Annotated in this window: 192 protein-coding genes, 8 tRNA genes and 3 pseudogenes (1 of these 203 cut by a window edge); 109 read left to right on the top strand and 94 right to left on the bottom strand. The window is 68.7% G+C overall.

Features of this window, described 5'->3' with window-relative positions:
- Positions 1 to 207 precede the first annotated feature (207 nt).
- Positions 208 to 732, top strand: coding sequence for a hypothetical protein (locus H570_RS0115600; protein ID WP_027081551.1), 525 nt, complete (start codon positions 208 to 210; stop codon positions 730 to 732).
- Between the two features lie 193 nt (positions 733 to 925).
- On the opposite strand, the gene kbl is transcribed toward H570_RS0115600, so the two are convergent.
- Together kbl and tdh are read right to left on the bottom strand one after the other, a co-directional pair.
- The gene (gene kbl, locus H570_RS0115595) at positions 926 to 2,119 is read right to left on the bottom strand and encodes a glycine C-acetyltransferase (protein ID WP_027081550.1); all 1,194 of its coding nucleotides are present in this window, start codon (positions 2,117 to 2,119) and stop codon (positions 926 to 928) included.
- Positions 2,120 to 2,234: 115 nt separating this feature from the next.
- The gene (gene tdh / locus H570_RS0115590) at positions 2,235 to 3,269 is read right to left on the bottom strand and encodes an L-threonine 3-dehydrogenase (RefSeq protein WP_211219132.1); all 1,035 of its coding nucleotides are present in this window, start codon (positions 3,267 to 3,269) and stop codon (positions 2,235 to 2,237) included.
- A gap of 179 nt (positions 3,270 to 3,448) precedes the next feature.
- Here tdh and H570_RS0115585 point away from each other — a divergent pair, with 179 nt between their 5' ends.
- The 3 genes from H570_RS0115585 to H570_RS0115575 all read left to right on the top strand — a co-directional run bounded on the left by H570_RS0115585 (position 3,449) and on the right by H570_RS0115575 (position 10,066).
- Entirely contained in the window at positions 3,449 to 5,629 is a 2,181-nt protein-coding gene (locus tag H570_RS0115585) for a S46 family peptidase (RefSeq protein ID WP_027081548.1), read from the top strand.
- Positions 5,630 to 5,648: 19 nt separating this feature from the next.
- Entirely contained in the window at positions 5,649 to 7,802 is a 2,154-nt protein-coding gene (locus H570_RS0115580) for a S46 family peptidase (protein WP_027081547.1), read from the top strand.
- 167 nt (positions 7,803 to 7,969) lie between these two features.
- Positions 7,970 to 10,066, top strand: coding sequence for a S46 family peptidase (locus tag H570_RS0115575; RefSeq protein WP_027081546.1), 2,097 nt, complete (start codon positions 7,970 to 7,972; stop codon positions 10,064 to 10,066).
- A 73-nt stretch (positions 10,067 to 10,139) separates the two neighbouring features.
- On the opposite strand, the gene H570_RS0115570 is transcribed toward H570_RS0115575, so the two are convergent.
- The gene (locus H570_RS0115570; RefSeq protein WP_027081545.1) at positions 10,140 to 10,358 is read right to left on the bottom strand and encodes a DUF6289 family protein; all 219 of its coding nucleotides are present in this window, start codon (positions 10,356 to 10,358) and stop codon (positions 10,140 to 10,142) included.
- Positions 10,359 to 10,702: 344 nt separating this feature from the next.
- Here H570_RS0115570 and H570_RS0115565 point away from each other — a divergent pair, with 344 nt between their 5' ends.
- The 7 genes from H570_RS0115565 to H570_RS18385 all read left to right on the top strand — a co-directional run bounded on the left by H570_RS0115565 (position 10,703) and on the right by H570_RS18385 (position 17,602).
- Complete coding sequence (locus H570_RS0115565; protein WP_027081544.1) at positions 10,703 to 11,347, top strand: histidine phosphatase family protein; 645 nt, start codon at positions 10,703 to 10,705, stop codon at positions 11,345 to 11,347.
- A 123-nt stretch (positions 11,348 to 11,470) separates the two neighbouring features.
- Entirely contained in the window at positions 11,471 to 12,757 is a 1,287-nt protein-coding gene (gene folC / locus H570_RS0115560; protein WP_036136492.1) for a bifunctional tetrahydrofolate synthase/dihydrofolate synthase, read from the top strand.
- Positions 12,758 to 12,824: 67 nt separating this feature from the next.
- A complete protein-coding gene (locus H570_RS0115555) occupies positions 12,825 to 13,838 on the top strand; it encodes an SPOR domain-containing protein (protein ID WP_027081542.1) in 1,014 nt (337 codons plus the stop codon).
- A gap of 69 nt (positions 13,839 to 13,907) precedes the next feature.
- Positions 13,908 to 15,380, top strand: coding sequence for an amidophosphoribosyltransferase (gene purF, locus H570_RS0115550; protein ID WP_027081541.1), 1,473 nt, complete (start codon positions 13,908 to 13,910; stop codon positions 15,378 to 15,380).
- A gap of 106 nt (positions 15,381 to 15,486) precedes the next feature.
- Positions 15,487 to 16,293, top strand: coding sequence for a ferritin-like domain-containing protein (locus H570_RS0115545; protein WP_027081540.1), 807 nt, complete (start codon positions 15,487 to 15,489; stop codon positions 16,291 to 16,293).
- 63 nt (positions 16,294 to 16,356) lie between these two features.
- On the top strand, positions 16,357 to 16,923 hold the full coding sequence (locus tag H570_RS18390; RefSeq protein WP_156900021.1) for a COG3650 family protein: 567 nt from the start codon (positions 16,357 to 16,359) through the stop codon (positions 16,921 to 16,923).
- A 271-nt stretch (positions 16,924 to 17,194) separates the two neighbouring features.
- Positions 17,195 to 17,602 carry a COG3650 family protein gene (locus H570_RS18385; protein WP_051176478.1) on the top strand — a complete coding sequence of 136 codons (408 nt, stop codon included), beginning with the start codon at positions 17,195 to 17,197 and terminating at the stop codon, positions 17,600 to 17,602.
- Between the two features lie 86 nt (positions 17,603 to 17,688).
- Here the strand turns inward: H570_RS18385 and lpxH are convergent, their stop codons facing one another.
- Genes lpxH through H570_RS18380 form a run of 3 tightly spaced genes read right to left on the bottom strand, consistent with a single transcriptional unit; the run spans position 17,689 to position 21,605 of the window.
- Positions 17,689 to 18,408, bottom strand: coding sequence for a UDP-2,3-diacylglucosamine diphosphatase (gene lpxH, locus H570_RS0115530; RefSeq protein ID WP_027081539.1), 720 nt, complete (start codon positions 18,406 to 18,408; stop codon positions 17,689 to 17,691).
- Positions 18,409 to 18,432: 24 nt separating this feature from the next.
- A complete protein-coding gene (locus H570_RS0115525; RefSeq protein ID WP_027081538.1) occupies positions 18,433 to 19,005 on the bottom strand; it encodes an ECF-type sigma factor in 573 nt (190 codons plus the stop codon).
- Positions 19,002 to 21,605, bottom strand: coding sequence for a serine/threonine-protein kinase (locus tag H570_RS18380; protein WP_027081537.1), 2,604 nt, complete (start codon positions 21,603 to 21,605; stop codon positions 19,002 to 19,004). Before H570_RS18380 ends, H570_RS0115525 begins: the two co-directional genes overlap by 4 nt.
- A gap of 209 nt (positions 21,606 to 21,814) precedes the next feature.
- On the opposite strand from H570_RS18380, the gene H570_RS0115515 reads away from it, so the two are divergent.
- Together H570_RS0115515 and gltX are read left to right on the top strand one after the other, a co-directional pair.
- Entirely contained in the window at positions 21,815 to 22,093 is a 279-nt protein-coding gene (locus H570_RS0115515; protein ID WP_027081536.1) for a hypothetical protein, read from the top strand.
- A 93-nt stretch (positions 22,094 to 22,186) separates the two neighbouring features.
- Positions 22,187 to 23,596, top strand: a complete 1,410-nt coding sequence (gene gltX, locus H570_RS0115510) for a glutamate--tRNA ligase (protein WP_027081535.1) — start codon at positions 22,187 to 22,189, stop codon at positions 23,594 to 23,596.
- Positions 23,597 to 23,606: 10 nt separating this feature from the next.
- Here gltX and H570_RS19035 read toward each other — a convergent pair whose 3' ends face one another.
- Positions 23,607 to 23,744 carry a hypothetical protein gene (locus tag H570_RS19035; RefSeq protein WP_156900020.1) on the bottom strand — a complete coding sequence of 46 codons (138 nt, stop codon included), beginning with the start codon at positions 23,742 to 23,744 and terminating at the stop codon, positions 23,607 to 23,609.
- 6 nt (positions 23,745 to 23,750) lie between these two features.
- Here H570_RS19035 and H570_RS0115500 point away from each other — a divergent pair, with 6 nt between their 5' ends.
- A complete protein-coding gene (locus H570_RS0115500) occupies positions 23,751 to 24,260 on the top strand; it encodes a transcriptional repressor (protein ID WP_027081534.1) in 510 nt (169 codons plus the stop codon).
- A 14-nt stretch (positions 24,261 to 24,274) separates the two neighbouring features.
- Positions 24,275 to 24,787: a GNAT family N-acetyltransferase gene (locus tag H570_RS0115495; protein ID WP_027081533.1), complete on the top strand. Its 513-nt coding sequence runs from the start codon at positions 24,275 to 24,277 to the stop codon at positions 24,785 to 24,787.
- Positions 24,788 to 24,797: 10 nt separating this feature from the next.
- Here H570_RS0115495 and H570_RS0115490 read toward each other — a convergent pair whose 3' ends face one another.
- Positions 24,798 to 26,912, bottom strand: coding sequence for a TonB-dependent receptor (locus H570_RS0115490; protein WP_027081532.1), 2,115 nt, complete (start codon positions 26,910 to 26,912; stop codon positions 24,798 to 24,800).
- Between the two features lie 89 nt (positions 26,913 to 27,001).
- On the opposite strand from H570_RS0115490, the gene H570_RS0115485 reads away from it, so the two are divergent.
- Complete coding sequence (locus H570_RS0115485; protein ID WP_027081531.1) at positions 27,002 to 27,400, top strand: MerC domain-containing protein; 399 nt, start codon at positions 27,002 to 27,004, stop codon at positions 27,398 to 27,400.
- Positions 27,401 to 27,617: 217 nt separating this feature from the next.
- A complete protein-coding gene (locus H570_RS0115480) occupies positions 27,618 to 27,809 on the top strand; it encodes a 30S ribosomal protein THX (RefSeq protein ID WP_027081530.1) in 192 nt (63 codons plus the stop codon).
- 104 nt (positions 27,810 to 27,913) lie between these two features.
- Here the strand turns inward: H570_RS0115480 and H570_RS0115475 are convergent, their stop codons facing one another.
- Together H570_RS0115475 and hutI are read right to left on the bottom strand one after the other, a co-directional pair.
- The gene (locus tag H570_RS0115475; RefSeq protein ID WP_036136488.1) at positions 27,914 to 29,122 is read right to left on the bottom strand and encodes a dipeptidase; all 1,209 of its coding nucleotides are present in this window, start codon (positions 29,120 to 29,122) and stop codon (positions 27,914 to 27,916) included.
- A gap of 140 nt (positions 29,123 to 29,262) precedes the next feature.
- Positions 29,263 to 30,486, bottom strand: a complete 1,224-nt coding sequence (hutI, locus tag H570_RS0115470) for an imidazolonepropionase (RefSeq protein ID WP_027081552.1) — start codon at positions 30,484 to 30,486, stop codon at positions 29,263 to 29,265.
- Between the two features lie 51 nt (positions 30,487 to 30,537).
- On the opposite strand from hutI, the gene H570_RS0115465 reads away from it, so the two are divergent.
- Positions 30,538 to 31,776, top strand: a complete 1,239-nt coding sequence (locus tag H570_RS0115465) for a formimidoylglutamate deiminase (RefSeq protein WP_051176476.1) — start codon at positions 30,538 to 30,540, stop codon at positions 31,774 to 31,776.
- A gap of 125 nt (positions 31,777 to 31,901) precedes the next feature.
- Here H570_RS0115465 and H570_RS17900 read toward each other — a convergent pair whose 3' ends face one another.
- The 4 genes from H570_RS17900 to H570_RS0115445 form a co-directional block, all read right to left on the bottom strand.
- Positions 31,902 to 32,699, bottom strand: coding sequence for an isocitrate lyase/PEP mutase family protein (locus H570_RS17900; RefSeq protein WP_027081527.1), 798 nt, complete (start codon positions 32,697 to 32,699; stop codon positions 31,902 to 31,904).
- Positions 32,700 to 32,745: 46 nt separating this feature from the next.
- The gene (locus tag H570_RS0115455; protein ID WP_027081526.1) at positions 32,746 to 33,246 is read right to left on the bottom strand and encodes a methylated-DNA--[protein]-cysteine S-methyltransferase; all 501 of its coding nucleotides are present in this window, start codon (positions 33,244 to 33,246) and stop codon (positions 32,746 to 32,748) included.
- Positions 33,243 to 34,868 carry a DNA-3-methyladenine glycosylase 2 family protein gene (locus H570_RS17895; RefSeq protein ID WP_084500323.1) on the bottom strand — a complete coding sequence of 542 codons (1,626 nt, stop codon included), beginning with the start codon at positions 34,866 to 34,868 and terminating at the stop codon, positions 33,243 to 33,245. The genes H570_RS0115455 and H570_RS17895 overlap by 4 nt, the downstream gene beginning before the upstream one ends.
- 217 nt (positions 34,869 to 35,085) lie before the next feature.
- Entirely contained in the window at positions 35,086 to 36,348 is a 1,263-nt protein-coding gene (locus tag H570_RS0115445; protein WP_027081525.1) for an alkaline phosphatase family protein, read from the bottom strand.
- Between the two features lie 113 nt (positions 36,349 to 36,461).
- Here H570_RS0115445 and H570_RS0115440 point away from each other — a divergent pair, with 113 nt between their 5' ends.
- Positions 36,462 to 37,034 carry a YybH family protein gene (locus H570_RS0115440; protein ID WP_156900019.1) on the top strand — a complete coding sequence of 191 codons (573 nt, stop codon included), beginning with the start codon at positions 36,462 to 36,464 and terminating at the stop codon, positions 37,032 to 37,034.
- 107 nt (positions 37,035 to 37,141) lie between these two features.
- Positions 37,142 to 37,468: a hypothetical protein gene (locus H570_RS0115435; protein WP_027081523.1), complete on the top strand. Its 327-nt coding sequence runs from the start codon at positions 37,142 to 37,144 to the stop codon at positions 37,466 to 37,468.
- Between the two features lie 100 nt (positions 37,469 to 37,568).
- On the opposite strand, the gene H570_RS17890 is transcribed toward H570_RS0115435, so the two are convergent.
- Together H570_RS17890 and H570_RS0115425 are read right to left on the bottom strand one after the other, a co-directional pair.
- Positions 37,569 to 38,519, bottom strand: coding sequence for a pepsin/retropepsin-like aspartic protease family protein (locus H570_RS17890; RefSeq protein WP_156900018.1), 951 nt, complete (start codon positions 38,517 to 38,519; stop codon positions 37,569 to 37,571).
- Between the two features lie 138 nt (positions 38,520 to 38,657).
- Positions 38,658 to 39,506, bottom strand: coding sequence for an N-acyl homoserine lactonase family protein (locus H570_RS0115425; RefSeq protein WP_027081522.1), 849 nt, complete (start codon positions 39,504 to 39,506; stop codon positions 38,658 to 38,660).
- A gap of 116 nt (positions 39,507 to 39,622) precedes the next feature.
- Between H570_RS0115425 and hutU the strand changes: the two genes are divergently transcribed.
- The 6 genes from hutU (at position 39,623) to H570_RS0115405 (ending at position 45,325) form a co-directional block, all read left to right on the top strand.
- A complete protein-coding gene (gene hutU / locus H570_RS0115420; RefSeq protein ID WP_027081521.1) occupies positions 39,623 to 41,287 on the top strand; it encodes a urocanate hydratase in 1,665 nt (554 codons plus the stop codon).
- Between the two features lie 233 nt (positions 41,288 to 41,520).
- Positions 41,521 to 41,985: a hypothetical protein gene (locus H570_RS19030; RefSeq protein ID WP_156900017.1), complete on the top strand. Its 465-nt coding sequence runs from the start codon at positions 41,521 to 41,523 to the stop codon at positions 41,983 to 41,985.
- Between the two features lie 76 nt (positions 41,986 to 42,061).
- Positions 42,062 to 43,600, top strand: a complete 1,539-nt coding sequence (locus H570_RS0115415; protein ID WP_027081520.1) for an ATP-binding protein — start codon at positions 42,062 to 42,064, stop codon at positions 43,598 to 43,600.
- A gap of 318 nt (positions 43,601 to 43,918) precedes the next feature.
- A complete protein-coding gene (locus tag H570_RS0115410) occupies positions 43,919 to 44,284 on the top strand; it encodes a hypothetical protein (protein WP_156900016.1) in 366 nt (121 codons plus the stop codon).
- A gap of 16 nt (positions 44,285 to 44,300) precedes the next feature.
- A complete protein-coding gene (locus H570_RS19025; RefSeq protein WP_156900015.1) occupies positions 44,301 to 44,870 on the top strand; it encodes a hypothetical protein in 570 nt (189 codons plus the stop codon).
- An 83-nt stretch (positions 44,871 to 44,953) separates the two neighbouring features.
- Positions 44,954 to 45,325 carry a hypothetical protein gene (locus H570_RS0115405; protein WP_027081518.1) on the top strand — a complete coding sequence of 124 codons (372 nt, stop codon included), beginning with the start codon at positions 44,954 to 44,956 and terminating at the stop codon, positions 45,323 to 45,325.
- A 241-nt stretch (positions 45,326 to 45,566) separates the two neighbouring features.
- Here the strand turns inward: H570_RS0115405 and H570_RS19020 are convergent, their stop codons facing one another.
- Positions 45,567 to 45,866, bottom strand: coding sequence for a hypothetical protein (locus H570_RS19020; RefSeq protein WP_156900014.1), 300 nt, complete (start codon positions 45,864 to 45,866; stop codon positions 45,567 to 45,569).
- Positions 45,866 to 46,288, bottom strand: coding sequence for a phage baseplate assembly protein V (locus tag H570_RS0115395; RefSeq protein WP_027081517.1), 423 nt, complete (start codon positions 46,286 to 46,288; stop codon positions 45,866 to 45,868). The genes H570_RS19020 and H570_RS0115395 overlap by 1 nt, the downstream gene beginning before the upstream one ends.
- Positions 46,289 to 46,544: 256 nt before the next feature.
- Between H570_RS0115395 and H570_RS0115390 the strand changes: the two genes are divergently transcribed.
- The gene (locus tag H570_RS0115390) at positions 46,545 to 46,916 is read left to right on the top strand and encodes a hypothetical protein (protein ID WP_027081516.1); all 372 of its coding nucleotides are present in this window, start codon (positions 46,545 to 46,547) and stop codon (positions 46,914 to 46,916) included.
- An 80-nt stretch (positions 46,917 to 46,996) separates the two neighbouring features.
- Here the strand turns inward: H570_RS0115390 and H570_RS17885 are convergent, their stop codons facing one another.
- Both H570_RS17885 and H570_RS0115375 read right to left on the bottom strand, forming a co-directional pair.
- Positions 46,997 to 47,797: a type I restriction enzyme HsdR N-terminal domain-containing protein gene (locus H570_RS17885; protein ID WP_051176474.1), complete on the bottom strand. Its 801-nt coding sequence runs from the start codon at positions 47,795 to 47,797 to the stop codon at positions 46,997 to 46,999.
- Positions 47,798 to 48,312: 515 nt separating this feature from the next.
- Complete coding sequence (locus H570_RS0115375) at positions 48,313 to 48,504, bottom strand: hypothetical protein (protein ID WP_027081514.1); 192 nt, start codon at positions 48,502 to 48,504, stop codon at positions 48,313 to 48,315.
- A 131-nt stretch (positions 48,505 to 48,635) separates the two neighbouring features.
- Here H570_RS0115375 and H570_RS0115370 point away from each other — a divergent pair, with 131 nt between their 5' ends.
- The 11 genes from H570_RS0115370 to H570_RS0115320 all read left to right on the top strand — a co-directional run bounded on the left by H570_RS0115370 (position 48,636) and on the right by H570_RS0115320 (position 55,376).
- Positions 48,636 to 49,019, top strand: a complete 384-nt coding sequence (locus H570_RS0115370) for an ACT domain-containing protein (protein ID WP_027081513.1) — start codon at positions 48,636 to 48,638, stop codon at positions 49,017 to 49,019.
- Between the two features lie 171 nt (positions 49,020 to 49,190).
- Positions 49,191 to 49,412, top strand: a complete 222-nt coding sequence (locus H570_RS0115365) for a hypothetical protein (RefSeq protein ID WP_027081512.1) — start codon at positions 49,191 to 49,193, stop codon at positions 49,410 to 49,412.
- Positions 49,413 to 49,548: 136 nt separating this feature from the next.
- The gene (locus H570_RS0115360) at positions 49,549 to 49,890 is read left to right on the top strand and encodes a hypothetical protein (protein ID WP_027081511.1); all 342 of its coding nucleotides are present in this window, start codon (positions 49,549 to 49,551) and stop codon (positions 49,888 to 49,890) included.
- Positions 49,891 to 50,133: 243 nt separating this feature from the next.
- Positions 50,134 to 50,754: a DUF1294 domain-containing protein gene (locus H570_RS0115355; protein ID WP_027081510.1), complete on the top strand. Its 621-nt coding sequence runs from the start codon at positions 50,134 to 50,136 to the stop codon at positions 50,752 to 50,754.
- Positions 50,755 to 50,850: 96 nt separating this feature from the next.
- Positions 50,851 to 51,618 (top strand): dimethylarginine dimethylaminohydrolase family protein, encoded by a 768-nt coding sequence (locus H570_RS0115350; RefSeq protein WP_027081509.1) that lies wholly within the window; start codon positions 50,851 to 50,853, stop codon positions 51,616 to 51,618.
- A gap of 107 nt (positions 51,619 to 51,725) precedes the next feature.
- Positions 51,726 to 52,253: a tetratricopeptide repeat protein gene (locus H570_RS0115345; protein WP_027081508.1), complete on the top strand. Its 528-nt coding sequence runs from the start codon at positions 51,726 to 51,728 to the stop codon at positions 52,251 to 52,253.
- Between the two features lie 138 nt (positions 52,254 to 52,391).
- Positions 52,392 to 52,754: a hypothetical protein gene (locus tag H570_RS0115340; RefSeq protein WP_156900012.1), complete on the top strand. Its 363-nt coding sequence runs from the start codon at positions 52,392 to 52,394 to the stop codon at positions 52,752 to 52,754.
- A complete protein-coding gene (locus tag H570_RS0115335) occupies positions 52,748 to 53,200 on the top strand; it encodes a lysozyme inhibitor LprI family protein (RefSeq protein WP_211219129.1) in 453 nt (150 codons plus the stop codon). The genes H570_RS0115340 and H570_RS0115335 overlap by 7 nt, the downstream gene beginning before the upstream one ends.
- Before the next feature lie 272 nt (positions 53,201 to 53,472).
- Positions 53,473 to 54,081 (top strand): TMEM175 family protein, encoded by a 609-nt coding sequence (locus H570_RS17880; protein ID WP_051176473.1) that lies wholly within the window; start codon positions 53,473 to 53,475, stop codon positions 54,079 to 54,081.
- A 143-nt stretch (positions 54,082 to 54,224) separates the two neighbouring features.
- The gene (locus tag H570_RS19015) at positions 54,225 to 54,368 is read left to right on the top strand and encodes a hypothetical protein (protein ID WP_156900011.1); all 144 of its coding nucleotides are present in this window, start codon (positions 54,225 to 54,227) and stop codon (positions 54,366 to 54,368) included.
- 180 nt (positions 54,369 to 54,548) lie between these two features.
- Positions 54,549 to 55,376 (top strand): DUF2884 family protein, encoded by an 828-nt coding sequence (locus tag H570_RS0115320; protein ID WP_027081505.1) that lies wholly within the window; start codon positions 54,549 to 54,551, stop codon positions 55,374 to 55,376.
- Between the two features lie 95 nt (positions 55,377 to 55,471).
- Here the strand turns inward: H570_RS0115320 and H570_RS17875 are convergent.
- The 4 genes and pseudogenes from H570_RS17875 to H570_RS0115300 form a co-directional block, all read right to left on the bottom strand.
- Positions 55,472 to 55,660: pseudogene (locus H570_RS17875) on the bottom strand (DUF1428 domain-containing protein); the annotation flags it as partial.
- A 46-nt stretch (positions 55,661 to 55,706) separates the two neighbouring features.
- Positions 55,707 to 56,381, bottom strand: a complete 675-nt coding sequence (locus H570_RS0115310; RefSeq protein WP_027081504.1) for an HNH endonuclease — start codon at positions 56,379 to 56,381, stop codon at positions 55,707 to 55,709.
- Between the two features lie 147 nt (positions 56,382 to 56,528).
- On the bottom strand, positions 56,529 to 58,319 hold the full coding sequence (locus tag H570_RS0115305; protein WP_027081503.1) for an acyl-CoA dehydrogenase C-terminal domain-containing protein: 1,791 nt from the start codon (positions 58,317 to 58,319) through the stop codon (positions 56,529 to 56,531).
- A 72-nt stretch (positions 58,320 to 58,391) separates the two neighbouring features.
- Positions 58,392 to 58,874, bottom strand: coding sequence for an LEA/WHy family protein (locus H570_RS0115300; protein WP_027081502.1), 483 nt, complete (start codon positions 58,872 to 58,874; stop codon positions 58,392 to 58,394).
- Positions 58,875 to 59,277: 403 nt separating this feature from the next.
- Here H570_RS0115300 and H570_RS0115295 point away from each other — a divergent pair, with 403 nt between their 5' ends.
- The 14 genes and pseudogenes from H570_RS0115295 (at position 59,278) to H570_RS0115240 (ending at position 69,872) form a co-directional block, all read left to right on the top strand.
- A complete protein-coding gene (locus H570_RS0115295) occupies positions 59,278 to 60,672 on the top strand; it encodes an integrase family protein (protein ID WP_084500308.1) in 1,395 nt (464 codons plus the stop codon).
- 65 nt (positions 60,673 to 60,737) lie between these two features.
- A complete protein-coding gene (locus tag H570_RS0115290) occupies positions 60,738 to 61,055 on the top strand; it encodes a hypothetical protein (RefSeq protein ID WP_027081500.1) in 318 nt (105 codons plus the stop codon).
- A 67-nt stretch (positions 61,056 to 61,122) separates the two neighbouring features.
- Positions 61,123 to 61,632 (top strand): hypothetical protein, encoded by a 510-nt coding sequence (locus H570_RS0115285; protein WP_027081499.1) that lies wholly within the window; start codon positions 61,123 to 61,125, stop codon positions 61,630 to 61,632.
- Between the two features lie 158 nt (positions 61,633 to 61,790).
- Entirely contained in the window at positions 61,791 to 61,997 is a 207-nt protein-coding gene (locus H570_RS0115280; RefSeq protein ID WP_027081498.1) for a helix-turn-helix transcriptional regulator, read from the top strand.
- A gap of 2 nt (positions 61,998 to 61,999) precedes the next feature.
- A complete protein-coding gene (locus tag H570_RS0115275; RefSeq protein ID WP_027081497.1) occupies positions 62,000 to 62,206 on the top strand; it encodes a hypothetical protein in 207 nt (68 codons plus the stop codon).
- Positions 62,139 to 62,507 (top strand): annotated as a pseudogene (locus H570_RS19650) (hypothetical protein); the annotation flags it as partial. The gene H570_RS0115275 and the pseudogene H570_RS19650, both read left to right, overlap by 68 nt.
- 327 nt (positions 62,508 to 62,834) lie before the next feature.
- The gene (locus tag H570_RS0115270) at positions 62,835 to 63,380 is read left to right on the top strand and encodes a hypothetical protein (protein ID WP_027081496.1); all 546 of its coding nucleotides are present in this window, start codon (positions 62,835 to 62,837) and stop codon (positions 63,378 to 63,380) included.
- Positions 63,350 to 63,958, top strand: coding sequence for a hypothetical protein (locus H570_RS19010; protein WP_156900009.1), 609 nt, complete (start codon positions 63,350 to 63,352; stop codon positions 63,956 to 63,958). Before H570_RS0115270 ends, H570_RS19010 begins: the two co-directional genes overlap by 31 nt.
- Positions 63,955 to 64,293, top strand: a complete 339-nt coding sequence (locus tag H570_RS0115265; RefSeq protein WP_027081495.1) for a hypothetical protein — start codon at positions 63,955 to 63,957, stop codon at positions 64,291 to 64,293. The genes H570_RS19010 and H570_RS0115265 overlap by 4 nt, the downstream gene beginning before the upstream one ends.
- A 207-nt stretch (positions 64,294 to 64,500) precedes the next feature.
- Entirely contained in the window at positions 64,501 to 64,824 is a 324-nt protein-coding gene (locus H570_RS17870; RefSeq protein ID WP_036136483.1) for a hypothetical protein, read from the top strand.
- A gap of 108 nt (positions 64,825 to 64,932) precedes the next feature.
- A complete protein-coding gene (locus H570_RS0115255; protein ID WP_027081493.1) occupies positions 64,933 to 65,709 on the top strand; it encodes a hypothetical protein in 777 nt (258 codons plus the stop codon).
- The gene (locus H570_RS0115250; RefSeq protein WP_027081492.1) at positions 65,696 to 66,190 is read left to right on the top strand and encodes a hypothetical protein; all 495 of its coding nucleotides are present in this window, start codon (positions 65,696 to 65,698) and stop codon (positions 66,188 to 66,190) included. Before H570_RS0115255 ends, H570_RS0115250 begins: the two co-directional genes overlap by 14 nt.
- Positions 66,191 to 66,202: 12 nt before the next feature.
- On the top strand, positions 66,203 to 66,406 hold the full coding sequence (locus H570_RS0115245) for a hypothetical protein (RefSeq protein ID WP_027081491.1): 204 nt from the start codon (positions 66,203 to 66,205) through the stop codon (positions 66,404 to 66,406).
- 271 nt (positions 66,407 to 66,677) lie between these two features.
- Positions 66,678 to 69,872, top strand: a complete 3,195-nt coding sequence (locus tag H570_RS0115240; RefSeq protein ID WP_211219128.1) for a phage tail tape measure protein — start codon at positions 66,678 to 66,680, stop codon at positions 69,870 to 69,872.
- A 55-nt stretch (positions 69,873 to 69,927) separates the two neighbouring features.
- On the opposite strand, the gene H570_RS0115235 is transcribed toward H570_RS0115240, so the two are convergent.
- Together H570_RS0115235 and H570_RS0115225 are read right to left on the bottom strand one after the other, a co-directional pair.
- Positions 69,928 to 70,200, bottom strand: coding sequence for a hypothetical protein (locus tag H570_RS0115235; protein ID WP_027081489.1), 273 nt, complete (start codon positions 70,198 to 70,200; stop codon positions 69,928 to 69,930).
- Positions 70,201 to 70,645: 445 nt separating this feature from the next.
- Positions 70,646 to 70,721, bottom strand: a tRNA-Phe gene (locus H570_RS0115225).
- Between the two features lie 172 nt (positions 70,722 to 70,893).
- Here H570_RS0115225 and H570_RS0115220 point away from each other — a divergent pair.
- A complete protein-coding gene (locus H570_RS0115220; protein ID WP_027081488.1) occupies positions 70,894 to 71,334 on the top strand; it encodes a DUF6491 family protein in 441 nt (146 codons plus the stop codon).
- On the opposite strand, the gene H570_RS0115215 is transcribed toward H570_RS0115220, so the two are convergent.
- The 5 genes from H570_RS0115215 to ftsY all read right to left on the bottom strand — a co-directional run bounded on the left by H570_RS0115215 (position 71,307) and on the right by ftsY (position 77,051).
- Positions 71,307 to 71,585, bottom strand: coding sequence for an oxidative damage protection protein (locus H570_RS0115215; RefSeq protein ID WP_027081487.1), 279 nt, complete (start codon positions 71,583 to 71,585; stop codon positions 71,307 to 71,309). The two genes, H570_RS0115220 and H570_RS0115215, sit on opposite strands and share 28 nt — an antisense overlap.
- Positions 71,582 to 72,670, bottom strand: a complete 1,089-nt coding sequence (mutY, locus tag H570_RS17865; protein WP_051176472.1) for an A/G-specific adenine glycosylase — start codon at positions 72,668 to 72,670, stop codon at positions 71,582 to 71,584. The genes H570_RS0115215 and mutY overlap by 4 nt, the downstream gene beginning before the upstream one ends.
- A 44-nt stretch (positions 72,671 to 72,714) precedes the next feature.
- Positions 72,715 to 74,307, bottom strand: coding sequence for a methyltransferase regulatory domain-containing protein (locus tag H570_RS17860; protein ID WP_051176471.1), 1,593 nt, complete (start codon positions 74,305 to 74,307; stop codon positions 72,715 to 72,717).
- Positions 74,308 to 74,424: 117 nt separating this feature from the next.
- Entirely contained in the window at positions 74,425 to 75,675 is a 1,251-nt protein-coding gene (locus tag H570_RS0115200) for an AsmA family protein (protein WP_027081486.1), read from the bottom strand.
- Between the two features lie 128 nt (positions 75,676 to 75,803).
- A complete protein-coding gene (ftsY, locus tag H570_RS0115195) occupies positions 75,804 to 77,051 on the bottom strand; it encodes a signal recognition particle-docking protein FtsY (protein WP_027081485.1) in 1,248 nt (415 codons plus the stop codon).
- A gap of 88 nt (positions 77,052 to 77,139) precedes the next feature.
- Between ftsY and rsmD the strand changes: the two genes are divergently transcribed.
- The 8 genes from rsmD (at position 77,140) to H570_RS18375 (ending at position 83,557) form a co-directional block, all read left to right on the top strand.
- Positions 77,140 to 77,781: a 16S rRNA (guanine(966)-N(2))-methyltransferase RsmD gene (gene rsmD / locus H570_RS0115190; protein ID WP_027081484.1), complete on the top strand. Its 642-nt coding sequence runs from the start codon at positions 77,140 to 77,142 to the stop codon at positions 77,779 to 77,781.
- Positions 77,778 to 78,281 (top strand): pantetheine-phosphate adenylyltransferase, encoded by a 504-nt coding sequence (gene coaD, locus H570_RS0115185; RefSeq protein ID WP_027081483.1) that lies wholly within the window; start codon positions 77,778 to 77,780, stop codon positions 78,279 to 78,281. The genes rsmD and coaD overlap by 4 nt, the downstream gene beginning before the upstream one ends.
- A 35-nt stretch (positions 78,282 to 78,316) precedes the next feature.
- Positions 78,317 to 78,832 (top strand): hypothetical protein, encoded by a 516-nt coding sequence (locus H570_RS0115180; protein ID WP_245559624.1) that lies wholly within the window; start codon positions 78,317 to 78,319, stop codon positions 78,830 to 78,832.
- 151 nt (positions 78,833 to 78,983) lie between these two features.
- Positions 78,984 to 79,241: a YfhL family 4Fe-4S dicluster ferredoxin gene (locus H570_RS0115175; protein ID WP_027081481.1), complete on the top strand. Its 258-nt coding sequence runs from the start codon at positions 78,984 to 78,986 to the stop codon at positions 79,239 to 79,241.
- Positions 79,242 to 79,370: 129 nt separating this feature from the next.
- On the top strand, positions 79,371 to 81,125 hold the full coding sequence (gene ggt / locus H570_RS0115170) for a gamma-glutamyltransferase (RefSeq protein ID WP_027081480.1): 1,755 nt from the start codon (positions 79,371 to 79,373) through the stop codon (positions 81,123 to 81,125).
- Between the two features lie 47 nt (positions 81,126 to 81,172).
- Entirely contained in the window at positions 81,173 to 81,751 is a 579-nt protein-coding gene (locus tag H570_RS0115165; RefSeq protein ID WP_027081479.1) for a hypothetical protein, read from the top strand.
- A gap of 124 nt (positions 81,752 to 81,875) precedes the next feature.
- On the top strand, positions 81,876 to 82,763 hold the full coding sequence (locus H570_RS0115160) for an MBL fold metallo-hydrolase (protein ID WP_027081478.1): 888 nt from the start codon (positions 81,876 to 81,878) through the stop codon (positions 82,761 to 82,763).
- A gap of 20 nt (positions 82,764 to 82,783) precedes the next feature.
- A complete protein-coding gene (locus H570_RS18375; RefSeq protein ID WP_169447790.1) occupies positions 82,784 to 83,557 on the top strand; it encodes a TMEM43 family protein in 774 nt (257 codons plus the stop codon).
- 322 nt (positions 83,558 to 83,879) lie between these two features.
- Here H570_RS18375 and upp read toward each other — a convergent pair whose 3' ends face one another.
- Positions 83,880 to 84,509 carry a uracil phosphoribosyltransferase gene (gene upp, locus H570_RS0115150; protein WP_027081476.1) on the bottom strand — a complete coding sequence of 210 codons (630 nt, stop codon included), beginning with the start codon at positions 84,507 to 84,509 and terminating at the stop codon, positions 83,880 to 83,882.
- 64 nt (positions 84,510 to 84,573) lie between these two features.
- Positions 84,574 to 86,082: an aminotransferase class III-fold pyridoxal phosphate-dependent enzyme gene (locus tag H570_RS0115145; RefSeq protein ID WP_027081475.1), complete on the bottom strand. Its 1,509-nt coding sequence runs from the start codon at positions 86,080 to 86,082 to the stop codon at positions 84,574 to 84,576.
- A gap of 182 nt (positions 86,083 to 86,264) precedes the next feature.
- Between H570_RS0115145 and H570_RS0115140 the strand changes: the two genes are divergently transcribed.
- The 6 genes from H570_RS0115140 (at position 86,265) to secF (ending at position 92,695) form a co-directional block, all read left to right on the top strand.
- Positions 86,265 to 86,696 carry an Lrp/AsnC family transcriptional regulator gene (locus H570_RS0115140; RefSeq protein ID WP_027081474.1) on the top strand — a complete coding sequence of 144 codons (432 nt, stop codon included), beginning with the start codon at positions 86,265 to 86,267 and terminating at the stop codon, positions 86,694 to 86,696.
- 182 nt (positions 86,697 to 86,878) lie between these two features.
- Positions 86,879 to 87,916: a tRNA preQ1(34) S-adenosylmethionine ribosyltransferase-isomerase QueA gene (gene queA / locus H570_RS0115135; RefSeq protein WP_027081473.1), complete on the top strand. Its 1,038-nt coding sequence runs from the start codon at positions 86,879 to 86,881 to the stop codon at positions 87,914 to 87,916.
- 88 nt (positions 87,917 to 88,004) lie between these two features.
- Entirely contained in the window at positions 88,005 to 89,147 is a 1,143-nt protein-coding gene (tgt, locus tag H570_RS0115130; protein ID WP_027081472.1) for a tRNA guanosine(34) transglycosylase Tgt, read from the top strand.
- Positions 89,148 to 89,387: 240 nt separating this feature from the next.
- Positions 89,388 to 89,738, top strand: a complete 351-nt coding sequence (gene yajC, locus H570_RS0115125) for a preprotein translocase subunit YajC (protein ID WP_036136475.1) — start codon at positions 89,388 to 89,390, stop codon at positions 89,736 to 89,738.
- A gap of 105 nt (positions 89,739 to 89,843) precedes the next feature.
- Positions 89,844 to 91,712, top strand: coding sequence for a protein translocase subunit SecD (gene secD, locus H570_RS0115120; RefSeq protein WP_027081470.1), 1,869 nt, complete (start codon positions 89,844 to 89,846; stop codon positions 91,710 to 91,712).
- 17 nt (positions 91,713 to 91,729) lie between these two features.
- On the top strand, positions 91,730 to 92,695 hold the full coding sequence (secF, locus tag H570_RS0115115; protein ID WP_027081469.1) for a protein translocase subunit SecF: 966 nt from the start codon (positions 91,730 to 91,732) through the stop codon (positions 92,693 to 92,695).
- A 216-nt stretch (positions 92,696 to 92,911) separates the two neighbouring features.
- On the opposite strand, the gene H570_RS0115110 is transcribed toward secF, so the two are convergent.
- Positions 92,912 to 93,739, bottom strand: coding sequence for an inositol monophosphatase family protein (locus tag H570_RS0115110; protein ID WP_027081468.1), 828 nt, complete (start codon positions 93,737 to 93,739; stop codon positions 92,912 to 92,914).
- A gap of 87 nt (positions 93,740 to 93,826) precedes the next feature.
- On the opposite strand from H570_RS0115110, the gene H570_RS0115105 reads away from it, so the two are divergent.
- The 3 genes from H570_RS0115105 (at position 93,827) to H570_RS0115095 (ending at position 97,774) form a co-directional block, all read left to right on the top strand.
- A complete protein-coding gene (locus H570_RS0115105) occupies positions 93,827 to 94,624 on the top strand; it encodes an RNA methyltransferase (RefSeq protein WP_027081467.1) in 798 nt (265 codons plus the stop codon).
- Positions 94,625 to 94,721: 97 nt separating this feature from the next.
- Positions 94,722 to 95,642: a phosphate/phosphite/phosphonate ABC transporter substrate-binding protein gene (locus H570_RS0115100; protein WP_027081466.1), complete on the top strand. Its 921-nt coding sequence runs from the start codon at positions 94,722 to 94,724 to the stop codon at positions 95,640 to 95,642.
- Positions 95,639 to 97,774, top strand: a complete 2,136-nt coding sequence (locus H570_RS0115095; RefSeq protein ID WP_027081465.1) for a putative bifunctional diguanylate cyclase/phosphodiesterase — start codon at positions 95,639 to 95,641, stop codon at positions 97,772 to 97,774. The genes H570_RS0115100 and H570_RS0115095 overlap by 4 nt, the downstream gene beginning before the upstream one ends.
- A gap of 25 nt (positions 97,775 to 97,799) precedes the next feature.
- On the opposite strand, the gene H570_RS0115090 is transcribed toward H570_RS0115095, so the two are convergent.
- Both H570_RS0115090 and H570_RS0115085 read right to left on the bottom strand, forming a co-directional pair.
- The gene (locus H570_RS0115090) at positions 97,800 to 98,456 is read right to left on the bottom strand and encodes an exopolysaccharide biosynthesis protein (RefSeq protein ID WP_027081464.1); all 657 of its coding nucleotides are present in this window, start codon (positions 98,454 to 98,456) and stop codon (positions 97,800 to 97,802) included.
- Positions 98,443 to 99,768 (bottom strand): hemolysin family protein, encoded by a 1,326-nt coding sequence (locus H570_RS0115085; RefSeq protein ID WP_027081463.1) that lies wholly within the window; start codon positions 99,766 to 99,768, stop codon positions 98,443 to 98,445. Before H570_RS0115085 ends, H570_RS0115090 begins: the two co-directional genes overlap by 14 nt.
- 325 nt (positions 99,769 to 100,093) lie before the next feature.
- Here H570_RS0115085 and H570_RS0115080 point away from each other — a divergent pair, with 325 nt between their 5' ends.
- Entirely contained in the window at positions 100,094 to 100,720 is a 627-nt protein-coding gene (locus tag H570_RS0115080; RefSeq protein WP_027081462.1) for a DUF47 domain-containing protein, read from the top strand.
- A gap of 13 nt (positions 100,721 to 100,733) precedes the next feature.
- The gene (locus H570_RS0115075) at positions 100,734 to 101,855 is read left to right on the top strand and encodes an inorganic phosphate transporter (RefSeq protein ID WP_027081461.1); all 1,122 of its coding nucleotides are present in this window, start codon (positions 100,734 to 100,736) and stop codon (positions 101,853 to 101,855) included.
- Between the two features lie 46 nt (positions 101,856 to 101,901).
- On the opposite strand, the gene H570_RS0115070 is transcribed toward H570_RS0115075, so the two are convergent.
- Positions 101,902 to 102,312 (bottom strand): hypothetical protein, encoded by a 411-nt coding sequence (locus tag H570_RS0115070; protein WP_027081460.1) that lies wholly within the window; start codon positions 102,310 to 102,312, stop codon positions 101,902 to 101,904.
- 41 nt (positions 102,313 to 102,353) lie between these two features.
- On the opposite strand from H570_RS0115070, the gene H570_RS0115065 reads away from it, so the two are divergent.
- Together H570_RS0115065 and H570_RS0115060 are read left to right on the top strand one after the other, a co-directional pair.
- On the top strand, positions 102,354 to 102,686 hold the full coding sequence (locus H570_RS0115065; RefSeq protein WP_051176470.1) for an MGMT family protein: 333 nt from the start codon (positions 102,354 to 102,356) through the stop codon (positions 102,684 to 102,686).
- Positions 102,687 to 102,894: 208 nt separating this feature from the next.
- On the top strand, positions 102,895 to 103,554 hold the full coding sequence (locus H570_RS0115060) for a rhomboid family intramembrane serine protease (protein ID WP_027081458.1): 660 nt from the start codon (positions 102,895 to 102,897) through the stop codon (positions 103,552 to 103,554).
- Positions 103,555 to 104,034: 480 nt separating this feature from the next.
- Here the strand turns inward: H570_RS0115060 and H570_RS0115055 are convergent, their stop codons facing one another.
- From H570_RS0115055 to H570_RS19530, 4 genes are all read right to left on the bottom strand, one after another.
- Entirely contained in the window at positions 104,035 to 106,065 is a 2,031-nt protein-coding gene (locus H570_RS0115055) for a M13 family metallopeptidase (RefSeq protein ID WP_027081457.1), read from the bottom strand.
- A gap of 173 nt (positions 106,066 to 106,238) precedes the next feature.
- Positions 106,239 to 108,311: a M13 family metallopeptidase gene (locus H570_RS0115050; protein ID WP_027081456.1), complete on the bottom strand. Its 2,073-nt coding sequence runs from the start codon at positions 108,309 to 108,311 to the stop codon at positions 106,239 to 106,241.
- Between the two features lie 173 nt (positions 108,312 to 108,484).
- Positions 108,485 to 110,575, bottom strand: a complete 2,091-nt coding sequence (locus tag H570_RS0115045; protein WP_027081455.1) for a M13 family metallopeptidase — start codon at positions 110,573 to 110,575, stop codon at positions 108,485 to 108,487.
- A gap of 20 nt (positions 110,576 to 110,595) precedes the next feature.
- Positions 110,596 to 110,721 (bottom strand): hypothetical protein, encoded by a 126-nt coding sequence (locus H570_RS19530; protein ID WP_281167577.1) that lies wholly within the window; start codon positions 110,719 to 110,721, stop codon positions 110,596 to 110,598.
- Positions 110,722 to 111,155: 434 nt separating this feature from the next.
- Between H570_RS19530 and H570_RS17850 the strand changes: the two genes are divergently transcribed.
- Positions 111,156 to 112,490, top strand: a complete 1,335-nt coding sequence (locus tag H570_RS17850; protein ID WP_036136470.1) for a DEAD/DEAH box helicase — start codon at positions 111,156 to 111,158, stop codon at positions 112,488 to 112,490.
- Between the two features lie 129 nt (positions 112,491 to 112,619).
- On the opposite strand, the gene H570_RS0115030 is transcribed toward H570_RS17850, so the two are convergent.
- From H570_RS0115030 to trxA, 10 genes are all read right to left on the bottom strand, one after another.
- Positions 112,620 to 116,198 (bottom strand): M1 family aminopeptidase, encoded by a 3,579-nt coding sequence (locus tag H570_RS0115030; RefSeq protein WP_027081453.1) that lies wholly within the window; start codon positions 116,196 to 116,198, stop codon positions 112,620 to 112,622.
- Between the two features lie 3 nt (positions 116,199 to 116,201).
- On the bottom strand, positions 116,202 to 117,101 hold the full coding sequence (locus H570_RS0115025; protein WP_027081452.1) for an ABC transporter ATP-binding protein: 900 nt from the start codon (positions 117,099 to 117,101) through the stop codon (positions 116,202 to 116,204).
- A 94-nt stretch (positions 117,102 to 117,195) separates the two neighbouring features.
- On the bottom strand, positions 117,196 to 117,831 hold the full coding sequence (locus tag H570_RS0115020) for a hypothetical protein (protein WP_027081451.1): 636 nt from the start codon (positions 117,829 to 117,831) through the stop codon (positions 117,196 to 117,198).
- Positions 117,832 to 117,943: 112 nt separating this feature from the next.
- Positions 117,944 to 118,942 carry a PLP-dependent cysteine synthase family protein gene (locus tag H570_RS17845; protein WP_051176469.1) on the bottom strand — a complete coding sequence of 333 codons (999 nt, stop codon included), beginning with the start codon at positions 118,940 to 118,942 and terminating at the stop codon, positions 117,944 to 117,946.
- A gap of 186 nt (positions 118,943 to 119,128) precedes the next feature.
- Positions 119,129 to 120,946 (bottom strand): DUF885 domain-containing protein, encoded by a 1,818-nt coding sequence (locus H570_RS0115010; protein WP_027081450.1) that lies wholly within the window; start codon positions 120,944 to 120,946, stop codon positions 119,129 to 119,131.
- Positions 120,947 to 121,103: 157 nt separating this feature from the next.
- On the bottom strand, positions 121,104 to 121,886 hold the full coding sequence (locus tag H570_RS0115005) for a queuosine precursor transporter (RefSeq protein WP_051176487.1): 783 nt from the start codon (positions 121,884 to 121,886) through the stop codon (positions 121,104 to 121,106).
- Between the two features lie 11 nt (positions 121,887 to 121,897).
- On the bottom strand, positions 121,898 to 122,626 hold the full coding sequence (locus H570_RS17840) for a DUF502 domain-containing protein (protein WP_051176468.1): 729 nt from the start codon (positions 122,624 to 122,626) through the stop codon (positions 121,898 to 121,900).
- Between the two features lie 39 nt (positions 122,627 to 122,665).
- Complete coding sequence (locus H570_RS0114995; RefSeq protein WP_027081448.1) at positions 122,666 to 124,765, bottom strand: bifunctional serine/threonine-protein kinase/formylglycine-generating enzyme family protein; 2,100 nt, start codon at positions 124,763 to 124,765, stop codon at positions 122,666 to 122,668.
- A gap of 225 nt (positions 124,766 to 124,990) precedes the next feature.
- The gene (locus H570_RS0114990; RefSeq protein ID WP_051176467.1) at positions 124,991 to 125,464 is read right to left on the bottom strand and encodes a DUF4442 domain-containing protein; all 474 of its coding nucleotides are present in this window, start codon (positions 125,462 to 125,464) and stop codon (positions 124,991 to 124,993) included.
- Between the two features lie 143 nt (positions 125,465 to 125,607).
- Entirely contained in the window at positions 125,608 to 126,498 is an 891-nt protein-coding gene (gene trxA / locus H570_RS0114985) for a thioredoxin (protein WP_027081446.1), read from the bottom strand.
- A 130-nt stretch (positions 126,499 to 126,628) separates the two neighbouring features.
- Here trxA and H570_RS0114980 point away from each other — a divergent pair, with 130 nt between their 5' ends.
- The 3 genes from H570_RS0114980 to H570_RS0114970 are packed head-to-tail and all read left to right on the top strand — an operon-like array spanning position 126,629 to position 128,063.
- Entirely contained in the window at positions 126,629 to 127,252 is a 624-nt protein-coding gene (locus tag H570_RS0114980; protein WP_027081445.1) for a DUF2178 domain-containing protein, read from the top strand.
- Positions 127,249 to 127,464 (top strand): helix-turn-helix transcriptional regulator, encoded by a 216-nt coding sequence (locus H570_RS0114975; protein WP_417472740.1) that lies wholly within the window; start codon positions 127,249 to 127,251, stop codon positions 127,462 to 127,464. The genes H570_RS0114980 and H570_RS0114975 overlap by 4 nt, the downstream gene beginning before the upstream one ends.
- Complete coding sequence (locus tag H570_RS0114970; RefSeq protein WP_027081443.1) at positions 127,461 to 128,063, top strand: DUF998 domain-containing protein; 603 nt, start codon at positions 127,461 to 127,463, stop codon at positions 128,061 to 128,063. Before H570_RS0114975 ends, H570_RS0114970 begins: the two co-directional genes overlap by 4 nt.
- A gap of 71 nt (positions 128,064 to 128,134) precedes the next feature.
- Here the strand turns inward: H570_RS0114970 and H570_RS0114965 are convergent, their stop codons facing one another.
- Positions 128,135 to 128,629: a thioredoxin domain-containing protein gene (locus tag H570_RS0114965; RefSeq protein WP_027081442.1), complete on the bottom strand. Its 495-nt coding sequence runs from the start codon at positions 128,627 to 128,629 to the stop codon at positions 128,135 to 128,137.
- Positions 128,630 to 128,779: 150 nt separating this feature from the next.
- Positions 128,780 to 130,120 (bottom strand): metal-dependent hydrolase family protein, encoded by a 1,341-nt coding sequence (locus H570_RS0114960; protein ID WP_027081441.1) that lies wholly within the window; start codon positions 130,118 to 130,120, stop codon positions 128,780 to 128,782.
- A 99-nt stretch (positions 130,121 to 130,219) separates the two neighbouring features.
- On the opposite strand from H570_RS0114960, the gene leuS reads away from it, so the two are divergent.
- The 6 genes from leuS to rlmH all read left to right on the top strand — a co-directional run bounded on the left by leuS (position 130,220) and on the right by rlmH (position 136,483).
- A complete protein-coding gene (gene leuS / locus H570_RS0114955) occupies positions 130,220 to 132,979 on the top strand; it encodes a leucine--tRNA ligase (RefSeq protein WP_027081440.1) in 2,760 nt (919 codons plus the stop codon).
- Between the two features lie 54 nt (positions 132,980 to 133,033).
- Positions 133,034 to 133,651, top strand: coding sequence for an LPS-assembly lipoprotein LptE (locus H570_RS0114950; RefSeq protein WP_245559623.1), 618 nt, complete (start codon positions 133,034 to 133,036; stop codon positions 133,649 to 133,651).
- Between the two features lie 34 nt (positions 133,652 to 133,685).
- On the top strand, positions 133,686 to 134,714 hold the full coding sequence (gene holA, locus H570_RS0114945; protein WP_027081438.1) for a DNA polymerase III subunit delta: 1,029 nt from the start codon (positions 133,686 to 133,688) through the stop codon (positions 134,712 to 134,714).
- 4 nt (positions 134,715 to 134,718) lie between these two features.
- Positions 134,719 to 135,402, top strand: a complete 684-nt coding sequence (nadD, locus tag H570_RS17835) for a nicotinate-nucleotide adenylyltransferase (RefSeq protein WP_051176465.1) — start codon at positions 134,719 to 134,721, stop codon at positions 135,400 to 135,402.
- Between the two features lie 33 nt (positions 135,403 to 135,435).
- Complete coding sequence (gene rsfS / locus H570_RS0114935; RefSeq protein ID WP_027081437.1) at positions 135,436 to 135,858, top strand: ribosome silencing factor; 423 nt, start codon at positions 135,436 to 135,438, stop codon at positions 135,856 to 135,858.
- Between the two features lie 154 nt (positions 135,859 to 136,012).
- Complete coding sequence (gene rlmH / locus H570_RS0114930; RefSeq protein ID WP_027081436.1) at positions 136,013 to 136,483, top strand: 23S rRNA (pseudouridine(1915)-N(3))-methyltransferase RlmH; 471 nt, start codon at positions 136,013 to 136,015, stop codon at positions 136,481 to 136,483.
- A gap of 64 nt (positions 136,484 to 136,547) precedes the next feature.
- Here the strand turns inward: rlmH and H570_RS0114925 are convergent, their stop codons facing one another.
- The gene (locus tag H570_RS0114925; protein ID WP_036136467.1) at positions 136,548 to 137,219 is read right to left on the bottom strand and encodes an energy transducer TonB; all 672 of its coding nucleotides are present in this window, start codon (positions 137,217 to 137,219) and stop codon (positions 136,548 to 136,550) included.
- A 384-nt stretch (positions 137,220 to 137,603) separates the two neighbouring features.
- On the opposite strand from H570_RS0114925, the gene H570_RS0114920 reads away from it, so the two are divergent.
- The gene (locus tag H570_RS0114920; protein WP_027081434.1) at positions 137,604 to 140,462 is read left to right on the top strand and encodes a TonB-dependent receptor; all 2,859 of its coding nucleotides are present in this window, start codon (positions 137,604 to 137,606) and stop codon (positions 140,460 to 140,462) included.
- A gap of 81 nt (positions 140,463 to 140,543) precedes the next feature.
- Here the strand turns inward: H570_RS0114920 and H570_RS17830 are convergent, their stop codons facing one another.
- From H570_RS17830 to H570_RS0114905, 3 genes are all read right to left on the bottom strand, one after another.
- Entirely contained in the window at positions 140,544 to 141,971 is a 1,428-nt protein-coding gene (locus H570_RS17830) for a sulfotransferase family protein (protein ID WP_051176464.1), read from the bottom strand.
- A 197-nt stretch (positions 141,972 to 142,168) separates the two neighbouring features.
- Positions 142,169 to 145,240 (bottom strand): TonB-dependent receptor, encoded by a 3,072-nt coding sequence (locus H570_RS17825; RefSeq protein ID WP_051176463.1) that lies wholly within the window; start codon positions 145,238 to 145,240, stop codon positions 142,169 to 142,171.
- Positions 145,241 to 145,771: 531 nt separating this feature from the next.
- Positions 145,772 to 146,509, bottom strand: a complete 738-nt coding sequence (locus H570_RS0114905) for an SIMPL domain-containing protein (RefSeq protein WP_027081433.1) — start codon at positions 146,507 to 146,509, stop codon at positions 145,772 to 145,774.
- Between the two features lie 121 nt (positions 146,510 to 146,630).
- On the opposite strand from H570_RS0114905, the gene H570_RS17820 reads away from it, so the two are divergent.
- The 4 genes from H570_RS17820 to tldD all read left to right on the top strand — a co-directional run bounded on the left by H570_RS17820 (position 146,631) and on the right by tldD (position 154,377).
- Complete coding sequence (locus H570_RS17820; RefSeq protein ID WP_051176462.1) at positions 146,631 to 147,227, top strand: Maf family protein; 597 nt, start codon at positions 146,631 to 146,633, stop codon at positions 147,225 to 147,227.
- The gene (rng, locus tag H570_RS0114895) at positions 147,224 to 148,717 is read left to right on the top strand and encodes a ribonuclease G (RefSeq protein ID WP_027081432.1); all 1,494 of its coding nucleotides are present in this window, start codon (positions 147,224 to 147,226) and stop codon (positions 148,715 to 148,717) included. The genes H570_RS17820 and rng overlap by 4 nt, the downstream gene beginning before the upstream one ends.
- A gap of 198 nt (positions 148,718 to 148,915) precedes the next feature.
- Complete coding sequence (locus H570_RS17815; protein ID WP_084500294.1) at positions 148,916 to 152,926, top strand: YhdP family protein; 4,011 nt, start codon at positions 148,916 to 148,918, stop codon at positions 152,924 to 152,926.
- Positions 152,923 to 154,377 (top strand): metalloprotease TldD, encoded by a 1,455-nt coding sequence (gene tldD, locus H570_RS0114885; RefSeq protein ID WP_027081431.1) that lies wholly within the window; start codon positions 152,923 to 152,925, stop codon positions 154,375 to 154,377. Before H570_RS17815 ends, tldD begins: the two co-directional genes overlap by 4 nt.
- Positions 154,378 to 154,502: 125 nt before the next feature.
- On the opposite strand, the gene yjgA is transcribed toward tldD, so the two are convergent.
- The gene (yjgA, locus tag H570_RS0114880) at positions 154,503 to 155,048 is read right to left on the bottom strand and encodes a ribosome biogenesis factor YjgA (protein ID WP_027081430.1); all 546 of its coding nucleotides are present in this window, start codon (positions 155,046 to 155,048) and stop codon (positions 154,503 to 154,505) included.
- Positions 155,049 to 155,125: 77 nt separating this feature from the next.
- On the opposite strand from yjgA, the gene pmbA reads away from it, so the two are divergent.
- From pmbA to H570_RS0114865, 3 genes are all read left to right on the top strand, one after another.
- The gene (pmbA, locus tag H570_RS0114875; RefSeq protein ID WP_417472771.1) at positions 155,126 to 156,502 is read left to right on the top strand and encodes a metalloprotease PmbA; all 1,377 of its coding nucleotides are present in this window, start codon (positions 155,126 to 155,128) and stop codon (positions 156,500 to 156,502) included.
- Positions 156,503 to 156,728: 226 nt separating this feature from the next.
- Entirely contained in the window at positions 156,729 to 157,163 is a 435-nt protein-coding gene (locus H570_RS17810) for a DUF4870 domain-containing protein (RefSeq protein ID WP_036136463.1), read from the top strand.
- Between the two features lie 152 nt (positions 157,164 to 157,315).
- On the top strand, positions 157,316 to 157,771 hold the full coding sequence (locus tag H570_RS0114865; RefSeq protein ID WP_156900006.1) for a DUF4870 domain-containing protein: 456 nt from the start codon (positions 157,316 to 157,318) through the stop codon (positions 157,769 to 157,771).
- Between the two features lie 49 nt (positions 157,772 to 157,820).
- Here H570_RS0114865 and H570_RS18370 read toward each other — a convergent pair whose 3' ends face one another.
- The 5 genes from H570_RS18370 to tilS all read right to left on the bottom strand — a co-directional run bounded on the left by H570_RS18370 (position 157,821) and on the right by tilS (position 163,686).
- Positions 157,821 to 159,137, bottom strand: a complete 1,317-nt coding sequence (locus tag H570_RS18370) for a M48 family metalloprotease (protein ID WP_051176460.1) — start codon at positions 159,135 to 159,137, stop codon at positions 157,821 to 157,823.
- Positions 159,125 to 160,981 carry a CHASE2 domain-containing protein gene (locus H570_RS0114850; protein WP_156900004.1) on the bottom strand — a complete coding sequence of 619 codons (1,857 nt, stop codon included), beginning with the start codon at positions 160,979 to 160,981 and terminating at the stop codon, positions 159,125 to 159,127. The genes H570_RS18370 and H570_RS0114850 overlap by 13 nt, the downstream gene beginning before the upstream one ends.
- A 71-nt stretch (positions 160,982 to 161,052) precedes the next feature.
- A complete protein-coding gene (locus tag H570_RS0114845) occupies positions 161,053 to 162,021 on the bottom strand; it encodes a polyprenyl synthetase family protein (RefSeq protein ID WP_425411572.1) in 969 nt (322 codons plus the stop codon).
- A gap of 4 nt (positions 162,022 to 162,025) precedes the next feature.
- Positions 162,026 to 162,295 carry an exodeoxyribonuclease VII small subunit gene (locus H570_RS0114840; RefSeq protein WP_027081424.1) on the bottom strand — a complete coding sequence of 90 codons (270 nt, stop codon included), beginning with the start codon at positions 162,293 to 162,295 and terminating at the stop codon, positions 162,026 to 162,028.
- Positions 162,296 to 162,321: 26 nt separating this feature from the next.
- The gene (tilS, locus tag H570_RS17800; protein ID WP_084500292.1) at positions 162,322 to 163,686 is read right to left on the bottom strand and encodes a tRNA lysidine(34) synthetase TilS; all 1,365 of its coding nucleotides are present in this window, start codon (positions 163,684 to 163,686) and stop codon (positions 162,322 to 162,324) included.
- Positions 163,687 to 163,789: 103 nt separating this feature from the next.
- Between tilS and H570_RS0114830 the strand changes: the two genes are divergently transcribed.
- Complete coding sequence (locus tag H570_RS0114830) at positions 163,790 to 164,866, top strand: NADH:flavin oxidoreductase/NADH oxidase (protein WP_027081423.1); 1,077 nt, start codon at positions 163,790 to 163,792, stop codon at positions 164,864 to 164,866.
- A 101-nt stretch (positions 164,867 to 164,967) separates the two neighbouring features.
- Here H570_RS0114830 and H570_RS17795 read toward each other — a convergent pair whose 3' ends face one another.
- From H570_RS17795 to H570_RS0114740, 18 genes are all read right to left on the bottom strand, one after another.
- Positions 164,968 to 165,798 (bottom strand): class I SAM-dependent methyltransferase, encoded by an 831-nt coding sequence (locus tag H570_RS17795; RefSeq protein WP_051176459.1) that lies wholly within the window; start codon positions 165,796 to 165,798, stop codon positions 164,968 to 164,970.
- Between the two features lie 94 nt (positions 165,799 to 165,892).
- Complete coding sequence (locus H570_RS0114820) at positions 165,893 to 166,852, bottom strand: acetyl-CoA carboxylase carboxyltransferase subunit alpha (RefSeq protein WP_027081422.1); 960 nt, start codon at positions 166,850 to 166,852, stop codon at positions 165,893 to 165,895.
- Positions 166,853 to 166,997: 145 nt separating this feature from the next.
- A complete protein-coding gene (gene dnaE / locus H570_RS0114815; protein WP_027081421.1) occupies positions 166,998 to 170,600 on the bottom strand; it encodes a DNA polymerase III subunit alpha in 3,603 nt (1,200 codons plus the stop codon).
- A 228-nt stretch (positions 170,601 to 170,828) separates the two neighbouring features.
- Complete coding sequence (locus H570_RS17790; protein WP_036136461.1) at positions 170,829 to 171,491, bottom strand: ribonuclease HII; 663 nt, start codon at positions 171,489 to 171,491, stop codon at positions 170,829 to 170,831.
- Between the two features lie 75 nt (positions 171,492 to 171,566).
- Entirely contained in the window at positions 171,567 to 172,784 is a 1,218-nt protein-coding gene (gene lpxB, locus H570_RS0114805; protein ID WP_027081420.1) for a lipid-A-disaccharide synthase, read from the bottom strand.
- An 83-nt stretch (positions 172,785 to 172,867) separates the two neighbouring features.
- The gene (lpxA, locus tag H570_RS0114800; protein WP_027081419.1) at positions 172,868 to 173,653 is read right to left on the bottom strand and encodes an acyl-ACP--UDP-N-acetylglucosamine O-acyltransferase; all 786 of its coding nucleotides are present in this window, start codon (positions 173,651 to 173,653) and stop codon (positions 172,868 to 172,870) included.
- Between the two features lies 1 nt (position 173,654).
- Positions 173,655 to 174,110 (bottom strand): 3-hydroxyacyl-ACP dehydratase FabZ, encoded by a 456-nt coding sequence (gene fabZ, locus H570_RS0114795; protein ID WP_027081418.1) that lies wholly within the window; start codon positions 174,108 to 174,110, stop codon positions 173,655 to 173,657.
- Positions 174,110 to 175,144 (bottom strand): UDP-3-O-(3-hydroxymyristoyl)glucosamine N-acyltransferase, encoded by a 1,035-nt coding sequence (gene lpxD, locus H570_RS0114790; RefSeq protein WP_027081417.1) that lies wholly within the window; start codon positions 175,142 to 175,144, stop codon positions 174,110 to 174,112. The genes fabZ and lpxD overlap by 1 nt, the downstream gene beginning before the upstream one ends.
- Positions 175,145 to 175,166: 22 nt before the next feature.
- Positions 175,167 to 177,698, bottom strand: coding sequence for an outer membrane protein assembly factor BamA (gene bamA / locus H570_RS0114785; protein ID WP_027081416.1), 2,532 nt, complete (start codon positions 177,696 to 177,698; stop codon positions 175,167 to 175,169).
- Between the two features lie 61 nt (positions 177,699 to 177,759).
- A complete protein-coding gene (gene rseP, locus H570_RS0114780) occupies positions 177,760 to 179,124 on the bottom strand; it encodes an RIP metalloprotease RseP (RefSeq protein WP_027081415.1) in 1,365 nt (454 codons plus the stop codon).
- Positions 179,125 to 179,148: 24 nt separating this feature from the next.
- Entirely contained in the window at positions 179,149 to 180,402 is a 1,254-nt protein-coding gene (dxr, locus tag H570_RS0114775; RefSeq protein ID WP_036136458.1) for a 1-deoxy-D-xylulose-5-phosphate reductoisomerase, read from the bottom strand.
- 16 nt (positions 180,403 to 180,418) lie between these two features.
- Positions 180,419 to 181,276 carry a phosphatidate cytidylyltransferase gene (locus H570_RS0114770; protein WP_027081413.1) on the bottom strand — a complete coding sequence of 286 codons (858 nt, stop codon included), beginning with the start codon at positions 181,274 to 181,276 and terminating at the stop codon, positions 180,419 to 180,421.
- Entirely contained in the window at positions 181,273 to 182,004 is a 732-nt protein-coding gene (gene uppS / locus H570_RS0114765) for a polyprenyl diphosphate synthase (protein WP_027081412.1), read from the bottom strand. Before uppS ends, H570_RS0114770 begins: the two co-directional genes overlap by 4 nt.
- A 133-nt stretch (positions 182,005 to 182,137) precedes the next feature.
- Positions 182,138 to 182,695, bottom strand: a complete 558-nt coding sequence (frr, locus tag H570_RS0114760; RefSeq protein ID WP_027081411.1) for a ribosome recycling factor — start codon at positions 182,693 to 182,695, stop codon at positions 182,138 to 182,140.
- A gap of 438 nt (positions 182,696 to 183,133) precedes the next feature.
- On the bottom strand, positions 183,134 to 184,042 hold the full coding sequence (locus H570_RS17785; RefSeq protein ID WP_051176458.1) for a cation diffusion facilitator family transporter: 909 nt from the start codon (positions 184,040 to 184,042) through the stop codon (positions 183,134 to 183,136).
- 181 nt (positions 184,043 to 184,223) lie between these two features.
- Entirely contained in the window at positions 184,224 to 184,940 is a 717-nt protein-coding gene (gene pyrH / locus H570_RS0114750) for a UMP kinase (RefSeq protein WP_027081410.1), read from the bottom strand.
- Positions 184,941 to 185,118: 178 nt separating this feature from the next.
- Positions 185,119 to 188,715: a transcription-repair coupling factor gene (gene mfd, locus H570_RS0114745; protein ID WP_027081409.1), complete on the bottom strand. Its 3,597-nt coding sequence runs from the start codon at positions 188,713 to 188,715 to the stop codon at positions 185,119 to 185,121.
- A 58-nt stretch (positions 188,716 to 188,773) separates the two neighbouring features.
- Positions 188,774 to 189,343 carry a GNAT family N-acetyltransferase gene (locus H570_RS0114740; RefSeq protein WP_027081408.1) on the bottom strand — a complete coding sequence of 190 codons (570 nt, stop codon included), beginning with the start codon at positions 189,341 to 189,343 and terminating at the stop codon, positions 188,774 to 188,776.
- A gap of 129 nt (positions 189,344 to 189,472) precedes the next feature.
- Between H570_RS0114740 and H570_RS17780 the strand changes: the two genes are divergently transcribed.
- Entirely contained in the window at positions 189,473 to 190,414 is a 942-nt protein-coding gene (locus H570_RS17780; RefSeq protein WP_051176457.1) for a cation diffusion facilitator family transporter, read from the top strand.
- Between the two features lie 154 nt (positions 190,415 to 190,568).
- Here H570_RS17780 and H570_RS0114730 read toward each other — a convergent pair whose 3' ends face one another.
- Positions 190,569 to 191,426 (bottom strand): 23S rRNA (adenine(2030)-N(6))-methyltransferase RlmJ, encoded by an 858-nt coding sequence (locus tag H570_RS0114730; RefSeq protein ID WP_036136454.1) that lies wholly within the window; start codon positions 191,424 to 191,426, stop codon positions 190,569 to 190,571.
- Between the two features lie 140 nt (positions 191,427 to 191,566).
- Between H570_RS0114730 and creB the strand changes: the two genes are divergently transcribed.
- The 3 genes from creB (at position 191,567) to creD (ending at position 195,218) form a co-directional block, all read left to right on the top strand.
- Entirely contained in the window at positions 191,567 to 192,259 is a 693-nt protein-coding gene (gene creB, locus H570_RS0114725; RefSeq protein ID WP_036136451.1) for a two-component system response regulator CreB, read from the top strand.
- Between the two features lie 50 nt (positions 192,260 to 192,309).
- The gene (gene creC / locus H570_RS0114720) at positions 192,310 to 193,749 is read left to right on the top strand and encodes a two-component system sensor histidine kinase CreC (RefSeq protein WP_027081405.1); all 1,440 of its coding nucleotides are present in this window, start codon (positions 192,310 to 192,312) and stop codon (positions 193,747 to 193,749) included.
- Between the two features lie 116 nt (positions 193,750 to 193,865).
- Positions 193,866 to 195,218, top strand: coding sequence for a cell envelope integrity protein CreD (gene creD, locus H570_RS0114715; RefSeq protein ID WP_027081404.1), 1,353 nt, complete (start codon positions 193,866 to 193,868; stop codon positions 195,216 to 195,218).
- A gap of 185 nt (positions 195,219 to 195,403) precedes the next feature.
- Here the strand turns inward: creD and H570_RS19270 are convergent.
- From H570_RS19270 to H570_RS0114685, 6 genes and pseudogenes are all read right to left on the bottom strand, one after another.
- Positions 195,404 to 195,691 (bottom strand): annotated as a pseudogene (locus H570_RS19270) (glycosyltransferase); the annotation flags it as partial.
- Between the two features lie 177 nt (positions 195,692 to 195,868).
- A complete protein-coding gene (gene ppx, locus H570_RS0114705; protein ID WP_051176456.1) occupies positions 195,869 to 197,419 on the bottom strand; it encodes an exopolyphosphatase in 1,551 nt (516 codons plus the stop codon).
- Positions 197,416 to 199,509 (bottom strand): polyphosphate kinase 1, encoded by a 2,094-nt coding sequence (ppk1, locus tag H570_RS0114700; RefSeq protein ID WP_156900003.1) that lies wholly within the window; start codon positions 199,507 to 199,509, stop codon positions 197,416 to 197,418. Before ppk1 ends, ppx begins: the two co-directional genes overlap by 4 nt.
- On the bottom strand, positions 199,506 to 200,864 hold the full coding sequence (gene phoR, locus H570_RS17775) for a phosphate regulon sensor histidine kinase PhoR (protein ID WP_051176484.1): 1,359 nt from the start codon (positions 200,862 to 200,864) through the stop codon (positions 199,506 to 199,508). Before phoR ends, ppk1 begins: the two co-directional genes overlap by 4 nt.
- Positions 200,865 to 201,034: 170 nt before the next feature.
- Positions 201,035 to 201,724: a phosphate regulon transcriptional regulator PhoB gene (gene phoB, locus H570_RS0114690; RefSeq protein WP_027081400.1), complete on the bottom strand. Its 690-nt coding sequence runs from the start codon at positions 201,722 to 201,724 to the stop codon at positions 201,035 to 201,037.
- A 182-nt stretch (positions 201,725 to 201,906) separates the two neighbouring features.
- Positions 201,907 to 203,484, bottom strand: coding sequence for a M48 family metalloprotease (locus tag H570_RS0114685; protein ID WP_027081399.1), 1,578 nt, complete (start codon positions 203,482 to 203,484; stop codon positions 201,907 to 201,909).
- Between the two features lie 181 nt (positions 203,485 to 203,665).
- On the opposite strand from H570_RS0114685, the gene grxC reads away from it, so the two are divergent.
- The 4 genes from grxC (at position 203,666) to H570_RS0114665 (ending at position 207,204) form a co-directional block, all read left to right on the top strand.
- Positions 203,666 to 203,944, top strand: coding sequence for a glutaredoxin 3 (gene grxC, locus H570_RS0114680; RefSeq protein WP_027081398.1), 279 nt, complete (start codon positions 203,666 to 203,668; stop codon positions 203,942 to 203,944).
- Positions 203,945 to 204,006: 62 nt separating this feature from the next.
- Complete coding sequence (locus H570_RS0114675; RefSeq protein WP_417473087.1) at positions 204,007 to 204,342, top strand: carboxymuconolactone decarboxylase family protein; 336 nt, start codon at positions 204,007 to 204,009, stop codon at positions 204,340 to 204,342.
- A 158-nt stretch (positions 204,343 to 204,500) separates the two neighbouring features.
- Positions 204,501 to 205,514, top strand: coding sequence for an isocitrate dehydrogenase (locus H570_RS0114670; protein WP_027081396.1), 1,014 nt, complete (start codon positions 204,501 to 204,503; stop codon positions 205,512 to 205,514).
- Positions 205,515 to 205,878: 364 nt separating this feature from the next.
- Complete coding sequence (locus H570_RS0114665) at positions 205,879 to 207,204, top strand: Na+/H+ antiporter NhaC family protein (RefSeq protein ID WP_027081395.1); 1,326 nt, start codon at positions 205,879 to 205,881, stop codon at positions 207,202 to 207,204.
- 204 nt (positions 207,205 to 207,408) lie between these two features.
- Here the strand turns inward: H570_RS0114665 and H570_RS0114660 are convergent, their stop codons facing one another.
- From H570_RS0114660 to H570_RS0114635, 6 genes are all read right to left on the bottom strand, one after another.
- Positions 207,409 to 208,164, bottom strand: a complete 756-nt coding sequence (locus H570_RS0114660) for a Bax inhibitor-1/YccA family protein (protein WP_027081394.1) — start codon at positions 208,162 to 208,164, stop codon at positions 207,409 to 207,411.
- Positions 208,165 to 208,284: 120 nt separating this feature from the next.
- Positions 208,285 to 208,369: transfer RNA gene (locus tag H570_RS0114655), tRNA-Leu, on the bottom strand.
- Positions 208,370 to 208,472: 103 nt separating this feature from the next.
- A tRNA-Lys gene (locus H570_RS0114650) sits at positions 208,473 to 208,548 on the bottom strand.
- Positions 208,549 to 208,662: 114 nt separating this feature from the next.
- A tRNA-His gene (locus H570_RS0114645) sits at positions 208,663 to 208,739 on the bottom strand.
- 77 nt (positions 208,740 to 208,816) lie between these two features.
- Positions 208,817 to 208,893, bottom strand: a tRNA-Arg gene (locus tag H570_RS0114640).
- 41 nt (positions 208,894 to 208,934) lie between these two features.
- Positions 208,935 to 209,011 (bottom strand) — tRNA-Pro (locus H570_RS0114635).
- Between the two features lie 251 nt (positions 209,012 to 209,262).
- Here H570_RS0114635 and tig point away from each other — a divergent pair.
- The 8 genes from tig to H570_RS0114595 form a co-directional block, all read left to right on the top strand.
- Positions 209,263 to 210,579 carry a trigger factor gene (gene tig / locus H570_RS0114630; protein WP_027081393.1) on the top strand — a complete coding sequence of 439 codons (1,317 nt, stop codon included), beginning with the start codon at positions 209,263 to 209,265 and terminating at the stop codon, positions 210,577 to 210,579.
- 5 nt (positions 210,580 to 210,584) lie between these two features.
- Positions 210,585 to 211,211: an ATP-dependent Clp endopeptidase proteolytic subunit ClpP gene (gene clpP, locus H570_RS0114625; RefSeq protein WP_027081392.1), complete on the top strand. Its 627-nt coding sequence runs from the start codon at positions 210,585 to 210,587 to the stop codon at positions 211,209 to 211,211.
- Between the two features lie 101 nt (positions 211,212 to 211,312).
- A complete protein-coding gene (gene clpX, locus H570_RS0114620; RefSeq protein ID WP_027081391.1) occupies positions 211,313 to 212,599 on the top strand; it encodes an ATP-dependent Clp protease ATP-binding subunit ClpX in 1,287 nt (428 codons plus the stop codon).
- A 425-nt stretch (positions 212,600 to 213,024) separates the two neighbouring features.
- On the top strand, positions 213,025 to 215,466 hold the full coding sequence (gene lon / locus H570_RS0114615) for an endopeptidase La (RefSeq protein WP_027081390.1): 2,442 nt from the start codon (positions 213,025 to 213,027) through the stop codon (positions 215,464 to 215,466).
- 219 nt (positions 215,467 to 215,685) lie between these two features.
- Positions 215,686 to 215,958 carry an HU family DNA-binding protein gene (locus H570_RS0114610; RefSeq protein WP_027081389.1) on the top strand — a complete coding sequence of 91 codons (273 nt, stop codon included), beginning with the start codon at positions 215,686 to 215,688 and terminating at the stop codon, positions 215,956 to 215,958.
- Positions 215,959 to 216,002: 44 nt separating this feature from the next.
- Positions 216,003 to 216,077 (top strand) — tRNA-Val (locus tag H570_RS0114605).
- Between the two features lie 30 nt (positions 216,078 to 216,107).
- A tRNA-Asp gene (locus H570_RS0114600) sits at positions 216,108 to 216,184 on the top strand.
- A 117-nt stretch (positions 216,185 to 216,301) separates the two neighbouring features.
- Positions 216,302 to 217,266: the beginning of a SurA N-terminal domain-containing protein gene (locus H570_RS0114595; protein ID WP_027081388.1), read on the top strand. The gene runs 1,015 nt beyond the window's last position; only the first 965 of its 1,980 coding nucleotides appear in the window; the start codon lies at positions 216,302 to 216,304; its stop codon lies beyond the right edge, outside the window.

Genomic DNA, 217,266 nt, shown 5'->3' with positions numbered 1-217,266 from the left:
CGTGCGCGCAACCGCCGCACCGAGCTGAACGTCCAGAACTGAGTTCGACGCCAAGCAGTCCCACGAAGCCCGGCTCATGCCGGGCTTCGTTTTTTTTGGCATTCCTTCGCGGCAATGTTCACGTTTTACATGAACAGTCTTGTGCAAGGCTTGTCCGATCCGCGCCTCGCACCTACACTCGCGGGCATCGAAAAGAGGGTGTAGGGCATGCGCAAGACGGTCGTTTTCCTGCTGGGCCTGATGGCCGTTCCGGGGTTCTCGTACGCTGCGGTGCAGTGCCCGTCCACGACCGTGCCGCAGGCAGCTCCGCTGCGCCCGACCGTGATTGCGCCGGTGTCCGGCGAGCTCGCCGCCTCTGCCTACCAGCTCGGCACCCAGAGCAGCGTGCTGAGCCAGGCCTACGATGAATCCCAGTCCGTGGACCAGGTGCTGCTGCGCCTGCGCATCGAAGGCTGCCAGAACGTCGCCAAGGCGATCCCCGCGCCGAGTGCGATCAAGGCCGACGACCCGGCCGCCTACAAGCCGAAGACCGAGTTCGACAACACCCCCTGGCGTTTCGACATGAGCCAGAACGGCAAGCGCATGACGGCCGACGAGTTCAGCGCATGGATGGAGTCGCGCGGCGTGCGCGTCGCCAAGGGCGCGGCACCCGCTGCAGCGGCGCCGGCTGCCGATGCCCCCGTGCCGGCGGCGGATGCGCCGGCCGAAGCGGAAAAGCCCATCACGCCGTAACCGGCATACGTTTCAGGCGGCCGCGCCCGTGGCGTCGGGCTTCCTGGCCGCCGGCTTCGACGCACTGCAATTGCGATGCCGCGCCAGATCCGTGCGAGCGCTTCGGCCGCGCGCCGTGTTGTGCTGATCCGGGTTTGGGGCCGGAAGCTCGCGGTTGAAGTAGACCTGCACGCGCGCAACGCGCGGCGGCGGCTCAGGCCTTGACGACGCCCAGTTCGTGGCCGATCCGGCTGAACGCATCGATCGCGCGGTCCAGATGCTCGCGCGTATGCGCGGCGCTGATCTGGGTGCGGATGCGGGCCTGGCCCTGGGGCACGACCGGGAAGAAGAAACCGATCGCGTAGATGCCTTCCTCGAGCAGGCGCTGCGCGAACTTTTGTGCCAGCGGCGCGTCGTACAGCATCACCGGGGTAATCGGATGCACCCCCGGCTTCAGGTCGAAGCCGGCGGCGGTCATCTTTTCGCGGAAATACGCCGTGTTGGCCGCAAGCTGCTCGCGCAATTCGCCCGCGGCGTCGAGCATCTCGAACGCCTTGATGCCCGCTGCCACCACGTGCGGCGGCAGCGAGTTGGAGAACAGGTAGGGCCGGGAGCGCTGGCGCAGCATCTCGATCACCTCGCTCGACGCCGTCGTGAACCCGCCCACGGCGCCGCCCATCGCCTTGCCGAGGGTGCCGGTGATGATGTCGATGCGGTCGAGCACGCCCCTCACTTCGGCCGAGCCGCGACCGGTCTTGCCGAGGAAGCCGGTGGCGTGGCATTCGTCGATGTGCACCAGCGCGCCGTACTTCCTCGCCAGCGCCGTGATCTCGTCGAGCGGGGCGATGAAGCCGTCCATCGAGAAAACGCCGTCGGTGGTGATCAGCTTGGTCTTCGCGCCCGCGGCGTCAGCAGCCTGCAGCTGCTTTTCCAGGTCGGCCATGTCGCTGTTGGCGTAGCGGAAGCGCCTGGCCTTGCACAGGCGCACGCCGTCGATGATCGAGGCGTGGTTGAGCGCGTCGGAGATGATCGCGTCGTCCTCGCCCAGCAGCGGTTCGAAGAGGCCGCCATTGGCGTCGAAGCAGGCGGCGTAGAGGATCGTGTCGCCCTTGCCGAAGAAGTCCGCGATCGTCTTCTCCAGCTGCTTGTGCAGGTCCTGCGTGCCGCAGATGAATCGAACCGAGGCCATGCCGAAACCGTGCGTGTCGAGCGCCTGCTTGGCGGCTGCGATGATGTCCGGATGGTCGGCCAGGCCGAGGTAGTTGTTGGCGCAGAAGTTCAGCACCGTGCGGCCGTCTTCCAGGGTGATCTCGGCCGACTGTGGACTGGTGATGATGCGTTCGGCCTTGAACAGGCCGGCGTCGCGGATCTCGTCGAGGGTGTCGGCGTAGCGTTGGGTCAGGGACATGGCGGTTCCGTGCGGATGTTGTTCTCGTAGGAGCGGCTTCAGCCGCGAGCTTTTTCCCGACGGCTGCAGGAGCTCGCGGCTGAAGCCGCTCCTACAGAAACCCGGGAGGTGGTGCTCAATTCCAGCTCAGCACGACCTTGCCCGACTTGCCCGATTCCATCAGGTCGAAGCCCTTCTGGAACTCGTCCACCGGCAGCTGGTGGCTGAGCACCTTGCCCAGCGGGAAGCCGGACAGCACCAGCTGGGTCATCTTGTACCAGGTCTCGTACATGCGCCGGCCGTAGATGCCGTGCAGGGTCAGGCCCTTGAAGATCACCCGGTCCCAGTCGATGCCGGCGCCCTTGGGCTGCAGGCCGAGCAGGGCGACCTTGCCGCCGTTGTACATGCAGTCGAGCATGTCGTTGAGCGCGCGCGGGTTGCCGCTCATCTCCAGGCCCACGTCGAAGCCTTCCATGTGCAGGTCGGCCATCACGTCCTTGACCGACTGGTTGGCGACGTTGACCACGCGCGTGGCGCCCATGTCGGCGGCCAGCTTCAGGCGGTAGTCGTTGACGTCGGTGACCACCACGTTGCGCGCGCCGATGTGCTTGCAGATGCCGGCGGCCATCACCCCGATCGGGCCGGCGCCGGTGATCAGCACGTCTTCGCCGACCACGTCGAACTCCAGCGCGCAGTGCGCGGCGTTGCCGTAGGGGTCGAAGAAGGCGGCCAGCTCGCTCGGGATCTGGTCCGGGATCGGCCACAGGTTGCTGGCCGGCATCACGATGTATTCGGCGAAGGCGCCATCGCGGTTGACGCCGATGCCCACGGTGTTGGGGCACAGGTGCTGCTTGCCGGCGCGGCAGTTGCGGCAGTGGCCGCAGACGATGTGGCCCTCGGCCGAAACCCGCTGGCCGATCGCGTAACCGTTCACGCCAGGGCCGATTTCGACGATGCGGCCGACGAATTCATGGCCGATCACCAGTCCCGGCTTGATCGTGCGCTGGCTCCATTCATCCCACAGGTAGATATGCAGGTCGGTGCCGCAGATCGCGGTTTTCTCCAGCTTGATCAGGACCTCGTTCGCGCCGGGCTGCGGGACCGGCACTTCCTCCATCCAGATGCCCTTGGCGGCCTCGCGCTTGACCAGCGCCTTCATGGTCGAGGGGATCTGCAAGGGCTGGCTGGCGATGGGCGGCATGGGAAGGGCTCTGGAGTCCGGACGGATACGCGATTGTACCGTCCGGCCCCGATGCCGGCCCCTTCATGACCGTCGGCATTTGCCTCGGCATGCCCGCTGTGGCTAAGGTCCAAGGTTTGCCTTGTCCCCATCCGAATCTAGGAGTGATCGTGTCCCTGCGCATCCTGCCTGCGGCCCTGGCCGTCGCCCTGCTGTCCACCGCCGCCAGTGCCGATGAAGGCATGTGGGAACCGAAACAGATGCCCGAACTGGCCACGCAGCTCAAGGCGCGCGGCCTCCAGATGAACCCGGAAGCCCTGTCCAACCTCGCCGCCAAGCCGCTCGACGCGGTGATCAGCCTCGGCGGCTGCACCGCCAGCTTCGTCTCGCCCAGGGGTCTGGTGGTGACCAACCACCACTGCGCCTACGGCACCATCCAGTACAACTCCACGCCCGAGCGCGACCTGTTGGCCGACGGCTTCGTGGCGAAGGACTTCGCCGGCGAACTGCCGGCCGATCCCAACGCCCGCGTCTACGTCACCCAGGACATCAGCGACGTCACCGACAAGGTCACCGGCGACCTCGCCCCCGACATGGACGGCAAGGCCCGCTTCGACGCCATCGACGCGCGCCGCAAGGCGCTGGTGGCCGAGTGCGAGAAGCCCGGCGGCCTGCGCTGCAACGTCTACAACTTCAATGGCGGCCTGCAGTTCTCGCTGATCCGCCAGCTCGAGATCCGCGACGTGCGGCTGGTGTACGCGCCGCCGGCGTCGATCGGCAAGTTCGGCGGCGACGAGGACAACTTCGAGTGGCCGCGCCACACCGGCGACTGGAGCTTCCTGCGCGCCTATGTCGGCAAGGACGGCAAGCCGGCCGCGTATTCGAAGGACAACGTGCCGTACCAGCCCAAGAGCTGGCTCACGGTGGCCCAGGACGACCTGAAGGCCGGCGACTACGTGATGGTCACCGGCTACCCGGGCTCGACCAACCGCTATCGCCTCGCCGACGAAGTCAACGACGCGATCAGCTGGGAATACCCGACGCTCGTCGCCTACCTCAAGGATTACCTCGCCACCATCGACCGCACCACGCAGGGCGACAAGGCCGCGGCGCTGAAGTACGCGTCGACCATCGCCGGGCTCAACAACGCGATGAAGCTGTTCCAGGGCCAGCTCGACGGTTTCGCGAAGATGGACGACCCGGTCGGTGCGAAACGCGCGCGCGAGGACGAGCTGAAGGCATGGCTGGCCGGGCGCGGCGATGCCGGCAAGGCGCAGGCCCAGGCCATCGGTGCGCTGGAGAAGGAGCTTGCCGCCGAGCGCGCCACCCGCGAGCGCGACCAGTGGTTCGACAGCGCCGTCGGCGGCGGGCTGGCGGGCGTGGCCGTGCAGCTGTACCGCAACGCCATCGAGCAGGCCAAGCCCGATGCGGAGCGCGAGAGCGGCTTCCAGGACCGCGACGCGCCGCGCATGGAAGGCCGTTTGAAGTCGATGGACAAGCGCTACGACGCCAAGGTCGACAAGGCGATCATGGCCCTGCGCCTGCAGCGCTATGCCAGCCAGGTGCCGGCCGACCAGCGCGTGCCCGAACTCGACGCATGGCTCGGCATCGGCGCCGATGACAAGGCCATTCCCGGCCTCGATGCGAAGCTTGACGCGCTCTATGCCGGCTCGAAGCTGGGCGGCGAAGCCGCGCGCCTGCAGTGGTGGAAGGCCGACAAGGCCGCGATCGACGCATCCGATGACACTGCGCTGCAGTTCGCGGCCAAGGTGATGCCGGCGATCCTGCGCCTGGAGGACGAAGGCGAGGCGCGCGCCGGCCGCATCCAGGCGCTGCGCCCGCAATACATGCAGGCGATGATCGACTTCAACGCCTCGCAGGGCCGTCCGGTCTATCCGGATGCCAACAGCTCGCTGCGCATCACCTTCGGCACCGTGCGCGGCTATTCGCCCCGCGACGGCGTGGAGATGAAGCCTTTCACCACGCTGGCCGGCATCGTCGCCAAGACCACCGGCAAGGAGCCCTTCATCTCGCCGCAGTCCGAACTCGACGCGATCGCGCAGGGCAAGGGCGCGCAGTACCGCGTCGACGAACTCGGTGACGTGCCGGTGAACTTCCTCAGCGACGTCGATACCACCGGCGGCAACTCCGGCTCGCCCACGCTCAACGCGCGCGGCGAACTGGTCGGCCTGCTGTTCGACGGCAACTACGAAAGCCTGAGCGCGGACTGGATCTTCAATCCCGCGTTGACCCGTTCGATCCACGTCGACGCGCGCTACATGCGCTGGACGATGGACGAAGTGGACCACGCCGAGCGCCTGCTCGAAGAGATGGGGCTGCCGCATGACTGATGGCAAGGGAGCATTGAACATGGCACTGCGCAGCGCACTGCTCGCATCCGTCGCCGGGCTGTCGCTCGGCGCCCACGCCGACGAGGGCATGTGGATGCCGTCGCAGCTGCCGGAGATTTCCGCGCAGCTTGAAGCCGCCGGTTTCAAGGGCGACCCGAAGGACCTCGCCGACCTGACCAGACCGCCGATGAGCGCGGTGGTCTCGCTCGGCGGCTGCACCGCGAGCTTCGTATCAAAGCAGGGTCTCGTGGTGACCAACCACCACTGCGCCTACGGCGCGATCCAGCTCAACTCGACGCCGGAAAACAACCTGATCGCCAACGGCTTCAATGCCGCCACGCGCGCGCAGGAAGTGTCCGCCGGGCCGGCCGCGCGCGTGCTGGTGACCGAATCGTTCGACCGCATCACCGACCGCATCCTCGCGGATGCGCGTGGCAAGACCGGCCGCGCCTACTACGATGCAGTCGACGCGGCGAGCAAGGCCGTCGTGGCCGAGTGCGAACAGGACGCCGGCTACCGCTGCAGCGTCGCCAACATGTACTACGGCACCGATTTCTACCTGATCAGGCAGCTGGAGCTGAAGGACATCCGCCTGGTCTACGCGCCGCCGGAATCGATCGGCAGCTACGGCGACGAAATCGACAACTTCATGTGGCCGCGCCACAGCGGCGACTTCGCTTTCTACCGCGCCTACGTCGGCAAGGACGGCAAGCCCGCGCCGTTCTCGCAGGACAACGTGCCGTACCGGCCGAAGGCATTCCTCGAGGTCTCGACCGACCCGGTCGCCGAGGGCGATTTCGCCATGCTGGCCGGCTATCCGGGCCGCACCTTCCGCCACCGCAGCGCCGCCGAGTTCGCCGACCAGGTGCAGTCGCAGCTGCCGGCGCGCATCGACCTGTACGGTTCGCTGATCGACACGATCGAGCGCGCCGCTGCCGGCAATGCCGATGCCGGCGTGCGCTACGCCTCGCAGCTGGCGAGCCTGAAGAACGGCCTCAAGCGGGCGCAGGGCGAACTCGACGGCCTGCGCCGCAGCGCCGCCGTCGACGTGAAGGCGAAGGACGAGGCCGCGATGCTGGCCTGGCTCGCGCCGCAGCCCGATGCTGCCGCCACCCGCGCCGACATCGACGCCGCGCAGGCGGTGATCGCGCAGTCGCACGCCACCCGCGAGCGGGACACCCTGTTCGCGACGATGCGCTCGCAGACCCAGCTGCTCAAGTCCGCGCTGCAGCTGCAGCGGCTGGCGTCCGAGCGCGGCAAGCCGGATCCCGAGCGCGAGCGCGGCTACCAGCAGCGCGACGAAGCCTTGATCGAAGCCTCGCTCAAGCAGGCCCAGCGTCGTTACGACCCGGCGGTGGAGAAGGCCGTGCTGGCCGAACTGCTGGCGCGCTACTACAAGTTGCCGGCCGACCAGCGCATCGCCGAGGTCGACGCCGTGTTCGGCAACGACACTGCGAAGGCGAAGGCAGCGCTCGATACGCTGTATGCCGGCACGAAGCTGGGCGACGAGGCCGAGCGCCTGCGCCTGCTCGCCGCGCCGCCAGCGGACGTCGCCGCTTCCGCCGACCCGCTCGTGCAGGCCGCAGCAAAACTGCTGCCGGCCGAACTGCGCATCGAGGACGTCGACAAGGCGCAGGAAGGCGAGCTGCTGCGCCTGCGCCCGGCCTACATGCGCGCGCTGATCGGCTATCGCCAGTCGCAGGGCCGCGCGGTGTACCCCGACGCCAACTCCACCCTGCGCGTGAGCTACGGCAAGGTGAGTTCGCTCGACCCGCGCGACGGCGTGCACTACACGCCGCTGACCACGGTGCAGGGCATCGTCGAGAAGCACACCGGCGTGGTTCCGTTCGACGCACCGAAGCCGCTGCGCGACGCGATCGCCAAGGGCGACTTCGGCAGCACCGCCGACCCGGTCCTCGGGACGCAGACCGTCAACTTCCTCACCAACCTTGACACGACCGGCGGCAACTCCGGCTCGCCGGTAATGGATGCGAACGGACGCCTGATCGGGCTGAACTTCGACAGCAACTGGGAGGCGGTCAGCGCCAGCTGGATGTACGACCCGCGCTACAAGCGCGCGATCCACGTCGACGTGCGCTACCTGCGCTGGCTGCTGGCCAAGGTCTACCCGGCGCCGCAGCTGCTGGAGGAAATGCGCCTGCCGGCCGAATAGGGCGGGCAGCGGATCCGATGCACCGCGCGGATCCATCCGACACGTTTTGCACCACAACGATCTGAAAGCAGGAAGAGAACATGCGAATGACGATTCTGGCCGCGGCGACCGCGGCACTGGCAACGCTGGCCATCGCCGCGCCGGGCACGGCCCGGGCCGGCGAGGGCATGTGGGTCCCGCAGCAGTTGCCGGAGATCTCCAGGACGCTGAAGAAGGCCGGGCTCAAGCTCGATCCGGACGACCTGGCCGACCTCACCGGCGACCCGATGGGCGCGGTGGTCTCGCTCGGCGGCTGCACCGCGAGCTTCGTGTCAAAGCAGGGCCTGGTGGTCACCAACCACCACTGCGCCTACGGCGCGATCCAGCTGAACTCCACGCCCGATCGCAACCTGATGACCGACGGTTTCAACGCCGCGCAGCGGAGCGACGAACTGTCCGCCGGGCCGAACGCGCGCATCTACGCGCTCGAATCGATCGAGGACGTGACTGCCAGGGTCGACGCCGCGATCACCGCCGCGCCCGACGCGCTCGCGCGCGCCAACGCGCTGGACGACATCGAGAAGCAACTGGTCGCCAGCTGCGAGGAAGGCGGCGGTTACCGCTGCCGCCTGTACAGCTTCGCCGGCGGCAATACCTATCGCCTGTTCAAGAACCTGGAAATCCGCGACGTGCGCCTGGTCTACGCGCCGCCGGGCAGCGTCGGCGCCTTCGGCGGCGACATCGACAACTGGATGTGGCCGCGCCACACCGGCGACTTCTCGTTCTACCGCGCCTACGTCGGCAAGGATGGCAAGCCCGCCGCATATGCGCAGGACAACGTGCCCTACCAGCCGAAGCACTGGCTGAAGTTCGCCGACAAGCCGCTGGGTGCGGGTGATTTCGTCATGGTCGCCGGCTATCCCGGCGTCACCAGCCGGTATGCGCTGGCGGACGAGTTCGACAACGCCGCTGGCTGGAGCTATCCGGCGATCGCCAGGCACTACCGCCAGCTCGCGGCGCTGGTCGACGCGGCCGGCATCAAGGACCCGGACATCGCGGTGAAGTACGCCAGCACCGTGCGCGGCTGGGAAAACACGATGAAGAACTACGCTGGCCAGGTGGAGGGCTTCGAGCGCATCGACGCCGCCGCGCGCAAGCGCAGCGAGGAAGCCGCAGTGCTCGACTGGCTGCGCGGCCAGGGCGACGCCGGCAAGCCGGCGCTCGAAGCGCACGAAAGGCTGGTGGCGCTGGCCGCAGACGCCCGCGCCACGCGCGAGCGCGACCTGATCGTCTCGCGCTTCGACAACACCGGCGTGGTCGACGTTGCGCTCACGCTGTATCGCCGCGCGATCGAGCACGAGAAGCCCGACGCGCAGCGCGAAGCCGGTTACCAGGACCGCGACGATGCCTCCATCGAGGGCGCGATGAAGCAGATGGAGCGCCGCTACGTGCCGGAGATGGATCGCCAGCTGCAGCGCTACTGGCTGCAGCAGTACATCGCGCTGCCGGAGGCGCAGCGTGACGCCGCGCTCGACAAGTGGCTCGGCGGAAGCGACGACAAGCACGTCGGGCGCGCCATCGACAAGCTGGCGAAGACCAAACTCGGCGACACCGACGAACGCCTGCGCTGGTTCGCAGCCTCGCGCAAGGACTTCGAGGCGAGCAAGGATCCCGCGATCCAGTACGCGGTCGCGGTGATGCCGTCGCTGCTCGCGCGCGAAGACGCGCGCAAGGCGCGCGCCGGCGACGCACTGCTGGCCCGGCCGGTGTACCTGAAGGCGGTGGCCGACTATCGCCAGAGCAAGGGCGAGGCGGTCTATCCGGATGCCAACAGCTCGCTGCGCATCACCTTCGGCCACGTGCAGCCGTACACCAAGCTCAACGGTGCGAAGCAGCTGCCGTTCACCACGCTGGAGCAGGTGGCGGCGAAGACCACCGGCAAGGAGCCGTTCGATTCGCCGCAGGCGCTGGTGGACGCGGTCAAGGCCAAGCGCTACGGCGGTCTGGCCGACAAGCGCCTGGGCACGGTGCCGGTGAACTTCCTCTCCGACCTCGACATCACCGGCGGCAACTCCGGTTCCCCGGTGATGGACGCGCGCGGGCGGCTGGTGGGCCTGGCGTTCGACATGAACTGGGAAGCGGTGGTGTCGAACTGGGTGTTCGACCCGGAGATGACGCGGATGATCTCGGTCGACAGCCGCTACATCCGCTGGATCATGCAGGAGGTCTACCCGGCGCCGCAGGTGCTGGAGGAACTCGGCCTGGCGCCGCGCGCGAAGCGCTGATCGCGCGCGCCGCGGAATGAAGGAACGGCGGCCCTGGGGCCGCCGTTTCATCTTGTGCGTTACGAGGCGCCGGTCAGCGCAGGTTGCACATCAGGTGGCCGTTGGTCACCGGGTGGCTGGTGCGCGTACCGCTGTAGCCGAAGACGCCGTTGCAGCTGACCGAGAAGGTGCCGACGACGTTGCCGCCGTCATCGAGATAGACCCCGAGGTCGCCGTTGTTGGGCCTGGCGATGGCAATGCCGGCCGCCATGGCGATGGCAAGGCCGAGGGTGATGGCAAGTCTGGTGCGCATGCTTAAGTTTCCCGTGATTGGAGGAGAAGGCTGGACGACATGCGCGACAGAGCTGCGCCACGACTGCCTTCCAGGCCACCGGCATCGTCGCCGGCCGCGTCAAACTGGAAGACGGGAAGTTAGCCGGCGGTCAAATCTGCGCGTCGCCGCATCGCACCATGCGCGGTTTGCGCAGCCGGTCACGCCGCGATTGCGCCGGTTGCACGCTCGTGCCCGCGCGCCGCTCCGCGATCCCTTTGCGCAGGAGCGGCTTTCCCGCTCCCCGCTTCTTCGTGCTGCACCCGGCCGGCGCCGGCTGCGGGTCTGCTACGCTGCCGCCGCCCCGTGCGGAGTCGCCGAACCTCATGAAAATCCTGCTCGCCCGCCACGGCGAAACGCCGTGGAACGCCGAAGGCCGCTACCAGGGCCAGGAGGACATCGCGCTGTCACCGGTCGGCGAAGCGCAGGCGCGCGCACTGGGCGAGCGCCTGCGCGATGTGCGCATCGATCGCGCCGTCGCCTCGCCGCTGTCGCGTGCGCGCCGTACCGCCGAACTCGCGCTCGGCGAAACGCGCATGGGCATGCTGTCCATCGACCCGGGGCTGATGGAGATCGCCCACGGCACCTGGGAAGGCCTGCTCGCCGCCGAGATCGGCGAGCGCGATCCGCAGCGCCTGCTGGCCTGGCGCGACAGTCCGCACGAAGTGCTGATGCCCGGCGGCGAATCGCTGCAGCACGTGTTCGATCGTGCGTGGCCGGCGCTGGCACGCGCCGTCGCGGGCCTCGGCCAGGATGACACCGCGCTGGTGGTCGCCCACGATGCGGTCAACCGTGTCCTGCTGTGCCACGTGCTCGGCATCCCGCTGGCGCGCCTGTGGAGTTTCCGCCAGGCGCCGACCACGTTGAACCTGCTCGAAGGCCGTGACGTCGACCACCTCGACGTGGTCCGCCTCAACGACTGTTCTCACCACACGCCGTTCTTCGGGGAGGCGGTGCATCGGGCGCTGTAGCGTGCAGGTGGGGCGATCCGGGACACGCCTCGCCTGTTCATGGCGTCGGACGGGCCGCGAGGGAGAATGACGGCCACGGCGCTACGCTATTCCCACTCCATTCCACTTCCGTGTCCGCCCTCCATGCCTCCGACCACCCTCGCCGACTGGCTCGCCTACATCGAGCGCCAGAATCCCCGGCCCATCGACATGGGCCTGGAGCGCGTGCGCGAGGTCGCCGCGCGCATGCAGCTCGGTCGCGCCGCGCGGCATGTCATCACCGTCGGCGGCACCAACGGCAAGGGTTCGACGGTCGCGTTCATCGAGGCGATCGCGCGCGCGGCCGGATGGAAGGTGGGTGCCTACACCTCGCCGCACCTGCTGGCCTACAACGAGCGCGTGCGCATCGATGGCCATGACGTCGACGATGCCTCGCTGGTGGCGGCGTTCGCCGCGGTCGAGGCCGCGCGGACGGGCAAGGGCAGGGCAGTCGCGCTGACCTATTTCGAATACGGCACGCTCGCAGCGCTGTGGCTGTTCGAACGCAGCACTCTTGACCTGGCGATCCTCGAAGTCGGCCTCGGCGGGCGGCTGGACGCGGTCAACGTGGTCGATGCGGACGTGGCGGTGATCACCACGGTCGACCTTGACCACCAGGGCTGGCTCGGCAACGACCGCGAGCAGATCGGGTTCGAGAAAGCCGGCATCGCGCGGGCGTGGAAGCCGCTGGTGCTGGGCGAGGACGATCCGCCTTCCAGCGTGCTCGGCCATGCCTACGCGATCGGCGCATCGACCTGGCGCGCCGGCAACGATTTCTTCTTCGAACGGATCGACGACGCCCGCTGGCGCTGGCGCGAGGTCGGCTGCGAACTGGAGCTGCCGCTGCCGGCGCTCGCCGCGCCGGTGCAGCTGCGCAACGCCGCCGCCGCCATCGCCGCGCTGCGCGCGCTGGACGCCACGATCCCCGACGACGCGTGGGCGCAGGGCGTGGCGGCGGCGCGCCTGCCCGGGCGCCTGCAGGTGTTCGAACGCAGTGGCGTGGAGGTCGTGGTCGACGTCGGCCACAACCCGCAGGCCGCGCGCGAACTGGCCGCCTGGCTGGACGCGGTGCCGGCCGCCGGTCGCTGCCTGGCGGTCTATGCCGCGCTCGGCGACAAGGACGCATCCGGCGTGGTGGCGGCGATCGGCGAGCGCGTCGATGGCTGGTTCCTCGCCGGGCTCGAATCGTCCGGGCCGCGGGGCACGTCGGTCGATGCGCTGGCCGCGCGCCTGGCAGGCACTGCAGCCGGCCGCGGCGACCGCCACCCGACCGTCGCCGCTGCGCTGTCGGCGGCGCTCGCCCACGCGCACCGCGGCGACCGGGTCCTGGTCTTCGGCTCGTTCCATACCGCCGCCGAGGCGCTGCAGTCGCTGGCGACCGGCGATTCATGAGCACGAGGGTGGCCCGCGTATAATTCGCCGGCCCCCGCGCTGTCGCGGCTGCGATGGAACCCGGACTGTGGACTCTCAACTGAAGCAGCGCCTGATCGGTGCCGCCGTGCTGGTCGCGCTCGCGGTGATCTTCCTGCCGATGCTGGTCAAGGGCCCGGCGCCGGACAGCGGCGTTTCGGACGTGCCGCTGAAGGTGCCGGATGCGCCGCAGGGCCAGTACGAGACCCGCGACCTGCCGCTGGTCGTGCCCGACGATGCGCCCCAGGACGGGGTGGTCGGGATGCAGTCGCGCGATGCCGTCGACGGCGAGTCGCTGCCGACCGTGGACACCACCACCGCGCCTTCCGGCCGGGACGAAGCGCAAGCTGCAGCGCCGGCCACGGCCGCGGCGATGCTGCCGCCAACCGTCGCCGGCGGCGACTATGCGGTGGACTTCGCCGCCTACGACAGCAGCGTCAACGCGGACACCGTGGTCGCGCGCCTGCGCGGCGCGCAGTTGCCGGCCTACCGCGAGGCCGCGCAGGTCGGCAGCCGGCAGGCATGGCGGGTACGGATCGGGCCGTATGCGACCCGCGCCGACGCCGAGATCGCCCGCGTCGAGGCCGCCCGCGTCGGCAAGCACGCCGGCGCGCGCGTGGTGGCGCTGGACGCCGCCGAGCCAGCCGAGGCGTCCGTGTCGAAGCCGGCCGCCGCCCCGGCGTCCGCTCCCGAAATCGCCAGCAAGCCGCTGCCGCCAAGTCCCGTTGCCAGCACCAGCAAGCCGGCCGAAAAGCCCGTCGAGGCGCCGAAGCCGGCCGCCAAGCCGGCCGAGACGCCGAAGCCCGCCGAGAAGCCTGCCGCTGCCGGCGTCGGGTTCGCGGTGCAGATCGGCGCATTCGGCAACGCCGCGCAGGCCACCGCCAAGCGCGACCAGCTGCGCGCCGCCGGCTTCAGCGCCTTCACCGAAACGGTCAAGACCGACAAGGGCACGCTGACCCGCGTGCTGGCCGGGCCGGTGGTGAGCCGCGCCGACGCCGACCGGCTCAAGGGCCAGATCAAGGCCAAGCTAGGCATCGACGGCATGGTGCGCTCGCACCCCTGACCCCATATCGACACTGCGGCCATCGCTTCGGCGGCGACCGCACTTTCCTCCAGCAACGGCAGAATCCCCATGTGCGGCATCGTCGGCATCGTCGGAACCACTGAAGTCGCGGCCGCGCTGTACGACGGCCTGACCGTGCTCCAGCACCGCGGCCAAGACGCGGCGGGCATCGCCACCGTCAGCGGCACGCAGCTGCGCGTGCACAAGGGCAACGGCCTGGTGCGCGACGTGTTCGACGCCCGCGCGATGGCGCTGCTCGAAGGCCGCGTCGGCATCGGCCACTGCCGCTATCCCACCGCGGGCAGCGAGGGCCTGGACGAAGCGCAGCCGTTCTACGTCAACTCGCCCTATGGCATCGCGCTCGCCCACAACGGCAACCTGGTCAACACCGACGCGCTGCGCCGCGAGGTGTTCGAGCAGGATCGCCGCAACGTCAATACCGAGTCGGATTCGGAAGTGCTGCTGAACGTGTTCGCGCACGAGCTTGATCGCCAGAACGCGCTCGGCCCGGATGCGGCGTTTCGCGCGATCGAAGGCGTCAACCGCCGCGCGCGCGGCGGCTATGCGGTGGTGGCGACGGTGCTGGGCCTGGGCCTGGTGGCGTTCCGCGATCCGCACGGCATCCGCCCGCTGGTGCTGGGCAAGCGCGAGGCCGAAGGTGGGATGGAGTATGCGGTGGCATCGGAATCGGTGGCGCTCGACATCCTCGGCTTCGAGCGCATGCGCGACGTCGCGCCCGGCGAAGGCGTGGTCATCACCGCGCGCGGCGAGCTGCACGTGCGACAGTGCGCCGAGCCCAGGGCGCACGCACCGTGCATCTTCGAGTACGTGTACTTCGCGCGCCCCGACTCGATGATCGAGAACATCTCGGTGCACAAGGCGCGCATGCGCATGGGCGTGACCCTGGGCGAGAAGATCCTGCGCGAGCGCCCCGGCCACGACATCGACGTGGTGATCCCGATTCCGGACACCTCGCGCGACTCGGCCATGGAGATCGCCAGCGTGCTCGGGGTGAAGTACCGCGAGGGCTTCGTCAAGAACCGTTACGTCGGCCGCACCTTCATCATGCCCGGGCAGGGCGAGCGCGCGAAGTCGGTCAAGCGCAAGCTCAACGCGATCCCGCTGGAGTTCCGCAACCGCGTGGTGTTGCTGGTCGACGATTCGATCGTGCGCGGCACCACCTCGAAGCAGATCGTGCAGATGGCCCGCGATGCGGGTGCGCGCAAGGTCTACCTGGCTTCCGCGGCGCCGCCCGTGCGCCATCCGAACATCTACGGCATCGACATGCCGTCGGTCGAGGAGCTCGTGGCGAACGGCCGCAGCGAGAAGGAGATCGAACAGCTGCTCGGCTGCGACTGGCTGGTCTACCAGGACCTGGCCGACCTTGAAGCGGCGGTTGCCGGGCCGAAGTGCCCGGACCTCCGGTTCGACAGCTCGTGCTTCAACGGCGAGTACGTGACCGGGATCGAGCCCGGCTATTTCGAACGCCTGCGCCAGTTGCGTTCCGACGAAGCCAAGCGTCGGCGTCGCCTGGCGTCGTGAGGCTGCAGCCTGCTTTTGCAGAAGCGGTTTCAGCCGTGAGCTTTTCGACGGCAGTTGCGGGGCCCGAAAAGCTCGCGGCTGAAGCCGCTCCTACAGGGGCGACAGCGTGACCGGCTCGCTGTTCATCGCTGCCCGCGCCTGCCTCGACGCCGCATCGCCCGATGACAAGGTCGCGGCCACCTTCGCCGCTGCCGAGGCGTTTGCCCGCGGCGAACTGGCCATCGACGAAGACGCGCCGCCGCCCGAGCCAATCGGCATGCCCGGCCGCCCGGCGCGGCCGCGCCTGGTGCATCCGCGCGAACTGCCGCGGCGTGGATTGGGCAGCGATGAAGGGCGAACGGCGTTCCTGCACGCCGTCGCGCACATCGAGTTCAATGCCATCGACCTGGCGTGGGATGCGGTCTATCGCTTCCGCACAATGCCTGCCGCGTACTACGTCGACTGGGTGGCGGTGGCCAATGACGAGGCTCGCCACTTCACCGCGCTGCGCGCGCGGCTGCACGATTTCGGCAAGGATTACGGCGACTTCGACGCGCACAACGGACTGTGGGAAATGGCCGTGAAAACCGCGCACGATGGCCTGGCGCGGATGGCACTGGTCCCGCGCGTACTCGAAGCGCGCGGGCTCGACGTCACGCCTGGAATGATCACCAGGCTGCAGGCGCTCGGCGACGACGCCACCGTGGCGATTCTCGAAACGATCCTGCGCGAGGAAGTGGCGCACGTGGCAGCGGGTTCGCGCTGGTATCGCTGGCACTGCGAGCGCGCCGGGGTCGATCCGCGCAATCGTTTCATCGAACTGCTGCACACCCATGCCGGCGGCCTCCTGCATGGCCCGCTCAACGTCGAGGCAAGGACCGCCGCGGGCTTCGATCCGGAGGAGCTCGAGAGCCTCCTGGCCTCGCTGGCTTGAACTTGCCGTATCTTCAGGCGCGGACAGGCACCCTGTCCCTTCCGCTTCCCGACAGGTCATGACATGCACCCGAATGCTCTTGCTGCCCTCCTGATCGCCGCTGGCATGGCCGCCTGCCAGCCGCAGGACGCGACGTCCGCTTCGCACCAGTCCACGCCTGCCATCGCGGACACTGCCGCCGAGCCGGCAGCTGCCCACGCCGACGCCGAACCGGTGCCGGGCGCGGCGTCTGCCGCGGTGGACGCGAGCGCCGCGGATGCGGCCGCTTCTATGCCGGAAGACGCGAACGCCGGAGCGCCTGTGGCCGCAGCGGGTTCGAACGCGATCCAGCGTGCGCGGCGAATCCGCCTGCTCGGGACCGAGCCGTTCTGGAGCATCGACATTTCCGGAACCGAGATGCACTACACCACGCCGGACAATGATCCTGGCGAACACTTCCAGGTCGAGCGCGAACTGCTGGCCGACGGTGGCGTGCGCTACACGGGCGAGGACGGCATCACCGCGTTCAGCGTGGAGGTCACGCCCGGCGCGTGCAGCGACGGCATGTCCGACGAAACCTACGCCTACCAGGCGGAGTTCCAGCTCGGCCGGCAGATCCAGACGGGCTGCGGACGCATCACGGTGCCCTGAGCGCGCGCGTCCGAGCGGTCATGCGTGCGGCCCCGCGAGCGGCATGCCGGGGCAGGGCGATGATCCGGCCCGTCGTCCGAAAACGCCACTCGCCTTCATGTGGGCGCGCTCCCCGAGTGGCGGCCGGCGTCGCGCATCAACGGCGCGTGCAGGCCTGCGCTTGCGTGGAAGGGCGCATCGGCCGGCTGCCTCGAACGGCGTCATCACCCGGGCTTGGCATCGGCCCGGCTAGCGTGCGCATCCCGGAGAACGCATCGACAGGAAACATGACGTGAAGCAGGCACTGCCGTTGTTGATGCTGTCGCTGTTCGCGGGAATGACTGCCTGCGGCACCCAGCACCCTGCCGACACGCCAGCGACCCCCGCCAGCGCGGCAGCTGGCCTGGCGGTGATGCAGGAGTTCAGGGCACGCGGCAACGAGCCGTTCTGGGCGATCGACGTCGAGGACGACACCCTGCATTACGTTACTCCCGAGATGGACGACGGCAAGACGCTGCAGGCCCGCCGAGAAGACCGCGACGGCGTGGTCTCGTTTTCGGGCAGCGATGGTGCCTTGCCCTTCACCCTCGAGATCCGGGCCGAGGCCTGCGAGGATTCGATGTCCGGCAAACGGTTCGACTTCAGCGCCACCTGGCGCTACGGCGACGAGCGCATGACCGGCTGCGCCGCCGGCAGCTGAGCAGTTCCGTCGCTGGCAGGACGCCGCGCGGTTCACACGCGGCGGCATCTGGATCCAGATCCGGCCGCGTGCGGCGGCTGCGTTGTCTACAGCGCGGACAGGCGGTAGCCGGATCCGTCCACGCGCAGCACCGAGCCTTGCTCGTACCAGTCGCCGAGCACGATCCGTCGCCGGCCGCCGGCATCGTGCACCGCCGGCCGGTGCGTGTGCCCGTGGATGATCGTGTCTACGCCGTGTTCCTCGAACGCCGCGGCCACTGCCGCCGGCGACACGTCGGTGATCGTTTCCATCGTCCCGGCGTGGCGCAGTTCGCCCTGCCGCGCCTGGCTGGCGGCGCGTGCCTGCTGCGCGAACGCCAGGCGCGCGGCCAGCGGCTGCGACAGGAACCCTGCCTGCCACGCCGGGTCCCGCGTCTGCGCGCGGAACTGCTGGTAGGCCACGTCGTCGGTGCACAGCGTGTCGCCGTGCATCAGCAGCACCGGCTTGCCATGCAGGTCGATGCGTGTCGGATCGGTGAGCAGCTTCATCCCGGCGCGCCGTGCGTAATCGTCGCCAAGCAGGAAATCGCGGTTGCCGTGCATGAAGGAAACAGGCACGCCGCTGTCGGCCAGCGCCCTGATCTTTTCGGCCACGAAAGCGCCGGTGTCCGACGGATCGTCGTCGCCCACCCAGGCCTCGAACAGGTCGCCGAGGATGTACAGCGCATCGGCGCCGCGTGCTTCGCCCTCGATGAAATCGCCGAACAGGCGGGTGATTTCCGGTCGCGCCGGATCCAGGTGCAGGTCGGAAACGAAGAGGCTGGCCATGCGGCGATTGTAGGGTGCCGCGGCTCAGTCCACGGCAAGCTCGCGCCGCAGCCAGGCCCGGGCCATCCGCCATTCGCGCTGCACTGTGGCCGTGGACAGCCCGGTCGCGGCGGCGATCTGTTCTCCGGTCAGCCCGGCGAAGAAGCGCATGTCCACGATCCGCGCCTGGCGCGGGTCCAGCGCGGCGAGACGGTCGAGTGCGCCTTCCAGCAGGTCGGGTTCGACCTCCGCGCCCAGGCTGTCGGCTACTTCGGTCAGCTGCATGCGGTCCTGGTCCTGCGGGCGCTTGGCGGACATGCGCCTGCGCGCGTGGTCGATCAGTACCTGGCGCATCGCGTGGGCAGCCAGCCCCAGCAGGTGGCCGCGATTCTCCAGCGGCGGCAGCGCCTCGCCTGCGAACAGCTTCAGCCAGGCTTCGTTGATCAGCACGGTGGCGCTGAGCATCGGATCGTTGCGTTCGCGACCCAGCTGCGCGGCGGCCAGGTGGTGCAGGGCCTGGTAGAGGTCCTGCACCACCTGGTCCATCGCCGCGGGTTCGCCGTCGGCGGCGGCGTGCAGCAGTCGCGTCACGTCACCGTCGCCAGGCGCCGGGTTCATTGGGCGATCGCCTTGCGGAGCACGGCGAGACTCTCGCGCCAGCGCGATTGCGGCGGTTCGCCGTGTGCATCCAGCAACGACGCATAGCGTGCCGCCGCAGCCTCGGCCTCGCGGTGGTTGCCCTGCATGGCGAGCGAACGCGCCAGCGGATCGATCATGCCGTCGTAGACCACCAGGTAATCGGCGGCGTATGGCTGCAGCACGTCCTCGGCTTCGCGGGCGAGCGCCAGCGCCTGCGCCGTGTCGTGGTGTTCGTCCAGCACCAGGCGCGACAGTGCAGACAGCGCGTACGCCAGGTTGACCGCATCCACCCCCGGGGCCGAACGCTTGCGCAGGCCCGGGAGCACTTCGCGAAGCAGCGCCTCCGACTCCTGCATGCGGCCCGCCGTGCGCAGGCTGATCGCATGGCCGACCGCGAGCTGGAGGTAGAGGCGGTTGTCGGCGCTGGTGGTGTTGCGCGCCACGGCCACGGCGCGTCCGCTCGCCCCCAGGGCTTCCTTGTGGCGGCCGGCACGGGAATAGCCGACGGAAAGCTGGTTGAGGTTGACCGCGCGCGCCAGCGTGTTCTCGCCGATCAGTTTCACGTAGTCCCTGTCGGCCTCTTCCAGCATGCGGATGCCGCGGTCGACGTCGACGTCGAGCATCAGCGTGGCGTAGTTGATGCGTGCCGTCAGCAGCTCTCCCGGATCGTCCGCGGAGTAGCGTTCCCGCAGGGCGACGGATTCCTGGTGGGCGCGGAGCGAGCGATCGAAGTCGCCGAGCTGCTGGCGCGCATCGGCCAGCGCCGAGAGCGCGTCCGCGCGGATGAGCGCCAGGTCCTTTCCGTCCGGACGGCCGAGCTGGACCAGGACACGTTCCAGGTCGGCGGCCATGTCGGCGGCGGGGCGGGTGCCCGCCAGGCCCTCGTTGCGCAGTTCCGCCACCCGGTGGCGGAGGCGTTCGATGCGCTCCTCGGGCTGGTCCGGCGACAGCAGCGCCTGCGCCTGGCGATGGATCGCGATGGCATCGGCATTGCGTCCCTGCTGGGCGTACGCGTGCGCGAGCTTCATCTGCACCCGCGCCAGTTCGAGCGGTGGGCGGCCGGTCCGGCGCTTGAGTTCCAGCGCCTCGCGGAACAGTGGTTCGGCAGCCGATTCCAGCGCCAGGCCCTGGTTGGCGTCAGCCATGGCCAGGAGCAGGTCGGCGCGGGTGTCCGCGGGCAGGTCGGTGCGGCGGCGCAGGTCCTTGGCGCCGCGATCCAGTACTTCGCGCACGGTGATCTGCTCGCCGCGCGACCGCGACGGATCGGCGTTGGCGAACAGTTCGGTCATGAAGCCGGCCAGGGCCTGCGCCTTGCCGCGCTCGGCGATCACCTGCTGCAGCTGGCGCTCGCGCTCGAACAGGAAGCCGCTGGCCAGCACCAGCAGCACCGACGCCGCGGCCACCTGCCAGCGATGCCGCCAGGCGAAGCGCCGCAGCCGGTACATCGCATGCCCGCGTCGCGCCGACACCGGTCGCGACTCGAGGAAACGGCGCAGGTCGTCCGACAGCGCGGCCACCGAGGGATAGCGCTGTTCGGGCGCGTGCCGCAGCGCCTTGAGCACGATCGCGTCGATGTCGGCGGGGATCCGGCCCACCGCCTGGCCGACCGCGCTCGCCGCGCGGTCGGTTTCGGGAACGCCGGTGCGTGGCGCGCTGCTGGGCGGGCGGATCTCGCCGGAAACGATGGCGTCGGGCAGCAGGTGCCCCGATTCCACCGCCTGGTGCGGCCGCGTTCCGGTCAGCAGCTCGTACAGCACGATGCCCAGCGACCAGACGTCGGTGGCGGTGCTCAACGGCTTGCCGGCCACGTGCTCGGGGCTGGCATAGGCGAGGGTCAGGGCGCGCTGCGCGGTGCCGGTGGGTTCGGCCGGCGCGTGCTCCTCGATCAGCCGGGCGATGCCGAAATCCAGCAGCTTCGGTTCGCCCGCGTCCGTGACCAGGATGTTGGCCGGCTTCAGGTCGCGGTGGATCACCAGCCGCTGGTGCGCGTGCTCGACCGCGGCGCAGACTTTGAGGAACAGCGCCACGCGCTCGCGCAGTGGCAGCCCGCGTGCCTGGCACCAGCGGTCGATGCGCTCGCCCTCGACGTACTCCAGCGCGATGAAAGGCTGCCCGTTGCCGGTGCTGCCGCCGTCGAGCAGGTGGGCGATGTTGGGATGCCGCAGCGAGGCGAGGATGCGACGCTCCTCGGACATGCGCTGCGCGAGCCGCGCGCCGTGCGGGCCGGCGCTTGCAAGCAGCTTGAGCGCGACCAGCTGGTGGGCATCGCCATCGTCGCGTTCGGCCAGGTAGACCACGCCCATGCCGCCTTCGCCCAGCAGGCGCAGGATGCGGTACTGGCCCGGCTGCGCGGCGTCCACGCGCGCACCCTCGCGCAGCGGTTCGATGCCGGCCGGCGGCCAGCCCGGCGCCAGCGGATTGTCCGGGCCGGTGTGCGCGGCGGTGACCAGCCAGTCCACCTCGGCACGCAGGCCGGCATCGTCTGCGCAGCGTCGTGCCAGCCAGGCTTCCCGTGCATCCGGCGCGATGTCCAGCGCTTCCATGGCGATGGTCTTGGCGCGCAGGTATCGGTCGTCCATCGGGACTCCGGGTCGTCGGGAAGGGGGGAGTAGGTGAGCGCGGGAGCGCGTGAGCGCCACGCGGCGCAACGCAACCCGGGGGCAACCGGAGCCAACGCCCGGATCGGGCAGAACCGGTCAAACCGCCGCGATGATCAAATCCGTCGCGCATCTGCGCAGTCATTGGTAACGAGGCATGCGAATGCCCCGTCCACCCATCGGAGGCGCACATGTACATCCAGCAATCGATCGGCAACCCGCAGTCCATCGGCAACCAGCAGTCCACCGGCAACGAGCCGCCCACGCTGGCGCTGCAGTGGTCCAGTCCGTTCCGGCGGATCCGGACGCGGCTCGCCAGGGGTTTCTGCCTGTCCGACTGGGGATTCCTGGCGGTGACCGGCGAGGGCGACGCCGAAGCCAGGGAGCGGTGCGGCAGCGTGGCGCCGCTGCTGCCCGAATTCACGTGCCGGCACGCGGACGGGCATGCGGGGCGCAAATCGCGGAGTTAACCCGCGGAGGTCACGGCGCGGAATCCATGGCGCGGACTGGTCCGGGCGGCCGGCCGCGCTAAAATCACGGGTTTCCGCCAACAGCGACCCGACATGGCCTGCCGCACCCGCTTCGCCCCCAGTCCCACCGGCTACCTGCATATCGGCGGCGCGCGCACCGCGCTGTACTGCTGGCTTGAGGCGCGCCGCCGCGGCGGGCAGTTCATCCTGCGGATCGAGGACACCGACCGCGAGCGCAGCACGCAGGAAGCCATCGACGCGATCCTCGAAGCGATGGACTGGCTCGGGCTGGATTACGACGAAGGCCCGGTCTACCAGACGCAGCGCGTCGATCGCTACCGCGAGGTCGCCGAGCAGCTGGTCGCCTCCGGCCACGCGTATTACGCCTACGAGTCGAAGGAAGAGCTCGACGCGATGCGCGAGGCGGCGATGGCGAAGGGCGACAAGCCGCGCTACAACGGTGCCTATCGCGAGCAGGGCGCGCCGCGCCGCGATGATCCCAACCGCGTGATCCGCCTGAAGAACCCGCTCGACGGCGTCGTTGCCTGGGACGACAAGGTCAAGGGCCGGATCGAGATCGCCAACGCCGAACTCGACGACCTGGTGATCTTCCGTCCCGACGGCTATCCGACCTACAACTTCGCCGTGGTCGTCGACGACCTCGACATGCAGATCACCGACGTGGTGCGCGGCGACGACCACGTCAACAACACCCCGCGCCAGATCAACATCTACCGCGCGCTTGGCGCGCAGGTGCCCCAGTTCGCGCACCTGCCGATGATCCTCGACGAGCACGGCGCCAAGCTGTCCAAGCGCACCGGCGCGGCCGACGTGATGCAGTACCGCGACGCCGGTTACCTGCCGCACGCGCTGCTCAACTACCTGGTGCGGCTGGGCTGGTCGCATGGCGACCAGGAGATCTTCTCGATCACCGAAATGCAGTCGCTGTTCGACCTGCGCGACGTCAACGCCAAGGCCTCGCGGCTGGATCCGGCCAAGCTCGGCTGGCTCAACCAGCAGTACCTCAAGAGCGACGATCCGGCGGCGGTGGCGAAGCACCTCGAGTGGCACCTGCAGCAGGCCGGCTGCGATCTGTCCAATGGTCCCGCGCCCGCCGACGTCGTGGTCGCACTGCGCGACCGCGTGCAGACGCTCAAGGACATGGCCGAGCGCGCGGTGGTCTGGTACCGGCCGCTGGAACACTACGACGAGAAGGCCGTGGCCAAGCATCTCAAGCCCGAGGCTGCCGCACCGCTGCGCGACATGCGCGAGCGCCTGGGCGCGCTGCAGGCATGGACGGTCGAAGGCATCGACGGCGCCTTCCACGCAACGGTCGAAGCGTCGGGCCTGGGCATGGGCAAGGTCGCGCAGCCGCTGCGCGTGGCGATCACCGGCACACAGGTCAGTCCGGACATCGCGCACACGATTTACCTGGCCGGCCGCGACGAAGCGCTGGTGCGCATCGACGCTGCAATCGCGAAGATTCCTGCAGAAGCCGGCTAGGCGCTCGGCTTCAGCCTTCGCAGGAGCGGCCCATGGCCGCGAGCTTTTCGACGGACATGGAAAAGCTCGCAGCCATGCGCCGCTCCTGCAAGGAACGCCGCTCCTGCAGGGCTGCGGGCTTGAGTCCCCCGATCAACGCCATCATCATCTGGTCATGCCCAGGCACGCCTGCACCGATCCCAAGCATCATGTCCACGACGCCGAAGGCTTCGTCGCGGCGGTCGAGCGTGCCTGCCACGAACGCGGCCTGCGGCTGACGCCGATCCGTGCGCGCGTGCTCGGCCTGGTCGCTGATGCGGGCCAGCCGATCAAGGCCTACGACCTGCTGGAACTGATCCGTGCAGGCAACAGCATCGATGGCGAAAACGCGGGTGCCGCCGCGCCGCCGACGGTCTATCGCGCGCTCGATTTCCTGCTCGCCAACGGCTTCATCCACAAGCTCGAATCGGTCAACGCCTTCGTCGCCTGCCACCATCCGAGCACCGCGCAGCATTCGGTGCCGTTCCTGATCTGCGACTGCTGCCATTCGGCGGTCGAACTCGAGGACCTCGACGTTGTCGCGCAGCTCGAGCAGCGCGCGAAGTCGCTCGGCTTCCAGCCGCAGGCGCAGACGCTGGAAGTGCACGGCCTCTGCGCGCGCTGCGCCGCCGCGGCGTCCGCGTGACGGGTGCCGCGTCCGTGGCTGGCGTGCACGGCTGGCTCATCCGCCCGCTTGCTGCGAGCGACCTCGACGCCGCGCTTGCGTTGCAGGACCTGAGCTACGTGCAGTCTCTGCGCGATGGCGCGGCCGCGTTCGCCAGCCGCATGTCGATCGGCGCAGCGACTTGCCTGGGCGCGTTCTCGGACGACGCGTTGCAGGGCTATGTGCTGGCGCATCCCTGGCATGCCGGTTCGCCCCCGCCCGTGGATACCGTGCTGTCGCCGCCGTCGGGCGAAGGCGAGCGGGTGCTGTACATCCACGACCTGTCGGTCGCTGCGGCGACCCGCGGCCGCGGGCTTGGCCGGCGCCTGGTCGAAGCAGCCGAGGCGGCCGGGCGCGCCGCGGGGCTGTCGCACAGCGAACTGGTCGCGGTGCCGGGTGCGGAGGCGTACTGGTCGCGGCTGGCTTACTGCGCGCTGCCGGTTTCGAGTACCCGCGCCTTGGACTGCTATGGCGCCGGTGCGCGCTGCATGCGGCGCGCACTGCGCTGACGCATGCGGGTCAGAAGAACACCCGCACGCCCGCGTTGAAGCTGCGGCCCGGCAGCGCCACGACGTCCTTCAGGAACGAGGTATGCACGCGCGCGACCTGGTCGCCGAGGTTGCTGCCGTCGACGAACAGTTCCCAGCCAAAACGCCCGCTGTCGAAGTGGTAGGCAGCGTGTGCATCGACCAGCGTGTAACCGGCCGTCGCCGTCTCGTTGGCCGCCACCTTGTCCTGCTTCGCGTAGCGGGTGGCGCCCAGCGACGCACGCCAGCCGCTGCTTTCCCAGCGCAGCTGCGCGCCGAGCCGGGAGGGGGCAATGCGCGGCACGTTGCCACCGCCGTCGGCCAGTGACGCGCGCACGGTGTCGCCGAACACGCGCAGGTCCCAGCGCCCGCGGTCGCCGTCGGCGAGGTGGAAGGTCGCTTCGCCCTCGAGGCCGCGGAACGTCGCATCACGCTGCGACCACTCCCGGATCGGCAGCGGCTCGTCCTGTTCGTCGAAATGCCACTGCTCGCCGGTGTCGACGAGATGGATGAAATTCCTGAAGCGGTTGTAATAGGCCGACACCTTCGCGTCGACGAAACCGGAGCGGTACTGCACGCCGGCCTCGAACTGGTTGGCAGCCTCCTTGTCGAGACCGGTGTTGCCGATTTCGTAGGCAAGGGTGGCAAGGTGGGGGCCGTTGGCGAACAGCTCCTCCTCGGCCGGCGCACGCTCGGAGTGGTCGAAGCTGGCGGTCAGGCGCCAGCGCGCGTTGATCTTCCAGCCACCTGCAATCGACAGGCTCATCGGCTTGAAATCCCGGCTTTCCAAGTCTTCCGGATCGGATTCCACCTGGTCGATGCGCGCGCCGAGGTCGAGCTGGAATTCCTCCCACGACCTGCGCGCGACGCCGAACACGCCGAGTTCGCGCGTCGCGGTCTTCGGCACGAAAGCCTCTTCGCCGACCGCGGCGAAGGTACTGTCGCTGCCTTGCACGCCGACCGCACCCTTCCAGCCGTTGCCGGCGTCGTACGACGCCTCGACGCGGCCTTCGCTGGCGGTCTTGTCGAAGACGGTGCCGGGGGCGTCGCCTTCGAACTCGACGTGCCGGTAATCGGTGTGGCCGACGCTGTAGCGCAGGCCGCTGCCGGCGCCCCAAAGGTCCGTGAGGCCGCCCTTGAGTTCGTAACGGTCTTGGCGCAGCTGCAGGTACACGCCGCGCTCGCCGTTGGCGAGGTCACCGGCTTCGCCGGGGTTGCCGTAGTCGTCCTCGAAGCGCGACGCGGAGACGCCGACGAAGCCCCAGTCGCCGAGCAGCGAGCCGCCGATCGCGCCGGACCGGGTGTCGATGAAGGAGTTCGCCTGCCGGCCTTCCGGCGTGTCGTAGTCCCTGGCGTTGCGATACACCGCATCGGCGTGCAGCGCGAAGCGCTCGTTGCCGCCGTCGACGCGCACCATGCCGGTGGTGCCGTCCTGGTCTCCGCCGGAGAAGCGCATCTCGGCGCGGCCGCTGAAGCCGCCATCGATCGCATGTTCCGGGATGCGGCCGTCGACCACGTTGACCACGCCGCCGATCGCGCCGGTGCCGTAGAGCAGGGTGGACGGGCCCTTGAGCACTTCGATCTGGTCGGCGAGGAAGGGTTCGATCGCCGGTGAGTGGTCCTGGCTGACGGTCGACGCGTCCGCCGACGACATGCCGCCACTGAGCACCTCCACGCGCGGACCATCGAGGCCGCGCAGGATCGGCCGACCCACGCCCGGGCCGAAGTTGGAGCTCTGCACGCCGGGGATGCTGGAAATCGTCTCGCCCAGACTCGAGGCGCGGTTCTCGTCGAGGCGTTCGCCGGCCAGCACGTCGGTCGGCTTGCTCAGCTCCGCGGCGGTGTCGCGCAGCGGGCTGGCGGTGACCACGACCGAATCGAGGTCCTTGACGTGGCGTCCCGCGCCGGCAGCTTCGGCGTGGCGGGAGTCGCTGGGCGGCGGGGTGCCGCCGTCGGCGGAATCGCCGGCCGCGGCCGGGATTGCGGCCGCCGTGGCGGCGGCTGGCGAGCCGGCATCGACCGGCGCGGCGAGCGTGGCGGCTGGAAACAGCGCCGCGGAGAGGGCGAGGGCGAGAGTGGGTGCCGGCAGGTGGAGGGTAAAGGGCATTGGAGAATCGGGCAGGGAGATACGAGGAAATATGTTATAACATATCAATTCGAGACAACCGCCCTGCCGCAAGTCATGATTCCCCGCCCATGAATCCCAGCCTCCACGCCTTCCTCGACCGCTTCGGTGCCACCGGGTCGCTCGTCTGCGCCATCCACTGCGCACTACTGCCGCTGCTGCTGGCGGCGATCCCCTCGCTGGGGCTCTCGGCGTGGCTGGGCGACGGTTTCGAAATGGCGTTCGTCATGTTCGCCACGTCGGTGGGTATCTTCAGCCTGGTCTACGGCTATCGTCGCCACCGGCGGATCCGCGCGCTGGGCGTGCTGCTGGCCGGGCTGGTCCTGCTGTGGACCGGATTGCTCTACGGGCCCTGGCACCACGGTTCGCTGGCGCTGCACGCGGCGGTGATGACCCTGGGCGGCACCCTGATCGGCATCGCCCACCTGCTCAACCTGCGGCACGTGCACGACGCCAGCTGCGCGCATTGAACCAGTGCTCCGCAGTGGTCCAATCCTGAAATGCGCTTCGCATGTTTCGGGTCCCGCTTCGTGCTTCCACGCCCCGCCCCTTCGGGGCGTCCCCTGGCCGGGAGGCTTTCCTCCAGACGGATCAGGCCGCAGGCTGCGCCACCGCGCGTGGTAGAATCGCCGCCCTCGCGCGCGGCGCGATCGACATTCCGAAAGATCACGAATCCAGGAGCACGAGATGGGCAAGGGCGACCGCAAGACCGCCAAGGGCAAGCGCTACAACTCCAGCTACGGCAACGCCCGTTCGCAGGTGACCAAGAAGGCCGCGGGCGCGGCTTCGGCACCGGTGGCGAAGAAGGCCGCGGCGAAGACCGCGACCAAGGCACCGGCGAAGAAGGTCGTGGCGAAGAAGACCGTCGTCAAGGAGTAGGCACCGGCCCGGCGCCGGTGTGATGGAAAGCCCCGCCGGAAGCGGGGCTTTCTCATGCGCGGCCTTCGGGCGCGGGAGGCTGTTTCCGTGGAGGCTAGAAGGAATCAGCGGGCCGTGACGTGCTCCGCGCCGGCCTCGATCGCCGCCCACGCGCGCAGCAGGTTGCCGCCGAGGATCTTGCGGATGTCGTCGTCCTTGTACTCGCGCGCCTGCAGGCCGGCGACCAGGTTCGGGTAGTCGGCCGCGGTCAGCAGGCCCTGCGGCAACTCGCCGCCGACGCCGTCGAAGTCCGAGCCGATGCCGACGTGGTCGACGCCGATCAGCTTCACCGCGTAGTCGACCTGGTCGAGCACCGCGTCGATCTGCGTGACCGGCGCCGGATGGGCGGCGGCCCAAGCCTTGTCGAAGGCCTCCTCGCTTTCCAGCGGCTGGCCGGCGGCCTTGAGCTTCGCGTTGCGCTGGTTGAAATCATTGATCGCGCGGAAGTGCGCCTGTGTGTCGGCCGCGCCCTTCGGGTCGACGAACGCGGTACCGAACGGGATCTGCACCACGCCGCCCTTGTCGGCGATCGCCACGGCCAGTTCGTCGCTGATGTTGCGCTCGAAGTCCGGGGTGAAATGGCGGAACGCTGAGTGGCTGGCAATCACCGGCACCGTGCTGAGCGCGATCGCCTCGCGCGCCGATTCGTCCGAGATGTGCGAGACGTCGACCATGATCCCCAGCCGGTTCATCTCGGCCACCACCTGCCTGCCGAACGGGCTCAGGCCGTGCCACTTGCGCTCGATCGCGTACGACGAATCGGCGATGCGGTTGGCCGCGCTGTGGGCGAGGGTGATGTAGCGCACGCCGCGGTCGAAGAAAAACTGCACGTTCTTGATGTCGTCGCCGATCGGCGCGCCGTTCTCCATGCCCAGCGGCAGCAGCACGCGATTGCCCTGGCGCAGGGTGTCGACGTTCTTCGGCGAGCGCAGCAGCGCGAACTTGTCCGGGTGGCGCTGGGCCAGCGCCTCGACCGCATCGATCATTTCGTTGGCGACCTGCCATGCGGTGCCATCGTCGTCCTGCTTCGGCGAGGTGTAGATCGACATGAAGGCGACATCCAGGCCGCCGGCGCGCGCCTTCGGATAATCGAACTCGCGACCCTTTGCCTCCTTGCCCAGATCCATCCAGCCGTCCATCAGCATGCCGGGTGCATCGATGTGTGTGTCGACGATGACCGCGTCCTGCGCCAGCGCGCGCGCGGCGTCGGTGGCCTGCGCGGATGCGAACGTGGGAACGATGGCGAGCAGCAGGACAGACAGGGTGCGATGCATGGAGGTCTCCGGCACGGGCAGGGAATTTGCAGGAGCGGCTTGGGCCGCGAGTTTTTGAAGCAGGCGCAGCTCCAGCCGCGATCCTTCAAACAGTCTGCAGGAGAAACCGGAGCTCGCGGCCCAAGCCGCTCCTGCAGGGGTCAGGCAATCCGTCGGCCGCCAGCGTACACCGCCGCAGCCAGCGATCCACCCAGCCAGTAACAAAGCTCCGCTGGCTGGCGAACGCGCCAATGCACGAAATCCGCGCGCATGCCGGCACGCAGCGCGCCGCGATCGCCGAGTCCGAGCGCGCGCGCGCCGTTGGCCGTCGCGCCGCGCAGCGCTTCCTCGGGCGTGAGCCGGAAATGGGTGCAGGCCAGCTGCATCGCCTGGCGCAGCGACAGCAGCGGCGACGTGCCGGGATTGCAGTCGGTGGCGACCGCCATCGGCACGTGCCGCGCACGGAACTCGCCCAGCGGCGGCAGGTGTGTCTCGCGCAGCACGTGGAACGCGCCCGGCAGCAGCACCGCGACCGTGCCGGCCGCTGCCATCGCCGCGACTCCCGCCACCGACGTGTGTTCGACGTGGTCGGCCGACAGGCCGCCGAATTCCGCCACCAGCGCCGCGCCGTGGCTGTCGCTGAGCTGGTCCGCATGCAGCTTGACTGGAAGCCCCAGCGCGCGCGCCGCCTCGAACACCCGTCGCGTCTGCCCGGGCGTGAAGGCGATGCGCTCGCAGAACGCATCCACCGCGTCCACCAGCCCTTCGGCATGCAGCCGCGGCAGCCATTCCACGACCGCATCGATGTAGCCATCGGGATCGCCGGCGAACTCCGGCGGCAGTGCGTGGGCGCCGAGGAAAGTGGTGCGCACCTGGATGCCGAGTTCGTCGCCGATCCGGCGCGCGACGCGCAGCATCTTGCGTTCGTTGTGGAAGTCCAGGCCGTAGCCGGACTTGATCTCCAGCGTGGTCACGCCGTCGGCGAGCAGCGCGCGCGCGCGCTGCAGCGATTGCGCCAGCAGGTCGTCCTCGCTGGCGGCGCGGGTGTGGCGCACCGTGGACACGATGCCGCCGCCGGCGCGCGCGATCTGCTCGTAATACGCGCCCTGCAGGCGCTGCTCGAACTCGCCGGCGCGATCGCCGGCGAAAACGGCGTGGGTGTGGCAGTCGACCAGGCCCGGAGTGATGCAGGCGCCGCCGGCATCCACGGCATCGCCGGAAAATTCGGCCGGCAGCTGCGCGCACGGGCCGGCGAAGCGGATGATGCCGTCGCGCCAGGCAAGCGCGCCGTGCTCGACCAGGCCGTAGCCGGCATCGCCGTCGAGCGTGACCAGCGTCGCGCCGGTGATCAGGCCGTTCCCGGCCGCATGCCCTGGCTTGTCCATGCGCCGATTGTAGCCGTCGCGTTTCGCCCGTGGGCGCGCGAGAATGGCCGCATGTCGACCTCCACCTCCCGGATCCAGCGCACTCCCGAGGGCTGGCGCGCCCGCGGCATCGCCAACCTGCATTCGCATGCCTTCCAGCGGGCCATGGCCGGCATGGCCGAGCGCCAGACCAATCCGGAGGATTCGTTCTGGACCTGGCGCGAGACCATGTACCGCTTCGCCGCGCGCTTCGATCCCGACACCCTGCGCGCGGTGGCCGCCCAGCTCTATGCCGAGATGCTTGAAGCCGGCTACACCAGCGTGTGCGAGTTCCACTACCTGCATCACGCGCCCGACGGCCGGCCCTATGCCGACCCGGCGGCGATGTCGCGGGCGTTGGTCGCCGCCGCGCGCGACGCCGGCATCCGCCTGACCCTGCTGCCGGTGCTGTACATGACCGGCGGCTTCGACGGTCGCGCGCTCGGCGAGCGGCAGAAGCGCTTCGGCCACGACGTCGACGCCTACCTGCGCCTGTTCGAATCGCTGCACGCGGGGCAGGACGACAGCCTGCGCGTCGGCTGCGCGCTGCACAGCCTGCGCGCGGTGCCGGCCGATGCCATGCGCGAGGTCATCGCGGCGCTGCCCGGCGATGCGCGCCTGCACGTGCACATTGCGGAGCAGCTGGGCGAAGTGCAGGACTGCCTCGCGATCCGCGGCGCGCGACCGGTGGAATGGCTGCTGGCCAGCACCGACGTCGACGCGCGCTGGACGCTGGTGCACGCCACCCACCTGACGCCCGAAGAAACCCGCGGCATCGCCGCCAGCGGCGCCACCGTGGCGATCTGCCCGACCACCGAGGCCAACCTCGGCGACGGCCTGTTCCCGCTGCGCGCCTACCTCGATGCCGGCGGCGCCTGGGGCATCGGCTCGGATTCGCACATCTCGGTGTCGCCGGTCGAGGAGTTGCGCTGGCTGGAATACGGCCAGCGCCTGGCCACCCATCACCGCAACATCGCCGTGCGCGCCGGTTCGACCAGCGTCGGCGAAACGCTGCTGCACGACGTGGCGGCAAGCGGCGCGCGATCGACCGGATTCGATGCGGACGGTGACCACATCGTGCTGGACGCCGCCGCGCCCATCCTCGCCGGCGCCACGGATGACGACGTCGCCGACCGCTGGATCTTCAGCGGCAACCGCAACATGGTGCGAGAAGTGGTGGTGAGCGGCGAGCGCGTGGTCATCGACGGCCACCACCGCGACCGCGACGCCATTGCGTTGCGCTACGCCAGGGCCATCGACGCGCTCCTGTAACCGGCATCATCTGCGCAGGAGCGCCCCATGGGCGCGATCGATCTCCGCGCACGTGCTCACGGCATCGCGCCCATGGGGCGCTCATGCGGGTTTGCGAACCGTTCCCGGCGCTGCGTTCGCCCGGCCTACGGGAACAGCGCGTTCAAACGCGCATAGTCGAGCGCATTGGCCGATGCCGGCGCGAAATCGCCGCCAAGCCACGCCCTCACCGAGGCTTCCGCGGTGCCGTAGGCATGCTTGAAAAACGCGGGGCCCGCGCTGATCCGCCTCACGCCTGCCTGCGCCAGCGCGTCCACCGGGGCCAGCCCCGGCATCGCCATCACGTTGATCGCAAGGCCCGGCACCGCGGCGACGATCTTCGCCGCATCCTCCGCCGAGGCCAGCCCCGGCACGAAGCCACCATCGGCGCCGGCGTCGCGATAGGCAACGAGCCGTTCGACCGTCGTCGCAATCGCATCGTCGCCGCTGGCCATCCCGCGCAGGTACACGTCGGTGCGCGCGTTGACGAACAGCGGCGCGGCGCCGTCGGTCTCGCGGATCGCACGGATCTTGTCGACCAGCAGCGTCGGCGGGTCGCCACCGTCCTCGAGGTTCACGCCAATCGCGCCGGCGGCGACGATTTCGCGCATCAACCCCGCCACCGCGCGCGGATCGTCGCTATAGCCGTCCTCGGCATCCACGGTGACCGGCACCGACACCACGCGCAGGATGCCGCGCAGCGAAGCGAGCAGTTCCTCGCGCGGCAGGCGACCGCCGTCCGCATGGCCCAGTGCCCAGGCAACCGCCGCGCTGCTGGTGGCGATCGCCGTCGCACCGGCCTCCTGCCACAGGCGCGCGCTGGCGGCATCCCAGGCGTTGGGCAGCATCAGTGGCACGTCGGTGTCGTGGAGCGCGACGAACTGGGCGTGGGGTGAAAGTGTCATGGGTCGCTCCGTTGTGATGTTGTCGTGCGGCGGTGGCAACTCCGGTTCATGCGAACAAGTCTCCGCCCGGCAACGCGCCTTCCAGCGTGAGCAGGAACTGCTTGGTCGGCAACCCGCCGCCGAAGCCGGTCAGCGACCCGTCGGCGCCGATCACGCGGTGGCAGGGCAGCACGATCGGGATCGGGTTGCGCCCGTTCGCCGCGCCCACCGCGCGCACCGCCTGCGGCTTGCCGATGCGGCGCGCGATGTCGCCATAGCTCCAGGTCTGCCCGTAGGGGATCCGTGCGAGCGTCGACCACACCTCGCGCTGGAACGGCGTGCCGACCGGCTGCAGCGGCAGGTCGAACGCCCGCAGCGCGCCGCTGAAATAGGCGTCGAGCTGCGCGCTGGTTTCGCGCAGCACCGCGTTGTCGCCGTGTTCGAGCACCACGCTGCGCGGCAGCGGATGACGCGGCGTGCTGAACCAGATCAGGCGCAGGGAGTCCTCGTCCGCGCCCAGCAGCAGCGGCCCGACCGGACTGGGGACCTGCTTCGCAACGAGGTTCACGGATTCGTCCTTCCGGTCCGGGTGCGTCGCAGGGAGCCATCGCAGCGCGCAGGCAGGCGCTGCGATGCCGCAGGCACGGGGCCGCCGCGCTTCGACACCGGCGTGCGCTTTGCCGTGGCGGCGACCGGGGCCGCCATCGCATCACGCCACAGCTGCAGCGTCGCGTAGCCGCGCCACGGCCGCCATGCCTCGGCGCGCAGGGTGAGCGCTTTCGCGGTCATGCGCGAACCGTCCAGCGGCACCGCCTTCTGCAGCACCAGGTCGTCGGCGGGAAACGCGTCGGGATGCCCGAGCGCGCGCAGCGCGATGTAGTGCGCCGTCCACGGGCCGATGCCGGGCAGGGCGGTCCAGTGCGCGACGAAATCGTCGAGCGTGCGCTCGACGCGGAAATCCACGCGCCCGTCGAGCAGCGCACGCGCGATCGTGCGTACCGTTTCGGCGCGCGTGCGGGTGATGCCGATGTCGGCCAGGTCCGCATCGGCCAGCGCCGCGGGCGTCGGGAACAGGTGCGCCAGGCCGTGCGCCGCGTGTTCGGCCGGCAGCGGCGTGCCGAAGCGCTGCGCGATGCGCGCGGCGAACGTGCGCGCAGCGGCCACGCTCACCTGCTGGCCGAGGATCGCCCGCACCGCGATCTCGAACCCGTCCCAGCCGCTGGGCAATCGCAGTCCCGGGCGCTTGCGCAGCAGCGGCCTGAGCCGGGGATCGGCCGACAGCGCCATCGCAATCGCGCGCGGATCGGCGTCGAGGTCGAACATCCGCCGCAGCCGGCCGACGATGTCGAACAGGCGCGGTGCCAGCGGTGCGTGCAGTTCCAGCTTCAGCGCATGTTCGCTGCCGGGCCACGGGCCCACCCGCAGCCAGCCCGGCGCTGTACCGGGGCCGTCGCCGGCAACCACCCGCGCGTAGCCGTGGTCGTCCACGTGCTCCACGCCCGGCAGCGCGCGCCCGCGCAGGAAGCCCAGCATCGACTCGAAGTCGTAAGGCGGGCGATAGCCCAGCCGCAGCGTCAGTGCACCGGCGTGCTGCGCGTCGCTCGCCGCGGCCGGGCGGCGGCGCAGGTCGCGCGGCGCTATCCGGTAGGCGTCCTTGAACGTGGCGTTGAACCTGCGCAGGCTGCCGAAGCCGGCGGCGAGCGCGACATCGGTGATCGGCAGCGCGGTCTCGGTCAGCAACTGCTTGGCGAACAGCAGGCGCCGCGTGCCGTGCACGCCGACCGGCGACGCGCCGAGGCGCTCGACGAACAGCCGCCGCAGCTGTCGCTCGCCGAGGTTCACGCGTTGCGCGAGCGCCGACACCGGCTGCCCGGCCAGCGCACCCTGCTCGATCAGCTTCAACGCACGCGACACCGCCGCGTCACCGCGCCGCCACGCGCCGTCGGATGGCGACAGCTCCGGCCGGCAGCGCAGGCAAGGCCGGAATCCCGCCGCTTCGGCTGCGGCCGCGTTGCGGTAGTAGGTGATGTTGGAAGGTTTCGGCGGATGCACCGGGCACACCGGCCGGCAGTAGATGCGCGTGCTGGTCACGGCGATGAAGAACAGCCCGTCGAAGCGCGGATCGCGGCTCAGCCGCGCCTGCTCGCAGACGCGGCGAGGGGGCAGGGCGGTGGATTCTGGCGAGGGCATGCGCTGCAGGCTAGCACCGCACCGGCGCACGGACTCGCCGGATTCGGACATCGATGCCGCGACCGCCTGACTGCAGGACCAGGGGTGCGTCGGGGATGCAACCCCGACCTATGAAGCCGACGGACCTCGCAACGTCCGCAGGTCGGACCCGCGCGCCCGATGGCGCTTGATCTTTGATTGCCGGGGATATCCGGTCAGTCGAGGACGTAGCCCCGATCTACGGCGCGGCTTCGCGCAGTGCCGGCAGCAGCGGCGCGATGTTGCCGTCGTTCGGCGCCGGGGCAATCCCCAGCAGCCGCGCCAGCAGCGGATACACGTCGACGTTGTCGAACGCGGGGATCTCCGCGCCCTGCCGGAACGCCGGCCCGCGTGCGACGAACAGCGCGCGCATCGACGGCAGCGCCAGGTCGTAGCCGTGCGAGCCGCGCGCATGGTCCGGTCGCCTGGCGATGTACTCGCGCGGCAGCGCGTCCCAGCCCTCGTGCATCTGGCAGACGATCGGCGGGATGCGCGGATGCGTGCCGTAATGCCAGCGCGCCGGCAGCTCGCCCTTGCGCCAGCAGTCGTAGCGCTCATGCGCGCCGAGCAGTTTCGCTTCCACCGCCGCCTCGAAGCCGGGGTTCGGCGCGATCCCGACCACCTGGCCGGCCGACACCACCTTCGCCTCGGCCATCGTCACCATGTCCTCCAGCGCCACCACGTGCCCCGGCAGGACCGTCGCCATGCCGTGGTCGGACACGATCACCAGGTCCACGCTGTCGAGCAGCCCGCGCGCGACCAGCCCGGCGCGCAGGCGCCCAAGTGCCGCGTCCACCTCGGCAAGCGCCGCGCGTGCCTGCGGCGAATCGGGGCCATCGTGGTGACCGGCCGTGTCGACGATGTCGAAGTACAGCGTGACGAGCGCCGGCCGCGTCGACGGCGGCGCGTCCAGCCATGCCAGCACCTGGTCCACGCGCGCATCCGAGCCGACCTCCTTGTCGAACGGCCGCCACTGCGTCGGCTGCACGCCGCCGATCGCCGCCTCGCTGCCCGGCCAGAACATCGTCGCGCTGCGCAGCCCCGCCTCCTGCGCGGTGACCCAGATCGGTTTGCCGCCCCACCAGCGGCGGTCGCCCACGGCCTCGCGGTCGGACAGCGAGAAATCGCCGAGCGCCGCATCGTGCATCCGGTTGTGGACGATGCCGTGGTGGTCGGGACGCAGCCCGGTGACGATGCTGTAGTGGTTGGGGAAGGTGAGCGATGGGTAGGAGGGATTCATCCAATGCGCGCGGACGCCCTCGCTGGCGATGCGCGACAGGTTCGGCGCCAGGCCGGCGTCCAGGTAGTCGGCGCGGAAGCCGTCGATCGACACCAGCAGCACCGGCGCGCGCGCCGCCGTGGCGGCGGGTGGCGCGGACGGCGGCGTGGACACGCACGCGGCAAGCGTGCAGGCAAGGACAAAGGCGAGGAGGGGGGCGAGTAGACGTCGGATCCTGGGCATCGCGACAGGATAACTGCCATTCGATGACAGCTGCCCGCGAGCCGTGCCATCAGGCACATGCCCACGCCGCGCGGCGCGCACACACTCGCGCCAAAACCAGCCGGGGAACGTCCATGACGCACATGCCGAAGTCGTCGCGCCTGCTTGCCACGCTCGCCTGCCTGGCGCCCCTGCTGGCCTGCGCCGGCGAACCGCCGCCGCCCGAGCCCGCGATGGCGCTGTCGGCCAGCGAATGCGAGGTCTGGGAGCGCGAACTGGGCTTCGCGCGCTCGGTGGCGGAGCACGACGCCGCCGCGTTTGCCGGGTTCGTCCATTCCGGCGCGGCCTTCGGCGCCGGCCAGGCCGCGCCACTGCGAGGGCGCGCCGCGATCGTCGCCGAGTGGAGCGGACTGATCGAAGGCAAGGGCGTGCGGCTGTCGTGGTATCCGGCTCGCGTCACCATCGGCGCCGCGCCCGACGTCGCCTGGTCGAGCGGCCCGGCGCTGTTCGAATGGCCGGACCGCCCGCCCGCGCAGCGCTACGCCATCGGCACCTACCATTCGGTCTGGATCCGCGATGCCGACGGCCGCTGGCGGGTGCTGTTCGACGAAGGAGCGGGCCGCGCGCCGGCCGATGCCGAGGCCGCGGAACGCTTCCGCGCACAGGCTCCGCGCGCGTGCCCGGCCGCCGTCGCGCCGACGGCATGACGCGTCCCTGAATGCACCGGCACGTCCTGCGACGGCTGCTTCCCCGCGGGCGTATGTTGGGTAAACGGGGCTGCACTGCCCCGCACCCGACCCCACGGAGGTGTGCCATGAAACGTCTGCTTGCCGTCCTCATCGCCGGTGGATTCGCGTCCATCGCTTTCGCGCAATCGGCGCCGGCCGAACAGGGCCTCGAACCGGGAGCCGCCGCCATCGGCACCGAGGCCAGCGATGCGCCGGTCAATGATCGCAACTGCCTGCGCCAGACCGGTTCGATGATCACCGCCAGCCAGAACGCAAAGGCGCGACGCACCGGCAAGGCGGAGAAGGAATGCGCCAACGCCTTCGGTCGCGCCTACACCCGCGAGGACATCGAACGCACCGGTGCCACCGACGTGGCCCAGGCGCTGCGGATGCTCGACCCCGCGATCCACTGACCCTTGCCCGCATCACCGACGCCCGGTACTGCCGGGCGTCGTCGTCATCGGCGAGCCAAGCCGTCGCCGCGCGCGCCAGCCGTGGCTGCACGGGCCGCCGCTACTGTTCGAACACCGCAGTCTCCGCCGGATAGTCCACCGTGATCCGGAAACTGCGGAACGTCTCGCCGCCCAGCGCGCCATCCACAGGCATGTCCATCCACTGCGCCATGTACTCGTGGAAGGCCTTATCCGGCCGCGCCGAGAACCACGCCGGCCCGGTGCGGTAACCGGCCACTTCGACGGCGGGCACCTGGATCATCGCCATCCCGGCGTCGCCCTTGTCGATCGTCGGCCAGTCGGGATGGCGCTCGCGCCAGCGCTGCATCACCTCCATCGTGATGAAGTTGCCCGCGCGCTCGCGCACCAACGCATCGCCCAGTCGCTCCGCCGCGGCTGCGTCGAGGCGGAACGTCGCGCCGGTGTCGAACAGGAACTGCAGCTCCTCGCCGTCGATGCGCGCGGCGATGCGCGGGAAGTGCGTGGTGTGCCTGCCCTCGTCGTCGCGCTGGAAACCCAGCTTTACCACGTGCGCCGGATCGGCCTCCGGCAATGCGCCGTCGGGCAGCAGCCGCAGCGTGCCGGCGCGGTAATCCCACTCCCAGGCGCGGCCGCCGAACCACGGCGCGCCGAGCATGCCGTCGAACGTCAGGCCCGGCTGCGGCGACACGATGGGCAGGGTCGCGTCCGGCGCGGACTTCGGCGGCAGGACCCCCGCGCCCGCGTAGCGCGGCCAGGGCGTGGTGCCGGCGAGCTGCTCGCCCGGCTCCGCCTCGTACGCGATGCCGAGTTTGTCCGCACCGGTGGTGGTGAGGTTCATGCCGCCGCCGGTGTCGGTGAACAGATGCAGCACCTGGCCCGACGGCGCCTGTGCATCGATGAAGAACCGGTGGTGCTGCATCCGCGCCGGCAGCGGCTCAGGCGGAAGCGGCGGCTCAGGTTGCACGTCACCAGCCATCGCGGCGAATGCGGGGGCGGCGAGCAGGACAAGGCAGGCAAGCGAGCGGGTCATCGGGTTGCTTCCGAAGGCGGGAGCCGCAGTGTGCCGTGCGTACCGCGCGTTAGCGCTTGCCGATGGTCAGGGTGACGATGGTCCTGCCGTGGCAATGCCGTCGCGCCGCGCCGCGGTCGGCGCAGCGCTGCGGTGGCTTCAGTCGAGGAAGCCGGGAAACGCGGGCAGCGCGGCGAGGTCCTCCGGCCAGTGCTGGATCACCAGCCGGCCGTGGTGCGTGGCCAGCAGCTGCCGCACCCGGTCGAACGAAGCCATGGTGTCCGCGCGGTCGACGTTGAACGACGGAATGCGGCCCTGCTCGAAGTTGCTGCGCGAGTGGTACAGGTCGCCCGACAGGATCACCGTCCCCGCGTTGCGCAGCTGCAGCAGCAACACCCGATGCCCCGGCGTGTGCCCCGGCGTGCGCAGGATGCGGACGCTGCCGTCGCCGAACACGTCATGGTCGCCCTGCATCGCCACCTGCGGCGCCGGGAAATCCTTGAAGTGCGCGGCGACCACGGGCGCTGGCGTCGGCGTGGCCGATGCCCACGACAGCTCGGTCGGATCCACCAGCCAGGTGGCCGCGGGGAACTGCGCCAGGTTGCCGGTGTGGTCGAAATGCATGTGCGACAGCGCCACGAAGTCGATGTCGTCCGCCGCGACTCCAATGCGCTGCAGCTGCGACTGCAGCGTCACCGGCACCTTGAAGCGGGCGCCGTCCTCGCTGCGCACGTGGCCGGGCAGGGCATGGATCGCATCGCCCAGGCCGGTATCCCACAGCAGCGTGCCCTTCGGGTGCCGGACCAGGTAGCACGGTTCGACCAGCGTGCCCGGCTGCCCGGCGTAGCTGTCGTCGTCGGCGAACATGCCCATGTCATCGAACTCGATCGTGCCGCAGTCCAGCGCATACAGGCGCAGTTGCGTCCCGGATTGGGGCGCCGGCTCGGCGGCGCGAGCGGGCGCGACGGCCAGCAGCATGGCCAGCAGCAGGAACAGGGTCGAACGCACGGCAGTTCTCCGATCCGGAAAGAGGTGCGCAGCGTATTCGCTGCACGAGGTGCGTGCCGCCGACACTGAATCCAACAGGTGGGATAATCGCCGCCTGCCACTGCCACGGAGCCGCCATGCCTTCCCGTCACGATCCCTCGCGCACGATCCGCGCACCGCGCGGCGACCAGCTCAGCTGCAAGTCGTGGCTCACCGAAGCGCCGTACCGGATGATCCAGAACAACCTCGACGTCGAAGTGGCCGAGAACCCGGCCGAACTCGTCGTCTACGGCGGCATCGGCCGCGCCGCGCGCGACTGGGACTGCTATGACGCGATCCTCGAATCGCTCAAGCAACTCAACGACGACGAAACCCTGCTGGTGCAGTCGGGCAAGCCGGTGGGCATCTTCCCCACCCACGCCGACGCGCCGCGGGTGCTGATCGCCAACTCCAACCTCGTCCCGCACTGGGCCACCTGGGAGCACTTCAACGAGCTCGATAAAAAGGGCCTGATGATGTACGGCCAGATGACCGCCGGCAGCTGGATCTACATCGGCAGCCAGGGCATCGTGCAGGGCACCTACGAAACCTTCGTCGAGATGGGCCGCCAGCATTACGGCGGCAGCCTCACCGGCAAGTGGATCCTCACCGCGGGCCTGGGCGGCATGGGCGGCGCGCAGCCGCTGGCCGCGAGCCTGGCCGGCGCGTGCAGCCTCAACATCGAATGCCAGCAGAAGTGCATCGACATGCGCCTGCGCACCCGCTACGTCGACGAGCAGGCCACCGACCTGGACGACGCGCTCGCCCGCATCGACAGGTACACGAAAGCCGGCGAAGCGAAATCCATCGCCCTGCTCGGCAACGCCGCGGAGATCCTGCCGCAGCTGGTGCTGCGCGGCGTGCGCCCCGACGCCGTCACCGACCAGACCAGCGCCCACGACCCCGTGCACGGCTACCTGCCGGCCGGCTGGACCGTCGAACAGTGGCTTACCGAACAGAAGCAGCATCCCGAGAAAGTCCGCGACGCCGCCAAGCAGTCCATGCGCGTGCACGTCGAGGCGATGCTCGCCTTCGAGAAGCAGGGCATCCCGACCTTCGACTACGGCAACAACATCCGCCAGATGGCCTTCGACGAAGGCTGCAAGAACGCCTTCGACTTCCCCGGCTTCGTCCCCGCCTACGTGCGCCCGCTGTTCTGCCGCGGTGTCGGCCCGTTCCGCTGGGTCGCGCTGAGCGGCGACCCCGAGGACATTTACAAAACCGATGCCAAGGTCAAGGAACTGATCCCCGACGACCAGCACCTGCACAACTGGCTCGACATGGCGCGCGAACGCATCGAGTTCCAGGGCCTGCCCGCGCGCATCTGCTGGGTCGGCCTCGGCCAGCGCCACAAGCTCGGCCTCGCGTTCAACGAGATGGTCCGCAACGGCGAACTGAAAGCCCCCGTCGTCATCGGCCGCGACCACCTCGACAGCGGCTCGGTCGCCTCGCCCAACCGCGAAACCGAAGCGATGATGGACGGCAGCGACGCCGTCAGCGACTGGCCGCTGCTCAACGCCATGCTCAACGTGGCCGGTGGGGCGACCTGGGTCTCGCTGCACCACGGCGGCGGCGTGGGCATGGGCTACTCGCAGCACAGCGGCATCGTGATCGTCTGCGACGGCAGCGAAGCCGCCGACAGGCGCATCGCCCGCGTGCTGTGGAACGACCCCGGCACCGGCGTGATGCGGCACGCCGACGCGGGGTACGAGATTGCGAAGGCTTGTGCGAAGGAGCAGGGGCTGAAGCTGCCGATGGGGTAGGGGCGGGCTTGCTTGCCGGGATCCCTCTCTTAACGCCCTGCGGATGTGGGGTGTGGGACTCCACGCACATGGGCGCCACAACGCAATTCCTGGGAAGGGCAAGTGCTTGAATCGATGGCCAAGTCGATGATTCCTAGAGAATAATTCCTATTGCTATAGGAAAGCTGCGCGCGGGCATACTCGGCGCGATGCCTCTGGGGAGAGGCCGAATAGTAGTTTGCCATTTCTCAGCTATGTCGCATATCGGAAAGATCTTCCACAAGCTTGCGCCTGAGCGACTTCGCCTAGCATGGGATCGACGCAGTATTCAACGCGGCTACGGCAAAGGCATCGCAGCTTCCAGAAGCGAAAAAAGGCTGAATGATCTAGCGGAGCTTGAGGGCGCGTATCGTTTCGAAATGGAGTTGCAGCAGGAGCAAGAGGATAGCTTTCTAACCTCAAATCTCCTCCGTAAAGCCAGGCGCCTACGAGTCCCTATTCCTTACGTCAGAGATACTGACGGCAACGAGTCACCTCTTTGGTACGAGGGGCGGCAAACTGGCAGCTGGTATCTCAGCGACGGCGGTGTTCGTCATTTAAGGCGGGAGATCCGGCAAGAGATCAAGGAGCGCCATGAAAGCCGAACGCGCTATGTCGTCTGGCTGACCGCGTTGACCGGCATCACCGGCCTCATCGCAGTGGTACAGGCAAATGGCTAACAATTCGTTCAAACCGAACCCGCTTCACGGGTCGGCTTAACTCAAGCGTTAGCTGATGATGGGGAGATCGTAGCTAATGAAGATTAAAGCTGTGACGGTGAATCGATTTCGTGGCTACTCTAAGCCGGTTGTTGTCGGGCTTGACGATCTGTCCGTTTTGGTAGGCCGAAACGACATTGGGAAGTCGACGATTCTCGAGGCCCTAGATGTCTTCTTCAATGAAGGTAAGGGGTGCATCAAGATCGATAAGGAAGACATCAACAAGTCTTGTCTCGCCCGCGGGGAAGACCAAATCGAGGTCAGTGTTGAGTTCACCGAACTCCCGGCCGAGATCGTGATCGATTCCACCAACCGGACAACATTGGCGAGCGAGTACTTGACTACGGCACAAGGCACTTTGCACATTGTCAAGCGCTTCTCTCCATCGGGAAAAGAGCGAGTCTTTATCCGCGCCAGCCATCCGACTGCTGACGGCTGCGGAGATCTCCACCAAAAGAAAATCACCGAACTGCGGAAGGCTGTGGACGAGAAAGGCTTCACTTGCTCCGACAAGACACGGAGCGCGGAACTACGAAAAGCAATCTGGGCTGGTCACTCCGACCTCGCACTTAGTGAGTGCGAGATTGAAATTGCCAAGGAGGATACGAAGGCAATCTGGGATCAGCTCAAAGCTAAGATGCCATTGTTTACCTTATTCCAGTCGGACCGGAAGAATGCTGAGTCCGACGATGAAGTGCAGGATCCAATGCGCGTGGCAGTTCGGGAAATACTCGGTGACGCGGCAATTCGCGCGAATCTTCGGGAGGTTGCGGATAAGGTTCGAGCACGCTTGGAGGATGTTGCGGATCGAACTCTTGAGAAGCTGCGTGAATTGAACCCCCAACTAGCTGCTTCCTTGGAACCTCAGATACCTGACTCAGACGCGCTCAAGTGGTCGGACGTCTTCAAAAGCGTTGGAATATCGGGCGATCAAGGCATACCCATCAATAAGCGGGGCAGCGGGGTCAAGCGGCTTGTGCTAATAAGCTTCTTCCGCGCTGAAGCGGAGCGGCGACTTGCCGGAGCAGGAAATCGGCACGTCGTTTACGCAATCGAAGAGCCGGAAACCTCGCAGCATCCCGAGCACCAACGCGGCCTAACAGCCGCCCTAAAGGCGCTTTCGACTGCACAAGCTACCCAGGTTCTCTTCACAACGCACAGTCCCGAAGTCGTCAAACACTTGAGCTTTGACTGCCTCAGACTTGTGTCCAGCGGGCCGCAGGAGCGCGTGTCGCGCGTTCTGCCCAGTGAATTGCCTTACCCGAGTCTCAATGAGGTCAGCTTCTCCGCATTCGGCGAACCGACGTCCGAGTACCACGACGAGCTCTACGCGCACATAGAATCATCTGGCGACCTCGAGGCATTCCGGGCTACTCGACCAGTCGTGAATTACGTTCGCTTGTTGAGAAGTGGCTCGACACGCACGGAGCAAATCAGCAACACCGACTTCATTCGTCACCAGATCCATCACCCTGAGAATCCGCACAACCAGCGCTTCTCCCCTGCTGAACTCTATGACTCGATTGAAGCCATGCGCGCCTTCATCAAGGCTCAGCGGAACGCTGGCATCAGCTAGAAGAACGGAGTCATGTTCAGTTCCAATTGAATCGCAAAGAAAATATTCGGCAGTTGAAGTGCGCGGAGGTGGTTAATGGCTGCATCTGCCATTCTCTCTGGTGATGGGTCGCAAAGTTTGTGATCGGGAGCAGGGCTTCCTCAGTGCAGGCGCATACCCATCGCAATGACCTTGGGGATAGGTCGAGTTCGTAGCTAAGCTTCAACAACTAATCATGGGGGTACTGAAATGGGCAAGAGCATAGTTGCGATTGGAGCAGTTCTTATCTGTGTGTCCGGATGTGCAACCGTGAAGTATGGGGACAAGGATGCCGAGGCCATGCTTCGCAATCTGCAACCGATCCCTGGAAAAGTGAGTCTCTATGTTTGCCGGGAGAAAGCAGCCTTCGTCGGCGCCGGAAACCGCACTACCGCGGTAGTTGATGGCAATCCAATCGGAACATTGAAGCCGAGCAACTTCGCGCATACCGTCCTGGCGCCCGGGTCACACGACGTCTACATCGAGCACAATCCTGGCGGAAAGAGCGGCGTGCTGAAGATCGAGACGCTTGCCGATGAGGTGCCAATCCTTTGGGTCGGAATGACCGGCCACGGGTGGGGAGTACTGACTGTCGATCATTTCTCTACTCGAAGCGACGCCGAGAGTTGCGTCAGGCAGGCGCAATATGCAGTGCCGGCTGAGTAGGAGACGTTGGCCGACCATGCACAGAACGATTTCATTGAATCACTGTTTCCTAGCGGCGTTGGCTCTAGCGCTGGCAGGCTGCGTAAGCCAGTACGAGTATGGAGCCGCGCCGGATAGTGCGACGCTCAGGATTGTCGGGAATACAGCCAATTTCTTTACGGACGCTTATGAGAACGAGGGCTGCAAGCCAAACAGGAGTGGTGGGCGTTTGGCGACGTTCTACGGCCCGACGAAGGATGCGCCGTCTCCAGAGGCCGGGAAGACGGTGCTGATCCCGAGCGGGAAGCCATTCGTGCTGACCCACCGCTACATCGATGCGAGATTTGCGCAGAACAGGATCTGCAGCGTCACTGTCTCTTTTGTTCCGGAGCCGGGTGGGATCTACCAAACGTATTTTTATGTGGAACCGGAAGTCGAGGGTTGCGACACGCTCGTCTCGGAGGCAGGAGGCAGCCCGGGCGAGAGTGTTTCCTCCTTCAAGTACAACGAGAAACTCTGTCCAAGTGGATTGGATCGAGGAGCAATGAATCGCCAGCCGGTAAGAGTCAACTGGAAGGCAGACGTGCATTTCTCGCCGGCACGATAAGAACAGCGATCAGGGCATACGTTTCAGAAGATTGACTCGGGCCCCCCGTTTTTGCGCAGGGGCCGGACTTCCATGGAAAGATCATGAAGACACTCTTGATGTTGGCCATCATTGCAGCGGGCGGATCGGCGATGGCCGCCGAGCCGGTGGATTCGATACCCGACCAGTTCATCGGGGAGTGGAATGCCGACGTTGCGGACTGTGGCATCGGCAGGAACGACTCCATCCTGAAGATTGATGCCAACACCATTTCCTATTGGGAGAGCGTCGGTTTCATCCAGGCCATCGTTGTTCAAGGCCGGCGTGAAGTCGCGCTTATCGCCGACATGTCCGGCGAAGGAGAGGAGTGGCTTGCCACGGCGCACTTCAAGCTTTCCGAGGCAGGGGATGAGCTGGTCTCCATGGACGAGCGGGGCGGTGAGTTCGTCCGCTATCGCTGCCCGCGAAGCGAGTAGCGGCCTGGCAGTTCACTGAGCGGGAATCCCATCCCACGAAGATCTCGTAGGGCGGAACCCGCGAAGCGGATTCCGCCGAATGCCTGGACGTTGCCGAAATTGCTCGCTCATGCACATGCGGCGGAAACGCCTTCGGCGGTTCCGCCCTACGCTTGCTATGGATGTTGTTTTGCGCCCATGGCGCCTCGCAACTCGTGCTTCATGCGGCGGGCTTGAGTCCGGGCTGGAGGCAGGCGTTGCGCTATTCCAGCAATACCCGCTGCTGCGTTGTGGCGATCATCGCCGGAAGTCCATTGGCGGCCGAGACCAGGGTGGTCGCCATGGCGAGCGGTTGCCCGGAAGCGCGGACCCGCGTCGATGCTGCCGGCTTGAGCATGAGGCAAGGCGATTCGGCATTGCAGGGAGCAACGACGACAGGATCGCCCACGCACAGCACGGGCACGCCGGAGACGAAGACGCGCGGGTTGCCTGGTATCGGCGTGGCCTGGGTGCCATGAGCGCAGATCAGTACGGAGGCTGCGGTGAGAACGGGGCTGCCCATCAGATGATGTCCAGCGCGCCGTGGTTGATCGAGACAACTGGGCCGGACAACGCAATGCCGGCGCCCCTGCCGTTCTCGATGACGACGCCAGCCGGACCAATGACGATGCCGGCGCCGTCCTGCGTGCGCAGCGACAACGTATTGCCTGGCGCCGGGCTGCGCAGGGCTTCGGGCACGCGCGACGCATCCGTCCAGAACACGCCGCACCAGATCGGAAAATCGAGGTCGCCACGCTCGAACTCCACCCAGACCGAATCGCCGACCTCCGGCACGGCCGGCATTCCACCGGGCGGCAGGCAGGGCAATGCCCACGCGGAGGAAGCCATGCCGGATATGCCGTACACCGATACCTGCAGCCGTCCCAGCAACAGCGGATCGATGTTGCTGACGACCGTGCCGCGATACTTGCCATAGTGGGCCATGCCGCGTCCTCCAAGGGTGCGCCGCGATGATGCCGCAGCCTGTGCCCGGGGACCAATACGGAAGCCGGGGGCAGGCGCCGGAGCGCACCTCCCGCTGGTTTTGCAGGAAGTCGACTTCGACCCCGTTTCGCTCTTGTCTTGCCTGTTCTGTCGGCCAGCTCGGGTAATCTGATCCCGGACTCCAAAGCCGCCGGCTACTGAAAGCGGGGCGCCGGCGACGTGGCCCGGTCCGGGGCCAGACTTCCATGGAAAGATCATGAAGACACTATTGCTGTTGGCCATCATCGCAGCGGGCGGATCGGCGATGGCCTCCGAGTCGGTGGAGTCGATGCCCGACCAGTTCATCGGGGAGTGGAATGCCGACGTTGCGGACTGTGGCATCGGCAGGAACGACTCCGTCCTGAAGGTCGATGCCAACACCATTTCCTATTGGGAGAGCGTCGGCTTCATCCAGGCCATCGTTGTTCAAGGCCGGCGTGAAGTCGCGCTTATCGCCGACATGGCCGGTGAAGGCGAGGAGTGGCTTGCCACGGCGCACTTCAAGCTTTCCGAAGCAGGGGATGAGCTGGTCTCCGTGGACGAGCGGGGCGGTGAGTTCGTCCGCTATCGCTGCCCGCGAAGCGAGTAGCTGCCTGGCAGTTCACTGATCGGGAATCCCATCCCACGAAGGTCCGACGGGAAAGGTCAGGCCGATTCATCAAGCCTGCATCACGTTCCTGGTTTGCCAACAACCAACGCTTTGCCTATGGAAGATTCTGGCTTGGTGTCCCGCAAGCGCTTCTGGGCAGCGCGTGCCAGCTTCTTCCTGGCGTCTGCGGCTTGATCGCCTTCCAGAACATCACGTTTCAGCACTTCGTTGACGAGAACGGCTTGAACCTCTTCCGCTTCAATACGAATGTCGGGCGATAGCCTTCTCAACTCGCGACGAATCACCGATACCACCGGGTCGGACTGAAGCACCGCGGCGACGGAAAAGCGCGACAGTGCCTGCTTCTGGTCGCGATACTCGCCAAGTACTGACTTCTGCCAGCCTTCCTTGCACCACAGGAACAAGGTTTCCACGTCGTTCACCGAGCGGGGATTGAGTGCGCAGAAATCGATGTCCACGATCAGTTCCTGGCCGATCGGCTTTGCGAAGATGACGTGGTAGACACGCCATTGCGTGCCATTGGTCAACAGGACCCAGTCGACGCCCTGGTTGGCGGCGTAGTCGATAGCCTGTTTGGCATGATGATCTTTGAGGTCAAGGCCAATGGCCTTTACTTCGATCAGTGTCTGCAGCGTGCCTTCGATCTTGATGGCAAGGTCGCAGTAGGTTCCCCGTATCGCGTACTCCGACGTCAACTCGGAGTACTTGTCGTATCCAAATACATCCGCGAGCAGGTCCTTGATGATGGTGACCGTATCGGCTTCGCCGATATCGCGCGACTTCGCGCTCGCCAGGATCGGTTGATACCGTTTGATTCCTGCAACAAGTCGTTCGGCAACGCGTTTCGGTACGTTGGCCATCACATCTCTCCCCTGAGTGAATGCGAAACGAGCGCTTATCGATCCTACTCTCTAAGTCGCCGGGTGCCGCCGAGCCGACCGAGAGATTTTCTTACGGGCACACTTTTCAGAGCACCTGCTCGGGCCACTGTTTCGCTGTTCCGAACCGAGGGCGGCCTCAGACTCACTTCCCTTCTCCATTGATCCATTTGTTTGCGAAAGCCGATAAGCGAGTTTCGTCCCGTTATTGGACGCAATTGCGGGCTGCAGCAAAGGCTTCGTCTGTTCAAAGCTCTGGCAGCCATCGATGGCCTCTCGGACCCCGTCGTTGCGGTCCGCGACCCCGTCGATGGCCTCTTGGCGCCCATCGTTGCGGTCGACGGCCCGGTCGATGGCCTTCTGGACCCCATCGTTGAGGTTGCCGACCCCATCGGTGACCTCATGGACCCCATCACTTGGGGTTGCTGACCCCATCGATGGCCTTCCGGACCCCATCGTTTTGGTTGCCGACCCCATCGATGACCTCCTGGACCCCATCACTTGGGGTTGCGGACCCCATCGATGACCTTCCGGACCCCATCGTTGCGGTCGGCGACCCCGTCGATGGACTCCCGGACCCGGTCGTTGGCCTCGGCGACCCCATCATCGGCGTCGGCTGCCCTGTCATTGACCGTCCGGGCCCCGTCGCTGGCCTCCTGCAAGCCCATCCACGACTTCGCAGATGTCATCGCTGGCCTCGTGTACGGCGTCGGATACCCTTGCCACGGGTGGCGTCGGTTGATCGATACGCGGCCTGGCAGTTCGTTCAAGCCGGCGCCGCTTCGTGGCGCGAATCAACCCGGGCATCAGGCCACAGACCATGACACTCTCGTTCTCGATACTTTCCCAAGGCTTCGCGATCGCAAGGCTGGAGCCGGAGGCCGGCGTCCCGGATGCGGTGCTTGCCTCGCGCGAATTCATGTCGGTCACCAGGACGGATGACGAGCTGTCGATCGTATGTTCCGAAGATGCCGCAGCCGGCCTGAGCAAAGTTGACAGGCATTGGCGTGCGATCAGGATCCATGGCCCGTTCGCCTTCGACCAGACGGGCGTGCTGGCCGCGTTCCTCGATCCCCTCGCCAGCGCCTGCATCGGCATCTTTGCGGTCAGTACTTTTGACACGGACTACGTCCTGGTCAAGTCCGATAATCTGGAATCCGCAGTGCAAGCGCTGCAAGCGGCCGGCCACCGGTTCGTGGCCTGACCGTCCGTTCAAGCCGGGTGCGATTTGTTCCAGCGGCGAGATGCGGATTGAACCCGCTTTGCTGTGGACCCCGCTGCGCGGGTCGACCTGATCCGGGCATCAGGATTCGTCCAGGCATCACCGGCTTTCGAGCCCGGAACTCCCCACGACATCCCTTCATCGGAGATCCCATTGAGCTGGAACAAACCGATTCGACTGACCCACCGCTGGCTGTCCATCGTTTTCACGCTGACGGTCATCGCCAACTTCGTTGCCCGCGCACAGACGGGCGGCGCGGAGCCGTCGCCGTGGATCACCTACGCGCCACTGCCGCCACTTGCACTCATGCTGCTGACGGGGCTGTACCTGTTCGCGCTGCCCTACGTTGCCAGGCAGCGCCGCAGTGAGGCCTGACCGCATGGCAAGGGGGCAGGGTGCCGATCTCGTAGGGCGGAACCCGCGAAGCGGATTCCGCCGAATGCCTGGACGTTGCCGAAATTGCTCGGTCTGCACATGCGGCAGAAACGCGTTCGGCGGTTCCGCCCTACGCTTGCTGTTCGTGCTGCTCGCCGCGTGCCTGCCCGCCTGCGCGGCAGGCACGGGCGCCACGGGTTGCACGATCGAGGGCCCGGAGCCTCTGCTGCCGGAGACGGTGCGGCGGGTCGAACTGGGCATGACCATGGCGCAGCTCGAGGCGGTGCTGGGAAGCCCCGACTATTCGCCCGCCGAAGGGCAGTTCTACTTCGGCACGGGCGGAGACTGCCCGCTGGACGATGCCGGCCGCATGGCGGCGTGCGGGGTCGTGGCGGAGTTCCGCAGCAAGGATGATGCTGGCGACGCGGTGGTGTCCGGCTCGCTGCAATCGTGCTGGTGGGGAGCGATCGGCGAATGACGGCGTCACCGGGCAACAGGCAGCCGGCGGCGTGCGCGGCGCGCGGGCCTGGCCGGTAGCGGCCGGACGGCCGGCAGTGACGGCATGAGCCGGCGCGGGTGCTCGAACTGACGGCGTTTCGCCGCGCAAGCCGGTTGGGCCACGATGCCGGGGGCGGGTTGATCGAAGGCATGGAGTCGGGTTCACTTCCCCGGCAATCGCAGCGCAAGGATCCGTTGGCATGGTGGCAGGGGCGTCTTTCCGATGAGGCTGGCCGGGCGCATCTCCGGCTGGAATGACGACAAGGGCTACGGTTTCGTCACGCCCCACGGCGGCGGCGAACGTGTCTTCGTCCACATCAAGGCCTTCCAGCCGGGCTCGCGGCGGCCGGCAGAGGGCGACCTCATCTCCTACGCGGTCACGCGCGATGCGCGCGGGCGCGGCAACGCGACCGGGGTGAGGTTCGCCGGGCAGCGGATCGAGCAGCGCAAGCCGAAAACACCGCCGGCGCGGATGCCGCGGATGCTGCTCGGGAGCGTGGTCCTGCTTGCCGTCGTGCTCGGCACCGCGCTCGGCTTCCTGCCGCTGGTGGTTGCGCTGGCCTGCCTGCTGCCCAGTTTCCTGTCGTACCTGATGTACTGGACGGACAAGGAGGCGGCCCGGCGCGGTGCGCAGCGGATCCCCGAGAGCACGTTGCACCTGCTCGACCTGCTGGGCGGCTGGCCCGGCGCGCTGGTGGCGCAGCAGCAGTTCCGGCACAAGACCGCCAAGGCGTCGTTCCAGTTCGCGTTCTGGTGCAGCGTGCTGGCCAACATCGCGATCGTGGCGTGGCTGGTCCGCAGCGGGATTGCGCGCTCGCTGACGGACGCATTGCTGGGGGTCTAGCGCCGCGCGGATGCCGGGAAGGTCCCTCGGCACGGCCCATCAAGGGCACTGGCGTTCAGGGTAATCTCCGGGCCTGCAGAAACAGGAGTCGAATGCATGCCCCATGTCGCCATCACCCGCGCGGTGAGTCGCGCCCTTGAGCGCTGCGAGCTGACCCACCTCGAGCGGCGCGCGATCGATGTCGAGCTGGCGCGCACGCAGCACGCGGCCTACGAACGGGCCCTGCGCGAGGTGGGCTGCGAGGTGCGGCAGCTTGCGGAGCAGCCTGCGCTGGCCGACTCGGTGTTCGTCGAGGACACGGCGGTGGTGCTGGATGAAGTGGCGGTGCTGACGCGCCCCGGGGCCGAGTCGCGGCGCGGCGAGGTCGAGTCGATGGGAGAGGCGCTGGCGCCGCTGCGCGAGCTGCGGCGCATCGAGGCACCGGGGACGCTGGACGGTGGCGACGTGCTGCGGCTGGACCGCGTGATCCACGTCGGCGCGTCGGCGCGCAGCAACGCCGAGGGCATCGGGCAGCTTCGCCAGCTGGTCGCGCCGTTCGGCTACCGCGTGGAGGCGGTGTCCATGCGCGGATGCCTGCACCTGAAAAGCGCGGTCACCCGGGTGGCGCCCGACCTGCTGCTGGTCAATCCGGATTGGGTCGATGCGCGGCACTTCGCCGGCTATCGCACGCTCGCGGTGGATCCGGCAGAACCCTTCGCCGCGAATGCGATCCTGATCGGCGGCACGGTGCTGTATTCGGCGTCGTTCCCGGCGACCGCCGAACGATTGCGGCGGGCGGGCATCGAGGTGCGCCTGGTCGACATGTCGGAGACGGAAAAGGCCGAGGGCGCGATGACCTGCTGCAGCGTCATCCTGGAGGCTTGATGGAGCGGTTCGGGGAGTAGAGTGTCGGCGCGGGACGCGGGGCGTGGGGCGTGGGGCGTGGGAAGGTGCCAGGGGCAATCCGGCTCCGGCCAACAGGGGGAAGCATCGTGAACAAGGGGATCATCGCGGCCGCGGCCGCCATCGTGTTCGTGTCGGGGATGGGCGTGGGCTATTCGGCCAAGCCCTCGCCGGCGCCGGCGCTGTATCACGGCAAGACCGGCCAGGAGGCAGCGCAAGGGCTGCTTGGACTGGCCACGAAGCAGGCCGGTGACGGCAGCTGGGAGCGCATCGCCGTGGGCCGCGTGTACTACCTCGGCGGACTCAAGGACCAGGGGCAGGCGATCTTCGACCAGGTGCTCGCGGGCAAGCACGATGACGGCGATGCCTACCGCATCGCGCGCGTGTACCGCGAGGCCGGCGAAGCGCAGAGGGCGAACGCGATGTTCGATCGCTACCTCGCCGACAACCGCGACGACGCGCGCGCGCTGTCCGAGATTGGCGCGTATGCCTTGCTCGACGGCAACCGTGAGCGGGCCGAGCAACTGTTCGATCGCTCGTTCGCCGAAGAACGCGACGACATGTGGGCCACCCTGCAGGCCGCCGGGGCGTACCTGGGCGTGGTTCCGCAGCAGTAGGCTTGCGGGCGTGTGGGGTGGAATCGCGGGCCGGATCCACCTCGCCGGAGGCCCGTTTCAGGCGTGATACCGCCGGGATTTCCCGGTGGTATGCTCCGCCGACCTGGCCCGCTCCGGGCAGTCCAAGAGGTGTTTGCCATGGGCACAGTCGTCGCTATTGCGCTTCTTACCTCAGCACTGGCTGCCACGGCACCGGGTGCCGCGATCGACCGCCCGGCGGCGCCCGCCAGGGACGCGTCGCTCAGGTTCGTTTCCCAGTCCGCGCTGCCCGTGGAAATCTTCCAGGGCCTGACTGCCGTGGACAAGCGGCCGCTCATCCTTGACCAGCGGGCCAGCACGCGCATTGCTTCGGGAACCCGGACTGTGTTCTACATCTGCCCCGACCAGCCGCAGCCGGCGGGTGGTTCGCGCCTGAGTTTCGACTTCCAGGCGGGCCAGGCGTATGAACTGGTATGCCGCGCCGGGCAACAAGCCGAAATCCGCCCTGCGCAGAATTGCTGACAATCATCCGGGCCGAGCCCGCCTTGCGGGCCGGCCTGACGCGGAGCCCGTCGATGAGCAGACTTGCAGCCGGTATTGTCCTCCTCGCCGTTTCGCTGGGGTGCATGGCCGAAGAACACTATTCGGATCGCTATTCCGCCTGCCAGGACAAGTCGGGCGGAGTGACCGTCGAGATGCTCGACTGCATGGCGGCGGAACTCAAGGCGCAAGATGCCAAGCTCAACCAGGCCTACAGGAAACTCGGCACCGGATTGACCGCGGCGCGCAAGCAGCAACTGGTCGCCGCGCAGCGCCTGTGGATGCAGTATCGCGATGCCAACTGCGGCTTCTATGCCGATCCGGACGGTGGCAGCCTGGCTCGCCTGGCCGCAAACGAATGCGTGCTGCGGGAAACGGCCGAGCGCGCCGCCGAGCTGGAGGCGCTGGCCCGGGGCAATGGTCCCTGATGGTTCAACGGATCGCCGGACTGCGTGCGCAATGACGGACGGGAAGACGCGCACATGGAGATGACCCGCTTCTCATGCGGCGGGCAGGCACCTGGGGAAGGTCTGATAGATCATTATTTGCTCGTCATCCCGCCTTCGCGGGAATGACGGCAATTGTTCAGGAATTCTCAGGCCGACGCTGGATGCCAGCTGCTTCCGGCATGTTGCCCGGGCATCCATGAAACCGTCATCGGCAGATGCATCCTGTGGCTGGGGTGGTACGGAGGAAGGCGATGGGCAAGGGCCGGCTGGAAGCGTTCAGCGATGGCGTCATCGCGATCATCATCACAATCATGGTGCTGGAACTGCAGGTGCCGCACGATGCCGCCTGGGCATCGCTGCTGCCGCTGCTGCCGGTGCTGCTCAGCTACGTGCTGAGCTTCGTATACGTGGGCATCTACTGGAACAACCACCACCACATGCTGGCGGCGTGCCGGCACGTGTCGGGCGGTGCGCTGTGGGCGAACCTGCACCTGCTGTTCTGGCTGTCGCTGTTCCCGTTCACCACCGCATGGATGGGCGAAAACCACTTCGCCGCCGCGCCCACCGCGGCCTATGGCGGCGTGCTGCTGATGGCGGCGGTGGCGTACTGGATCCTGCAGCGGACCCTGATCGGTCTGGACGGCGCTGGATCGGTGCTGCGGCGGGCGGTCGGCAGCGACTGGAAGGGCAAGCTGTCACCGCTGCTGTATGCGCTGGGCATCGCGTCCACCTTCTGGGCGCCGTGGTTCGCGCTGCTGTTGTATGCGTCGGTGGCGGTGATGTGGCTGGTGCCGGATCGCCGGATCGAAGGCGTGCTTCCCGGCATGCGCGACGGGCAGGCGCCACGCGGGGACGATTGATCGCCGCGGCTCCGGAAGTCAAGGGGCATTGCGTCGTTGCGGCTTGACCCAGGTCAGGGGATCGCGGGCACTGGACGCGCAGAATTCCTGCATCCAGTTCGTCCACCCCCGCATCCAGTGCGCTGGATGTCCAGGAGCCAGCAATGAAGCACGTTTCCATCCGCGTCCTGTGTGTCATCGCCCTTGTCACGGCCGCCATCGCGATGGCCGGGTTTGCCGCCGCGCAGTCCGATACCGGCGCCGACCGTAACGCGACGCAGCCGTTCTCGATGATGACGCCGTTCTGAGGATGGGGCGCCGCGCCTGAAGCGGTTTGCCATCAGCGCGAACGGGCTTGCGGGCAGCAGTCGCTCGCGGTGCCATGACTTCCCGCATGGGTCGATGCAGGCGCGTCGTGACTTATCGCACGCGCCGGCGCGCGCGTGCGGCACGATCATTCGGCCATCCATCGCTTCCCATGGGTCGCCATGCGCCACGCCGTCGCTGCCATCGCCTGCCTGCTCGTGTTCGCCGCCGGTGCGGCGCATGCCGGGCCGACGAAATCCCCGGAACTGTCGTCGCGGGAGTGCGGCCTGTCCACGCCCTACAACGTGCAGGTCGACGGTGGTGGCGTGTGGCTGTATCGCCACCGGGGATCGCCGAAGGAAATCTTCTTCCACGACGGCACGCTCAGCGTCGACCGCCGAGTGCAGGCGGTCAGCCAGGCCGACGCGCAGCGGCTGCGCAAGATGGAGGACGACGCGCGGGCGCTGATGCCCGAGGTCGCCGGCATCGCCCGCGAGTCGGTCGGCATCAGCTTCGACGTGCTAGCCGGCGTGATGCGCACGATGACCGACAGCGAGCGCAAGGTGCGCAAGGTCGAGCGCCATCGCGAGCGCGCGCTGGAACACATCGACGACAGCCTCGGCAACGGCCGCTGGGACCAGGACGTGTTCGGCGACACGTTCGAGGCCAACGTCGAGCAGGTCATCGAACAGGTGACCGGCAGCATCACCCGCAGCGCGCTGTGGGCGGTGTTCACCGGCCGCTCCGAACAACTGGAAGAACGCGCCGATCGCGTCGACCATGAGGTGAACCGGCTGGTCGAGGCGCGCAGCGCCGCACTCGAGCGCCATGCGCAGGCGCTTTGCAGCCAGGTCGTCGCCCTGCGCCGGCAGCAGGATGCGCTGGAGTACCGCTACCGCGGCGCGCCGCTGGTCATGCTCGAACCCGATGCGTCGTCGACGCCGGTCGCCTCGGTGCACGATGCCGGGGACGCGGCCAGGACCAGCGCGATTCCGGTCGCGGGGCAGTGAGCGGCGCGCCGCGGCGGATCCGGGGAAGGCCCCGGTAGCCGCGTCATCCCCGCCTGCGCGGGAATGACGGGAAATGCGGATTGCCCAGGGCTTCGCTAGCGCTTCGGCAGCTCCAGCACCGGCGTGAAGCCGCCGAAGATCATGCGCTTGCCGTCGAACGGCATGTCGCTCGCGGCCGGCATGCGCGGATCCTGCATGATCTTCTCCATGCCGGCGTCGCGCGTGGCCTTGTCCGGCCATTCGATCCAGGCGAAGACCACGGACTCGCCGTCCTTCGCCTGCAGGCGGAGGCCTCCGCGTGCCCGGCGGCGGGCCGTGGGATGTGGCGCGTCAAGCACTGAAGCGTGGCGAGCGCCTGGGCAGATGGTTCTTCAGGAATGCCATCTGGTCGGCGAGGATGTTGCGATTGCTCAGGATCAGGTGTTCGACCCAGCTCGGCCGGTACGGCACCGCGAGCAGCGGCATCGACGCCTGCTGCGGCGTGCGCCCGCCCTTGCGCGAGTTGCAGTGGAAGCAGGCGGTGACCACGTTCTCCCAGATGTCGCGCCCGCCCTGCGAGAGCGGCTTGACGTGGTCGCGCGTGAGCTGCTGCCGGCTGCAGTCGCGCCCGCAATACAGGCACAGATGCTGGTCGCGCGCGAACAGCGCGGCGTTGGTGAGCGCCGGTGTGGGGGCGAGCGCATGCGCACGGGCGTGGCCGCGCGCGGCGATGATCGGGTGCAGCGGCTGGACGCTGCGTTCGCCGCTGAGCCGGTTGGTGCCGCCGTGCACGACGAGGCAGGGTTCGCCGAGCGTCCATGCCACCGCGCCGCGCGCATACAGGCAGGTCGCGTCCTGCCAGCTCATCCAGTCCAGCACCCGGCCGTAGGCGTCGAGCGACAGCAGGCGTACCGCATCGAGCCGCGCGGGCGAAATGTCGAAGGCGGAATGGGTCGAAGCAGCTGCTGCCGGGTCCACAGGATCCCCGGTCCGGATCAGGCGAAGGTTCGCTCTGTCGGTCTCCATCGGGCACCCAGCTTATACCCAATTGTTTGCGGATTGGTACCCGCGGGCAGTCGCCGGTCTGGGCGACACCCCCGACACTGCACGATGACCGGACGGCATGCGCAAGGCGCCGGGGTGTCGTCCCGACCGGCGCGTCGAAGCGGGCGGCTACGCGTCGAAGCGATCGGCGTCCATCGCCATCAGCGTTGCCGCGCTGCTCTCGATCGCGGCCTTGTGCGCCAGCGTGCGCGGCAGGATGCGGGCGAAATAGAAGCGCGCGGTCTCGCGCTTGGCCTGCTTGAATGCCTGCGACTGCGACGAGGCATCCGCGGCGGCCACGCTACGCGCCCACCAGTAGGCCAGCGCCACGTAGCCCGAGTAGAACAGGTAGTCGTAGGCTGCCGCGCCGATCTCGTCGGCGTCCGCCATCGCGCGCTTGCCGATCGCCATCGTCAGCGCCTGCCATTCGCCTGCCCTGGCGCGCAGCGGTTCGATGAACTCGCGCAGCGCTTCGTCGCCGGCGTGCGCGGTGCAGAACTCCTCCATCATGCCGAGGAACACGCGCAGTCCCGCGCCTTGCAGCTGCATCGTCTTGCGGCCCATCAGGTCCAGCGCCTGGATGCCGGTGGTGCCTTCGTAGAGAGTGGTGATGCGGGCGTCGCGGGCGAGCTGCTCCATGCCGTGCTCGGCGATGTAGCCGTGGCCGCCGAAGCACTGCAGCGCGTGGTAGGTGCATTCCACGCCCCATTCGGTGAGGCAGGCCTTGGTGATCGGGGTGAGGAAGCCGAGCAGGGCGTCTGCGCGCTCGCGCTCGCCCGCGTCGTCGCCGTGGGCAATGACGTCGACCAGCGACGCGGCGTGGTAACCGAGCAGGCGGCCGCCTTCCACCAGCGCTTTCTGCGTCAGCAGCATGCGGCGCACGTCTGGGTGGACGATGATCGGGTCGGCCGGCTTGTCGGGGAACTTCGCGCCGGTGAGGGCGCGCATCTGCAGCCGTTCACGCGCATAGCGCAGCGCGTTCTGATACGCGCGATCCGCCAGCCCCAGCCCCTGCAGGCCCACCGCCAGGCGCGCGGTGTTCATCATGGTGAACATCGCCATCAGGCCCTTGTTCGGCTCGCCGATCAGCCAGCCCTGGGCGTCGTCGAAGTTCATCACGCAGGTTGCCGAGCCGTGGATGCCCATCTTGTGCTCGAGCGCACCGCAGCGCACCCCGTTGCGTTCGCCGACGTTGCCGTCGCGGTCCACGCGCAGCTTCGGCACGATGAACAGCGAGATGCCCTTGCTGCCGGCAGGCGCATCCGGCAGCCGCGCGAGCACCAGGTGCACGATGTTGTCGGTGAAATCGTGTTCGCCCGCGGTGATGAAGATCTTGGTGCCGGTGATCGCATGGCTGCCGTCGGCCTGCGGCACGGCGCGGGTCTTGAGCAGGCCCAGGTCGGTGCCGCAGTGCGGCTCGGTCAGGCACATGGTGCCGGTCCAGCGGCCGTCGACCAGCGGCTTGAGGAACACCTCCTGCTGCCACGGCTGGCCGTGGTGCAGCAGCGCCTCGGTGGCGCCGTGCGAGAGCAACGGGAAGTTGCCCCAGGCCAGGTTGGCGGCGTCGATCATTTCCTTCAGCGGAATCGCCGCCAGGTGCGGCATGCCCTGGCCGCCGAACTGCGCCGGCGATGCCAGCCCCGACCAGCCGCCGTCGACGAACTGCGCGTAGGCCTCCTTGAAACCGGGTGGCGTGGTGACCGCGCCGCTGGCCTTGTCGTAGCTGCAGCCGACCTCGTCGCCGACGCGATTGAGCGGCGCAAGCACGGTCTCGGTGAAGCGCGCGGACTCGTCCAGCACGGCGTCGATGATGTCGCCGGTGGCCTCGGTGAAGCCCAGCCGCGCAAACAGCGCCTCGGCGCCAAGGACGTCGTGGAGGGCGAAGCGGATGTCGTGCAGCGGTGCCTTGTAGGTGCTCATGCGGGAGTCGTGTTCCAGGTTTGGATCGGGGGAATTCGGATGCGCGGGCGCTTCAATGCGGCCGGCGTGGCCCTAGCGCAGCACGCCGGGCAGGCCGGGGACCGGATTCAGGCTGCTGGTGCGCTTGATGTCGAAGCTGCGCGCGCCCTTGTCCTCGGGCACGACCCGAAGCGTGCCTTCGAGGGCATAGCCGATGCCGTGGTTGCCACCGAGCGCGTCGGCCATCGCGATGCGCGCGGCCGAGGTCGGCGCGTGGGCCAGGGTCACCACGTCGGCCGATTCCGGCCCGATCGAGATCCCGGCGTTGCCCTGCAGCGTGCCCGCGGGCTGGTCGCCCAGCGTCATCGCCAGGCTGATCGCATCAAAGCGCATCGGGATGCTGCTGTAGTTCTGCAGGCGCAGCTCCACCGACCAGCTGCCATCGGCGCCCACCGTCAACTGCTGGATGCTGGCGCTGGGTTCGGACACCCGCCGCACCGGGCCCCCGCTGCAGGCAGCGAGCAGCAACGCCGCCGTTGCGGCAAGGAACAGGAACGATAACCAGCGCCGATGCATGCCGATCCCCTTGATGTGCACAGGGCTGGAAAATACCACGGCGTATGGGGCGGGGGCGAAGCCGGGGCAGGCGTTTCGACGGGCGGGGCGCTTCTTCAAGCAAGCCCGGATCCGATATCGTGGCCGCGCAGGGCAGCTCCGCCTGCCGGCGTCGGCAGTTTCTCCGCCGGACACGAAAAAGGGCCGCGAGGGCCCTTTCCGGATGACGCATTGTTTCATGGTGGCCGGGGAGGGAATCGAACCCCCTACACGGGGATTTTCAATCCCCTAGAGTCCGGAACGGTTAAGCCGCTCTAGAGCCGAAGTCCGGCGGATTTTGGCCGAATTCCCGCAATTTCCCTTGCGCAAGAGGGGACATAAGGTTACAAAGGGGATACACCGGTACTGCAATACATGCCGGACTATGGCCGGACTATTGAGGGCTGTCCCCTTGGCGAAGCACCCATTCACCACCGTTTTCCTAGATGAGCTGGCGGTGCCTGGCGAAGGCCAGCGCATCGACTACGACGACGGCCCGATCCGCGGCTTTGCGATCAAGACCTTCTACACCGGTGCGAAGCAGTTCCTGCTGGTGTACGTCGCCAAAGCGACCGGCCGCGAGCGGCGCATGGTGCTCGGTGAGTACGGCAAGGCGCCGCGACTCTCGCTGGCCGCAGCACGCAAGCTGGCGGCCGAGAAGCGCGCGCTGGTCGACCTGGGCCACGACCCGTGGCTGGAGGCGAAGGAAGCGCGCGCTGCGGCCGAAGCGAAGGCCGCCCGCGATACCGCCACCTTCGGCGCGCTCATGGACGCCTACGCCGAGCACCTGAAGGCTGCGGGCAAGCCAAGCTGGAGGCAGGTCGCGCGGGCGTTCGAGCGGCATATCACCGAGCCGCGGCCGAAGCTGGCCAAGCTGCCAGCGGACTCGGTGGCCGTCGACGACGTCATGCCCGTCTTCCACGCCCTGGCCAAGGCCGGGAAGCTGCGGGAGGCCGAGAAGCTGCGGGCCTACCTGCGCGCCGCCTACACGGCTGCGAGGAAGGCGAGGACGGACGCCACCATGCACGCGTTCGCCGGCTTCCAGATCGCGCACAACCCGCTGGTGGACCTGGACGTGAGCAGGCCCAAGGAAGCGGCGGACAAGGCCGCGGCGGCTGCCCGGGAGCGGAAGTGGGCACTGAGCCAGCTGCAGTTGGCCGCCTACTGGAAGCGGATCGCAGCCGACGACAGCGCGCGCGGCGCCCTGCTGCGCTTCCACCTGCTGACCGGTGGCCAGCGCGTCGAGCAGCTGGGCCGGCTCACCGAGGCCGACCACGACCCCGACCACAAGACCGTCACCCTCCTGGATACCAAGGGCCGGCGCACGATGGCCCGGGAGCATGTCGTCCCGCTCATTCCCGACGCTGCGAAAGCGCTGGCCGCCATGCGCGCGCCGACCGTGGACGAGGACGGCAACACCATCCAGCCCGGGCCGTACCTGTTCACCGTGAGCAATGGGGAGCAGGGCGCGGTCTATCACACCGTCTGGGAGGCGGTGCAGGCCGTGGCGCGCGACATGGTCGCGGCAGACGAGATCGATCGGCTGTTCACTCCTGGCACGATCCGGAAGACCGTGGAGACGCGCCTGCAAGCTGCCGGCGTGTCCCGTGAGATCCGCGCGCATCTGGGCTCGCATGGCCTAGGCGGCGTCCAGGGGCAGCACTACGAGGCACACGAGTTCGACGACGAGAAACGCGCGGCGCTGAAGAAGCTGCGCGCCCTGTGCGAGCCCAAGGGCAAGGCAGGGAACGTCACCCCCATCCGGCGACGAGCCGGGTAAGCGGCCGGACCGGGTGTCACTACCACCCGGCCGGCCTTCCACAACCGTTCGAACGGAGAACGATCATGGCAGCAACGAGTGTAGCGAGCGACAGCGTCAACCCTCTAGTGCACGGACTGCAGTTCGGTGGTCACATGGTGGGGATCACATTTCAGGACCAGCACCCCGACGACTTGGCGAGTCATCTTGAGGAGATCCTCGACATGACATCGGCGTCGCTCAGAGCCCTGCGTTCACAAGCTGAAGGAGCCAGCGCGCTCAGGAACGAACTCGATCCAAGAGACGTCGCGAACGTGGTGAATGGTGTGGAGCTCATGGTCACGCTGACCCAGGCTCTGAGTGCTGAGATTTCGTATATGCGGCGCAGCGCAGACCTCCCCTGAGCTTGTGGCCAAGGCCAGCAGTCCATCTTGGGTGCCGGATTTCGCTAGGGCTCGCCGGCAGGCCCTGGTGGAGCGCGTCGGCACCATCGGGGCGCAGCGCGCGTACAGCGCGCGCTGTCCCGAGGATCTCGTCCCCAGCTTGCCGGGGAAGGAAGGCGATGCGCAGCTTGTCGACAGCTTGGAGCTGTTCGTTTGCCATCGATGGATCGAGGACGGTGACGCCGACAGCGCATGGCGCCGCGTCGGTCGCATCTGCGACGCCGAGCGGTTTGGCCGCCTAGTCAGGCAAGTGGCATTGACTGAAGCCCTCGTGCTGTCCTGGCCGTCCGCCGGCGTCGCGTTGGGTCATCGCGAACGGCAGGATCAGTTTCTCACCGGGGTCGCATCCGCCCTGCGCGAGGAGTTCAGTGCGCCAGAGATGGGCGTCTTCGCAGCGATCGTGCGGGCAATGCTCGGTGTTCGAATGGATCGAAGACGTCTCCGCGGAGCAACTGCCGGAACAGCGACCGTGCGGGTGCACTCCAACGCGGCAATGCCAGCGGACGCCGACCCTTACGACCCAGCCGACGTGCTTTGACGGCCGCGAAACTTCACAAGAATCAGTTGAACTAAGCCACGACGGCCAAGCACTGTGCGGCTTTGAGCTTGCGGCTCCTGAAAAATAATCGACACCTTCGCACGGCCGCTATTGGTTCCTAGCATTTCCTTACAGGAACTAGCCCGAGCGCGCACAAGATGACAAGCCACCACAACACCCCGCCGTTGCTCTCCGACAAGTTGACCACGGAGGAGCTCGCGATCGAACTGAAGCGAAGCGAGGCGACGCTGCTTCGGTGGCGCAGATTGCGCATCGGACCGCCCTACCTGCGCCTCCAGGGGCGGGTGCTCTACGACCGCCAGAAAGTCCAGGACTGGATAGAGAAGCAGCTCGTCGAGGTCTGACCATGGTCCGCTGGAACCTTGCCGACCCGGAGCAGCTGCGTGAACAGTTGCCGGAGATCGGGCGCCGTCTGCAGGCGCAGCTCGAGCACTTGCACCGCTATCCGAATGCGGACGCTGCCGAGGCGTTGAGCCGCAATCTGGATGGTGCGAGGCAGCACGCGTTGCAGCTTGCCGACGCGCTGCGCCGGGGGCCAGGCGATGGATCGTAGCCCGCAAAGTGAAAGCGCCCCGCCTGGTGAGAGGCGGAGCGCGGGTGCTGATCTTGGAGAAGGGCAGCAAGACGAAGGTAGCACGAAACACAGTGCGCATGGCCCAGTCGCGCGGTTTGAATTACTCGCGGACGCCGCATTGAATCCCGTGTTGAAGAACGCGGACGTGACCGTGCTCGCGGCCATCATGGTTCGGATAAACGGCCGGACAGGAGAGGCTTGGGTTTCGTTTGACCGACTCGCGCAGGATGCGGGCTTCGAGCGCCGATCCGTGGTCCGCAGCGTCAAGGTGCTTTGTGACGCGCACTACCTGGTCAGGGTCAGCGGAAATCGCGTGACGGCCAACACCTATTCCATGGGGTCCACTCCACGGCAGCACGTTGCGAGCATCCTTTCACCTAGGGACACACCTGCCCCTACAAGGGCGCGAGGTAGGGACGGGAAACTGCGCGAAGTGGGGACGGGGCGGTGCGCCCGTAGGGGCGGGACACTGCACGGGGTGGGGACAGAGGTGCCACCCCAACTCGGTAACAACTACTCAGAGAAAGAACAAGGAGTATTGAACTCGGTATCGGGCTTTGAGGAATTCTGGTCGCATTATCCAAAGCGCGACCGAAAGCATGCCGCGATGAAGGTCTGGCGATCACTGGGTCTGGAGAGGGAGACCGCAGCGATCGTGCGCGATCTCATCGCCCGCAAGGCGGACGCAGCGCAGTGGCTGAGGACGACGCAGTTCGCACCGCTGCCGGAGAACTATCTCGAGCAACGACGCTGGGAGGACGGGTGGAGGCCCGCGGACCCCAAAGAGCGTTTGCGAGGCGAGAGCATCGTCGATCACATGCAGCGGCGCGCGATGGCTGAACAATCCCGCGGTGCAGACGAGCAGATTCTCGAAGGCGACTTCACTCGCATCGAGCACGTTGAGACGACGAGGCAGGCCACCGCAAAAGCGTCGACGGAAAGTCAACGCAACGCGATAGACCAAGAGACACGACGTTGGCTGAGCGATGAGCTATCGCGGCTCAAGCGCACCCATGACCTCGGTCGAATGACCGATGAAGCGTTTCGGTGCAGCGTCGCTGAAGCAAGAGCGAAGGCGGGCATCCAGGCCCCAGTCCACGACGACAGGACCTTGGAGGGCGAATGGAACAGCATCAGCAATCCGCAGCGCTGAACCCCGCGGCCCGGCGCGCGGTATGGGTCAGCATGGCCGAGATCTACGGACGGCACTGGACCGACACGTTCGGCGACAGCGAAAGCGGCGCAGCCAGCACGTGGGCCCGCGGGCTAGCCGACCTGACGCCCGAGCAACTGAGCGCTGGCGTCCAGGCCAGCGTCCTAGCAGTCGACACGCTGCCACCGACCCTGGGCGAATTCCGCGCGCGCTGCCTGGGAATTCTCACGCTGCCGGAGGTGCGCCACGAACTGCGTGCCGGTGCGCCCAGGTCGATCTTCACCTACATGGTCTGGCAGTGCCTGGATCGCGACGCCTATGCGCGTGCTCGAGGCAGGCATGCAGCCCGCCTGCTACAGGACGCCTACTCCGTCGCAAGGGCGCTATGCATGCGAGGCAAGCCGGTGGGTCAAGTCAGCGAATCTGCAGGTTGCCCCGCCATTGCTCACGATCAGCAACAGACGTGGGCACCACCACCACCTGCCCAGCGCGCTGCAGTGCTTGCCCGGGCCCGCACCGAAGCAGGCCTTGTATCAATCGCCCATCACCCCACCCACCCAACGGAGCAAAGCTCATGACCGACCCCCAACCCTTCAGTGATATGGATCGCAAGGCCCGCATCCAAAGCGTCGACGGATGGACATTCTTCTATGACTTTGAGCCGAAGATCGCCCTGGTTGTTCCGCCAGCCGGAGTGAAGGAGACCTCGGGGCTCTTCCGGAAGGTGAAAGGCAAGAAGTGCTACGGGGAGCGCATGCCGTTCGTCCAGTTCCTGGCTTACCTCGACGCCACCAGGCGTAGGTTCGACCCGCGTGAGCTGGCCAGTTGGGTTGCTGCCGTCATGGCAGCGGAGATCACAGAGATCCAGCTCTACGCCGCCCAGATCCGGACGAACAGCGCCGGCGGAGCGTGATGAGGAATCGCCCCTGGCCGGCGGCGGCTGCCCCCGGCCGGGGGACCCTGGGCCCTCCGGCGACCACCACGGGGGACAAGGCGCGCGGTTTTCGACAATTTTTCGGCCCTCAGGGGCCTCCACCACAGGTGGCGCTTGGAGCACTACGTCAAGCGTATCGAGGGTGGGGAAGGTGGGGATTCTGCGCATTGACGAGGAAGCACGACGATGATTGACGAAGGCACCAGCTGGCACCTGGCGACCGGGGCCTCCGATGAAACCGAGTCCGATCCCATGGCCGAACGCGTGGCTACCGTCATCGACGCCCTGCGCGCGCTGAAGGAGGATGTGACTCCGGATGGGCGACTCAACCCCAAGGGCGCCGCGACGCTGATTGGGGTGGAGCAGCGGACGCTCAGAAACTGGCGGACGCTGAAGACCGGCCCGAAGTACTTCACCGCTGGGCGGACTTGGTACTGGGTGCGGGATGTCATCGCCTGGCTCGATGAGCGAGAGGCCATCGCTGTCGAGAAGATGATGCAACGCGAGTGACATGAGCGCCCTTGGAGTGCCCCGCAACGTCCCGCAACGTCCTGCGGTGTCCTCGACGGCAAGGGCAAGGAAGCCGAGCATTCATGCAACATCCAAGAGAGTTGCGAGATGAATGAGAGTTCCGGGCCGCTAGTGCCGGTAGGCGAACGTGGTCAGTTCGACTACGCGAAGCTGATCACAGGCCTGCAGGATCTGCCTTCCGTGCCGGCCGACGAGCGCAAGGCGCTGGAGTTCGAGGTGCGTGCGCGGGCTTCGAACGTGGCCGTCAATGCCCTGCAATCCGACATCAGCAACAGTCGCATCAACATCCGGGCGTTGGCGACCCATATCACCGAGTTGAAGGAAAGGTTGGCCAACGCGGCGCCAAATAGCGCCGCCGCCACGCGTATCCGATGGAAAATCGAGGACGATCTCGAGGAAATCGCAGCCATCGAGACTGGGATGGCGATCATGCAGGCGGAGATGGCCAGGTACCACGCCGATTGGGAACCCTTGGCCAACCTTGCCCGCGAACTCCGTGCCGAGGTCAACCGTCGACGTACTGAAGAGCGCGTCGAAAAGAGGCAGGGGCAAGGCTCATGGAACGACCTGGACGGTGAACAGCGACGTGTCGCAGCCATGCGAAAGCGCTCGCTGACTGTCACCGATGACGTCGGCAACGTTCCTTACCAGCCACGCGTTGGCGAACATCTCACTTTCGAGCGCTCCGGTGCATCCCTGCAGGCGCCGCCGGCGGCCGCTGACGCGCGCCCCGCAACTGGGCTGGCGCGACGCCCGGCGGCAGCGCAGCTGGCCCGAGGTGATCAGGTGCAGCAGCAGGACTGGTGGACCGAGTTGCAGCAGAAGGCCTACGGAAAGCGCGGAGGCGACCATGGCGACCGGTAAACGATCGGCCGATCCAAGCGTTGACCTGGAGCGCATCCGCACGGCAATCGCCGCGGAGAAGGAATGGTTGAGCTTGCATGCGAACCTCCGCGCGCCGAGGGACGAAGCCCTGCAGCGTGCCGACGATTACGTCGATGATCTCGCCGAGCGCTGCATTCTGGACGGCAGCGAGTTCAGCGAACTCTCGTCGAGGCTGCCCAAGCTCGAGGACGTGGACGACATCCTCTATCTGATCGCCTGGCTGAACCCGGACACGATGAAGGCGAATCTTCGCACGGTAGTGGGTGCCTTCTATGACGAGTTGGGGGCCTCTGTCGGATTCGACACGCCGGAGACGCACGCCGCGGTCGCCAAGAGGAAGGCGAAGCTCTTTGACCTTGAATGCGAAGAGGAGCGTGCAATCCGGGCAGCGGAGCAAACGGGTGTCCGATTGCCGCGCCGGCCCGATGCCGATACGCGAGCTGTACTTTCCGTCGATTGAGGAGTCAACGAAATGCTGATCCAGCTCAGTGATTACTTTTTCACCCCTACCGGAATCGCGGGCTTTTCGGGGGTGCGCGAAGCTGGCCACGACGAAGTCATCGAGGTGCTTCTGGTCGGCGGGCAAACCGTGAACGTGCGGTTCAAGCACGGTACTGGCCAAGCCGCATTCGATTTCTTGTGTGCGGCGGTTGGGGATGCGCAATCCGCCGAATAGGCGCCGCCGACAGGATCCATGGTGACGGGAGCAGGCCCTCACTTGCGACCAGCCGGCGGTGTCGCCAATAACACCGGCAGCCTGGGCTCGGACTCCGCGCTTCATTGCACGATCTCAGTCGAGTGACCAGGCATGCCCCGGCCCGTTCATGCACACGGGTCGGGGCTTTCTCTTTTCTCGATAGGAGCCGACGATGGCACGCAAGGGGTTGGAAGAAGTCATCCGCCTGGTACTGGAGACCGAAGGCGAGGAAGGCGTCGAGGCGCTGCGCTTGGGCCTGCAGCGGCTGGGCACCAGCTCCGGCGCCTCCGCTGAACAGACGCAGCAGCTCGTCGAGGAACTCGACAAGCTTTCCGACACCGCCAACAGCATCCGCGACTTCACCAAGCTCAAGGCCTCGATCACCGAGACCGGCGACGCCCTGCGCAAGGCGAAGGAGCGCATGGCCGCCCTGGGGGCGGAAGTCGACCGCACGGACGCGCCGACCAAGAAGCTGCAGAGTTCGCTTGCGCGCGCTGCGGCCGAGGTCGAGAAGCTCACCAAGAAGCAGAACCGACAGCAGGCAGAGCTACAGCGCACCTCCGGCGCGTTGCGCGCGGCCGGCGTGGACACCGAGAAGCTGGGTGACGCCTACGCAGACCTGCAGGAGGAGTTCAGCGGGTTCAGCCGCCGCGCCGGCACCGCCGCCGATGCAATGAAGCGCACGGCCAAGGACGGCAGGGAAGCGGCGGGTGGTGTGAGCGCGCTGGAGCGCGCCGCCGGCAAGAGTGCGAAATCGCTCGCGCTCATCGCCAGCAAGCTCGCCCTGGTGTCGGGTGCCGCGACCGCGGCAGTCAAGACGCTGGCCACGCTGAGCGGCGCCGCGCTGTTCAGCGGCGCGCTGCGCTCCGCGGCGACCCTCGAGGACGCGCTCACCCAGGTGCAGGCCGTCTCCGGCGCCACCGCCGACGAGATGGTGCGGATGAAGGAGGCGGCCGAGGCTGGCGGCGCTGCCACGCGCTTCAGCAGCCTCGAGGCGGCGCAAGGGCTGGGCGAGCTCGCGCGCGCCACCGGCAGCGCGCAGGCAGCGATCGCGACCCTGCCGGCGACGCTCAACCTTGCCCAGGCCGCGGGGCTCGGTGTCGCCGACGCCGCCCAGATCATCACCACCACGCTCACGCAGTACGGCCTCGCCGCAGACCAGGCAACTCGTGTTTCCGACATCCTGGCCAAAGAGGCCAACACCACGACCGACAACGTCACCGCCCTCGCCAACGCGCTCAGCTACGCGGCGCCGCTGGCCAAGCAGCTGGGCCTCGACACCGAGCAGACGGTGGCGATCATCGGGGCGCTGGCCGACCAGGGCTACCGGGGCGAACGCGCCGGCACGGCCCTGCGCAACGTCTTCACCGAGATGCAGGACCCGGCCAGCAACTTCGCCAAAGCCCTGCGCGATCTCGGGATCGAGACGTCGGACTTCAGCGAGGTCATCGAGGAGCTGAGCAAGCGGGGCAAGCTTGGCCAGGACGCGCTGCTGAAGCTCGACGCGGCGGCGCGGCCGGCGATCATGTCCCTGGTCAGCGACGGCGGCGCCGCGCTGCGGCAGCTCGACACCGACCTGCGAAACGCTGCAGGAACCGCGGAGGAAACGGCGCGGAAGATGGGCGACAACCTGCCCGGGGCCATGGAAGCGATCAAGGACACCTTCGATCGCACCCGGCGCTCCCTGGTCGAACCGCTGCTCGAGCCCCTGCGCAAGGAGTTGTTCGAGCTGTCCGATGCCCTCGAGGCCTTCGCGCAGACGCCTGAGTTCGAGGAGATCAAGGGTGCGCTCAAGGATCTGTTCGTCGAGGGCGCGGCCGCGGCGCGGGAACTGCTCGAGAACATCGACTTCCACCAGCTGGCCGTCGACATCCGCAACGCGGTGGGCGACGCGAAGCAAACGATCGCCGAGCTGCGCGACAGCCTGAGCGAGATCGTCGACACAGTGGTCATAGTCGGCCGCTCGTTCCAGGTGGTGTTCAACGCCGTGCAGGCGGGCATCCTCCTGGTCGCCGGATCGGTGACCAAGCTGGCGGCGATCATGGCCAAGCTGGGGGATATCCAGTACGGGGCCTCGCGCAAGTTCCTCGAGTTCGTGGGGATCCTCGACAAGTCCAGCGTGAAGCTCGACGAGATCGCCGGCGGCCTCAATGCCGTTGCCAACGAATTCGGGGACCGCTTCGCCAAGAATTTCGACGAGGCCATCGCCGCGGCGCAGGGCCTGGCCCGCGCCGCGACCGGGGTGGACGCTTCAACCCGGGGCGCCGGCGAGGCGGCGGACGCCGCGGGCGAGTCGATTACCCAACTGGCCACCATCACCGTGCGCGCTTCGGCGGCGCTGGACGGCCAGGCCGCGGCCGCTACCGGCGCTGCAGCTGCCACCAAGGCGGCCGCCGGCGACATGCAGACAAGCGCCGAGCGGGTGAAGCAGGCCTTCGCAGACCTGGGCATCACCTCCCAGGCAGAGTTGAACCGGGCTTCCGAGTCCGCGAAACGCAACTTCGAGATCATCCGGCGAGCGGTCTCCGACGGCGAGGCGACCGTCGAGGACGCCCGCCGCGCCTTCCTGCGCTATGCCCAGGCCGCGCGCGCTGCCGTCGCCGACAGCGATGCATCGGCGAAGGGACGGGTAGATGCCGAACTCTCGGTGCAGGCCGCCGTGCTGCAGGTGACCGACGCCCTGGGGACGATGGGTGAGGCAGGCCGCGGTGCCGGCGAGCAGGTGGCCGCCGGCGCGGACAAGGCGGCCAGCTCGCTCAACAGCGCCAGCGCGGCGGCCGGACAAGCCGCGGCGAATACCCAGAAGATGGGCGAGGCTACCGGCGAGGCCGGAGCCCAGGCCGGCAAGGCTGCCAAGCAGGTCGACCAGGTCAGCTATTCCATGAGCGGGCTCTCGGAGGCGGCGACGCGCGCCTACGCCTCGCTCAACAGCTGGGCCGGCACGTCTGCCTGGGATGACCTGTTCAACAACGTCACGCATCGCATCCAGGAGCAGAAGAAGGCGCTGGACGAGTTGAACGGCTCGCTCGACGCCCAGCTGGCCCACCTGGACCCGCTCGCCGGCGAGCTCGAGGCGCTGCGACGGGAGTATGACTACCTGGACGATGCCACGCTGCGCGGCACGGCCGAAAGGATCCAGCGCCTGCGCGACGAGGCCAAACGGCAGCAGGAAGAGGCCGATCGCGCGCGCGAACAGGCTGAAAGCCAGGTGCGCGAGGCACGAGAGGCTGAGGCCAACACCAGGGTGGAGCCCGCGCGCGCGCTGGATACGCCGGCGGTGTCCAAGGTCGAGGTCGAGTTCAAACTTCCGGGCAAGAACTTGTTCGCTTCAGCAAGCGCGGCGGAGATCGAGTACGCCGAGCGCATCGCCGATCTCGTCGCCCCTCGCGTCCTGCAGATGATCGAGCGCAGTCGCTCCGTCAGCATCCGAGGGAACCGTAGGTGACGTCACCGCATGCCAGGCGGGGTGGCGGATCACCACCCCATCGCCGCACGGCGACTTAGCTGCGGATCTCGGTGATGTCGGTGACCTTGCCGCCACTGAACGTGAGGTTCACCTGCTTCCCGTTGAAGTAGTACTCCCAGCGTTCGCCGACGGCGGCGCCGTATGCATTCTGCAACTGCACGATCCGATCGGGCTGCCGGCCAGCTTTCTGGATCACGGAGCCGGCGCTGTCGCCGACGGTGACGACGCCGCGATCGAAGCGGACGCTGAAGTCGGCCAGGGCCGCGGTGCTGGCCAGTGCAAGCAGGACTGCGAGGATGATGCGCATGGGTTCCCTCCGGTTGTGGTGGAAGCCTACGGCGACCAAGCGGCGAGGGGGTCAGAAAAAGTCTCGCATTGGCCAGGGAAGAGCCAGCAGCACCGCATCCCTGCAAGTGCCCGCGCGGCTGGATGACGACCGACTCGGACAGACGGAAGACCTGGTCACCGAGCTTATTCTCGCTAAGGGAAACTCTACGGATGTGCAGAGTTTGCCGGTCGCGACAGTCGAGGGGCGAAACGGCGGCACGTACGTGGCCAGGGAGCTGGTCTATGCATAATCCGAATAGGCGTACCGCGCGTTGCTGGCCTACATAGGGTGCGATCCGCGCCGCGCGTGTCAGTCAGGCGGATGCCGTGTCCTCGTGTCAGAAAACTCTGACCGAATTCACCGGACTATGGCCGGACTATAAAAAAGGGCCTTGCGGCCCTTTTCGTCTAACTCTCTGATTTCATGGTGGCCGGGGAGGGAATCGAACCCCCGACACGGGGATTTTCAATCCCCTGCTCTACCAACTGAGCTACCCGGCCGGAACGCTTCGGCGCTGGGCCGTGCGAGGGCGAGATGATACGGGGCGGGGCGGCGGGCGGCAAGCCAATCCGCATCCGGGCTGAATGGCCGATGCGGGCTTGACCCGGCCATGGGCGCGCCGGGTGCATGATCGGGGCTCCCGACCCATCGCACCCGCGAAGAGGAGCCGCGATGAAACCCTTCCCTGCCATCGCGTCGCTGCTGCTGGCGGCCGTCACCGCGGCCTGTGCCAGCACCGGCATCAGCGACGCCGACAAGCTGGCCACCTACCGCGCGCACGCTGGCGCACCGGTGCGCAGCTTCCAGTATTTCGGCCAGATCAACGGCTGGACGCCGCTGGGCGACAGCGCTGTCGCGGTGTGGACCAAGCCATCGGAAGCCTGGCTGCTCGAACTGTCCGGGCGCTGCCCTGATCTCGATTTCGCGCCCGCCATTACCGTGACCAACCAGTTCAACCGGGTCAGCGCCAAGTTCGACAAGGTGATCCCGCGCGGTTCGGGTTCGATGGTCATCCCGTGCCAGATCAGCGAGATCCGCCCGCTCGACGTCAAGGCGATCAAGCAGGCCGAGAAGACCGCGCGCGATCAGCCGGCGGAGTCTTCCGGCACGTAGCCGGCGGGCTTGTCGGCGCCGCCGGAGAACAGGAATTTCTCCATCTCGGCTTCAAGGAAGGCGCGGTGCTTCGGGTCCAGCGGCGAGAGCCGGTTCTCGTTGATCAGCATGGTCTGGTGCGCCAGCCACGCCGCCCAGCCGGGCTTGCCGATGCCGGCGAACACGCGCTTGCCCAGTTCACCGGGCCACGGCACGAAGTCCAGGCCTTCGGCGTCCTTGTTTTCGTACTGGCAGTGCACCGTGCGCGTCATGTTGGCGGGTCCTCGGGGTCGGGGCGGAGCTGCGCCTCGAGCAGCGTCCTGATCGGGGCCGGGATGCCGAACGCGTGGAGTTCGTCGCGTGACACCCAGCGCAGGTCGTCATTGTCGCCCACCGCGTGTCGCATCGCGACCCGATGCCAGCGCAGTGGCTGCAGCGTGAGCCGGTAATGGGTGAAACCGTGCGCGATCGCGTCGAGCGGTTCGCCATGATCGTAATTGCCGCGGACATGCGTGCCGAACCAGTCGCGCGCGGCTTCGTGCGTCGCGGCTTCGGGCAAGGACCACAGCGCGGCCCACACGCCGGTGGGCGGGCGCCGCTGCAGCAGCACGCGCCCACCGGCGTCGCGCAGCAGCAGCACGTGGGCGTCGCGTTCGGGCAGCGCCTTGGCGGGCTTGGGTGTCGGCAGCTCTGCGACGCGGCCGGCGGCCAGCGCGTTGCAATCGTCCTGCAGCGGGCACAGCACGCACGCCGGATCGTGGCGGGTGCACAGAGTGGCGCCGAAATCCATCTGCGCCTGGGTGTAGTCGGCGAGCCGCCGCGCGGGAAGGTGCGAGTGCGCGATGTCCCACAGCGCCTTTTCCACCTTCGGCAGGCCCGGCCAGCCGTCGACGCCGTGGTAGCGGCAGAGCACACGCTTGACGTTGCCGTCGAGGATCGCGAAGCGCTCGCCCCAGGCTTGGGAGAGGATCGCGCCGGCGGTGCTGCGGCCGATGCCGGGCAGGGCCACGAGTGCGTCGAAATCGCGCGGCAATTCGCCGCCGTGGCGTTCGACGCAGGCGCGCGCGGCGGCGTGCAGGTTGCGCGCGCGGGCGTAGTAGCCCAGCCCCGACCACAGGGCGAGCACGTTGTCGAGCGGCGCCGCGGCCAGTGACGCCACGTCCGGCAGCGCAGCGACGAAACGTTCGAAGTAGGGCACCACGACCCGCACTTGGGTCTGCTGCAGCATGATTTCCGACAGCCACACGCGATACGGCGAGCGCGGGTGCTGCCAGGGCAGGTCGTGGCGACCGGAGACGTCGAACCAGGCGAGCAGCCGGGCGGCGAACGTGTCGTCCACCGGCGAAGCCGCGGGCACCGCGGCCGGACGTTGCTTGCGGGTAGACTGCGAAGCCTGGCGAGTCATTGCAGCAACTTCATGTCCTCGAGCTGGACGAGGAAACCCTCGATCCGGCGTCGCAGCTCGACATCCGATACTGCGGCTGCGGCTGCGGCTGCCGGCGAGGGTGCCGCCGGGCCGGAAATCCCGTCCACTCCTGTTGCCTTCCGCAGCGCGGCGACCATGTCGTCGACGCCATGCGCGCCGTCGAGCAGCGGCAGGATCTCCATCGACGCGGCGTCGAGCATCACGGGTTCGTGCCAGTCATTGAAGACATGGCCGCCGTTGCCGGAAACCGCCAGGAGCGCGGCGTGGCGCCGCGTGATGGCCGGAACCAACGGTCGCGCGCCGGCCATGCGGGATCCCGGGACGGGCTGGAGTCGGAAGGCACCGATGCCGCGCCTGACCAGCATGCCGAGGAACGGCAGCAGTTGCGGCTCGACCTGCTCGGACGGTGCGCCGATCCTGTCCCGGATGCCGGCGAGCATCGCATCGACCGACAGCGTTCCCGGCCACGCCTCAGTGAGCGCGACCGCGGCGGCCTTGAAGACCGGGGTGGCGAGTGTCGCCACGTGCGCGCTCGTGCTGCCGAACCGCTGCGGGTGCGCATCATATCTGGCCGCTCCGTCCAGGCACGGCAGATCGGCCGTGTAGTGCAGTCCGCGCAGCCGCTGTTCGTCGAGCCGGTAGCCTGCACTGCGCTTCAGTCCTTCGCGAAACAGCAGTGTCTGCCGGAACTCGCGGTTGCGGATGAAGTCCATGCACTGTTCGAGCTGGCGCTGGTCGCCGCCGAACTCCTTCAGCAGTGGCTCGGCCACGTCGGGCGGCAGGTTGGTGGCGAACATCGTCGAGACCTCGGCTTCGGCGAGGTAGGCCAGCCCGTGGTCCGCGGCGTGGGCCAGGAAGTCGTGGAAATAGCAGGGGAGGTTGTTGGGCTCGAGGAATTCGTGCGCCACGTAGTCGTCGCGACCATCCCGGACCGCGGGTGCGTACTGGCCGATGATCCGCGCGATGACGCTGTCGGGAACGACGCTCCGGCCAAGGAAATCGACCATCGACCTCCCCGCCTGCAGGCGCAGTCGCGGGTCGGGCTGGCCGACGCTCCGGAACAGCATCGCGTCGCGCATGACCTCCTTGGCTTTCCAGCCCGGGTAGGTGTTGTAGCTGATGTAGGCGACCCCGTTGGGGCCCAGCTGGCGCTCGCAGATGCGCATGATGGCGTCGCGCACGTGTGCCGGCACCCAGCTGTAGACCCCGTGGCAGATCACGTAGTCGAACGTGCCGGGGGATTCGGCGAGCTTGGCGATGTCGCCCTGCCTGAGCTGGATGTTGTCCAGCCCGAGCGCCTGGATCATGCGTTGGCCGTCAGCGACCTGGCGTCCGGACAGGTCCACGCCAAGCGCCTTCGCGCAACGGTTGCGCGCGGCGTAGGGAATCAGGTTGCCGCCTGCTGCACATCCGAGTTCCAGCACCCTGGCGGTCGCCGGGTCCGGGGTGGATAGGCCGAACAGGTGCGCGATCGCTGCGATGCGTTCTGGTGCGCACTGCGGGAACGGCAGCGACAGGTATGGCTGGTTGTCATACGCTTGCTGGATCAGATCGATGTTGTCTTGCATGGATCCATGTGTCTCGCTGCAGGCGGCACGATTGCCGGCGATCAAATGATTCTAGCCAGTCGATGGGTGCGCCAGCCGCCTGCAGCGTCGTGCGCAAAAGACGGCTTGTCGCGGATGCTAGCGATCCTGCACGGCCGGGGGCGCCGATGCGTCCTGGAATTCCACCTCGACTCCCTCCAGACGGGCACCCGAAACGTCCAGTTGCGGCACCACCAGGCGCCCCGCGAGCGGAGGCAGCGGCGAACCACTGGCTGGCGACGCGATCCATCGGGCAATGACGGGCATGCGGAAGCGGGTATCGAAACGCGCCGTGCGGCGCCGGATCCCGAGGGTCACCACGTCGTCGAGGCTGTCGCGGCCCAGGTAGTCCAGGGTGAACGGCAGCGGCGCGTGCGACCCACCGATCGGTGGCGGCAATGCCGGCCAGGCAGCCGGCCAGTCGGCCAGTCGCCCGTCGAGGTCGAGCAGCAGGCGCTTGCCGTAGGCGATCCGGCCGCCGGCATCGAGGTCGGGGACCATGTCGCCGCCGCGCAGCGCGATGCCCGCCGGCGCGAGCGCGAGGGTGCCATCGCGCACCAGCAGCGGCGAGGTGATGGCGAAGGCGAACGGCAGGCGGGTGTCGCCGGACTCGTAGCGGCCACCCATGCGCGCGCGCATGCGCGCGCTGCGGACGCCGTCGTCGCCGAAGTGCAGTGGTGCGGACAGGTGCAGCGTGGCTGGCAGGCGCCAGTCGCCCGAGGACGCGGTCACCGGGCCGACGACGGCGATGCCGGCGTTGTTGGCCGGCTGCGTCATCGCGATCGCGAGGCGGAAACGCAGGGCGAGGTCGCCAGACGTGAAGCGTCCGTTGAACTGCGCGCCGACGCGTTGCTCCGGATGCAATCGCGGCAGCGAGATCGCGATGCCGTCGACGCGCCAGTCGCGGCCATCGATGCGTCCGTTGCGGATCTGCAGGCCGTCACTGAGCGTCGGCATGCGCGTTTCGCCCCGTGGCCGCGACGCCAGCCAGTGCTGCAGTGCAGGCAGGTCGAGCACGGGCGCATCGAGTTCGATGCGGGTGATGTCGAGTCGTGCGCCGCGGCTGCGCACCGTCGACCAGGGCACTGACACGGACATGCGCTGCGCGCGCAGCAGCGGTGTCCCGGCGCCCGGTTCGCGCACGGCCACGTTGCGGACCACCAGCAGCGGGGCGCCGCGCAGTCGGTACTCGCTGGCGCCGGTGGCGGTGATCTCCAGCCCCAGCGACTTGCCGAGGGCGTCGAGCACGAAGCCGGTGACGCGCCGGGGCTGCAGGAGCGAGTGCAGGGCGAAGGCGAGCAGCAGCGCGATGGCTGCCGCAGCGAGCAGCAGCTTGACGGGTCTACGCATCGTGCCGCTTCGCTGGCATCGACGTGTGTCGCACGCCGGTGATGTCGCCGGACACCGCCGCAGGCGGCTCGCGGCTGGAGCCGCTCCCGCGAGGTGCCGGCGGCGTCGGCAGGCGACGCGTCGCCTTGCTAGGCGCTGCCCAGTTCACCGGGCAGCAGTGCGTCGACGAAGGCCTCGGCGTCGAACACGCGCAGGTCCTCGGGGCGTTCGCCGATGCCGGCGTAGCGGATCGGGATGCCGAACTCGCGCGCCAGCGCGAACACCACGCCGCCCTTGGCGCTGCCGTCGAGCTTGGTCACCACCAGCCCGGTGACGCCGGCGGCGGCGTGGAACTGGCGCAGCTGCGACAGCGCGTTCTGGCCGGTGGTGCCGTCGATCACCATCAGCACTTCATGCGGCGCCGCGGGGTCGAGCTTGCCGAGCACGCGCTTGATCTTGCCCAGCTCGGCCATCAAGCCTTGCTGGGTGTGCAGGCGGCCGGCGGTGTCCGCGATCAGCACGTCAACGCCGCGCGCCCTGGCGGCCTGCAGCGCGTCGAACGCCACCGAGGCGGCGTCGGCGTTCTGGCCCTGCGCGACCACCGCCACGCCGTTGCGCTCTCCCCAGGCCTGCAGCTGCGCGACGGCCGCGGCGCGGAACGTGTCGCCGGCGGCAAGCATCAGGTTGCGGCCTTCGTCCTTGTAGCGCCGCGCCAGCTTGCCGATGGTGGTGGTCTTGCCGACGCCGTTGACGCCGACGGTGAGGATGACGAAGGGCTTGCTGGCGTCGTCGACCACCAGCGGTCTGGCGACGGGTTCGAGCAGCGCCACCAGTTCTGCCCGCAGCGCCACGAGCAGCGCGCGCGCATCGGCGAATTCGCGCGCCTTCATGCGCTTGCGCAGGTGCTCGACCAGCTGCGTGGTGGCGGTGACGCCGACGTCGGCGGTGATCAGCGCGGTTTCGATCTCGTCGAGCAGGTCGTCGTCGAGCTTCGGGTTGCGCGAGAACAGGCCGCCGAGCCCGCGGGCGATGCCGCTGCCGCGCAGGCGCTCGCGCCAGCCGGGCTTGCCGGGCGCGGCGGCGGGCTTTTCCTGCACCTGCGGCGCCACGGATCCTTGTGGCGCGGGCTTGGGCACCACGGTCGATGCTGGCGCGACGGAGGTCGCCGGCGCTGCGTCCGCGAGCAGGGCAGGTGCAGGTTCCGGCACGGCGTCCGCGGCGGCGCCGGGCGCTACGGGATGCGCATCCGCACCGGTGGCGTCATCGGTTTGCGGCGTGCCCTGGGGCTTCGGGAATGCCGCGGCCAGCGCCTCGATGTCGAGGCTGCTCTTGCGCGGTTCGCCAGGGGTGCCGGCGGCCGCATCGTTGTCCTTCCTGCGGCGGAAAAAACTGACCATCTGTCGCCAATGCGGTGGGGGAATGGTTTTGTCCGCGCGAACGCGGAAAATGGCCGATCATGGTAGCACCGCCGATCGAAGCGACCGCATGAAACCACGCAGCACGAAGCCCGCTCCGCGCCGCGGCGAAGGCAGCGTGCGCATCATCGGCGGGCGCTGGCGCGGCACTCGCCTGCCGGTCCCCGACCTGCCCGGGCTGCGGCCCACGTCCGACCGCGCGCGCGAAACCCTGTTCAACTGGCTGCAACCCGTGTTACCGGGCGCTCGGGTGCTGGACCTGTTCGCCGGCAGCGGTGCGCTTGGCCTGGAGGCGCTGTCGCGCGGTGCCAGCGAGGCGTTGCTGGTGGAGCGCGACCCGGGGCTGGCTGAATCGCTGCGGACCACGGTCGAGCGCCTGCACGCGGGTGACGAGGCCAAACCGGTGCGCGCCGACGCACTGTCCCTGCTGCACGCGCCCCTGCACGGCCGGTTCGACGTCGTGTTCGTCGATCCGCCCTTCGAAGACGCGCTCTGGGACGCGGTGCTGGCGGCGCTGCCGCCGTGGCTGGCCGACGACGCCTGGCTTTACCTCGAATCGCCCGCCGATCGTCCGGTCGAGCCCGGCGCGGGTTGGCGCCTGCACCGCGAAGGCGGCAGCCGCGACGCACGCCACGCCCTGTACCGTCGATCCGGCGGGGGCGCTGCTACACTGGCGCAGGTTTCCGACGACAGCGCGACGAGCACTCCATGAGCGTGGCCCGCAACCGCATCGCCGTCTATCCCGGCACCTTCGATCCGATTACCAGCGGCCATGTCGACCTGGTCGATCGCGCCGCGCCGCTGTTCGAGCGATTGATCGTGGGCGTGGCCGAGAGCGCGGGCAAGGGGCCGGCGCTGTCGCTGTCGCTGCGCGTGGACCTGGCGCGCGAAGCGCTGGCACGCCACGGCAACGTCGAGGTGCGAGGCTTCGATTCGCTGCTGGCGCATTTCGTCAAGGAAGTCGGCGGCGGCGTGCTGCTGCGCGGGCTGCGCGCGGTGTCGGACTTCGAATACGAGTTCCAGCTGGCCAGCATGAACCGGCACCTGATCCCCGAGGTCGAGACCCTGTTCCTGACCCCTGCCGAGCAGTATGGATTCATCTCGTCGTCGCTGGTGCGCGAGATCTCGCGCCTGGGTGGCGATGTCAGCGATTTCGTCCCACCGGCCGTGGCGCGTGCGCTGCAGGCCGAGTGGAAGCGGGCCCGAGAATGAGCACTACCCTCCAACCACCTGTCCAGGGGAGCACCATGAAAACCTTCTCCATGAACATCCTGAGCCACCGCGCGCTGCAAGTCCTCCTCGTCGCCTGCCTCGTGGTGCCGTTCGCGGCATGCAAGAAGGAAGAGGCGCCGAAGAAGGCCGTGCAGGCACCGCTGGTTGCGCCGACCGGCGACGACATCAGCGCGTGGCGCGCCTACGTGTCCGACGCGGTGACCCGCAACATGGGCGGCATCAGCAACCAGCCCTTCGTGTACCTGCTGCCGGGCGAGAGCTCCGAGGATTTCGAGGGCTCCTACGAGCGTCTCGCCGAGAAGGCAGAGACCGACGTCGCCCGCGGCATCATCGCCGGCAACATGCTGGCCTACGCCTCGCCGGCCTCGGCGAAGATGGCCGACATCGTGGTGGCCTCGTTCAAGGACGTGCCGGCGGACACGATGAAGGGCGTGCGCGTGCTGTTCATCGGCGACGCCGCCGAGAACGAACGGGTCAAGGCCGCCGTCAGCCCCGCCGGCGTGGACTATGTGTTCATCGAAGCGAAGTGACGCACTGAAGCCGCTCCTTCGAGCGAGGTTCGGAATGGGGGCGGTGAACCGGGCGGTCACCTGAGCCGCAGCGACTCCCTCCCACTCCGGCCTCCCTTTTTGAAGAAGCAGCAGGGCCCAGGCGCCTTGCTCGGCCGCTCACACCACCAGCATGTCCCTCAAGATCAACGAGCTGTGCGTCAACTGCGATGTCTGCGAGCCGGCCTGCCCCAACCAGGCGATCTCGCAGGGTGAGTTGATCTACGTGATCGATCCGGCCCGCTGCACCGAGTGCGTGGGCCATTTCGACGAGCCGCAGTGCGTCGTGGTCTGCCCGGTCGAATGCATCGACCCGGACCCGGACCATCCGGAAAGCCGCGAGAACCTGCTGGCCAAGCTGCGGCGGCTGCAGGGAGAAGGCATTGCCTGACCGGCGGCCCACCGACGATTGCCGTCACCGGCGAACGACGATGATGGTGCGGTTCGCGTTCCCGGGGACGCGCCGCACGGGCTTGCGAAACGTCGAATGCCTGCAACAACCCGCCTGACCGGAGTCCGCATGAAATCCATCGCCCAACTTCTGTTCGTCGCGCTGTTCGCACTGGCTCCCGCCATGGCCGCGCCGCGGGATGCCGCAACGCCGACAACGCCGGCCACGCATCCGCCCGGCGCTGCCATCGCCTCCGGCCACGCCCTGGCTACCGACGCCGGGCTGCAGATCCTGCGCGAAGGCGGCAACGCATTCGACGCCGCGGTCGCGGTGTCGTCGACGCTGTCGGTGGTCGAGCCGATCAGTTCCGGGCTGGGAGGCGGCGGCTTCTTCCTGCTGCATGACGCGAAGACCGGGCAGGACGTTTTCATCGATGCCCGCGAGACCGCGCCGGCCGCGGCGACCCAGGCCGAATACCTGCTCGACAACGGCGACTTCAACCGCGACCGGGCCATGAACGGTCCGTGGTCGGCCGGCATTCCCGGCCTGCCGGCGGCATTCGTGCACCTGGCCGAAAAGTACGGAAAGCTGCCGCTGAAGACGACGCTGGCGCCGGCGATCCGGATCGCGAGCGAAGGTTTCCCGGTCTACGCGCGCATGGCCCGCGGCTATGCCGCGCGCCGCGACGTGATGGATCGCTATCCCGGCACCCGCGCGGTGTACCTGGCCGGCGGCAAGCCGATTGCCGAAGGCGACATCTTCCGCCAGCCCGACCTTGCGCACACGCTGGAACTGCTGGCCGACAAGGGCTTCGACGGTTTCTACCGCGGCGAAACCGCAGGCAAGCTGCTCAAGGGCGTGAACGACGAAGGCGGCAAGTGGACCGCCGCCGAACTGGCCGGCTACCAGGTGCGCGAACGCGCGCCGATCGTGTTCGACTACGACGGCTGGAAGATCACCACCGCGCCGCCACCGTCCTCGGGCGGCATCGCGCTGGCCGAGATGCTGCAGATCCTCGAGCCGTGGGATCTCGCCAGGCTCGACCCGACCCATCGCACCCACCTGGTGGTCGAGGCGATGCGCCGCGCCTACCGCGACCGTACCTTCTACCTCGGCGATCCGGACTTCGTGCAGATCCCGCAGCGCACGCTGACCAGCCGCGACTACGCCGCCGGCCTGCGCGCCACGATCAATCCCGACAAGGCCACGCCCAGCGACATGCTCTCGGGCAAGCAGACGCCGATGGAGGACGACGAGACCACGCACTTCTCGATCATCGACGCCGATGGCAACCGCGTCGCCGCCACGCAGACGGTCAACCTGCTGTACGGCTCGGGCCTGATCCCTCCGGGTACGGGCGTGCTGCTCAACGACGAGATGGACGACTTCGCGCTCAAGCCCGGCACGCCCAACGCCTTCGGCGTGATGGGCTTTGATGCCAACGCACCCGAGCCGGGCAAGCGCATGCTCAGTTCGATGACGCCGACGTTCATGGAATCGGACGACAAGGTCGCCGTGCTCGGTACGCCCGGCGGCAGCCGCATCATCACGATGGTGCTGCTGGGCATCCTGGGGTACGACGACGGCCTTTCGGCGCAGCAGGTCGCGGCGCTGCCGCGCTACCACCACCAGTGGATGCCGGACTTGATCGACGCCGAGACCGATGCGTTCACGCCGGAGGTGGTGGAGGGCCTGCGCGCGATGGGGCACGCGGTGAAGGTGCCGGGCGAGGAAGCCGGCGACGACGGGCGCCGTTCCAGCCACGTCTGGGGCAACATGCAGACCGTGGAGTGGGACAAGGCCACCGATACGCTGTCCGGCGGCACCGACCCGCGCAACCCGGTGGGTGCGGCGAAGGTGGAGTTGTCGTCGCCCCGGCGCTAGGTGCCCGGGAACTGGATTCCGCGCGTCACCGAACAACGAGCATCCGCATGCCGGACCCCGAGAAAAAACCCGTGCTGCACCTGGTGCCGGCAATCCTGACCGGCACCGCGGCCCTGATCGCGTCGTTGACCGCGGTCTACGTCAACGTGCGCAACGACCGGCAGCACGCTCCGCAGCAGGTGGCGCAACCGTCGGCGCCGCAGGTGGCCGTTGCCGCGCCGGCGCTCGCTTCTGAGCCGTCCGCGCCGCGCACCGTGCACTTGCGCCTTGACCGCATCGCCGTGCAGCACGATGGTTCGATCGGCACCACCGACTGGCGCTTCGCGGTGGAGCTCGATGGCCAGCCGCTGTTCGTGTTCCAGCAGGACGAGCTGGACGACACCGGCGGGCGCAACGTGGCGCTGCCGAAGGACGTGGGCAGCAACGTGGACATCGTGCCGGGCAAGCCGGCGCGCCTCGTGGTCAAGGCCTGGCGCGGCAGTCGCCTGCGCCTGGTGGAGGGCGAACCCGATGCGCGGGGCGAGGGAGTGCTCTTGGGCACCGGCGCGCTTGCACCGCTGGCCGTGGCCGCGACGGTGCCGGAGAAGGGGGCGTTCGTGCTGTATTTTTCGGCGGCCCCAGAGTAGCGCGCCAGTGCTTGCGGTAGGAGTGGACGTGTTCGCTCGCGCCACGGCTCGATGGGCGCGGTCGGCATCCGTTCAAGCATCGGCGCGGTAACATGCCCGGCACGCGATCACGGATCAGGACGACATGAAACTCTGGTCGATTTCCGGCAACAGCCAGCAGCTCGACGGCGGCGCGATGTTCGGCAACGCGCCGCGTGCGATGTGGGCCAAGTGGATGCCGCCCGACGATGCCAACCGCATCCCGCTGGCATGCCGCGCGCTGCTGGCCAGCCCGCTGGCGGGGAAGACCGTGCTGTTCGAGACCGGCATCGGTGCGTTCTTCGAGCCGAAGCTGCGTGAGCGCTACGGCGTGGTCGAGGATCGCCACGTGCTGCTCGAATCGCTGCGCGCGGCCGGCTTCGAGCACGGGGACATCGACGTGGTGGTGCTGTCGCACCTGCACTTCGACCATGCCGGTGGCCTGCTGGCGGCGTGGTCGGAAGGGCGCGCACCGGAACTGCTGTTCCCCAATGCCAGGTTCCTCGTCGGCGCCGAGCAGTGGCAGCGCGCGCGGCACCCGCATCCGCGCGATCGCGCCAGCTACATCCCTGAGTTGCCGCAGCTGCTCGAAGACAGCGGCCGGCTCGAGATCGTCGAGGGCGACCGTTCGCGCACCCTGGGCGATGCGGTGCGCTTCCACTACAGCAACGGCCACACGCCCGGGTTGATGCTGGCCGAGATCCTCGGCCCGGAGCGCGTCGGCGGGCAGGCTCATGGCGGCGTCGTGTTCTGCGCCGACCTCGTACCCGGCAAGCCGTGGGTGCACGTGCCGATCACGATGGGCTACGACCGCAATGCCGAACTGCTGATCGACGAGAAGCGGGCGTTCCTCGAAGACAAGTTCGAGCGCAACGTGCACCTGTTTTTCACCCACGATCCGGCGGTCGCACTGGCACGGCTGGTGCGCGACGACAGGGGTCGTTTCGGCACCACGCACGAAACCGCGGAGCTGCACGCGAGGGCGCTGGGCTGATGCAGGGATGCGGCTGCCGCGTGCACGTGCCGCTCGACGGCAACGTGCGCGCGCGGCCGTGGTGGGCGGCGCCGCTGCTGTGCGCGATGATCTGGCTGCCGGCGCCTTTCGCGCAGGCGGAGCAGGCGGGCGAGGGTGGCGAGGGCTCGGCGCCGCACGGGGACGTCCAGGTCGGCAAGGTGCTGCGCGATGCGGACTTTGGCGTGAGCACGCGACACGCCGGCCTGCAGCGCCACGTCGAGATGTACCAGTGGACGCGCGCCGGCAGCGGTTACGCGCTGGAATGGCGCGGCGCGCGGGTGGATTCGTCGGGCTTCGCGCCGGGCCACGAAAATCCGCGCGAGATGCCGCTGCGCGAGCGCGAGTGGCGCGCGCCGGTCCGCGTCGACGGCCGGCCGCTGTCCGGTGACGTGGTTGCTGCGCTGGGCAAGTGGCAATCCTTCCGTCCCAACTTTTCCGCGCTGCCGGGCAACATGTCGGCGACGTTCCAGCCCGAAGGCGATGGCCTGGGCAGCGCCGAGAACCCGCTGGCGCCGCGGATCGGCGACCTGCGCGTCACCTGGCGCGCGCTGGTCCTGCCACCGCTGGCAGACAGGCTGGTACTGCGCGACGGTGAATGGACGCTGCGCACGCCCGTGGCTGCGTCCGCTGCCGCGGAGCCGGCCGCCGCCGGGACAGCGGCGCAGCCGGACGAAGCCCGCGAACGGCCGCGCTGGCCGTTTGTCGTCACGCCGATCTTCGTCGTGCTGCTGGTGATTGCGATCGTCGCGCGGCGGCGCAGGTCGGACACCTAGCAATTCGCGGCCGTGCCCGGAACATTTGTCGTCATCCCCGCGCAGGCGGGGATCCACGAGGGCCAGGCCTCTCGAAGCAAGGGTCGTGGATAACCGGATGTTCGCCAGCCGGGATTCCCTCGCGAAGCTGGCGAGCTGGAGCTAATTGTCCGGAGTGCGCCCGCACCCGCCCATCCGCCAGGCCTGGTCGCGCGCGTAGGAGCGCCCCATGGGCGCGATGTCGCTGCATGGCTGCCGCCGGTGCGATCCCTGCGCCATGCGGTTGGCAGATGGGCCGCACTCCATCGGGACGGCGAATTCCCATCGCGCCCATGGGGGGCTCCTACACGCGAGTGCCGAAGATCTTGTCGCCCGCGTCGCCTAGGCCCGGCAGGATGTAGCCCTTCTCGTTGAGGCGGTCGTCGATCGAGGCGGTGTAGACCTCGACGTCGGGATGCTTCGCCTCCAGCGCCGCGAGTCCTTCCGGCGCGGCGACCAGGAACAGGCCCTTGATCCGCGCCGCACCGGCGGCCTTGAGCATGTCGACGGTGGCGACCAGGGTGCCACCGGTAGCGAGCATCGGGTCGAGGATCAGCGCGGTGCGATCGGCCATGTCGCCGACCAGGTTCTCGTAGTAGGGCACCGCGGCCAGCGAGGACTCGTCACGCTTGATCCCGATGACGCTGACCTTTGCGGCGGGGATCAGTTCCAGCACGCCGGGCAGCATGCCGATCCCGGCGCGCAGGATCGGTACCAGGGTGATCTTGCGGCCCTTGATCCGGCGCACGCGCACGGTGCCGGCCCAGCCTTCGACTTCGGCGTCCTCGGTTTCGAGGTCGGCGGTGGCCTCGTAGGTCAGCAGGGTGGCGACTTCCGCGGCCAGTTCGCGGAAGGTCTTGGTGCTGTTGTCGGCGCGGCGCATCAGGCCGAGCTTGTGCTGCACCAGCGGGTGGCGGACTTCGACGATCTTCATGGAGGAAGTCTATCGCGGAGCCTGCGCCTTTCCTTCTCCCGGAGGAGAAGGAAGAGCCGAAGACCTACGCCGCGTCGGCCTGCTTCACCCGCGGGCCTTCGAGCAGCGCGCGCTTGACCATCGACACGATCAGTTCGATCTCGCTTGCGTCGGCTTCGAAGCGCGGGGTGAAGCGCAGCGAGTTCTCGCCGCCGTGGATCACGCCCAGGCCGCGCTCGCGCAGCCATTCCTCGGTGGAACCGGCGCCGTAGCCCTTGAAGCGCGGGTCGAGTTCGCACGAGAACAGCAGGCCGGTGCCCTGGACCTTGGTGATCAGGCCGCCAAGTTCGCCCTTGAGCTGCTCCAGCGAGGCCACGGCCTGCTCGCCGCGCTTGCGGATGTTCTCTCGCAGGGCAGGGGTGAGCATGTCCAGGACCGCGCAGGCGACGTCGAGCGCACGCGGGTTGGCGGTCATGGTGTTGCCGTAGGTGCCGCGCTTGTAGATGCCGGCCGCGCGTTCGTTCACCGCGAGTACCGACAGCGGGTACTGGCCGGCGTTGAGCGCCTTGGAGTAGGTCTCCATGTCCGGCGCTTCCTGGTTCTCGAAACCGGGGTAATCGACGATCGACAGGGTGCCGGTGGCGCGCAGGCCGGCCTGGATCGAGTCGACCAGCAGCAACGAACCGTGCGCCCTGGTCAGTTCGCGCGCGGCGGCGTAGAAGTCGACCGGCACGCTGCGGCCCGGGTCGCCTTCGCCCATCACCGGCTCCAGGAACATCGCCTCGATGAACCAGCCGTTGGCCTCGGCGTCGGCGAAGGCCTGCTTCAGCGCGGCGAGGTCGTAGGGGGCCACCACCAGCACGCTGTCCTCGTGGCGGTAGCTGGCCAGCGCGTTCTCGTAGGCCTTGCGGGTGGAGTTGGAGTACAGCGCCGGGGCCTCGGTGCGGCCGTGGAAGGCGCCCTTCACCACCAGGCGCTTGATCTTGCGTCCGGCGTGGCGGGCGCCGGCGTCGGTCATGGTCTTGGCATTGGTGTCGACGATGCGCGCGGCCAGCGACACCGATTCGGAGCCGGAGTTCAGGCACATGAAGCTGGCGTAGGGGCAACCGCCGATGCTGTGGCCGATTTCCTTGCGCAGGGCACGCTCGGCGCGCAGCTGCGACAGGCTCGGGGTCATGATGTTGGCCATGGCCTGTGGCTTGGCCATCGCGTCGATGATCGCCTGTGGCGCGTGGCCGAAGCCGAGCATGCCGTAGCCGCCGGTGTCGTACAGCACCGCGCCGTTGAGGGTCACGATCCACGGACCGCGTGCGGCCAGCGCGACGTAGGGATTCACGCCGTCGGCCGGGTAGAAATTGACGAAGCCGGCCTGCACGGCCTGCAGCTGCGCGTCTTCGTCGAGGTCGAGCAGGTCGGCGAAGGTGTCCTTGACGCTCGCGTATTCGGCGACGGCCGCGTCGATCGCGGCTTCGAGCTCGGGATGGGTGGTGGCGAACTTCGCGATGGTCGCATCGTCCAGGCCGGGGGTGCGGCGCAGGCCCTTGTGGGCGCGGAGCGGGGCAAGCTTGTCGGCAAGCGGGTTGGTCGTGGACATCGGCGATTCCTCCTCAATACGGCGCCTGGCCCGGGACGGGCGGGAAAGTCGGTGCGGACCGCAGCCGCGGCCGCGATTTTCCGTGGCAACATCCTATTATCGCGATAATATCGGCGATTGGTAGGGATAATTTGCGCGATCCAACAGATAATTTCGTCGATTCGACGATGCGGGTGATCCGAATGAAGCTGACCCAGGCCGATGAGCTGCTGCTCTCCATCCTGCGCGAGAACGCCCGCGCCTCCACCGCCGAGATCGCGCGCCGGATGCAGCTGTCGCGCACCACCGTGCAGAGCCGGATCGAGCGGCTGGAGCGCGCCGGCGTGATCCGCGGCTACACCGTGCGCCTGGGCGACGAGGTCGAGCAGGGCCGCATCCGCGCACACATCCTGGTCACCGTGCTGCCCAAGCAGATGGCGGCGGTGGTCAAGGCGCTGCATGACATGCCCCAAGTGCGCAGCCTGCATTCGGTCAGCGGCACCCACGACCTGGTGGCGATGGGGGTGGCGGCCAGCGTGCAGGAGATGGACGTGCTGACCGACCGGATCGGCGCGATCGACGGCGTCGAGCGGACCACGTCGTCGATCATCCTGTCGACCAAGTTCGAACGCTGAGCCGAACCGCCCCACGGGACAGGCCGGTGCGGAAGCGGCGATGACTGCCATCGTGGCGCGCCGGACCTGCGGGAGCTTCGCGGCCATGGCCGATCCCGCGGATGACGTTCCGCGGGGCCGCGCGCAGCGCCGCTTACAATGCGCGCCTTGTCTTCACGCGTACCGCCCTTGAAGCCCCGGCCTTGAAGAAATCCGACTTCCATTACGACCTGCCCGCCGAACTGATCGCGCAGGCACCGCTGCCGGAGCGCTCGGCCAGCCGCCTGCTGCTGGTGCCGCCCGGCGCGGCGCCGCTTGAGGACCGCCACGTGCGCGACCTCCCGGACCTGCTGCGCGAAGGCGACCTGCTGGTGTTCAACGACACCCGGGTGATCCCGGCGCGCCTGTTCGGCCACAAGGCCGGCAGCGGCGGGCGGGTCGAGATCCTGATCGAGCGGCTGCTGCCCGGCAACGAGGCGCGGGCGCAGGTCGGCGCCAGCAAGCCGCTCAGGCCCGGTGGCCGCATCGAACTCGATGCCGGCGGCGAGGCCGAGGTGCTGGGCCGCGACGGCGAGTTCTACCACCTGCGCTTCGTGGTCGACGGCGCGCTTGAGTCCTGGCTGCTGCACGCCGGCCGCCTGCCGCTGCCGCCGTACATCCGCCGCGAGCCGGGCGCCGACGACGACGAGCGCTACCAGACGGTGTTCGCGCGCGAGGTCGGTGCCGTTGCCGCGCCGACCGCAGGCCTGCATTTCGATGACGCGCTGCTGGAAGCGCTGCGCGAACGCGGCGTGCAGTCCGGCCACGTCACCCTGCACGTCGGCGCCGGCACCTTCCAGCCGGTGCGCGTGGACGACATCGCCGACCACCGCATGCACAGCGAGTGGCTCAACGTCGGCGCCGGGCTGGTCGAGCAGGTGCGGCGCACGCGCGCCGCCGGCGGCCGCGTCATCGCCGTGGGCACGACGGTGGTGCGCGCGCTGGAGAGCGCCCTGGTCGACGGCGAGCTGCAGCCGTTCGCCGGCGAGACGCAGATCTTCATTTTCCCCGGTTACCGCATCCGGTCGGTGGACGCGCTGCTGACCAACTTCCACCTGCCCGAATCGACGCTGCTGATGCTGGTGTCGGCGTTCGCGGGCAAGGCGCGGATCTTCGCTGCCTACGATCATGCGGTGCGCGAGCGCTATCGCTTCTTCAGCTATGGCGACGCGATGCTGCTGTGGCCGGAGCGTGCGGCATGAGCGCGCCGGCCGCCCTCGAACGTCGTTCCAGCCTGGGCTGGAACGACGACAAGCGGGCGGAAGGAGTGCAGGCGAGGGACGCATCACCATGAGCCGCATGACTTTCGCACTGCTCGGCAACGACGGCGCCGCGCGCCGGGGGCGGCTGGTGTTCCCGCGCGGCACGGTGGAGACGCCGGCCTTCATGCCGGTCGGCACCTATGGGTCGGTCAAGGGCGTGCTGCCGGAGCAGGTGCGCGCGCTGGGTGCAGAAATCATCCTCGGCAACACCTTCCACCTGTACCTGCGGCCGGGGCTGGAGGTGATCGAGGCGCATGGCGGCCTGCACGGCTTCGCGCGCTGGGACGGGCCGATCCTGACCGACTCCGGCGGCTTCCAGGTGTTCTCGCTGGCGCATCGCCGCAAGATCACCGAACAGGGTGTCACCTTCCAGGCGCCGACCGACGGCTCGACCGTGTTCCTGGGCCCCGAGGAGAGCATGCGGATCCAGAAGGTGCTCGGTTCGGACATCGTGATGATCTTCGACGAGTGCCCGCCGGTGAACATCGACGGCAAGCCGGTCGGCATGGACCTGGTGGATCGTTCGATGCAGCTTTCGCTGCGCTGGGCGGAGCGCTCGAAGCGCGCGCACGAGGGCAACGACGCGGCGCTGTTCGGTATCGTCCAGGGCGGCGTGCACCGCGACCTGCGCACTCGCTCGGCGGAGGGCCTGCAGCAGATCGGCTTCGACGGCTATGCGATCGGCGGCCTTGCCGTGGGCGAAACCGAAGCCGAGCGCAACGCGATGCTCGAGCACACCTGCCCGCAGCTGCCCGGCGACCGGCCGCGCTACCTGATGGGCGTGGGCAGGCCGGAGGACCTGGTGGAAGCGGTGGCGCGCGGCGTCGACATGTTCGACTGCGTGATGCCCACCCGCAACGCGCGCAACGGCCATTACTTCACCAGCACCGGCACCGTGCGCATCCGCAACGCGAAATACGAGAAAGACACGCGGCCGATCGAGGAAGGCTGCGGCTGCTACTGCTGCAGCCAGGGCTTCAGCCGCGCCTACCTGCGCCACCTCGACCGCTGCAACGAGATGCTGGCACCGGTGCTGGGCACCCTCCACAACCTCTGGTACTACCAGTCGCTGATGGCGGGGATGCGACAGGCCATCGAGGAAGGCCGCTTCAAAGCCTTTCGCGAGGCTTTCCTCGCCGCCCGGCAGACTCGCGCGCCCGCGGATTCGTAGGAGCGGCCCATGGCCGCGATTGGCCTGCCTGGCAACCCCATCGCGGCCATGGGCCGCTCCTACGGGGCACCCCTGGAACGGATCGCGAGGAACCTTCCCGGCCGGCGGCTGTCCATTGCTGCCCCGACGCCGATTCGCGGCCGGGGGCGCGCCGATCCGCGCTCCGTACGCCGCCCCGGCGTCGCCCGGGGCGGTGCCGTGGCATAATTCCCCGCTATTTTGCCCGTGGAACCTTTCCCGATGAACTCGTTCAACCTGCTCGACCTGCTGATTTCCCCCGCCCATGCCCAGGCCGCCGGGCAAGCGCCCGCGGGCGGCGGGCTGAGCTTCCTGGTCATGCCGATCGTGCTGATCGCGGTGATGTACTTCCTGATGATCCGCCCGCAGATGAAGCGTTCCAAGGAACACCGCGCCATGCTCGACAAGCTCGGCAACGGCGACGAGGTGATCACCAACGGCGGCATCGCCGGCGTGGTGCGCGAGATCGGCGACAGCTTCATCACCATCGAGATCGCCGACAACGTGCGCGTCCGCGTGCAGAAGGCCGCGATCGGCAACGTGCTGCCCAAGGGCACGCTGAAGTCCGCCTGATTCCCACTTCTCCCTCCGGCGCGGCGCCTGCCGCGCGCGGATTCGACAGCCACGTCGTGTCCCGGGCCACTCGGCCGGATCGCGCGATGCCCTGGAAACGCAACGATGCTTGAATTCCCGCGCTGGAAATACGTCGTCATCCTGCTGGTCGTGGTGCTGAGCACGCTGTACGCGCTGCCCAACATCTATCCGCAGGATCCCTCCGTGCAGATCACTGCCAACCGCGGCGCCGCCATCGACGACGCGCTGCAGCAGAAGATCGAGGCGACGTTGTCCAAGGAGGGCATCGCGACCAAGTCGATCGAAATCGACAACGGCAACATGCTGGTCCGGCTGCCCGGCCTGGACGAGCAGACCCGCGCGGCCGACACGCTGCGCCCGGCGCTCGGCGACAGCTACGTGGTGGCGCTGAACCTCGCCTCGACCGTGCCGTCCTGGCTGGACGCGTTGCGCGCGCGCCCGATGCTGCTCGGCCTCGACCTGCAGGGCGGCGTGCACTTCCTGCTCCAGGTCGACCAGAAGGCGGCGCTGGAGAAGCGCTTCGAGGCGTATGCGGAAGACGTCCGCGTGGCCCTGCGCGACGCGCGCGTGGGTTATGAGTCGGTCGAACGCCAGGGCAGCAACGGCGTCATCCGCGCGACGCTCGGCGAAGGCGTCGACGCCAATGCGGCCGTCGCCGCGATCGCCAAGGCGATGCCGACGATGCAGCTGTCGACCGATCGCAACATCCTCACCATTGCCGTGCCGGAGGCCGAGGTCAACCAGATCGTCACCGGCGCGATCGAGCAGAACGTGGGCACGCTGCGCAACCGCATCAACGAACTCGGCGTGGCCGAGCCGATCATCCAGCGCCAGGGCGCCGACCGCGTGGTGGTGGAGCTGCCGGGCGTGCAGGACACCGCCCAAGCCAAGCGCATCATCGGTGCGACCGCCACGCTCGAGTACCGCGCCGTGATCGAAGGCAACGCCTACGACGCGGTCGCCAGCGGCAGCGTGCCGCCCGATGCCCGCGTGTACTATCGCAAGGAGCTCGGCCCCGACGGCAAGCCGATGCCGATCCTGCTGAGCAAGCGCGTGATCGCCACCGGCGAGCAGCTGGTCGACGCCAAGTACCAGCCGGACCCGCAGAGCGGCACGCCGGCGGTATCGGTCACGCTCAACGGCCCCGGTGGCCAGCGCATGTTCGACTTCACCAGCCAGAACGTCGGCAAGCCGATGGCGGTGGTGTACATCGAGCGCCTCCAGGAAGTGAAGGAAGTCGACGGCAAGGAAGTACGCAGCACGCGCACCACCGAGCAGGTGATCAACGTCGCCACCATCCAGGGCGTGTTCGGCAAGAACTTCCAGACCACCGGCCTCGAGAGCCCGCAGTTCGCCCAGGACCTGGCGCTGCAGCTGCGCGCCGGTTCGCTGGCCGCGCCCATGGACTTCGTCGAGGAGCGCGTGGTCGGCCCGAGCCTGGGCAAGGACAACGTCGAGCGCGGTACCCGCGCGGTGCTGTACTCGTTCCTGTTCGCGCTGGCGTTCTTCCTGATCTACTACCGCATGTTCGGCATCCTGACCTGCGTCGCGCTGCTGTTGAACCTGCTGATCGTGATCGCGGTGATGTCGCTGTTCGGTGCCACCATGACGCTGCCCGGCTTCGCCGGCCTGGCGCTGTCGGTGGGCATGTCGGTCGACGCCAACGTGCTGATCAACGAACGCATCCGCGAGGAGTTGCGCGCCGGCATGCCGGCCAAGACCGCGATCGCCACCGGCTACGACCGTGCCTCGGGCACGATCTTCGACTCGAACATGACCGCGTTGCTCGCCGGCGTGGCGCTGTACGCGTTCGGTACCGGGCCGCTCAAGGGCTTCGCGATCACCATGATCGTCGGCATCCTGGCCTCGCTGTACACCGCGGTGGAAGTCTCGCGCGGCCTGGCCACGCTGATCTACGCGCGTCGCAAGAAGCTCAAGACGATCGCCATCTGACCGGATACGCACAAGCCATGAAACTTTTCCCGCTGCACCTCATTCCGGCCGCCCCGAACGTCAACTTCATGCGGTTGCGCTGGATCTCCATCAGCGTGGCGCTGCTGCTTGCCGTGGCCGCCTCCGCCGCGATGGGCATCAAGGGCTTCAATTACGCGCTCGACTTCACCGGCGGCACCCTGGTCGAAATGCACTTCGACCACGCCGCCGACGTCGACCACGTCCGCGAGCAGCTGGCGACCGCCGGCTACGAAGGCGCGCAGGTGCAGACCTACGGCAGCGGCAGCGACCTGCTGGTGCGATTGCAGAACGAAAGCGGGCAGGACAACGTCGCGGCCAGCAGCGCGGCGGCCAAGGCGGTGCTGGCCGCGGTCAATTCGACCGCCAACCCGGCGCACATCACCCGCTCCGAGTTCGTCGGTCCCCAGGTCGGCAAGGACCTGGCGCGCAACGCGGTCTGGGCGCTGCTGTTCGTGATCATCGGCTTCCTGATCTACATCGCGTTCCGCTTCGAGTGGAAGTTCGCGATCGCCGCCATCCTGACCACCCTGCACGACGTGCTGATCGTCGCCGGCTTCTTTGCCTTCACCGGCCGCGAGTTCGACCTGACCGTGCTGGCCGGCCTGCTGTCGGTGATGGGTTTCTCGATCAACGACACCATCGTGGTGTTCGACCGCGTGCGCGAGAACTTCCGCAACCTGCGCGTGGAGCCGGTGGAGCTGCTCAACCGATCGATCAACCAGACCCTGTCGCGCACGATCATCACCTCGTTCGTCGCCTTCCTCAGCGCGCTGGCGCTGTACCTCTACGGCGGCGGATCGCTGGAGGGGATGGCGCTGTCGCAGATGATGGGCATCGTGATCGGCACGATCTCGTCGATCTTCATCGCCTGCCCGCTGCTGACGATCGGCGCGCTCAAGGTGAGCAAGCAGGACCTGATGCCGAAGGCCAAGGACCTGGAGGCGCTGGCGCGCCGGCCGTGAGGCAACGGCAATCGCGTCAAGGAAAAAAGGCCGCGCAATGCGCGGCCTTTTCATTGCGCCTTTGTAGGAGCGCCCCATGGGCGCGAAGCGTTACCGGCAACTCCTCATCGCGCCCATGGGGCGCTCCTACGTGGGGCGATGGTCAGTTGCTTAGCCCGGGTAAGCACAGCGCACCGGGGGCCTTGCATGCCGGTGTCCGAAAGTCGCGAAGTCTTGTCAGGAAAACGCCTGCAGGTACCCCGAAGTGGCGATGGTCTTCAGCAGCGGATCGACGATCCTGACGTTGCCGGCGACCAGGTGCCGCGGGCCGGTCTCGATGTGGACCGGGCCGGTGGCGCCGCCGCGGAAGTCGCAGACCCGGCCGCCGGCCTCGCGCACCATCAGGATGCCCGCGGCGATATCCCAGGGCTGGACCCCGGATTCGAAGTAGGCATCGGTGCGGCCGCAGGCCACGTAGGCCAGGTCGAGCGCGGCCGAGCCGGTGCGGCGGACGTCCTCGGCGGTGGCCAGCAGATCGCCGACGCACTTGAGCTGGGCGCCGGCGCGCTTGCGCTCGCGCGGCGGGAAGCCGGTGCTGAGCATCGCCCCGGCCAGCTCCTTGCGCTCCGAGACGCGGATCCGCCGCTCGTTGACCTGCATGCCGCTGCCGCGGCTGGCGGTGAACAGCTCGTTGCGCAGGGGATCGAAGATCACCGCGTGGATCGGCTCGGGGCCCTCGCACAGTGCAATCGAGACGCACCAGTGCGGAAAGCCGCGCAGGTAGTTGCTGGTCCCGTCGAGCGGATCGATGACCCATGTGTAGCGGCTGGGGCCGCGGTTGCCCTTCTGCGCGCCGCCTTCCTCGCCGAGGATGGCGTAGTCGGGATTGGCCCGGCGCAGCTCCTTGACGACCGCCTCTTCGGCGAGGCCGTCGACCTCGCTGGCGTAGTCCATGCGCTCCTTCTCGACCACGTTCAGGGCATCGAGCCTGTGCATGTGGCGCAGCAGGATGTTGCCGCCGGCGCGCGCCGCCTTGACCATGACATTGACAGCGGGTTGTTGCATCGCGGACGGCTCCGGGCGCGGGCGGTAATCGCAGGGGGAAAAGAACGTTCCGGCGCCAGGGCCGGGCGCGGAGTTTACCATTCACGCATGAACCACGACGCTTCCACTGCCGACCGCATCCGCATCGTGCTGGTCGGCACCCAGCATCCCGGCAACATCGGCTCGGCGGCACGGGCGCTCAAGACCATGGGCCTGGCGCGCCTGGTACTGGTCGCGCCGCAGCGCTATCCCCACAACGAGGCCGACATGATGGCCGCCGGTGCCGACGACGTGCTCGCTTCCGCGACGTGCACGGACACCCTGGCCGATGCGGTGGCCGACTGCCGGCTGGTACTGGGCTGCACCGCTCGCAGCCGCCGGGTGCAGCTGCAGGAGCTGCACCCGCGGACCGCGGCGTCGCGCGCCTGCGAAACGGCGCTGGCCGGTGGCGAGGTGGCGGTGGTGTTCGGCCGCGAGCGCACCGGCCTCGAGAACGAAGAGCTGCAGCTGTGCCACGCCGCGGTCCACATCCCGGCCAATCCGGACTACAGCTCGCTCAACCTCGCCGCCGCGGTGCAGGTGCTGAGCTATGAGCTGCGCGTGGCGTTGCTGGCCGACGGGGTCACCGGAATGGTCGAGGGACAGGCGGCCGAAGGACAGGCGCGGGGCGCCGGCCATGCTCCGGACCGGCCCGCCAGCCATGCCCAGATGGAGGGGCTGTTCGGGCAGCTGGCGCAGACCCTGGACGACATCGACTTTCACAAGGGCAGGGCGCCCGCGTCGGCGATGCGCAAGCTGCGGCGGCTGTTCCTGCGCAGCGAGCTGGGGGAGCGCGAGGTGCGGCTGCTGCGCGGGATCCTCGCCGATGCGCAGCGCATGGCGCGGTTGGCGGCTGGACGGCATTGAAGATGGCAGGCTGCCGGGGCGGACGGGCGTGCCAGATCGCGGCATTTCCGCTAGGCTCGCCGGACCCCTGCACTCCGGCGCGGCGACCTTGATCGAAATGCTTGATCGTATTGGCAAAGCGCTGGCAGTCGTGCTGCTCGCGCTTGCCTTCCCGTCTGGCGCGCTGGCCAACGACGACCCGCACATCCTTGTCCTGGGCCGCATCAGCGACAACCCGCAGGCGCATTACGAACAGCTCAAGCCGCTACTCGACTACGTGGTGCCGCGGATGCGCGACGTCGGCATCACCGAGGGCCGGATCCTGATGGCGCGCGACGCCCGCCAGATGGCCAGCTACCTGCGTCGCGGCCGCGTCGACTGGGTCACCGAGACCGCGGGGACCGCGGTGCAGCTGCAGCGGCAGGCCCGCGCGCAACCCCTGCTGATCACCGAACGCGATGGCGTCAGTCATTACCACACCGTGTTCTTCGCGCGCCGCGACAGCAGCATCGGTTCGCTGCCCGACCTGCGCGGGCACAGCATCGCGTTCCAGAACGCGGCCTCCACCAGTGCCTACTTCGTGCCGGCGGCCGAACTGCTGCAGCGTGGCCTGCCGATGGAAATCCTGCTCTCGCCGATGGACCGCCCGGCGGCCGGCTCGGTCGGCTACCTGTTCGCGCGCTCCGAGCTCAACATCGCGACCTGGGTGGACAAGCGCCTTGTCGACGCCGGGGTGATGAGCAACCTGGACTGGGACAACCCGCTGCGGATGCCGCCGGCCTATCGCCGCGACATGAAGGTGATCCACAAGACCGCCGACTACCCGCGCGCGCTGGAGATGGTGCGTGGTGACCTGGATGCACGCGTGCGCGAACGCCTGCAGCAGGTGCTCGCCGAGGCCGCGTCCGACCCCGACGCGCGCGAGCCGCTGCTGCGCTTCTTCAAGACCACCCGGTTCCTGACTATCGACGAGCAGGGCCGGCAGGCGCTCGAATCGCTGGGCGAAGGCGTCGCGCGGGTCGGGAAAGAGATCGAATAATGAAGCTGCGCCACGGTCTCTATCCGCGATTCCTGCTGCTTGCCGCTGGCGTGCTGGTGGTGGTGCTGGCGGTGGTCGGCGTGATGCTGCACCGGCAGGCGACGATGCAGCGGGAAGTCGTCGCGCTCAGCCAGGAATCGATCCATGCGCTGCTGTTCGACCGCGTGCGCGAGCGCGGCCAGGCGGTGGCCCGGCAGCTCGCCGATTCCCTGGTCAACCCGCTGTACTACTTCGACCTCGACGCGATCGGGGTGTTGATGCGCAACGTCATGCAGCAGTCGGACGTCAGCTACGTCATCGTCTACGACAACAGCGGCGCGGTGATCCACGACGGTTCCGACGACATCGCGACCTACGGGCAGGCGATGCAGGACCCGCTGGCGTACGAGGTGGTCACGGCGCGCGACATGCACGTGCAGGTGACCAACAAGGTCCTGGACGTGTCGGCGCCGATCCGCATCGGCGGCCAGCGCATCGGCGGGGTGCGCATCGGCTATTCGCTGGACTCGGTCATTGCCGACGAGAACCGGGCCACCGCCGCGATGCGCGGCCGGATGGAGGACATCGGCTACCAGCACGCGCTGTGGGTGCTGCTGATGATGCTGGTGCTGGTGGCGATCGGGGTGGTGGTGAGCCTGGTCGTGCAGCGGTCGCTGGTCCGGCCGATCCGGCAGCTGGCCAATGCCGCGCGCGAGATCGAGGCCGGCAACTTCGCCACGGAGGTACCGGTGACGCCGCGCGACGACGAGGTCGGCGACCTGACGCGGGCGTTCTCGCGGATGGGCGACAGCATCGTGCGCCACGACCGCGACATCCGCCGCATGGCCTACACCGATGCGCTGACCGGGCTGTCGAACAGGCTGGCGTTCCGCGAACACCTGGACCAGCAGCTGATGCTGGTGCGCGGCGCGGCGCGGCAGATGGCGCTGCTGTTCGCCGACATCGACGACTTCAAGCGCGTCAACGACACCCTCGGCCACGATGCCGGCGACGAGGTGCTGGTGCAGTTCTCCAGTCGCATCCGCGAGGTGATCGAGCGCCACGACGACGGCCACGCCACGCTTGCGCGCTTTGGCGGCGACGAGTTCGTGATCCTGCTCGAATTCGCCGAGGGCAGCGGTGCGGACATCCGCGCCCGGGCCAGCAGCCTGGCCGATGCGCTGGTGGCGGAGCTGGGCAGGCCGATCATGGTCCGCGGGCGCCAGGTCTTCCTTGGCACGTCGATCGGCATCACGCTGTTCCCGGACGACGCGTCCAACGCCGCGATGCTGATGAAGAACGGCGACATCGCCATGTACCAGGCCAAGGTCGCCGGCAAGAACTGCCACCGCTTCTACAGCCGCGCCATGGACCAGGCGGTGGAGCGACGCGTGCACATGGAGCAGGACCTGCGCGGCGCCTGGGAGCGCGGCGAGCTGAGCCTGGTCTACCAGCCGGTCTACCGGCTCTCGGACAACGCCCTCACCGGCGCCGAGGCGCTGCTGCGCTGGCAGCATCCCGAGCACGGGCCGATCGCGCCGTCGGTGTTCATCGACGTTGCCGAGCAGAGCGGACTGATCGAGACCATCGGCCCGGCCGTGCTGCGCGCGGCCTGCGTGGACGCGATGCGCTGGACCCGGGAACGCGAGGGCGCGGAGGACCTGTTCGTCGCGGTCAACGTGTCGCCGCGGCAACTGCGCAACGGCGACCTGTCCGAACAGGTCGCGCAGGCGCTGGCGGACACCGGGCTGTCGCCTTCGCGGCTGCATATCGAGCTCACCGAGACCGCGGTGATCGGCGACGAAATCCGTGCCAGCACCCTGCTCGGGCGCCTGCGCAGCACCGGCGTCAAGGTCTGGCTCGATGATTTCGGCACCGGGTTCTCGGGCCTGAGCCACCTGCGCCGGGTGCCGGTGGACGGGGTGAAGATCGATCGCAGCTTCGTTGCCGACGTGCTGCGCGACCCGGACGACCTGGCGCTGACCACCGCGATCATCGCGATGGCGCACTCGTTGGGGATCACCGTGGTCGCCGAGGGCGTGGAGAAGGAAGGCCAATACGACATCCTGCGCGAGCGCGGTTGCGACCTCGCCCAGGGCTACTGGCTCGGCTATCCGATGGTGATGCAGGATTTCATGGCGCTGCTGGACTGACGCACGCTGGCCCGCGACGAGGGCGTCAGGCCAGGCGTTCGAGCCACTGCGCAGCCGCTGCGGCCAACGTGCCGCTGAGCACGCCGAACACCGCCACCGCCACCGTGCCCAGCCCCCAGGCCACGCACATCAGCGCGCCGTCGCGTTCGAGCAGCGCCAGCGCGAACAGCAGCAGCAGGCCGCCGAAGATGTAGTTGGTGAACGGAATCGGCAGTGCCAGCAGCAGGCCGAGCAGCACCAGCAGCAAGCCGCTGAACATGCCGGCGACGCGGTGGTCGAGGAGGAATGCGAGCCGCGGCTTGACCAGGCGTTCCAGCCGCCCGAGCCACGGCGACAGCCGCTGCTCGAAGCGCGCCATCGCATGCCGGCGCGGACCGCGGCGGGCGATGAATCGCGGCAGCCACGGCGTGCGCCGGCCGGCCAGCAGCTGCAGACCGATCAGGATCGCCAGCGGTCCGCTGATCGCGCCGCCCATGCCCGGGATCGGGATGAAGGCCGGCAGCGTGGACACGAACAGCAACATCCCGAACGCGCGCTCGCCGAGCCCGGCGAACACGTCGCTGAAGCGGATCGTTTCCTCGGGATCTCCGGATGCCAGTGCGGCCAGCAGCACGCGGGTGCCGGGCGGGCGCGGCGCATGGTGGCGTCCGTCGTCGTCGCCGGGCGCGTCAGTCCTGTGCATCGTGCCCGCCGCCCGTGGCGAGGCGCTGCAGCAGGAGCTTGTCGACGCGCGGGCCGTCGAGGTCGACGATCTCGATCCGCCAGCCGCGCCAGTCGAAATGCTCGCCGACGTTGGGGATGCGGCCGAACTGCGCAATCACCATGCCGGCGGCAGTGTGGTAGTCGTACTCCTGCTCCAGCGGCAACGGGCCGCTGCCGAGGATCTCGCGCAGGTTGTCGACCGTCAGGCCGCCGTCGACCAGCAGCGAGCCGTCGTCGCGGGCCACCACCAGCGGCGCGGCGTCGACGCCACCGTTGCCCTGCGTGCGGCCGATGACCGCTTCGACCACGTCGTTGATCGTCACCAGGCCGGTGATGTCGCCGTATTCGTCGACCACCATCGCCAGCGACTGCTTGTCCTCGCGCAGGATCTCCAGCAGCTTGAGTGCCGGCGTCGACTCGGACACGAACAGCGCCTCGCGCAGGTCGCGGAACAGGTCCTGCTCGCGCTGGTCGAGGCGGTCGAGCAGCGACTTGACCTCGAGCACGCCCAGCACCTCCTCGTCACTGTCGCGGCAGACGGGATAGCGCGAGAACGGGGTCTCGCGCATCACCGCGAGGTTCTCCTCGTAGCTTTCCGAGGCGTCGAGCCAGGCGATGCGGGTGCGCGGGGTCATCAGGCTCTCGGCATCACGGTCGCCCAGGCGCATCACCCGGTTCATCATGTTGCGTTCGTCGGCATCGATCACGCCCTGCTCGTGGCCTTCGCTGACCAGCAGGCGGATCTCCTCCTCGGTGATCGCGTTGCGCGCGTCGTCGCGGATGCCGAGCAGGCGCAGCACCAGGCGGTTGATGGCGCCCAGCGCGAACACGACCGGCTTGGCGGCGGTCGCCAGCATGTCCAGCGGGATCGCGACCACGCTGGCGATGCCTTCGGCATTGGTCAGCGCCAGCCGCTTCGGGATCAGTTCGCCGAACACCACCGATGCGGACGTGATCAGGCCCACCGCCACCGCGATGCCGATGGTGTGCGCGTACTCTCCCAGCCCCGGCAGCGCATGTGCGGCCCAGGCGGCGATCTTCGCGCCGATCGAGTCGCCGCCCAGCACGCCGGTGAGGATCGCGATGAGGGTGATGCCGACCTGCACGGTCGACAGCAGGTTGTCGGGCTGTTCGGCCAGGGCGAGCGCCTTGCGCGCGCCGCGGCCCAGGTTGCCCGGCGCCTCGCCCATCTGCTTCAGGCGGATCTTGCGCGAGGTCATCAGCGCCATTTCCGACAGTGCGAAGAAGGCGTTGAGGACGATCAGCGCGGCGACGACCAGCAGTTCGATCACGATCGCACCCCGTCGCGCGCACGGCGGCAGGCGGCGGCCGGGTGGCCGGTGCCAGGGGTTGGAATGCGCGGGGGAGGCGGTGGTTCGTCCATAGGGGCGCCCGGGGCGCCGCGGCATGATAGCAGGGCGCCGTCAGCGGGCCGCGAGGCGTGGTGCGCGCCGCGATTCACGTCCGGCCGCCGCGTGCAGGACGGCGGCGTGCGTATGCATGGATCATTCCCGGGGCCGGCGCGCGGCTCCGGGCGGTGCGCGGCTTCGGATACCGCCGTTTTCCGGTCATAATCGCGCCTTCGCTTCGATCGCAAGCCCGCGACGGGATTCCACGATGTTCTCACTGCAGACGATCTTCGGCTCCGGCAAGCAGTTCTACGACCTGCTCGACGAGTCGGCGGAAGCGGCCTACGACGCCGCCAAGGCGCTCCACGCGATGATGAAGGAGGCCGACCGGCAGCCGGCCCTGGACGCCTTCAAGCTGGCCCGCGTGCGCGAGCGCAGCGCCTCGGACAAGATCAGCCAGGCGCTGGTCGACAGCTTCATGACGCCGATCGAGCGCGAGGACATCGAGGCGCTCGGCTCGGCGCTGTACAAGATCCCCAAGCAGATCGAGAAGTTCGCCGACCGCTATTCGCTGGCCCTGCAGCACCTGGGGCACATCGATTTCGCGCCGCGCGCGGCGATGCTGGAGCAGGCCGCGGCGGTGGTGGCGGAGATGGTCCACGAGCTCAAGCGCATGGACCTGGACCACATGAGCGCGCTCAACGAGAAGCTGCGCGCGCTGGAGAACGAGGCCGACCGGCTGATGCTGGAGCTGTACCGCGACATCTACTCCGGCAAGCTCGACCACCTGCAGATGTTCCTGCTCAAGGAGTTCTTCGAGATCCTGGAAAAGGCCATCGACCGCTGCCGTGAAGCCGGCGTGGTGGCCTACCAGATCGTGCTCAAGAACAGCTGATACGGGACCCGTCATGCTGACCCTCGTCCTGGTGGTGATCTTCGCCGCGCTCGTGTTCGAGTTCATCAACGGCTTCCACGACACCGCCAACTCCATCGCCACCGTGGTCGCCACCAAGGTGCTGACCCCCGGGCAGGCAGTGATGATGGCGGCGGTGATGAACCTGATCGGCGCACTGACCGGCACCGCGGTGGCCATGACCATCGCATCCGGCCTGATCGACACCGACGTGGTGGTGGTCAGCTCGCAGGTGATCCTGTGCGCGCTGGGCGGCGGCATCATCTGGAACCTGATCACCTGGTGGAAAGGGCTGCCCTCGTCGTCCTCGCACGCGCTGATCGGCGGCCTGTGCGGCGCGGCGCTGGCCGCCGCCCACAACGACTGGGCTGCGTTGATCTGGTCCGAGCCGGTGGGCAACTGGGCGCAGAACAAGGGCCTGCTGTGGAAGGTACTGCTGCCGATGATCACCTCGCCGATGGCCGGCTTCGTGCTCGGCATCCTGGTGATGCTGCTGCTGTGGGCGATCATCAGCGCCATGGCGCGTGCCGGCGGATTGCTGGGGCGGCTGGCGCGGCCGCGCTGGGTCAACGCCTTCTTCGGCAAGGCGCAACTGCTTTCGGCGGCCTACATGGGCTACGCGCACGGCCACAACGACGCGCAGAAGACCATGGGCATCATCGCCCTGACCCTGTTCGGCGCCGAGGCGACCGGTGCGCTGGACAACCTGCCGGCGTGGGCGCAGTTCCTGCATCCCGGCGAAACCAGCGGCGAGGGCATCGCGACGTGGATCGTGTTCACCTGCGCCATCGTGATGGCTGCCGGCACCGCCTCGGGCGGCTGGAGGATCATCAAGACGCTGGGGCACAAGATGGTGAAGCTGCACCCGATCCATGGGTTTGCCGCGGAAACCGGTTCGGCGACCATCCTGACCATGGCCGCGCATTTCGGCATGCCGGTGTCGACGACGCACAGCATCTCGACCGCGATCATGGGCGTGGGTTTCGCCAAGAACCCGCGCGCGCTGCGGATCGGCCTGATCGAACGCATCGTGTGGGCCTGGATCCTCACAATCCCGGCCGCGGGCGGCATCGCCTACGGGATGTTCTGGCTGTTCGAGAAGCTCGGCTGGGCCTGACCCGTTGCATGCCGGGGCATCGCCCCGGTCCGCGGCACTCCCTGATCTACAGCAGGTCGCCCTCGGCCGACAGCGCGCGCTCGAGGCTGTCGCCCATGCCACCGATTTCCAGCAGCAAGCGATCGATCTCGGAGGCGGTCAGCGCTTCGTAGGGGCGGTTTTCGCACAGCTGCAGGTAAGGCACGCCGTCGAGTTCGTCGATGGCCAGGTAGCCGATCCGGCTCTGCCAGTTGAACACCAGCGCCCGGCGGCAGTCGATGCCGGTGGTCGGCGCGATCACCGAGTTCACGCGCAGGTAGTTGCGGCCGTCGTCGTCGTGCAGTTCGGACAGGAAGATGGCCTGGTGGCGGCGGCCGCCGTCGAGCGACAGCTCAACGCACATCACGTACGGTTCCTGCATGGTGACGCGGTAGGCACCCGCGTTGACGTGGCGGCGGATCTGCTCGAAGTTCTGCATGGTCGTGTGTCCCGGTCGCGTATGGCCGCTATGCTAGCCCAATGGCTGAAGCGTCCGCCGAAGAGCGCATCCTCGCCGCGATCCGCGCCGTGCCGCGCGGGCAGGTGGCCGGCTACGGCCATATCGCCCGCCGCGCCGGGCTGCCGGGCCGCGCGCGGCTGGTGGCGCGGATCCTGGGAAGCAACGAAGACCCGGACCTGCCCTGGCACCGCATCCTGCGCAGCGACGGGCGCATCGCCTTCCCGGAGGGTTCGCGCGGCTGGCGCGAGCAGTCGCAGCGGCTGCGGGCCGAGGGCGTCGTGGTCGAGCGCGGCCGCGTGCGCATGCAGGCCGCGGACACCAGCCTCGACGCGATGCTCTGGGGACCGGGATGAACCGCCCCGCCACGGGGCCGGCGCGGGCAGCGCCGCGTGCCGGCTCCCCCGGCACTTGATCCCCCGGCATCGACCCCAACCTGTAGCGGTTCGCGCCGGAATTGCCGGTCCATGACGGCCGTCGCGACCGCCAGGCCTCGTTGTTTCCGCGCGCGGGGCAATGGGTGTCGCCGCCCCGTTATCATGTGCCGCACGCACAAGGATCCCGATGTTCACCAACCTTCCTCCCGTCACCAAGGCCCTGCTGATCGCCAACGGCCTGGTGTTCCTGCTCGAGATGGTCGTCGGGGCGCCGGCGCTGTCGATCTTCATGCTCTGGCCGCTGCAGGCCGGCGGCGACGCGCTCTCGCCGGGCATCGGCTTCATGCCGTGGCAGCTGCTGACCTACGGCTTCCTGCACGATCCCACCAACTTCGCCCACCTGCTGTTCAACATGCTGGCGCTGCTGATGTTCGGCGCGCCGCTTGAATACACCTGGGGCAACCGCCGCTTCCTGGCCTACTACCTGGTCTGCGTCGCGGGCGCGGGGCTGTGCCAGCTGGTGGTCACCACCTGGATGGCGTCGCAGGGCGCACCGGTGGGGCCGACGCTGGGCGCGTCCGGCGGCGTTTTCGGCCTCCTGCTGGCGTACGGCATGCTGTTCCCGAACCAGCGGGTGATGCTGCTGATCCCGCCGATTCCGATGAAGGCGCGCACGCTGGTGATCATCTACGGTGCGATCGAGTTGCTGCTAGGCTTCACCGGCCTGCAGCCGGGCGTGGCCCACTTCGCGCACCTGGGCGGGATGCTGTTCGGCTGGCTGCTGATCAACTACTGGCGCGGCAAGCCGCCCTTCAGCCGCAGCGGCGCGCGGGTGCGGCGGTTCTAGCGACCAGGAGGCCACGGGCAGGGACCGGCAGTGGTCGTGTCGTGCCGATGCCGCAGGCCTGCGGGCTGAATCGTTGCCCACGGATTCCCCGCCTTTGACTTTGCTTCGGCTTTTGATTTTCGGGGCCCCTCCGTAGCGGCGGGGACGGCGGGTAAAACCCGCAGGGCGCCGCACATGGATGTGCGGCGTTTTCGGCAGGGGCAGGATGCCCCTTCCGAAAATTCCCGCCGGCTCCGCGAACCCGGTGCGCAGCACCGGGCGCGCAGGCGGGGTGTGCTTTCTTTGCGCCAGGTTTCTTTGCACAAGCAAAGAAAGGTGGCTCGCGCCGTCACGGCGCGAAACGCCGTTGATCTTCACGGCGCGAGTTTCTCGGATCGCGCAACACTTCATTCTGAATTACGCGATCGCCGTCATCAGGCATGAAACAAAACAGGCGCGGGATCACGCGCCTGTTTCGTCATCGCGGCTGGCGCACGGACGTCACCGCCAGATCGACACCTGCTGCTCCGGCTTGGCCTGCATCGCCGTGCCGGCCTTGCAGCCGTAGGCCTCGCCGAAGGCGGGCAAATTGACCAGCGGCCCGTTGGTCCGCCACTGGCCGGGCGCGTGCACCTCGACGGCGGCGCGGCGGGTCGCTTCGTCGCTCGACATCTGCTGCGGCCACAGCTGTGCCCAGCCTTCGAAGAAGGCCTGCTTCGACTCCTTCGGCAGTCCGGGCTGCGAAGTCGCCAGCGCATCCCAGGCGAGTTCGACCCCGACCAGGTCCGCGGCGTTCTCCTCCAGCGTCTGGTTGCCGTTGACCTTGACCTCGCGCAGCCCGGGGTACGGATAGGCCGAGTATTGCGCCACCAGCGGCGCGGTGCGCAGGCTCCAGGCGGTGTCGTCGGCAGGCGTCCACCAGGTCTTCAGCTCGCCGGCAGCGTCGATGTACTTGCCCTTGGCGTCGACGCTGCGGCCCAGCTCGTGTCCGACCAGCGCGCCGAAGCTGCCGTAATGGCTGGCGGCGTTCATGGTCATGTCCAGCACCGGCGGCTGCAGCACCGCCGCGCTGACGATCAGTCGGTTCTGGGCCATGTCGTACGCCAGCGCCGGCTGCTGCGCCAGCACGTCCCAGCGGCGACCCGCATTGGCGCTGCCGATGCGTTTCATTTCCTCGCGGTGGCGCCAGGTGGAGGCGATCAGCATGTTGCCGCCGAAGCTGCCGCGGCCCATCGGCTGCACGCTGTAGTCGAGGTCGCGCTTCGGCGCGCCGATCTCGATCTTCAGCTTGGCCAGCTTGGCCTTGGCTTCGGCCTTGGCCGGCTCGCTCATCCAGGTGTTGCGGTCGACCGCGCGTGCCAGCGCATCGCGGACCTCGCCGGCGATCGCCTCGGCGCGCGAGGCGGTTGCTGCCGGCAGGTGGCTGGCGACGTACTCGCGCGCGAGCATCGGCCCGGCGGCGAGGTTGATCGCGTCGAGCACCAGCTGGTCGTGCGGCGGCGGGGTGGTCTCGCCGCGCAGCACGCGGCCGCGGAACTCGAAGTCGGCGTCGCGGAAGCTTTTCGACAGGTAGGGCGCCATCGCATTGCCGACCTGGAAGCGCAGGTAGGCTTTCCACTGGTCGGGCTTGATCTTGTCGACCATGGCGTCGAGCTCGGCGAACAGCGCGGGGTTGGCAAGCGATACCACGTCGTCCTTCACGCCCTGCGCGGTGAGGAAGTCGCCCAGCTGCAGGTGCCTGTACGATTTGCCGAGCGTCGCGGACTGCACCTGCGCGTAGTTGGTGCGAGGGTCGCGCATCAGCGTCATCGGCTTGGACGCCTTGGCGATGCGGGTCTCGATGTCGATCACCTGCTGCGCCTGCGCCGCGGCCTTGTCGGCCGGCGTGCCGGTCAGCACCAGAATCTTCTGCACATAGTCCTTGTAGCGGCCGAGCAGCGCCTGGGTGTCGGCATCGGTGCGCGTGTAATAGGCCGGATCGGTCAGGCCGAGGCCGCCCTGGGTGAAGTAGCCGATATGGCGCGAAAGGTCGGTCAGGTCCAGGTCGGGCGTGAACTGGAACAGCACCGGGATGCCGACCTGGTGCAGCGCGGCGATCGCTGGCGGGATGTCCTTGCTGCGGCGGATGCCGTCGATGCGCGAAAGCAGCGGGGCGATCGGCTGCGCGCCATCGGCTTCCACGGCTGCCACGTCCAGGCCGCTGGCCCAGAAGTCGCCGAGCAGCTTCTGCACGTTGTTCTGCGGCGACTGCATCGCCGCGGCGAGCAGGTCGCGCTGCTGCTGCTGCGCGCGGTCGCGCAACTGGCCGAGCGCGGACACCGAGCCCGAACCGCCAACCAGCAGGTTGGCTGCCAGCCAGTCCTTGTTGCTGAAACTGTAGAAATCCGTGCAGGCGGTAACGGCCGGGGCGGCGGGCTTCGATGCGCGCTTCTTCCTGGCGGCGTCGGCGTCGTGCACGGACAGCCCGCTGACCAGGACCAGGGCGAGGGCCAGGGCCGAAGGCCTGGGGAAAATGGAGCGTGCGTTGGGCATTGCGGAGTCCAGGCGAAAAGTCCGCGCGAGTTTATCAAGCCGCGCCGGCGACTCTCTGAACCGGCATCACGGGACCGCTGGATCTGCGGCGGGATGGACACCCCCGCTGGACATCCTCTGGAACCGGGCCTGTGGTTCCACCGGCCCGGCCCTCCAGCCCGGCAGTTCCGTGATTACCAGATCTGCACCCGCTGCTCGTCCGGTCGCACCATCGGATCGCCGGCCCTGCACTGGAACGCATTCGCGAACGCCGGCATGTTCGACGGCGCGCCGATCGCGCGGAACTTCGCCGGTGCGTGCGGATCGGTGTTGAGCAGCACCAGCTGCGCCTTGTCGCGGATGTTGCCGCGCCACACGCGCGCCCAGCTGAGGAAGAAGCGCTGGTCGCGGCTCAGGCCGTCGATCATCGGGTCGGGCTTGTCGCCGTCGGCCGCCTGCAGCGCGTCGTAGGCGAAGTTGAGGCCGCCGAGGTCGCCGATGTTCTCGCCCATCGTCAGCCTGCCGTTGACGTGGTTGCCGGGGTGGCTGGCCAGCGGCACGTAGGCGTCGAACTGCGCGGCGAGTTTCGCGGTGCGTTCGTCGAAGCGGTCCCGGTCCGCCTTCGTCCACCAGTTGACATTGTTGCCGGCACCGTCGAACTGGCTGCCCTTGTCGTCGAACCCGTGCCCGGCCTCGTGGCCGATCACCGCGCCGATGCCGCCGTAGTTGATCGCGTCGTCACCGCTGGCGTAGAAGAACGGGGGCTGCAGGATCGCGGCCGGGAAGTTGATCGTGTTGGTGCCGGAGCTGTAGTACGCGTTCACCGTCTGTGGGGTCATGCCCCATTCGTAGCGGTCGGTGGGGGTGCCGATCTTGTCGAGGTCGTAGCGCTGGTTGAACGCGTTGGCCGCGCGCACGTTGGCGAAGTAGTCGCCGGGCACGATCGTGAGGCCGTCCCAGCTGCGCCACTTGTCCGGATAGCCGATCTTGGGCAGGAAGGTGCTCCACTTCTCCAGTGCCTTCGCCTTGGTCTCGTCGCTCATCCACGCCAGGCCTTCGATGCGCGCCTTGAGCGCGTTGCGCACGTTGTCCACCAGCTGCTGGGCACGCGCCTTGGCCTCGGGTGGGAAATAGTCCTTCACATACAGCTGGCCGAGCGCCTGGCCCATGGCGCCGTTGACCGCCTCGAGCACCCGCTTCCAGCGCGTCCGCTGCTCGGGCTGGCCGTTGAGGGTCTGGCCGTAGAAGGCGAAGTTCTCGTCCTGGAACGGTTTTGACAGGTATTCGGAGGCGTCGTCGATGGTGTGGAAGGCCAGGTAGTCGCGCCACTGCGCCGCCGGCACGTCGGCCAGCATGGCGTCGAACTGCGCGAAGAACTTCGGCTGCGACAGCGAGAAGCCGTCGCCCACCGGTACGTCGACGGCCTTGAAGAAGGCGGCCCAGTCGAAGTGCGGCGTGACCCGGTTGGCCTCGTCGATGGTCATGAAGTGGTACTGGTTCTTCGGGTCGCGCAGTTCCACGCGTGACAGCGAGGCCTCGGCCAGCCGGGTCTCGAAGGCGAGGATGCCGTCGGCCTTCTTCGCTGCATCGGCTGCCGGCACGCCGGTCAGCTCGAACACTTTGGCGATGTGTGCCACGTAGGCGGCGCGGAGGCCCTTGTGTTCGTCCTTGGTGTAGTAGTCCGGCGTCGGCAGGCCGAGGCCGCCCTGTCCGGCGAAGGCGATCTGTTGCGATGCGTCCCTGAAATCGGCGCCGGAGCGGAAGCGGAAACCCTGGCCTTCGCCCGCTGCAAATGCCTGGCCCAGCCAGGCGACGATGTCTGCCTTGCCGTCGAGCTTCGCGATCGCCGCGAGGTCCGGCTTGATCGGATCGAAGCCGGCCTTGTCGATCGCGGCCTCGTCCATGCCCGAACGGTACAGCCAGCCGATCTTCTGCCCGATCGAACCGGCGGCGGCCTTGTCGGCGCCCGCGTCGGCGGCGTCGACGATCCGGTGCTGCGCTTCCAGGCTCTGCTCGCGCAGCTGGTCGAACGCGCCCCAGCGTGTGCGGTCGGCGGGGATCGGATTGGCGGCGATCCACTTGCCGTTGGCGTAGGCGTTGAAATCCTGGCAAGCGGAAATGGAAGGGTCGAGTTCACCCACATCGAACACCGGCGCAGGTTCCGCAGGCGCGCCCGCTGCAGGTTGCGCGGCATGCAGCGGCGAGTGCGCTGCGGCCAGCGCGAACGCGGTGGCCAGGACGAGGGGCTTGAGCGTGGATGCGTGCATGGTGTTTTCCTTGCGGTTCGCGAACATGGAAAGCGAAGGACGGCGGGGTGGGGCAGCGGCGGCGGTCGAAAGCAGGAGCCGGAAACAGGAACGGCCGTCGCGGCGAGCCCCGACGGCCGTTCGTGCAGCAGTTGCAACCGTGCGCGGTCGGATTCAACCGCGCGCGGATGGCATCACCAGATCACGACTTTCTTGTCGTCCGCGCGCACCATCGGGTCGCCGGCCTTGCACTGGAACGCCGCGGCGAACGCCGGCATGTTGGACGGCGTGCCGATCGCGCGGAAGTTGGCCGGTGCATGCGGGTCGGTGGTCAGGCGCACCTTCAGCTCGTCGGGCGTGAAGTTGCGGCGCCACACCGTGGCCCAGTTGAGGAAGAAGCGCTGGTCGCGGCTCAGGCCGTCGGTCATCGGGTCGGGCGTGTCGCCGACCGCCTTCTTCATCGCGTCGTAGGCGGTGGCCAGGCCGCCGAGGTCGGCGATGTTCTCGCCCAGGGTCAGGTTGCCGTTGACCTTGCCGCCGTCGGCGGTGGTGTAACCGTTGAACTGGTCGACCAGCTTGCCTGTGCGCGCGGCGAAGGCCTTGCCGTCGGCGTCGGTCCACCACTGCTCGAAGTTGCCGGTGGGCCCGAAGCGTGCGCCCTGGTCGTCATAGCCGTGGGTCATCTCGTGGCCGATCACCGCGCCGATGCCACCGTAGTTGGTCGCGTCGTCGGCGTTGGGATCGAAGAACGGCGGCTGCAGGATGGCCGCCGGGAACACGATCTCGTTCTGCAGCGGGTTGTAGTAGGCGTTGACGGTCTGCGGCGTCATGCCCCACTCGGTCTTGTCGACCGGCTTGCCGATCTTCGACAGGTTCCACTTGTAGTTGAACTCGGTCGCCGCCAGCACGTTGCCGATGTAGCTGTCGCGGTTGGTGGACAGGCCGCTCCAGTCGCGCCACTTGTCGGGGTAGCCGATCTTGGGCGTGAAGGTTTCCCACTTGGCGATGGCCTTCTTCTTGGTCTCGTCGCTCATCCACTCGAGGTTCTCGATGCGGGTCTTGAGGGCGGCGCGCAGGTTGTCGACCAGCTTCTCCATCTTCGCCTTGGAGTCGGGCGAGAACGCGACCTTGACGTACATCTGGCCGAACGCCTCGCCGGCGTCGCTCTCGATGGTGGACAGCACGCGCTTCCAGCGCGGCTTGATCTCCTGCTGGCCGCGCAGCGCCTTGCCGTAGAAGTTGTAGTTCTCCTGCACGAATGCGTCGCTCAGGTAGGGCGCGGCGCCGTCGACGGTGTGGAAGCGCAGGTAGGCCTGCCAGGTGGCCGGCGCGGTGTCGGCAATCGCCTTGCTGACTTCTTCATGGAACGCGGGAATCGCCAGCGAGAACTTCTCCGGGGCCGCGACGCCCTGCGATTCGAAGAATCTCGTCCACGGGAAGTTCGGGGTCAGCTTGTCGGCCTCGGCCAGCGTGACCGGGTTGTAGTAAAGCGACACGTCGCGCGACATTTCCTCGCTCGACTTCGACGCCTTGGCCAGGCGGGTCTCGAATGCGATCACCGACTTGGCCTGCTCGGCGGCGTCGGCGGCCGGCACGCCGGACAATTCCAGGGTCTTGGCGACGTGCTGTTCGTAGGCGTCGAGCTTGTCCTTCTTGTCCTTGTCGAAGTAGTAGCCCTTGTCCGGCAGGCCCAGGCCGCCCTGCATGGCGTAGGCCATGTTCATGGACGAATCCTTGAAGTCGGCCTCGGCGCCGAAACCGAACAGGAAGTTCTCGCCCCTGGCGGCGCTGGTGCGCAGGTAATCGGCGATCTGGTCCTTGTCCGCCAGCTTGGCGATCGCGTCCAGGCGGTCCTGGATCGGCGCGATGCCCTGCGCGTTGATCTTCGCCTCGTCCATGCCGGTGGACCAGAAGTCGCCGACGATCTTTTCCACGCCGGTGGCGTTCGCGTCCGCGGCCGCCTGTTCGGCGAGCTGGTGCTGCACGCCGACCGAGCGCTCATCGAGCATCTCGAACGCGCCCCAGCTGGTGCGGTCGCCAGGCACGGGATTGGCGGCCAGCCACTTGCCGTTGGCGTAGGCATTGAGGTCGACGCAGGCGTTCTTGCTGTCGTCGATGTCGGCCTTCTCGAAGCGGTTGACCGGCGGCAGCTTGCTCTCGTCCAGCGTCAGTGCCTTGGCGGTCGGGGCGGCGGGGCTCGGGGCGGCGGCGTCGACGGCGGTGCTGGTGGTCTTGTCGCCGTTGCATGCAGCCAGCGCCAGGGACACGGCCAGCGAAAGAAGCAGGACTTGCGGTTTGTTCAGGGTCACTTGGATCTCCGGCCCGGATCGGGCGTTGGATGGAATAGGAACATGCCGGCCCGCCGGGCGGTTTCCGGGCACTGCAGCACGATACCCGCGTCATCGCGGGCGATGAGGGTGTCGAAGGTCATGGCGGCGTCGTATGCGGCAGGCCAACAGCGTCTCGTGGGAGAGGCCGGCCGGAGCGCGTGGCCCGCGCGGGCAGCCGGCGTGTGCGGCATGAACCTGAACGCCATGCCCGCGGCACCGATGCGCCGGCGTCCGCATTCACGTAGACTTGCCCGGTCCTGCAACACGGCTGCCCCTGTCCCGGACTGGATTCTCTCCGGACAGATACGATCCTGGTACGCCTCCGCGACGGCCGAAACTTCGGCTCCCCGCGGTCTTATCCCGCACGTCCTTCGTCGCGCAGACACGGTCCGGAACATCCGGCAACCGTCAAACCCTTGCCCGCAGCGCGGCTTACGGATAGCTCCGGGCAAACCATCGACCTCCTGACCGGGAGCCCGCGCGCGATGCGCGGACTCGTTGCCGGCGGGCGTCGATTTCCAGGAGCAACACACCAATGACGTTCGAAACACTCGGGCTTTCGCCCGCACTGCTGCGCGCGCTGTCCGAGAACGGCTACACCACGCCGACCCCGATCCAGCTCGAAGCGATCCCGCTGGCGCTCGCCGGCCACGACCTGTTGGGCGGCGCCCAGACCGGCACCGGCAAGACTGCCGCGTTCGGCCTGCCGCTGTTGCAGAAACTGTCCAAGCTCACGCCGCCCAACGGTGCGCGCAAGCCGCGCGCGCTGGTGCTGGTGCCCACGCGCGAACTGGCCGTGCAGGTCGCCGACAGCATCAAGACCTACGGCCGCCACCTGCGCCTGAACGTCACCACCATCTTCGGTGGTGCCGGCATGGGTCCGCAGGTCGACAACCTGCGCCGCGGCGTCGACATCCTCGTCGCCACCCCCGGTCGCCTGATCGACCACATGGAGCGCGGCAGCGCCAAGCTCGACGCGATCGAGGTGCTGGTGCTCGACGAAGCCGACCGCATGCTCGACATGGGCTTCCTGCCGGCGATCAAGCGCATCGTCGGCCGGGTGCCGAAGGAGCGCCAGACGCTGCTGTTCTCGGCCACCTTCGAAGCCAGGATCAAGGCGCTGGCGATGGAGTTCATGCACAACCCGCAGCAGGTGCAGGTGGCGGCGAACAACACCATCGTCGAGACCATCACCCATCGCGCGCATCCGGTCGACGGCTCGCGCAAGCGCGACCTGCTGATCGACATCCTGACCCGCCGCCACACCGACCAGGTGCTGGTGTTCGGCAAGACCAAGCACGGCTGCAACCGCCTGGCCGAACAGCTGGAAACCGCCGGCCTGCGCGCCGTCGCGATCCACGGCAACAAGAGCCAGGCACAGCGGCAGAAGGCGCTGAACCTGTTCAAGGCCGGCAAGGCGCGCGTGCTGGTGGCCACCGACGTGGCCGCGCGCGGCCTCGACATCCCCGACCTGCCGCTGGTGATCAACCACGACCTGCCGATGGTGGCCGAGGACTACGTGCACCGCATCGGCCGCACCGGCCGCAACGGCGCCACGGGCGAGGCGCTGTCGCTGGTCTCGCCGGAAGAAGGCGGGCTGTTGCGGCAGATCCAACGCATGCTCAAGGCCGAGATCGTGATGGACACGGTCGAAGGCTATGCGCCGAGCAAGCCGATCCGCCTCGATGCGCCGATCCCGAAGAACGGCGGTGGCGGCCAGCGCCAGGGTGGCCAGCGGCCGCCGGGCAAGCCCGCGCACCGCGCGCACGGCAAGCCCGGCCCGCGCGGCGGCGCGCCGGGCCATGCCGGCCCGAAGCGCAAGAGCGGGCAGGGTGCGTACGCGGGACGTCGCGATACGCGCGCCGGATAAAGCCCACGATCGCGGAAACAGAAAGGGCCGGCATTGCCGGCCCTTTCCTGTAGGAGCGGCCCATGGCCGCGAGCTTTGCCGGAAAAACAAAAAGCTCGCGGCCATGGGCCGCTCCTACGACCACTCGGGCTACTGCACCGTCACCCGCTTGCGGTTGTCGCCCGAGCTGCGATCGACCAGCTTGTTGTACGGGTCGATGCCGGCTTCGTACGGCTCGGCATCGAGCACCAGTTCGATGGTGTTGTCGGTGCCGGTGATGTGATGCTTCTTGAGGTAAAGCACCTTTTCGTCGTCCTCGTCGCCGCCGGCCGGCCGCGAGAACACGCCGATGTCGACGATCTCGTCCATCGGTTCCTCGGCTTCCTTGCCCTTGCCGGCAGCGGCCAGCTTGGCCGAGTGCACCTTCAGCGTCAGCGCGTACTTGCCGTCGGCGCGTTTCCTCGCGGTCGCCTCCACGGCGCGGTTGTCGAAGAACACGATGCGCTCGAACATGTCGCGGATCAGCGGATGGAACTTCGGATCCGTGCCCGCGTACAGGTCGGACAGGAAGTCGCGCGTGGTCGGGTAGGGCGGGCCCTTGAACGCCCACTTGTCCAGGAAGCCGGCCAGGATGCGGTTGAGCGTGTCTTCGCCGATCGCGTCCTTGAGCGCGTAGAACACCACCGAGCCCTTGTTGTAGTGGATGTACTGCTGGTTCTCGTTGAGCGCCAGCGGCAGCTCCTGCACCCGCTCGGTGGCGCGGCTCGTCAGGTAGGAGTCGAGCTCGTGCCTGAGGAACTTGCGCATCTTGCCCGCGCCGTACTCGTGTTCCATCACCATCAGCGCCGAGTACTGCGCCAGCGATTCGGACAGCATCGTGGCGCCCTGCACGTTCGCCCCTACCACCTGGTGCGCCCACCACTGGTGCGCGGTCTCGTGCGCGGTGACGTAGAACACGTAGTCGATCTTCTCCTTGTCGCGCAGGTCGGCGATGAAGCCGATCGACTCGGAAAACGGCACCGTGCCGGCGAACGCCTGTGCGAACCGGGAATAGTTCGGAAACTCGAGGAATCGCAGTTGGCGGAACTGGTAAGGCGAGAAGTTCCTCGAGTAATAGTCGAGTGACTTCTTCGCCGACTCGATCATGCGGTCGACGTTGTACGGATGCCTGGCGTCGTAATAGACCTCGAGCGCGACGTCGTTCCAGCGATCCCGCTTCACCCGCCAGTCGGCCGACAGCCAGGAGAAGAACGGCAGCAGCTTCGCCTCGGACTTGTACTGCAAGTAGTTGCGGCCATCCTTTGACCACTTGCGCTGCAGGTAGCCCGGCGCCAGCGCGATCTGCCCGGACGACGTCGAGACCGTGGTCTCGAAGTTCACCCAGTCGGCGTTGCCGGAGATGTAGTTGTTGTTCCACTCGGCCCGGTCGTCGATCTTCGGCATGCGCGGCAGTTCGGGCAGGCCGTATTTCTTGCGGTCGTTGCGGTCCTGCAGCTGCATCTGCTCGATGTAGCCGAACTGCGGCAGCGCGGACATGTTGTTGAAGAACGTGCCGTTGTAGACCACCGACGTACCGCCGCCGTCCAGCGGAAAGCCATGCGGCGTGTCGGTGTATCGGAAGCCGAAGTCCATCTCCGCGCCCGGGGCAAGCGGTGCGTCGAGGCGGTAGATGCGATAGCCGGAGACCGGGTCGGATTCGACCAGCGCGTGGGCGGGGAAATCGAGCACGGCCTCGGCCTTCGGGTCGATGGTGACGTGCAGCTGGTCGATCGGCTTCGACGTCAGGTTCTTCATCCGGTAGCGGCCGCTGATCGTCACGCTGCGGGTCTCGGGGAAGATGTCCACGTCGGCGCGGATGTCGGTGATGCGCGGCTGCGGCAGGTCGCGGTACTTGCGGTAGGCCTTCTCGTAGTCGGCCTGCCGCTGCTTGGCGAGGTCCCCGGGCACGTACTCGTTGAGCACGTCGGTGTTGTAGTAGATCCAGCCACCGGTGCCGATGAAGGCCAGCAGCGCAACGGCAAGCGTTGCCCGCAGCGGCGTGCTGCGCAGGCGCTGCCGGGCGACTTTCAGGCGGTCCTTCCACGCCAGCGAGGTGCCGCGCGGCCACATTGCGGTGGCCACGCACAGCAGCAGCAGGGCGAAGGCGCCCCAGTACGCACGTGTCCAAAGCCACGGGCCGATGAAGTGGCCGTAGCCGTTCATGTCCGAGTACGGCGTCCGCGTCGCGGCACCGTAGTTGTAGAGCACGTGGTCGAAGTCGTACATGCGCACCACGACGCGCAGCACCAGGTACGCGATCATCAGCACGTAGCCGACGAACATGTTGCCGGTGACCACCTGGAAGAACACTGCCAGCGCGGCCATCAGCACGAACGAAGCCAGCTGTATCCCCAGGCCCTTGGCGTACAGCATCGGCTCGATGCTGGTGTAGCCGTCGACCAGCTGGTAGCCGATGGTGAACAGCGCGCAGGCGACGAGCACCACCGCGACCACGCCCGACAGCGCGGTCATCTTCGCCGCCAGCGGCACCCAGTCCGGCGCGGCGTAGGCGTCGGTGGCCTCGGCCACGCGCATGCTGCGCTCGCGCCAGACCATTTCGCCGGCGTAGAAGGTCACGATGATGATCAGGAACAGGCTCATGCCGGCGCCGATCATGTCGAGCATCTGCGCGGTGACCGGCAGGGTCTGCGTGCCGTAGATCAGGCCGCTGAACTTGATCACGGTAAAGGTCAGCAGCAGCCCCAGCACCACCATCACGATGAACGGTGCGCCGCGCAGGGTGTTGCGCAGGTCGAACCACGACAGGTGCAGGTACTGCCGCCATTGCGCACGCCAGTCGCTGCGCAGGACCACCGCGGGCGGGGTGCCGCGCACGCCGTCTTCGGCCTCCACGGCAACTGGTGACGCCCTGCGCCGGCGCAGCACGATGCCCTCGCGGTCGGCGCGGAACAGGCCGAACGCTGCGAGCAGCATCACGATCGCGATGCCGATCCACAGCGCTCGATTGGCCAGCAGCAGGCCGGTCAGCTCCGGCAGCTCGCTGTTGAGCTGGGCGCTGGACCAGTAGCGGATGTGGTCGGCGACCGCGGCGCTGCCGGACGGGTCGATCAGTGCACCGATCCAGCGGCTGTCGAGGTCGCTGGTGAGCGAGCCCGACATCGACCACAGCACGAAGAACACGATCACGCCGAGGTAGGTGTAGAGCATCGACCGGGTCAGCGTGGCCAGCAGGAACAGCAGCGCCGACACGAACAGCAGGTTGGGCAGCACCAGCACGCCGAATGCCCAGGCATAGGCGGGCCACGGTGTCGGGCCCAGGCGCGAACTGTCCAGCCAGGGCATCAGGCTGCCGACGTACAGGCCGATCGCCATCGCCAGCATGATGGCGAAGGTCGCGGCCAGCCCGCCGCCGAAGCGGCCGAGCAGGTAGTCGCGCTTCTTCATCGGCGTGGCGAAGAACAGCTCCGCCGTGCGCTGTTCGAAGTCGCGGATCGCGATGCCGGCGACGAAGATGGTCGCCAGCAGCACGCTGATGACGCTGAACGAACCGAGGATCGAGATGACCACGGCAGGCGCGTTGCGCATGGTGTTGCCCACGGCACCGCCGATGCTCACGTTGTCCGAGGCCATGGTGCCGAAGCCCATCAGCGCGTAGACCGCGACCACGATCCAGAACACGCCGTTCTTCAGCAGCTGGCCGAGCTCGAAACCCAGCAGGTGGCGCAACATGGCTCAGGCCGCCTTCGTGGTGGCGGCATCGGTGGCCGCGGCGCGGCGCAGCTCGCCGAAGTACACGTCTTCCAGGTCTGGCGGCACCGCGGCGAAGCCGGCGCCCGGGTTGCCGTCGCTGAGCACATGGATCACCGGCTGGCCGGCCACCAGCCGCGTCGACAGCACGCTGTGCGCCTTGAGGTGTTCGTCCAGCGCGGACTTGTCGACGGTCTTCTTCCAGACCCGGCCGTCGAGCGAGGCGATCGCCTCGCGCGGCTCGCCGGTCAGGCGCAGTTCGCCCTGGGCGATGATCGCCATGCGCGGGCACAGGTCGGTGACGTCCTCGACGATGTGGGTGGAGAGGATCACCACCACCTGCTCGCCGACCTCGGCCAGCAGGTTGAGGAAACGGTTGCGCTCCTGCGGGTCGAGGCCCGCGGTGGGCTCGTCGACGATGATCAGCTGCGGCTGCCCGATCAGCGCCTGGGCGATGCCGAAGCGCTGGCGCATGCCGCCGGAGAACGTGCCGAGCTTGCGGTGCCGCACCGGCCACAGGTTGACCTGCTGCAGCAGCGCCTTGACCAGGTCCTTGCGCTGGCGGGCGTCGACCACGCCCTTGAGGATCGCGAAGTGGTCCAGCATCGCGATCGCCGAGACCTTGGGATACAGGCCGAATTCCTGCGGCAGGTAGCCAAGCCGGCGCCGCGCCTCGGTCTTGTCGGCAAGCACATCCAGGTCACCCAGGTGGATGCTGCCGCTGTCGGCGTCCTGCAGCGTGGCAATGGTGCGCATCAGGGTGGACTTGCCGGCACCATTGGGGCCGAGCAGGCCGAACATGCCGGTGGGAATGTCGAGGCTGATGCCCTTGAGCGCCTGCACGCCGTTGGCATAGGTCTTCGAAAGGTCACGGATCTTGAGCATGGCCGATGATTCCCCTGGGTTCAGGGGACATCCTAACCGTCGCCGTCAGTGCGCGAGCCGGCCTGAAGTCATGCGTGCCGCGCGGCGGCGATGGTCACGCGAGCCCAGGCACCCCCGGGGCGGTTCGCGCCAGCCGGATCATGCGCGGATCATCGGCGTGCTGGAGCAGCATCGCGCGCACCCGCGCCTGCCAGCCTTCGGCAAAGGCCCGGCGCTGCGCGGCATCGGCGCGGCCCTGCATGATCGCAGCCAGCCATTCGCGCTGGTGCGGATTACCGGGGACGTGCGAGACGTCCAGCGAAACCGCAACGCTCGCGCCGGTGTCGCGGCGGCGGAATCCGATGGCGTCGCCTTCATGGCGGCCGGCGTAGCCGAGCAGGCCGTGGCGCGCATATCGTCCGCCGATGCCCTGGAAACCATTGCTCGCAGCCGCGCCGGTCAACAGGGTCAGGACCTGTGCGACGACGCCGGTGGTGCCGTGGTGCTCGGGCGCGGGCATCCGCACTTCGATGTCGCCGCGTTCGGCCGGGCCGTCGGGATACAGCGCCTGCAACGCCGAACGTGCCATCAGGAAGGCACCGGCGACGGTGGGGCAGGAATGCCCGGCCAGGCGCACGCAATCGGCGTAGCGATAGTCGAGCAGCCCGCCATCGCTGGCGCCCAGCAGTTCGGCCAGCGCATCGTGGGTAGGGACCACCGGTGCCTGCGAATAGAAGTCGGGAAACTGCATGGCGGACTCCGGCCGCAATCGGAGTCGTCAAGGTAGTCGCCGGCCCTCATGCAAACGCTGACCTGGATCAAGCAGTCGGCGCGGCGCCGCGGCGTGAAGCGGGCCCGACAGCTCAGGCGTGGACGTGATGGTCCGCTGCCGCAGGCGCGTGGTCGGCACGCGCCATGAAATGCTCGTGCAGGTATTTTTCGCCCATGTCGCAGAACACCGTGACCACGGTGGCAAGTTCCGGATTGCGCGCGCGGATGCGCGTGGCCGCCAGCAGGTGCGCGCCCGAGCTGGGCCCGCAGAGCAGGCCGTACTGGCGCGCGAGGCGCTTCATTTCCGCAACCGCATCGGCGCTGCTGACGGTGAGCACGGCATCGACCTGGTCCGCGTTGCGCTGGTAGATGCCGGGCACGAAGCCGTCGGAAATCCCTTCGATGGCATGCGTGGCGACTTCATGGCAGGCGATGGTCGGCGACTCCGCCGGCTCCATCGCGAACAGGCGCACGCGCGGATTGACCGCGCGGAATGCCTGGCCCACGCCGATCAGGGTGCCGCCGGTACCCACGCCCAGCACCAGCGCGTCGGGGATGCGGCCGGCGGGAAGCTGCGACAGGATTTCCGGGCCCAGCACGCAGCGGTTTTCCTCGATGTTCCATTCCGATTCGAACTGGCTGGGGCAGAAGAAGCCCGGCTGCGCGCCGAGTTCATGCGCGCGCTTCAACGCGTGGTCGACGTGGAAATCCCCGCACAGCAGCACCTCGGCGCCGTAGGCGCGCGAGATCGCCACGCGTTCGCTGGACAGGCCGTTGGGCATCACCACCAGCATCCGGTAGCCCTTGACCGCAGCCACCATCGCCAGCGCATTGCCGGTGTTGCCGCTGGTCGCCTCGACGATGGTGTCGCCCGGCTTGAGCAGGCCGGATTGCTCCGCGCGCTCGATCATGTAGAGCGCGATGCGCGCCTTGATGGAACCGGAGGGATTGAGGAATTCGAGCTTGGCGAAGATGCCCTCGATTTCCAGCAGCGGGGTGTCGCCGATGGCGTCGAGCAGGCTGTGCGAGACCCCGTTGAAGCGGCGCGCAGCGGCGGGGGCGCTGTGGGCGGCAATCGATGGCGTGGGCATGGCGGTCTCCGGGATCAACGGCTGGGCCGTGGCCCCGCGGTTGCGCCCTGGGACCGCGCGGCGAGGGATCGCCGCGTGAATCCGGGCCGGCGACGTGCGCTCCGGACGGCTGGATCGCAGGGTGCCAGCATCCTGCGTGCCGCCGCGCGGCACCCTGACCTGCATCAAGGCGCCGGCGTGTTGGCCTCAGCCGGCGTGGCTGGCAATCCAGCGGTCGATCTTGGCCTCGAGGATCTCCAGCGGCACCGCGCCGTCCTTGAGCACCTCGGCGTGGAACTCGCGCACGTCGAACTTCGGCCCCAGCGCCTGTTCCGCCTTGCGGCGCAGCGACTGGATCTTGAGTTCGCCGATCTTGTAGGCCAGCGCCTGTCCCGGCCAGGCGATGTAGCGCTCGGCTTCGGCGGTGGCCTGGGTCTCGCTCTCGGCGGAGTTGTCGAGCATGTACCTGATCACCTGTTCGCGGGTCCAGCCCTTGCTGTGCAGGCCGGTGTCGGTGACCAGGCGGATCGCGCGCCACAGTTCGTTCTGCAGGTAGCCGAAGTAGTCGTACGGCGTTTCGTACACGCCCAGCGACTTGCCCAGCGATTCGGCATACAGGCCCCAGCCCTCGATGAAGGCGGTCTGGCCGCCGAAGCGGCGGAACTTCGGCAGGCCGGTCAGTTCCTGCTGCAGCGCCAGCTGGAAATGATGGCCGGGGATGGCTTCGTGCAGGAACAGGTCTTCGGCGTCCCAGGTCTTGCGCGTGGGCAGGTCGTAAGTGTTGACGTAGAAGACGCCCGGGCGCGTGCCGTCCTCGCTGGGCGACATGTAGCTGCCGCCGGCGGCGGACTTGGCGCGGAACGGTTCGACCGGGCGGATCTCGAACGGCGCCTTGGGCAGCAGCGAGAACTGCTCCGGGACGCGCTGGTTGATGCGGTCCTCGAGCGAGCGGTAGTACGCCAGCAGCGCGTCCTCGCTCTTGAAGCTGAACTGTGGGTCGGTCTTCATGAACTCGAAGAATTCCTGCAGCGAACCCTTGAACCCGGCCTCGACCATCACCTTGCGGATCTCGCCGTGGATGCGCGCGACCTCGTCCAGGCCCAGCTGGTGGATCTGCGCCGGCGTCATGTCGGTGGTGGTGGACTGGTGCGCGTTGAAGGCGTACCACGCCGCGCCGTCGGGCAGCTTGTCCAGGCCCACGCTGTCGCGGGTGGCCGGCAGGTAGTCGTCGGCGATGAAGGCGCGCAGCTTGCGGAACGCCGGGATGATGCGTTCGCCGATCATCTCGCGGTACTGCGCGGTCAGCCGCTTACGGTCGGCGTCGCTGAAGTCCGCCGGCATCGACGTGATCGGCCGCCACAGCAGCGTGTCCTCGGGCTTGTCCTTGATCAAAGCGTCGAGCTGCGGCACCACCTTTTCCATCAGCGCGCGCGGCTGCACCACGCCGGCGGCCATGCCCTGGCGCATGTTGCCGATCGCGCTGTCGAACAGCACCGGAAGGCGGTTGCCGCGCGCCAGCCAGTTGTCGTAATCCTTGACCGTCTTGAACGGCTGCGCGCCGGTGCCGGAGCCGAGCATGATCGCGTAGCTGGCGATGCTGCCCATCTGGTTGACCGGCATCATCCAGTCCGGGTACTTCTCCGACTCCAGCGAGTCGGCCGCGTCGCGCACGAAGATCTCGTAGCTCAGCAGGTCCTGGCCGGACAGTCCGTCGGAGCCGACCGCTTCGATGCGCTTGAGCCAGTTCTCGGTGAAGTCGTGCGACTTCGCGCGGAAATCGGCGCTGTAGAAGTCGGGAAGCTGGTCGTTGTAGCGGCTGTCACCCTGGAACGTGGCCTGCAGCGGGTTGAGCTTGAGCAGCGCTTCCCAGTATTCGTCGTACAGCGCGTTGAGTTTTGCGGCCTTGTCGCTGGCGGGGGCGGCCGCGGCCGCGGCTTCCTGCGCGAAGGCGGCCGAGGGCAGGGCCAGCGCGCCGGCAATCGTGGCGGCAATGGCGAGGCTGAGCAGCAGCGGGCGTGCGGTCATGGCGGTTTCCCCGGATGGAATGCGGCAATTAGGCACTGTCGCCGGCCGCCGCGGTGCGGGCATGGGCCAAAGGTCACCACGCGGCGCGGGCAGGCGTCCGCGCTTTCCGTGGAAGCGGCTTGGGCCGCGGGCTCCTGCGCGCCTGTGCGAAGCGGGATCAGCCCTGCGCCGCGTGTGCCTGCAATTCGGCGGCGCGGGCGCTGCCCAGATAGCGGCGGATGCCGGCGCGGGCGAGGTACAGCAGCGGGATCAGCGCGATCGCGGCGAGCATCTTGTAGAGGTAGTTGAGCGTGCCGACGGCCAGGAACAGCGACATCTCCCAGTGCTGCGGCCCGAGCACGAAGGCAATGTACAGCACCACGAAGCTGTCGATCAGCTGCGATACTGCGGTCGACCCCGTCGCGCGCAGCCACGCCTGGCGGTCGCCGGTGCGGCGGCGGATGCGGTGGTAGACGTTCACGTCGATCAGCTGGCCGAGCATGAAGGCGACCAGCGAGCCCCAGATCGTCCACAGCCCCTGCCCGAACACCGCGGCGAACGCGGCCTGGTAATCCGGCACGCCCTGGTCGCTGGCCACGCCCACCCACCACGATGCCGGCGCGAGGTGGATGGCGATGAACGCAAACGCGAAGCCGTAGACGATCAGCGCCGCCGCCAGCCAGCTGATGAAGCGCACGCCGCGGCGGCCGAAGTACTCGTTGATCGTGTCGGTCATGATGAACACGATCGGCCACAGCAGGGTGCCGGCGGTGAAGTTCAGCGAACCGGTCTGGCCGAACAGGTTCCACTCCAGCGGCCGGATGCCGAGCGTGTCCTCGAGCGCGAAGATCTTGACGCCGATGAACTCGGCCAGCGCCGCGTTGACACAGAAGAACGCCGACAGCGCGATGAACAGCCGCGTGGTGCGGTCATCGACGAGGCGCTGCGGCGCCGCTGCCAGGTTGCGCGCGCTCACCCGGGCAACGTCGCCGGGGCGGCTGCGCCAGGTGGCGCGAACGGGATGGTCTCGGGCGCGACCGCGCCGCCGGAGATGATGAAGCTCATCGCCTGGTCGACGGTCCAGTCGGTGGGCGTGATCTTTTCCACCGGCACGATCTCGAGGTAGCCGGAAGTCGGGTTGGGCGTGGTCGGCACGTAGACCGCGGCCAGTTCGCGTCCCGTGCCCTGTTCGCGGATCACGCGGGTGACGAAGCCCACCGACTTCATCTGGCTGTGCGGGAAGTCGATCAGCACCACGCGCTGGGTGCCGTCGGGCTTGGTCTGGAGGATGTCGAGCAGCTTGCGCGCGCTGCCGTAGATGGTGTTTGCCAGCGGCACTCGTGCGACCAGCGCCTCGAACCAGCCCAGCAGCCGCTGCCCGACCACGCGCCGCGCCAGCCAGCCGACCAGCAGGATCACCAGCAGTGTCGCGACCATCGCAATGGTGGTCTGCACCCAGCGGTCGGAGAACCAGCCGAGCAGCTGCGGGTTGCCGTCGGCGATGCGCTGCGACAGCGGTTCCACCCAGGGCTTGCTGAGGTCGCTGAGCAGCACGAACACGAATTTCACCACCACCCAGGTGAGCCAGATCGGCAGCAGGGTGAGCAGGCCGGAGAGCAGGGTCTTCTTGAGGCCGTGCCGCGCCGGCGCAGGTTGCGATGGTGTGCCTGGTGGCGGCGTGCTCGATGGGGGCGTGGGCATGGCGGGATTCTACCGGGCCGCGCACCGCGCGGCAGGATGTCAGCGGGTCGCGGTGGCGTGCGGCAGGTCGCTGACCAGGCGGATGCCGACATCATCGTAGCCGCGATCAGGCTCCAGTGACCGCGTGCCTTTTCCGCCGCGCCAGCTGGCGCCGCTGCCGATCCGCTGGCTGCAGTTGCCGCTGCAGTCGCTGTTCCACTCCGAAACCTGCCTGCCGGCGCCAGCGGCCGGCAGCAGCGCCGCTTCGCGCGCCTGCGGCAGGCGGTAGCCGTGGCCGTTGCGCTGGCCGAGCCAGTGCGCGTAGGCGTTGGCGTCTTCCCAGGACACGCAGACGACCGGCTGGTTGCCGGACTGCTCGAATCCAGGTGATTGCCAGTCGCGCGGCGCCAGCACGCGCAGCAGCGAGGCACTGACGCGGCAGCGCGCTGGTGCGCGGCCGGTGGCGCTGGCAAAGCGTGCGTACTCGTCGCGAGTGACCGGGCGCCGTGCGGCGGCGAACACGGTGCTGCCGTTGCGCACCAGCACCATGTCCCCGGCCACCTTGTCCAGGCGTTCGCCCGGCTGTGGGATCTCGGCGGCGCGGGCGGACAGCTGCTGCAGCTGGTTGCGCGAGAGGCCATAGGCGCGTGCGCCTTCCACCACCCGCTGCGCGCTTTCGCGGTCGAATGCGGCGGCGGCGGCATCGATGCGCGCCTGCAGGGCCTGCATCACGCGCTTGCGCAGCCTGGCGACGGCGTTGCCGTTCGCCTGCCGCGTTGCCTCGGCGACCTTCATCGCGTCGCCGATGCGCACCGCGGCCTGCCTGTCGTCGCCGTCGCGGATGCTGCGCACCGCGGCGCTCGCGCTCGCGTCGATGAACCGGTCGACGGCCGTCGGCAGGCCGGCATAGCTCGCATCGCTGTGCTGCGCGGCCAGCAGGCTGTCGCGCGCGTTGTCGTTGTCCGGCGCACCGAGGCGGCCGCGCTTGATCTGCGCGTCGGCGCGGGCGACCCAGTGCTCGGCGTTGGAGGTCGGCGCCGCGCGCAGCAGTGCGCCCGCCGGATCGCCTGTGAGCGGCTGGTTGGCCGGGTCGGGCGGGGCCGGCAGCGCGAACGTGGCTTCGCTGTCGGTCATGGCGACCACGGGTGGTTTCGCCACGCGGAAATAGTCGCTGCCTTCGCTGCCCTGGCGCAGGAACAGGCCGATGCCGGCGGCGACCGCGAGCACCACGCCCAGCCACGCCCACAGCGGCATCCTGCCGACTCTTGCCACCTGCTCGCGCAGTGCAGGCAGTGCGAGCATCTCGTGGGTACCGCTGCGCTGCGGCACGCGGTCGAGCGCGGCGAGCATGTGCGCGGCATCGTGGAAGCGCTTGAGCGGGCCCTTCGCCAGTGCGCGGTCGAAGAACCGCTGCCAGTGGCGCAGCCGCGGTGGCAGGCGCGGGATCGGATCCTTGACGTGCATGATCGCCATCGACACCGCATCGCCGGCCTCGTAGGGCAGCTTGCCGGTCAGCATTTCCCAGGCCAGCACGCCGACCGCGTACAGGTCGGCGCGATGGTCGACGTCCTCGCCGCGCGCCTGTTCCGGTGCCATGTAGGCGGTGCTGCCGACCGCGAGCCCGGCGGTGGTGACGCGCGTCCCATAGCCGCGCCGCAGGGCGATGCCGAAGTCGGCCAGCAGCGGCCGTTCGGTTTCGTCGAACAGCACGTTCTCGGCCTTGACGTCGCGGTGGATGGTGCCGCGCGCGTGGGCGTAGCCCAGCGCCGACAGCAGCGCGTGCAGGATTTCGCGAACCCGCGCCTGGTCCATGCCGCCATTGCTTGCGGCGATGCGCTGGCCCAGATGGCCGCGGGTGAGCCAGGGCATCGAATAGTAGGGCAAGCCGTCGCGAGTGCGGCCGACGTCATGGATGCCGACGATGTGCGGATGCTCAAGCCGGGCGATGGTGCGGGCTTCGTTCTCGAAGCGGCGGCGGCTGACTTCGTCGGCCAGCGCCTCGGGCAGCATCACCTTGATCGCGACCTGTCGCGACAGCGACACCTGTTCGCCCAGGTAGACGGTCGACATGCCGCCATGGCCGATCGCGCGCAGCAGCGTGTATCCAGTGATCTCCGGCAGCGATGCCTTCGCGCTCTCGTCCGACAGCGTGTTGCGCATGGTTCCCCCCGTGGCCGCCCAAGGATACGTCCTGCGCGTGGGCAAGGGATGAACAACCCATCCCGATTCGCCGCGCTCATCCGCAAACGTGACCGCGGGCTCGCGAGCGCCGGTTCCGGTTCCCCGCAAGGATTCTCGGGGCGTCCTGGATCGCATGCATCGGCCGATGCCTGGCGTGTGCCGCTGCCGCCCGCACCGCGTGCCGGGAGGCTTGCGCGGATCGAATCAGGCGGTCGCGCCGCGCGGTCGCTTGCGGCGCACGTAAACCTGCTTGCGTATGCGCGCGACGACATCGCCATCGCGGTCGATGACGTCGGTTTCGAACCAGTGCAGGTACTTCTCGCCGCCGGCGGTGGCGCTGCGGATGCGTTCGAGCACGTCGTCGTCGAGCTGGAACTCCGCCGCGACCGTGCCGCGTCCCGGCTTGACGAACTCGATCTCCGCGGCCCTGTCCCAGACGATGTAGTCGCCGCCCAGCGACTGCATCGTCATGATCATCCAGAACGGGTCGGTCATCGCGAACAGGCTGCCGCCGAAGTGGGTGCCGACGAAGTTGCGGGTATACCAGTGCTGCCGCAGTTCGACGCGCGCGTGGCGGAAGTCGTCAGACACTTCGCGCACGCGGACACCGGCGAACAGGAACGGCGGCCATATGTTGAGGACGCGGCGCAGCGAGGGTGCGGTGATCTTGAGGGCCATGGCTTCCCTGGAGTTGGCGGCGCGCGGGCTTCTTCGCGGCGAATGGATGCGGCAGGTCGGGGCCGCGCCCGGGCCTGCGTTCCGATTTCAGCGAGGTGTGGCCGGAGGCGCAGCCTTGGCCTGCGCTGCTTCCGGCATGGTGGTCAGACCAGCAGCAGCGACGACATCTTCCGCCGGTAGCGCCCCACCATGTCCTCGTCCTCGACCACGCGGAAGGCGTCGATCAGCGCCTTCTTCGGCAACGAGTCCTCGAAATCGCGGTTGCGGCGCAGCATCTCGAGGAACTGCTCGAACCCGGCCTCGGCGTCGCCGGCGACGATGTGGTGCACGCCCAGCAGGTGGCGCGCCTTGAGGTCGTCAGGGTTGGCCGCGATGGCCGCTTCCAGCACCTGCGGCGGCGGCGCGTCCTTGAGCAAGGTGGCGAAGCCCAGCCGCGCGCGTGCGCGGATCGCGCGGTCGTCGGTGGACAGGTTCGCGGGCAGGGCGTCAAGCAGCTGCCCGGCCTCGGCGGCGGCGCCGGTCTGCAGCAGCGCCAGGGCGAGGTCGAGCTTCAGTTCCGCCTTGTCGGGCTCGGCTTCTACTTCCCTGCGCAGGCGCATCACTTCGGCGTGCGGGTCGGTGGGCGGCGCGGGCTGTTCGGGCAGTGTTTCTTCCGTCGCCGCCTCGGCCGGCGCGACGCCGTGGTGGGTCAGGAACTCGCGGACCTGGCCCTCGGGCAGCGCGCCCTGGAAACCGTCGACGATCTGCCCGTCCTTGACCAGGAACACGGTGGGGATCGAGCGGATCTGGAAGGCCTGCGCGATCTGCGGCTCGGCCTCGGTGTCGACCTTGGCCAGTTCGAAGGCGCCGTGGTACTCGGCCGCCAGCTTCTCGAGGATCGGCCCCAGGGCCTTGCACGGCCCGCACCATTCCGCCCAGAAATCGACCAGGACCGGCACCTGCAGCGATTTTTGCAGGACTTCGGCTTCGAACGAAGCGGTGGTGGCGTCGAAAACGTGCGGCGTTTGGGCCGGGCTTGCCGATTGGAGGGACATGTAGGGTTCCATGGCGTGTTCAGCGGGAGATTGTGCCAGCTGGCCCCGTTTCCAACCGGATGTAAAAAATACTTGACACGTGGATCCTTGAATGTAATGTACAGCTTACATTTTGTCTGGAAGACGCGACATGGAGATCAGGTACAGCCCTGTCAGGTTCACCGCCGGCCTGCTCGCCGCGGTGATCGGTTTCTGGTTCGTGTTCTGGGAGCCGGGTCCGCTCGACGAATCCCCCCTGTATGCGATCGGGCCGCTGCTGCTGGCCATCGGCAGCGTGGTCGCCGCGATCCAGTTGTCGGCGCGCCCGCGCACCGGCGTGGCGGGGATGGCCGCGCCCGCGGAGATCGATGCCTGGCTGGCGCTGGTCTACAGCGGCGTGCTGATCGCCTGGCTGCTGTCCAATGCTTCCGTGTTCACGGTGTCCTGGATGGGGAACACGACGACGAGCATTGCCCTGCTGCAGATCGTGGTGGCCTATGTGGTGATTTCGGCGGTGCTGCGCGGACGCCGCGGCAAGGCGGTGCAGGAGGACGAGCGTGACCGCGCGATCAACCGCAGTGCCGCCAGATGGGGACGGCATGCGCTGATCGCGTGCGTTGTCGTGCTGATGGTCGTGCTGGGCACATCGCCCGCGCACAGGCTGGCGTGGGCGACGCCGCCGGCGGTGGCGTTCCTGCTGTTCCTGGCGTTGCTGTTCGGATGGCTGCTCGAGAACGCGGCCACCATCGTCTACTACTGGCGCGACCGCCGGTGAGCGGCACGCCGATCGCCAACGAGATCCGCCGCCTGCGCTTCGAGCACGGCGAGATGACCCAGGAGGCGCTGGCGCAGGCCTGCGGCGTGACCCGGCAGACGATCATCGCGCTGGAGGCTGGGCGGTACGCGCCGTCGCTGGAACTTGCGTTCCGGATCGCGCGCGCGTTCGGGGCCGGGGTGGAGGAGGTGTTTCGATGGGAGTCGGCATGAAGCAGTTGCCGCTGGTGGCCGCGATCGCCGCGATGGTCCTGTTCGTGGCCGCGGTCGCCGGCTTTGGCGCAGCGCTGGAAGGTTATTCGCAGGCGAGGCACCCGGTCGGGCTGCTCGGCGCGAGCGGCGTGCCGCACGCGCTGGCGTTCAACGTGCTGGGCTTCGTGCTGCCCGGCCTGCTCGCGGCGTTCGTCGCCTGGCGCCTGCGCGTGTCCATGGGCGACAACGCGCCGTGGGTCGCACGCATCGGTGCCTGGATGGCGCTGCTTTCGGCCATCGCGTTCGTGGCGCAGGGGCTGTTGCCGCTGGATCCGGGAGACCTGGAGTCCGATGCCAGCCGTGCGCACGCGACGGCGTGGACGCTGTGGTGGGTGGCGCTGCTGCCGGCGACGCTGCTGCTCGCGCTCGGGTTGCGGGGCGAATCCGAATCGCGTGCGCGGGTACTGGCGAGCATTGTTGTCGCCGTGGTCGTCGTGGCCCTTGCGATGCTGCCGCTGGATCTGCTTGCACCGGCGTTTGCGCAGCGCGTGGTGTTCGCGACGTGGCTGGCGTGGACGGTGGTTGCGGCTGGAGGAAACCGCAAGACCGGGATGCCGTAGGCCGGGGTTACATCCCGACGGCTGTGGCGGCGTTGCTGCGCGACTCCCCGCGGGTCGGGACGCAGCCCGACCTACGCCGGTTCCGACAGCAGCGTGGCGATCTCCGCGCCCAGGCGCAGGTCGTCGAGCAGGCCGAATCGCTGCCGCCGCAGCCGGCCCAGGCGATCGACCAGCAGCAGCGTCGGCGTGCCCTGCATCGCATAGGCCTGCATGGTCAGCGGCAGCGGATGCCGCCCCGGATCGTTGTCGCGGTGCGCGTCGACGCCGACCGGATAGGTGATCCGGTTTTCGTGCAGGTAGACCTGCAGCGCCTCCGGCCCCATTGCGTGGTGGTGTTCGAACACCGTGTGCAGGCCGATCACGGCCAGGTCGGTGGAGGCGAACGCGGCGGCCACCTTCAGGCTCTGCGGCACCGCGTGCTGCACGCAGGCCGGGCACAGCATCTGGAAGGCATGCAGGAACACCACGCGCCCGCGCAGGGACTGCAGCGACGGCGCGCCATCGGCGTTGAACCAGCGAGAAACGATCCAGTCCGGTGCTGCGGGTGGGTTCGTCGACTCGGTCACGGTGCGGCTCCGGGGGCAAGGGGTGTTGCGTCAGGCAAGGCTCGCGGCTGAAGCCGCTACAGGTCGCTTGTCCATTGCAGGCGCGGCTTCAGCCGCGAGCTTTCTGGCAATTGCGAGACGTTGGCGAAGGGGGCGCCGGCCATCCGGGATTCACGGCGTGATTTCATGGCCGTCGCGGCGCCAGACCTGCCCGGCCTTCATCACGAATCCGACTTTCTGCATCGCGGCGATATCCTCGAGCGGGTTGCCGGCAACCGCGACGACGTCCGCGTACTTGCCCGCCTCGATGCTGCCCAGGTCCTTCGCCTGCTTGAGGAGTTCGGCCGCGTGCGTGGTCGCGGCCTGCAACGCATAGGCCGCGGGCATCCCGGCTTCGACCATGTAGGCGAACTCCCGGGCGTTGTCCCCGTGCGGATAGACCGCCGAATCCGTGCCGAAGGCGATCTTCACCCCGGCGCGGTACGCGCGGCCGGCGGTGCCCTGGATCACCGGGCCGACCTGGCGCGCCTTCGCTGCGACCTGCGGCGGGTAATAGCCGGGCACCGCGGCCTTTTCGGCCACGTAGCGCCCGGCGATGATGGTGGGCACGTACCAGGTGCCGTGTTCCTTCATCAGCTTCATGTCGGCATCGTCCATGAAGGTGCCGTGCTCGATCGAGTCGACCCCGCCGACCACCGCGCGGCGGATGCCCTCGGCGCCGTGCGCGTGCGCGGCCACGGTGAAGCCGTAATCGTGCGCCGCGGCGACCACCGCCCGGATTTCCTCCAGCGTCATCTGCGGGTTGTCGGCACTGGCGCTTTCGTCGAGCACGCCGCCGGACGGCATGATCTTGATCGCGTCGGCGCCGTCCTTGTAGTGCTGGCGCACCGCCTTCCAGGCGTCGTCGGGCCCGTTGATGATGCCGTCTTTCGGCCCCGGATCGCCGGCGAGGTCCTTGCGATAGCCGTCGCTGCCGTCGGCGTGGCCGCCGGTGGAGCCGATGGCCGAGCCCGCGGTGAAGATGCGCGGGCCGGGCACGATGCCGGCATTGATCGCGTTGCGCAGCGCGATCGACTCGCCCGAGCCGTCGCCCAGGTTGCGCACCGTGGTGAAGCCGGCCTGCAGGGTGCGCGCGGCGTAGACGGTGGAACGGATGGCGTAGTCGGCCACGTTCCAGCGGAACTGGTCGGTGTAGCCGGTCGGGCTGGTTTCGAAGGTCAGGTGGGTGTGGGTGTCGATCAGGCCCGGCAGGCAGGTGGCGTCGGCCAGGTCGATGACCGTGGCGCCGGCGGGCGTGGCGATGGCACCGGCCTGCACCGACTCGATCCGGTCGCCGCGCACCACGATGCTGGCTTCGCCGCGCAGGCGGCCGGCGGGGGCGTCGAACATCCGGCCGCAGTGCAGGACCTGGACGGCCGCCGACGCGCCCGGGGCCGGGGCGGCCGGTTCGTCGTCCGCGACGGCGGCAGTGCAGGCGAGTGCAAGCAGCGCGGTGGGCGCAAGTCGTTTCATTCTGGGTTCCCCGGTAGCCGAAGCCATCATATTCCGGGTCGATGGCGGCGATTTGTGCACTGCGGTAGGCTTGCTGGCCGCCCCTGAAATGCGCCCGCCGTGTCCGCCGACCCCGCCAGCTACGACCCCAGAACCGTCGAATCCGCCGCCCAGCGTTACTGGAACGACACCCGCGCGTTCGAAGTGACCGAGGAATCGTCGAAGCCGACCTTCTACTGCCTGTCGATGCTGCCGTATCCGTCCGGCGCGCTGCATGTCGGCCACGTGCGCAACTACACCATCGGCGACGTCATCAGCCGCTACCAGCGGATGACCGGCAAGAACGTGCTGCAGCCGATGGGCTGGGACGCCTTCGGCCTGCCGGCCGAGAACGCCGCGATCAAGAACGCCACCGCGCCGGCGAAGTGGACATACGCCAACATCGAGCACATGCGCGCGCAGCTCAAGACCATGGGCTACGCGATCGACTGGTCGCGCGAGTTCGCCACCTGTTCGCCGGACTACTACGTGCACGAGCAGCGCCTGTTCGTGCACCTGCTGAAGAAGGGCCTGGCCTACCGCCGCAACTCGGTGGTGAACTGGGACCCGGTCGACCAGACCGTGCTGGCCAACGAACAGGTGATCGACGGCCGCGGCTGGCGCACCGGCGCGCTGGTGGAGAAGCGCGAGATCCCGCAGTGGTTCCTGAGAATCACCGACTATGCGCAGGAGCTGCTCGACGGCCTCGACACGCTCGACGGCTGGCCGGATTCGGTCAAGACCATGCAGCGCAACTGGATCGGCCGCAGCGAGGGCCTGGAAATCCAGTTCCGCGTCGAAGGTGAGGAGGTGCCGCTGACGGTCTTCACCACCCGCCCGGACACGCTGATGGGCGTGACCTTCGTGTCGATTGCCGCCGAACATCCGCTCGCGCTCAAGGCCGGCGCTGCCGATCCGGACCTGGCCGCGCGGATCTCGGCGCTGCGGCAGGGCGGCACGTCCGAAGCCGAGCTCGAGACGCAGGAGAAGCGCGGCGTCGATACCGGCCTGCGCGCCGTGCATCCGATCAGCGGCGAAGAGATCCCGGTCTGGGTCGCCAACTTCGTGCTGATGGGCTATGGCACCGGCGCGGTGATGGCGGTGCCCGGGCACGACCAGCGTGACTGGGAATTCGCGAAGAAGTACGACCTGCCGGTCCGCATGGTGGTGGTGCCGGCGCCGGTGCGCGACGCGCTGCGCGAGATCGGCGCCGATGCGCTCAAGCCCAGCGACCCGATGCAGGCTGCGCTCGGCGGCAGCGGCGCGATCGACGTCTACGACACCGGCGCGGCGGTGCAGGTGGTGCAGGAGTTCGAGCAGCGCATCGCCGAGGAATCGGCGTACACCGAGCGCGGCTGGCTGGTGAACTCCGACGAGTTCGACGGCATGGATTTCCAGCAGTCGTTCGACGCCATGGCCGCGAGGTTCGAGGCCGACGGCCGCGGCGCGCGCCGGGTCAACTTCCGCCTGCGCGACTGGGGCGTGAGCCGCCAGCGCTACTGGGGCTGCCCGATCCCGGTGATCTACTGCGGCACCTGCGGCGCGGTGCCGGTGCCGGAGGAGCAGCTGCCGGTGGTGCTGCCCGAAGACGTCGCCGACGCCTTCTCGACGGCCGGGGTGGTGCATTCGCCGATCAAGTCGGACCCGCAGTGGCGCAAGACCACGTGCCCGCAGTGCGGCGGCGCCGCCGAGCGCGAGACCGATACCTTCGATACCTTCATGGAGTCGAGCTGGTACTACGCGCGCTACACGTCGCCGGGCGCGAAGGAAATGGTCGACGCCCGCGCCGACCACTGGCTGCCGGTCGACCAGTACATCGGCGGCATCGAGCACGCGATCCTGCACCTGCTGTACTTCCGCTTCTTCCACAAGCTGCTGCGCGACGAAGGGCTGGTGAAGAGCGACGAGCCGGCGGTGAACCTGCTCACTCAGGGCATGGTGGTGGCCGAAACCTACTACCGTGAGTCCGGCGACGGCCGCCGCGAGTGGATCAACCCCGCCGACGTGGACGTGCAGCGCGACGAGCGCGGCCACGTCACCGGCGCGACGCTCAAGGCCGACGGCAAGCCGGTGAAGACCGGCGGCATCGAGAAGATGTCGAAGTCGAAGAACAACGGCGTCGACCCGCAGGCGATGGTCGACCGCTACGGCGCCGACACCGTGCGCCTGTTCTCGATGTTCGCCTCGCCGCCGACGCTGTCGCTGGAGTGGAACGAGGCCGGCGTGGAAGGCATGGCGCGGTTCCTGCGCCGCTTCTGGCGCGAGGTGCAGCAGCATGTGGCGCAGCCGGACCATCCGGAAGTGCGCGAGTTGCTCGAAGCCGGTGCCGCGCTCGATGCCGGGCAGAAGGCGCTGCGCCGGCAGCTGCACGAAACCATCCAGAAGGTCGGCGATGACTACGGCCGCCGACACAGTTTCAACACCGCGATCGCGGCGCTGATGGAACTGCTCAACCACGTCGCGAAGTTCACCGACATGTCCGACCAGGGCCGCGCGGTGCGCCACGAGGCGCTGCAGTCGATGGTGCTGCTGCTCAACCCGGTCACGCCGCACGTGTGCCATGCGCTGTGGCAGGCGCTGGGGCATCCGGAGGCGCTGCTCGAGGACCAGCCGTTCCCGCGCGCCGACCCGGCGGCGCTGGTGCGCGACATGGTGAAACTGGCGGTGCAGGTCAACGGCAAGCTGCGCGGCACCATCGAGGTGGCGCCCGACTCCCCGCGCGACGCGATCGAGGCCGCGGCGCTGGCCGAGCCGCACGTCGTGAAGTTCATTGGTGATGGCCAGGTGCGCAAGGTGATCGTGGTGCCCGGCAAGATCGTGAATATCGTCGTTGTTGCCTGAACGGTGCCGACGTCCTGCTTGCCGGGTCCGGGTCCGTCGTACAGACTTGCGCGCATGACCCGACGCATGACCCGAACGTTCGCGCTGCTCGCCCTGGTGGTGGGCCTGGCCGCCTGCGGCTTCCACCTGCGCAGCGCGCTGACCCTGCCGCCCGACCTGGGCCCGGTGCGCGTGGTGGCCAAGGATCCGTACAGCCCGCTGGCCGAGTCGCTCGCCGTGGCGCTGGAGCAGGCCGGCGCCACTCCGGCACCTGAAGATGCGAAAGGCGACGTGGCCACGCTGCGCATCCGCCTCGAGAAATGGGGTTCGACGCCGATCAGCATCGACCAGTTCGGCCGCGCACAGGAGTACACGCTGCGCTACGCGGTGATCTTCAGCCTCGACAAGGCAGATGGCACCAACGTGGTGCCGCAGCAGACGGTGGAACTGTCGCGCGACTACGTGTCGGTGCCGACGCGCTCGACCGGCACCGAAGGCGAGCGCGAACTGCTGGCCCGCGAGATGCAGAAGGAAATGACCGCCTCGATCCTGCGCCGGATCGATGCCGCCTCGCGCGCGCCCGTGCCGATCGGGATGCCGGACGAACCGTCACCGGCGCCTGCCGACGAGGCTTCACCTTCCGAAGAGCCCGCCGCGGAGCCTCCCGCCGCGGAGCAGGCGACCACGCCCTGAGCGTCGTCTCGCCGCCGCCAGCAATGGATTCACCATGGAACTGACCCCGGAAAGCCTGGTTTCGCGGCTTGCCGGGGAGCCGCTGCGCCCGATCTACATGATCACCGGCCCGGAGCCACTGCTCGTGCTCGAGGCCGCCGATGCCGTCCGCGCCCACGCCCGCACGCAGGGCTACGCCGAGCGCGAGGTCTTCGACGCCGACGGTCGCGACTTCGACTGGAATGCGCTGGCGATGACCTTCCGCGCGCCCAGCCTGTTCTCGGCCCAGCGGCTGATCGAGCTGCGCCTGCCCACCGCGCGGCCGGGCAAGGAAGGCGGCGAACTGATCGTCGACTACTGCCTGCAGCCGCCCGGCGACATCGTGCTGCTGGTCACCGGCGGCGAGTGGAGCAACAAGCACGGCGGCAAGTGGAGCGAGGCCATCGCCCGCGCCGGCAGCCTGGCCGTGGCCAGGCAGGTCCGGCCCGACCAGATGCCGGGATGGGTGGAAGCGCGACTGCGCAAGCGCGGCGTGCAGGCCGATCGCGGCGCGGTGCAGCGGCTGGTCGAGCGCGTCGAAGGCAACCTGCTCGCCGCCGCGCAGGAGATCGACAAGCTGGTGCTGCTCGCCGACGGCAAGCCGATCGATGCCGCGCGGATGGAGTCGCTGGTGGCCGACGCGGCGCGTTTCGATGTGTTCCGGATGCTCGATGCGGCGTTGAACGGGCAGGGCGCGCGTGCCTCGCGGATGCTCGCCGGCCTGCAGGCCGAAGGCGAGGCGATCCACGCGCTGATGGGCATGGTGGTCAAGGAATTGCTCACCGTCGCGGCGCTGGCGCGGGTGCAGGCACGCAACGGCAACCTGGCGGCGGAGTTCAAGGCGCAGCGGGTCTGGGATTCCAAGCAGGCAACCTATCGCCGCGCGCTGCAGCGCCACGCGGCGCCGCACTGGGAGCGCTTCGTCGCCGAAGCCGGCCGGGTCGACCGGATCGCCAAGGGGCGCGGGCAGGGCGATGCCTGGCAGGTGCTCGAGCGGCTGCTGCTGGTGGTCGCCGACGCCAAGGCACGGCCGCTGCTGGCCTGACCTGATGGCCGGCCTGCGCGTCTACTACGGCGGCACCTTCGATCCCGTCCACGACGGCCACCTCGCCATCGCCCGTGCGGCGCGCGATGTGTTCGACACCGCGATCCGGCTGATGCCGGCGGCGGACCCGCCGCATCGCAGCCCGCCCGGCGCAACCGCCGCCCAGCGCGCGGAGATGCTCGACCTGGCCGTCGCCGGCGAAGATGGCCTGTGCGTCGACCGGCGCGAGCTGCGCCGCGAGGGCCGCAGCTACAGCATCGACACCCTGCATGACCTGCGCGCCGAACACGGTGCCGACGCGCCGATCGCGCTGCTGGTCGGCGCCGACAGCTTCGTCGGCCTGCCGGACTGGCACCGCTGGCGCGAGCTTTTCGACCAGGCCCATTTCATCATCGCCGAGCGCCCGGGCAGCCCGCTGGACCGCGACTTGCGCCCGGAACTGGCCGCCATGCTGGCCGGGCGCTGGTGCCACGCGCCGCAAGCGCTGCGGGACACGCCTGCCGGCCTCGTCTTCCGGCTGCACCAGGCGCTGCACGGCGAATCGGCAACCGCGATCCGCCAGCGCATCGCCGCCGGCCGCCCCTGGCGCGACGAAGTGCCCGCGGCCGTTGCCGATTACATCGAACGCCACCGTTTGTACCTGAACGGCAGCCGGGATTCCGGGCCAGCCGCGCGGCCTCCCCTATAATCGACCGACGCACGCATCCAGAGCCACGCCCACTTGACCAGTACCGCGCAAGTCATCAAGACCCGCCTCCCCAATCCGCCGCCATCCGTCGACGCCCTGCTCGAATCGGTCAAGGACGCGGTTGCCGAACTCAAGGCCAACGACGTCGTCGAGATCGACGTCCGCGGCAGGACCAGCGTCTGCGACTACATGGTCATTGCTTCGGGCACGTCGACCCGGCACGTCAAGGCGATCGCAGACGAGGTCGTGCGCTTCGCCAAGAAGCTCGACTGCCAACCGCTGGGCGTGGAAGGCGAGCGCGAGGCCGAATGGGTGCTGGTGGACCTGGGCGACGTCGTCGTCCACGTGATGCTGCCGCGCGTGCGCGAGTTCTACGCGCTCGAGCGCCTGTGGACGGTCGGCGACGAGCCGCCGGCCGGGCAAGAACTCGAAACCGACGCCGACGAGCGTCGTTGAGATTGCTCGCACGCGGCTTTTGCAGGAGCGGCTTCAGCCGCGGGCTTTTGAGGTTGTCGTGCAGATTCCCCGCAAAGCTCGCTGCTGAGGCCGCTCCTGCGGGTGGCGTCATGCCGCGACGCGTTCCGAACCCGCAGCCACGGGACATGCAGCGATGAAAGCCAGGCTGGTCGCCGTCGGCGAACGCGCCCCGCACTGGGTCGCCGAAGGCTACGTCGAGTACGAAAAGCGCCTCTCGCACTGGCTGCCGCTGGACCTGGTGGAAATCGCGCCGGGCCTGCGCGGCAAGCACCGCGACGCCGCGCGCGCCACCCAGGATGAAGGCGCGCGGGTCCTCGCGGCGCTGCCGAAGAATGCCCACGTCGTCGTGCTGGACGGACGCGGCCGCCAGCATTCCTCCGAACAGCTCGCCGTGCGCATGGAACACTGGCGCGGCCTCGGCCGCGACCTGGCCTTCCTCATCGGCGGCCCCGAAGGCCATGCCGGCGACGTGGTCGCGCGCGCCGACGAGCAATGGTCGCTGGGGCCGCTGACCCTGCCGCACATGCTGGTGCGGCTGGTACTGGCCGAACAGCTCTATCGCGCCTGCGCGCTGCTGGCCAACCACCCCTACCACCGCGCGTAGATGCGCGATGCGCGGATGCAGCGAGGCCCGCATGCGCGGACCCCGCTGCCGGCCGCAGTGCCGCTCAGTCGAGGTTGAAGGCGATCGGCACGATGCCGACGGCCTGCACGGGGTGGCCATCCGCGGTCGCCGGCCGGAACAGCCAGTGCCGCAGCACCTGCCTGCGCGCGGCTTCGTCAAGCACGCGATGCCCGCTGCTGCGCTGGATGTCCACCCGCAGCGGGCGACCGTCCACGTCGACCAGCACCTGCAGCATCACCGTGCCGTGCAATCCTGCGATCAACGCGTCGCGCGGATACCTGGGCGAGGGCGCGTCGATGTACTCCAGACGCATGCCGGCGATCGGGCCGGCGGACGGCGCGATGCTGCCGACGCCGGTTTCCACCGGTGGCGTCGCGGCCTGTTCCGCCGGCAGTGAACCCTGCTCGACGATGATCTGCTCCACGACCGGTTGCACGATGTCAGGCCGTACCGGCGCCGGCGTGGACGGTGCGACCGTCGGCGCTGGCTGGACGATGGGGACGGGCACCGGCGGTGGCGGAATCTTCTCGGTGATGGGGACGACGATGATCCCGGGGGCGGCCTGCGGCGCGATATCCGGCAGGCCCGCCGGGATCAGCAGCAGCAGGAGCACGACGACGTTGAGCGCGATGGCCCCGGCGCCCGCTGCGATGCGTGCGAAGTCGAGCCGGGGAAGGGAAGCAGCGAAGAACGGATGAGCGTGTTGCAGCACCATGACCCACCTCCACAGGTTGCGTTGCACGATCCTTAACGCGCGGACGGCGGGCGTGGGGTTGAGCCAACCGGCACCCCTGGCGCCCGACTCGACTGCGGGTACACGTTGCGCCGGATATGTCCGCAGGGCAAGCGTCCGGTCCGGCGGGAGGTGGAAAACCGCGCCGAAGATGGTCTGGCCCGGGGCATTTGCGTGTTCAGCATGAGAGCCGGTCGGCTCGGAATTCCCCGCGGTCGGGCGAGAGGCAGTCAGGAAGATGTACCGAATCTAGCTGGCGGAACGCCAAACGTTAATGAAGCGTTGACTCCAGTCCGATTCGGCGTATCACGGCGGCTGCTTCATCACGAAAAACAGGGGACCAACCTTCTCGGGAGGATGTCACCCATGTTGCATGCACCCCTTGGCCAGGCAGTCAGGCGCGCGCTCCTTGCCACCACCCTTGTCGGCGCTGCACCTGCAGTGCTGGCGCAGGAAGCACAGGCGCCCAGGACCCTCGACCGGATCGTGGTCACCGGATCCAACATCCCGCGCACCGATACCGAGACCGCGTCTCCGGTCCAGGTCATCACCCGCCAGGAAATCGACCGCACCGGCAAGACCACCGTCGCCGAGTACCTGCAGACACTGACGTCCGACGGCGCGGGTTCCATCCCGAAGACCTTTGGCAACGGTTTCGCCTCGGGCGGCGCGGGCGTCTCGCTGCGCGGCCTGGGTGCCGGTTCGACCCTGATCCTGCTCAACGGGCGACGGATGGCGCCGTTCGGCCTCGCCGACGACGGCCAGAAGGTGTTCACCGACCTCAGCACGATTCCGCTGGAAGCAGTCGAACGCATCGACGTGCTGAAGGACGGGGCCTCGGCGATCTATGGTTCCGATGCGATCGCGGGCGTGGTCAACGTCATCCTGCGCAAGGATTTCACCGGCGCGGTGATCAAGGGCTCCTACGGCACTTCGGGCGATAGCGACGGCAACCAGCGCAAGGCGTCGATCACCGCCGGCACCGGTGACCTGGCGAAGGACGGTTTCAATTTCTTCTTCAGCCTCGAAGCCGCGAAGACCGATGCGATCAACGTCAGCGACCGTCGCAATCGCAAGTGGATCGGCACCGGCGACATCCGCCCGTGGGGTTACGACATCGGCGCCGCGACCGCGAACGGATTCCTGCAGGGCAACATCACGCCCGGTGCGATCGATCCGGACACCGGCATCCAGGGCCCAGGCAACTCCGGCAGCACGCCCAACGGCGCCGTGCGCGATCCGGTGACGTTGCAGTACGTCTCGCTGCCGGGCTGCTCGCAGTTCTCCAGCGTGGCGCCGCAGGACCCGAACGGCGGCTGCCTCTGGGATGCCGCGGGGCTGTTCCGGAACCTCACGCCGAAGGAGGAGTACATCAATTTCTTCTCGCGCGGCACCTTCGCGATCAGCGACGAGACCGAGTTCTATACCGAGCTGAGCTATTCGAAGAAGACCAACGACTTCAACAACACGCCCTCCGGCGTGTCCGGGTCGTGGGGATATCCCGGCGGCCCGGTCAATGCCAGCAGCGGGCCGGGCGCGACCGTGCTCGGCGCCGACCACCCCGACAATCCCTACGGCGTGCCGGTGCGCCTGCGCTACTCGGCGTTCGACGTCGGGCCGCGCACCAACCACAACGAGAGTTCGTTCATGCGCTTCCTCCTGGGCATGAACGGCATGCTGGGCGAGTGGGATTACGACGTGGCCTACCTGCATTCGCAGACCGACCTGACCAACACGCGTACCGGCTTCCTGCGCTACAGCCGGGTGGCCGACGTGCTGACCAATCCGGACAGCCCGGTGGGGTACTGGCGCATCGGCGCCAACTCCGGCCTCAACTCGCAGGCGCTTTACGACTACATCTCGCCCACCATCAGCGCCAGGGCGAGCAGCAAGCTCGACATGATCGATGCGCGTGCGCAGCGATCGCTGATGGACCTGCGCGGCGGTGCGCTCGGGCTGGCGCTTGGCCTGGAGTACCGGCGCCAGACGGTCGAGCTGACCCCGCAGACCTTCACCGACATCGGCGACATCATCGGCCTGGGCTACTCCGCCTACGACGGCAAGGAGCAGGTCGCCAGCGCCTATGCCGAGCTGCAGGCGCCGGTGCTCGAATCGCTGGAGTTGAACGCGGCCGTGCGCGTGGACAGCTATGAGGGCGGCGAAACATCGACCACGCCGAAAGTCGGGTTCAAGTGGAAGCCGATGGACTGGATCGCCTTGCGCGCGACGTATGCCGAAGGCTTCCGCGCGCCGAACCCCGCGGAATCGGGCAAGGGCGGGCTGGCGGCCTTCAGCAACGCGCAGGATCCGATCCGCTGCCCGGACGGCGTGAATCCCGCGCCGGGCGGCACCCCGGCCGACTGCCAGGCGCAGGCGGTTGCGATCATCACCTCGCCGAACCCGGACCTGAAGCCGGAGCAGGCCAAGAGCTACACGGTCGGCCTGGTGCTGGATCCCACGCCGAGCACGTCGCTGACCCTGGATGCCTTCGAGATCAAGCGCACCGACGAGATCCTGGGCGGCGATCCGGCAGGCGTGATCGCGGCCAACGGCGACAACGTGCTGCGCAACGACAACGACCTGCCCGGGCTGCCGCACAGCGGCACCCTGCTGGCGGTCAGCACCGGCTACATCAATGCCAATGCCACCACCGTGCGGGGGTTCGACTTCGACGCGCGGCAGCGCTTCGACCTGGGCAATGCCGGGCAGCTGACGCTGGACCTGCAGTGGACGCGCATCAACTCGTTCAAGCGCGACCTCGACGCCACCTTCAACCCCGACGGCTCGCTTGCCACCGCCGCGGAATCGCGTGAGTACGCGGGCACGCACGGCAACTGCGACGTGACCAACTGCATCGGCACGCCAAAGGACCGTGCCAACTTCGGTGCCACCTGGGACGTCAACGCGTTCAAGCTCAGCACGGTGGTGAACTATCGCGGTTCGATGGACAACACGCCGTGGCGGGGCCAGCCGTGCGCAAGCCAGTTCGCCGACGGTTCGCCGGCACCGAGCGGCTGCGAACTCAAGTCGTTCTACACGATCGACCTGTCGGGCAGCTGGAAGCCGACCGAATCCTGGGAAATCTTCGGCTCCGTGGCGAACGTGACCGACAGGATCGCGCCGCTGGATCCGCTGACCTACGGCGGCGTCAACTACAACCCGCTGGACTTCAGCGGCGCGCTTGGCCGGTACTACACCATCGGCATGAAGTACACGTTCAAGTAGTCCGGGGCGCCGCCCGCACAAGGACTCGAATGACACGCCTCCCGCTTCGGCGGGAGGCTTCGCGTTCCTCGCGCAGGCCGCTCAGTCCTCCAGCGCTTCGAGCAGCGGCTGCAGGTATTCGCGGTAGGGCATCCACTTGGGCTGCCCGCGCGCCATGACCCGGTCGCGCACCTGCACCGCGCTGGCGGTGGCCACGCCGCGCGATCGTGACTGGTGTTCGAGCATCGCGGGATCGAAGGCGAGGCCGCAGAACGTCGCGACTTCGCGCATCACCGCCTCCGGTTCGCGGGTCAGGCGGGCATAGTCCACGTCGAGGATCCGCTCCGGCCACCTGGCGTGCCAGTGCGCCATCAGGTGCCGGTACTGGCGGAAGTAGGCCGCAAGTTCGCGCTGGTCGTAAGACCAGGGATTGGCATCGGAAAACAGTTCGCGCAGGTTCGAGAAGCACGTCTCCACCGGATCGCGCACCATGTGCAGGATCCGCGCCTGCGGCAGGGCGCGGCAGATGAAGTCGAGGTTGAGGAAGTTGGAGGGCAGCTTGTCGGTGAAATGCCGTTCGCCCTGCAACCGCCAGGCCAGGCCGTCGAGATATGCGCGGCCCACGGCGGCGAAATCCACCCCGTGGCTGCGTTCGATGAGCGTGGCATCGATCACGCCGCGGCAGTGGTGGTCGGTGGCGTAGCGCATGCAGCTGGTGAAGTCGTACAGCTCGCCAAGGCCGCGCACGCCTGGATGGCCGTCGAGCAGCTGCTCGAGCAGCGTCGTGCCGGAGCGGTGCATGCCGACGATGAAGATCGGCGTTGGCTCGTCTCCGCGTGGCGGGTGCGGGGGGGCAGGCGGTGCCGGCAGCGCGTGGAGTCGCTCGAAAAGTGCCGTCGATTCGTCGGTCGAGTAGCGGATTAGTGCGCGCTTGGCCCGGCATGCCCGGTCCAGCGCATCGGCGGCAGCGGCGTGGTCGCCGATGTCGTCCAGCTCTTTGTGCAGGGCGTAGGCCAGCAGGACGGGTTCCTCGGGTCGTCGCGGCGGCATCGCCAGGCGCTTGCGCAGCGCGTCGACGTGGTTGGCCCCGGGCGTTTGCCGGCGAATCCGCGACAGTGCCCACCATGCCGAGGCCAGTTCGGGTGCCAGTGCGGTGCAGCGCAGCAGGTCCTGTTCCGCTTCGTCGAACCTGCCGAGGTATGTCAGTACCTGGCCGCGCGCCAGCAGCATCGGCGGGTAATCCGGGTCGCCGCGCCTGGCTTCGTCGAGGAGCTGCAGGGCGTCATCCTGCTGGTTGAGGTAGCTCAGCTGCGCGGCGATTGCGAGCAGCAGCGGGATCGGGAGCCTGTCCGGCGGTGGCAAGCGTTCGAGATGGCCACGAAGCGCGGCCACTTCATTGAACGTGCGCAGGCGACTGACAAGGTCGATGGACACGCGCATGTCGCGCGGAGGCGTGGCGTTGGCACGCAGCGCGTAGTCGCGGGCGGCGCGGTAGTGGCCGGCGAGGGATTCGAGGTAGGACAGGCGCACGAGGATGGCGCCGTCCCGCGGCCCCGGTCTTCGAGAAGCCGGAGCAGCAGTGCCCTCGCGGCAGGCATGTTTCCCGAGGCGATGTGGCCTTCGGCGGCGGCGAGGACATCGTTGGGCCCGGTCATCGCCGGATCATACAAAAGGCGGCCGCCCGAAGGCGGCCGCAAAGGAGGAAGAGCACGTTCGCAGGAACGGATTCAGAAGTCGTACTGGACCATGAGCCGGACCATGCGCGGCGCCTGCCACGCGGTGGGGTACTTGTAGAGGTTGGCGCGTGGATTGCCGTCTGCGTCCACGCCGCCGGCCTGCGGATTGCCCGCGCTGTCCTCGCCGTCCTCGTACACGGCGACCGCCTCGTGCGAGCCGGTGACGTTGAAGATATCCGCCTTGAAGGTCAGGCGGCCGTCCGCGAATGCCGGCTTGTACGCGATGTTGAGGTCGAGGGTCTTCGTCCACGGCGTGCGGCCGGCCGAACCGCGCGGAACGACCGTGCTGCCGTTGTCCGCGTTGTCATCCGGGTTCGAGTCCAGGTCGCACGAGAAGTAGGAGTTCGCGTAGCGGGACGTCTCGTAACCACCGAGGTAGCCGAAGCAGTTGATGGGGCGGCCGGACTGGACCAGCAGGTTCGCGCCCACGCTCCACTCGTCGTTGATCTCGTAGTTGCCGAACAGCTTGAGCGAGTGGCGGCGGTCATTGGGCAGGAAGCCATCGGCGCCGATCATCAGTTCGGGATAGTCGAAATCCTGCGTGGTGCCGGTGTCGGCCTGGCCGATGTCGGATTTCACGCCGCCCTCGGCATTGCCCTCGTTCTTCGACCAGGTGTACGAGCCCTGCAGGAAGAACTTCTCGCCCAGCTGGCCTTCCACGAACAGCTCGACGGCCTTGTACGTGCGCTTGGCCTTCGGGCCGAGGAGGTCGGCGGCGACAGGAATGGTCTCCAGCGTGCCGTCGCCATCCACGTCCATGTTGAACGTGGCATCCCGTCCCGGGTTGTACAGCCGGCAATACGGGAAACCCGGGTTCACGTCCTGGATGTCGTATCCGTTTGCATCGGCCCAGTCGAAGATCGGGCGATAGTCGCAGGTGTCGTCGATCGCGCTCTTCAGGCTGCGGTACGTGGCGCGGACGCCGCCCGAGAACGTGTCGGTGAGGGCGGTCTGGAAGCCGAGGATGTACTCGTCCTGGTACTGCGGCTTCAGGTCGTTCATCGCGACCGTCTTGGGGTCCTTGCCGACGCCGAACTCGTTGTTGAGGTAGCGGACCATCTCGCCGTTGGCGGGGTTGATGATCCGGGTCAGTCCGGTGGGCGCCCCGGTGACGGGATCGACGCCGGTGTAGGTGAAGTACTCCTCGCTGTACAGCGAGGCGCTTGCGCCGCGAATGGCGACGTTCGCCGTCAACGGAAGGGCGTAGCGGCCCGCGTTGCCGAAGACCTTGAGGGTCGAATCGCCCTTCACGTCCCAGGAGAAACCGAGGCGGGGTGCGAACTGGTTCTTGATCTTGACGTAGGTCTCGCCGGAGCCGTTCTTGTTCTCGAAGGTGTCCCAGCGCAGGCCGAGGTAGGCGTTGAACTTGTCGGTGATGCTCCAGGTGTCCTCGATGTAGTAGGCCGTCTGGTCCACGTCGACTTCCGCGCCGGTCTTGAACACGCGCTTGCGGACGATGTCATCCCGGTTCTGGTAGCGCCCGTAGCGCCACGCGGCACCGCCGGAGTATGCCGTCCCGTCGACCGTGGTGAAGTTGTCGATGTCCAGGCCGCCGCGGACCAGGTGCGGCCCGATCTGCCACTCCGCGTCGATGCGGTACTGGTCGCGGGTGTCTTCGGCATCGGTCCGCACCAGCGTGCCGGACAGGTTGCAGCCCAGGATGGTGGGCACGGTGCCGTTGAGCGCGTCGGGCCGGACGTCGGTGATGACCGGGCAGCCGGGGACTTCGCCAAGCACGTTGCCGTCGTAGGCCTGGCGGATGCCGGCTGCCGTCACCTGCGAGTTGCTGCGGCTGAAGGAGCCATGCCCGGCCAATGCCGAGATGGTGAAGGAGTCGGTCAGGTATCCCGTGTATTTCAACGAATAGCTGTCGCCGCCGCCTTCGGTGGTGTCGGTGCCGAGGTAGTCGCCGCGCTTCGGAATCCACGATGGCGACCCGGCCACGCCCATGCCGGTGGTGAAATAGTCGGTCTTGGTACGGCGCTTGTCGGATATCCCGGTGAAGGCCAGCAGGTTGCTGTCGTTGATGTTCCAGTCCAGCTTCACCAGCCACATCGGCGCCTTCTGGTTGGCCTCGGTGTTGGGGTCGGCGGAGATGCCGTCGTTGCTTCCCGGGTAATCGTCGATCGACGAACGCCCGTACTGCACCAGGCCGTAGGCGAAGAGCTTGTCCTGGACGAGCGCGCCGCTGGCCCAGACTGCGGTGGTCGCGCGCCACCCGTTGTCCTTGGAGTTGTTCTCAGCGAGTACGCCGTTGGGATAGAACAGGTCAGGGGCAGTGCCCGCCAGCGCCTGTGGTTCCCAGAACATGTTGGCGCCCGCGTGGAACTCGTTGGTGCCGCGCTTGGTGATGATGTTGAGCACGCCACCGGTCGAACGCCCGAACTCCGCGCCGTAGCCGCCGGTCTTGACCTGCTGCTGTGCAACGGCCTCGAACGGCAGCTGGGTGAAATTGAGGTTCTTGAAGGTGTTGGTGACGTTGAAGCCGTTGACGTAGTACTGGTTCTCCGCCACGGACGAGCCGCCGAAGGACGCCAGGTTCCCGAATGCGGCATCGCCCTTGACCGTGCCCGGCGCCAGCAATGCGACGCTGGTGACATCGCGCGCCACCGGGATCTTCGCGATCTGGGCCGCGGTCAGGATCGTCGTCGACTCGACCGAGGAAACGTCGATGGGATTGACGGCCGACGCGGTGACCTGGATGCGGTCAAGGGTGGTGGGCCCGCCGGCCGAAGCGGTGGCGAAGTTCACCGACGTGCCGGTGCCGACGTTCACCGCGACGTTCTCGCGCACCTGCCTGGAACCGTCGGCACGCTCCAACGTGACCTTGTAGACGCCGGTCGGCAGTGCCGAGGCGCGATACTGCCCGTCGCTGCCGACGCTGATGGTCCGCGAGAATCCGGTTGCCGGGTTCTCGATCTGCACCTTGTCGCCGGCACTGGCCTGGCCGAAGACCGAGCCTGCGGTGTTGGACTGGGCGTGGACGGATGTGGCGAAGCAAAGGGTCAGTGCTGCGCACAGCGCGGTGCGTTGATAGCTCTTGCGATAGCGTTGCTGCTTCAAGGTCTCTCTCCCCTCGGTAAAGCACGAGAATTCCCGGCCGGCATGGGCCGGGGGTGATGGCGGCCGCACTCAGGCCCCCCTGCATGGGGCCGCCATTTGCCAGTAAATCACTGCGTCGGATCCGAAAAGACGAAGCAGTTCAAAGAACGCAAGCCGTGCACACGATTTCGCCCATGCATGCCAAGCCCTGATGGGTGGGGGCGATTTATCCTGAAGCGCCGCGTGCCGTGCCTCGCGCCGTGCCTCGCGGGATGGTCCGCGTGCCGCCAATCGCGCGCATTCCAAACGCCGGATGCGATAAGACTCACAAAATTGTCGTGATGACAATCAAGTTTCTTGGAGCGCCATCAGCAGCCAGCTTGATCGCTTAAGGCAGCTGTCTGCGATTCGCGGCATCCAACGCCGCGATACCCGAGGCTGCCTTGCCGGCTGTGTCGCGGGTCGCCAGACGATCACGCGCGAGCCCGCCAATGCAGGAAGGCGGGCCTTCCGGCCCGCCTTCCTCGTGCATGCAGTGGTCGAGCCGGCGGCTCAGCGGGCGAGTTCGAACACCACGTCCAGGTTCGCCGTCAGCGTGGTTTCGCCGGGGGACACGGGCGAGGATTGGGCGCGATCGAAACTGGCGGCCTTGGCCATCATCATCGGACGCGGCGGCTGGAAACCACCGCCCTCGCTGATGCTGACGATGCGCTGCACCTTCATGCCCAGCGACTTGGCGTACATCTGCGCGCGCTGCTGCGCCTTCTCCAGCGCCGCGCGGCGGGCTTCGTCGTAGACGGCCTCGGGCTGGTCGATCTCGAAGCTGGGACCGTTGACCTGGTTGGCGCCGCTGGCCACCAGCGCGTCGAGCACCTCGCCGAGCTTGCCGATCTCGCGCACCTTGATGCTGACCGTGTTGCTGGCCTGGTAGCCGGTGATCGTCGGCGGCTGGTTGTCCGTGTACTTGTACTGCGGGTTGATGCTGATGCCGCTGGTCTGGATGTCCTTCTCGGCAATGCCTGCGGCCTTGATCGCGGCCATCACCTTGTTCATCTGGGCAGCGTTGGCCGACAGCGCGGCGTTGGCGTCGGCGGCCTGGGTCACCACGCCGGTCGACAGCGAGGCCACGTCGGGCACGCGGCTGGCTTCGGCCTGGGCTGAGACGGAGAGCAGGGTGCCGTCGCTGGACGCGACCGTAGGGGTGGTGTTCTGGGCGCAGGCAGTCATGGTCAGGCAACTCAGGGCAAGGGCGCTGGCGAGCGCGAGGGGGCGGAGGGGGTTGCGAAGCATGGTGGTCTCCATCGTGGACGGGGGCAGGGTCGGTGCCGTCCAGTGAACGGGCCGTGAGCCTGAATGGGGTTGGGGCGCGCTGAACCGGAGCCGTGCCGGGCCTGCGGGTTATTCTTTCACGATGCTGCACCTTGCCTCGCAATCCCCCCGTCGCCGTGAACTCCTGGGCCGTCTCGGCGTGGAATTCGGCGTGCTCGACATCGACGTGCCCGAGCGGCGCGACCCCGCCGAGGCCCCTGCCGACTACGTGCGCCGGGTGGCGCGCGAGAAGGCCGGCGCCGGCCTGCTGCGGGTGGGGGTGCCGGGCGCGGTGGTGCTGGGCGCCGATACCGAGGTGGTGCTGGGCGATGAGGTCTTCGGCAAGCCGCGCGATGAACGCGACGCCGCGGCGATGCTGCGCCGGCTGTCGGGCCGCACGCACGAGGTGGTTTCGGCGGTGTCGCTGGTGTCAGCGGCACGCGAGGCGCAGGCGGTGTCCGTGTCGCAGGTGACGTTTGCCGAAATCTCCGAGGCGCAGATCGCGGCCTACGTGGCGACCGGCGAGCCGATGGGCAAGGCCGGCGCGTATGCGATCCAGGGCCGCGGCGAGGCCTTCATCCGGCATCTGTCCGGGAGCTATTCGGGGGTGATGGGCCTGCCGCTGCACGAGACCAGCGAACTGCTGTCGCAGTTCGGGATCGGGCACGGGGACGGCTGCTCCGATCGGGTGCCAGCATGAGCGAGGAGATCCTGGTCAACGTCACCCCGCGCGAAACCCGCGTGGCCGTGGTCGAGAACGGCATGCTGCAGGAGCTGCACATCGAGCGCGGCTGGTCGCGCGGCGTGGTCGGCAACATCTACAAGGGCCGGGTGCAGCGGGTGATGCCGGGGATGCAGGCGGCGTTCGTCGAGATCGGCCTGGATCGCGCGGCGTTCCTGCATGCCAGCGACGTGATGCGTTCGCTGCCGACGCCGGAAATCGCCGGCGACGCGACCGCCGCCCCGCAGCCGCCGCCGCCGGTGCCACCGATCAGCGAACTGCTGCGCGACGGGCAGGATATCGTGGTGCAGGTGGTCAAGGATCCGATCGGCAGCAAGGGCGCGCGGCTGACGACCCAGATCAGCATCCCGTCGCGTTACCTGGTGCTGCTGCCGCAATCGCGCACGATCGGCGTGTCCGCGCGGATCGAGGACGAGACCGAGCGTGCGCGGTTGAAGACGCTGATCGGCGAACTGGTTGCCGACGGCCACCGGCACGGCTACATCGTCCGCACCAACGCCGAGGGCCAGCCGTCCGAAGCGCTGGCCGAAGACATCGCCTACCTGGGTCGCGCCTGGGCGCTGATCGAGCGGCAGGTGCGCGAAGCGCCGGTGGGCGCGCGCATCTACGAAGACCTGACCCTGCCGATGCGCGCGGTGCGCGACCTGATGCGCCGCGACGTGGAGAAGGTAAAGGTCGATTCGCGCGAGACCTGCGAACGCCTGCGCACGTTCGCCGCGCAGTACATGCCGGGGCTGGCCGAGAAGATCGAACACTATTCCGGCACGCGGCCGGTGTTCGACCTGTATGGCGTCGAGGACGAGATCCAGCGCGCGCTGGAGAAGGAAGTGCCGCTGAAATCCGGTGGCTACCTGGTCATCGACCAGACCGAGGCGATGACTACGGTCGACGTCAACACCGGCTCGTTCCTGGGTCAGCGCAACCTCGAGGAAACCGTCTACCGGACCAACCTCGAGGCCGCGCAGGCGGTGGCCAGGCAGCTGCGGCTGCGCAACCTCGGCGGCATCATCATCATCGACTTCATCGACATGACCGACGCCGAACACCGGCGCCAGGTGCTGCGCACGCTGGAAAAATCGCTCACGCGCGACCACGCCAAGACCACGGTGTACGACTTCTCGCCGCTGGGCCTGGTGGAGATGACCCGCAAGCGCACGGTCGAAAGCCTGCAGCGGCAGCTCAGCGAGCCCTGTCACGAGTGCGGCGGCCGCGGCATGCTCAAGACCGCCGAAACGGTGACCTACGAGATCTTCCGCGAGATCGTCCGCGCGGTGCGCCAGTTCGAGGCCGCGCGGCTGCTGGTGATCGCGTCGCCCAAGGTCGTCGGGCGCATCACCGACGAGGAGTCGGCGGCGGTGGCGGAGCTGGAGGAGTTCCTCGGCAAGTCGATCCGTTTCCAGGCCGACGAGCAGTACCTGCAGGAGCAGTTCGATGTCGTGCTGCTGTAGGGCCGGGAATCGGGAATCGGGAATCGGGAATCGGGAAAGCCGAAACAGCCGCGGCCCTGGATGCGTGTCATCGGCTCGCTGGGCTTCCATGCCGTCCTGCGTGATGTCGAAAGACGATGACCGGCTGCTAAAGAACCCGCCCTTCCGATTCCCGATTCCCGATTCCCGATTCTCGCCACTGCGCGGGGCGCGACGCTGATGCCGAAAGCCTGGCACAGCCACCTGCGCCGCGTCCGCCGCGGTGCCTGGTACGTGGTGGCCGTCGTGCTGGTGGTGATGGCGCTGGTGGCCGGCGCGGTCAGCCAGGTGCTGCTGCCCTGGGCCGAGCGGCATCCCGAGCGGATTGAGGCCTGGCTCAGCGCGCAGGCCGGCCGCAGCGTGCGTTTCGACCACGTGCAGACGCAGTGGACCCGGCGCGGCCCGCTGCTGCGCCTGGACGGCCTGCGCATCGGCGACGGCGCCGACGCGGTGCCGATCGGCGCGGCGGAAGTGCTGGTGTCGCAGTACGCGGGCCTGTTGCCGGGCAGTTCGTTCACCGAACTGCGCCTGCGCGGGCTGGAACTGACCCTGCAGCGCGACGGCGACGGTCGCTGGCAGGTGCGCGGCCTGCCCGCTGCGCAGCACGCCACCGGCGATCCGTTTTCCTCGCTCGAAGGCCTGGGCGAGCTGCAGGTGATCGGCGGCAAGCTGCGCATCCAGGCGCCGGCGCTGGGCATCGACGCACAGGTGCCGCGGATCGACCTGCGCCTGCGCGTCGACGGACAGCGCGTGCGCATCGGCGCGCGGGCGTGGATGCGCGACGATGCCGCGCCGGTGGAGGCGCGCGTCGATTTCCAGCGCGACGACGGCAACGGGCGCGGCTATGTCGCGGCGAAGCAGGCCAGGCTCTCGGCGTGGTCGCCGCTGCTGCACGCGGTGGGCGTCACCGTCGCCGACGGCAGCGGCAGGATCGAGGCGTGGACCACGCTGCGCGGGCACCGGATTGCGGTGGCCACGGTCGACGCCGACCTGCGTGCGCTGCAGCTGCGCGGCGCGCGGCTCGCGCCGTCCGATGCCGCGCCGCAGGTGGCTTTCGGCAGCGTGCAGCTGCGTGGCCGCTGGCAAACGGTCGAAGATGGCTGGCGTTTCGACGCCGCGCGCCTGCGCGTGGGGGATGGCCGCGATGCGCAGGTGCTCGACGGGCTGGTCGCCGCCGGCGGGCGACGCCAGGCGCTGTTGGCTTCGCGCATCGATGCGGGTCCGCTGCTGGCGCTGGTCGCACTCAGCGATCGGGTGGCGCCGGGCGTGCGGCAGTGGCTGCTCGACGGCAAGCCCGATGCGGTGCTGCACGACGTGGCGCTGGCGGGTGTTCGCGGTGGCGCGCTCAGCGCGCACGCGCGGATCGAAGGCCTGCGTTTCGCGACGCACGGCCACGCACCAGGGATCAGCGGCCTGGGCGGCACGCTCGACGGCGATGCGGACGGGCTGGTGTTCGACTTCGACCCGAAGGCTGCGCTGCGCTTCGACTGGCCGAGCGGTTTCGGCCCGCCGCACGACGTGCACCTGCGCGGGCGCGTGGCCGGCTGGCGGGACGGAGGCGGCTGGCGCGTGGAAACCCCTGCGCTGCGCATCGACGGAACCGACTATGCGGCCGACGTGCGCGGCGGCATGGAATTCCAGGGCGATGGAACGCTGCCGCGCATCGACGTCGCCGCGCGGCTCGACGACACGCGGGTCCCGGTCGCCAAGCGTTTCTGGGTGCGCCACCTGATGTCGCCGGCGACGTTGCACTGGCTCGACACCGCACTGGTCGACGGTCGCGTGGTCGGCGGCCGCGCGGTGGTGTCCGGCGACCTCGACGACTGGCCGTTCCACACCGCGGAGCACACCGGGCTGTTCGAGGCGAGCGCGCGGCTGGAAGGCGCGGTGGTGAAGTTCCAGCCCGACTGGCCCGCGGCCGACCACATCGACGGCGACGTGCGTTTCGTCGGCAACGGCTTCACGGTGGACGGGCGCGGCGCGATCGCCGGCGTCGCGATCCCGCGGCTGGACGCCGGGATCGCCGACTTCCACGAGGCCGACCTCAAGGTCGCCGCGGACGCGAAGGGCGACGCGGCGAAGCTGCTCGCGCTGCTGCAGCACAGCTCGCTGCGCACGCAGCATGCCCAGACGCTCGACAACCTCGCCGCAAGCGGGCCGGTCACGGCCACGTTCGCGCTCGACCTGCCGCTGCACCACGACGCGCCGGCGCCGAAGATCGACGGCCGCGTCGAGCTGGCCGGCGTCAGCCTCGGCGAGAAGCGCTGGAAACTGGCCTTCGACGACGTGCGCGGCACGGCGACGTACGACCACGAAGGCTTTGGCGCCAACGGATTGCGTGCGACCCACGAAGGCCAGCCGGGCACGCTGGCGCTGCGCGCCGGCGCCGGGCACGTCCGCGATCGCAGCCAGGCGTTCGAGGCCGAGGTCGCCGCGACGCTCGACGCCCATGAACTGCTCGACCAGGCGCCGGAGATGGCGTGGCTCAAGCCGTACGTCAGCGGTCGCTCCGCGTGGAAGGTGGCGGTGTCGATCGGTGCCGCCACGGCGGCCGGCGCCGAGCCGCCGACGCAGCTGCGCCTGCATTCGAACCTCGAGGGCACCACGCTCGGGCTGCCTGCGCCGCTGGACAAGCCCGCGGCGACGGCGCTGCCCACCATGGTGGCCACGACGCTGCCGCTGGGAGCCGGTGACATCAACGTCAGCTTCGGCCAGCGCCTGGCGCTGCGTGCCCGCAGCGCGAACGACCGTACCGGCGTGCGCGTGGTGCTGGGCAGCAACCGCGTCGACGAGGCACCGCCGACGTCGGGGCTCGTCGCCACCGGGCGCACGCCGGAGCTGGACGCAATCGACTGGATGGCGCTGACAACCGGCGGCAGCGGCGGCGATGCGCTGCCGCTGCGCCGGATAGACGTCGTCGCCGATCGCCTGCTGCTGCTCGGGGGCAGTTTTCCGCGGACGCGGCTGCACGCGCAGCCTTCGGCGGCGGGCACCGACGTTCGCGTCGATGGCCCGCGCCTCGCAGGCGGCCTGTCGATCCCGCGCGCCGAGCGCGCGCCGATCACCGGCAGCTTCTCGAAGGTGTTCTGGAGCAGCGCCACCGCGGCCGCATCCACGGCCACCACGTCCCCGGCAGGTGCGGTGGCCGAAGCAGCAGCGGGACAGGCGCCGGCTGCGGGCGCGCAAGCGACGCCGCCCGCGGGCGGCGACGACATCGACCCGTCCAAGGTGCCGCCGCTGGACATTGCCATCGATGCGCTGCATTTCGGCGATGCCGCGCTCGGCAAGGCGGAGGTGCATACACGCCCGGTGGCCGGCGGGCTGCGCTTCGAGCGCGTGCAGACGCGTTCGCCCGAGCATCGGATCGACGTCAGCGGCGACTGGCTGGGCCGCGGCGCCGGTGCGCGCACGCGATTGAAGGCCGACGTGCACAGCGAGGATTTCGGCGCCTTGCTCGCCGGATTCGGATACGGCGGCCGCCTTGCCGGCGGCGACGGCGACGCGCACCTCGATGCAACCTGGCCGGGCAGTCCGGCCGGGTTCCGGCTGGCCGACCTGCAGGGCAAGCTGGCGCTCACCGCCAAGGACGGGCGGCTGGTGGAGGTCGAACCCGGCGCCGGGCGCGTGCTCGGCCTGCTCAGCGTGGCCGAGCTGCCGCGCCGGCTGATGCTGGATTTCCGCGACCTGTTCTCCAAGGGCTTCGCCTTCAACCGGATCGGCGGCACCGTAGAATTCGGCAACGGCCAGGCGCGCAGCGACGACATGAACATCGACGGCCCGGCCGCCGAGATCCGTATCCACGGCAGCGCAGACCTGCGTGCGCAGACCTTCGACCAGCACATCGAGGTGCTGCCCAAGTCCGGCAACCTGCTGACGGTCGCGGGCGCGCTGGCCGGCGGCCCGGTCGGCGCCGCGGTCGGCGCGCTGACCAACGCGGTGCTGAAGAAACCGCTGGGCGAAATGGGCGCGAAGAGCTATCGCGTGACCGGGCCTTGGAAGGATCCCAAGGTGGAAGTGTCCGGACGCGAGCAGGCGCCGCCGCCGCCCGCGCCGCAGCCCGGCTCGACACCATCGGCGAACGATGCGGGCGAAGCGCCTGCCGCCGTGGCGCCGCCGCTTCCCGCCGACGGCGCCGCGCAGGCGGCTTCCGGCTTGCCAAACGACGCCGCGGCCCCAAACTCGACACCATGACGACCACCACCGATTCACCGCTCGCACTCGCCCGGACCCGCCTGCTGGCGCCCGCCGGCCTCGACCCCCGCGGACTCGAACGCACCTTCGGCGCGCTGCTCGGCCCCGGCATCGACTTCGGCGACCTGTATTTCCAGCACGCCCGGCGCGAGGGCTGGACGGTGGAGGACGGCATCGTCAAGGACGGTGCGCACTCGATCGAGCAGGGCGTGGGCGTGCGCGCGATCTCCGGCGAGAAGACGGGTTTCGCCTATTCCGACGACATCAACGCCGAAGCGCTGCTGGCCTCGGCGCACTCCGCGCGCGCGATCGCGCGCGACGGCGACGGCCACGTCGCGCGCACGCTGGTCGCGGGGCATGGCCGGCAGCTGTACGCGCCGCACGATCCGATCGACGCGATGGGCAACGAGGCCAAGGTCGAGGCGCTGCGCCGCGTCGACCAGCTGCTGCGCGCCGCCGACCCGCGGGTGAAGCAGGTGATGGTGGGCCTGACCGGCGGCGTCGACACGATCCTGGTCGCGCGCAGCGACGGCGTGCTCGCCGGCGACGTGCGCCCGCTGGTGCGCATGAACATCCAGGTGATCGTGGAGCAGGGCGGTCGCCGCGAGTCGGGCTTTGCCGGCTACGGCGGGCGCTATTCGTATGCCGAGCTGCTCGGCGACGGCAAGCCGGAGAAGTTCGCGCGCGAGGCGCTGCGACAGGCGCTGGTCAATCTCGAAGCGGTCGACGCACCGGCCGGCGTGATGCCGGTGGTGCTCGGCGCCGGCTGGCCCGGCGTGCTGCTGCACGAAGCGGTCGGCCACGGGCTGGAAGGCGATTTCAACCGCAAGGGCACCAGCACCTACGCCGGCCGCATGGGCCAGCGCGTTGCCTCGCCCGGCGTGACCATCGTCGACGACGGCACCCTCGACGGCCGCCGCGGCTCGCTCAACATCGACGACGAGGGCACGCCGACCCAGTGCACTACGCTGATCGAGGACGGCGTGCTCACCGGCTACATGCAGGACACGCTCAACGCGCGCCTGACGGGCGCCGCTCCGACCGGCAACGGCCGCCGCGAATCGTTCGCGCACCTGGTGATGCCGCGCATGACCAATACCTACATGCTCGCCGGCACGCACGACCCGGAGGAGATGATCCGTTCGGTGAAGAAGGGCCTGTACGCGGTCAACTTCGGCGGCGGCCAGGTCGACATCACCAACGGCAAGTACGTGTTCTCGGCGACCGAGGCCTACCTGATCGAGGACGGCAAGGTCACCGCGCCGGTGAAGGGCGCGACCCTGATCGGCAACGGCCCGGAAACGATGCAGAAGGTGAAGATGATCGGCCACGACCTGGCGCTGGACGACGGCGTCGGCGTGTGCGGCAAGGACGGCCAGAGCGTGCCGGTGGGCGTGGGCCAGCCGTCGCTGCTGATCGAGGGCCTGACCGTCGGCGGCACCCAGGCCTGATGCTTGCAATGCGCCCCATGCGTCCCATGCACCCTTGCAGGAGCGGCTTCAGCCGCGAGCTTTTCGCTTCCGCGGGCGGCGGTAAAGAGATCGCGGCTGAAGCCGCTCCTACGAAAGCCGACGGATCAGACGGTTTCGTCGTCGCCGGGCTCGCCTGCTTCCAGCAGTTCCTTCACCGCGCGGAACAGCTCGCGGAACGCATGCGGCGGCTTGTTGCGCTTGCGTTCGTCGAGCGTGTTGCGGACCAGCTGGCGCAGCTGCTGGCGGTCGGCGGACGGATGCAGTTCGATCAGCTCGGCCAGCGCGGCGTCGCTTTCTTCCAGCAGGCGTTCGCGCCAGCGTTCGGCGCGGTGCAGCAGCGCGGTTCCCTGGCGCGCGGCTTCGCCGCCGGCGTCGAGCGCGTCGCGGATCCCGTCCAGCACTTCGTCGTCCTCGCGCCGCATCTGCTTGGCCAGGAACGCCATCTGCCGCTTGCGCGCGATGTGCGAGCCGATGCGCTGCACGTCGGCGATATGCGGAAGCAGGTCCCCGGGGATCGGCAGCTTCGACAGCTGGCTCGCGCTCAGCGCGGACAGCTGCTGGGCCAGCGCCAGTACGTCCAGCGCATCGCGCCGCTGCTGGCTGCGGCTGGCGCCCAGGAATTCGCCGGTGTCTTCGTCTCGTCCGCGCATGCTGGCTGCCGTGTAGTTGGTTGATTCTGTTCTTCGCCGCGGCAAGAACCCGCTTTCGCCTCCGTCAGGATAATCCATTGAGCAACGTTCCCACTTCCCGCATCGAAGCCGCCGCCGGCGATGACAGCCTGCAGCGGCTCGACCATCTCGAAGCCATCTCCGCGCGCCTGCTCGAGCGCTGCCGCGCCGCCGGCGCCAGCCAGGCCGAGGTGTCGTGCTCGGAGGAGCGCGGGCTCAACGTCAACGTGCGCATGGGCAGCGTCGAGACGGTCGAGTCGACCCGCGACCGCGGCATCTCCGTCACCGTCTACTTCGGCCAGCGCAAGGGCAGCGCCAGCACCGCCGACCTGCGCGAGGAAAGCCTGCAGGCCACGGTCGACCAGGCCTGCGCGATCGCCAGGTTCACCGAGGACGACCCGGCCGCCGGCCTCGCCGACGCCGGACTGATGGCCACCGACCTGCGCGAGTTCGACGGCTGGCATCCGTGGGCGCTGGATGCCGATCGCGCGGTCGACCTCGCGCTGGCCTGCGAAAGCGCCGGGCGCGATACCGATGCGCGCATCGCCAACTCCGACGGCGCCTCGGTCGGCAGCGGCGAATCGCTGAGCGTGTACGCCAACTCGCACGGCTTCGTCGGCCACGACCGCAGCACCCAGCACAGCATCGGCTGCGCGCTGATCGCCGGGCAGGGCGCGGACATGCAGCGCGACGGCTGGTACAGCCTGGCGCTGGCCGAATCCGACCTCGAATCGCCGGCCGCGATCGGCCGCCACGCCGCGCAGCGCGCACTCGCACGACTGGCGCCGCGACAGCTCGCCACCGGCGAGTACCCGGTGCTGTTCGCCAGCGAGATGGCGCGTTCGCTCATCGGCCACCTGCTCGGCGCGGTTTCCGGCGGCGCGCTGTACCGGCGCGCGAGCTTCCTGGTCGACAGTGCCGGCACGCAGCTGTTCCCGGACTGGTTCTCGATCCACGAGCGCCCCTTCCTGCCGCGCGGCCTGCGTTCGGCGGCTTTCGATGCCGAAGGCGTGGCCACCCGCGAGTCGGCGCTGGTCGAGGCCGGCGTGCTGCAGCGCTACGTGCTGGGCAGCTATTCGGCGCGCAAGCTGGGGCTGCAGACCACGGCCAATGCCGGCGGCGTGCACAACCTGGAAGTCGCGGCGAACGCCGGCGACCTCGACGCGATGCTGCGCGACATGGGCCGCGGCCTGCTGGTCACCGAGCTGATGGGGCAGGGCGTCAACAACATCACCGGCGACTACTCGCGCGGCGCGGCCGGGTTCTGGATCGAGGACGGCGCGATCTCGCACGCGGTGGACGGCATCACCATCGCCGGCAACCTCAAGGCCATCTTCCAGGCCATCGAAGCGGTCGGCAGCGATGTCGATCCGCGCTCGCACGTGGGCACGGGTTCGATCCTGGTCGGCAAGATGACGGTGGCCGGCGGGCAGTAATCCGGCGGGCAGCAATCACAGCCGTTCGCCCGCGCGGCGCGCGGCGGCGCGGTTGCCATGGCAGGCGCGCGGGCTCGGCCTGGCGGATCGGGAAGAGGATTGCCGCAGGCGGGTGCCGGCAAGCCCGCCACCCGCAACCAGCTCGCGCCTGGCAGCTTCCGGCGCCGATTGACGTATCCTCATGGATCGCCGGCACTTCCGGCCGGGGCCACTACGGGGAACGACGATGACCGATTTCAACGAAACCGTGACACCGCCACCACCACCGCCGTCGCCGTCGGGCGTGCCCGGGGCGGAAGAGCGCCAGTGGGCGATGTTCGCGCACCTGTCGGCGCTGGTCGGCGGCATCCTTACTTCGGGCTGGGCCGGCAGCATCGGCTGCTTCATCGGTCCGCTGATCATCTGGCTGGTCAAGAAGGACGCCATGCCCTTCGTCGACGACCAGGCCAAGGAAGCGCTCAACTTCAACATCACGGTGGCGATCGCGTTCTTCGCGCTGTTCCTGCTGGCGCTGTTCACCCTTGGCATCGGCCTGGTGATCGCGGTGCCGCTGTGGATCGTCATCGGCATCGCCTGGCTGGTGTTCACGATCATCGCCGCGATCAAGGCCAACGAAGGCGTGGCCTACCGCTATCCGTTCACGCTACGGCTGGTGAAATAGGTCGCCGACCTCGAAGTGCCCCCGGCGCCGGGCGTCCTTTTCGCCCGTTTCGTCGGCTCCTCCACGCGCCGGTCGCTGGTCGGCTTGCTTGCGCCGCGGCAGGCCCCATCCTGAGTCCCGTGCCGGACCTGTCGTCCGGCCGGGAGCCCAAGATGGAACACACCGCCGACGGCAGCCTGCCGCAAACCCTGTCCCCGACCGCCAGCGAGCGCCAATGGGCCGCGCTGGCGCATCTGTCCGCCCTGGTGCTTGCCCTGATGACCAGCTGGATCGCCGGCGCCGCCGGCGTGCTGGCAGCGGCCGTGGTCTATCTGATCAAGCGCGACGACTCGCCGTTCGCCAGCGAACACGCGCGCGAGGCGATCAACTTCAACCTCAGCATGTTCATCTACGCCTGCGTGGCGGCTGCGATCGGCATCGTGCTGGTCGGTGCGACGGTGCTGACGCTGGGCATCGGCCTGCTCGTCACCATTCCCGCCGGGCTGGTGCTCGTGCTGGCGATCGCCGCGATCGCGGTGACCTGGCTGGTGTGCAGCATCATCGCCATGGTCAAGGCCTGGAACGGCGAACGCTACCGCTATCCGCTGACGCTGCGCTTGTTCGGCTGATGGCGCCGGCCTCCGCGCGCGGGCAGTCCGCGCGCGGGGCGATCGGGCATCATCGGCCGGCCTGGCGACCGTCCAGCCGGTCCATGCGCTCGTCCAGCGGCGGGTGCGTGCGGTAGAGCTGGGCCAGCGGCGCCGGGCGCTTGCCGAGCGCGGCCATCTTCTGCAGCACCGAGTAGAACGCCAGCGGGTCGAAACCCGCGCGTTCCAGGTAAATGCCGGCGGCGCCGTCGGCGCGGTACTCGGCGTCGCGGTCCAGCCCGGTGAGCAGGATCGCCGCGCCATGTTCGGCAACGTAATCCTTCGCGTACGCCGCCGCGCCCGGCGCGCGCACCTGCGACAGCACCGCATCCGTGCCGGCGTCGCGCACCTGCTGCTTGCGGATCACTTCGAAATGGTCGCGCTGCACCACGTGGCCGAGTTCGTGGGCGAGCACCGCGGCCAGCTCGGCATCGTCGGCCAGCAGTTCGTACATGCCGCGGGTCAGCAGCACGTAGCCGCCGGGCGCGGCGTAGGCATTGATTTCGCCGTCGTCGATGACACCGAAGGTCCACGGCAGGCCGGGGCGCGATGTTTGCGAGGCCAGCCAGCGGCCCACCAGGTTGACGCGCCGCTGCGCGCTGTCGTCATTCCACAGCGGCGCCACGCCGAGCACGCGACCGGTGACGGCCGGACCGAGCGCGCGTTCCTCCTCGGCGACCTCCTGGTCGGACTTGCCAATCGCGCGGTCGGCAACCGTTGCCGCCGGTGCGCTGGCGATCGCACCGCCACCGAACTTGGACAGCAGGCCGCGGGCGATCGCCAGGCCACTGCGCTTGTCGGACTGGGTGGCCTGCTGGCCGCTGGTGTCCAGTTCCCTGGCCTCGCCGGCGTAGGCCACGCGCCGCGCCTGCCAGCCGCGCTCGCGGGCGTGGTCGGCGGCGGTGGCGGCATCGACGCGATATCCCTCCAGCCGCGCCAGGCCTGCGGCGTCGTGCTGCCCGCCGGCCAGGTCGCTGGCGTCGATGCCGCGCACGGTGGCGGTTTCGGTCACGCGGCCCTTGCCGGCGTTGCCCTGGAACAGCGCGCGACCCTCCGGGCTTTCCGTGCCCGCCTGCAGCATCCGCACTTCATTGACGCGGACGTAGCCGCTGCGGCCGTCGTCCAGCACCAGGCGGTACCACAGGCCTTGCTGCGCATCGATCGCAACGCGCGCGTCGCGCCGAAGCGTGGCGATTGCCGGCGCATCGAAGCCGGGCGCCTGGCGGACCTCCACCGAGCGCTTGTGCACGACGGCGGGCAAGTCCGCGGCCCATGCGGCCTGCACCGCGGCAGTGAGGGTCGCCATCGCCAGCAGCGACGGCATCAGGTGGCGGGTCAGGGTTCGCATGGGTCGTGTTCCTCGTGCCGCGTGGGGTTGGAAACAAGGGGATTTGCCGTCGCCAGTGGCCATTCGTCGCGGCGGTTGAGGTCCTGCCCGAGCAGCTCGCGCAGGCGCAGGCGCTCGCCGCGCATGGAGTCGTCGTCGCCGTCGTCGATCTGCGCGGACGAGAGGCACACCATCACCTGCCCGCTGCCCTCGAGCCGCTCCTCGGTGTCGTTGAGCGCGGCATGCAGGGCGTCCAGGTCGCGGCGCGCCAACGCGCGTGCGTCGGCCTCGCTGTCGCCCTTCCAGATCAGCAGCACCAAGTCGTCGAGGATCGCGTGCAGCCAGCTCTTGCGCTCGACCACGCCCTCGATCATCACGATGTCGCTGCCGGCGTAGAGGAAGCGGCGCAGGATCCGCCGATACTCGCGCCGCCTGCGCCGCGCCACGTGCGCGGGCAACGACGGATCGGCCCTGAAGCGCAGGCGGGCCATCAGCAGCCAGGGGTGGGCGGCCGGGTCGAACTCCACCAGGTAGTCGGCGTTGCCGATCGCGCGGCCGCGCTGCACGGCCGCGTAGCCGCGGCACAGGCCGAAGCACAGCGCGCCATAGCCGAGGCTGGCGAAGATGTCGATGAACCAGCCGTACAGCGTGAGGCCGGTGAACGCGACCGCGACCAGCACGATGTTGGCGGCGAAGAAGGCCGGGTCGACGTCCTCGTGCGGTTCGCCGCGCCAGAAGACGAAGGTGGACAGCAGCACCAGGAACGTGGCGAGCGCGTATTTCAGCCAGCCCGGCGGCATCCGGATCCAGCTGTCGGTGACCAGGGCCTCGGTGGCTTCGGCGAGGATTTCGACTCCGGGCATCGCCATGTTCACCGGCGTGGGCTTGGCGTCGTTGATGCCGGCGGCGGTGTGGCCGATGACGGCGACGGCTGCACGCAGCGGCGGGATTTCACTGCCGCAGACCGGCCGGCCTTCAAGGACGTCGGCCGCGTTGGCGTAGGGCAGGCGCGAGTGCGCGCGCCAGTTGATCCGCAGGTCGCCGCCGCGCGCGGCCACGGCGGCGCGCGTGTCGGTGCCGGCCGCCTGCGCCAGGCGCAGCACCAGCGACGGAACCGCCCAGCCACCCGCCGCTTCGTACAGGCGCGCATCGCGCAGCAGGCCGTCGCTGCCGCGACGGATGTTGACCAGGCCCGAGTGCGCAGCCATTTGCCGCCCGTACGGCTGGATCAGCGCGACGTTTGGCGCCGGGACCGCGGCATCGGCGACGAGGCGGAAGGCCCCTGGCGCCCGGTTCGCGGGCAAGGTGGCGGCGGCATCGAAGTCCGGGTGCAGGCGGCTGGCGGCGAACAGGAACCTGCCGCCACCCGCGACGGCCATGGTTTCGAGCAGCGCGTCGCCCTCGGGGTCGCTGATGGAAGGATCCGCGAACAGGACATCGAATCCCACCGCGCGCACGCCCGCGCGGTCGAGCGCGTCGAGCAGGTCGGCGTGGCGCTCGCGGCTCCACGGCCAGCCGCCTTCTCCGCGGGCGCGGTAGTACTCGATCGCGCAGTCGTCGATCTCGACCACCACCGTGCGCCCGGATGGCGACGGTTCGATCGGGCGCCATTTGACGACCTGGTCGAAGATCGCGTCCTCGGCGGCGTCGAGCGTGCGTTCGTGGCTCCAGTCCCAGGCCAGCCAACCGACCATGGCCACGGCAAGCAGCGGATAGAAGGCGAAGCGCAGGCGCTGGGAAACCCACGACAGTGGCCGGCGGTAGCCGCGCTCGATGGCGCCCCAGGCATCCATGAACGCGATGCCGGCAACCGCCATGACACGGTCGACCGCGCTTTCCAGCCGATGCTTGATCCTGCCCGCCACGCGCGCGCCTCCTGCGGGCGCCACGCCCGTTCAGGAGACAAACGTCGAATCCCGGCGATAACCGCCACCGGTCAGTGCGAGCGATGGATCGCCAGTTCGCCCAGGGCAGCCAGCGCGGCGGCGCGCGGCCCGAAGGGGGCCAGCGCGTCGTCCATGGCCGTGGCCAGTGCCGCCAGGCGCGCGCGCGAGGCCTCGACGCCGATCAGGGCGGGGAACGTGGCCTTGTCCTGTTCCGCGTCCTTGCCGGCGGTCTTGCCCAGGGTCGCGCTGTCGCCTTCGACGTCGAGCAGGTCGTCGCGGACCTGGAAGGCGAGGCCGAGCGCGTCGGCGAAGCGGTCCAGGTGCCCGCGCGTCGCCGCGTCGACGCCCGCCGCGATCGCGCCCAGCCGCACCGATGCACGCAGCAGCGCGCCGGTCTTGAGTGCGTGCAGGCGCTCGAGTCCGGCAAGGGAAGAAACGGGGCCTGCGTGACTTTCGTGCCCGGTTGCGTCCCGGGCCCGCGATCGGTCACGCGGAGCATCGCGCCGTGCCGCGTTCTTGCCGGTCGCATCGATGTCCAGCGCCTGCCCGCCGCACATGCCTTGCGAACCGGCGGCGACGGCGAGCTCGCGCAGCATGGCGATGCACGCTTCCGCGCCGCAGGGCGCCTGCGCGAGCGTGGCGAAGGCCAGCGACTGCAGCGCGTCGCCGGCGAGGATCGCGGTGGCTTCGTCGAAGGCGACGTGCACGGTGGGCTGGCCGCGGCGCAGGTCGTCGTCGTCCATCGCCGGCAGGTCGTCGTGCACCAGCGAGTAGGCGTGGACCAGTTCGACCGCCAGTGCCGGCGCATCCAGCGACGCGATGTCGGCACCGAACGCGGTGCCGGTGGCGTACACCAGCAGCGGACGCATGCGCTTGCCGCCGAGCAGCGCGGCGTGGCGCATCGCGGCGTGCAGCCGCGTTGGTGTTTCGCCGGCCGGGGGCAGGGTGCGCTCGAGCGCGGCGTCGATGCGCAGGCGCCACTGCGGGATCGCCTGTGCCCGGGTCGGGACGTCGTTCACGCGCTCAGGCGTCGGGCGCGGGGCCGAAGGATTCGGCGTTTGCCGGGTTGTCCGGGTCGCTGAGCAGCTTGACCCGCAACTCGGCCTGTTCCAGCGCCTGCTGGCAGCGTCGGTACAGGCCCACGCCGCGTTCGTAGGCGGCCAGTGATTCTTCGAGGCTGAGTTCGCCTTGCTCCATCTTCTCGACCAGCTGCTCGAGGGCGTCGAGCGAGGCCTCGAAATTGGCGACGGGCGAAGTGTCGGTGGCGGCTGCGGGGGTGGCTTTGCGAGGCATGGGCGGAGTTTACGACAAGGCCGGTTTCAAGGGAGGCAGGGCGGGGGTGGGCCGGCGTCGCCGGTGATGCGGGCGCCGCCGTGTGGCGAGGATTGCCAGGCCAGTCGTGCACCGTGCCCGCGCAGCCACGCGTCCATCTGCGCCGAGACCACCAGGTCGCCCGCGGCCATCACGGTGCCGGCGGCGTCCGACAGCAGCGGCAGCTGCGCGCGCTGCCACGGCGGCACGCCGAGGTCCTGCAGCACATGCTTGAGCGCGTGCGAGTGCGTGCGGCCGGGCAGGTCGATGCGTTCGCCGCCCTGGCGCGCATGCACCTGCACCGGAGCGTCGAACGCGTCGGCGCCTTCCAGCTGCAGCTGGCCGCCGGTGGGCAGCGGCAGCGGCCGGTGGCCATCCCAGTGCACCCGCCATGACCGCGGCAATGGCTGCCGGCGTGGACCGGCGTGCAGCAGGTCGCGCCAGCGGCGCACGACCGCGCCGTGCCATTCGAACGATGCATCGGTGCCGGTCGCGGCGGCCATCAGGTCCCCCTCGATCCGCGCGATGCCCCGGGCCGGCAACGGCGGCAGCGCGAGCGCCTCGATCCAGCGTCGCAGGACGCGTGCGCGGCGGGCGGCCGGAAGCGCCTCAAGCGCGGCCACCGACAGGACCTGCGGGTCGAGCGTGCGCGCGGCGGCGAGCACGCCGTCGTCACCATCGGCCAGCAGCATGGCGGCGTCGGCGGCCAGCGCTGCGCTGCGCGCCAGCGCGGCATCCGTCGCGGCCCAGCGCTCGCGCAGCAGCGGCAGGATGCGATGGCGCAGGAAATTGCGGTCGTGCGCGATGTCGTCGTTGCTGGGATCCTCGATCCAGCGCAGCTGGTATTCGCGCACGTACGCCAGCAGCTGTGCGCGCGGCACGTCGAGCAGCGGTCGCCACAGCCAGCCGGCGGCGAACCGCTGCCAGGGCCGCATCGCCGCAAGTCCGTCCGGGCCGGACGCGCGCAGGGCACGGAGCAGGAAGGTCTCGGCCTGGTCGTCGCGGTGATGGGCCAGCGCGAGCGCCTCGTTGTCGCGCAGGGCCTTGGCGAACGCGCTGCGTCGTGCGTCGCGGGCAGCGGCTTCCAGTCCCTTGCCGGCATCGCGCGCGACTTCGACCCGCACCACGTCCAGCGCGACGCCAAGCGCATCGCACGCTTCGCGGCAATGCGCGGCCCAGTCGCCGGCCGCGGCCTGCAGGCCGTGATGGACGTGGATCGCACGCAGCCCGGCTTTGCGGATCGGCGCCTGCATCGCAAGCAGGCGCAGCAGCGCGACCGAATCGAGGCCGCCGCTGAGTCCGACCAGCACCGCGCGCGGCGCGCCTCCTGCACATGGCATCGCGATGAAACCGGCCGGCAGGACGTCGCTCATGGCGCGATGGTGCCACGTTGCCGCGATGCAGTGATCCACCCGCGTGGTGTGGCAACGCCTCGCCGGCAGCTAGAGTGCAGTGTCCCCAAGGCGATCCGATCCCATGAGCCGACTGTTCCAGCCCCTGCAGCAACGTGGCCTGCAGCTGCGCAACCGCATCGCCGTCTCGCCGATGTGCCAGTACTCCAGCGTCGATGGCATGCCGGATGACTGGCACCTGGTGCACCTTGGAAGCCGCGCTGTCGGCGGCGCGGCGATCGTGTTCACCGAGGCCAGCGCGGTGTCGCCGGAAGGGCGCATCTCGCCGCAGGACGCCGGCATCTGGAACGATGCGCAGGCGGATGCCTGGGCGCGCATCGCGGCGTTCATCGCCGCGCAGGGCGCGATCCCGGCGATGCAGCTCGCGCATGCCGGGCGCAAGGCCAGCACGCATGCGCCTTGGCGCGGGTCGGGCGCGGTCGCCTTGGGCGACGGCGGCTGGCAGGTGGTCGCGCCGTCGGCGCTGGCGTTCGACGATGGCTATCCGCTGCCGGTTGCGCTCGACGCCGGCGGCATCGCCAAAGTCGTCGCCGACTATCGCGCGGCCGCGGTGCGTGCGCACGCGGCTGGCTTCCGCATCATCGAAATCCATGCCGCGCACGGATACCTGCTGCACGAATTCCTGTCGCCGCTGTCGAACCGGCGCGACGACGGCTACGGCGGCGACTTCGCAGGCCGCACGCGCCTGGCGTGCGAAGTCATCGCCGCGGTGCGCGACGCGTGGCCGCAGGACCTGCCGCTGTGGCTGCGCATTTCCGCGACCGACTGGGTCGACGGTGGCTGGGACATCGCGCAAAGCGTCGAACTGGCGCGCATTGCCGTGCGGCTCGGGATCGATCTGGTCGACGTTTCCAGCGGCGGCCTCGACCCGCGCCAGGCGATCGTGGTCGGCCCCGGCTACCAGGTTCCCTTCGCCGCGCGCATCCGCCGCGAAGCGGGGGTGGCGACCGGCGCGGTCGGGCTGATCACCGAGCCCGCGCAAGCCGAGGCGATCATCGCGGGTGGCGAAGCTGACGTGGTGCTGCTGGCGCGGGAATTCCTGCGCGACCCGTATTTCCCGGTGCGCGCCGCGCGGGCGCTGGATGCCCGTTTGCGGGTGCCGGAACAGTACCTGCGCGCCTGGGGCACCGGCGGCGATTAGGCTTCCGGAAGTGAGGTTCGGATACGGGCCAGCCACCATGCCTGTCGCAGCGGTTCCTGCATCGCGTTCGGAAGTGCCCGCGTGGACAGCACCCGGGTGTCTCAGGCGTCCGACAGCGCCGATGCGGAGGATGGCTGCGTGGGCTTGCGCGCGATCAGCGCGATCGAGTCATGTTGGGTGTCTTCATCCACGTATTGCCCATCGAGGTCGTAGGCTTCCGCGCCCGCTTCGAAGCCGGCGTCCTCGAGTTGCCGGCGCTGCCTTTCCAGCGACACGTAGTACAGCATCGTGCCGTAGTGGTGGCAGACGTCGTTGATCACCGAATAGTCCGGCGCATGGATTTCATGCGGGCGGAACTGCCTGCGGTTGCGCAGCCGCAGCAGCGTCTGCCCAGCGAATCTTGCCGAACGCACCAGCGCCCGCACCGGATGCAAAGTCCACTGGAACTGCGGGAACTGGAAACCGCGCCGGAACTCCGGCGAGTTCCGGTTGTGGGTCGAGAACACGAAGATCCCGCCCGGCTGGAGCACGCGCAGCACCTCGCGCAGGATCTGCAGGCGGTCGGCGTGCGACACCATGCCGATGCCGTTGCAGCTGAACACCGCGAGGAAGATGGACTCGTCAGCAACCGCCGACAGCGCTCGGGCGTCCGCGAACTCGAACCTGGCATCGGGAAACCGGCTGCGGCAGGCGTCCACCATTTCCTGGCTGTAATCGATGCCAAGATAGTCTTGGCTGATGCTGCGCAGCGCTTCCACCGTGCGCCCGCCGCCGACCCCGATGTCGAGGATGGGCTTGCCCTGCGCGAGCGGCGCAACCCGATCAAGCGTGGCCTGCTCGGCCGGGCTCAGCCCCGAGGGACGCGCGTACTGGGAGACCACCGAGGCGGTGGTCATGATCTTCATGTTGATGCGATCGATCGCTTCGCTCATCCCCCGCCCCCTGTTGCGTGCGTCGTGTCCGCTGCCGACCGTGTCTTCCTGCTGCGCGGGCAGTTGCCGCCGTCCTCGCCCGCTGCCGCTGTGGTCAGGCCGCCTCGTACGCCCCGTATCCGCGCAGTCGCCGGTAACGCTTCTCCAGCAGTTCGTCCATCGGCAGCGCTTCGAGCGCGTCCAGTTCGTTGAGCAGTACCGCCTTCAGTCGCGTGGCGGTCTGCTTCGGATTGCGGTGGGCGCCGCCGATCGGCTCGCGCACCAGCTTGTCGATCAGGCCAAGTTCGAGCAGGCGTTTTGCGGTGAGGCCCAACTGCTCGGCGGCGTCGCGCGCCTTGGCCGCGTCCTTCCACAGGATCGACGCGCAGCCCTCGGGCGAGATCACCGAGTAGGTGCTGTACTCGAGCATCACCGTGCGGTCGCCGACGCCGATCGCCAGCGCGCCGCCGGAGCCGCCTTCGCCGATCACCGTGCACACGATCGGGATCTTCAGCTCCGACATCTCCATCAGGTTGCGGGCGATCGCCTCGGACTGGCCGCGCTCCTCCGCGCCGATGCCCGGGTATGCGCCGGGGGTGTCGATGAAGGTCAGCAGCGGCAGGTGGAAGCGCTCGGCCATCTTCATCAGGCGCAGCGCCTTGCGGTAGCCCTCCGGGCGCGGCATGCCGAAGTTGCGGCGCACCTTGGCCTTGGTGTCGCGGCCCTTCTGGTGGCCGATGATCATCACGCTGCGGCCGTTGATGCGGCCAAGTCCGCCGACGATCGCGGCGTCGTCGGAGTAGGCGCGGTCGCCGGCCAGCTCCTGGAACTCGTCGCAGATCACCCGGATGTAGTCGTTGGTGTACGGCCGCGCGGGATGGCGCGCCAGCTGCGAGACCTGCCACGGCGAGAGGTCGCGGAAGATCTGCGCGGTGCGCAGGCGCAGCTTGTCCTGCAAGGTGTGCAGTTCGGCGTCGATGTTGACCGCGGGGCCGGTGCTGGCCTGGCGCAGGTCCTGGATCTTCGCCTCAAGGTCGGCGATGGGCTGTTCGAAGTCGAGGTAGTTCGGGTTCATCGACGGGCCGCTGCGCGGAAAAACGACAGTCTAGCGGATGCCGGGTTTCGGGCCGTACGGGCGGGTGTGGGTCGAGGGGCTCGCCAGCAGCGGGTCCAGGCGCCTCCGCTCGAAGGCAGGCAGGGCCGAAGCGGCGGCTCGCGGATCAGCTCGCCCACGGCCGGCTGCCCATCGCCACCTTCACCGCGCGCACGCCGGGCTGCGCGCGCAGGTGGCCGGGCAGGTCGGCATCGACGCGCACCGAGTGGCCGCCGTTGAGGTCGAGCGTGCCGGCGGCGCCATCGGGCAGCAGCAGGTCGTAGCGCAGCGGCGTGCCGCCGGGGCGATGGCTGGCCAGCAGGGCGTCGACGCGGTCGAGCACGCCGGGCACGCGCAGGTCCAGGCGCAGGGCCAGGCGTTTGGCGCTTTGCTCGCAGGCCTGCTGGAAGTCCCAGCAGCGCCGCGCGCGCAGCGAGAAGCCGCCGCTGAATTCGTCTTCGCGCAGGCCGCCCTCGACGATCAGGATGCGGTCGCGGGTGAGCAACGGCGCGTACTCGAACCAGGCCTCGGCAAAGAATGCGCACTCGATGCGCCCGCGCCCGTCCTCGAGCTGCACGAACGCCTGCGAGTCGCCGCGCTTGCGCATGCCCGTCACCTGCCCGGCGATGATCGCGGTGGTCTCCGGGCGCCAGCTGCGGCCTTCCTTCTGCGCGCCGTTGCCCTGGCCCGCGGCCCACAGCGCGTCGAGCTGGCCCAGGTCGCTGCCGACCAGTGCCGACAGTTCGTCGCGGTAAGGGTCGAGCGGATGGCCGCTGAGATAGTGGCCGAGCGTGTCGCGTTCACCGGCGAGCTTCAGTGCCAGCGGCCATTCGTCGGCCTCGGGCAGTTCGATGCGGCCCGGCGAGGCAGGTTCGGCGAACCCGCCAAACAGCGACACCTGGCCGGCCTCGCGCTCGCGTGCCAGCTGTTCGGTGGCCTTGAGCGCCTCCGGCAGCTGCAGCATCAGCGTGGCCCGGTTGGAACCCAGTGCGTCGAGCGCGCCGGCGTTGACCAGTGCCTCGAGCGTGCGCCGGTTCAACTTCGTCGTTTCCACGCGCTGGCAGAAATCGAGCAGGTCGTCGTAGGGGCCGTTCGCGCGGCGCTCGCCCGCGATCGCTTCGCAGGCACCGTGGCCCACGCCCTTCACCGCGCCCAGGCCATAGCGGATCGTGCTTTCGTCGATTGCCTCGAACATGTAGTTCGACGCGTTGACGTCCGGCGGCAGCACGGTCAGCCCGAGCGCGCGCGCCTCGTCGAGGAACATCACGACCTTGTCGGTGTTGTCCATGTCCGACGACAGCACCGCGGCGAGGAAGTCGGCCGGATGGTGCGTCTTGAGCCACGCGGTCTGGTACGACACCAGCGCGTAGGCGGCGGCGTGCGACTTGTTGAAGCCGTAGCCGGCGAATTTCTCCAGCAGGTCGAAGATCGGCCCGGCCACGCGCGCCTCGATGCCGTGGTGCTCGAGCGCGCCGGCCTCGAACTTGGCGCGCTCCTTGGCCATCTCCTCGACCTTCTTCTTGCCCATCGCGCGGCGCAGCAGGTCGGCGCCGCCGAGCGAGTAGCCGGCCAGGATCTGCGCGGTCTGCATCACCTGTTCCTGGTACACCACCACGCCGTAGGTGGGCGCCAGCACGGGTTCGAGCAGCGGGTGCGGGTATTGCACTTCGGCGCGGCCGTGCTTGCGCTCAATGAAGTCGGGGATCAGGTCCATCGGTCCCGGGCGGTACAGCGAGACCAGGGCGATCAGGTCGTCGAAGCGGTCGGGCCTGGCGCGCTTGAGCAGCTCGCGCATGCCGCGCGATTCGAACTGGAACACCGCCACCGTGTCGCCGCGCGCGAACAGTTCGTAGGTCGCCGGATCGTCGAGCGGGATCGCGGTGATGTCGAGGCCGGCGGCCGGACTGGGGATCGCGGATTGCGGATTGGAAGAGCCCGGGTTTCGCTTTTCCGAATCCCGAGTCCCGGCTCCCGAATCCCGCCGCTTGTTGATCGCCTTCACCGCCCAGTCGATGATCGTCAGCGTGCGCAGGCCGAGGAAGTCGAACTTCACCAGGCCCACCGCTTCCACGTCGTCCTTGTCGAACTGGGTGACCGGATTGCGGCCATGGCCGTCGCCGTCGTGTTCGGCGAACAGCGGGCAGAAGTCGCTCAGCGGGGTCGGCGCGATCACCACGCCGCCGGCGTGCTTGCCGGCATTGCGGGTGAGGTCTTCGAGCTGCAGGGCGAGGTCGAGCAGGTCGCGGACGTCGTCCTCGTCGTTGTAGCGGGCGATCAGTTCGCTGCTGGCGAGCTCGGCATTCTTCTGCGCCGCCTCCGAACGGCCCAGTGCATCGTCGAGCGAAATGCCGAGCGTGAGCGGGATCAGCTTGGCGATGCCGTCGACGAAGCCGTACGGGAAGCCCAGCACGCGGCCGGTGTCGCGCACCACCGCCTTGGCCGCCATGGTGCCGTAGGTGATGATCTGGCTGACGCGGTCGCGGCCGTACTTGGCGGCGACGTAGTCGATCACCTCGTCGCGGCGATCCATGCAGAAGTCGATGTCGAAGTCGGGCATCGACACGCGTTCGGGATTGAGGAAGCGCTCGAACAGCAGGTCGTACGGAAGCGGGTCGAGGTCGGTGATGCCCAGTGCCCAGGCCACCAGCGAACCGGCACCGGAACCGCGTCCCGGCCCGACCGGGATGCCGTGGTCCTTGGCCCAGTTGATGAAGTCCGCGACGATCAGGAAGTAGCCCGGAAACCCCATCTTGATGATGACGTCGAGCTCGGTTTCCAGGCGTGCCGCGTAACTGCCGCGGTCGTGGCCCTCGGCAAGCGGCTGCGTCTGCAGCCGCCGCGCGAGGCCGTCGCGCGCCTCGCTGCGGATCCACGAATCGAGCGTATGGTTCGAGGGCACCGGGAACGCCGGCAGGTAATAGGTGCCCAGCCGCAGCTCGAGGTTGCAGCGCTGCGCCAGCGCCAGCGCGTTGTCGATCGCGTCGGGCACGTCGTCGAACAGCGCCGACATCTCGTCGCTGGATTTGAGGTACTGCTGTTTGCCGTAGTCGTGCGGCCGGCGCGGGTCGTCGAGCACGCGCCCCGACGCGATGCACACGCGCGCCTCGTGCGCGTCGAAGCCTTCGGGTGCAAGGAAGCGCACGTCGTTGCTGGCCAGCACCGGGATGCCGAGCTTGCTCGACGCGTGCAGGGCGAAATCGTTGAACGCCTGTTCGCCGTCGAGGCCGCAGCGGGTGAGTTCCAGGTGCAGGCGGTCGCCGAACTGGCGCTGCAGGCCGGCCAGCGCCTGTTCGGCGAGGTCGTGGCGACCGCCATCGGCGAGTTGCCCGGCCTGGGCGTGGCGCCCGGCGATCGCGAACAGGCCGCCGTTGTTCGATGCCAGCCACTGCGGGCGCAGCACCACGCCGTCGTGGCGCTGGCCTTCCATCCACGCCTGCGTGAGCAGCCGCGACAGGGTCAGGTAGCCGGCATGGTCGCGGCAGAGCAGGGTCAGCCGCGAGGGGGCTTCGTCGCCCTCGGCGATGAACACGTCGGCGCCGGCGATCGGCTTGATCCCCTTGGCCTCGGCGGCGCGATAGAACTTGACCAGCGCGAACAGGTTGTTGCGGTCGGTGATCGCCACCGCCGGCTGCCCGAGCGCAACGCAGCGCGCGACCAGCTCCGGGATCCGGATCGTCGAGTCGGCGAGCGAGTATTCGCTGTGCAGGTGGAGGTGGGCGAAGCGTGGCATGGGTCAGCAGTGCGCCGGGCAGGCGCAGGCGCGGGCAGCACGCCCCGAGCCGCGCGCGCGGCCGGAGAGGCCGCACCGGGAGGACCGGGACCGATGGGACTGCGCCATGGGAAACATCGACATCAAACGGATGCAGGCAGGTTAGGCCGGGGGCGCGGCAGGGACAAGGCTTGACACGCCGCGCGCGCACCACGGCGTGGCTGGTGACGGAAAGCCGCCCCGACGGCGCTATGCCGGACCGGGTTCCGGGATCAGCGACGCCTGCGCGCAGGCGCGGACCGGCGCGAAGCTGCGCCGGTGCTGCGGGCAGGGGCCGTGGCTGCGCAGCGCGGCCAGGTGCGCCGGCGTGGAATACCCTTTGTGCAGGTCGAAACCGTACTGCGGCCAGGTTCCATGCAGTTCGCGCATGAAGCGGTCGCGCGCGACCTTGGCGAGGATCGAGGCGGCCATGATCGAACGGTCGCGCGCGTCGCCGCCGATCCAGGCCTCGGCCGCGCAGGGCAGCGGGCGTGGCAGGTGGTTGCCGTCGATGCGGGCCAGGCATTCCTGGCCGTCGAGTGCGGACAGCACGCCTTCCAGCGCGCGCCGCATGCCGAGCATCGTGGCCTGGAAGATGTTGACCCGGTCGATCTCCTCGACTTCGACGAAGACGATCTTCCACGCCAGCGCGCGTTCGACGATGCGCGGGTACAGCGCTTCGCGCCGCGCGCCGGTGAGCTGCTTGGAGTCGTCCAGGCCGTTGACCGGCGTGCGTCCTGGGGCGAACACCACCGCGGCGACGACGACCGGACCGGCCAGTGGGCCGCGGCCGGCTTCGTCGACGCCGGCGATGTGCGGGCCGGCGACGGCGGCGCTGGCGGGCGAAACGATGCTGTCGGGTGTCGCAGGCATGGCGCGATTATGCCGCGCCCGCGACGCGCGCTTCAGTTGCCGCGGAAAGCGGAGGAAGGCCGGCGCTTGCCGCGGCTATCCGGGCTGGTTGTTTGGCGTCGGGCTGGCGATGAGTCCCGCAACCGCCTCCGCGGCCCGTGACGAGGCGTCCTGGCGCAGTTCCAGGTGGATCCCGCGATAACGCGCCTGCAGCGAGGCCATCGAATCGGGATTGCGGAACCAGCCCAGCACGGCTTCGGCGAGCCTGTCGGGCGTGCAGTCGGCCTGCATCAGTTCCGGCGCGAGGTCGGCGCCGGCCAGCACGTTCGGCAGCGCGTAGCGATCGACCTTCAGCATCCCCAAACCCTTGACGATCGCGTAGGTGAGCGGGGCGATGCGGTAGCCGACCACCATCGGACGCTTGGCCAGCATCGCCTCGAGCGTCGCGGTGCCGGACGCGAGCAGCACCACGTCGGCCGCGACCATGGCCGTGCGCGCGCGGCCGTCGAGCAAGTGCAGGCTGGTCGCGGCAAGGCCCGGATCGGCGAGCAGGCGCTCGATCGCCTGCCGACACGCCGCGTTGGCCGCGGGCACCAGCACCTGCAGCGTGGGGATCTCGCGCGCGACGCGGGCCGCGGCTTCGAGGAATGGTTTGCCCAGGCGTGCGATCTCGCCCAGTCGCGAACCGGGCAGCAGCGCCAGCACCGGCGCATCGGCGGGCAGGCCAAACTCGGCGCGCGCAGCATCGCGATCCGGGTCCAGCGGCATCGTGTCGGCCAACGGATGGCCGACGAAGCGCGCGTCGACGCCGTGGCGGGCGTAGATCGGCGGCTCCATCGGGAACAGGCACAGCACGCGGTCCGCGCTTTGGCCGATCTTTTCCGCACGCTTCTCGCGCCACGCCCAGACCGACGGGCTGACGTAGTGCACGGTGCTCACGCCGCGCTGCTTGAGCCAACGCTCGACGCCGAGGTTGAAGTCGGGCGCGTCGATGCCGATGAAGGCGTCCGGCTTCCAGTCCAGCACGCGCTTGCGGAAGGCGCTGCGCAGCTTCAACAGCCGCGGCAGGTGCGCGAGGATTTCGGCGAATCCCATCACTGCCAGTTCCTGCGCGTCGTGCCAGGCGTCGAAACCTGCTGCACGCATCGCGTCGCCGCCGATGCCGGCGAACCGGGCATCGGGAAAGCGTGCGCGCAACTGTTCGATCAGTCCGGCGCCGAGCAGGTCGCCGGACGCCTCGCCGGCGCACAGGACGAAGCGCTTCGGCGCGGGATCCGGGATTCGGGATTCGGGATTCGGCAAGTCGAGGGCCAAGGCTGCCGGGTGCCGCTACATTCTGCCGCAGACTGCCAGGCGCCGTACCCGGCATCGAGCGCGGCTTCCGCGAATCCGCGCCCTCACCGCGCCAGCGGTCGCTCGCCGCCCTCGATGAAATCCAGGAACGCGCGCACGTCGTCGCTGCCGGCGGCCATTTCCGCGAGCTTCTGCCTGGCATCGGCCAGGCTGCCGCCGGCGACGTACACGGCGCGATACGCGCGCTTGATTGCGGCGATGCGGTCGGCGTCGAAGCCGCGGCGCTTGAGGCCCTCGCTGTTGATCCCGCGCGGCCGGCCGTAGTCTTCGGATGCAACCATCAGGTACGGCGGCACGTCGCCGTTGACCAGCGCACCCATGCCGATGAAGGCGTGCGCGCCGATGCGGCAGAACTGGTGGATGCCGGCGAACCCGCTCATGATCACCCAGTCGCCGATCTCGACGTGGCCGGCGAGGGTGGAGTTGTTGGAGAACACGCAGTGGCTGCCGACCTGGCAGTCGTGGGCGACGTGGGTATAGGCCAGCAGCCAGTTGTCGTCGCCGATCCGCGTCACCCCGCCACCGCCCGCGGTGCCGCGATTGATGGTGACGAACTCGCGGATCACGTTGCCGTCGCCGATCACCAGTTCGACGCGCTCGCCGCCGTACTTCTTGTCCTGCGGATCGCCGCCGATCGCGGCGTGGCCGTGGATGCGGTTGTCGCGGCCGATGCGGGTGGGACCGTGGATGCTGCAATGCGGGCCGATGCGGGTGCCGTCGCCGATCTCGACTCCGGCGCCGATGACGGTGAAGGCGCCGATCTCGACGCCGCTGCCGATCCGCGCAGACGGATCGATGGCCGCAGCGGGATGGACGGAAGCCTCCGCCACGTCAGCTCCTGACCTCGGCGCAGAGGATGTCGGCGCTGGCCACCTGCTGGCCCGCGACGCTGGCGATGCCGGAGTACTGGGTCATGTTGCGGATCTCGCGCTTGATCGTCACGTCGAGGTCGAGCCGGTCACCAGGCACGACCATGTGCGAGAACCTGGCGTTGTCGATCTTGACCAGGTACGACAGCCGGCCTTCGGCGCTGCCGCCGTGGGACAGCTGGCTGAGCACGCCACCGGCCTGCGCCAGCGCCTCGATCACCAGCACGCCGGGCATCACCGGCTTGACCGGGAAGTGCCCCTGGAAGAATCCTTCGTTGGCGCTGACGTTCTTGTAGCCCAGCACGCGCTTGCCCGATTCGAACTCGACGATGCGGTCGATCAGCAGGAACGGATAGCGATGCGGCAGCATCCGCCGGATTTCGGCGATTTCGACCGGCATGGTCACGGGTGCGGACATCAATCCTCCTTGTCGCGCGCGGGTTTGCCTTGGGCGTTGACCCTGCGCGCCAGTGTATCGAGCTGCCGGAAGCGCGCGGCGTTCCTGCGCCATTCGCGATTGGGCATCAGCGGGGTGCCGGAAGAATACTCTCCCGGCTCGTGGATCGAGCTGGTGACCAGGCTCATCGCGGTGATCATCACCCGGTCGCAGACTTCGAGGTGGCCGAGGATGCCGGCCGCGCCGCCGACCAGGCAGTAGCTGCCGATGGTGGCGCTGCCGGCCACCGCGGCGCAGCCGGCCATCGCGGTGTGCGCACCGATGCGCACGTTGTGGCCGATCTGGATCTGGTTGTCGAGGCGCACGTCCTCGCCGAGCACGGTGTCCTCGATCGCGCCGCGGTCGATGGTGGTGTTGGCGCCGATCTCGCAGTCGTCGCCGACCACCACGCCGCCCTGCTGCGGCACCTTGATCCAGCGCCCGGCGTCCATCGCCAGGCCGAAGCCGTCGGCGCCGAGCACCGCGCCGGGATGGACCAGCACGCGCTGGCCGAGCCGGACCCGGCGCACCAGGGTCACCCGCGCGACCAGCACGCAGCCCTCGCCGACCACGCAGTCGTCGCCGATCACGCAGCCCGGCCCGATCACGGCGCCGGCGGCGATGCGCGAACGCTCGCCGATGCTGGTGAACGGGCCGACCTGCGCCTGCGGGTCGATCCGCGCGCTGGCGTCGACCACCGCGCTGGCATGCACGCCCGGCTGCAGCGGCGGCGGCGGATCGAACAGCGCGGCGATTTTCGCGAACGCCACGTACGGGTCGGCGGCGACCAGTGCCGTGCCGGCATGTCCTTCGGCGTCTGCCGCGCGCATGACCACGGCCGCGGCGGCCGAGTCGGCGAGCTGGCTGCGGTAGCGCGGGTTGGCCAGGAACGCGAGCTGGCCAGCGCCGGCACGCGCCAGCGTGGCCACGGAAGAAATCCTGGTGGCTGCGTCGCCGCGCGTTTCCAGCCCGAAGCGCGCGGCGATCTCGGCCACGGAGTAGGACGGCCCGGTCATGGGCTGCAGCTCCCGCGCGGCGCTAGAACGCGCCGCCGAAGGTGAACTGCAGGCGTTCGAGCTCGTCGTCGTCGCCCTTGCGCAGCGGGAACGCGTAGCTGATCGAGATCGGGCCGACCGGCGCACGCCACATCAGCGCGACGCCGGTGGAGACGCGCATCTCGCTGGCTTCCACGCTGTCGACGTTCTTGAACACGTTGCCGAAGTCGACGAACGCGGAGATGCGCGCCGCCGGGCTGTCGAACAGCGTGGGGAAGAACATTTCCAGCGAGCCGACCGTCTTCACCGCGCCGCCCAGCGGCTGCAGGTAGGTGCTGCCGGACGCGGCCTCGCGCGGACCCAGCGTGTTGTCGCGGAAGCCGCGCACCGAACGCGCGCCGCCGGCGTAGAAGTTCTCGAAGAACGGCAGGCCGGTGGCGACCAGGGTCTTGTTGTAGCTCGAGCCCGGCGCGCAGTCGGCCTGCGCCGCGGCCATGTCCATTCCGGACGGGGCCGTGGGCGGGACCGGGGGCTGGCCGGGGTTGGTCTGGCAGAACACGCGCACCGCGTCGGAGCCGTAGCTGTCGCCGTAGCCCAGGTCGATGCGGGTGTTGAGCACCAGCGCGCGCGAGATCGGCCAGTACTTCGAAAACTCGTAGTTGAGCTTGTAGAACTGCACCGTGGAGCCGGGCAGGGTGGTTTCCAGCGACACGCGCTGCAGCGTGCCGCGGGTCGGCTGCAGGTAGTCGTTGCGGGTGTCGCGCGCCCACGCCAGCTCGCTGCGCCATGAGTGGAACGTGCGGGTGCCCAGCGCGTCGATGTAGTCGACGATGCTGTCCGGGGTCGAGCCGCGGTAGGTGTAGATCTGGTTGCGGTCGATGCCGACCACGGCGCTGACCGTGTCCGACTCGGTGATCGGGATGCCGAGCACCATCTGGCCGGCGGCGCTGGTCGAGGAGTACTGCGCGGTGTTGAACTCGGAGTTGTCGAACTCGCGCCACCACAGGTTGTAGCCCAGCGACAGGCCGCCGTCGGTGAAATAGGGGTTGAGGAACGAGAACGAGTAGCGCTGCAGGTAGACGTTGCGCTGGGCTTCCACCGAGACCCGGTTGCCGCTGCCCAGGAAGTTGTTCTGCGACAGCTGGATCGAGGTGGTGACGCCGGACAGCTGCGAATAGCCCAGGCCGAAGACGAAACTGCCGGAGGTGGTCTCCTTGACGTTGAACACCACGTCGACCTGGTCGGCGGTGCCCGCGACCGGTTCGGTCTTGACGTCCACGCTGCCGGGCTCGAAGAAGCCCAGGCGCTGCAGGCGCACCTTGGAGCGGTCGATCGCGACCTGCGAGTACCAGGCGCCTTCGAACTGGCGCATCTCGCGGCGCATGACCTCGTCGGAGGTGCGCGTGTTGCCCTTGAACACGATGCGGCGCACGTTGACGCGCGGGCCTGGCACCACCTGCAGCTTGATCGCGACGGTGCGCTTCTCGCGGTCGATGTCCGGGATCGGGTTCACCTGCGCGAAGGCGTAGCCGATGTTGCCCAGGGTGGCGACGATCGAGTTGGAGGTCAGTTCGAGCAGCGCGCGCGAGAAGATCTGGCCCTCCTTGACCAGCACCATGCGCTCGACGCTTTCCTTCGGCAGCACGGTGTCGCCGGTGAGTTCCACCGAGGACACCTTGTAGATCTCGCCCTCGGTCAGGCCCATGGTCAGGAACATGTCGCGCTTGTCGGGACTGATCGCGACCTGGGTGCTGTCGACGCTGAAGTCGACGTAGCCGCGGTCGAGGTAGTAGTTGTTGAGCTTCTCCAGGTCGCCGGAGAGTTTCTCGCGCGAGTACTGGTCGTCGCGCCGGTACCAGCTCAGCCAGTTGCTCTCGGCCGATTCCCACGAATCGGTGAGGTCTTCCTGCTCGAAGGTCTCGTTGCCGATCAGGTTGATGTGGCGGATCTTGGCCGCCTTGCCTTCCTTGATCGTCAGGGTGACGTCGACGCGGTTGCGGTCGAGCTTGTTGACCGTGGGCGCGATCTCGACGTTGTACTTGCCGCGGTTGTTGTACTGCTTGGTGAGTTCCTGGGTCACCCGGTCCAGGCTGAGGCGGTCGAACGTCTGGCCTTCGGACAGGCCGATGTCGGACAGGCCCTTGAGCAGTTCCTCTTCCCTGATGTCCTTGTTGCCGGTGACGGTGAGCTTGTTGATCGCCGGGCGTTCGACCACGGTGATCACCAGGATGTCGCCCTGGCGCCCCATCCTCACGTCTTCGAAGAAGCCGGTCTTGTACAGCGCGCGGATCGCCTGGGCGATGCGCGACGAGTCGATGCTGTCGCCGCGCTCGATCGGCAGGTAGGTGAAGACGGTGCCCGCGCCGATGCGCTGCAGGCCGTCGACGCGGATGTCGCTGACGGTGAAGTTGCCGTCCGGCGCGGGGGCGAAGCTGCTGTCGGGCGCGGCGGCGGGCGAAGGCTTGATACCGAAGGCGGCCTGCGGATCGACCGCCTGCTGGGCCCAGGCGGCAGGCGCTGCGGCGGCCGTGGCGAGGGCAAGGACAAGCAGGCGGCGGGTAGGGGTACGCGTCATCAAATCGGATCCAGGTGGGGGTCGGCGCCCCGGGAAAGCAGGGCAAGGCCGGGTTGGACAGCTACCGCACGAAGTTGTTCAGGATGTCGTTGTAGAACGCCAGACCCATCAGCCCCGCCAGCAGGGCAAGGCCGACATACTGCCCTGCGGCCATCGCACGCTCGCTTAACGGGCTGCCCTTGACCAACTCGATAAGGTAATACAACAGGTGACCACCGTCCAAGAGCGGGATCGGCAGCAGGTTGAGGATGCCCAGGCTCAGCGACAGCAGCGCCAGGATGGTCAGGTACCACGCCAGGCCTTGCTGGGCATAGGTATTGGCGGCGCGCGCGATGGTGATCGGCCCGGCCACGGAGTTTTGCACCGACACGCGGCCGGAGAAGACCCGGCCCACCATTTCGAACAGCTGCACGGTCTGGTAGCGCATCTCGCGCAGCGCGGCCGGGACCGCCTCCAGCGGGCCGTACTGCTCCGCGGCGTCCTTCGGCGGCAGTTCGCTGCGCCGGACCGGTTCGATGCCGAGCATCCAGAAATCGCCGCGCCCGGCCGCGGACGACAGCCGTGGAGTGACCGGAAGGGCCAGGCGCTCGCCTTCGCGTTCGACCTCGACCATCGCCTCGCCGCCCTGGCGGCCGAGCCGCTGGATCATCGGGCCGATGTCGTCGAATGCGCGCACCGGCTCGCCGTCGATGGCGGTGATGCGGTCGTTCTCGGCCAGCACGCCCCACGCCGGGGTGTCGGGCCGGACCGTGCCCACCACCGGCGGCAGCAGCGCCTGTTGCGCGGTCAGGCCGATGCCGGACAGCACGCTGCGTTCGTCCAGGCCATCGGGCAGGGCGGAAAGCTTCAGGTCGCGCACGCGCTCGTGGCCGTTGGCATCGCGCACGCGCAGGTCGACGTCCTGGCGGTCGAGCGCGAACGGCAGCAGCGCCATCTGCACGCCGTCCCAGGTCTGGGTGGTACGGCCGCCGACCGCCAGCACGGTGTCGTCGCGCTGCAGCCCGGCGGCCGCTGCGATGCCGTCGACGTGGCCGACCACTGGCGCATAGCCGGGCCGGCCCACCACGAACATCGCCCACAGCAGCAGCACGCACAGCAGCAGGTTGGCCGCCGGGCCGGCAATTACTATCGCGATCCTGCGCCAGACCGACTTGCGGTTGAAGGCCTGGTCGGCTTCGGCCGGGTCGACGTCGGCCTCGCGCTCGTCGAGCATCTTCACGTAGCCGCCCAGCGGGATCGCAGCGATCACGTACTCGGTGCCATCGCGGCCGCGGCGCGACCACAGCGCCTTGCCGAAGCCGACCGAGAAGCGCAGCACCTTGACCCCGTTGCGGCGCGCGACCCAGTAGTGGCCGAACTCGTGGAATGTCACCAGCAGGCCCAGGCTGATGACGAACCACCACAGGGATCCAACGAGGGTGCTCATGCTGCTTGGCTCATGCGGGCTGGGTCAGGTGGCAGTGATGCGCGAGGACAACTGGGTGGCATGCGCGCGGGCGCGGGCATCCGCGTCGCGCAGCGCGTCGAGAGAGGCGGCCGGCGCCGCGGGCAGCGCCGCCAGCGTCTGTTCGACAAGCGCGGGAATGGACAGGAAACCGATCCGCCCCTGAAGAAACGATGAAACCGCGACTTCGTTGGCGGCGTTGAGGGTCGCGGGTGCGGTGCCGCCGGCCGCCAGCGCCGCGTAGGCCAGGCGCAGGCACGGGAACGCATCGGTGTCCGGTGGCTCGAAGTCCAGCCGCCCATGCGCCAGCAGGTCGAGTCCCGCGACCCCGGATTCGATCCGCCGCGGCCAGCCGAAGCCCACCGCCAGCGCGGTGCGCATGTCGGGCAGGCCCAGCTGGGCGAGGGTCGAACCATCGATGAACTCGACCAGCGAATGCACCAGGCTTTGCGGATGTACCAGCACGTCGATGCGCGCGCCGGGCAGGCCGAACAGGTGGTGGGCCTCGATGACTTCCAGGCCCTTGTTCATCAGCGTGGCCGAATCGACCGAAATCTTCGGCCCCATCGACCACTTCGGATGCGCGATGGCCTGTGCCGGGGTCACGCCGGCCAGCTGCGCGCGGTTGCGGCCGCGGAACGGCCCGCCCGAGGCCGTCAGCACGATCCGCCGCACGTCCTGGTGCCCGGTTTCCGTATCCCGCCTTTCAACAGCCGAATGGCTGGTCATCCCCGATCCCGGGCGCTTTCCAACAGCCGAAGGCTGGTCATCCCGGCCGCTCAGGCACTGGAAGATCGCGTTGTGCTCGCTGTCGATCGGCACGATGCAGGCGCCGCCGTCGCGGGCGGCGGCCATGAGCAGCTCGCCGGCCAGCACCAGCGACTCCTTGTTGGCCAGGAGCAGGCGCTTGCCCGCGCGTGCCGCGGCCAGGGTCGAATCCAGCCCGGCGGCGCCGACGATGGCAGCGACCACAGTCTGGCAGGCATCGCCGGCGGCAAGGTCGGTGATGGCGTCCATGCCCGCATGCGCCTGCGTCCGCAGGCCTGCGGCGGCGAGGCCGTCGCGCAGCGCCGCGTAACTTTCGGGGTCGGCGATCGCCGCGTGGTCGGGCCGGTGCGTGCGGCACAGGTCGAGCAGGGCGTCGACGTTGCGGCCGGCGGCCAGCACCGAGGCGCGCAGGCGCCCGGGATGGCGCGCGACCACGTCCAGCGCGGACGTGCCGATCGAACCGGTGGCGCCGAGGACGGCGACGGATTGCATGCTGGAAGCCGGCACGTCAGAAGCCCAGCAGTTCCTTGCCGAGCAGGAACACCGGCAGCGCCGCGAGCACGCCGTCGAGGCGGTCGAGGACGCCGCCGTGCCCGGGGATCACGTTGCCCGAGTCCTTGGCGCCGACGTGGCGCTTGAGCAGGCTTTCGAACAGGTCGCCGACCACCGAGAACAGCACCGTCACCACCGCGACCAGCGCCAGCGCCGGCAGTTGCGAGGTGCCTGCGCCGGCCAGCCAGCCGAACACCAGGCCAGTGGCTACGCCGGCCACCAGCCCGCCCAGCAGGCCTTCGATCGTCTTGTTGGGGCTGATCCGGGGCGCCAGCTTGCGGCCCTTGAACAGCTTGCCGCCGAACTGGCGGCCGGCGAAATACGCGCCCGAATCGGCGGCCCAGACGATCGCCAGCGCGGCCAGCAGCCAGCGATGACCCAGGGACGGATCGCCCTGCACCGGCTGGTCGCCGTGGATCAGCACCAGCGCGCACCAGGCCGACAGCGTCGCCAGCGTGCCGGCGGCGATCTTGAACGCGCGGGCATGGGTGTCGTGGTCGGACGCGAAGTCGTAGAAGCGCAGCCACAGCAGCGCCAGCAGCCACCAGCCGACGCCGATCACCGCGACGATCTGCAACAGCACGAACGACCCCTGCGCCGCCCACACCATCAGCACCATCAGCAGCAGGTTCAGCAGCAGCAGGATGGTGCGGTGCAGGCTGTCCTCGACCTCGGCGAGCTTGAGCCATTCCCACAGACCGGCCAGGAACACGATCGCGGCCAGCGCCGCCATCCACGGCGTGGGCAGGAACAGGATCGCCAGGATCGCCAGAGGTGCCATCAGCAGGGCGGCGATCACGCGGGTGCGGGTCATGCAGGCGTCTCCAGGGCGGCGGCTTGTTCGCCGGTCAGGCCGAAACGGCGCTCGCGCCCGGCGAAATCGTCGAGCGCGCGCGCCAGGGTGGCGGCGTCAAGCTCGGGCCACAGGGTATCGGTGAACCACAGTTCGGTATAGGCGAGCTGCCACAGCAGGAAATTGCTGATGCGCATGTCGCCGCCGGTGCGGATGAACAGGTCCGGCGGCGGCAGGTCGGCCAGGGCCACGCGCGATGCGAACGCGGCCTCGTCGATGTCCTCGGGCTCCAGCCGTCCCTCGGCGACGTCCCGGGCCAGCGCCCGCGCGGCGGCGGCGATGTCCTGGCGGCCGCCGTAGCTGGCGGCGATGTTCAGCGCCAGCCGCGTGTTGCCCGCGGTCTGCGCTTCGGCCGATTCCATGCGCTCGCGGATCTGCGCGCCGAAGCGCTCGCGCTCGCCGATGAAGCGCACCCGCACGCCACGGCGGTGCAGTTCGACGACCTCGCGATCGAGCGCGTTGAGAAACAGCTTCATCAGCGCGCCGACTTCTTCCTCGGGCCGGCCCCAGTTTTCACTGGAAAAGGCGAACAGGGTCAGCGCGGCGATGCCGCGTTCGAGGCAGAAATCGATGCACAGGTTCACCGCGCGCGCGCCGGCGCGGTGGCCGATGACGCGCGGCCGCCGCCGCCGTGCCGCCCAGCGGCCGTTGCCGTCCATGATGACGGCCAGGTGCCGGGGGATGGTCATTTGGAGGCCGGGATTCGGGACTGGGGATCGGGGATCTGGAAAAGCAGGGAAACGCGTGCGCTGACGCCGCGCCGGGAAACCGGATGCTTACGCTCTCCCGAATCCCCAATCCCGAATCCCCAATCCCGGGTGCTCATACCGCCATCAATTCCTGTTCCTTGGCCTTGACCACTTCGTCGACGTCCTTGATGCCCTTGTCGGTGAGCTTCTGGATTTCGTCGCCGCTGCGGCGCTCTTCGTCCTCGGAAATGAGCTTTTCCTTCAGCAGTTCCTTGACCTGCCCGATCGCGTCGCGGCGGATGTTGCGGATCGCGACCTTGGTGTTCTCGCCCTCGTTGTGGACCAGCTTGCTCAGCTCCTTGCGGCGCTCCTCGGTGAGGGCGGGCAGGTTGATCCGGATGACGGTGCCGGCGGTGGTCGGGTTCAGGCCGAGGTCGGAGGCGAGGATCGCCTTTTCGACCGGCGCGACCATCTGCTTCTCCCACGGCGTGATGACCAGCGAGCGCGCATCGGCCACGGTGACGCTGGCGACCTGGGTCAGCGGCATGTCCGAGCCGTAGTAGTTGACCTTCAGGTGGTCGACCAGGGCGGTGGAGGCGCGGCCGGTGCGGACCTTGGTCAGGTCGTGGCGCAGCGCTTCCACGCTCTTGTGCATGCGGGTCTGCGCATCCTTCTTGATGTCGTCGATCATGGCCGGCTCCGGTCGATTGCTTAATCGCGGGATTATAGGGGGTGAGGCAGCGCGTTCACGAACCGGAGGTGCGTGCGCGGCCGAATGCGAGGCCATGGATGGCCGGGACGGGGGGTCCGGGGCCAGCGTTGTTGTGCCATGGATGCCGGCAACGAGATCGCGATTCGCAGTGTTCCGAACCGGAGGTTCGTGCGCCGCTGAAGGCCGGGCCTTGGATTGCCGGACTGGGCGTGCCCGGGGCAGCGTTGCTGCGGCAGGGATGGCGTCGACGAAATTCCGCTTCGCAACGCGGCGAACCCGCCTGGCCGGACAGGCCCGCGCATGAACGGCTTCAGCCGCGAGCTTTCCAGGCGTATCCGGGTCGTTGGGAAAAGAGCTCGCGGCCTGAAGCCGCTCCTGCACAAGTCGGCGCGTGGAGGGGCAGGCGGGCGGGCGTCCTCAATGCCGGTGCACCGCCTCGGCGTGCGCATCCTGCCCGCAGGCGCCGCTGCGCTCGATCTGCAGGGTCGGGTGCTGGATGCCGAAACGATCCTCCAGATCGTGCGCGACGGCGGCGAGGAACGCATCGTGGTCGTCGGCGTCGCCCCGGACCAGATGCGCGGTCATCGCGATCTCATCCGAGCCCAGCGCCCAGATGTGAAGGTGATGGACCGCCGTCACTCCCGGCTGGCCGGCAAGGAAGGCCCGCACCGCGGCCTGGTCGATGCTGTCGGGCACCGCATCCATGGTGGCGTTGAAACTGTCGCGCAGCAGTGCGAACGCGCCGATGGCAACCACCGCGCCGACCAGCAGCGCGGTCACCGGGTCGAGCCAGGACCAGCCCAGCCACAACATGCCCATGCCGGCCAGCACCGCGGCAAGCGACACCGCGGCATCGGCCACCAGGTGCAGGAAGGCGCCGCGGCGATTGAGGTCGTTGGCGTGGCCGTCGCGCACGAACCAGGCCGCGCCGAGGTTGACGACGATGCCGATCGCCGCGACCACGATCACCGGCATGCCGGGGATCTGCGGCGGCGCGCCGAGCCGGCGCAGCGCCTCCCAGGTCAGCGCGCCGGAAAAGGCGATCAGCAGCGTGGCATTGGCCAGCGGCGACAGCAGCGTCGCGCGCCGCCAGCCGTAGGTGTGGCGCTCGGTGGGGCGGCGCCTGGCCAGCGCCGCCGCGCCCCAGGCCAGGCCTAGCCCGAGCACGTCGCCGAAGTTGTGCAGCGCATCGGACAGCAGCGCCAGCGAATCGGTGGCGAAGCCATAGCCGGCTTCCAGCGCCGTGTAGGCAAGGTTGACGAGGGTGATCGTCGCGAACGCGCGCGTCGACGAGCCGTGCTGGTGCGAATGGGAGTGTCCGTGCATGGGGCGGCATGCTGCCACCGGCGGGCAGCGGACACTATTTCACGGCGGGGATTGGGAATTCGGGATTCGGGATTCGAAAATGCGGAGGCATCTCCATCGCATCGGGTGGGAAAGCCGACGCATCATGCTCTTTCGAATCCCCAATCCCCAATCCCCAATCCCCAATCCCGAATCCCCGCTTTCACCTCACCAGCGTCCCGATCTCCTCACCGCGCAGGATCCGCAGCAGCACGCCGGGCTGGCTCATGTCGAAGATCCGCAGCGGCAGGTTGCTGTCACGGGCCAGCGCGAACGCGGCGGTGTCCATCACGTTGAGGTTGCGGGCGATGACCTCGTCGTAGCCCAGCGTGTCGAAGCGCTTGGCGTCCGGGTTCTTCTTCGGGTCCGAGTCGTACACGCCGTCGACCTTGGTGGCCTTGAGCAGCAGGTCGGCGCCGATCTCGATCGCACGCAGCGCGGCACCCGAGTCGGTGGTGAAGAACGGGTTGCCGGTCCCGGCGGCGAAGATCGCGATCCGGCCCTTTTCGAGGTGGCGGATGGCGCGGCGGCGGATGTAGTCCTCGCACACGTCGTTGATCTTGATCGCACTCATCACCCGCACCCGCGCGCCGAGCTTTTCCAGCGCATCCTGCATCGCCAGCGCGTTGATCACGGTGGCCAGCATGCCCATCTGGTCGCCGGTCACCCGGTCCATGCCGCCGGCCGCCAGGCCGGCGCCGCGGAAGATGTTGCCGCCGCCGATCACCACGCCGATTTCGGCACCCGCCTGCTGCGCCTCGATCACCTCGCGCGCGAGCCGGCCGATCACCTTCGGGTCGATGCCGTAATCCTCGTCACCCATCAGGGCCTCGCCGGACAGTTTGAGCAGGATGCGGCGATAGGCGAGGGGCTGCGACATGGGGGGCTCCGGGCGGGCAAACGCGGCAATTCTAGCCGATGGGCCGGGATTGGTGATTCGAAATCCGGGAGCCGAATGCAGGAGCGGCGGCAGCCGCGAGCTTTTGATCTTGCCCTTTCCCTGCCTTCGCAGGAGAAGCTGAAAGCTCGCGGCTGCCGCCCTCCTGCAGGAATCGGAGTTACGCAGCCCGATCCGGCCGCAGCGCGGTGAGCAATCCGCGCGCCGCATTGAAGCGGGTCGCCGCGTCGGGCAGGTCGAGGGTGATGCGCAGCTTGTCCGGGCCGTCCATGCGGTAGTGTTTCGGCTGGCCCTGGATCAGGCGGATCACCGACATCGGGTCGACGTCGGGCTTCTCGACGAACTGCAGGCGCCCGCCGTTCGGCCCGAGATCGAGCTTGCGGACGCCAAGCGCGTCGGCCTGCAGCTTCAGTTCGGCGCTGGCGAACAGGTGCTTCACCGGGTCCGGAAGCAGGCCGAAGCGATCGATCATCTCCACCTGCAGTTCGCGCAGGTCCTCCGCGCTGCGCGCCGAGCTGATGCGCTTGTAAAGCATCAGGCGCGTGTGCACGTCGGGCAGGTAGTCCTCGGGGATCAGCGCCGGCACGTTCAGCAGCACCTCGGCGCCGCGGTCATGGATGGCATCCTCGTCCGGCAGCTTGCCGGCCTTGATGCTGCGCACCGCGCGTTCGAGCAGTTCGGTGTAGAGGCTGAAGCCGACTTCGGCCATCTGCCCGCTCTGGTCCTCGCCGAGCAGTTCGCCGGCGCCGCGGATCTCCAGGTCGTGGGTGGCCAGGGTGAAGCCGGCGCCGAGTTCGTCCATCGCCGCGATCGCGTCCAGCCGCTTGCGCGCATCGGAGGTGATCGAGCGCTTGTCCGGGATCACCAGGTACGCATAGGCGCGGTGGTGCGAGCGCCCGACGCGCCCGCGCAGCTGGTGCAGCTGGGCGAGGCCGAACTTGTCGGCGCGGTTGATGATGATGGTGTTGGCGTTGGGGATGTCGATGCCCGACTCGATGATGGTCGAGCACAGCAGCACGTTGAAGCGCTGCTTGTGGAAGTCGAGCATCACCCGCTCCAGCTCGCGCTCCGGCATCTGGCCGTGGGCGATGCCGATCCGCGCTTCCGGCACCAGTTCCTGCAGCTCGCGCTGCATGCGGCCGATGCTCTCGACGTCGTTGTGCAGGAAATACACCTGGCCGCCGCGTGCCAGCTCGCGCTCGAAGGCTTCGCGCAGCTGCGCGTCGTCCCACGGCACCACGAAGGTCTGCACCGCGAGGCGGTGCGCGGGCGGGGTGGCGATGATCGCCAGGTCGCGCAGGCCGGCCATCGCCATGTTGAGCGTGCGCGGAATGGGTGTTGCCGTCAGGGTCAGCAGGTGCACGTTGGCGCGCAGCGCCTTGAGCGCCTCCTTCTGGCGCACGCCGAAACGCTGCTCCTCGTCGACGATCACCAGCCCCAAGTCCTTGAACTTCACGTCCGGCTGCAGCAGGCGATGGGTGCCGACGATGACGTCGATCTTGCCCGCGGCGAGCTTTTCCAACTCGGCCTTGATCTCCTTGCTGCTCTTGAAGCGGGACAGTACCTCGACCCGGATCGGCCAGTCGGCGAAGCGGTCGGCCATGGTGCGGTAATGCTGCTCGGCCAGCAGCGTGGTCGGGACCAGCACCGCGACCTGCCTGCCGGCGGTGGCGGCGACGAACGCGGCGCGCACCGCGACCTCGGTCTTGCCGAAGCCGACGTCGCCGCACACCACCCGATCCATCGGCTGCGAGCTTGCGAGGTCACGGATCACCGCCTCGATCGCGCTGTGCTGGTCGGGTGTTTCCTCGAACGGGAACGCGGCGGCGAACGGCTCGTACATCGCCCGGTCGACGTCGATCGCCAGCCCCGCGCGCGCCTGGCGCCTGGCCTGGATCTCGAGCAGCTCGGCGGCGACGTCGCGGACCTTCTCGGCGGCCTTCTTCCTGGCCTTGGTCCACTGCTCTCCGCCGAGCGAATGCAGCGGCGCGGTCTCCGCGGAGGCGCCGGAGTAGCGGCTGACCAGGTGCAGCTGCGCGACCGGCACGTACAGGCGGTCGCCCTTGGCGTATTCGATCTCGAGGTATTCGCCGGGCTGGCCGCCGGCGGCCAGCGTGACCAGGCCGCGGTAGCGGCCGACGCCATGGTCCTCGTGCACGATCGGCGCGCCTTCGGACAGCTCGCCCAGGTCGCGGATGATCGCCTCGGGCTCGCGCCCTGCGCGCCTGCGGCGGCGCGGATGCGAGGCGCGCTCCGGGAACAGCTGGCGTTCGGTGAGGATGGCGAACGGGACACCGCCGGCAGCGTCGGCGTCGAGCGCGAAGCCGTCGTCGAGAGGTGCGACGGCAATGTACGCGTTGTCCATCCGCTGCGCGGACGGATCAACCGCCGCCGTTGGAGCGACGCTGCCGCGACGCCCGACGCCGGCAATGAAGTCCTGGAACGAAGCCAGCACCTCCGGTCGAATATCGGCGGCCTGCAACACCTCCAGCAACGCCTCGCGGCGGCCGGCGGTGTCTGCGGCAATCAGCACCTGGCCGGGATAGCTGCCCAGGAACGACTTCAGCGCCGCCGCCGGCTGCGCATCCTTCACCACCAGCGGCAGCTCCGGCGCCGGCTGGTCGCCCAGCGCCGCGGCCTGCGCGTGGCGCGGGTGCTGCGGGCCGCAGACTTCGATGCGCGCGCCGGCATTGAGTCGTTCGCGCAGGGCATCTGGCGGCAGGTAAAGCTCGGCGGGCGGCAGCAGCGGGCGCTCGATGTCGTGGCGGCGCTGCTCGTAGCGCTCGCCAGTCTGCTTCCAGAACTGATCGGCTGCTTCCTGCACGCCTGCGCCCAGCAGCGGTAGCGCGCCGCCGCCGAGGTAGTCGAACAGCGTTGCGGTGGCGCCGTGCGGATCGGGGCCGCGAATGCCTGCGCGCGGGGCCTCGAAGAACAGCGGCAGGTAGTACTCGATGCCCGCCGGCGCGTGGCCGGATTTCAAATCCTGGAACAGCGCGCTGCGGCGGGTGTCGATGTCGAAGCGCTCGCGCAGTGCGTCCATCGCGCGCGCCGTCGCGGCCTCGTCCAGCGGCACCTCGCGGCCCGGCAGCAGTTGCACCGCCTCGACCTTGTCCAGCGAGCGCTGGGTTTCCGGATCGAAGCCGCGCATGGTGTCGATGACGTCGTCGAACAGCTCGACCCGGAACGGCACGTCCGCGCCCATCGGGTACACGTCGAGCAGCGCGCCGCGCACCGCGAAGTCGCCCGGATCGAACACCTGCGGCACGTTGCGGTAGCCGGCGGCTTCCAGCCGTCGCTTCTCGGCGTCCAGGTCCAACTTCTGGCCCACGCGCATGTCGAACGTGTTGCCGACCACGTACGACAGCGGCGCCAGCCGCTGCATCAGCGTCTGCACCGGGACGATCACGATCGCACCGCGCTCGAGCGCGGGCAGCCGGTGCAGCGTGGCCAGCCGCTGCGAGACGATCTCGGGGTGCGGGCTGAAGCGGTCGTAGGGCAGGGTTTCCCAGTCGGGGAAGTTCAGCACCGGCAGGGCGTCGTCGCCGCCGAGCAGCGTGTGCAGGTCGGACGCGAGCTGGTGCGCGGCCTGGTTGTCGCGGGTGATCGCCAGCAGCGGGCCGTCGTGGGCGCGCGCGGCGCCGGCGATCGACCACGCCAGCGCACTGGCGCTGGCCGGCTGGCGCCAGTACGCGCGCTGCTGGCCGGCCATCGGCAGCGGGGGAGGAGGGAAGGCGGGGGATTTCGGGATCTGGGGCATCAGTGCACGCAACAACGAAAGCGCCGGACGCGATGCGCCCGGCGGAGGAGTGCGCATTTTAGCTGTTTGCGCCGGCGGGCCGTTCGCCGCTTGCCGCCAGGTCCAGGGTGACCCGCACCAGCCCGGGCGTTGCCGAGCTTTCGCGGCGGAATCCCAGCGACTTGAGCAACGCCAGCATCGGCTGGTTGCCCTCGAGCACGTCGCCATGCAGGTGGTCGAGCTTCTTGCCCCTGGCCCAGCGCACCAATCGGCGCATCAGGTGCCGGCCCAGCCCCATGCCGGCGACATAGCGGCTGACCAGGATCGCGAACTCCGCATCGCGGGTGCCTGGCGTGATCGCCGCGCGTGCGACCGCGCCGACCAGCGCCTCGCCCGGCGGCAGGGGTTCCGCGGCCACGAGCGCGAATTCGGTCCTCGGCTGCGGCTGGGTCAGGCGCTGGACCGTTTCCGGGCTGAGTTCCGTGACCATGTGACCGAAGCGCTGGCGCACTTCTTCGGGCTGCAGCAGTGCGAACGATGCGCGCAGCGGCTCGGCGTCGTCGGCGCGGATCGGCCGGATCAGGATTTCGCGGCCATTGGCCAGTCGGATCCGTTCATGCCACGGCGGGAGCCGGTTTCGTGTGCTCATGGGTTGAAGATCGCATCCATGGCGTTAAAGAAACCTAGATGCCGTGAAGAAGGGGTGTTGGGTGCCCGCGTTGCGCATCGGGCGTCGAGCCTTCAACATCGCCCGTCACGACGCAAGGGATCTAAACCGATGGCCGGCAGCGGCGACTCCGCCCGCGCGATTTTCTTCGCGCTCGGCGCCAATTTCGCGATCGCCTGCGCCAAGGGCGTGGCGGCATTCTTCACCGGCTCCAGCGCGATGCTGGCCGAAACCGTGCATTCGCTCGCCGACTGCGGCAACCAGCTGCTGCTGCTGCTGGGGATGCGGCAGTCCAGGCGGCCGCCTTCGCCCGACTACCCGCTGGGCTACGGCAAGGCGATCTATTTCTGGTCGTTCCTGGTGGCGGTGATGCTGTTCACCGTCGGCGGCATGTTTTCGCTCTATGAGGGCATCCACAAGCTGCAGCACCCCGAGCCGCTGCGGCAGTGGTGGTGGGCGGCGGGCGTGCTGGCGTTCGGCATCGTCGCCGAGGCGTTCTCGATGCGCGCCTGCCTGCAGGAAGTGAACAAGGCGCGCGGCGATCGCAGCCTGTGGCAGTGGTTCCGCGGCAGCCGCCAGGCGGAGCTGGTGGTGATTTTCGGCGAAGACCTCGCGGCGCTGCTGGGGCTGGCATTCGCGCTCGGTGCGGTGCTGCTGGCGGTCGCCACCGGCAACCCGGCGTGGGACGCCATCGGCACCATCGCCATTGGCGCGCTGCTGATCGTGGTGGCGGTGTTCGTCGCGATCGAGGTCAAGGCGATGCTGATCGGGCAGGGCGTGCACCCCGAGCGGCAAGCGCAGATGCGCGCCTACCTGGAGGCGCGCCCGGAGATCGCAGGTGTCTACAACCTGATCACCCTGCAGCTGGGCAACGACGTGATGGTGTCGGTGAAGGCCCGGATGCATGAAGCGCGCGACGCGGCGGCGCTGCTGCGTCAGATCAACGCGGTTGAACAGGCGATGCAGGCGCAGTTCCCCGAGGTGCGCTGGAGCTTCTTCGAGCCCGACATCGCAGACGACGACACGCATGGGAGTCCGGCACCGGCGGAGTGAGCCGGTGCGCACGGGTCGCACCGGCAAACGCCGCATGCATCCCGATGCCCGCTTGCTCCTTGCAGGAGCGGCTTCAGCCGCGAACTCCTTGCGCAACGGTCGTGTCCTGCAAGCGCACGCGGCTGCAGCCGGCCCTGCGAATGTGATCGCGGACCTACGCCGGTGACCGCAGCCACTCCAGGCGCGTCGACGCGCCCGTTTCGCCCAGTGCGCCTTGCAGCCCGCGCAGCGCAGGTTGCAGGGTGGAATCGAGCTGCCACGGGGCGTTGAGCAGGAGCAGGCCGCTGCCATTCATGCGCAGCGGCGAATCGTCCGGGCGCACCAGCAGTTCGGCGACCAGTGCGGATTTCGCCGGCAGCCGCGCAGCCTTGCGCAGGAATGGTTGAAGCACCCGCCGCTGCTTGATGGGGTACCACAGCGCGCAGGTGGCCTGCGGCCACCGCGCCAGCGCTTCCTTCAGCGCGGCCAGCGCGGCGTCGAACTCGTCGAGCTGGGCCTCGTAGGGGGGGTCGACCAGCACCAGGCCGCGGCCATAGCGGATCGCGCCGTGCTTCGGCGGCAGCAGCGCGCGGATCGCCGCGTAACCGTCGCGCTCGTGCACCACGACGCGGCCATCGCCGGCGAAGTTCGCACGCAGCGCAGCCGCTTCAACCGGCTGCAGCTCGCAGCAGGCGATGCGGTCGGAATCGCGCAGCGCGTATGCCAGCAGCCACGGCGAGCCGGGGTAGGCGTCGTGGCCGTGGATCGCCCGGCAGGCCTCCACCGCGGCCAGGTAGCGCGTGATCGCCGGCGTGCGCGGGCGCTCGACCAGCAGCCGACCGATGCCGTCATCGGCCTCGCCGGTGCGCTGGGCCGACGCCGATCCGAGCCGGTACAGTCCGCGGCCGGCGTGGGTGTCGAGCGCGAAGCAGGGCGACGGCTTGGCGACCAGCGCATCGCAGACCGCGAGCAGCGCGACGTGCTTGAGGACATCGGCGTGGTTGCCGGCGTGGAAGGCGTGGCGGTAATTCATGCGGCCGGGATCGGACTCGGGGGCGGGGATTCGAGGAAGCGTAGCGCGTATGTGCCGGTCGCCGGCGGTGACGAACCCCGTGGAAGGCCGTAGCCTTGCCGGAGCCCGCCATTGCGAATCCAGAATCCCGGCCTTCCGCCATGCCCTCGATCCTCCTCGTCGAAGACGAAACCGCCATCGCCGACACCGTGCTCTACGCGCTGCGCGCGGAGGGCTTCGCGGCCGAGCACTGCCTGACCGGGCAGGCCGCGCTGCAAGCCGCGCGCGCGGCGCACCACGACCTGGTGATCCTCGACGTCGGCCTGCCGGACATCGGCGGCTTCGCCCTGTGCCGCGAACTGCGTCGCGAGCGCGACCTGCCGGTGATCTTCCTCACCGCGCGCGACGCCGAGGCCGATCGCGTGCTCGGACTGGAGCTGGGCGCCGACGACTACGTGGTCAAGCCGTTCTCGCCGCGCGAGTTGGTGGCGCGGGTGCGCGCGCTGCTGCGGCGGGTGCACGCCGCCACCGGGCACGCGCCGGCATCGACGCGTTCCGCGGGCGCGTTCGAACACGATGCCGAGGGCATGCGCATCCGCTACCGCGGCCATGCGCTCGACCTGACCCGCTACGAATACGGCCTGCTCGCCGCGCTGCTCGCGCGGCCCGGCGCGGTGCTGTCGCGCGCGCAGCTGATGGACCGCGTCTGGGGCGATGCGCTGGAAAGCGGCGACCGCACCGTCGACACCCACGTCAAGACCCTGCGCGCCAAGCTGCGCGCGCTGGCGCCGGACGACGATCCGATCCACACCCATCGCGGCCTCGGCTATTCGCTCGACGCGGCGGGGCACTGACGCCGTGCCGGATTCCCGCATGCCACGGACCCACGGGTAAGGTCGCGCGGATGAAGATCGGCCTGCGCATCCTGCTGGGGTACTTCGTCATCGTCGCGCTGGCCGCGTGGCTGCTGGGCAACGTGTTCGTGCAGCAGGTCAAGCCGGGCGTGCGCCAGGCGATGGAGGACACGCTCGCCGACACCGCCAACGTGCTGGCGGAACTGGCCAGCGACGACTTCCTCGCGGGACGCATCAACGATGGCCGCTTCGCCGCCCGCGTGCGCGGCCTGGCCGCCCGCGACATCGATGCGCGGATCTGGGGCTTCCGCAAACACTCGGCCGATTACCGCGTGTACGTCACCGATGCGCGCGGCATCGTGGTGTTCGATTCGACCGGCCGCGACATCGGCCGCGATTACTCGCGCTGGAACGACGTCTACCTCACCCTGCGCGGGGAGTACGGCGCGCGCTCCACCCGCAGCGATCCCGTCGACGAGAATTCCACGGTGATGCACGTCGCCGCGCCGATCCGAGACGCCGACGGCCGCATCTCCGGCGTGCTGACCGTGGCCAAGCCGAACCAGGCGATCGCGCCGTTCATCGAGCGCAGCCAGCGGGCGGTGCTGCGCTGGGGCCTGGTGCTGCTGGGCACCGCCCTGCTGGTCGGGGTGCTGGCGGCATGGTGGCTGTCGCGCCAGGTCGGGCGATTGCAGCGCTACGCGCAGGCGGTCACCGCGGGCGAGCGCGTCGAGCTGCCGAAGACCGCCGGCGAGTTCGGCGACCTCGGCCGCGCGCTGCAGACCATGCGCGACCGGCTAGAGGGCAAGCAGTACGTCGAGCAATACGTGCACGCGCTCACGCACGAACTCAAGAGCCCGCTGTCGGCGATCCGCGGCAGCGCCGAACTGCTCGAATCGCCGCTGCCCGAGGCCGACCGCGCCCGCTTCGTCGCCACCATCCGCGCGCAGGGCGAACGGATGGCGCAGATGATCGACAAGCTGCTGGCACTGGCGGCGGTCGAGCACCGCCAGCGCATCGAGCAGCCCGAGCCGGTGGCGCTGGCCATGCTGGTCGACGACGCGATGGCGCAGGTGGAGACCGAAGCAAAAGCAGCGGGCGTGACGCTGGTGCGCGACGACGTTGATGCCGCCGCCGTGGCCGAGGGCGATCCATTCCTGCTGCGGCAGGCCATCGCCAACCTGCTCGACAACGCGATCGACTTCGCGCCGCGCGGCAGCGTGGTCGAGGTCGCGGTGCAGCGGGCGGGAAGCGCGCTGCGGATCGACGTGGCCGATCGCGGACCCGGCGTGCCGGACTACGCCATCGGCCGTGTGTTCGAACGCTTCTACTCGCTGCCGCGCCCCGACGGTGGCAGCCGCAGCAGCGGCCTGGGGCTGTGCTTCGTTGCGCAGGTGGCGCAGCTGCATGGCGGCCACGCCGTGCTGGCCAACCGAGAGGGCGGCGGCGCCGTTGCCACGCTCGAGCTGCCGCTTGCAAGCACCTTGTAGGAGCCACTCCCGCCGCTCCTGCGAGGGCGCGCTTCACCACCACTTCACCGTCGCATCATCGTGCCGCCGCGTCGTGCGCCCATCGTGCAGCCCTCACTACGACGAGGGGAAGCACGATGCGACTGGGCTTGAAGATACTGATGGTGCTGGGCCTGACCCTGGCCATCCTGGTGCCACTGACGATGATCCGCGGGGTCATCCAGGAACGCGAGGGCTATCGCGCGCAGGCGGTGGAGAAGGTGGCGCGCAGCGTTGCCGGACGGCAATCGTTCGCCGGGCCGGTACTGGTGGTGCCGTATCGCGAGCAGGTCGAGGTGGTCGAGCGCGACAAGTACGGCGTCGAGCAGACCGTGCAGCGCATCGAGGAGCGACAGTGGGTGTTCTTCCCGAAGACGCTGGATGTCGGCGGGACCCTGCGGCCGGAAATCCGCAGGAGCGGGCTGTACAAGGTGCGCGTTTACGCATGGCAAGGGCATGCGCAGGCAAGCTTCGACGTGCGCATTCCCGCCGATGCGGCCCTGGGCGAGGGCGCGCCTGCGCGTGCGCGCAGCATCGGCCAGCCGCGGCTGGGCTACGCCATCGGTGATGTGCGCGGCCTGCGCGGAAAGCCGCGGCTGCGCGTGGACGGGCGCGAGATGCCGGTGCTGCAGGGACTGGACGAACAGGGCGGTGGCGGCGTGCATGCGCAGCTGCCGGTGCCGCTGGCGGGGCAGCAGCTGAAGCTGCAGACCCGCTTCGATTTCACCCTGGCCGGGACCGAAGCGCTGGACGTGGTGCCGCTGGGCGACAGCAACCATGTCGCGCTCGACTCGCCGTGGCCGCACCCGAGTTCCATCGGCACCCTGTCGCCGGGGACGCTGGACGTGGGCAACGACGGCTTCCGCGCGCAGTGGGAGCTGCCCGCGCTGGCCGCGAACACCCAGGCGCTGTACCTGCGCGAGATGCAGCGCGGCGGGAAGGCGCTCTCGGAGCCAGACGCGCTGTCGGGCATCGACAGCATCGGGCTGGCGCTGATCGACCCGGTCGATATCTATACCAAGGCCGATCGCGCCACCAAGTACGGCCTGCTGTTCGTGGCGCTGACCTTCGTCGGCTTCTTCATGTTCGAGCTGATCAAGCAGCTGCGCATCCACCCGATCCAGTACGGCCTGGTCGGCCTGGCCCTGGCGATCTTCTTCCTGCTGCTGGTCAGCCTGTCCGAGCACGTCGAGTTCGGCTGGGCATACCTCGCCGCGAGCGCAGCGTGCATCGGGCTGCTTGGCTTCTATCTCAGCGCGGTGCTGCACAGCACGCTGCGCGGCGTGGGTTTCGCGACGATGCTGGCGACGCTGTACGCGGCGCTCTATGGGCTGCTGGTTTCCGAGGACAACGCGCTGGTGCTCGGCGCCGGCCTGCTGTTCGTGATCCTGGCCGCGATCATGGTGCTGACGCGCAAGGTGGACTGGTATCGGATTTCGGCGACGGGCTGACGACATCCTCGCATGGCGCGCGGTGCGGCGAAGGCAGGACTGCTTCCCGCACCCGCGCCAGTCGCGGGAGCGGCCGCAGGTCGGGGGCGTAGCCCCGACCTACGTCGTTCCGGGAGGGCTGCTCAGGAAAGCCGGCTTACGCCGGGCACCAGCCACAGCGATACGCGCATCGGCATCAGGGCGATGAGAGGGCCTTTGGTGGCGACGTAGACCGCATCGGGGCGGGACTCGCGCCACAGCCGCAACAATCGCCCGGTGGCCGGCAGACCGAACTTCAATCCCGGTTAGCGCGGCAGGCCGGCGCCGCGCACCAGCGTTTCACCGGCTTGCTCGGCCTGCGCCGGCGACTGCCGCGACCGCACCAGCGACACGTCGTGGCTGCGCGCGCGCAATCCCCGTTCCAGGGCCCGCACCGTCAGCGCAACGCCGTTGATCTCGGGTGGCCAGGTTTCGGTGACGATCGCATGGTGCATCGGTGGCCCGGCGGGCAGCGGCGGATGCGGGCATGGTCGCGGCCAGCGATGAAGCGCGTATTGCACGGTGGTGGCGGTTCGGTGACAGGCGGCGCGCCCGCGTCGCCACGGTGCAGGTCGACATCGCCGGCGCGTGTCGTGCCGGGCTTGCACGGCGAATGATGGTGCGGAAAAGCGCTACAGCACGTCAAATGCCAGCGCGACGTCCAGCGGCGCCATCAGCGCCGGTTCGCTGGCCATGTCCGCGCGCAGCAGCGGGCGCGGTTCGAGCCATTCGCGGGCCAGCGCGACGGCCAGCGAGCGGCCTTCGGCGGCGGCGTCCAGGCGCGCGATCTCGCGCGCGTCGTAGCCGCGATGCAGCAGCACCGCGATGCGCAGCAGCGCGGCGGTGCGCCGCGCGGACGACAGCAGGCGCTCGGGCAGGGCGTTGAACGCGGCCTTGGGGATCTTGCGCCGATGGGTGCGCACCAGCGCGGCGATGAACTGCTGCTCCTGGCGCGAGAAGCCTGCGATGTCGGAATGCTCCAGCACGTAGGCCCCATGCACGTGGTATTGGCTGTGGGCGATGGCCAGGCCCACCTCGTGCAGGCGCGCGGCCCAGCCGAGCAGCAGGCGGTCGTCGGGGCCAAGCCGCCACGCCGCGGCGACCTGGTCGAACAGCGCCAGCGCGGTGCTTTCCACGCGCACCGCCTGGTCGGCATCGACGCCGTAGCGCAGCATCAGCGCGGCAACCGAGGCATCGCGCGGATCCTCGTCGCGGTTCCTGCCGAGCATGTCGTACAGCACGCCCTCGCGCAGCGCCGCCTTGCTCACCGCCATGCGCTGCAGGCCGAGCGCGGCGAATGCCGCTTCCAGCACCAGCACGCCGCCGGCGATGATCGGCCGCCGTTCGTCCGACAGGCCGGGCAGGTCGATGTCGTCGATGCGGCCGGCGCGCAGCAGCCGCTCGCGCACCTGCGGCAGCGCTTCGGCGGTGACCGAACCCTTGGTGAGGTTCATCGCCGCGCAGATGTCGCCGATCGCCTTGTTGGTGCCCGACGAGCCCAGCACTTCCTGCCAGCCCAGCGTGCGATAGGTGCCGGCGAACTGCAGGAACTCGGCGGTGACCTCGACCAGCGCGTCGTTCCACTTCCTGCGCGTGAGCTTGCCGCTTTCGAAGAATCGCCGGGTGCTGGCGACGCAGCCGACCTGCAGGCTCTCGCGCTCGATGGCGTCGAAGCCCGAGCCGATGATGCATTCGGTGGAGCCGCCGCCGATGTCGATCACCAGCCGCAGGAGGCCGTTCTTCGGCGGCTGCGCATGGGCGACGCCGAGGTAGACCAGGCGCGCTTCCTCGCGGCCGGCGATGACCTCGATGACGTGGCCGAGCGCGGTTTCCGCCGGCACCAGGAACGCCTGCGGCGCCGACAGTGCGCGCACCGTGTTGGTGGCCACCGCGCGCACGTGCTGCCGGGGTATGTCACGGATGCGCTGGCCGAAGCGCGACAGGCATTCGAATGCGCGCTGCCGTACTTCGAGCGTCAATCCGCCCTTGCCGTCCAGGCCTTCGGCCAGGCGCACGGTTTCGCGCAGGCGGTCGACGATGCGCAGCTGCCCCAGCGTGTAGCGCGCCACCACCATGTGGAAGCTGTTGGAGCCCAGGTCGATGGCGGCGAGCATGTCGCCGTCGCGCAGCGGCTCGGCGGTGGTGGGGACGAAGCCAGGCAGGGCGGCAGTGGTCGGGCTCATGTGCAGATCTTCGCCAGCAGCGCGGCCTGCGCCGAGTGCGGCATCTCGCCCTCGCGCGGTTCGACCTTGCGATAGCCGCCGTCGGCCTGCAGCTCCCAGGCGTTGAGGTTGTCGGCCAGGTAGTTGTCGAGCACTTCGTCCTGGATGCGCGCTGCGATCGACGGATCGAGGATCGGGAATCCGGTTTCCACCCGCCGCAGCAGGTTGCGTTCCAGCCAGTCGGCGCTGGTGCAGAACAGGTCGGGGTCGCCGTCGTTGCCGAACCAGTACACGCGGCTGTGCTCGAGGAAGCGACCGACGATCGAGCGCACGCGGATGTTCTCCGAAACGCCCGCCACGCCGGGGCGCAGCGTGCAGGCGCCGCGCACGACCAGGTCGATCTGCACGCCGTCGTTCGAGGCCGCGTACAGCGCGCGGATCACCTGCGGTTCGTTGAGCGCGTTCATCTTGGCGACGATGCGGCCCGTGCGGCCGGCGCGGGCGTGCGCGGCCTCGCGTTCGATCCGCGCCAGCACCCCGGCGTGCAGGGTGAACGGCGACTGCAGCAGGCGTTCGAGCCGGATCGCCGGCGCCAGCCCGGACAGCTGCTGGAAGATCAGGTGCACGTCGTTGCCGATCGCCGGATCGGCGGTGATCAACCCCAGGTCGGTGTAGGCGCGCGCGGTGCCGGCGTGGTAGTTGCCGGTGCCCAGGTGCACGTAGCGGCGCAGCTTGCGGCCCTCGCGGCGCACCACCAGCAGCATCTTGGCGTGGGTCTTGTAGCCGACCACGCCATAGACGACCTGCACGCCGGCTTCCTGCAGCCGGTCGGCGAAGGCGAGGTTGGCCTCCTCGTCGAAGCGCGCGCGCAGCTCGACCACCGCGGTGACGTCCTTGCCGTTGCGCGCGGCCTGCACCAGGTGCTCGATGATCGCCGAGTCCTTCGCGGTGCGGTACAGGGTCTGCTTGATCGCCAGCACGCTCGGGTCCTCGGCGGCCTGGCGGATCAGCTCCAGCACCGGCGTGAACGCATCGAACGGGTGGTGCAGCAGCACGTCGCCGGTGGCCACGCGTTCGAACATCGCGTCGCTGCCCGCCAGCTGGCGCGGCACGAAGGGCGGGTACTTCAGGTCCGGGCGGTCGACCTGGTCGTAGATCTGGATGATGCGGTTGAGGTTGACCGCGCCGTGGATCCGGTACACCGCGTTGGCCGGCAGTTCGAAGTTCTCCAGCAGCGTCTGCACGATCGGCTTCGGGCAGTTGGCCGCGATTTCCAGCCGCATCGCCCGCAGGTAGCCGCGGCCGACCAGTTCGTCGCGCAGCGCCAGTGCCAGGTTCTCGACCTCGTCCTCGTCGACGATCAGTTCGGAGTTGCGGGTGACGCGGAACTGGTAGGCGCCCTTGACCTCCATCCCCGGGAACATTTCCTCGACGAACTCCGACAGCACCGACGACAGGAACACGAAGTCGTACTCGCCGCCCGACACCTTCTGCGGCATCTGGATGATGCGCGGCAGCGAGCGCGGTGCGCGCACGATCGCCAGGTGGCCGGTGCGCCCGAACGCGTCCTGGCCCTTGAGCACGACCACGATGTTGAGCGACTTGTTGAGGATCTTCGGGAACGGGTGCGCCGGGTCCAGGCCGAGCGGCGACAGCACCGGCATGATCTCCTCGCGGAAGTAGGCGCGCAGCCAGCGTTCCTGGCGCGCGTTCCACGACTCGCGCCCGAGCACGCGCACGCCGCTGGCGGAAAGGGCCGGGCGAAGCTCGTCGCTCCAGCAGCGGTACTGCGCGTCGACCAGTTCGGCGGCGCGGTCGTGGATGCGGCGCAGCAGCGTGGCCGGCGACATGCCGTCGGCGGCGACCGGCACCGCGAAATCCTGCGCATGGCGCACGGTGGCGGCGCGGATCTCGAAGAATTCATCCAGGTTGGTGCAGGAGATGCACAGGAAGCGCAGGCGTTCGAGCAGCGGCACCGACTCGTCGCGCGCCTGGGCCAGTACCCGGAAGTTGAAGTCCAGCTGCGACAGCTCGCGGTTGAAGTACAGCGACGGATCGCGCAGCGGATCGTTGTCGGCCGGGGGATCCATCGCGGGAACGGGAGGATTCATGGGCCGGGCACGGAAGTCGGGATGGACGCAGCGGGAGCGGAGGCGGCGACGCGGTCGCGGGGGTGGACGCGCTCGGGTCCGAAGCGGCAACTGAAGGTGCTGCCGCGGCCGACTTCGCTGTCGATTTCCAGCCGCGCCTGGTGCAGCTGCAGGATGTGCTTGACGATCGCCAGGCCCAGTCCGGTGCCGCCGGATTCGCGCGAACGGCTGGTGGAGACGCGGTAGAAGCGTTCGGTGATGCGCGGCAGGTGCGCGGCCGGGATGCCGTAGCCGCTGTCGCGCACCGACAGCTCGGCACCGCCGTCCACGCTGCGGGCGAAGGCGATGGCGATGCTGCCGCCCGCCGGCGTGTAGCGCACTGCGTTGCCGACCAGGTTGGAAAATGCGCTGTGCAGCTCGCGCGTCGAACCAAGCAGGTCGACGCCGGCGCTGTCCTCGACGCTGATGGCATGGCGGCGCTGGCTCAGCGCCTCGGCCTCGCGCCGCAGCGTCACCAGCATCGAATCCATCGCCACCTCCTCGTCGACCACGCCGTCCTGGGCCTCCAGCCGCGACAGCGTCAGCAGGTCTTCGACCAGCTGGGTCATGCGCTGCGACTGGCGGCGCATTTCCTGCAGGATGGGCGCCCATTCGGGCTGTTCGTCCGGGTCGAGCATGTCGAGGTAGCCGTGCACCACCGTCAGCGGCGTCCGCAGTTCATGCGAGACGTTGGCGACGAAGTCGCGGCGCATGTGCTCCAGCCGCATCATCTTGCTCACGTCGCGCGCGACCAGCAGCCAGAGTTCATCCGAATACGGGATCAGGCGCAGGCTCAGGCGCAAAGACGGGTCGACCGGCGATGCCGCATCGATCATCGGCTCGGCGTGGCGGCCGGCCGCCAGCCAGCGCGAGACCGGCAGCGGCTGCAGGCGTTCGCCGACCCCGGCGTCGACGTCGTCGGGGTAGCGCAGGCCCAGCAGCCGGGTCGCGGCGTCGTTGAACCAGCGCACGCGCTGGTTGTTGCGTTCGATCACCACCACCGCGTCGGGCAGGGCGGCTGCGGCGGCGCTGTAGGCACGCAGCATTTCGACCAAGCGCCGCTTGCGGCCGCGCATTTCCTCCTGGGTTCGGTACAGCAGCCGGTCGAGCTCGTTCCACACGCCGTCGCCGCCGGACGGTTCGACCCGCTGGCGCGCGGTCAGCCGCAGCAGCACGTCGCGCAGTTTCCAGTAATGCCACGCGACCACGCCCAGCGCGGCGACCGCGAGCAGCGGCCACGGCTGGCCGACCACCAGCCCGGCCAGCAGCGACGCGACCAGCACCAATGCAAGCTGGCCGAGCGTCCTGGTCCATGCGCGGCGGGTGTGGGGAGGCATCATCGGAAGGCCGGGATGGGTGGTGCCGGAACCGGTGGCAGGAGAGTTCGCGATGCCACGATAGTACGGGCCGCGCGCCGGGTTTGGAAAAGCCGCCGTGGTCCGGGCATCGGTGCGGCGTGCGACAAATGGCAGCGGACCGCGCGGCCCCGCGTGCACGATCGCGCTCGTCACACCGCGGCGGAGAAGCGGTAACCGGCGCCGCGCACCGTTTGCACCATGTTGTCCAGCGCCGAAGGCTCCAGCGTCTTGCGCAGGCGCCGGATGTGCACGTCGACCGTCCGCTCCTCGACGTAGACGTTGCCACCCCAGACGTGGTCCAGCAGCTGGGTGCGCGTGTAGACGCGCTCGGGATGGGTCATGAAGAAGTGCAGCAGCCGGTACTCGGTCGGCCCGATCTGGACCGGCTCGCCGTGCGCGAACACCCGGTGCGCGGTGCCGTCGATGCGCAGCGCGCCGACGCTGACGCTGCCGTCCTCGTCGTCATCGCGTGAGCGCCGCATCACCGCGCGGATGCGCGCCAGCAGTTCGCGCGCGGAGAACGGCTTGACCACGTAGTCGTCGACGCCTGCTTCCAGGCCGCCGACGCGATCGTTCTCCTCGCCGCGCGCGGTGAGCATGATGATCGGCACCTCGCGGGTCAGGTCGTCGCGGCGCCAGCGGCGGGCCAGTTCGATGCCGCTGGTGCCCGGCAGCATCCAGTCGAGCAGGATCAGGTCCGGGACCCGGTCCGCGATCGATTCCTGCGCCTCGCGCGCATCGCCGGCATGCGCGGGCTCGTAATCGCCCTTGCGCAGCGCGAAGGCGACCATGTCGCGGATGGCGGGTTCGTCGTCGACGATCAGGATGCGCTTCTGCATGGCGGGTCGCGTCTGGGATTCCGTGGGACTCCGGATGCGGCCAGTAGACTACGTTTTTGTGACAGAGACGTGACAGGCCCGGGATCTGGAGGTTGGGGCTGGAGCAGCGCCGATTGTCTTCGAGCCCAGCCCTCAGCCCTCAGCCCCTAGCCCCAAGATCCCAGATCCCAGATCCCAGATCCCTATCTCCGATCCAGATCCGGGTCGCGGACGCCCTGGCGCCGCAGCTCGAGCACCGATGGCGTGATCGCGGCGATGCGCGCGTCGATGCGGGCGCGGGCGTAATAGTCCAGGTCGCTGCGCTTCTTCAGGTTGTTGAGCTGGACCAGGGCCCGCTCCGGGCGACCGTTGAGGTAGGCGGCCTCGGCCCACGCCTCGCCGGCGCGGATCGGGTCGCCGGCGATCTCGTTGACCCGGGCGAACGTGCTCTGGAACAGCGGGTCGTCCCCGGCGCTGGCCAGCAGCGGCCGCAGAACGTCCTGCGCGCGCTTGCCGGCGGCGGCGTTGTTGCGTTCGGCCAGCACCCCGGCATAGGTCAGCGCAACCGCGCGGTTGCGCGGCATCCGCGCCAGCATGTCCTCGAAGATCGCATAGGCCGCCGCAGGGTTTCCGGCGCGCGCCTTGGCCTGGGCCATCGCCAGCAGCAGCCAGGTGTCGCCGGGGTACCTGTCCAGCAGCGGCGCCAGCTCCTTCGCCGCGTCGTCGCCGTGGCCGGCGAGAAGGTGGGCGTACGCCAGCCCGTAGCGCTGCGCGGCGCTGAGCTCGCCGATGCGGCGCATGCGCTCGTATTCGTTGATCGCCGCCGTCGGCGTGTTGGCGCTGAGCGCGCGCAGGCGCTCGCGCACCCAGCCGAACTGGACGCTGTCGCCGCCCGCGGGCGCGGTACTGATCTGCAGCGAGGACGGCAGCAGCGGGTTGTCGCTGGAGGTGAACGCGGGGACGAAGCGCGGATCGTCCTGCGCCATCTTCGCCGCGCGCTCCTTGGCCTCGGCGATGCGGGTGGTGGTGACCGGGTGGCTGCGCAGGTAGTCCGGGGTGCGGTCCTTCTCGCCGCCCTGGTTGCCGCGCTCCAGTGCCTGCATGCGCTCGAACATCTGCGCCATCGCCGCGGGGTCGTAGCCGCTGCGCGCCATGGTGCGGATACCGATGCGGTCGGCCTCCGATTCGTTGCTGCGGGTGTAGTTGATCTGGCGCTGCGCGGCGATGCCCTGGGCGCTGGCCATGGCCGCCATCGCCGCGTCGCCCGACGAACTGCTGCCGGACTGCGCGATCGCGATCGCGCCCAGCATCGCCAGCAGGATCGGCACGCTGTCGCGCTGCGCGCGCTCGACGCTGCGCAGCACGTGCGACTGGGTGACGTGCGCGATCTCGTGGCCGAGCACGCCGGCGACCTCGTCCTCGGTGTCGGCCACCAGCACCAGCCCCGCGTTGACGCCGACATAGCCGCCCACGGTGGCGAAGGCGTTGACCTGGCGGTCCTTCATCATGAAGAAGGTGAAGGACTGCCTGGGGTCGTCGCTGGCGGCGGCGAGCCGGCTGCCGAGACCGCGCAGCCAGGTGTCGACCAGCGGGTCCTCGAGGATGTAGTCGTAGTTGCGCAGCTGGGCCAGCATCATCTGGCCGTAGGCCTTCTGGTCGGCGGGGCTGAGCACGGTGCCGGCGGAGGAGCCGATGTCGGGCAGGCGCGCGCCCTCCTGCGCGGGTGCGCACACGCTGGCGACGGCGAACATCAGGGCGGCGACGGCGGCAGGTAGGCGCATGGGGTCTCTTCGATGGAGCATGGGTGCAGGGTGCAGGATGGGCAGGGCCGCGTCGAGCCGCGTTAACAGGCCCTGACCCGCCACGCGGGGTCATTCAGTGTTCCATGCACGGAGGTTGACGCTTGGCATCCGGGCCGCAACATTCGACCATGCATGGCCCGCCGAGTTTCAGGAGTCCGCCTTGAATGCCCCGTCCCAGCCGCAGATCACCCTCTACACCAGCGCCACCTGCGGCTATTGCGTCGCCGCCAAGAACTTCCTCAAGAGCCGCGGCCTGGACTGGAACGAAGTGCGGATCGACACCGACCCGGCGCAGCGCGAGAAGATGGTCGCGCTCGCGCGCCGCACCAGCGTGCCGCAGATCTTCATCGGCGAGACCCACGTGGGCGGCTACGACGACCTGATGGCGCTGCACCGCGCCGGCAAGCTCGAGCCGCTGCTCGCCGGGGAAGCCTCGTGAGCGCGGGCAAGGCAGGAGGCGAGGGCGACCGCATCGCCGAGTTCACCGAATTCCGGCAGAGGATGAACGACAGGATCCTGGCCGAGCCCAATCAGGTGGTGCGGCGGTTCTTCGCGCTCGACACCCAGGCCTACCAGGCCGGCGCGCTGGATGTGAAGACCAAGGAACTGCTGGGCCTGGTGGCGTCGCTGGTGCTGCGCTGCGACGACTGCATCAGCTACCACGTGGCCCAGTGCCGCGATGCCGGCGTCACCCGCGACGAGATGTTCGAGGCGTTCTCGGTGGGGCTGGTGGTCGGCGGCAGCATCGTGATTCCGCACCTGCGACGCGCGGTGGATTTCCTCGACCGGCTGGAGCAGGGCGAAGCGGGCGCGCCGGCCGTGCACGACCACGGCTGAAGACCACGGCGGCGCCTGCCCGCAGGCGACATCCACGCCTTCGCATGAACGCACGCGCGGGCGTGGCCCTGCCCCATCCGGCATAATAAGCGGCTGTTTTTCGCCCCCTGGCGCCCGGCAACCCCGCCCCGGCGCCCTCCTGCATGGACCCCACACGCATGACCCACACGATTACCGTCATCCGCGGCGATGGCATCGGCCCGGAAATCATGGATGCCACCCTGCACGTGCTCGACGCCATGGGCCTCGGGCTGGCCTATGAGGAAGCCGATGCCGGCATGGCCGCGCTCGACAAGCATGGCGAACTGCTGCCGCAGGCGACCATGGATTCGATCCGCAGCAACAAGGTCGCGCTCAAGAGCCCGCTGACCACGCCGGTTGGCGAAGGTTTCTCGTCGATCAACGTCGAACTGCGCAAGCGCTTCGACCTGTACGCCAACGTGCGCCCGGCCAGGTCGTTCCCCAATACCCGCTCGCGCTTCCCCACCGGCGTCGACCTGATCACGGTGCGCGAGAACACCGAAGGCGCGTACATCGGCGAAGGCCAGGAAGTCACCGACGACGGCGCCACCGCCACGCTGGTCCAGAAGGTCACCCGCAAGGGCTCCGAGCGCATCGTCCGCTATGCGTTCGACCTGGCCCGCAAGACCGGCCGCAAGAAGGTCACGGTGGTGCACAAGGCCAACATCCTGAAGTCGACCTCCGGCCTGTTCCTGAAGGTGGCGCGCGAAGTGGCCGCGCAGTATCCGGAAATCCAGTGCAACGAGATGATCGTCGACAACACCTGCATGCAGCTGGTGATGGATCCCGAGCAGTTCGACATCATCGTGACCACCAACCTGTTCGGCGACATCATCTCCGACCTGTGCGCCGGCCTGATCGGCGGCCTCGGCCTCACCCCGGGGGCGAACATCGGCGAGGAAGTGGCCATCTTCGAGGCCGTGCACGGCTCGGCCCCGGACATCGCCGGCAAGGGCGTCGCCAACCCCTGCGCGCTGCTGCTGGGCGCGGCGCAGATGCTCGACCATCTCGGCATGCCGGCGCAGGCGCAGAAGCTGCGCGACGCCATCGTCGCCACGCTGGAAGCGAAGGATTCGCTGACCCCGGACCTGGGCGGAGCCGGCACCACGATGTCGTTCGCCAGGGCGATTGCCAGCCGCGCCGCGGCCTGATCCACGCGGTGTCGCGGGATGGACGGGGCGCTTCGGCGCCCCGTTCCGTTTCCGGCGCGTCCCGGGCCGGCGTCGCGGCCAGGTGTTCCGCTCCGAAGTAGACGCCGGCAGCCTGCTTCCGCCTCGGCGTCGGCGAGGCTCGAGCCGCTGCCGCCGCTCCGCGACCTTCCGCCGACGCGTACCCGGGCATGCGCCTGTGCGGGCAAGGGATTCAGGGGTCGCCTTGGTGCAGGCGGATCCCGGAGGCGCAGCAGGACCGGCCCGGGCTTCGTCCCGCGCGTGGAACGCCGCTTTTCCACCCCTGGCCGTGGACAGCGCGCGTGCTGCGCCGCACAATCCGGAATCTTTTCATCCGGATAAAGCGATGCAAGTTCGCCCGAGTGCCGTCGCGCTGACCCCGCTGCTGCTGTTCCTGGCGCTGTTCTTCGGCGCCGGGATCTGGTTCACCCTGCGCGGCGAAGCCATGGGCTTCTACCAGCTGCGCGCGCCGGTGGCGATCCTGCCGGCACTGGCGCTGGCCGCGTGGCTCGCGCACCGGCGCGGCCTCAAGGCGCTGGACACGCTGCTGGCCGGGATGGGCGACAGCAACGTCGTGCTGATGTGCCTGATCTTCCTGCTCGCGGGCGCGTTCGCGATGGTGTCCAAGGCGATCGGCGCGGTCGATGCCGTGGTCGCGCTGGGGCTGGGCGCGCTGCCGCCGGCGCTGATCCTGCCAGGGCTGTTCCTGGTGGCGGGCTTCGTGTCGCTGTCGATCGGCACCTCGATGGGCACGATCGCGGCCGTGGTGCCGATCGCGCTCGGCGTGGCCGACGCCGCGGGGCTGGACCGCGCGCTGGTCGTCGGCGCGGTCATCGGCGGGGCGATGTTCGGCGACAACCTGTCGGTGATCTCCGACACCACCATCGCCGCCACCCGCAGCCAGGGCTGCGGGATGCGCGACAAGTTCCGCGAGAATTTCCGCATCGCGCTGCCGGCTGCGCTCGCCACCGCGTTGCTGCTTGGCTTCCTCGGCGACGCGGCGCCGGTGGACGCGCCCGACGCGCCATCGAAGTGGCTGGTGGTGCCGTACCTGGCCGTGCTGGGGCTGGCGCTGGGCGGGCTGAACGTGATCGTGGTGCTGGGCATCGGCATCGCGTTGGCCGGGGTATTCGGCTTCGTGCTGTCGCCCGGCTACGACTGGCAGGCCTTCGCCGGCGACATCTACGGCGGCTACGAGAGCATGGTCGAGATCACCCTGCTGTCGCTGCTGATCGGCGGGCTGGCGGCGCTGGCCAGGGCCGGTGGCGGCCTGCAGTGGCTGGCCGATGCGATCGCCCGCTTCGCGCGTGGTCGCACCGGTCGGCGGGCGGGCGAATTCAGCATCGCGGCGCTGTCGGCGCTGGGCGATGCGTTCACCGCCAACAACACCGTGGCGATCCTGGTCGGCGGCGGCGTGGCGAAGGACATCGCGCAGCGCCACGGCATCACGCCGAAGCGATCTGCGAGCCTGCTCGACATCTTCGCCTGCGTGGTCCAGGGCGTGCTGCCGTACGGCGCGCAGATCCTGCTGGCCGGTTCGCTGGCCGCCGTCTCGCCGCTGGCGCTGGCCGGCAAGGTGTACTACTGCTGGATCCTGGCCGCGGTGGCGGTCGGCTTCATGCTCTGGCCCGCGAGGCGCGCGTCGGCAGCCACGCTGCCCGAAGCAGCATAGGCCGGGCCGGCGCGCTCTCGCACCGGTGTTCTTGTAGGAGCGGCTTCAGCCGCGAGCTTTTCGCAGGTCGCATCGCCGCTCGACAGAGCTCGCGGCTGAAGCCGCTCCTACAGTGCTCGATTCGGCTGCGCGCCTACGAGAGGCAGCAGAAAACGGAAAAAGGCGCCGAAGCGCCTTCTTCCATCTGCAACCAGCCGGGAGGTGTCAGTCGCGCGACTGCAGCTTCGACAGCAGCCGCAGGAACTCGATGTACAGCCACACCAGCGTGACCATCAGGCCGAACGCGCCGTACCACTCCATGTACTTCGGCGCACCGCGCTCGACGCCGGTCTCGATGAAGTCGAAGTCGAGCACCAGGTTGAGCGCGGCGATCACCACCACGAACAGGCTGAAGCCGATGCCGACGATGCCGTTGCCGTGGATCATCGGGATGTCGATCCCGAAGAAGCCCAGCACGATCGTCGCCAGGTACACCAGCGCGATGCCGCCGGTGGCCGCGACCACGCCGAGCTTGAAGTTCTCGGTGGCCTTGATCAGCCCCGAGCGGTAGGCCATCAGCAGCGCGAACAGCGTGCCGAAGGTCAGCAGCACGGCCTGGAACGCGATGCCCGGATACCTGGCCTCGAAGACCGCCGAGATGCCGCCGAGGAAGAAGCCTTCCACCAGCGCGTACATCGGCGCGGTGACCGGTGCCCATTGCTTCTTGAACACCGTGACCATCGCCAGGATGAAGCCGCCGATCAGCCCACCCCAGACGTAGAGGCCGCCGGTCATGCCTTCCGCGGTGATTTCGACCTGGTTCCAGGCGAACGCCGCCGTGATCACGGCCAGCAGGAGCAGCAGTCCGGTCTTGTTGATCGTGCCGTTCAGGGTCATCGCGCCGTCGGCGCGCGAGACGACGGTGCCGCTGCCGAGGTCGAGGAAGGTGGATTCCTTCAGAGCCGGGTTGCCGCTACGCATGGAGGTCCTCGCAAGGAGTAATGGTTCAGGCCATACATGAGGATACAGGGCAACCGGTTTCAAGGTGGCCGGTGCGTGAACACAGGCTACCGGGAAAAGCGGGCGCGCAGGCCGCAGCAGTGGTGCGAAAGGCGGGACTCGAACCCGCACGCCTTGCGGCACTGGTACCTAAAACCAGGGCGTCTACCAATTCCGCCACTTTCGCGCTGACCGGGCGCCTCGCGGCGCAGGCGCATCTTACGCGCCGGCGCCGGCCGCCATGCGCCGGCGACAAAAAAAGCGCCCGGTTGCCCGGGCGCTTCAAGTCTTGGTGGGCCGTCAAGGATTCGAACCTTGGACCTATTGATTAAGAGTCAACTGCTCTACCAACTGAGCTAACGGCCCCGAATGACGAATGGTAACGCAGCCTTGCGCCGCGCGACAACGATTTTTTCGCCGCCCGCGACCGGCGCGGTTGGCGTGCAGTCATCGATGCGTCGTGCCATCGGGCTGCGGAGGTGGGGTGGCTGAGGGGACTCGAACCCCCGACATCTGGAATCACAATCCAGGACTCTAACCAACTGAGCTACAGCCACCATTGGAACGCTTCCGGAGAACCCGCCTGGGCTTTCCGACGATGCCCGCGCGACCGGCACCGGTGGAACCTGCTTCCTGGCGCGCCCGGCAGGACTCGAACCTGCAACCACCGGCTTAGAAGGCCGGTGCTCTATCCGGTTGAGCTACGGGCGCCTGGGCGCATGATAGCGGGCCGGAAAGATCCAGTCGGCGGATGGTCGGGGTAGAGGGATTCGAACCCCCGACATCCTGCTCCCAAAGCAGGCGCGCTACCAGACTGCGCTATACCCCGCCGGTGCCGCACGGTTGGTTCGGGCTCCCCGGCAATACCACGTCCGCGGAAGGCCGGCCATTGTCCGGAGCGCGCGATCCGCTGTCAACGCGCGTGCGCGATTCCGGCTGGCGGCCCGGGCCGGAATCAGCGAAACTAGCGCGTTCCGCCGTCCGGCCGGCGCATTAAGCGCCTTCCGCCGCCCGGCGTCCGGGTTCCAACATCAATTCCAACATCACCCCGCGAAGGCCTCGCGGATCGCAGGAGTGGGTATGCCAGCTGTAGATGCACGTGTGTCGGTCGAATCCGTGGGCAATCTCGAACGCCGCATGACGTTCCGCCTGCCGGCGGAGCGACTCGAGGACCAGGTGGGCGGTCGCCTGCGCGAAATCGCGCGCACCGCCCGCATCAAGGGTTTCCGTCCCGGCAAGGTGCCGGCCAGGGTCATCGAGCAGCGCTTCGGCCAGCAGGTGCGCGACGAAGTCTTGGATGGCCTGCTCCGCGAAGGCTTCGACGAGGCCGTGCGCGACAACGCGCTGCGCCTGGCCGGCAGCCCGAAGATCGAACGCAGCGAGGACGGCGGCGACAGGGAACTGGCCTACGTGGCCACGTTCGAAGTGGTGCCGGACTTCGGCGAGATCGACGTGTCGAAGCTCAACGTCACCCGCCATACGTCCGAGGTGACCGAGGCCGACATCGACCGGATGATCGAGAACCTGCGCATGCAGCGCCGCAGCTGGACCGCGGTGACACGCCCGGCCCAGGCCGGTGACGCCGTCGACGTGGAGACCTGGTCGCAGGTCGGCGACGAGCGCCTGCCGGCCGAAGGCGCCGAGCGCGGCGTGACGGTGATCGGCACCGGCGGCATGTTCCCGGAGATCGAGAACGCGCTGGTCGGCATGGCCAAGGGCGACGAGAAGACCGTCGACGTCACCTTCCCGGCGGACTGGCGCGTGGCGCAGCTGGCCGGCAAGTCCGCGCAGGTGCACGTGAAGATCGAGCAGGTCTCCGAGCAGGTGCTGCCGGAAGCCGATGCGGCCTTCATCCGCAGCTTCGGCGTCAAGAGCGGCGAACTTGACCAGTTCCGGGCAGACATCCGCACCAACCTCGAGCGCGAGCTCAAGGGCGCGCTGATGAACCGCCTGCGCCGCGCCGTCGGCGATGAGCTGGTGTCCGCGTACGGCGAGGTCGAGATGCCGCCGAAGCTGGTCGAGAACGAAGCCCGCGCGATGCTCCAGCAGGCGGTCGAGCAGGCACGCCGGCAGGGCCAGCAGGCCGAGGTGCCGGCCGATGCCCACGAAGGCTTCATGGACGCCGCCCGCAAGCGCGTGCTGGTCGGCCTGGTGGTGGGCGAGGTCGCCCGCCGCAACGAGCTGCGCCTCGATCCCAAGCGCCTGAACGAGACGCTGCGCCTGATCGCCTCCACCTACGAGGAGCCCGACCAGGTCGTTGAGTTGTACCGCAACGATCCCCAACTCATGTCGGGACTGCAGAACCGGGTGATGGAAGAGCAGGTGATCGACTGGATCGCCGAGCGCGCCCAGCATACCGAGCAGGCCATGACTTTCCAGGAAGCGATCGGGAGCTGAACCCAGTGAGCCACGAAACCAAAGCCCTGAACCTCGTCCCCATGGTGGTCGAACAGACCAGCCGTGGCGAACGCGCCTACGACATCTATTCGCGCCTGCTCAAGGAGCGCGTGATCTTCCTCGTCGGCGCCATCGACGACCACATGGCCAACGTGATCGTGGCGCAGATGCTGTTCCTCGAGGCGGAGAACCCCGAAAAGGACATCAGCCTGTACATCAACTCGCCCGGCGGCGTGGTCACGGCCGGCATGTCGATCTACGACACCATGCAGTTCATCAAGCCCGACGTGAGCACGATCTGCATCGGCCAGGCGGCGAGCATGGGCGCGCTGCTGCTGGCATCGGGCGCCAAGGGCAAGCGCTACGCGCTGCCGAACTCGCGGGTGATGATCCACCAGCCGTCCGGCGGCTCGCAGGGCCAGGCGACCGATATCGAGATCCAGGCGCGCGAAATCCTGACCCTGCGCCAGCGCCTGAACGAGATCCTCGCCCGCCACACCGGGCAGTCGTTCGAGACCATCGCCAACGACACCGAGCGCGACAACTTCAAGAGCGCCGAGGCCGCCCGCGAGTACGGGCTGGTCGACGAGGTCCTGGAGCGGCGCCCGGACGAGTCCATCCAGCCAGCGTAACCAGCTGATTTCATTGAGGCATTCGGCAGTCCGCCCCCGCGTTTGCGGGAGCGGACGCTATGCTATTCTCGAACCGTAATCCGCAAAGATCGACCAAGGGCATGACCGAAGACCGACAAGGCCGTTCCGGCGACAGCAGCAAGATCCTGTATTGCTCGTTTTGCGGGAAGAGCCAGCACGAGGTGCGCAAGCTGATTGCGGGCCCGAGCGTGTTCATCTGCGACGAATGCGTCGAGCTGTGCAACGACATCATCCGCGAGGAGCTCGAGGAGAAGGCGCAGTCGGCCCGCAGCTCGCTGCCCAAGCCGAAGGAAATCCTGGAAGTCCTCGACCAGTACGTGATCGGCCAGGCCCGCGCCAAGCGCACGCTTGCGGTCGCCGTGTACAACCATTACAAGCGCATCGAGAGCCGGCAGAAGAACGACGACGTCGAACTGGCCAAGTCCAACATCCTGCTGGTCGGGCCCACGGGCTCCGGCAAGACGCTGCTGGCCGAGACCCTGGCGCGGATGCTCAACGTGCCGTTCACCATGGCCGACGCCACCACGCTGACCGAAGCCGGCTACGTCGGCGAGGACGTGGAGAACATCATCCAGAAGCTGCTGCAGAAGTGCGACTACGACGTCGACAAGGCGCAGCAGGGCATCGTCTACATCGACGAGATCGACAAGATCTCGCGCAAGAGCGAGAACCCGTCGATCACCCGCGACGTGTCCGGCGAAGGCGTGCAGCAGGCGCTGCTCAAGCTGATCGAGGGCACCGTCGCCAGCGTGCCGCCGCAGGGCGGGCGCAAGCATCCGCAGCAGGAATTCCTGCAGGTCGATACCCGCAACATCCTGTTCATCGTCGGCGGCGCGTTCGCAGGCCTCGACAAGATCATCCAGCAGCGCAGCACCGATGCCAGCGGCATTGGTTTTGGCGCCAAGCTCAAGAGCGCCGAACGCAAGCTCGAAGTCGGCAAGGTGCTGGCCGACGTCGAGCCCGAGGACCTGATCAAGTTCGGCCTGATCCCCGAGTTCGTCGGCCGCCTGCCGGTGGTTGCCACGCTCGAGGAACTCGACGAAGCGGCGCTGGTGAAGATCCTGACCGAACCGAAGAACGCCATCACCAAGCAGTTCAAGAAGCTGTTCGACATGGAAGGCGTGGAGCTCGAGTTCCGCCAGGATGCACTCTCCGCGATCGCCCGCAAGGCGCTCAAGCGCAAGACCGGCGCGCGCGGCCTGCGCACCATCGTCGAGTCGGTGCTGCTGGACACGATGTACGACCTGCCGTCGCAGGAGAACGTCAGCAAGGTGGTCGTCGACGAATCGGTGATCGAGCACAAGTCCGACCCGTACCTGATCTACCAGACCCCGACGCCGGCGCCGAAGGTGGCCGCGGCCGAGTAACCGGACGGAATCGAGCCGGCGGCGCCGCGCCGCCGGTCATGCACGGAACGCATGGTGGCTGAAAACCCGGACCTGTCGAGAGACGTCGCCGGCAGCATGGAAACATGCTGGCCGGCTCCGGCATGGGAGCACGCCCTCAAACCACCTGGACCGACAGGGCAACCTGGTCGCCTGCCGTCGCGCGCCCCCAGCATTGGCGGCGATGCCACGGGTGTCATCGACCGCCTGCTCGTCGCCTCGCATGCGGCTTCGCTGGCAGTTGCGCCGAACTACATTCGCGACCAATGTAACCTGTTGATTTATTGGCAATTATTCAGGGCTCACGAGGCCGGAGTCGCGTCGGTGCTTGCAACGTTCCGGCGCCAGCCCCATAACTCGACCGTGGCGGCCCGACGGGCCGCAATTCATATTCATCTGGAGCCCCCATGCCTGACCTCTCCGACCACGAAACCCTGCAACTGCCGGTGCTGCCGCTGCGCGACGTGGTCGTGTTCCCGCACATGGTGATCCCGCTGTTCGTGGGCCGCGACAAGTCGATCCGCGCGCTGGACCTGGCGATGGAGTCCGACAAGCGCATCCTGCTGGTCGCGCAGAAGTCCGCCGAGACCGACGATCCCGATGCTGGCGACCTGTACGAGATGGGCACGCTGGCGCAGGTGCTGCAGCTGCTCAAGCTTCCCGACGGCACGATCAAGGTGCTGGTCGAGGGCGTGGCGCGCGCGCGCGTCGATGAAGTCGGCGAACACGACGGTTGCCTGGCCGGGCGCGGCGTCGTGGTGGAATCGACGGCGGCGCGCGATCCGCGCGAGGTCGAGGCCGTCGCGCGTTCGCTGATGAGCCTGTTCGAACAGTACGTCAAGACCAATCGCAAGCTGCCGCCGGAACTGCTGCAGACGCTGTCGGGCATCGACGAGCCTGGCCGCCTGGCCGACACCATTGCCGCGCACCTGGGCGTGCGCCTGGCCGACAAGCAGCGCCTGCTCGACACCATCGACATCGCCAACCGGCTCGAGCTGCTGGTCGGCTTCGTCGATGGCGAGATCGACGTGCAGCAGATGGAGAAGCGCATCCGCGGCCGGGTCAAGTCGCAGATGGAGAAGAGCCAGCGCGAGTACTACCTCAACGAGCAGATGAAGGCGATCCAGAAGGAGCTCGGCGAGATCGACGACGCGCCCAACGACATCGAGGAGATCGCGCGCAAGATCGCTGCGGCGGGCATGCCGAAGGCGGTCGAGGCGAAGGCGAAGAACGAGTTCAACAAGCTCAAGCAGATGTCGCCGATGTCGGCCGAGGCCGCGGTGGTGCGCAACTACCTGGAGTGGCTGCTCGGCGTGCCGTGGAAGAAGCGCAGCAAGGTGCGCAAGGACCTGGCCGCCGCGCAGGAAGTGCTCGACGCCGACCACTACGGCCTGGAGAAGGTCAAGGAGCGCATCCTCGAATACCTCGCGGTGCAGACCCGGGTGAAGAACATGAAGGGCGCGATCCTGTGCCTGGTCGGCCCGCCCGGCGTGGGCAAGACCTCGCTCGGGCAGTCGATCGCCAAGGCGACCAACCGCAAGTTCGTGCGCATGAGCCTGGGCGGCGTCCGCGACGAGGCCGAGATCCGCGGCCACCGCCGCACCTACGTCGGCTCGATGCCGGGCCGCATCGTGCAGAACCTCAACAAGGTCGGCACGAAGAACCCGCTGTTCATGCTCGACGAGATCGACAAGATGTCGATGGACTTCCGCGGCGACCCGTCGTCGGCGCTGCTCGAGGTGCTCGATCCCGAGCAGAACAATTCCTTCAACGACCACTACCTCGAAGTCGACCTCGACCTGTCCGAGGTGATGTTCGTGGCGACGTCCAACTCGCTCAACATCCCCGGGCCGCTGCTCGACCGCATGGAGGTCATCCGCATCCCCGGGTACACCGAGGACGAGAAGATCAACATCGCCATGCGCTACCTCGTGCCCAAGCAGATGAAGGCCAACGGCCTGCGCGACGGCGAGCTGAAGATCGCCGAGGACGCGATCCAGGACATCGTGCGCTACTACACGCGCGAGTCCGGCGTGCGCAACCTGGAGCGCGAGATCGCCAAGATCTGCCGCAAGGTGGTCAAGGAGATCGCGCTGCGCGGCCCGGTGCCCGCCACGGCGCGCAAGCGGAAGCCGCGCGCGCTGGGCGTCACCTCGAAGAACCTGGAGAAGTACCTGGGCGTGCAGCGCTTCGACTTCGGCCGCGCAGAGCAGGACAACGAGATCGGCCTGGTCACCGGCCTGGCCTGGACCGAGGTCGGCGGCGACCTGCTGCAGATCGAATCGACGCTGGTGCCGGGCAAGGGCAACCTGATCCTGACCGGCCAGCTCGGCGACGTGATGAAGGAATCGGCTTCGGCGGCGCTGTCGGTGGTGCGCGCGCGCACCGACCGGCTCGGCATCGAGCTCGACTTCCTGCAGAAGCTCGACGTGCACGTGCACGTGCCCGACGGCGCCACGCCCAAGGACGGCCCCAGCGCAGGCGCCGCGATGGCGACGTCGCTGGTCTCGACGCTGACCAAGATCCCGGTGCGCGCGGACGTGGCGATGACCGGCGAGATCACGCTGCGCGGCAAGATCACCGCGATCGGCGGGCTGAAGGAAAAGCTGCTCGCCGCGCTGCGCGGCGGCATCCGCACCGTGATCATCCCGGACGAGAACCGCAAGGACCTGGCCGACATCCCGAAGAACGTCACCGATGCGCTGAAGATCGTGCCGGTGAAATGGATCGACGAGGTGCTCGACCTGGCGCTCGAACGGCCGCTCGCGCCCCGGGTCGTCGCCAAGGGCGTGGAAGAGGTCCGGCGTGAATCGGACAAGCCTTCCGCGCCGCTGGATGTCAAGCATTGACGTTTTCCGGTTTGCCCTGAAAATGCACGGAAGCCCGGCGTTTTCCGCGGTTTTTTCGTATTGCGCCCCCCATACCCCACTGGTATAACGGCGACAACCACGAAGCAGTAAACGTACGTGCATCGGGTCAAGAAGGCCGGGCAGGCCTGCGAAATGCGCAGGACAACCCGGCCACCACCATCGAGCGGGCGAGCGTCCGCACAGGGAGTTTCCAGTCCAATGAACAAGAACGATTTGATCGAAGCCGTCGCCGCCCATTCCGGCCTGTCCAAGGCTGATGCCGGTCGCGCGGTCGATGCCGTGGTCGGCTCGATCACCGGCGCGCTGAAGGCGGGCGAGAGCGTCAACCTGATCGGCTTCGGTACCTTCGACGTGCGCGAGCGCGCCGCCCGCACCGGCCGCAATCCGCGCACCGGCGAGGAGATCCAGATCGCCGCTGCAAAAAATCCTGCATTCAAGGCTGGCAAGGCGCTCAAGGATGCCGTAAACTGATCAGCCCGCCGGCCGGGTGAGTTGTCCCGGCCAAGCCAGGCACCGGGTGCTTAGCTCAGCGGTAGAGCGTCTCCTTTACACGGAGAGGGTCGGGGGTTCGAAACCCTCAGCACCCACCAGTCGGGCGAGGCGCGAAGTTCAAGAAAAGCGGAGTGGTAGTTCAGTTGGTTAGAATGCTGGCCTGTCACGCCGGAGGTCGCGGGTTCGAGTCCCGTCCACTCCGCCAATCATCCGAAGAGGGCACCGGAAACGGTGCTCTCTTTTTTTGTGCCGCCGCGCCCGGTGAGGCCGCTCGGACGCATTGCAGGTAAACTGGCCCGCTTCGTCCCGACATTGCCGACCCATGCTGCAGAAACTCCGCGAAAAAACCTCGGGCTGGATCGCCATGGTGATCCTTGGCCTGCTGTGCATTCCGTTTGCCTTCTTCGGCATGGAGCAGTACCTGTTCCAGAGCAACCAGACGTTTGCGGCGAAGGTCGAGGCGCCGCCGAAGTGGTGGCAGTCCGCGCCATCCTGGTGGCCGGCGACGATGCTGTGGCAGCGTGACGAGATCGACCAGAACGAATTCCGCGACGCGTTCGAGCAGGCGCGCCAGCAGCAGCGCCAGGCGCAGGGCGACAACTTCGACCCGCGCGCCTTCGAGAGCATCGACAACAAGCGCAAGGTGCTCGACGGGCTGGTCGATCAACTGGTGATGCGCATGTCGGCCAAGCGCGCCGGCATCGCGGTGAGCGATGCGCAGGTGCGCGACGTGATCCAGTCGATTCCCGCGTTCCAGGTCGACGGCAAGTTCGATCCGCAGCGCTACCAGCTTGCGCTGGCGTCGCAGGTGCCGGCGATGTCGCCGCGCGGCTTCGAGCAGCAGATCCGCGAGGGCCTGCAGCAGTCGCTGGTGCCCAGCCAGGTGGCAGCGTCCGCGTTCGTCACCCAGTCGCAGATGGATCGCCTGATGAAGCTGATCGGCGAGCGCCGGGACGTGTCGTTCGTGGTGTTGCCGCCGCCGGTCGAGGACACCGCGCCGGTCACCGATGACGAGGCCAGGCGCTGGTACGACGCCCACAAGGCCGAGTATCGCGCGCCGGAAACCGTGTCGATCGAGTACGTGGACATCGACTCGGCCACGCTGCCCGCGCCGGCCGTGGCCGACGAGGCCGCGCTGCGCGCGCGCTACGAGCAGGAGAAGGCGCGCTTCGTCGATCCCGAGCAGCGGCTTGCCTCGCATATCCTGGTCAGCGTCGCCCCGGATGCGGATGCCAAGGCGCAGAAGGCGGCCGAGGAAAAGGCCGCCAGGATTGCCGCGGAAGCGCG

This window comes from Luteimonas mephitis DSM 12574, assembly GCF_000422305.1.
Taxonomy (GTDB): Bacteria; Pseudomonadota; Gammaproteobacteria; order Xanthomonadales; family Xanthomonadaceae; genus Luteimonas; species Luteimonas mephitis.
This window is presented reverse-complemented; position numbering and strand designations above follow the sequence as displayed.

What these genes read in the sequence shown, in the direction of transcription:
- H570_RS0115010 (WP_027081450.1), bottom strand. Translation starts at nt 120,946, where the DNA reads ATGACCGCACGCCCGCTGCTGCTCAGCCTCGCCATTGCCGCCACGATT.
- H570_RS0114685 (WP_027081399.1), bottom strand. Translation starts at nt 203,484, where the DNA reads ATGCGCCTACCTGCCGCCGTCGCCGCCCTGATGTTCGCCGTCGCCAGC.
- lpxH (WP_027081539.1), bottom strand. Translation starts at nt 18,408, where the DNA reads ATGGCCAGCCTCTTCGTTTCCGACCTGCACCTGGATCCGGCGCGACCG.
- H570_RS0115440 (WP_156900019.1), top strand. Translation starts at nt 36,462, where the DNA reads ATGACGCACATGCCGAAGTCGTCGCGCCTGCTTGCCACGCTCGCCTGC.
- H570_RS0114970 (WP_027081443.1), top strand. Translation starts at nt 127,461, where the DNA reads ATGAAGCAGTTGCCGCTGGTGGCCGCGATCGCCGCGATGGTCCTGTTC.
- H570_RS0114840 (WP_027081424.1), bottom strand. Translation starts at nt 162,295, where the DNA reads ATGCCTCGCAAAGCCACCCCCGCAGCCGCCACCGACACTTCGCCCGTC.
- folC (WP_036136492.1), top strand. Translation starts at nt 11,471, where the DNA reads ATGCCTCCGACCACCCTCGCCGACTGGCTCGCCTACATCGAGCGCCAG.
- tldD (WP_027081431.1), top strand. Translation starts at nt 152,923, where the DNA reads ATGACGACCACCACCGATTCACCGCTCGCACTCGCCCGGACCCGCCTG.
- H570_RS17780 (WP_051176457.1), top strand. Translation starts at nt 189,473, where the DNA reads ATGGCCGGCAGCGGCGACTCCGCCCGCGCGATTTTCTTCGCGCTCGGC.
- creD (WP_027081404.1), top strand. Translation starts at nt 193,866, where the DNA reads ATGCGACTGGGCTTGAAGATACTGATGGTGCTGGGCCTGACCCTGGCC.
- H570_RS0115140 (WP_027081474.1), top strand. Translation starts at nt 86,265, where the DNA reads ATGAAGCTGACCCAGGCCGATGAGCTGCTGCTCTCCATCCTGCGCGAG.
- H570_RS17895 (WP_084500323.1), bottom strand. Translation starts at nt 34,868, where the DNA reads ATGCCCTCGCCAGAATCCACCGCCCTGCCCCCTCGCCGCGTCTGCGAG.
- H570_RS17890 (WP_156900018.1), bottom strand. Translation starts at nt 38,519, where the DNA reads ATGACCCGCTCGCTTGCCTGCCTTGTCCTGCTCGCCGCCCCCGCATTC.
- nadD (WP_051176465.1), top strand. Translation starts at nt 134,719, where the DNA reads ATGGCCGGCCTGCGCGTCTACTACGGCGGCACCTTCGATCCCGTCCAC.
- phoB (WP_027081400.1), bottom strand. Translation starts at nt 201,724, where the DNA reads ATGCAGAAGCGCATCCTGATCGTCGACGACGAACCCGCCATCCGCGAC.
- H570_RS0115050 (WP_027081456.1), bottom strand. Translation starts at nt 108,311, where the DNA reads ATGCACGCATCCACGCTCAAGCCCCTCGTCCTGGCCACCGCGTTCGCG.
- H570_RS17840 (WP_051176468.1), bottom strand. Translation starts at nt 122,626, where the DNA reads ATGCCCACGCCCCCATCGAGCACGCCGCCACCAGGCACACCATCGCAA.
- H570_RS17795 (WP_051176459.1), bottom strand. Translation starts at nt 165,798, where the DNA reads ATGAGCGAAGCGATCGATCGCATCAACATGAAGATCATGACCACCGCC.
- H570_RS0114830 (WP_027081423.1), top strand. Translation starts at nt 163,790, where the DNA reads ATGAGCCGACTGTTCCAGCCCCTGCAGCAACGTGGCCTGCAGCTGCGC.
- H570_RS19530 (WP_281167577.1), bottom strand. Translation starts at nt 110,721, where the DNA reads ATGACCTTCGACACCCTCATCGCCCGCGATGACGCGGGTATCGTGCTG.
- H570_RS0115465 (WP_051176476.1), top strand. Translation starts at nt 30,538, where the DNA reads ATGTCGACCTCCACCTCCCGGATCCAGCGCACTCCCGAGGGCTGGCGC.
- rlmH (WP_027081436.1), top strand. Translation starts at nt 136,013, where the DNA reads ATGAAAGCCAGGCTGGTCGCCGTCGGCGAACGCGCCCCGCACTGGGTC.
- H570_RS0114865 (WP_156900006.1), top strand. Translation starts at nt 157,316, where the DNA reads ATGGAACACACCGCCGACGGCAGCCTGCCGCAAACCCTGTCCCCGACC.
- H570_RS0115065 (WP_051176470.1), top strand. Translation starts at nt 102,354, where the DNA reads ATGGCTGAAGCGTCCGCCGAAGAGCGCATCCTCGCCGCGATCCGCGCC.
- H570_RS0115500 (WP_027081534.1), top strand. Translation starts at nt 23,751, where the DNA reads ATGCCCAGGCACGCCTGCACCGATCCCAAGCATCATGTCCACGACGCC.
- H570_RS0114670 (WP_027081396.1), top strand. Translation starts at nt 204,501, where the DNA reads ATGACCCACACGATTACCGTCATCCGCGGCGATGGCATCGGCCCGGAA.
- H570_RS0115200 (WP_027081486.1), bottom strand. Translation starts at nt 75,675, where the DNA reads ATGCGTAGACCCGTCAAGCTGCTGCTCGCTGCGGCAGCCATCGCGCTG.
- H570_RS0115060 (WP_027081458.1), top strand. Translation starts at nt 102,895, where the DNA reads ATGTTCACCAACCTTCCTCCCGTCACCAAGGCCCTGCTGATCGCCAAC.
- H570_RS0114960 (WP_027081441.1), bottom strand. Translation starts at nt 130,120, where the DNA reads ATGAAACGACTTGCGCCCACCGCGCTGCTTGCACTCGCCTGCACTGCC.
- H570_RS19010 (WP_156900009.1), top strand. Translation starts at nt 63,350, where the DNA reads ATGGAACAGCATCAGCAATCCGCAGCGCTGAACCCCGCGGCCCGGCGC.
- H570_RS0115355 (WP_027081510.1), top strand. Translation starts at nt 50,134, where the DNA reads ATGAGGCTGGCCGGGCGCATCTCCGGCTGGAATGACGACAAGGGCTAC.
- H570_RS17880 (WP_051176473.1), top strand. Translation starts at nt 53,473, where the DNA reads ATGGGCAAGGGCCGGCTGGAAGCGTTCAGCGATGGCGTCATCGCGATC.
- H570_RS0115175 (WP_027081481.1), top strand. Translation starts at nt 78,984, where the DNA reads ATGTCCCTCAAGATCAACGAGCTGTGCGTCAACTGCGATGTCTGCGAG.
- H570_RS0115375 (WP_027081514.1), bottom strand. Translation starts at nt 48,504, where the DNA reads ATGACATCTGCGAAGTCGTGGATGGGCTTGCAGGAGGCCAGCGACGGG.
- H570_RS19015 (WP_156900011.1), top strand. Translation starts at nt 54,225, where the DNA reads ATGAAGCACGTTTCCATCCGCGTCCTGTGTGTCATCGCCCTTGTCACG.
- H570_RS0115490 (WP_027081532.1), bottom strand. Translation starts at nt 26,912, where the DNA reads ATGCCCTTTACCCTCCACCTGCCGGCACCCACTCTCGCCCTCGCCCTC.
- rng (WP_027081432.1), top strand. Translation starts at nt 147,224, where the DNA reads ATGAGCGAGGAGATCCTGGTCAACGTCACCCCGCGCGAAACCCGCGTG.
- yajC (WP_036136475.1), top strand. Translation starts at nt 89,388, where the DNA reads ATGAACTCGTTCAACCTGCTCGACCTGCTGATTTCCCCCGCCCATGCC.
- bamA (WP_027081416.1), bottom strand. Translation starts at nt 177,698, where the DNA reads ATGACGCGTACCCCTACCCGCCGCCTGCTTGTCCTTGCCCTCGCCACG.
- H570_RS0115575 (WP_027081546.1), top strand. Translation starts at nt 7,970, where the DNA reads ATGTGGGTCCCGCAGCAGTTGCCGGAGATCTCCAGGACGCTGAAGAAG.
- H570_RS0114660 (WP_027081394.1), bottom strand. Translation starts at nt 208,164, where the DNA reads ATGCGTAGCGGCAACCCGGCTCTGAAGGAATCCACCTTCCTCGACCTC.
- H570_RS0115305 (WP_027081503.1), bottom strand. Translation starts at nt 58,319, where the DNA reads ATGAGCACCTACAAGGCACCGCTGCACGACATCCGCTTCGCCCTCCAC.
- H570_RS0115105 (WP_027081467.1), top strand. Translation starts at nt 93,827, where the DNA reads ATGAACCACGACGCTTCCACTGCCGACCGCATCCGCATCGTGCTGGTC.
- kbl (WP_027081550.1), bottom strand. Translation starts at nt 2,119, where the DNA reads ATGTCCCTGACCCAACGCTACGCCGACACCCTCGACGAGATCCGCGAC.
- H570_RS0115405 (WP_027081518.1), top strand. Translation starts at nt 44,954, where the DNA reads ATGAAGACACTCTTGATGTTGGCCATCATTGCAGCGGGCGGATCGGCG.
- H570_RS19035 (WP_156900020.1), bottom strand. Translation starts at nt 23,744, where the DNA reads ATGATGATGGCGTTGATCGGGGGACTCAAGCCCGCAGCCCTGCAGGAG.
- H570_RS0115515 (WP_027081536.1), top strand. Translation starts at nt 21,815, where the DNA reads ATGTACATCCAGCAATCGATCGGCAACCCGCAGTCCATCGGCAACCAG.
- H570_RS0115370 (WP_027081513.1), top strand. Translation starts at nt 48,636, where the DNA reads ATGACACTCTCGTTCTCGATACTTTCCCAAGGCTTCGCGATCGCAAGG.
- frr (WP_027081411.1), bottom strand. Translation starts at nt 182,695, where the DNA reads ATGATCGACGACATCAAGAAGGATGCGCAGACCCGCATGCACAAGAGC.
- H570_RS17845 (WP_051176469.1), bottom strand. Translation starts at nt 118,942, where the DNA reads ATGCCCACGCCATCGATTGCCGCCCACAGCGCCCCCGCCGCTGCGCGC.
- uppS (WP_027081412.1), bottom strand. Translation starts at nt 182,004, where the DNA reads ATGACCATCCCCCGGCACCTGGCCGTCATCATGGACGGCAACGGCCGC.
- yjgA (WP_027081430.1), bottom strand. Translation starts at nt 155,048, where the DNA reads ATGCGCGGACGAGACGAAGACACCGGCGAATTCCTGGGCGCCAGCCGC.
- H570_RS0114740 (WP_027081408.1), bottom strand. Translation starts at nt 189,343, where the DNA reads ATGAGCACACGAAACCGGCTCCCGCCGTGGCATGAACGGATCCGACTG.
- ftsY (WP_027081485.1), bottom strand. Translation starts at nt 77,051, where the DNA reads ATGGTCAGTTTTTTCCGCCGCAGGAAGGACAACGATGCGGCCGCCGGC.
- H570_RS0115100 (WP_027081466.1), top strand. Translation starts at nt 94,722, where the DNA reads ATGCTTGATCGTATTGGCAAAGCGCTGGCAGTCGTGCTGCTCGCGCTT.
- H570_RS0115310 (WP_027081504.1), bottom strand. Translation starts at nt 56,381, where the DNA reads ATGGAGACCGACAGAGCGAACCTTCGCCTGATCCGGACCGGGGATCCT.
- H570_RS0115600 (WP_027081551.1), top strand. Translation starts at nt 208, where the DNA reads ATGCGCAAGACGGTCGTTTTCCTGCTGGGCCTGATGGCCGTTCCGGGG.
- H570_RS0115340 (WP_156900012.1), top strand. Translation starts at nt 52,392, where the DNA reads ATGGGCACAGTCGTCGCTATTGCGCTTCTTACCTCAGCACTGGCTGCC.
- H570_RS0115295 (WP_084500308.1), top strand. Translation starts at nt 59,278, where the DNA reads ATGGCCGGACTATTGAGGGCTGTCCCCTTGGCGAAGCACCCATTCACC.
- H570_RS0115445 (WP_027081525.1), bottom strand. Translation starts at nt 36,348, where the DNA reads ATGCCCAGGATCCGACGTCTACTCGCCCCCCTCCTCGCCTTTGTCCTT.
- H570_RS0115265 (WP_027081495.1), top strand. Translation starts at nt 63,955, where the DNA reads ATGACCGACCCCCAACCCTTCAGTGATATGGATCGCAAGGCCCGCATC.
- H570_RS0115070 (WP_027081460.1), bottom strand. Translation starts at nt 102,312, where the DNA reads ATGCAGAACTTCGAGCAGATCCGCCGCCACGTCAACGCGGGTGCCTAC.
- H570_RS17815 (WP_084500294.1), top strand. Translation starts at nt 148,916, where the DNA reads ATGCCGAAAGCCTGGCACAGCCACCTGCGCCGCGTCCGCCGCGGTGCC.
- H570_RS0115525 (WP_027081538.1), bottom strand. Translation starts at nt 19,005, where the DNA reads ATGAACCCGGCGCCTGGCGACGGTGACGTGACGCGACTGCTGCACGCC.
- lpxD (WP_027081417.1), bottom strand. Translation starts at nt 175,144, where the DNA reads ATGACCGGGCCGTCCTACTCCGTGGCCGAGATCGCCGCGCGCTTCGGG.
- H570_RS0115410 (WP_156900016.1), top strand. Translation starts at nt 43,919, where the DNA reads ATGCTTCGCAATCTGCAACCGATCCCTGGAAAAGTGAGTCTCTATGTT.
- H570_RS0115220 (WP_027081488.1), top strand. Translation starts at nt 70,894, where the DNA reads ATGAAACCCTTCCCTGCCATCGCGTCGCTGCTGCTGGCGGCCGTCACC.
- H570_RS0115110 (WP_027081468.1), bottom strand. Translation starts at nt 93,739, where the DNA reads ATGCAACAACCCGCTGTCAATGTCATGGTCAAGGCGGCGCGCGCCGGC.
- H570_RS17870 (WP_036136483.1), top strand. Translation starts at nt 64,501, where the DNA reads ATGATTGACGAAGGCACCAGCTGGCACCTGGCGACCGGGGCCTCCGAT.
- H570_RS0115390 (WP_027081516.1), top strand. Translation starts at nt 46,545, where the DNA reads ATGAAGACACTATTGCTGTTGGCCATCATCGCAGCGGGCGGATCGGCG.
- mfd (WP_027081409.1), bottom strand. Translation starts at nt 188,715, where the DNA reads ATGCCCCAGATCCCGAAATCCCCCGCCTTCCCTCCTCCCCCGCTGCCG.
- H570_RS0115245 (WP_027081491.1), top strand. Translation starts at nt 66,203, where the DNA reads ATGCTGATCCAGCTCAGTGATTACTTTTTCACCCCTACCGGAATCGCG.
- H570_RS0115025 (WP_027081452.1), bottom strand. Translation starts at nt 117,101, where the DNA reads ATGCTCAAGATCCGTGACCTTTCGAAGACCTATGCCAACGGCGTGCAG.
- tilS (WP_084500292.1), bottom strand. Translation starts at nt 163,686, where the DNA reads ATGAGCGACGTCCTGCCGGCCGGTTTCATCGCGATGCCATGTGCAGGA.
- H570_RS0115435 (WP_027081523.1), top strand. Translation starts at nt 37,142, where the DNA reads ATGAAACGTCTGCTTGCCGTCCTCATCGCCGGTGGATTCGCGTCCATC.
- H570_RS18380 (WP_027081537.1), bottom strand. Translation starts at nt 21,605, where the DNA reads ATGGACGACCGATACCTGCGCGCCAAGACCATCGCCATGGAAGCGCTG.
- H570_RS19025 (WP_156900015.1), top strand. Translation starts at nt 44,301, where the DNA reads ATGCACAGAACGATTTCATTGAATCACTGTTTCCTAGCGGCGTTGGCT.
- H570_RS0115080 (WP_027081462.1), top strand. Translation starts at nt 100,094, where the DNA reads ATGTTCTCACTGCAGACGATCTTCGGCTCCGGCAAGCAGTTCTACGAC.
- H570_RS0115250 (WP_027081492.1), top strand. Translation starts at nt 65,696, where the DNA reads ATGGCGACCGGTAAACGATCGGCCGATCCAAGCGTTGACCTGGAGCGC.
- upp (WP_027081476.1), bottom strand. Translation starts at nt 84,509, where the DNA reads ATGAAGATCGTCGAAGTCCGCCACCCGCTGGTGCAGCACAAGCTCGGC.
- H570_RS0115565 (WP_027081544.1), top strand. Translation starts at nt 10,703, where the DNA reads ATGAAAATCCTGCTCGCCCGCCACGGCGAAACGCCGTGGAACGCCGAA.
- H570_RS0115350 (WP_027081509.1), top strand. Translation starts at nt 50,851, where the DNA reads ATGCCCCATGTCGCCATCACCCGCGCGGTGAGTCGCGCCCTTGAGCGC.
- H570_RS17810 (WP_036136463.1), top strand. Translation starts at nt 156,729, where the DNA reads ATGACCGATTTCAACGAAACCGTGACACCGCCACCACCACCGCCGTCG.
- secD (WP_027081470.1), top strand. Translation starts at nt 89,844, where the DNA reads ATGCTTGAATTCCCGCGCTGGAAATACGTCGTCATCCTGCTGGTCGTG.
- H570_RS0115290 (WP_027081500.1), top strand. Translation starts at nt 60,738, where the DNA reads ATGGCAGCAACGAGTGTAGCGAGCGACAGCGTCAACCCTCTAGTGCAC.
- ppk1 (WP_156900003.1), bottom strand. Translation starts at nt 199,509, where the DNA reads ATGAATCCTCCCGTTCCCGCGATGGATCCCCCGGCCGACAACGATCCG.
- H570_RS0115075 (WP_027081461.1), top strand. Translation starts at nt 100,734, where the DNA reads ATGCTGACCCTCGTCCTGGTGGTGATCTTCGCCGCGCTCGTGTTCGAG.
- hutI (WP_027081552.1), bottom strand. Translation starts at nt 30,486, where the DNA reads ATGGACAAGCCAGGGCATGCGGCCGGGAACGGCCTGATCACCGGCGCG.
- H570_RS0114730 (WP_036136454.1), bottom strand. Translation starts at nt 191,426, where the DNA reads ATGAATTACCGCCACGCCTTCCACGCCGGCAACCACGCCGATGTCCTC.
- H570_RS0114980 (WP_027081445.1), top strand. Translation starts at nt 126,629, where the DNA reads ATGGAGATCAGGTACAGCCCTGTCAGGTTCACCGCCGGCCTGCTCGCC.
- rseP (WP_027081415.1), bottom strand. Translation starts at nt 179,124, where the DNA reads ATGAGCACCCTCGTTGGATCCCTGTGGTGGTTCGTCATCAGCCTGGGC.
- fabZ (WP_027081418.1), bottom strand. Translation starts at nt 174,110, where the DNA reads ATGTCCGCACCCGTGACCATGCCGGTCGAAATCGCCGAAATCCGGCGG.
- H570_RS0114920 (WP_027081434.1), top strand. Translation starts at nt 137,604, where the DNA reads ATGTTGCATGCACCCCTTGGCCAGGCAGTCAGGCGCGCGCTCCTTGCC.
- H570_RS0114665 (WP_027081395.1), top strand. Translation starts at nt 205,879, where the DNA reads ATGCAAGTTCGCCCGAGTGCCGTCGCGCTGACCCCGCTGCTGCTGTTC.
- holA (WP_027081438.1), top strand. Translation starts at nt 133,686, where the DNA reads ATGGAACTGACCCCGGAAAGCCTGGTTTCGCGGCTTGCCGGGGAGCCG.
- dxr (WP_036136458.1), bottom strand. Translation starts at nt 180,402, where the DNA reads ATGCAATCCGTCGCCGTCCTCGGCGCCACCGGTTCGATCGGCACGTCC.
- H570_RS18370 (WP_051176460.1), bottom strand. Translation starts at nt 159,137, where the DNA reads ATGCGAACCCTGACCCGCCACCTGATGCCGTCGCTGCTGGCGATGGCG.
- H570_RS17850 (WP_036136470.1), top strand. Translation starts at nt 111,156, where the DNA reads ATGACGTTCGAAACACTCGGGCTTTCGCCCGCACTGCTGCGCGCGCTG.
- H570_RS0114905 (WP_027081433.1), bottom strand. Translation starts at nt 146,509, where the DNA reads ATGCTTCGCAACCCCCTCCGCCCCCTCGCGCTCGCCAGCGCCCTTGCC.
- H570_RS0115255 (WP_027081493.1), top strand. Translation starts at nt 64,933, where the DNA reads ATGAATGAGAGTTCCGGGCCGCTAGTGCCGGTAGGCGAACGTGGTCAG.
- H570_RS0114925 (WP_036136467.1), bottom strand. Translation starts at nt 137,219, where the DNA reads ATGGTGCTGCAACACGCTCATCCGTTCTTCGCTGCTTCCCTTCCCCGG.
- H570_RS0114610 (WP_027081389.1), top strand. Translation starts at nt 215,686, where the DNA reads ATGAACAAGAACGATTTGATCGAAGCCGTCGCCGCCCATTCCGGCCTG.
- H570_RS0115235 (WP_027081489.1), bottom strand. Translation starts at nt 70,200, where the DNA reads ATGCGCATCATCCTCGCAGTCCTGCTTGCACTGGCCAGCACCGCGGCC.
- H570_RS0115180 (WP_245559624.1), top strand. Translation starts at nt 78,317, where the DNA reads ATGAAAACCTTCTCCATGAACATCCTGAGCCACCGCGCGCTGCAAGTC.
- rsmD (WP_027081484.1), top strand. Translation starts at nt 77,140, where the DNA reads ATGAAACCACGCAGCACGAAGCCCGCTCCGCGCCGCGGCGAAGGCAGC.
- ggt (WP_027081480.1), top strand. Translation starts at nt 79,371, where the DNA reads ATGAAATCCATCGCCCAACTTCTGTTCGTCGCGCTGTTCGCACTGGCT.
- H570_RS0115480 (WP_027081530.1), top strand. Translation starts at nt 27,618, where the DNA reads ATGGGCAAGGGCGACCGCAAGACCGCCAAGGGCAAGCGCTACAACTCC.
- dnaE (WP_027081421.1), bottom strand. Translation starts at nt 170,600, where the DNA reads ATGCCACGCTTCGCCCACCTCCACCTGCACAGCGAATACTCGCTCGCC.
- H570_RS0115030 (WP_027081453.1), bottom strand. Translation starts at nt 116,198, where the DNA reads ATGTTGCGCCACCTGCTGGGTTTCGAGCTCGGCCAGCTGCTGAAGAAC.
- secF (WP_027081469.1), top strand. Translation starts at nt 91,730, where the DNA reads ATGAAACTTTTCCCGCTGCACCTCATTCCGGCCGCCCCGAACGTCAAC.
- H570_RS18390 (WP_156900021.1), top strand. Translation starts at nt 16,357, where the DNA reads ATGCACCCGAATGCTCTTGCTGCCCTCCTGATCGCCGCTGGCATGGCC.
- H570_RS0115055 (WP_027081457.1), bottom strand. Translation starts at nt 106,065, where the DNA reads ATGCCCAACGCACGCTCCATTTTCCCCAGGCCTTCGGCCCTGGCCCTC.
- H570_RS0114770 (WP_027081413.1), bottom strand. Translation starts at nt 181,276, where the DNA reads ATGACCCGCACCCGCGTGATCGCCGCCCTGCTGATGGCACCTCTGGCG.
- coaD (WP_027081483.1), top strand. Translation starts at nt 77,778, where the DNA reads ATGAGCGTGGCCCGCAACCGCATCGCCGTCTATCCCGGCACCTTCGAT.
- hutU (WP_027081521.1), top strand. Translation starts at nt 39,623, where the DNA reads ATGCCTTCCCGTCACGATCCCTCGCGCACGATCCGCGCACCGCGCGGC.
- gltX (WP_027081535.1), top strand. Translation starts at nt 22,187, where the DNA reads ATGGCCTGCCGCACCCGCTTCGCCCCCAGTCCCACCGGCTACCTGCAT.
- H570_RS17820 (WP_051176462.1), top strand. Translation starts at nt 146,631, where the DNA reads ATGCTGCACCTTGCCTCGCAATCCCCCCGTCGCCGTGAACTCCTGGGC.
- pyrH (WP_027081410.1), bottom strand. Translation starts at nt 184,940, where the DNA reads ATGTCGCAGCCCCTCGCCTATCGCCGCATCCTGCTCAAACTGTCCGGC.
- trxA (WP_027081446.1), bottom strand. Translation starts at nt 126,498, where the DNA reads ATGTCCCTCCAATCGGCAAGCCCGGCCCAAACGCCGCACGTTTTCGAC.
- H570_RS17885 (WP_051176474.1), bottom strand. Translation starts at nt 47,797, where the DNA reads ATGGCCAACGTACCGAAACGCGTTGCCGAACGACTTGTTGCAGGAATC.
- clpX (WP_027081391.1), top strand. Translation starts at nt 211,313, where the DNA reads ATGACCGAAGACCGACAAGGCCGTTCCGGCGACAGCAGCAAGATCCTG.
- H570_RS0115275 (WP_027081497.1), top strand. Translation starts at nt 62,000, where the DNA reads ATGGTCCGCTGGAACCTTGCCGACCCGGAGCAGCTGCGTGAACAGTTG.
- tgt (WP_027081472.1), top strand. Translation starts at nt 88,005, where the DNA reads ATGAGCCGCATGACTTTCGCACTGCTCGGCAACGACGGCGCCGCGCGC.
- H570_RS0115580 (WP_027081547.1), top strand. Translation starts at nt 5,649, where the DNA reads ATGGCACTGCGCAGCGCACTGCTCGCATCCGTCGCCGGGCTGTCGCTC.
- lon (WP_027081390.1), top strand. Translation starts at nt 213,025, where the DNA reads ATGCCTGACCTCTCCGACCACGAAACCCTGCAACTGCCGGTGCTGCCG.
- H570_RS0115395 (WP_027081517.1), bottom strand. Translation starts at nt 46,288, where the DNA reads ATGGCCCACTATGGCAAGTATCGCGGCACGGTCGTCAGCAACATCGAT.
- H570_RS17785 (WP_051176458.1), bottom strand. Translation starts at nt 184,042, where the DNA reads ATGCACGGACACTCCCATTCGCACCAGCACGGCTCGTCGACGCGCGCG.
- H570_RS0115570 (WP_027081545.1), bottom strand. Translation starts at nt 10,358, where the DNA reads ATGCGCACCAGACTTGCCATCACCCTCGGCCTTGCCATCGCCATGGCG.
- ppx (WP_051176456.1), bottom strand. Translation starts at nt 197,419, where the DNA reads ATGAGCCCGACCACTGCCGCCCTGCCTGGCTTCGTCCCCACCACCGCC.
- H570_RS19020 (WP_156900014.1), bottom strand. Translation starts at nt 45,866, where the DNA reads ATGGGCAGCCCCGTTCTCACCGCAGCCTCCGTACTGATCTGCGCTCAT.
- H570_RS0115475 (WP_036136488.1), bottom strand. Translation starts at nt 29,122, where the DNA reads ATGCATCGCACCCTGTCTGTCCTGCTGCTCGCCATCGTTCCCACGTTC.
- H570_RS0115485 (WP_027081531.1), top strand. Translation starts at nt 27,002, where the DNA reads ATGAATCCCAGCCTCCACGCCTTCCTCGACCGCTTCGGTGCCACCGGG.
- H570_RS0115280 (WP_027081498.1), top strand. Translation starts at nt 61,791, where the DNA reads ATGACAAGCCACCACAACACCCCGCCGTTGCTCTCCGACAAGTTGACC.
- H570_RS0115145 (WP_027081475.1), bottom strand. Translation starts at nt 86,082, where the DNA reads ATGTCCACGACCAACCCGCTTGCCGACAAGCTTGCCCCGCTCCGCGCC.
- H570_RS0115320 (WP_027081505.1), top strand. Translation starts at nt 54,549, where the DNA reads ATGCGCCACGCCGTCGCTGCCATCGCCTGCCTGCTCGTGTTCGCCGCC.
- H570_RS19030 (WP_156900017.1), top strand. Translation starts at nt 41,521, where the DNA reads ATGTCGCATATCGGAAAGATCTTCCACAAGCTTGCGCCTGAGCGACTT.
- H570_RS0114990 (WP_051176467.1), bottom strand. Translation starts at nt 125,464, where the DNA reads ATGGCCCTCAAGATCACCGCACCCTCGCTGCGCCGCGTCCTCAACATA.
- phoR (WP_051176484.1), bottom strand. Translation starts at nt 200,864, where the DNA reads ATGCCTCCCCACACCCGCCGCGCATGGACCAGGACGCTCGGCCAGCTT.
- H570_RS0115215 (WP_027081487.1), bottom strand. Translation starts at nt 71,585, where the DNA reads ATGACGCGCACGGTGCACTGCCAGTACGAAAACAAGGACGCCGAAGGC.
- tig (WP_027081393.1), top strand. Translation starts at nt 209,263, where the DNA reads ATGCCAGCTGTAGATGCACGTGTGTCGGTCGAATCCGTGGGCAATCTC.
- H570_RS0115415 (WP_027081520.1), top strand. Translation starts at nt 42,062, where the DNA reads ATGAAGATTAAAGCTGTGACGGTGAATCGATTTCGTGGCTACTCTAAG.
- H570_RS0115160 (WP_027081478.1), top strand. Translation starts at nt 81,876, where the DNA reads ATGAAACTCTGGTCGATTTCCGGCAACAGCCAGCAGCTCGACGGCGGC.
- H570_RS17900 (WP_027081527.1), bottom strand. Translation starts at nt 32,699, where the DNA reads ATGACACTTTCACCCCACGCCCAGTTCGTCGCGCTCCACGACACCGAC.
- H570_RS17790 (WP_036136461.1), bottom strand. Translation starts at nt 171,491, where the DNA reads ATGCCTGCGACACCCGACAGCATCGTTTCGCCCGCCAGCGCCGCCGTC.
- H570_RS0115090 (WP_027081464.1), bottom strand. Translation starts at nt 98,456, where the DNA reads ATGCACAGGACTGACGCGCCCGGCGACGACGACGGACGCCACCATGCG.
- H570_RS0114820 (WP_027081422.1), bottom strand. Translation starts at nt 166,852, where the DNA reads ATGAACCCGAACTACCTCGACTTCGAACAGCCCATCGCCGACCTTGAG.
- H570_RS0115270 (WP_027081496.1), top strand. Translation starts at nt 62,835, where the DNA reads ATGAAGGTCTGGCGATCACTGGGTCTGGAGAGGGAGACCGCAGCGATC.
- H570_RS17860 (WP_051176471.1), bottom strand. Translation starts at nt 74,307, where the DNA reads ATGCAAGACAACATCGATCTGATCCAGCAAGCGTATGACAACCAGCCA.
- H570_RS0115020 (WP_027081451.1), bottom strand. Translation starts at nt 117,831, where the DNA reads ATGCAGTTTCCCGACTTCTATTCGCAGGCACCGGTGGTCCCTACCCAC.
- H570_RS0115300 (WP_027081502.1), bottom strand. Translation starts at nt 58,874, where the DNA reads ATGCATCGGCGCTGGTTATCGTTCCTGTTCCTTGCCGCAACGGCGGCG.
- H570_RS0114675 (WP_417473087.1), top strand. Translation starts at nt 204,007, where the DNA reads ATGAACGACAGGATCCTGGCCGAGCCCAATCAGGTGGTGCGGCGGTTC.
- H570_RS0115165 (WP_027081479.1), top strand. Translation starts at nt 81,173, where the DNA reads ATGCCGGACCCCGAGAAAAAACCCGTGCTGCACCTGGTGCCGGCAATC.
- creC (WP_027081405.1), top strand. Translation starts at nt 192,310, where the DNA reads ATGAAGATCGGCCTGCGCATCCTGCTGGGGTACTTCGTCATCGTCGCG.
- H570_RS0114950 (WP_245559623.1), top strand. Translation starts at nt 133,034, where the DNA reads ATGACCCGACGCATGACCCGAACGTTCGCGCTGCTCGCCCTGGTGGTG.
- creB (WP_036136451.1), top strand. Translation starts at nt 191,567, where the DNA reads ATGCCCTCGATCCTCCTCGTCGAAGACGAAACCGCCATCGCCGACACC.
- H570_RS0114995 (WP_027081448.1), bottom strand. Translation starts at nt 124,765, where the DNA reads ATGCGCAACACGCTGTCGGACGAGAGCGCGAAGGCATCGCTGCCGGAG.
- purF (WP_027081541.1), top strand. Translation starts at nt 13,908, where the DNA reads ATGTGCGGCATCGTCGGCATCGTCGGAACCACTGAAGTCGCGGCCGCG.